Source organism: Klebsiella sp. C360, from assembly GCF_048822415.1.
Taxonomy (GTDB): Bacteria; Pseudomonadota; Gammaproteobacteria; order Enterobacterales; family Enterobacteriaceae; genus Klebsiella; species Klebsiella quasipneumoniae.
The window spans coordinates 728394-959079 of record NZ_JBMEZZ010000001.1 but is presented as its reverse complement, the minus strand read 5'-3'; the positions used below and the strand labels follow the sequence as shown (position 1 = coordinate 959079).

At 58.8% G+C, this 230686-nt stretch carries 197 protein-coding genes, 3 pseudogenes and 1 riboswitch (2 of these 201 only partly in view); of the genes and pseudogenes, 103 read left to right on the top strand and 97 right to left on the bottom strand.

Features of this window, described 5'->3' with window-relative positions:
- From galE to modE, 3 genes are all read right to left on the bottom strand, one after another.
- Window positions 1–774, bottom strand: the 5' portion of a protein-coding gene (gene galE / locus ACOI7D_RS04780; protein ID WP_023288886.1) for a UDP-glucose 4-epimerase GalE. Its footprint begins 243 nt before the window's first position; 774 of the gene's 1017 nt are visible here — the first part of the coding sequence; it begins with the start codon at window positions 772–774; its stop codon lies beyond the left edge, outside the window.
- A 209-nt stretch (window positions 775–983) separates the two neighbouring features.
- Entirely contained in the window at window positions 984–2456 is a 1473-nt protein-coding gene (gene modF, locus ACOI7D_RS04775) for a molybdate ABC transporter ATP-binding protein ModF (RefSeq protein ID WP_109546520.1), read from the bottom strand.
- Window positions 2457–2523: 67 nt separating this feature from the next.
- The gene (gene modE, locus ACOI7D_RS04770) at window positions 2524–3312 is read right to left on the bottom strand and encodes a molybdenum-dependent transcriptional regulator (RefSeq protein ID WP_004886029.1); all 789 of its coding nucleotides are present in this window, start codon (window positions 3310–3312) and stop codon (window positions 2524–2526) included.
- A 152-nt stretch (window positions 3313–3464) separates the two neighbouring features.
- Here modE and ACOI7D_RS04765 point away from each other — a divergent pair, with 152 nt between their 5' ends.
- The 4 genes from ACOI7D_RS04765 to modC all read left to right on the top strand — a co-directional run bounded on the left by ACOI7D_RS04765 (window position 3465) and on the right by modC (window position 6280).
- The gene (locus ACOI7D_RS04765) at window positions 3465–3614 is read left to right on the top strand and encodes an AcrZ family multidrug efflux pump-associated protein (protein WP_002895156.1); all 150 of its coding nucleotides are present in this window, start codon (window positions 3465–3467) and stop codon (window positions 3612–3614) included.
- 142 nt (window positions 3615–3756) lie between these two features.
- Window positions 3757–4530, top strand: coding sequence for a molybdate ABC transporter substrate-binding protein (modA, locus tag ACOI7D_RS04760; protein WP_065882476.1), 774 nt, complete (start codon window positions 3757–3759; stop codon window positions 4528–4530).
- Window positions 4530–5222 carry a molybdate ABC transporter permease subunit gene (modB, locus tag ACOI7D_RS04755; RefSeq protein WP_023288889.1) on the top strand — a complete coding sequence of 231 codons (693 nt, stop codon included), beginning with the start codon at window positions 4530–4532 and terminating at the stop codon, window positions 5220–5222. The genes modA and modB overlap by 1 nt, the downstream gene beginning before the upstream one ends.
- Entirely contained in the window at window positions 5222–6280 is a 1059-nt protein-coding gene (gene modC / locus ACOI7D_RS04750) for a molybdenum ABC transporter ATP-binding protein ModC (protein WP_109547560.1), read from the top strand. The genes modB and modC overlap by 1 nt, the downstream gene beginning before the upstream one ends.
- On the opposite strand, the gene ACOI7D_RS04745 is transcribed toward modC, so the two are convergent.
- Complete coding sequence (locus ACOI7D_RS04745; protein ID WP_044521692.1) at window positions 6281–7099, bottom strand: pyridoxal phosphatase; 819 nt, start codon at window positions 7097–7099, stop codon at window positions 6281–6283.
- A 228-nt stretch (window positions 7100–7327) separates the two neighbouring features.
- On the opposite strand from ACOI7D_RS04745, the gene pgl reads away from it, so the two are divergent.
- Window positions 7328–8323: a 6-phosphogluconolactonase gene (gene pgl / locus ACOI7D_RS04740; RefSeq protein ID WP_023288892.1), complete on the top strand. Its 996-nt coding sequence runs from the start codon at window positions 7328–7330 to the stop codon at window positions 8321–8323.
- Between the two features lie 108 nt (window positions 8324–8431).
- Here the strand turns inward: pgl and ACOI7D_RS04735 are convergent, their stop codons facing one another.
- The 3 genes from ACOI7D_RS04735 to ycgZ all read right to left on the bottom strand — a co-directional run bounded on the left by ACOI7D_RS04735 (window position 8432) and on the right by ycgZ (window position 9426).
- Complete coding sequence (locus ACOI7D_RS04735) at window positions 8432–8698, bottom strand: biofilm development regulator YmgB/AriR family protein (protein ID WP_004886050.1); 267 nt, start codon at window positions 8696–8698, stop codon at window positions 8432–8434.
- A 51-nt stretch (window positions 8699–8749) separates the two neighbouring features.
- Window positions 8750–9055 (bottom strand): hypothetical protein, encoded by a 306-nt coding sequence (locus ACOI7D_RS04730; RefSeq protein WP_023288893.1) that lies wholly within the window; start codon window positions 9053–9055, stop codon window positions 8750–8752.
- A gap of 125 nt (window positions 9056–9180) precedes the next feature.
- Entirely contained in the window at window positions 9181–9426 is a 246-nt protein-coding gene (gene ycgZ / locus ACOI7D_RS04725) for a regulatory protein YcgZ (protein WP_023288894.1), read from the bottom strand.
- Window positions 9427–9753: 327 nt separating this feature from the next.
- On the opposite strand from ycgZ, the gene ACOI7D_RS04720 reads away from it, so the two are divergent.
- Together ACOI7D_RS04720 and ACOI7D_RS04715 are read left to right on the top strand one after the other, a co-directional pair.
- On the top strand, window positions 9754–10965 hold the full coding sequence (locus ACOI7D_RS04720) for a diguanylate phosphodiesterase (RefSeq protein ID WP_049013650.1): 1212 nt from the start codon (window positions 9754–9756) through the stop codon (window positions 10963–10965).
- 154 nt (window positions 10966–11119) lie between these two features.
- Entirely contained in the window at window positions 11120–11854 is a 735-nt protein-coding gene (locus ACOI7D_RS04715; RefSeq protein WP_244341701.1) for a MerR family transcriptional regulator, read from the top strand.
- A gap of 41 nt (window positions 11855–11895) precedes the next feature.
- On the opposite strand, the gene ACOI7D_RS04710 is transcribed toward ACOI7D_RS04715, so the two are convergent.
- Both ACOI7D_RS04710 and ACOI7D_RS04705 read right to left on the bottom strand, forming a co-directional pair.
- Window positions 11896–12450: a helix-turn-helix transcriptional regulator gene (locus ACOI7D_RS04710; RefSeq protein WP_017899620.1), complete on the bottom strand. Its 555-nt coding sequence runs from the start codon at window positions 12448–12450 to the stop codon at window positions 11896–11898.
- A gap of 82 nt (window positions 12451–12532) precedes the next feature.
- Window positions 12533–12745, bottom strand: a complete 213-nt coding sequence (locus tag ACOI7D_RS04705) for a biofilm development regulator YmgB/AriR family protein (RefSeq protein WP_044521698.1) — start codon at window positions 12743–12745, stop codon at window positions 12533–12535.
- A gap of 732 nt (window positions 12746–13477) precedes the next feature.
- Here ACOI7D_RS04705 and ACOI7D_RS04700 point away from each other — a divergent pair.
- A complete protein-coding gene (locus ACOI7D_RS04700) occupies window positions 13478–13984 on the top strand; it encodes a hypothetical protein (RefSeq protein WP_032455181.1) in 507 nt (168 codons plus the stop codon).
- A gap of 16 nt (window positions 13985–14000) precedes the next feature.
- Here ACOI7D_RS04700 and ACOI7D_RS04695 read toward each other — a convergent pair whose 3' ends face one another.
- Genes ACOI7D_RS04695 through ACOI7D_RS04685 form a run of 3 tightly spaced genes read right to left on the bottom strand, consistent with a single transcriptional unit; the run spans window position 14001 to window position 19114 of the window.
- A complete protein-coding gene (locus tag ACOI7D_RS04695) occupies window positions 14001–14924 on the bottom strand; it encodes an acyltransferase (RefSeq protein WP_072199205.1) in 924 nt (307 codons plus the stop codon).
- A 38-nt stretch (window positions 14925–14962) separates the two neighbouring features.
- Window positions 14963–18028, bottom strand: coding sequence for an efflux RND transporter permease subunit (locus ACOI7D_RS04690; RefSeq protein ID WP_109546519.1), 3066 nt, complete (start codon window positions 18026–18028; stop codon window positions 14963–14965).
- Window positions 18029–19114, bottom strand: a complete 1086-nt coding sequence (locus tag ACOI7D_RS04685; RefSeq protein WP_023288901.1) for an efflux RND transporter periplasmic adaptor subunit — start codon at window positions 19112–19114, stop codon at window positions 18029–18031. It lies immediately after the preceding gene.
- A 534-nt stretch (window positions 19115–19648) separates the two neighbouring features.
- On the opposite strand from ACOI7D_RS04685, the gene ACOI7D_RS04680 reads away from it, so the two are divergent.
- Together ACOI7D_RS04680 and ACOI7D_RS04675 are read left to right on the top strand one after the other, a co-directional pair.
- Window positions 19649–20080: a universal stress protein gene (locus ACOI7D_RS04680; RefSeq protein WP_109546518.1), complete on the top strand. Its 432-nt coding sequence runs from the start codon at window positions 19649–19651 to the stop codon at window positions 20078–20080.
- Between the two features lie 51 nt (window positions 20081–20131).
- On the top strand, window positions 20132–22819 hold the full coding sequence (locus ACOI7D_RS04675) for a cation-transporting P-type ATPase (protein ID WP_072413653.1): 2688 nt from the start codon (window positions 20132–20134) through the stop codon (window positions 22817–22819).
- A 77-nt stretch (window positions 22820–22896) separates the two neighbouring features.
- On the opposite strand, the gene ACOI7D_RS04670 is transcribed toward ACOI7D_RS04675, so the two are convergent.
- Window positions 22897–24180, bottom strand: coding sequence for a putative acyl-CoA thioester hydrolase (locus tag ACOI7D_RS04670; protein WP_281166439.1), 1284 nt, complete (start codon window positions 24178–24180; stop codon window positions 22897–22899).
- A gap of 214 nt (window positions 24181–24394) precedes the next feature.
- Between ACOI7D_RS04670 and hutI the strand changes: the two genes are divergently transcribed.
- The 6 genes from hutI (at window position 24395) to ACOI7D_RS04640 (ending at window position 32234) form a co-directional block, all read left to right on the top strand.
- Window positions 24395–25654 (top strand): imidazolonepropionase, encoded by a 1260-nt coding sequence (gene hutI, locus ACOI7D_RS04665; protein WP_072199189.1) that lies wholly within the window; start codon window positions 24395–24397, stop codon window positions 25652–25654.
- Entirely contained in the window at window positions 25651–26607 is a 957-nt protein-coding gene (gene hutG, locus ACOI7D_RS04660; protein WP_023288906.1) for a formimidoylglutamase, read from the top strand. Before hutI ends, hutG begins: the two co-directional genes overlap by 4 nt.
- Before the next feature lie 57 nt (window positions 26608–26664).
- Window positions 26665–27390, top strand: a complete 726-nt coding sequence (locus ACOI7D_RS04655) for a histidine utilization repressor (RefSeq protein WP_023288907.1) — start codon at window positions 26665–26667, stop codon at window positions 27388–27390.
- A 142-nt stretch (window positions 27391–27532) separates the two neighbouring features.
- On the top strand, window positions 27533–29221 hold the full coding sequence (gene hutU / locus ACOI7D_RS04650; protein ID WP_109546517.1) for a urocanate hydratase: 1689 nt from the start codon (window positions 27533–27535) through the stop codon (window positions 29219–29221).
- On the top strand, window positions 29218–30753 hold the full coding sequence (gene hutH / locus ACOI7D_RS04645; RefSeq protein WP_023288909.1) for a histidine ammonia-lyase: 1536 nt from the start codon (window positions 29218–29220) through the stop codon (window positions 30751–30753). Before hutU ends, hutH begins: the two co-directional genes overlap by 4 nt.
- 98 nt (window positions 30754–30851) lie before the next feature.
- Window positions 30852–32234, top strand: a complete 1383-nt coding sequence (locus ACOI7D_RS04640) for an amino acid permease (RefSeq protein WP_023288910.1) — start codon at window positions 30852–30854, stop codon at window positions 32232–32234.
- A gap of 1062 nt (window positions 32235–33296) precedes the next feature.
- Here the strand turns inward: ACOI7D_RS04640 and ACOI7D_RS04635 are convergent.
- Together ACOI7D_RS04635 and bioA are read right to left on the bottom strand one after the other, a co-directional pair.
- On the bottom strand, window positions 33297–33773 hold the full coding sequence (locus tag ACOI7D_RS04635) for a kinase inhibitor (RefSeq protein WP_002895575.1): 477 nt from the start codon (window positions 33771–33773) through the stop codon (window positions 33297–33299).
- Between the two features lie 70 nt (window positions 33774–33843).
- The gene (bioA, locus tag ACOI7D_RS04630; RefSeq protein ID WP_109547559.1) at window positions 33844–35133 is read right to left on the bottom strand and encodes an adenosylmethionine--8-amino-7-oxononanoate transaminase; all 1290 of its coding nucleotides are present in this window, start codon (window positions 35131–35133) and stop codon (window positions 33844–33846) included.
- A gap of 212 nt (window positions 35134–35345) precedes the next feature.
- On the opposite strand from bioA, the gene bioB reads away from it, so the two are divergent.
- The 4 genes from bioB to bioD are packed head-to-tail and all read left to right on the top strand — an operon-like array spanning window position 35346 to window position 38994.
- The gene (gene bioB, locus ACOI7D_RS04625; RefSeq protein ID WP_065881927.1) at window positions 35346–36386 is read left to right on the top strand and encodes a biotin synthase BioB; all 1041 of its coding nucleotides are present in this window, start codon (window positions 35346–35348) and stop codon (window positions 36384–36386) included.
- Window positions 36383–37540, top strand: a complete 1158-nt coding sequence (bioF, locus tag ACOI7D_RS04620; RefSeq protein ID WP_049014540.1) for an 8-amino-7-oxononanoate synthase — start codon at window positions 36383–36385, stop codon at window positions 37538–37540. Before bioB ends, bioF begins: the two co-directional genes overlap by 4 nt.
- Entirely contained in the window at window positions 37524–38279 is a 756-nt protein-coding gene (gene bioC / locus ACOI7D_RS04615; RefSeq protein ID WP_060592282.1) for a malonyl-ACP O-methyltransferase BioC, read from the top strand. The genes bioF and bioC overlap by 17 nt, the downstream gene beginning before the upstream one ends.
- Window positions 38272–38994, top strand: a complete 723-nt coding sequence (gene bioD, locus ACOI7D_RS04610) for a dethiobiotin synthase (protein ID WP_023288916.1) — start codon at window positions 38272–38274, stop codon at window positions 38992–38994. Before bioC ends, bioD begins: the two co-directional genes overlap by 8 nt.
- On the opposite strand, the gene ACOI7D_RS04605 is transcribed toward bioD, so the two are convergent.
- Together ACOI7D_RS04605 and ACOI7D_RS04600 are read right to left on the bottom strand one after the other, a co-directional pair.
- Complete coding sequence (locus tag ACOI7D_RS04605) at window positions 38936–39658, bottom strand: ABC transporter ATP-binding protein (protein WP_017900923.1); 723 nt, start codon at window positions 39656–39658, stop codon at window positions 38936–38938. The genes bioD and ACOI7D_RS04605 overlap by 59 nt on opposite strands.
- Window positions 39659–39744: 86 nt before the next feature.
- The gene (locus ACOI7D_RS04600) at window positions 39745–39957 is read right to left on the bottom strand and encodes a hypothetical protein (RefSeq protein WP_032428688.1); all 213 of its coding nucleotides are present in this window, start codon (window positions 39955–39957) and stop codon (window positions 39745–39747) included.
- Between the two features lie 410 nt (window positions 39958–40367).
- On the opposite strand from ACOI7D_RS04600, the gene uvrB reads away from it, so the two are divergent.
- The gene (gene uvrB / locus ACOI7D_RS04595) at window positions 40368–42389 is read left to right on the top strand and encodes an excinuclease ABC subunit UvrB (protein ID WP_004886127.1); all 2022 of its coding nucleotides are present in this window, start codon (window positions 40368–40370) and stop codon (window positions 42387–42389) included.
- Window positions 42390–42641: 252 nt separating this feature from the next.
- On the opposite strand, the gene pmrB is transcribed toward uvrB, so the two are convergent.
- The 4 genes from pmrB to yvcK form a co-directional block, all read right to left on the bottom strand.
- Window positions 42642–43739, bottom strand: coding sequence for a two-component system sensor histidine kinase PmrB (gene pmrB / locus ACOI7D_RS04590; protein ID WP_060592285.1), 1098 nt, complete (start codon window positions 43737–43739; stop codon window positions 42642–42644).
- Between the two features lie 3 nt (window positions 43740–43742).
- The gene (gene pmrA, locus ACOI7D_RS04585) at window positions 43743–44414 is read right to left on the bottom strand and encodes a two-component system response regulator PmrA (RefSeq protein WP_023288918.1); all 672 of its coding nucleotides are present in this window, start codon (window positions 44412–44414) and stop codon (window positions 43743–43745) included.
- Window positions 44414–46054 (bottom strand): phosphoethanolamine transferase EptA, encoded by a 1641-nt coding sequence (gene eptA, locus ACOI7D_RS04580; RefSeq protein WP_050532957.1) that lies wholly within the window; start codon window positions 46052–46054, stop codon window positions 44414–44416. The genes pmrA and eptA overlap by 1 nt, the downstream gene beginning before the upstream one ends.
- A gap of 103 nt (window positions 46055–46157) precedes the next feature.
- A complete protein-coding gene (gene yvcK / locus ACOI7D_RS04575) occupies window positions 46158–47063 on the bottom strand; it encodes a uridine diphosphate-N-acetylglucosamine-binding protein YvcK (protein ID WP_023288920.1) in 906 nt (301 codons plus the stop codon).
- A 208-nt stretch (window positions 47064–47271) separates the two neighbouring features.
- Window positions 47272–47410: riboswitch (molybdenum cofactor riboswitch) on the top strand.
- Between yvcK and moaA the strand changes: the two genes are divergently transcribed.
- The 6 genes from moaA to ACOI7D_RS04545 all read left to right on the top strand — a co-directional run bounded on the left by moaA (window position 47398) and on the right by ACOI7D_RS04545 (window position 50860).
- The gene (gene moaA, locus ACOI7D_RS04570) at window positions 47398–48387 is read left to right on the top strand and encodes a GTP 3',8-cyclase MoaA (protein WP_017900173.1); all 990 of its coding nucleotides are present in this window, start codon (window positions 47398–47400) and stop codon (window positions 48385–48387) included. Its footprint overlaps the riboswitch before it by 13 nt.
- Window positions 48388–48410: 23 nt before the next feature.
- The gene (gene moaB / locus ACOI7D_RS04565) at window positions 48411–48923 is read left to right on the top strand and encodes a molybdenum cofactor biosynthesis protein B (protein WP_023288921.1); all 513 of its coding nucleotides are present in this window, start codon (window positions 48411–48413) and stop codon (window positions 48921–48923) included.
- A gap of 3 nt (window positions 48924–48926) precedes the next feature.
- Complete coding sequence (moaC, locus tag ACOI7D_RS04560) at window positions 48927–49415, top strand: cyclic pyranopterin monophosphate synthase MoaC (RefSeq protein WP_004886142.1); 489 nt, start codon at window positions 48927–48929, stop codon at window positions 49413–49415.
- Complete coding sequence (gene moaD / locus ACOI7D_RS04555) at window positions 49408–49656, top strand: molybdopterin synthase sulfur carrier subunit (RefSeq protein ID WP_023288922.1); 249 nt, start codon at window positions 49408–49410, stop codon at window positions 49654–49656. The genes moaC and moaD overlap by 8 nt, the downstream gene beginning before the upstream one ends.
- 1 nt (window position 49657) lies before the next feature.
- Window positions 49658–50110 (top strand): molybdopterin synthase catalytic subunit MoaE, encoded by a 453-nt coding sequence (moaE, locus tag ACOI7D_RS04550; protein ID WP_023288923.1) that lies wholly within the window; start codon window positions 49658–49660, stop codon window positions 50108–50110.
- A gap of 45 nt (window positions 50111–50155) precedes the next feature.
- Window positions 50156–50860 carry a Bax inhibitor-1 family protein gene (locus tag ACOI7D_RS04545; RefSeq protein WP_032455204.1) on the top strand — a complete coding sequence of 235 codons (705 nt, stop codon included), beginning with the start codon at window positions 50156–50158 and terminating at the stop codon, window positions 50858–50860.
- Between the two features lie 671 nt (window positions 50861–51531).
- Here ACOI7D_RS04545 and ACOI7D_RS04540 read toward each other — a convergent pair.
- The 3 genes from ACOI7D_RS04540 to ACOI7D_RS04530 are packed head-to-tail and all read right to left on the bottom strand — an operon-like array spanning window position 51532 to window position 54496.
- The gene (locus tag ACOI7D_RS04540; protein ID WP_023288925.1) at window positions 51532–52497 is read right to left on the bottom strand and encodes a lysylphosphatidylglycerol synthase domain-containing protein; all 966 of its coding nucleotides are present in this window, start codon (window positions 52495–52497) and stop codon (window positions 51532–51534) included.
- On the bottom strand, window positions 52494–53738 hold the full coding sequence (gene clsB, locus ACOI7D_RS04535) for a cardiolipin synthase ClsB (RefSeq protein WP_023288926.1): 1245 nt from the start codon (window positions 53736–53738) through the stop codon (window positions 52494–52496). The genes ACOI7D_RS04540 and clsB overlap by 4 nt, the downstream gene beginning before the upstream one ends.
- Window positions 53735–54496, bottom strand: a complete 762-nt coding sequence (locus tag ACOI7D_RS04530) for an endonuclease/exonuclease/phosphatase family protein (protein ID WP_023288927.1) — start codon at window positions 54494–54496, stop codon at window positions 53735–53737. Before ACOI7D_RS04530 ends, clsB begins: the two co-directional genes overlap by 4 nt.
- 131 nt (window positions 54497–54627) lie before the next feature.
- Between ACOI7D_RS04530 and ACOI7D_RS04525 the strand changes: the two genes are divergently transcribed.
- On the top strand, window positions 54628–55038 hold the full coding sequence (locus tag ACOI7D_RS04525; RefSeq protein WP_012542390.1) for a YbhQ family protein: 411 nt from the start codon (window positions 54628–54630) through the stop codon (window positions 55036–55038).
- On the opposite strand, the gene ACOI7D_RS04520 is transcribed toward ACOI7D_RS04525, so the two are convergent.
- The 6 genes and pseudogenes from ACOI7D_RS04520 to ACOI7D_RS04495 all read right to left on the bottom strand — a co-directional run.
- Window positions 55000–56106 (bottom strand): ABC transporter permease, encoded by a 1107-nt coding sequence (locus ACOI7D_RS04520; RefSeq protein ID WP_023288928.1) that lies wholly within the window; start codon window positions 56104–56106, stop codon window positions 55000–55002. The genes ACOI7D_RS04525 and ACOI7D_RS04520 overlap by 39 nt on opposite strands.
- Before the next feature lie 129 nt (window positions 56107–56235).
- Window positions 56236–57369: an ABC transporter permease gene (locus tag ACOI7D_RS04515; protein ID WP_060592287.1), complete on the bottom strand. Its 1134-nt coding sequence runs from the start codon at window positions 57367–57369 to the stop codon at window positions 56236–56238.
- Complete coding sequence (locus tag ACOI7D_RS04510) at window positions 57359–59098, bottom strand: ATP-binding cassette domain-containing protein (protein ID WP_060592290.1); 1740 nt, start codon at window positions 59096–59098, stop codon at window positions 57359–57361. Before ACOI7D_RS04510 ends, ACOI7D_RS04515 begins: the two co-directional genes overlap by 11 nt.
- Window positions 59091–60086 (bottom strand): secretion protein HlyD, encoded by a 996-nt coding sequence (hlyD, locus tag ACOI7D_RS04505; RefSeq protein ID WP_023288931.1) that lies wholly within the window; start codon window positions 60084–60086, stop codon window positions 59091–59093. The genes ACOI7D_RS04510 and hlyD overlap by 8 nt, the downstream gene beginning before the upstream one ends.
- A complete protein-coding gene (cecR, locus tag ACOI7D_RS04500) occupies window positions 60086–60745 on the bottom strand; it encodes a transcriptional regulator CecR (protein ID WP_023288932.1) in 660 nt (219 codons plus the stop codon). The genes hlyD and cecR overlap by 1 nt, the downstream gene beginning before the upstream one ends.
- A gap of 73 nt (window positions 60746–60818) precedes the next feature.
- Window positions 60819–61187 (bottom strand): annotated as a pseudogene (locus ACOI7D_RS04495) (LysR substrate-binding domain-containing protein); the annotation flags it as partial.
- A gap of 280 nt (window positions 61188–61467) precedes the next feature.
- Here ACOI7D_RS04495 and rhlE point away from each other — a divergent pair.
- From rhlE to ybiB, 3 genes are all read left to right on the top strand, one after another.
- On the top strand, window positions 61468–62823 hold the full coding sequence (gene rhlE, locus ACOI7D_RS04490) for an ATP-dependent RNA helicase RhlE (protein WP_060592292.1): 1356 nt from the start codon (window positions 61468–61470) through the stop codon (window positions 62821–62823).
- 192 nt (window positions 62824–63015) lie between these two features.
- Window positions 63016–65172, top strand: coding sequence for an ATP-dependent DNA helicase DinG (gene dinG / locus ACOI7D_RS04485; RefSeq protein ID WP_109546513.1), 2157 nt, complete (start codon window positions 63016–63018; stop codon window positions 65170–65172).
- 29 nt (window positions 65173–65201) lie between these two features.
- Entirely contained in the window at window positions 65202–66170 is a 969-nt protein-coding gene (gene ybiB, locus ACOI7D_RS04480) for a DNA-binding protein YbiB (RefSeq protein ID WP_060592297.1), read from the top strand.
- A gap of 109 nt (window positions 66171–66279) precedes the next feature.
- Here the strand turns inward: ybiB and ybiJ are convergent, their stop codons facing one another.
- The 4 genes from ybiJ to ACOI7D_RS04460 all read right to left on the bottom strand — a co-directional run bounded on the left by ybiJ (window position 66280) and on the right by ACOI7D_RS04460 (window position 68130).
- Entirely contained in the window at window positions 66280–66540 is a 261-nt protein-coding gene (gene ybiJ / locus ACOI7D_RS04475) for a DUF1471 family protein YbiJ (protein WP_004176772.1), read from the bottom strand.
- 285 nt (window positions 66541–66825) lie between these two features.
- Entirely contained in the window at window positions 66826–67092 is a 267-nt protein-coding gene (locus tag ACOI7D_RS04470; protein ID WP_023288941.1) for a DksA/TraR family C4-type zinc finger protein, read from the bottom strand.
- Between the two features lie 21 nt (window positions 67093–67113).
- Window positions 67114–67374 carry a DUF1471 domain-containing protein gene (locus ACOI7D_RS04465; protein ID WP_060592463.1) on the bottom strand — a complete coding sequence of 87 codons (261 nt, stop codon included), beginning with the start codon at window positions 67372–67374 and terminating at the stop codon, window positions 67114–67116.
- Window positions 67375–67515: 141 nt separating this feature from the next.
- Complete coding sequence (locus tag ACOI7D_RS04460; RefSeq protein WP_023288943.1) at window positions 67516–68130, bottom strand: flavin reductase family protein; 615 nt, start codon at window positions 68128–68130, stop codon at window positions 67516–67518.
- Window positions 68131–68226: 96 nt separating this feature from the next.
- On the opposite strand from ACOI7D_RS04460, the gene rlmF reads away from it, so the two are divergent.
- Window positions 68227–69141, top strand: coding sequence for a 23S rRNA (adenine(1618)-N(6))-methyltransferase RlmF (rlmF, locus tag ACOI7D_RS04455; RefSeq protein WP_060592300.1), 915 nt, complete (start codon window positions 68227–68229; stop codon window positions 69139–69141).
- On the opposite strand, the gene ybiO is transcribed toward rlmF, so the two are convergent.
- The 6 genes from ybiO to rhtA form a co-directional block, all read right to left on the bottom strand.
- Window positions 69142–71337, bottom strand: a complete 2196-nt coding sequence (ybiO, locus tag ACOI7D_RS04450; protein ID WP_060592301.1) for a mechanosensitive channel protein — start codon at window positions 71335–71337, stop codon at window positions 69142–69144.
- 110 nt (window positions 71338–71447) lie between these two features.
- Window positions 71448–72170 (bottom strand): glutamine ABC transporter ATP-binding protein GlnQ, encoded by a 723-nt coding sequence (gene glnQ / locus ACOI7D_RS04445; protein ID WP_004212183.1) that lies wholly within the window; start codon window positions 72168–72170, stop codon window positions 71448–71450.
- Window positions 72167–72826, bottom strand: coding sequence for a glutamine ABC transporter permease GlnP (glnP, locus tag ACOI7D_RS04440; RefSeq protein WP_002895837.1), 660 nt, complete (start codon window positions 72824–72826; stop codon window positions 72167–72169). The genes glnQ and glnP overlap by 4 nt, the downstream gene beginning before the upstream one ends.
- A gap of 125 nt (window positions 72827–72951) precedes the next feature.
- A complete protein-coding gene (gene glnH / locus ACOI7D_RS04435; RefSeq protein WP_004886198.1) occupies window positions 72952–73698 on the bottom strand; it encodes a glutamine ABC transporter substrate-binding protein GlnH in 747 nt (248 codons plus the stop codon).
- A gap of 416 nt (window positions 73699–74114) precedes the next feature.
- Window positions 74115–74618 (bottom strand): DNA starvation/stationary phase protection protein Dps, encoded by a 504-nt coding sequence (dps, locus tag ACOI7D_RS04430; protein ID WP_004886200.1) that lies wholly within the window; start codon window positions 74616–74618, stop codon window positions 74115–74117.
- A 237-nt stretch (window positions 74619–74855) separates the two neighbouring features.
- Window positions 74856–75743, bottom strand: coding sequence for a threonine/homoserine exporter RhtA (gene rhtA / locus ACOI7D_RS04425; protein ID WP_023288946.1), 888 nt, complete (start codon window positions 75741–75743; stop codon window positions 74856–74858).
- A gap of 351 nt (window positions 75744–76094) precedes the next feature.
- Here rhtA and ompX point away from each other — a divergent pair, with 351 nt between their 5' ends.
- A complete protein-coding gene (gene ompX / locus ACOI7D_RS04420; protein ID WP_004886207.1) occupies window positions 76095–76607 on the top strand; it encodes an outer membrane protein OmpX in 513 nt (170 codons plus the stop codon).
- A 96-nt stretch (window positions 76608–76703) separates the two neighbouring features.
- On the opposite strand, the gene ACOI7D_RS04415 is transcribed toward ompX, so the two are convergent.
- Both ACOI7D_RS04415 and mntS read right to left on the bottom strand, forming a co-directional pair.
- Window positions 76704–78284: a phosphoethanolamine transferase gene (locus tag ACOI7D_RS04415; protein WP_023288947.1), complete on the bottom strand. Its 1581-nt coding sequence runs from the start codon at window positions 78282–78284 to the stop codon at window positions 76704–76706.
- A 268-nt stretch (window positions 78285–78552) separates the two neighbouring features.
- On the bottom strand, window positions 78553–78678 hold the full coding sequence (gene mntS / locus ACOI7D_RS04410; RefSeq protein ID WP_023288948.1) for a manganase accumulation protein MntS: 126 nt from the start codon (window positions 78676–78678) through the stop codon (window positions 78553–78555).
- A 185-nt stretch (window positions 78679–78863) separates the two neighbouring features.
- Between mntS and mntR the strand changes: the two genes are divergently transcribed.
- The 4 genes from mntR (at window position 78864) to ACOI7D_RS04390 (ending at window position 82778) form a co-directional block, all read left to right on the top strand.
- Window positions 78864–79337, top strand: coding sequence for a manganese-binding transcriptional regulator MntR (gene mntR, locus ACOI7D_RS04405; RefSeq protein ID WP_004886216.1), 474 nt, complete (start codon window positions 78864–78866; stop codon window positions 79335–79337).
- The gene (locus tag ACOI7D_RS04400) at window positions 79334–80446 is read left to right on the top strand and encodes an anion transporter (protein ID WP_048297121.1); all 1113 of its coding nucleotides are present in this window, start codon (window positions 79334–79336) and stop codon (window positions 80444–80446) included. Before mntR ends, ACOI7D_RS04400 begins: the two co-directional genes overlap by 4 nt.
- 170 nt (window positions 80447–80616) lie before the next feature.
- A complete protein-coding gene (locus ACOI7D_RS04395; protein WP_109546512.1) occupies window positions 80617–81993 on the top strand; it encodes a glycoside hydrolase family 1 protein in 1377 nt (458 codons plus the stop codon).
- Between the two features lie 68 nt (window positions 81994–82061).
- Window positions 82062–82778, top strand: coding sequence for a GntR family transcriptional regulator (locus ACOI7D_RS04390; RefSeq protein WP_044521840.1), 717 nt, complete (start codon window positions 82062–82064; stop codon window positions 82776–82778).
- A gap of 147 nt (window positions 82779–82925) precedes the next feature.
- Here ACOI7D_RS04390 and ldtB read toward each other — a convergent pair whose 3' ends face one another.
- A complete protein-coding gene (ldtB, locus tag ACOI7D_RS04385) occupies window positions 82926–83840 on the bottom strand; it encodes a L,D-transpeptidase (RefSeq protein WP_032428696.1) in 915 nt (304 codons plus the stop codon).
- A gap of 177 nt (window positions 83841–84017) precedes the next feature.
- Window positions 84018–84932 (bottom strand): annotated as a pseudogene (locus tag ACOI7D_RS04380) (tyrosine-protein phosphatase).
- 48 nt (window positions 84933–84980) lie between these two features.
- Between ACOI7D_RS04380 and ACOI7D_RS04375 the strand changes: the two are divergent.
- Window positions 84981–86573 carry an ABC-F family ATPase gene (locus ACOI7D_RS04375; RefSeq protein ID WP_023288955.1) on the top strand — a complete coding sequence of 531 codons (1593 nt, stop codon included), beginning with the start codon at window positions 84981–84983 and terminating at the stop codon, window positions 86571–86573.
- A 375-nt stretch (window positions 86574–86948) separates the two neighbouring features.
- Here ACOI7D_RS04375 and ACOI7D_RS04370 read toward each other — a convergent pair whose 3' ends face one another.
- Both ACOI7D_RS04370 and ACOI7D_RS04365 read right to left on the bottom strand, forming a co-directional pair.
- Window positions 86949–89312, bottom strand: a complete 2364-nt coding sequence (locus ACOI7D_RS04370) for a glycoside hydrolase family 31 protein (protein ID WP_109546511.1) — start codon at window positions 89310–89312, stop codon at window positions 86949–86951.
- Between the two features lie 15 nt (window positions 89313–89327).
- Complete coding sequence (locus ACOI7D_RS04365; RefSeq protein WP_004886240.1) at window positions 89328–90629, bottom strand: MFS transporter; 1302 nt, start codon at window positions 90627–90629, stop codon at window positions 89328–89330.
- Window positions 90630–90929: 300 nt separating this feature from the next.
- Here ACOI7D_RS04365 and ACOI7D_RS04360 point away from each other — a divergent pair, with 300 nt between their 5' ends.
- Window positions 90930–92003 carry a LacI family DNA-binding transcriptional regulator gene (locus ACOI7D_RS04360; RefSeq protein ID WP_109547558.1) on the top strand — a complete coding sequence of 358 codons (1074 nt, stop codon included), beginning with the start codon at window positions 90930–90932 and terminating at the stop codon, window positions 92001–92003.
- Here the strand turns inward: ACOI7D_RS04360 and ACOI7D_RS04355 are convergent.
- The 6 genes from ACOI7D_RS04355 to moeA form a co-directional block, all read right to left on the bottom strand.
- Complete coding sequence (locus ACOI7D_RS04355; protein ID WP_017900150.1) at window positions 92000–93265, bottom strand: DUF1479 domain-containing protein; 1266 nt, start codon at window positions 93263–93265, stop codon at window positions 92000–92002. The two genes, ACOI7D_RS04360 and ACOI7D_RS04355, sit on opposite strands and share 4 nt — an antisense overlap.
- A gap of 140 nt (window positions 93266–93405) precedes the next feature.
- A complete protein-coding gene (locus ACOI7D_RS04350) occupies window positions 93406–94221 on the bottom strand; it encodes a Cof-type HAD-IIB family hydrolase (RefSeq protein WP_109546510.1) in 816 nt (271 codons plus the stop codon).
- A gap of 179 nt (window positions 94222–94400) precedes the next feature.
- Window positions 94401–96833 carry a formate C-acetyltransferase/glycerol dehydratase family glycyl radical enzyme gene (locus tag ACOI7D_RS04345; protein ID WP_109546509.1) on the bottom strand — a complete coding sequence of 811 codons (2433 nt, stop codon included), beginning with the start codon at window positions 96831–96833 and terminating at the stop codon, window positions 94401–94403.
- A gap of 5 nt (window positions 96834–96838) precedes the next feature.
- Window positions 96839–97738, bottom strand: a complete 900-nt coding sequence (locus tag ACOI7D_RS04340) for a glycyl-radical enzyme activating protein (RefSeq protein ID WP_109546508.1) — start codon at window positions 97736–97738, stop codon at window positions 96839–96841.
- Window positions 97739–97894: 156 nt separating this feature from the next.
- Window positions 97895–98650 (bottom strand): molybdopterin-synthase adenylyltransferase MoeB, encoded by a 756-nt coding sequence (gene moeB / locus ACOI7D_RS04335; protein WP_109546507.1) that lies wholly within the window; start codon window positions 98648–98650, stop codon window positions 97895–97897.
- Window positions 98650–99885: a molybdopterin molybdotransferase MoeA gene (gene moeA, locus ACOI7D_RS04330; RefSeq protein WP_281166440.1), complete on the bottom strand. Its 1236-nt coding sequence runs from the start codon at window positions 99883–99885 to the stop codon at window positions 98650–98652. Before moeA ends, moeB begins: the two co-directional genes overlap by 1 nt.
- Window positions 99886–100120: 235 nt before the next feature.
- Here moeA and iaaA point away from each other — a divergent pair, with 235 nt between their 5' ends.
- The 5 genes from iaaA (at window position 100121) to gsiD (ending at window position 106418) form a co-directional block, all read left to right on the top strand.
- Window positions 100121–101062, top strand: a complete 942-nt coding sequence (gene iaaA, locus ACOI7D_RS04325) for a beta-aspartyl-peptidase (protein WP_023288966.1) — start codon at window positions 100121–100123, stop codon at window positions 101060–101062.
- A gap of 16 nt (window positions 101063–101078) precedes the next feature.
- The gene (gene gsiA / locus ACOI7D_RS04320; protein ID WP_050532938.1) at window positions 101079–102938 is read left to right on the top strand and encodes a glutathione ABC transporter ATP-binding protein GsiA; all 1860 of its coding nucleotides are present in this window, start codon (window positions 101079–101081) and stop codon (window positions 102936–102938) included.
- 32 nt (window positions 102939–102970) lie between these two features.
- Window positions 102971–104512 (top strand): glutathione ABC transporter substrate-binding protein GsiB, encoded by a 1542-nt coding sequence (gene gsiB, locus ACOI7D_RS04315; RefSeq protein WP_044521865.1) that lies wholly within the window; start codon window positions 102971–102973, stop codon window positions 104510–104512.
- A gap of 72 nt (window positions 104513–104584) precedes the next feature.
- Complete coding sequence (gene gsiC / locus ACOI7D_RS04310) at window positions 104585–105505, top strand: glutathione ABC transporter permease GsiC (RefSeq protein ID WP_004886274.1); 921 nt, start codon at window positions 104585–104587, stop codon at window positions 105503–105505.
- A 1-nt stretch (window position 105506) separates the two neighbouring features.
- Window positions 105507–106418 (top strand): glutathione ABC transporter permease GsiD, encoded by a 912-nt coding sequence (gene gsiD / locus ACOI7D_RS04305; protein ID WP_023288969.1) that lies wholly within the window; start codon window positions 105507–105509, stop codon window positions 106416–106418.
- 1152 nt (window positions 106419–107570) lie between these two features.
- On the opposite strand, the gene rimO is transcribed toward gsiD, so the two are convergent.
- Both rimO and ACOI7D_RS04295 read right to left on the bottom strand, forming a co-directional pair.
- Window positions 107571–108896: a 30S ribosomal protein S12 methylthiotransferase RimO gene (rimO, locus tag ACOI7D_RS04300; protein ID WP_023288970.1), complete on the bottom strand. Its 1326-nt coding sequence runs from the start codon at window positions 108894–108896 to the stop codon at window positions 107571–107573.
- 235 nt (window positions 108897–109131) lie between these two features.
- Window positions 109132–110373 (bottom strand): oligosaccharide MFS transporter, encoded by a 1242-nt coding sequence (locus tag ACOI7D_RS04295; protein WP_032455236.1) that lies wholly within the window; start codon window positions 110371–110373, stop codon window positions 109132–109134.
- 371 nt (window positions 110374–110744) lie between these two features.
- On the opposite strand from ACOI7D_RS04295, the gene bssR reads away from it, so the two are divergent.
- Window positions 110745–111128 carry a biofilm formation regulator BssR gene (gene bssR / locus ACOI7D_RS04290; RefSeq protein WP_281166441.1) on the top strand — a complete coding sequence of 128 codons (384 nt, stop codon included), beginning with the start codon at window positions 110745–110747 and terminating at the stop codon, window positions 111126–111128.
- A 115-nt stretch (window positions 111129–111243) separates the two neighbouring features.
- Window positions 111244–112353, top strand: coding sequence for a PQQ-dependent sugar dehydrogenase (locus ACOI7D_RS04285; RefSeq protein ID WP_072421950.1), 1110 nt, complete (start codon window positions 111244–111246; stop codon window positions 112351–112353).
- A gap of 2 nt (window positions 112354–112355) precedes the next feature.
- Here the strand turns inward: ACOI7D_RS04285 and ACOI7D_RS04280 are convergent, their stop codons facing one another.
- Complete coding sequence (locus tag ACOI7D_RS04280; protein ID WP_044521882.1) at window positions 112356–112982, bottom strand: glutathione S-transferase family protein; 627 nt, start codon at window positions 112980–112982, stop codon at window positions 112356–112358.
- 255 nt (window positions 112983–113237) lie between these two features.
- On the opposite strand from ACOI7D_RS04280, the gene dacC reads away from it, so the two are divergent.
- Window positions 113238–114440 (top strand): serine-type D-Ala-D-Ala carboxypeptidase, encoded by a 1203-nt coding sequence (gene dacC, locus ACOI7D_RS04275; RefSeq protein ID WP_004201290.1) that lies wholly within the window; start codon window positions 113238–113240, stop codon window positions 114438–114440.
- Between the two features lie 53 nt (window positions 114441–114493).
- Here dacC and deoR read toward each other — a convergent pair whose 3' ends face one another.
- A complete protein-coding gene (gene deoR, locus ACOI7D_RS04270; RefSeq protein WP_023288975.1) occupies window positions 114494–115252 on the bottom strand; it encodes a DNA-binding transcriptional repressor DeoR in 759 nt (252 codons plus the stop codon).
- A gap of 102 nt (window positions 115253–115354) precedes the next feature.
- Window positions 115355–115948 (bottom strand): undecaprenyl-diphosphate phosphatase, encoded by a 594-nt coding sequence (ybjG, locus tag ACOI7D_RS04265; protein WP_023288976.1) that lies wholly within the window; start codon window positions 115946–115948, stop codon window positions 115355–115357.
- A gap of 326 nt (window positions 115949–116274) precedes the next feature.
- Here ybjG and kdeA point away from each other — a divergent pair, with 326 nt between their 5' ends.
- Window positions 116275–117507: a multidrug efflux MFS transporter KdeA gene (kdeA, locus tag ACOI7D_RS04260; protein ID WP_004201293.1), complete on the top strand. Its 1233-nt coding sequence runs from the start codon at window positions 116275–116277 to the stop codon at window positions 117505–117507.
- Between the two features lie 38 nt (window positions 117508–117545).
- Here kdeA and ACOI7D_RS04255 read toward each other — a convergent pair whose 3' ends face one another.
- Window positions 117546–118358: a Cof-type HAD-IIB family hydrolase gene (locus ACOI7D_RS04255; RefSeq protein WP_050532933.1), complete on the bottom strand. Its 813-nt coding sequence runs from the start codon at window positions 118356–118358 to the stop codon at window positions 117546–117548.
- Window positions 118358–119560, bottom strand: coding sequence for an MFS transporter (locus ACOI7D_RS04250; RefSeq protein ID WP_017900139.1), 1203 nt, complete (start codon window positions 119558–119560; stop codon window positions 118358–118360). The genes ACOI7D_RS04255 and ACOI7D_RS04250 overlap by 1 nt, the downstream gene beginning before the upstream one ends.
- A gap of 82 nt (window positions 119561–119642) precedes the next feature.
- Here ACOI7D_RS04250 and ACOI7D_RS04245 point away from each other — a divergent pair, with 82 nt between their 5' ends.
- Complete coding sequence (locus tag ACOI7D_RS04245; RefSeq protein WP_053810610.1) at window positions 119643–120206, top strand: TetR/AcrR family transcriptional regulator; 564 nt, start codon at window positions 119643–119645, stop codon at window positions 120204–120206.
- A gap of 178 nt (window positions 120207–120384) precedes the next feature.
- Here the strand turns inward: ACOI7D_RS04245 and ACOI7D_RS04240 are convergent, their stop codons facing one another.
- On the bottom strand, window positions 120385–122070 hold the full coding sequence (locus tag ACOI7D_RS04240; RefSeq protein WP_004179131.1) for an aspartate:alanine antiporter: 1686 nt from the start codon (window positions 122068–122070) through the stop codon (window positions 120385–120387).
- A 267-nt stretch (window positions 122071–122337) separates the two neighbouring features.
- On the opposite strand from ACOI7D_RS04240, the gene ybjM reads away from it, so the two are divergent.
- Window positions 122338–122721, top strand: a complete 384-nt coding sequence (gene ybjM / locus ACOI7D_RS04235) for an inner membrane protein YbjM (RefSeq protein ID WP_002896351.1) — start codon at window positions 122338–122340, stop codon at window positions 122719–122721.
- 6 nt (window positions 122722–122727) lie between these two features.
- Here the strand turns inward: ybjM and ACOI7D_RS04230 are convergent, their stop codons facing one another.
- Window positions 122728–122991: a GrxA family glutaredoxin gene (locus ACOI7D_RS04230; protein WP_002896352.1), complete on the bottom strand. Its 264-nt coding sequence runs from the start codon at window positions 122989–122991 to the stop codon at window positions 122728–122730.
- Between the two features lie 202 nt (window positions 122992–123193).
- Here ACOI7D_RS04230 and ACOI7D_RS04225 point away from each other — a divergent pair, with 202 nt between their 5' ends.
- The 12 genes from ACOI7D_RS04225 (at window position 123194) to ACOI7D_RS04170 (ending at window position 134313) form a co-directional block, all read left to right on the top strand.
- Complete coding sequence (locus ACOI7D_RS04225; RefSeq protein ID WP_004201326.1) at window positions 123194–123481, top strand: YbjC family protein; 288 nt, start codon at window positions 123194–123196, stop codon at window positions 123479–123481.
- Window positions 123465–124187: a nitroreductase NfsA gene (nfsA, locus tag ACOI7D_RS04220; protein ID WP_087824360.1), complete on the top strand. Its 723-nt coding sequence runs from the start codon at window positions 123465–123467 to the stop codon at window positions 124185–124187. Before ACOI7D_RS04225 ends, nfsA begins: the two co-directional genes overlap by 17 nt.
- A gap of 114 nt (window positions 124188–124301) precedes the next feature.
- Entirely contained in the window at window positions 124302–125204 is a 903-nt protein-coding gene (gene rimK, locus ACOI7D_RS04215) for a 30S ribosomal protein S6--L-glutamate ligase (protein WP_023288981.1), read from the top strand.
- Window positions 125205–125292: 88 nt separating this feature from the next.
- A complete protein-coding gene (locus tag ACOI7D_RS04210; protein ID WP_002896365.1) occupies window positions 125293–125772 on the top strand; it encodes a YbjN domain-containing protein in 480 nt (159 codons plus the stop codon).
- 348 nt (window positions 125773–126120) lie between these two features.
- A complete protein-coding gene (gene potF / locus ACOI7D_RS04205) occupies window positions 126121–127233 on the top strand; it encodes a spermidine/putrescine ABC transporter substrate-binding protein PotF (protein ID WP_023288982.1) in 1113 nt (370 codons plus the stop codon).
- A 161-nt stretch (window positions 127234–127394) separates the two neighbouring features.
- Entirely contained in the window at window positions 127395–128528 is a 1134-nt protein-coding gene (gene potG / locus ACOI7D_RS04200) for a putrescine ABC transporter ATP-binding subunit PotG (protein WP_044521950.1), read from the top strand.
- A gap of 10 nt (window positions 128529–128538) precedes the next feature.
- On the top strand, window positions 128539–129492 hold the full coding sequence (potH, locus tag ACOI7D_RS04195) for a putrescine ABC transporter permease PotH (RefSeq protein ID WP_004201331.1): 954 nt from the start codon (window positions 128539–128541) through the stop codon (window positions 129490–129492).
- Entirely contained in the window at window positions 129489–130334 is an 846-nt protein-coding gene (gene potI, locus ACOI7D_RS04190) for a putrescine ABC transporter permease PotI (RefSeq protein ID WP_023288984.1), read from the top strand. The genes potH and potI overlap by 4 nt, the downstream gene beginning before the upstream one ends.
- 57 nt (window positions 130335–130391) lie before the next feature.
- Window positions 130392–130880: a YbjO family protein gene (locus ACOI7D_RS04185; protein WP_023288985.1), complete on the top strand. Its 489-nt coding sequence runs from the start codon at window positions 130392–130394 to the stop codon at window positions 130878–130880.
- Between the two features lie 41 nt (window positions 130881–130921).
- Window positions 130922–132049: a 23S rRNA (uracil(747)-C(5))-methyltransferase RlmC gene (gene rlmC, locus ACOI7D_RS04180; RefSeq protein ID WP_023288986.1), complete on the top strand. Its 1128-nt coding sequence runs from the start codon at window positions 130922–130924 to the stop codon at window positions 132047–132049.
- A gap of 78 nt (window positions 132050–132127) precedes the next feature.
- On the top strand, window positions 132128–132844 hold the full coding sequence (locus tag ACOI7D_RS04175) for a response regulator transcription factor (RefSeq protein WP_023288987.1): 717 nt from the start codon (window positions 132128–132130) through the stop codon (window positions 132842–132844).
- Window positions 132841–134313 carry a sensor histidine kinase gene (locus tag ACOI7D_RS04170; RefSeq protein WP_044521891.1) on the top strand — a complete coding sequence of 491 codons (1473 nt, stop codon included), beginning with the start codon at window positions 132841–132843 and terminating at the stop codon, window positions 134311–134313. The genes ACOI7D_RS04175 and ACOI7D_RS04170 overlap by 4 nt, the downstream gene beginning before the upstream one ends.
- A gap of 77 nt (window positions 134314–134390) precedes the next feature.
- Here the strand turns inward: ACOI7D_RS04170 and artJ are convergent, their stop codons facing one another.
- From artJ to yahO, 7 genes are all read right to left on the bottom strand, one after another.
- Entirely contained in the window at window positions 134391–135122 is a 732-nt protein-coding gene (gene artJ, locus ACOI7D_RS04165) for an arginine ABC transporter substrate-binding protein ArtJ (RefSeq protein ID WP_004201336.1), read from the bottom strand.
- A 183-nt stretch (window positions 135123–135305) separates the two neighbouring features.
- A complete protein-coding gene (gene artM, locus ACOI7D_RS04160) occupies window positions 135306–135974 on the bottom strand; it encodes an arginine ABC transporter permease ArtM (protein WP_004201338.1) in 669 nt (222 codons plus the stop codon).
- Window positions 135974–136690, bottom strand: coding sequence for an arginine ABC transporter permease ArtQ (artQ, locus tag ACOI7D_RS04155; protein ID WP_023288989.1), 717 nt, complete (start codon window positions 136688–136690; stop codon window positions 135974–135976). The genes artM and artQ overlap by 1 nt, the downstream gene beginning before the upstream one ends.
- Before the next feature lie 6 nt (window positions 136691–136696).
- The gene (gene artI, locus ACOI7D_RS04150) at window positions 136697–137428 is read right to left on the bottom strand and encodes an arginine ABC transporter substrate-binding protein ArtI (protein ID WP_002896390.1); all 732 of its coding nucleotides are present in this window, start codon (window positions 137426–137428) and stop codon (window positions 136697–136699) included.
- Between the two features lie 20 nt (window positions 137429–137448).
- Window positions 137449–138177 carry an arginine ABC transporter ATP-binding protein ArtP gene (gene artP / locus ACOI7D_RS04145; RefSeq protein WP_109546503.1) on the bottom strand — a complete coding sequence of 243 codons (729 nt, stop codon included), beginning with the start codon at window positions 138175–138177 and terminating at the stop codon, window positions 137449–137451.
- Window positions 138178–138403: 226 nt separating this feature from the next.
- Window positions 138404–138919 (bottom strand): lipoprotein, encoded by a 516-nt coding sequence (locus tag ACOI7D_RS04140; protein ID WP_023288991.1) that lies wholly within the window; start codon window positions 138917–138919, stop codon window positions 138404–138406.
- Between the two features lie 254 nt (window positions 138920–139173).
- Window positions 139174–139446 carry a DUF1471 family periplasmic protein YahO gene (gene yahO / locus ACOI7D_RS04135; protein WP_023288992.1) on the bottom strand — a complete coding sequence of 91 codons (273 nt, stop codon included), beginning with the start codon at window positions 139444–139446 and terminating at the stop codon, window positions 139174–139176.
- Window positions 139447–139807: 361 nt separating this feature from the next.
- Here yahO and ACOI7D_RS04130 point away from each other — a divergent pair, with 361 nt between their 5' ends.
- Together ACOI7D_RS04130 and ACOI7D_RS04125 are read left to right on the top strand one after the other, a co-directional pair.
- Window positions 139808–140947 (top strand): GGDEF domain-containing protein, encoded by a 1140-nt coding sequence (locus ACOI7D_RS04130; protein ID WP_023288993.1) that lies wholly within the window; start codon window positions 139808–139810, stop codon window positions 140945–140947.
- Window positions 140948–140978: 31 nt separating this feature from the next.
- Window positions 140979–141809, top strand: a complete 831-nt coding sequence (locus tag ACOI7D_RS04125) for an N-acetylmuramoyl-L-alanine amidase (RefSeq protein WP_064158123.1) — start codon at window positions 140979–140981, stop codon at window positions 141807–141809.
- Here ACOI7D_RS04125 and ACOI7D_RS04120 read toward each other — a convergent pair.
- The 4 genes from ACOI7D_RS04120 to poxB form a co-directional block, all read right to left on the bottom strand.
- Complete coding sequence (locus ACOI7D_RS04120; protein ID WP_109546502.1) at window positions 141806–142819, bottom strand: NAD-dependent epimerase/dehydratase family protein; 1014 nt, start codon at window positions 142817–142819, stop codon at window positions 141806–141808. The two genes, ACOI7D_RS04125 and ACOI7D_RS04120, sit on opposite strands and share 4 nt — an antisense overlap.
- An 87-nt stretch (window positions 142820–142906) precedes the next feature.
- The gene (locus ACOI7D_RS04115) at window positions 142907–144349 is read right to left on the bottom strand and encodes an SDR family oxidoreductase (RefSeq protein ID WP_109546501.1); all 1443 of its coding nucleotides are present in this window, start codon (window positions 144347–144349) and stop codon (window positions 142907–142909) included.
- 10 nt (window positions 144350–144359) lie between these two features.
- Window positions 144360–145361, bottom strand: coding sequence for a low-specificity L-threonine aldolase (gene ltaE / locus ACOI7D_RS04110; protein ID WP_023288996.1), 1002 nt, complete (start codon window positions 145359–145361; stop codon window positions 144360–144362).
- A 38-nt stretch (window positions 145362–145399) separates the two neighbouring features.
- Window positions 145400–147118: a ubiquinone-dependent pyruvate dehydrogenase gene (gene poxB / locus ACOI7D_RS04105; RefSeq protein WP_023288997.1), complete on the bottom strand. Its 1719-nt coding sequence runs from the start codon at window positions 147116–147118 to the stop codon at window positions 145400–145402.
- Window positions 147119–147269: 151 nt separating this feature from the next.
- On the opposite strand from poxB, the gene ACOI7D_RS04100 reads away from it, so the two are divergent.
- Window positions 147270–147704, top strand: coding sequence for a DoxX family protein (locus ACOI7D_RS04100; protein ID WP_032455253.1), 435 nt, complete (start codon window positions 147270–147272; stop codon window positions 147702–147704).
- Between the two features lie 86 nt (window positions 147705–147790).
- On the opposite strand, the gene hcr is transcribed toward ACOI7D_RS04100, so the two are convergent.
- From hcr to aqpZ, 4 genes are all read right to left on the bottom strand, one after another.
- Window positions 147791–148759, bottom strand: a complete 969-nt coding sequence (gene hcr / locus ACOI7D_RS04095; protein WP_109546500.1) for an NADH oxidoreductase — start codon at window positions 148757–148759, stop codon at window positions 147791–147793.
- A gap of 10 nt (window positions 148760–148769) precedes the next feature.
- The gene (gene hcp / locus ACOI7D_RS04090; RefSeq protein WP_087827877.1) at window positions 148770–150422 is read right to left on the bottom strand and encodes a hydroxylamine reductase; all 1653 of its coding nucleotides are present in this window, start codon (window positions 150420–150422) and stop codon (window positions 148770–148772) included.
- Window positions 150423–150565: 143 nt separating this feature from the next.
- Window positions 150566–151465 carry a lysine exporter LysO family protein gene (locus tag ACOI7D_RS04085; RefSeq protein ID WP_109546499.1) on the bottom strand — a complete coding sequence of 300 codons (900 nt, stop codon included), beginning with the start codon at window positions 151463–151465 and terminating at the stop codon, window positions 150566–150568.
- A 115-nt stretch (window positions 151466–151580) separates the two neighbouring features.
- Window positions 151581–152276 carry an aquaporin Z gene (gene aqpZ, locus ACOI7D_RS04080; RefSeq protein WP_004201355.1) on the bottom strand — a complete coding sequence of 232 codons (696 nt, stop codon included), beginning with the start codon at window positions 152274–152276 and terminating at the stop codon, window positions 151581–151583.
- Window positions 152277–152694: 418 nt separating this feature from the next.
- Here aqpZ and ACOI7D_RS04075 point away from each other — a divergent pair, with 418 nt between their 5' ends.
- From ACOI7D_RS04075 to macB, 3 genes are all read left to right on the top strand, one after another.
- Window positions 152695–154353 (top strand): ATP-dependent endonuclease, encoded by a 1659-nt coding sequence (locus ACOI7D_RS04075; RefSeq protein WP_023289003.1) that lies wholly within the window; start codon window positions 152695–152697, stop codon window positions 154351–154353.
- A gap of 146 nt (window positions 154354–154499) precedes the next feature.
- Complete coding sequence (gene macA / locus ACOI7D_RS04070) at window positions 154500–155615, top strand: macrolide transporter subunit MacA (protein WP_023289004.1); 1116 nt, start codon at window positions 154500–154502, stop codon at window positions 155613–155615.
- Window positions 155612–157552 (top strand): macrolide ABC transporter ATP-binding protein/permease MacB, encoded by a 1941-nt coding sequence (gene macB, locus ACOI7D_RS04065; protein WP_044521907.1) that lies wholly within the window; start codon window positions 155612–155614, stop codon window positions 157550–157552. Before macA ends, macB begins: the two co-directional genes overlap by 4 nt.
- Window positions 157553–157628: 76 nt before the next feature.
- On the opposite strand, the gene cspD is transcribed toward macB, so the two are convergent.
- A complete protein-coding gene (gene cspD, locus ACOI7D_RS04060) occupies window positions 157629–157850 on the bottom strand; it encodes a cold shock-like protein CspD (RefSeq protein WP_002896516.1) in 222 nt (73 codons plus the stop codon).
- 325 nt (window positions 157851–158175) lie between these two features.
- Here cspD and clpS point away from each other — a divergent pair, with 325 nt between their 5' ends.
- Window positions 158176–158493 carry an ATP-dependent Clp protease adapter ClpS gene (clpS, locus tag ACOI7D_RS04055; protein ID WP_002896520.1) on the top strand — a complete coding sequence of 106 codons (318 nt, stop codon included), beginning with the start codon at window positions 158176–158178 and terminating at the stop codon, window positions 158491–158493.
- A gap of 30 nt (window positions 158494–158523) precedes the next feature.
- Window positions 158524–160803, top strand: a complete 2280-nt coding sequence (gene clpA, locus ACOI7D_RS04050) for an ATP-dependent Clp protease ATP-binding subunit ClpA (RefSeq protein ID WP_032455257.1) — start codon at window positions 158524–158526, stop codon at window positions 160801–160803.
- Between the two features lie 121 nt (window positions 160804–160924).
- Here the strand turns inward: clpA and infA are convergent, their stop codons facing one another.
- The 5 genes from infA to trxB all read right to left on the bottom strand — a co-directional run bounded on the left by infA (window position 160925) and on the right by trxB (window position 166809).
- Entirely contained in the window at window positions 160925–161143 is a 219-nt protein-coding gene (infA, locus tag ACOI7D_RS04045; protein WP_001040187.1) for a translation initiation factor IF-1, read from the bottom strand.
- A gap of 353 nt (window positions 161144–161496) precedes the next feature.
- The gene (aat, locus tag ACOI7D_RS04040; protein WP_049014702.1) at window positions 161497–162198 is read right to left on the bottom strand and encodes a leucyl/phenylalanyl-tRNA--protein transferase; all 702 of its coding nucleotides are present in this window, start codon (window positions 162196–162198) and stop codon (window positions 161497–161499) included.
- Between the two features lie 39 nt (window positions 162199–162237).
- On the bottom strand, window positions 162238–163959 hold the full coding sequence (gene cydC, locus ACOI7D_RS04035) for a heme ABC transporter ATP-binding protein/permease CydC (protein ID WP_109546498.1): 1722 nt from the start codon (window positions 163957–163959) through the stop codon (window positions 162238–162240).
- Window positions 163960–165726, bottom strand: coding sequence for a heme ABC transporter permease/ATP-binding protein CydD (cydD, locus tag ACOI7D_RS04030; protein WP_044521908.1), 1767 nt, complete (start codon window positions 165724–165726; stop codon window positions 163960–163962).
- A gap of 114 nt (window positions 165727–165840) precedes the next feature.
- Window positions 165841–166809, bottom strand: coding sequence for a thioredoxin-disulfide reductase (gene trxB / locus ACOI7D_RS04025; RefSeq protein ID WP_002898019.1), 969 nt, complete (start codon window positions 166807–166809; stop codon window positions 165841–165843).
- Between the two features lie 532 nt (window positions 166810–167341).
- Between trxB and lrp the strand changes: the two genes are divergently transcribed.
- The 9 genes and pseudogenes from lrp to ACOI7D_RS03980 all read left to right on the top strand — a co-directional run bounded on the left by lrp (window position 167342) and on the right by ACOI7D_RS03980 (window position 181346).
- A complete protein-coding gene (lrp, locus tag ACOI7D_RS04020) occupies window positions 167342–167836 on the top strand; it encodes a leucine-responsive transcriptional regulator Lrp (RefSeq protein ID WP_000228469.1) in 495 nt (164 codons plus the stop codon).
- Between the two features lie 135 nt (window positions 167837–167971).
- Window positions 167972–172324 carry a DNA translocase FtsK gene (gene ftsK / locus ACOI7D_RS04015; RefSeq protein ID WP_109546497.1) on the top strand — a complete coding sequence of 1451 codons (4353 nt, stop codon included), beginning with the start codon at window positions 167972–167974 and terminating at the stop codon, window positions 172322–172324.
- A 122-nt stretch (window positions 172325–172446) separates the two neighbouring features.
- Window positions 172447–173058 (top strand): outer membrane lipoprotein chaperone LolA, encoded by a 612-nt coding sequence (lolA, locus tag ACOI7D_RS04010; protein WP_244341703.1) that lies wholly within the window; start codon window positions 172447–172449, stop codon window positions 173056–173058.
- Window positions 173059–173066: 8 nt separating this feature from the next.
- Window positions 173067–174410, top strand: a complete 1344-nt coding sequence (rarA, locus tag ACOI7D_RS04005) for a replication-associated recombination protein RarA (RefSeq protein WP_109546496.1) — start codon at window positions 173067–173069, stop codon at window positions 174408–174410.
- Between the two features lie 91 nt (window positions 174411–174501).
- Window positions 174502–175794 carry a serine--tRNA ligase gene (gene serS, locus ACOI7D_RS04000; protein ID WP_004201371.1) on the top strand — a complete coding sequence of 431 codons (1293 nt, stop codon included), beginning with the start codon at window positions 174502–174504 and terminating at the stop codon, window positions 175792–175794.
- Window positions 175795–175992: 198 nt separating this feature from the next.
- Window positions 175993–178431, top strand: a complete 2439-nt coding sequence (gene dmsA, locus ACOI7D_RS03995; protein ID WP_109546495.1) for a dimethylsulfoxide reductase subunit A — start codon at window positions 175993–175995, stop codon at window positions 178429–178431.
- A 10-nt stretch (window positions 178432–178441) separates the two neighbouring features.
- Window positions 178442–179058: pseudogene (locus ACOI7D_RS03990) on the top strand (DMSO/selenate family reductase complex B subunit).
- Between the two features lies 1 nt (window position 179059).
- Window positions 179060–179923, top strand: coding sequence for a dimethyl sulfoxide reductase anchor subunit family protein (locus ACOI7D_RS03985; RefSeq protein ID WP_109546493.1), 864 nt, complete (start codon window positions 179060–179062; stop codon window positions 179921–179923).
- 274 nt (window positions 179924–180197) lie between these two features.
- On the top strand, window positions 180198–181346 hold the full coding sequence (locus ACOI7D_RS03980) for an MFS transporter (RefSeq protein ID WP_008805851.1): 1149 nt from the start codon (window positions 180198–180200) through the stop codon (window positions 181344–181346).
- A gap of 153 nt (window positions 181347–181499) precedes the next feature.
- Here the strand turns inward: ACOI7D_RS03980 and pflA are convergent, their stop codons facing one another.
- From pflA to ycaO, 4 genes are all read right to left on the bottom strand, one after another.
- The gene (gene pflA / locus ACOI7D_RS03975) at window positions 181500–182240 is read right to left on the bottom strand and encodes a pyruvate formate lyase 1-activating protein (protein WP_002898145.1); all 741 of its coding nucleotides are present in this window, start codon (window positions 182238–182240) and stop codon (window positions 181500–181502) included.
- 191 nt (window positions 182241–182431) lie between these two features.
- On the bottom strand, window positions 182432–184714 hold the full coding sequence (pflB, locus tag ACOI7D_RS03970) for a formate C-acetyltransferase (RefSeq protein WP_023289014.1): 2283 nt from the start codon (window positions 184712–184714) through the stop codon (window positions 182432–182434).
- 51 nt (window positions 184715–184765) lie between these two features.
- Window positions 184766–185623 (bottom strand): formate transporter FocA, encoded by an 858-nt coding sequence (gene focA, locus ACOI7D_RS03965; protein ID WP_023289015.1) that lies wholly within the window; start codon window positions 185621–185623, stop codon window positions 184766–184768.
- Window positions 185624–186008: 385 nt separating this feature from the next.
- Window positions 186009–187769 carry a 30S ribosomal protein S12 methylthiotransferase accessory factor YcaO gene (gene ycaO, locus ACOI7D_RS03960; protein ID WP_032455278.1) on the bottom strand — a complete coding sequence of 587 codons (1761 nt, stop codon included), beginning with the start codon at window positions 187767–187769 and terminating at the stop codon, window positions 186009–186011.
- 115 nt (window positions 187770–187884) lie between these two features.
- Between ycaO and ACOI7D_RS03955 the strand changes: the two genes are divergently transcribed.
- From ACOI7D_RS03955 to ACOI7D_RS03890, 14 genes are all read left to right on the top strand, one after another.
- A complete protein-coding gene (locus ACOI7D_RS03955; protein ID WP_023289017.1) occupies window positions 187885–188577 on the top strand; it encodes a DUF421 domain-containing protein in 693 nt (230 codons plus the stop codon).
- Window positions 188578–188765: 188 nt separating this feature from the next.
- Window positions 188766–189854 carry a 3-phosphoserine/phosphohydroxythreonine transaminase gene (gene serC, locus ACOI7D_RS03950; protein WP_023289018.1) on the top strand — a complete coding sequence of 363 codons (1089 nt, stop codon included), beginning with the start codon at window positions 188766–188768 and terminating at the stop codon, window positions 189852–189854.
- Window positions 189855–189927: 73 nt separating this feature from the next.
- Window positions 189928–191211, top strand: coding sequence for a 3-phosphoshikimate 1-carboxyvinyltransferase (gene aroA, locus ACOI7D_RS03945; protein WP_044521915.1), 1284 nt, complete (start codon window positions 189928–189930; stop codon window positions 191209–191211).
- Window positions 191212–191358: 147 nt separating this feature from the next.
- The gene (locus ACOI7D_RS03940; protein WP_049014842.1) at window positions 191359–192126 is read left to right on the top strand and encodes a M48 family metallopeptidase; all 768 of its coding nucleotides are present in this window, start codon (window positions 191359–191361) and stop codon (window positions 192124–192126) included.
- Window positions 192127–192297: 171 nt separating this feature from the next.
- Window positions 192298–192981: a (d)CMP kinase gene (cmk, locus tag ACOI7D_RS03935; RefSeq protein WP_023289021.1), complete on the top strand. Its 684-nt coding sequence runs from the start codon at window positions 192298–192300 to the stop codon at window positions 192979–192981.
- Between the two features lie 133 nt (window positions 192982–193114).
- Entirely contained in the window at window positions 193115–194788 is a 1674-nt protein-coding gene (gene rpsA / locus ACOI7D_RS03930; RefSeq protein WP_002898162.1) for a 30S ribosomal protein S1, read from the top strand.
- Between the two features lie 151 nt (window positions 194789–194939).
- Window positions 194940–195227: an integration host factor subunit beta gene (gene ihfB / locus ACOI7D_RS03925; RefSeq protein WP_002898165.1), complete on the top strand. Its 288-nt coding sequence runs from the start codon at window positions 194940–194942 to the stop codon at window positions 195225–195227.
- A gap of 202 nt (window positions 195228–195429) precedes the next feature.
- A complete protein-coding gene (locus ACOI7D_RS03920; RefSeq protein WP_109546492.1) occupies window positions 195430–197694 on the top strand; it encodes a ComEC family protein in 2265 nt (754 codons plus the stop codon).
- A 36-nt stretch (window positions 197695–197730) separates the two neighbouring features.
- Window positions 197731–199479, top strand: coding sequence for a lipid A ABC transporter ATP-binding protein/permease MsbA (msbA, locus tag ACOI7D_RS03915; RefSeq protein ID WP_109546491.1), 1749 nt, complete (start codon window positions 197731–197733; stop codon window positions 199477–199479).
- Window positions 199476–200456: a tetraacyldisaccharide 4'-kinase gene (gene lpxK, locus ACOI7D_RS03910; protein ID WP_101991837.1), complete on the top strand. Its 981-nt coding sequence runs from the start codon at window positions 199476–199478 to the stop codon at window positions 200454–200456. Before msbA ends, lpxK begins: the two co-directional genes overlap by 4 nt.
- Window positions 200457–200510: 54 nt before the next feature.
- On the top strand, window positions 200511–201740 hold the full coding sequence (locus ACOI7D_RS03905) for a winged helix-turn-helix domain-containing protein (RefSeq protein ID WP_109546490.1): 1230 nt from the start codon (window positions 200511–200513) through the stop codon (window positions 201738–201740).
- A gap of 63 nt (window positions 201741–201803) precedes the next feature.
- A complete protein-coding gene (gene ycaR, locus ACOI7D_RS03900) occupies window positions 201804–201986 on the top strand; it encodes a protein YcaR (protein WP_004201390.1) in 183 nt (60 codons plus the stop codon).
- Window positions 201983–202729 carry a 3-deoxy-manno-octulosonate cytidylyltransferase gene (gene kdsB / locus ACOI7D_RS03895; RefSeq protein ID WP_109546489.1) on the top strand — a complete coding sequence of 249 codons (747 nt, stop codon included), beginning with the start codon at window positions 201983–201985 and terminating at the stop codon, window positions 202727–202729. Before ycaR ends, kdsB begins: the two co-directional genes overlap by 4 nt.
- Window positions 202730–202866: 137 nt before the next feature.
- Window positions 202867–203760: a YcbJ family phosphotransferase gene (locus ACOI7D_RS03890; RefSeq protein ID WP_004201393.1), complete on the top strand. Its 894-nt coding sequence runs from the start codon at window positions 202867–202869 to the stop codon at window positions 203758–203760.
- Here the strand turns inward: ACOI7D_RS03890 and elyC are convergent.
- Window positions 203737–204516, bottom strand: coding sequence for an envelope biogenesis factor ElyC (gene elyC, locus ACOI7D_RS03885; protein ID WP_023289026.1), 780 nt, complete (start codon window positions 204514–204516; stop codon window positions 203737–203739). The two genes, ACOI7D_RS03890 and elyC, sit on opposite strands and share 24 nt — an antisense overlap.
- 121 nt (window positions 204517–204637) lie before the next feature.
- Between elyC and cmoM the strand changes: the two genes are divergently transcribed.
- From cmoM to ACOI7D_RS03850, 7 genes are all read left to right on the top strand, one after another.
- On the top strand, window positions 204638–205438 hold the full coding sequence (gene cmoM, locus ACOI7D_RS03880; RefSeq protein WP_017899447.1) for a tRNA uridine 5-oxyacetic acid(34) methyltransferase CmoM: 801 nt from the start codon (window positions 204638–204640) through the stop codon (window positions 205436–205438).
- On the top strand, window positions 205435–206757 hold the full coding sequence (mukF, locus tag ACOI7D_RS03875; RefSeq protein WP_002898189.1) for a chromosome partition protein MukF: 1323 nt from the start codon (window positions 205435–205437) through the stop codon (window positions 206755–206757). The genes cmoM and mukF overlap by 4 nt, the downstream gene beginning before the upstream one ends.
- A complete protein-coding gene (mukE, locus tag ACOI7D_RS03870; protein ID WP_004150840.1) occupies window positions 206738–207442 on the top strand; it encodes a chromosome partition protein MukE in 705 nt (234 codons plus the stop codon). The genes mukF and mukE overlap by 20 nt, the downstream gene beginning before the upstream one ends.
- The gene (gene mukB / locus ACOI7D_RS03865; protein ID WP_023289028.1) at window positions 207442–211890 is read left to right on the top strand and encodes a chromosome partition protein MukB; all 4449 of its coding nucleotides are present in this window, start codon (window positions 207442–207444) and stop codon (window positions 211888–211890) included. Before mukE ends, mukB begins: the two co-directional genes overlap by 1 nt.
- Window positions 211891–212091: 201 nt before the next feature.
- Window positions 212092–213882 carry a L,D-transpeptidase gene (gene ldtD, locus ACOI7D_RS03860; RefSeq protein ID WP_044521923.1) on the top strand — a complete coding sequence of 597 codons (1791 nt, stop codon included), beginning with the start codon at window positions 212092–212094 and terminating at the stop codon, window positions 213880–213882.
- A gap of 303 nt (window positions 213883–214185) precedes the next feature.
- Window positions 214186–214737 carry a YcbK family protein gene (locus ACOI7D_RS03855; RefSeq protein ID WP_004201403.1) on the top strand — a complete coding sequence of 184 codons (552 nt, stop codon included), beginning with the start codon at window positions 214186–214188 and terminating at the stop codon, window positions 214735–214737.
- Window positions 214738–214750: 13 nt separating this feature from the next.
- Window positions 214751–215398: an MBL fold metallo-hydrolase gene (locus ACOI7D_RS03850; RefSeq protein WP_023289031.1), complete on the top strand. Its 648-nt coding sequence runs from the start codon at window positions 214751–214753 to the stop codon at window positions 215396–215398.
- 66 nt (window positions 215399–215464) lie between these two features.
- Here ACOI7D_RS03850 and ACOI7D_RS03845 read toward each other — a convergent pair whose 3' ends face one another.
- The 4 genes from ACOI7D_RS03845 to pncB form a co-directional block, all read right to left on the bottom strand.
- Complete coding sequence (locus tag ACOI7D_RS03845) at window positions 215465–216655, bottom strand: amino acid aminotransferase (RefSeq protein WP_017899450.1); 1191 nt, start codon at window positions 216653–216655, stop codon at window positions 215465–215467.
- A gap of 187 nt (window positions 216656–216842) precedes the next feature.
- The gene (ompK35, locus tag ACOI7D_RS03840) at window positions 216843–217925 is read right to left on the bottom strand and encodes a porin OmpK35 (RefSeq protein ID WP_004201406.1); all 1083 of its coding nucleotides are present in this window, start codon (window positions 217923–217925) and stop codon (window positions 216843–216845) included.
- 591 nt (window positions 217926–218516) lie between these two features.
- Window positions 218517–219917: an asparagine--tRNA ligase gene (asnS, locus tag ACOI7D_RS03835; protein ID WP_420667933.1), complete on the bottom strand. Its 1401-nt coding sequence runs from the start codon at window positions 219915–219917 to the stop codon at window positions 218517–218519.
- Window positions 219918–220082: 165 nt separating this feature from the next.
- Window positions 220083–221285 (bottom strand): nicotinate phosphoribosyltransferase, encoded by a 1203-nt coding sequence (gene pncB, locus ACOI7D_RS03830; RefSeq protein ID WP_109546488.1) that lies wholly within the window; start codon window positions 221283–221285, stop codon window positions 220083–220085.
- Window positions 221286–221611: 326 nt separating this feature from the next.
- On the opposite strand from pncB, the gene pepN reads away from it, so the two are divergent.
- On the top strand, window positions 221612–224227 hold the full coding sequence (pepN, locus tag ACOI7D_RS03825; RefSeq protein WP_109546487.1) for an aminopeptidase N: 2616 nt from the start codon (window positions 221612–221614) through the stop codon (window positions 224225–224227).
- A gap of 97 nt (window positions 224228–224324) precedes the next feature.
- On the opposite strand, the gene ssuB is transcribed toward pepN, so the two are convergent.
- From ssuB to ssuE, 5 genes are read right to left on the bottom strand one after another with little or no spacing between them, the layout of a single operon-like run.
- Complete coding sequence (ssuB, locus tag ACOI7D_RS03820) at window positions 224325–225098, bottom strand: aliphatic sulfonates ABC transporter ATP-binding protein (protein ID WP_048297171.1); 774 nt, start codon at window positions 225096–225098, stop codon at window positions 224325–224327.
- Complete coding sequence (ssuC, locus tag ACOI7D_RS03815) at window positions 225095–225886, bottom strand: aliphatic sulfonate ABC transporter permease SsuC (protein ID WP_004201413.1); 792 nt, start codon at window positions 225884–225886, stop codon at window positions 225095–225097. Before ssuC ends, ssuB begins: the two co-directional genes overlap by 4 nt.
- Window positions 225887–225896: 10 nt before the next feature.
- A complete protein-coding gene (gene ssuD / locus ACOI7D_RS03810) occupies window positions 225897–227042 on the bottom strand; it encodes an FMNH2-dependent alkanesulfonate monooxygenase (protein ID WP_023289041.1) in 1146 nt (381 codons plus the stop codon).
- On the bottom strand, window positions 227039–228001 hold the full coding sequence (locus ACOI7D_RS03805) for a sulfonate ABC transporter substrate-binding protein (protein WP_420663513.1): 963 nt from the start codon (window positions 227999–228001) through the stop codon (window positions 227039–227041). The genes ssuD and ACOI7D_RS03805 overlap by 4 nt, the downstream gene beginning before the upstream one ends.
- The gene (gene ssuE, locus ACOI7D_RS03800) at window positions 227994–228569 is read right to left on the bottom strand and encodes an NADPH-dependent FMN reductase (protein WP_050532906.1); all 576 of its coding nucleotides are present in this window, start codon (window positions 228567–228569) and stop codon (window positions 227994–227996) included. Before ssuE ends, ACOI7D_RS03805 begins: the two co-directional genes overlap by 8 nt.
- 248 nt (window positions 228570–228817) lie before the next feature.
- Between ssuE and pyrD the strand changes: the two genes are divergently transcribed.
- Both pyrD and zapC read left to right on the top strand, forming a co-directional pair.
- Window positions 228818–229828, top strand: coding sequence for a quinone-dependent dihydroorotate dehydrogenase (pyrD, locus tag ACOI7D_RS03795; RefSeq protein ID WP_004201417.1), 1011 nt, complete (start codon window positions 228818–228820; stop codon window positions 229826–229828).
- Window positions 229829–229997: 169 nt separating this feature from the next.
- Window positions 229998–230540 carry a cell division protein ZapC gene (gene zapC / locus ACOI7D_RS03790; protein ID WP_023289043.1) on the top strand — a complete coding sequence of 181 codons (543 nt, stop codon included), beginning with the start codon at window positions 229998–230000 and terminating at the stop codon, window positions 230538–230540.
- Here the strand turns inward: zapC and ACOI7D_RS03785 are convergent.
- Window positions 230537–230686, bottom strand: partial view of a YcbX family protein gene (locus ACOI7D_RS03785; protein WP_109546485.1) — the 3' end only. The gene runs 960 nt beyond the window's last position; the window shows 150 of its 1110 coding nt (coding positions 961–1110); its start codon lies beyond the right edge, outside the window; it ends in the stop codon at window positions 230537–230539. The genes zapC and ACOI7D_RS03785 overlap by 4 nt on opposite strands.

The window sequence follows — 230686 nt, the reverse complement described above, 5'->3', positions numbered from 1 at the left end:
GATATGGACCCCGGCTTTGTCAGCCAGTTTTTCCATGGCCGCGACGTGGCCGTCGGCAAGGTCCATCACGTGGATATAATCGCGCACGCCGGTGCCATCTTCGGTCGGGTAGTCGTTACCAAACACGGCCAGCGATTCGCGACGGCCAACGGCGACCTGGGCGATATACGGCATCAGGTTATTCGGGATCCCCTGCGGGTCTTCGCCCATGTCACCCGACGGGTGGGCGCCGACCGGGTTGAAGTAGCGCAGCAGCGCAATGCTCCACTCCGGCTGCGCTTTTTGCAGGTCGGTCAGGATTTGCTCCACCATCAGTTTGCTTTTACCGTAGGGGCTTTGCGGGGTGCCGGTCGGGAAGCTTTCGACATACGGGATTTTCGGCTGGTCGCCGTAGACGGTGGCGGAGGAGCTAAAGATGAAGTTCTTCACGCCCGCGGCGCGCATGGCGGAGACTAATTTCAGTGTGCCGGTGACGTTATTATCGTAATATTCCAGCGGCTTGGCGACGGACTCCCCGACGGCTTTCAGCCCGGCGAAGTGGATCACCGCTTCAATGGCGTGATCGTGGAGGATCTCGGTCATCAGCGCTTCGTTACGAATATCGCCTTCAATAAAGGTGGCTTCTTTGCCGCCGAGACGCTCAATCACCGGCAGTACGCTGCGCTTGCTGTTGCAGAGATTGTCGAGGATCACCACCTCATGCCCCTGCAGCAGCAGTTGAACGCAGGTATGACTTCCAATGTAACCGCTACCACCTGTAACCAGAACTTTCATGATTCGCTCCATTCGGCTTATCGTGTATGAGGAAGATAGCATATCAAAGAAGTGAAAAGTGTGACACAGAACAAGTTAGTGGAATCGTTTACATTCGGGGGTGAAACAGCATCGTTTAATATATTTTTTTTAAAATACATATTGTTAGGTGAGTAAGGCGCTATTTTTCTGAAAAATACCAGGGATCTTGCGATCCCCGGCAGGGGGCGTCAGGCCACGGGGCCGAGCTGATAAGTGTAACCGTCTCCACTGGGAACGAACGCCAGGCGATGGGTAATACAGTCCGGGGCATCTTCCGCATGGTGCGAGACAAACATTAGCTGCGTGGCGCCTTCGCCAATCAGGACGTCGACGAAGCGGCGCACCAGCTGGCGATTGAGGGGATCCAGCCCCTGCAGCGGTTCATCAAGGATCAGCAGGGTTGGATGCTTCACCAGCGCGCGGACGATAAGCGCCAGCCGCTGCTGGCCCCACGACAGGCTGTGAAACGGCGCGTCGGCGGTGCGCTTATCGATGCCGAGAATATCCAGCCATTGCTGCACCAGCTTATGCTGTTTATCCGACACCGCCTGATAAATGCCGATCGAGTCAAAATAGCCCGACAGAATCACGTTGCGGACGTTGGTGCTGACCCGGTAGTCCAGATGCAGGCTGCTGCTGACGTAGCCGATATGCTTTTTAATATCCCAGATGGTCTCGCCGCTGCCGCGCCGACGGCCAAAGAGGGTGAGATCGTTGCTGTAGCCCTGGGGGTGATCGCCGGTGATAAGGCTTAAGAGGGTGGATTTACCCGCGCCGTTGGGGCCGACGATCTGCCAGTGTTCGCCGGGGTTCACGGTCCAGGAGAGGTGGTTGATGACCGGGCGATCGTTGTAGGAGACCACCCCGTCATTGAGGACGATACGCGGCGCCGTCTCCGTCAGCGTATGGCGGGCCGGTGGGGCATCCGGCTCCGGCAGGGTGATACCGTCCAGTTTTTCACTGTGCGCCAGCTGGGCGACCAGCGCCTGCTGCAGCAGAGCGTGCTTCTCGCCGGTCTCGCTGAGGAGGCAGTCAGCCAGCACGCCGGCGTATTGCACAAAGTCCGGGATCTCATCGAAACGGTTGAGCACCAGCACCAGGGTGATGCCGGCGCGATGCAGGTCGGCCAGCAGGGCGGCCAGCTGCTGGCGGGAGTTGACGTCGAGGCCGTCGAACGGCTCGTCGAGGATCAGCAGTTGCGGATCGCTCATCAGGGCCTGGCACAGCAGGGTCTTACGCGTTTCGCCAGTGGACAGATACTTAAAGCGGCGGTCCAACAGGGCGCTGATGGCAAACTGTTCGGCAAGCTGCGCGCAGCGGGCCGGATCTTTCACCTCATCCTGAATAATCTCCGCGGTAGTGCGTCCGGTATCTTCTTCTCCGGGGCTGAGCAGGTCGGTGTTATTGCGCTGCCACTCGTCGCTGACCAGCTTCTGCAGCTGTTCGAAGGAGAGGCGGGTTACGCGGGAGAAGAGGCTTTCGCGCTGGCCGCTGAGCAGGGTCAGGTCGCCGGCCAGGGCCCGTGCGAGGGCGGATTTGCCGCTGCCGTTGCTGCCGACGAACGCCCAGCTTTCACCCGCCGCCACGCTCAGGTGGTCTATTTTTAAGGTTTTTGTATCGCTCAGGCGAAACGTGCCTTGCGAAATTTGCAATGATGACATGATGTATCCCATTTTTTGCAGCGATGTGCATCAGGGATACGACGTCAGGCGCGCAATGTCAATGGGGTCAGCATAACGTAGCGAGAATGATGCGATCGGCGTTGAAGTAAGCGATCGCCTCCGTCCCTTCCGTCAGGCCAGAGGTCTGGGCCTGCGGCAGGGTGGCGCACAGGGTCTGGCCGTCCGCAAGGGTCATCAGCACTTCGCACTGCCCGGAGCCGCATTCGATATGGCTGATGCGACCCGACAGCTGGTTCTCGGCCTGGCGGGCCACCGCTGGGTCGAGGGTGATGCCAACCCAGGGCGCTTTCAACAGGACCAGCACCTCCTGGCCCTCATCGAGCCCCAGCTTTTCAGCGCTTTGGGCGGTAATGGCGACGTTCAGGCGGGTCTGCCCGTCGGCCAGCAGCACCTCGACGTGCTGCTGCACCTGCTGGCGATCGCGGCCGGTGATAGTGCCGAACCACTGGTTGCGGGCGCTGGTCTGCAGGGAAAAGCGCGAGATGGCCGCCAGCAGGCTGTCCAGCGGCAGGGCGTCGTCATCGCTGAGCACATCAAACGCTTTCTGCTGGATCTGCGCCAGCAGATCGTACAGTTGGATCAGACGCTGCCCGTAGCGGGTCAGCACCGCGCCGCCGCCGCCTTTGCCGCCGGTGGCGCGATCCACCAGCGGCTGTTCGCTGAGCTGGTTCATCTCGTTAATGGCATCCCACGCGCTTTTATAGCTGATACCCGCGTGCTTCGCCCCCTGGCTTATCGAACCGGTCTGGTCAATCTGTTTGAGCAGGGCGATCCGCCGGGGGTCGGCAAACAGGCGCTGCTGAAGCTTAAGGGTGAGAAGAATTTCGGCCTGCATAATCGTTTCCTGACAAAAAAGCGTATTGTGACCGATAGTCACCCCGTTGCAAAACCTCTCTGCGCGGTTTGTCATTAACCACCGCACAAATGGGGCGTGTTTTTTCGGCTGAAACCGTTACAATCAGGGAATCATACTATCTGGAGTGAACCATGTTAGAGCTTTTGAAAAGTCTGGTTTTTGCGGTCATCATGGTACCGGTGGTGATGGCGGTCATCCTGGGATTGATTTACGGTCTTGGCGAAGTGTTCAACCTCTTCTCCGGCGTCGGCCACAAAGATCGCAGCCAGCAAAATCATTGATTTCCCGGCGCCCGGTTTAACCGGGCGCTGTGCTATTTCCCTCCTGTATCATTTCCCTTCATTTTATTGTCCTGCGTCACTATAAAAACGCTTCGCATATCGTTATATTGTCGAGTACATAACGCATTGACAGGAGATTCAGATGACAGGTTCTTGGTTACGCGGGGTGGTCGGGGTATCGCTCACGCTGTGCATCGCGGGTCAGGCGCTGGCGGCAGAAGGGAAAGTGACCGTTTTCGCGGCCGCGTCGTTAACCAACGCGATGCAGGATATCGCCCAGGCGTATAAGAAAGCGAAAAACGTCGAGGTCGTCTCGTCGTTTGCCTCGTCGTCGACGCTGGCGCGGCAGATTGAGGCAGGCGCCCCGGCGGACCTGTTTATCTCCGCCGATCAAAAGTGGATGGATTACGCGGCAGACAAAAAGGCCATCGATCCGGCGACCCGCGCCACCCTGCTTGGCAACAGCCTGGTAGTGGTGGCGCCGAAAGCCAGCGCGCAGGGGGCGATAACCATTGATGAGAAAACCGACTGGACCAGCCTGCTGAAAGGGGGCCGTCTGGCGGTGGGCGATCCGCAGCATGTTCCGGCAGGTATCTACGCCAAAGAAGCGCTGCAAAAACTGGGCGCCTGGGAGACCCTGTCGCCGAAGCTCGCCCCGGCGGAAGACGTGCGCGGCGCGCTGGCGCTGGTGGAGCGTAGCGAAGCGCCGCTGGGCATCGTCTACGGATCGGATGCCGTGGCCAGCAAAGGGGTGAAAGTGGTTGGCACTTTCCCGGAGGCGTCGCATCAGAAAGTCGAGTACCCGCTGGCGATTGTCGATGGCCACCGCAATGCGGCCGTGAGCGCTTTCTATGACTACCTGAAAGGGCCGGAAGCGTCGGCGATTTTTCAACGTTACGGATTTACCACCCGCTGATGTTTCTGAGCGAACCCGAATGGCAGGCGGTGCTGCTGAGCCTGAAAGTCTCCTCCCTGGCGGTGGCCCTGAGCCTGCCCTTTGGCATCTTTTTTTCCTGGCTGCTGGTCCGCCGCACCTTCCCCGGCAAGGCGCTGCTCGACAGCCTTCTCCATCTGCCGCTGGTGCTGCCGCCGGTGGTGGTGGGGTATCTGCTGCTGGTGGCCATGGGGCGGCGCGGGTTTATTGGCAGCTGGCTGTATGACTGGTTCGGCATCAGCTTTGCCTTCAGCTGGCGCGGGGCGGTGCTGGCGGCGGCGGTGATGTCTTTCCCGCTGATGGTGCGCGCCATCCGCCTGGCGCTGGAGGGGGTGGACATCAAACTGGAGCAGGCGGCGAGAACCCTCGGGGCCAGCCGCTGGCGGGTATTTTTCACCATTACGCTGCCGCTGACTCTGCCGGGAATTATTGTCGGCACGGTGCTGGCCTTCGCCCGCTCGTTAGGGGAGTTTGGCGCGACCATCACGTTCGTCTCCAATATTCCCGGTGAAACGCGCACCCTGCCTTCGGCGATGTACACCTTGATCCAGACCCCGGGCGGGGAGGGGGCGGCGGCCCGCCTCTGCCTCATCGCTATCGGTCTGGCGCTGGTCTCGCTCTTGATTTCAGAATGGCTGGCCCGCGTGAGCCGCCAGCGAATGGGAGGATCATGATGCTCGAGCTGGACTTCACCCAGACCCTCGGCAGCCACTGTCTGCAGATCCGTGAAACGCTGCCCAGCAGCGGGATCACCGCCATCTTTGGCGTCTCAGGCGCCGGGAAAACGTCGTTGATCAACGCTATCAGCGGCCTGACCCGGCCGCAGGTGGGGCGGATCGTCCTCAACGGCAGGATGCTGAACGACACCGCGCAGCGTATCTGCCTGGCGCCGGAGCAGCGGCGGATCGGCTATGTATTTCAGGATGCGCGCCTGTTTCCCCACTATAAAGTGCGCGGCAATCTGCAGTACGGAATGGCGAAATCTATGGTCAGCCAGTTCGATAAGCTGGTGGAACTGCTGGGAATTGCGCCCTTGCTGGATCGGCTGCCGGGCCGGTTATCCGGCGGCGAAAAGCAGCGCGTGGCTATCGGCCGCGCCCTGCTGACTGCGCCGGAGCTGCTGCTGCTGGACGAGCCGCTGGCCTCACTGGATATTCCGCGCAAACGCGAACTGTTGCCCTATCTGCAGCGGCTGGCGCAGGAGATCCATATTCCGATGCTCTACGTCAGCCACTCGCTGGACGAGATCCAGCATCTGGCCGATCGCGTGCTGGTGCTGGAGGCCGGTAAGGTGAAGGCTTTCGGTCCGCTGGAGGAGGTCTGGAGCAGCAGCGTGATGCACCCCTGGCTGCCGGCGGAACAGCAGAGTACGATCCTCAGCGCCACCGTCGCCGCGCAGCATCCGCAGTACGCGATGACCGCGCTGACGCTGGGGGATCAAATGCTGTGGGTTAACCGGCTCGATCGTCCCGCCGGGGAGAGCGCGCGGATCCGCATCCAGGCGTCGGACGTCTCGCTGGTGCTGGCCCAGCCGTCCGCAACCAGCATCCGCAATATCTTACGCGCCGAGGTGGTTCAGTGTCTGGAGGTCAACGGGCAGATTGAGGTTCAGCTCAGGGTGAGCGGCCATCCGCTGTGGGCTCGAATCAGCCCGTGGGCGCGAGATGACCTGGCGATAGCGCCAGGCCAGCAGGTATTTGCCCAGATCAAAAGCGTGTCGATTGCCGCCTGATCACAGAAGCTGACGGTAGATAAACTCGGCGATGCTGGCGGACTCATTGTCGCCGATGACCACGTTGGCGCGGGCTTTGACGTCGTCCACCGCGTTACCCATCGCCACCCCGGTGCCTGCCGCTTCCAGCATACTCAGATCGTTGTAGTTATCGCCGAAGGCCACCACGTTCTGCATCGACAGCCCCTGGTCAGCGACCCACTGCGCCAGGCGTTTGCCTTTGCTGTTGCCGGCGCGAGCGATATCCACCTGGTCGTGCCACGACCATTCGCACTCGAGGCCCAGCGTCTCGCCGACCTCCTGCGCAAAGCGCTGCAGACGGGGAATGTCGTCGTCGGTGAGGGCGAATTTCCATACCGCCTTGACCTCGCGGACCGCCTGCGCCAGCGAGTCGACCTGGCTGAAGACCGGGCGCTGATCCTCCGGTAACGCCTGCGCCCAGTTGCGGGTGCGGATCACATGCCCGGTGGGCTGTTCGTAAAGCATCGCGTCATCCACATAGGCCAGGCCGTGGATCTGCTGTTCGGCGAGCATGGCGGTGAGGCTTACCGCGTGTTCCACCGACATAGGATCGGCCGCCAAAACCTTTTTTGCGTGATAATCATACAAATAAGTGCCATTACAACAAATTGCAGGTGTATCGAGAGCCAGTGCCTGATAAAAAGGATGAATAGCGACGTGATGACGTCCGGTAACGACGATCACCTGGTAGCCCGCCTCTCTGGCGCGGGCCAGCGCTTCCAGCGAAGCGGGCAGGATGGTTTTTTTGCTGGTGAGCAGGGTGCCGTCTAAATCCAGGGCAATCACGCGTGTTGTCATGTGTTATTTCCGGTTGATGTTGAAAAGTGACCTGGCCATGATGGTACACCGCCGTGGCGTCAGGACCAATTTTTCCACATCTGCCGTGAATGTCTGTATGCCCTTTGTGCCGCCGTCCGTCGGTAATTCGGCGGGCGATGCGAGTATCATGGGCGGATGTCTTATAATTTTCAGGGTGCAGTTATCCTGAAAATGAAAAATCCACGTGCAGTGAGGGAAGGAGTAGTCATGAAACAAACCGTTTATACCGCCAGCCCGGAAAGCCAACAAATCCACGTCTGGAGTCTTGAAGCGGACGGCAAACTGACGCTGGTGCAGGTGGTTGATGCCCCGGGGCAGGTCCAGCCGATGGTGGTCAGCCCCAATAAGGAGTATCTGTACGTTGGCGTTCGTCCGGAGTTTCGCGTGTTAGCTTATCGCATCACGCCGGATAACGGGGCGTTGACCTTCGCAGGGGAAGCGGCGCTGCCGGGCAGCCCGACCCACATCTCTACCGATCATCATGGTCGCTTTGTCTTCAGTGCCTCTTACAATCAGGGCTGCGTCAGCGTGACCCCGCTGCAGGATGGTCTGCCGGGCGAAACAATCACCGTGGTGGACGGGCTGGAAGGCTGCCACTCGGCCAATATCTCCCCGGACAATCGTACCCTGTGGGTGCCGGCGCTGAAGCAGGATCGCATCTGCCTGTTTACCCTCAGCGAGGATGGTTTCCTCTCCGCCCAGGAGCCAGCGGAAGTCACCACCGTCGAAGGGGCGGGTCCGCGCCACATGGTGTTCCATCCGAACCAGCAGTATGGTTACTGCGTCAATGAGCTGAACAGCTCAATTGACGTCTGGGAGCTGAAAGACCCGAATGGCAATATCGAATGTGTACAAACGCTGGATATGATGCCGTCTGATTTCACCGGCGTGCGCTGGGCGGCGGATATTCATATCACTCCGGACGGTCGTCACCTGTACGCCTGCGATCGTACCGCCAGCATCATCACGGTGTTCAGCGTGTCGGAAGATGGCAGCGTGCTGGCGGTGGAAGGCTATCAGCCGACCGAAACCCAGCCGCGCGGCTTTAATCTCGATCACAGCGGTAAGTATCTGATTGCCGCCGGGCAGAAGTCGCACCATATCGCGGTGTACGAAATTACCGGCGAGCAGGGACTGCTGCAGGAGAAGGGGCGCTATGCGGTCGGGCAGGGGCCGATGTGGGTGGTAGTCAACGCCCACTGATCCGTCAGGCGTAAATGAAAAAACCTCGCGTCAGCGAGGTTTTTTTTAACAGAGCGGACAGGCTCTGTCGGAAAGGGGTTGCCCTGGCGGGCCTGAAGCGTGACGGCCTTAGATATCGTCCATGGTGTAGCCGACGACAATCTCCAGCGTTTTACGGATCACGTCTGCGGTCACCACGTCATCGGTGCTTTCCAGCGCCTGAATCAGCCATAAAATAATGGCCTTATTGTTCAGGTGACCTTCTGACTGGAGAATACTGTTAATGGCCAGCGACATCACGGCGGACTCATCAACCAGCTTATCACCGGCGTTACGGAAATAGTCGGAGAGCGCGGTGTCCTGCAGTCCTGCGTAAATATCGGGTTGCTGATGCATAGTCTGTCTCATCACATTCTCACTCTGTGTTATTCACCACGGTTAGGATACTCAGTGGATCTTTTTACCTTCCGGCGCCATGGCGCTTTGCGCCGGCGATCCTCGGGTTTCCCAACGGCCATTGATTTTCTTTACCTGCAAAGGCGCTTGCTTCCGCTGACGGGCAAGCTTCGCGCAAATTTCTTCAATCACGGCAGCGATAACCTTTCTTCGCTGTCGGTCTGACTCTGTCGCCTGCATCAACCGAAGTCGAACCAGCAGGGTCGGGGTGGTAATAGGGCGATTCGTTTTCAGAAGCGCGAGTACCGCCTCGCCGATGATCTCATCGGTGATTTCCTCAGTTTCACTGCTATTCATAACCGTCTCACTGCATGCCACTCTCTCCCTGAATCTGCGAACGGGTATTCAGGTCAGCAGCAGGTTTATGGAAGCGATCGCCCCTCATCTGCTACTGCGGTTGCAACAGGCGACGATCGATGACGTTATTCCTGATCGGCAAACAGCAGACCAATTAAGGTCTGATAGTGACTCTCTTCCTCGGGGGCACGGGCCCGATCGAGGCGGCTCAACAGTTTAGTGCACAGCGCCTTGCGGTTGAGATGACGCCCTTCGTTGAGAATATCCATCACAATCTGACCCAGCGTTTCCTGCTGGGAAGGTAACGATGCTTTGTTGAAATACTGGGCAATTGCGTTCGCTGTATCTGGAATGTAACCATTCTGCTGCATATCTGCTCCTTACATTTCACTCATCTGTTAACTGCCATTAAACTTATACAATAATTGTTAACCTGTACACACAAAGTTGAACAATAATGATTCAGGCATGGTTAAGTCATTGATTTTTAATAATTTATTTTTATGTGTTTTGTGCGATTCTGGCTTGTAAAGGTAGGATTTAACGGTGCACGTTGTACAAGAAAAGAAATATGAAAAAGCCTTGCACAAAAAAGGGATTTTTAGTGTATCTTTTTTGTTAAGACAAAACGTAGTTTTACAAGACGATTAGCCTGATAACTGCTACTGTGAATGCTTACCCTCCCATCTGGAATCACTATGCTAACCACCATCATTTATCGCAGCCATATTTGCGACAATGTCTCATTCAAATCGATCGAGGCCATGGTTGCCAGGGCAAACGAAAGAAATGGGCAGGCGGACGTCACCGGTATTTTACTTTTTAACGGGACGCATTTTTTTCAACTCATTGAGGGGCCTGAAGAAAAGGTTCAGGATGTTTATCAGCATATTTGCCGCGATCCCCGCCATTATAACCTGGTAGAGCTTCTATGCGATTATGCGCCGTCCCGCCGTTTCGGTAAGGTCGGTATGGAACTGTTTGATTTACGGGAACATGATCGTGAGGAAGTGCTGCAGACGGTGATGGACCGCGGGACCACAAAATATCAGCTCACCTATGACGACCGGGCACTGCAATTTTTCCGCACCTTTGTCGAATCAACGGAAAAAGCGAACTATTTTGAGATTCCTTCCGCTGACAGCTGGGTATTTATCCCCGATCAGAATACTTTCTATCCTGATACGCCGATAATTGACAATAAGGAAAGCTGGTCCTTTGCCTTCCAGCCGATCGTCGACCCTTTCGCCTGCGAAATTATTTCGTGGGAAGCACTGTTACGCACACCGGACGGCCAGTCGCCTGGCGCCTATTTTGCCGGGCTTTCCGGGGACGATATTTATCTCGCCGATCTGCACAGTAAACGCGTCGCGCTGTCGCTGGCCGGGAAATTAGGCTTACGCAATAAGGCGTTAAGTATTAATTTACTGCCGATGACGCTGGTTAAAGCGCCGAACGCGGTGGGTTTCCTGCTCGATCAAATTCAGCGTAATGATCTTATTCCTGAACAAATTATTGTCGAGTTTACCGAACGGGAAGTGATTTCGCGGATGGATGATTTTACCGATGCGGTGCGAAAGCTAAAAGGGGCGGGCATCAATCTTGCCATCGATCACTTCGGCGCAGGGTTTGCCGGGCTGTCGCTGCTGGCGCAATACCAGCCCGACAGAATTAAAATCGACCATGAGCTGATCCGCAATATCCACCAGGATGGACCGCGTCAGTCAATTGTACAGGCGATTATCAAATGCTGTTTTTCGCTGGAGATTGCGGTCTCTGCCGTCGGCGTTGAGCGTGCTGAAGAGTGGATGTGGCTGGAATCAGCCGGTATTTCGCAGTTTCAGGGGAATTTGTTCGCCAGCGCGCGCCTGGGGGGCTTACCCGCCGTCGCCTGGCCGGAAAAAAAATAATCCACCGCGAAATCAGCCAACTATTTTTTCATCTTTTTCCCAAGCGCTGTGAGCCACAACCTGTTATCTTTATCTGTACAAGAAAATAGAGTTGTACAGGATGCCTGAATTCGTTAGTTTAGGTATTAAAGTATCAGGTTGATGTGAGGCTGCTATGGCGTTTTACAGTATCGGTGAAGTCGCCGAACGTTGCGGAATCAATCCGGTCACACTGCGCGCCTGGCAGCGTCGTTACGGTCTACTGAAACCGCAGCGTAGCGAAGGCGGGCATCGGCAGTTTGATGAAGAAGATATCCTGCGCATTGAAGAGATCAAGCGCTGGATCGAGCGCGGCGTATCCGTCGGGAAAGTCAAAGCGCTGCTGGAGGGTAACCTGCCGGCGGCGCGCGACGAATCCGCGCATCTTCAGGAAGAGATGATGTCCATTCTGGGTTATATGCAGCCCGCCAGAATCCGTGCCAAATTACTGGCGCTAAGCCATCAACACCCCGTCGACACGCTCATCGACAGCCTGTTAGTGCCGGTACGTCAGCGTCTGAAGCTCGATCAGAATACCTCTCTGGTGATTAGTAGTTTGCTGGATGGTCTGCTGATTGACTGCGTGGCGCTGTTTCTCGCCGAAGCGCGTAAAAAGAACGGCAGGGAGACGCTGCTGGTGGGCTGGAGCAATGAGGACAGGACGCGTCTGTGGCTGGAGGCATGGCGTCTTTCCCAGCGCGGCTGGCACGTCAACGTCCTCGCCGAACCGCTGGAGTCGCCGCGGCCCGAGCTGTTCCCCGGGCAGCATATCTTCGTCTGGACCGGACGCGCCGCCACCCCTCTCCAGGAAGAGCTGCTCAGCCACTGGCAGGAGCAGGGCTTCAGCATCCATTTTCACGGTAATAATTAATCGCCCCGATCCGCAAAGCAGACCGGGGCTAACGCGCAGGGTTACAGGTGGATCTGGCTCCAGGATTTAAAGGTTTCGCTGCGGCTGATATTAAAAAAATCGGTCCTACCGCTACAGCCGAGCTTTTTAATCAGATTCAGCCGGATCTGATAAATGGTTTTAATATGCAGATTCAGCGACCGGCCAATGCTGGCGACCGCTTCGCCATTGCTGATAAGTTGAATCACTTTCTTTTCCCGCTCGGTAAACTGCACCGAGGCGCCCGGCGCCGGGTGGGTTTTATAGTAGCGGGTTGGCTGGTGCAGAAATATCTTTAACTCTTCCGGCGTTGAATTGGCCGGTAAGCGCAGCATAGGCAGTTCACTAAGAAAATTAAGATCGTTGCCTTCGGTTAACAGAATAAATAACGTATCCCGACGATTATAGTTGTGCTGCAGTACCGCGAAATAATTGTCGCTGGTAAAGAAAACATGTTTTTTGCGAAAGTAAGATGCCGGCAGACTATTCAGGATCAGCGACATCCCATAGAGAAGAAAACGATTATCAAACCACAGATCGTAATGTTCAGTACGATAGCAGGTATTATGGTGTGACATTTTATTTGCCTCAGTTAGCCGATAGAGACCCAGGCGTGCCGGCACCGCAGGCTTAAGCCTGCTGCCAGCTCCGCGAGTTTAATTAATGATGAGGTTTGCTGTACAGCATATCCAGCGCCTGCAAATAGAGGTCGGAGAGTATTTCATTACTTTCCGTTTTCAGGCGATGCTGAATTTCCGTAATCATCCGCTCATTATTTATCGTTCTGTGCTGCTTAATGAGCGTATTTTCAATATTCTTCATCAGGGCCGAATTGAAGACAAACTCTGCTGGAATGGTATTTTTAATATGCATAGCTCGAACTCTCCCACGTATAACGCAAACTGACAATAAAAGTCGCTACGTACCATCGGTACGCGCCAAGTCACGAACAGGAAATGCAAAACCAGGAACCACCGCCTGACTTGCCGCGCCACCGTTAAACATCCCCGCTTCGTTGCGCAACAAGCAGTTAACACTCCAAACTATAGACGGTGATCCCATTATGTACAACTTTTTTCAGAACTATATGTACAACAGAACGGCTGATTTTTAGTTTGTATTTTTAGTTATTGATTTTAAATGGTTTAATTGCTTGCATAACTTGTACATAAAAGCCGGTTTGTGCAGGATCCACCTGTAAAACTAGCGGGAAGAGGCTGACGACAGGCGTGAGCTCAATGGGAAGGTATTGTGCTGGCTGGCGTGTTGGATGAAATCGCGCCGACGCAGGAAGGGGTACACAGCAACTCTGTCGTCGACAGGTGGCTTTCTTCCGCGTCGGACGCTGATCATAGCGGATATCAGGTGAGGTTTTGTCTGTTTTTTGCACAATCAGGTAAAGAGCAACACATCGGCCATTTCGTTAACGCTTCGGTCGGTTTGTTGGCGGATAAGGCGTGTGCTACGCTTTTTACTAGCGATGCGATGGTTCGGCATCGTTATCTTTCCCCCATTTCCCTGTCGGGTCTTTTACCCCTGTCACGACCGGTAAATACGGCAAAGGCAGTCTGTCTATGGACAGGCGTAGAGGTGTGAGGAGGGGAAATGCGCGGTAAAAGCGTGATGCTCCTGGCCGGGTTAGCGACTCTCGCGCAGGCGAAAGAGATTAACCTCTATTCGGTGAATACCGGTTCCTATGTTTACCATCTGACCAATAATCACGGTCAATATACTGAGAATTTCGAGAACCACTTTTTCTCGGTGGAGCGGAAATTCTCTGACGACTCGAAATACAGCCTGCTGATTGGTACCATGAATAACAGTTTCGACGATCGCTGTCTGGCGCTGGGGGTGAGAAGAGACTGGTACCACAACGGCAGCGGGTGGACCTTCAAAGGCGTTTACGGCTATACCGGCGAATTCTTCTTCGACGCCTTCGAGCATTGCGGCGATCATGGTTCCTATAAAGATTTTAAGGACGCCACCGGGATCGGCTTTTCACCCTATATCTACCATGCTATCCAGTACAACTTTACCGACTATTTCGCCCTTGAGAGCGGCATTATTATTCCCAGCGTGTTTGTGATCAGCATCCAGTGGAGCTTCCGCTAAGTTACCGCGTCGCTTGTTACAGGGTTATCACCTTCCTGAGCAGCGTACTGGAGAGCGCGGCGAGGGAAATGAGCACCGACAGGACAAACGTTAGGGCAATCACTCCCAGCTTGGTGGCTAACGAGTGAATAGGGATCAGCATCACCAGCAGGTGAAAAACGGAGTAGTGCAAAATATAGACCCCGGTCATCGCTTTGCTAACCGTCGCCAGCACGGCCTCCTTCAGTTCGCGGTTCTTTTTAAACTGTACGGCGTTAGCGGCGATCACCAGCAGGACGATCAGAATATAAATCTGCGACCCCGTAAGAATGAACGCATTGCGATCGGCTTTAAACAGCGCGAAGAAAAAGTGGCGTTCATAAAACCAGGTAAATAAATAGACAAAGGGCAGGGCGATAATGGCGGCTTTAATCACCCGCGGGTCGCGTATCCACTCCGTGACCCGCGGATCGTTAAACAACTGCCCGGTTAAATAAAAAAGTAGCCACGTCCACAGACGATACTGCGGCGCCAGGCTGAAAAGATGTCTTTCCGGGTAGAGCACCGAGAGCAGGTCGTAACCATAAGAGCAGCACAGTAGCGTCAGGACCACGGAGAAAAACAGACCGCGCCGCTGGCTGAGCCAGGCAATCAGGGGATGGAAGGTATAGATGACAATCAGGGCGAAAATAAACCAGGGCTGGATCAGATAGCCGCGCTGGTAAGGCTCCCAGACATAATAGACCGTCACCCAAAACAGAAAGACGATCACCACGCTTTTAATTTTGCCAATTTGCCAGTTGGCGTCGTGTCGCGTTTGCGCATCAAGATAGCCGGCAACCACAAAAAACAGCGGCGTGGCGATGGTCGAGACAAAGGTCAGCAGCCCGAGGATCCAGTGATAGTCATAATCAAAGCGATCCCAGGTGTTATAGATGGTGAAAAAAGTCACCGCTGTCATACAGCCGAGTGTCTTAATAATGCTCAGACCGGTACTGTTCATCGTTGAGGCGTCATATCCTTATGGTGAAAGCAGGCGTAAATCACCGGCAGAACCAGCAACGTCAGCACGGTGGCGAAGGCCAGACCGAACATAATCACCACTGCCATACTCTGGAAAAAAACATCGCGCAGCAGCGGGGCAAGGCCAAGCACGGTGGTGAAGGCGGTCAGCAGGATCGGCCGCAGACGAGATGTTGCCGCATCAATGATCGCTTGTCGTTGATCTTTCTCCTGTTTTTGTTGCTCTATCTCTTCCACCAGCACAATGCCGTTGCGGATCAGCATGCCGCTGAGGCTGAGAAGGCCGATTAAGGCCATAAAGCCGAAGGGGATGCCGGTCAGCAAAAAGCCGGGCGTGACGCCGATCAGCGCCAGCGGGACGGTCAGCCAGATGGCGACAGCGTTTTTCAGCGAACTGAACATCAGCACCGTAATGATAAACATCACCAGATAGCCAAGCGGCAGGGTCGTGAACAGCCCTTGCTGTGCTTCACTGGAATTCTCGGCATCGCCGCCCCATTCGATGCGATAGCCATGCGGCAGCGTCAATGCGTCAATGCGCGGTTTCACCCGGGCGAGAATATCACCCGAGGTTTGGCCGCTTTGCGGGCTGGGATCGGTCTGGACCGTCAGCACCCGGGTGCGATCCCGGCGGAGAATTAATGGATCTTCCCACTCCAGGGAGAAACCATGGATGACGTTACTCAACGGGATATACTGCTGGCGGCTCTGGCTCCAGACCAGCACGTTATGCAGATGGTTGGCATCCTGTCGCTCCGCTGCCGGCGGCCGGACGATCACTGGCAGCAGATCGGCGCCCTCGCGATATAACCCGGCGCGACTGCCGGAGAAATTCATCTCCAGCGCGTTATCAATGTCCTGTTTATCCACCCCCAGTTCGCGCCCCAGCGCTAGGGAGTACTGCGGGCGGATCACCTTGCTGCGGTTCTGCCAGTCGTTACGCACGCTGTCGGTCGCCGGATCCTCAGCGAGAATATCGCTCACCTGACTGGCCAGCGCGCGCAGCGTATCCGGGTCAGGGCCCTTAATGCGCACTTCAATCGCGCTATCCCCGGAGGGGCCGAACATAATGCGTTTGGTGCTGGCGTTCATCTGCGGGTAGTTTCTGGCGATCCAGGTTTCGACGTGGCGGGTGACGGGGGCGATGCCGCGCTGGTCGTCCATCCGCACCATAATCTGCGCGTAGTTGCTGTACTGCCGCTGGCCGCTGTAGGTAAGAATAAAACGCATACTGCCCTGGCCAATAGTGGCGACGGTGGTGACCACCCCCGGCTGGCCGGCGATCGACCGCTCAATATCGCGGGTCATCTGCTCGGTGGCGTTAATATCGGTACCGTAGGGCAGCCACAGGTCGACAAAGAAAATGGGCGTATTTGATGACGGAAAGAAATTCTGCCGCACGAAGGTGAAGCCCCAGATCGCCGCGGCCAGCAGGGCGCCCATCAGCACCAGGGTCAGGGTCTTTTGCTGCAGCAGTATTCGCAGCGTCTGCTGATAGCCACGGTAAAAGCGGCCGTGATAGGGATCGGCTTTCTCCTCCGGCGCGGCGGCCGGCGGGGTGTGTTTAAACAACCACCACTTAATGAGCACCGGAGTGATGGTCAGGGCGGAGAACCAGCTGAGCATCAGGGAGATCAGCAGCACCTGGAACAGGGATTTGCAATACTCTCCGGTGGAGTCCTGCGAGAGGCCAATCGGCGCGAAGGCGAGGATGGCGATGACCGTGGCGCCGAGTAGCGGCAGAGCGGAGCGGCGGATCACATAGTTAATGGCGCCCAGCAGCGGCGATCCTTGCTGGCGGGCGATCAGCACCCCTTCGACAATGACAATGGCATTATCCACCAGCATACTCAGGGCGATGATCAGCGCCCCGAGGGAGATCCGCTGTAACTCGATCCCCCAGACAAACATGATAAGCAGGGTGCCGAGGACGTTGAGCGCCAGCGACAGGGCGATAATGATCCCGCTGCGTACTCCCATGAACACCAGCAGCACGCCGACCACGATCGCCAGGGCCATCAGGAAGTTGGTAATAAAGCCATTGACCGAGTGGGCGACCTCAGCCGCCTGATCGTAAAAAATGGCGATGTCGATACCCGCCGGTTTGTCGGCGGCCATCTGCTGGAGGCGGGCTTCAAGGGCGTGCCCGACGTCAATGACGTTGACGCCAGGAATAAAAGAGACCCCCATGGTCACCGCCTGGCGGCCGTTGGCATGATAAATACTGGACGGCGAGTCAGTCAGCCCGCGCGACAGCGTGGCAATATCCCGCAGTCGAGTGGTGGCGCTGGCGCCGTGAGGGCTGACCAGCAGATCCCCCAGTTCATCGATGCTCTGAAACTCCCCGGTGGGGTGTAGGCGGATCGATTCGCTGCCAACGCGGATCTCTCCGGCGCTGGACACCACGTTGAGCCGGGTCAGGATAGCGGCGAGCTGGTTGAGCGTGATCCCGCGCGCCGCCATTTTCGCCAGCGAGATATCAACATTGATCTGTTGCGGAATGACGCCGCCGATAGCGACTTTACCGACCCCAGGAACCAGCACCAGCTCCCGACGCAGCTGTTCGGCATAGCGCACCAGCTCGGGGTTGGTAAAACTGTCGCCCGAGATAGCGAAGAAAAAGCCAAACACATCGCCAAAGTCATCGTTGACGAAGGGGGGCACTACGCCAGGGGGGAAAAGTCGGCTGGCGTCACCGACGCGGCGACGTAGCTCATCCCAGATTTGCGGCAGCTCGCTGGAATGGTACTGCGAAGCGATATTCACCGTAATTTGCGATAAGCCATTTGAGGAGATGGAGCTGACGTTATCCAGTGAGGGAAGCTGCTGAATCGCGTTTTCCAGCGGCAGGGTCACCTCCTCCTCCACCTGTTGAGCGGACGCGCCCGGGTAGTGGGTCACGATCACCGCCGTTTTGATGGTGAAGGCAGGATCTTCCAGACGGCCGATATTGAGCAGGGCGAACAGACCACCCACCCCCAGCAGCAGAATGGCTAACCAGACGCGGGTCGGGTTATTAATAAACTGACGGGAAATGTCCATTTATAATCCTCGTTCACGCGTCCAGATCCGCACCGGCTGCCCGGCATGCAGCTCGCTCACGCCCGCCGCGACCACCTCTTCACCCGCGCGGAGACCGTCGGTGATGGCCACTCCCTGCGAGGTCACCTCGCCGACCGTGACCTTGCGCTCCTCAAGAAACCGATGCGCGTTGTCGCCTTTCACCACCCAGACGACCGGTTCATTCTTCGGCCGGTTATCCGGGTTAAACACCGCCTCTACCGGCACCATGAGCGTTTCCCTTCCGGCGCTGGCCGGTAAATTGCCGAGATTGACCGTCACGGTGCCGCTGACCCCGCCGACGGTGGGAAAATCATCCGGCCGCGGCATGGTTAAAATGATCTGCCAGGTAAGGGTGCTGTTGTCGCTGCTGCCGGTATGCTCTTTGTATTCCGCCGTAAATTCGCGGCCCGGCAGGGTATTGATCCTGACGACGGGGCGGTAGGCGGTATTGCGGATATCCAGGGAGGTGAACAGATTTTCGGGAATGCTGAAGACCACATCCAGCAGGTCGGTACGCGTCAGGGTGATCACCGGCTGGCCGGCGGCGACCACCTGATGGTTGCGGATATGCACGCCGGCGGCAATCCCGCCGAAGGGCGCGGTGAGGCTCATTTGCGCCAGCTCTTCACGGGCGATTTTTAAGGCCGCGTTGGCGGCATCGCGATTGGCGCGCTGCACGTCCATCTCCGCCTGGGAAATCGCCTGACGTCCCGCCAGGGTCTGGAAGCGATCAAACTGACGCTGGGCGAGGGTGGCCGCCGTTTGTCGCTCATTGACCCGCTGTTGGGCCTCGCGGGCATTCAGGCGCGCCAGCGTTTGCCCCTGGGCGATGGTCGCCCCCTGGCGAATATCCAGCGATTCCACCTGGCCCCCCCGCTTAAACGACAGCTCGGTGGAGTCGCCAGACTCGATACGTGCCGGAAACGTTCGCTGCTGGGTATTGCCCACGGCGGTCACCTGCGCCACCTTGACCATGCGCGGGGCGGACTCGACGGACGGCGATTTCTGATCGCAAGCGGTTGTAAATAAAATAACAACCGGGATGAGAGAAAAATAACGGTTCACAGTATTCCCCTCAGATTCAGGATTTATTTTACATTTTTATTACGCGGCGCACGCTTATTCGGCGAGGGCGGCGACAACCAGATAGGTGAATAGTCCCACCAGCGTGCAGGCGACAATGGCCAGCGCGACAAATAATCCCAGACGTAACAGGCTATAACCAAACATGATTTTCTCCCTTTACTCCCACCCGAACCGCGAATGTCATTTAATTCGGCCCCCACGGTGACCACCGGACATTCGGAGCGGCACTCCTGCTTGTAATCAGCATAGTCGGAGAAAAGGTGAAGTGTTAAAAAAGAGCATACCGCGAGCGGCAGCGGCACTGTTGGGGAAAACGCAGGAGATCTGCAGGGAATATATGGTTTTTATAATATTTTTCAGTCTATTAATCCGTCATTTTCTAATGTTAATTTTCCTGTGCTACGTTTAATAACATCTATTCCGCTCGCCGCTTCTGTTGTTGAGATTTCGTTCCTCCCCAAGTATGGGGTTATTCATCACTACGCATTGTATTGGTAATAAAAGGATTATCTCATGTATAAAAATATCGTTGTTCCCGTTGACGTGTTTGATGCAGGCCTGGCCGACAAAGCCCTCTCTCATGCGAAATTCCTCGCCCAGCATTCTTCCGGGCAAATTCATCTTGTCCATGTCATTCCGGCATTCTCTCCGGTGTTAACGCGCGGATTTATCTCTGATGCGCAAAAGATGGAAGACCATTTGATTAATACCGCTAAGGAAAAACTGACTGAGCTGGTCAAAAAAAATGGCCTTGCGGAAGACGCCAGCCATCTTTATGTGCGCAGTGGCAATGTTCGCGATCAAGTGATTGCTCTGGCCGATGAGCTACAAGCGGACGTGGTGATTGTCGGTTCGCGCAATCCGGGGATTCAGACTCACCTGCTGGGCTCGGAAGCGGCCAATATCGTGCGCTATGCCCATGTACCGGTTTTCGTTGTGCGCTGATGACGGCGGGATGTTGTCCTGACTTCCGCTTCAGAAATCGAGGGAGAGAGTATGAATACAGATAAACCGGGGGCGCCCTATTATCAGCGCTCCGTCGAGGAGACGCTCGCCAGCGTACAGAGTTCGCCGGACGGGATTAGCGGAACAGAGGCGGCCACGCGCCTGCAGCAGTATGGCGAAAACGCCCTGCCGCAGAAGCCGGGTAAACCCGCCTGGCTGCGTTTTATTGTGCATTTTAACGATGTGCTGATCTACGTCCTGCTGGCGGCGGCGCTGCTGAAGGCGGTAATGGGCCACTGGATCGACATGTCAGTGATCCTCGCGGTGGCGGTGGTCAATGCGCTGATCGGCTTCATTCAGGAGAGTAATGCGGAAAAATCGCTGCAGAGTATCCGCAATATGCTGTCCAGTGAGGCGGTGGTGATCCGACAGGGCAACCATGAAACCATCCCCACCACCTCGCTGGTACCCGGCGATATCGTGGTGATCCGCGCCGGCGACCGTATCCCCGCCGATTTACGGGTGATTGAGGCGCACAACCTGCGGGTGGAAGAGGCGATCCTCACCGGCGAGTCGACGGTGGTGGAAAAAACCACCGAGCCGCTAAGCGGCGATTTACCGCTTGGCGATCGCAGCAACCTGTTGTTTTCCGGGACCACCGTCAGCTCAGGGGCGGGGAAAGGGATCGTGGTGGCCACCGGCGGCGATACCGAGCTGGGCCACATCAACCAAATGATGGCGGGCATTGAGAAGCACCGCACGCCGCTGCTGGTGCAGATGGACAAGCTGGGCAAAGCCATCTTCATCCTGATTCTGGTGATGATGGCGGCGCTGTTCGTCTTTAGCCTGCTGTTCCGCGATATGCCGGTCTCCGAACTGATGCTGTCGTTGATTAGCCTCGCGGTGGCGTCGGTCCCGGAAGGGTTGCCGGCGATTATCTCGATTATTCTGTCGCTCGGCGTGCAGGCGATGGCCCGCCAGAAAGCGATTATCCGCAAGCTGCCGACGGTAGAAACCCTCGGCGCGATGACCGTTATCTGTTCGGATAAAACCGGGACCCTGACCATGAACGAAATGACGGTGAAGGCGGTAATCACCGCGGACAGCGTCTATCGGGTGGAAGGGGACAGCTATGAGCCGGTCGGTAAAATCCATGCTATCGACGACCCGACGCCGGTTGCGGTGGCGCCTGGATCGCTTCTTGAGCGCTATCTGCGCACCATCGATCTGTGTAACGACAGCCAGCTTATCAAAGAGGAAAGCGGGCTGTGGAAAATCACCGGCGGCCCCACCGAGGGGGCATTGAAGGTGCTGGCGGCGAAGATAACCCTGCCGCCGCAGCCCAGCGAGTTGCGCAGTAAAATTCCTTTTGATTCGCAATATAAATACATGTCGACGCTTTACCGGCTGGGCGAAGAGGAGGTGGTGCTGGTCACCGGCGCGCCGGATGTTCTGTTCCGCCTGTGCCAGTATCAGCAGAGCGACAGCGGGTTGCAGCCGCTGGATCTCCCGTACTGGGAAAGCAAAATTGAAGAGTACGCCCGGGAGGGGCTGCGAATGGTGGCCGCGGCCTGGAAGCCGGCTGCCGCAGGCCAGACCGAGCTGACCCATCAGGATCTACAGCAGGGGGTCATTTTATTAGGGGTTGCCGGGATGATGGATCCGCCGCGTCCGGAAGCGATCACGGCGATTGCCGACTGCCTGCAGGCCGGGATCCGCGTGAAGATGATCACCGGCGACCACCCGCAAACGGCGATGAGCATCGGCAAAATGCTGGGGATTGGCAATGCGGGGAACGCCATTACCGGGCGCGAGCTGGAGGTGATGGACGACGCGCAGCTGAGCGTGGCCGCGCAGCAGTTCGATATCTTCGCCCGCACCAGCCCGGAAGATAAGTTCCGTCTGGTGCAGGCTCTACAGAGCAAGAAAGAGATTGTCGGCATGACCGGAGACGGGGTGAACGATGCCCCGGCGCTGAAGCAGGCTGACGTCGGCGTGGCGATGGGGATCAAGGGGACCGAGGTGACCAAGGAAGCCGCCGATATGGTGCTGACCGATGACAACTTCGCCACCATCGCCAGCGCGGTCCGCGAGGGGCGCCGGGTGTATGACAACCTGAAAAAAACCATTCTTTTTGTCATGCCGACCAACCTTGCGCAGGGGTTACTGATCGTGATCGCGCTGCTGGCGGGCAACGTACTGCCGCTGACGCCGGTGCTGATCCTGTGGATGAACATGGCCACCTCCGCCACGCTGTCGTTTGGTCTGGCGTTTGAAGCCGGTGAGAAAAATATTATGCGGCGGCCGCCGCGCGACCCGAAACTGCACGTGATGGACGGCTTTGCCATCTGGCGCGTGGCGTTTGTGGGGTCGATGATTGCGGTCAGCGCTTTTATTCTCGAAGCCTGGCTGCAGCCCCGCGGCTATTCGCCGGAGTTTATCCGTACCGTGCTGTTGCAGACTCTGGTCACCGCCCAGTGGTTCTATATGCTGAACTGCCGCGTGTCGGATGGTTTCTCGTTGACCAAAGGTCTGCTGGCTAACAAAGGGATCTGGATCGTTAGCGGCGTGCTGCTGGTGCTGCAGCTGCTGATTATCTATGCGCCGTTTATGCAGATGCTGTTCGGCACCACCGGGCTGCCGTTCCGCTACTGGGTGATCACCTTTATCATCGGCTTCGCCATGTTCCTGATTGTGGAGCTGGAAAAACCGCTGACCCGCAAATGGCGAACCGCCTGACGGCGTGAAGCGTTGAACGAAAAAGGAAAGAGGGGGCATCGCCCCCTCTTTTTATTGTGCTGTGCCGGTATCGCGATTTATTGTTTCGGCTCGGCGACCACGCTGCTTCCCACGCCGCGGTTGTTATATTCCCACATACGGTTGAAGCCGTTGTCGTTGAGGTTGCGCTGCAGATTGCCTTTGTCATCCGCGCTGCCGGTGTTGCCGCTGAACGGACGGCCGGAGCCTACCGCCGCCGCCCACGGCTGGGCGATGTTAAAGCCTTCATTGATGGCGCTGTCGCGGATCACGACCTGGCCGTTGCTGTTGCCGTCAACGTCCAGCGCGCGGCCGAGCTGCGCGACGTTATCCCCGGAGGCGGTGAAGCGGCTGTTGGTCGCCAGGAAGCCGTAGGTCACGCTCTTCAGGGTGGCCGGCGCGAAGACGTAGGCTTCTTTCTGAGTACGCGAGTTCACCACGCGGAAGTCGGTGTTATCAAACACCACGGCGCCGCGGCCAGAAACGATATCCACGTCGCCTTCAATATAGCTGTTCGTCACCAGGGTGCGGGTCTGACGGTTGTCCTGCAGACGGTTCTGCACGCCGCTGTTGGTCACGAAGAAGGTGTTCTGGCGGCCAAGAATGTTCACTTTATCAATCTGCACCTGGTCACCATCGCTGCGCAGGGCAACGGCCTGGTGGGTGCCGGCATCGACGCTGTCGCCCAGGTTGTTGGCGATGGTCAGGTTCTGCAGCTGCAGGCCGTTATTCTGCGACCAGAAGACCGCGGAGCACATCACGCCGACGGTGGCGGTGGATTTGCTCCGGCAGCTGTCGAACATATACCACGCTGGTTTGCCCGGCATGTATTTGCCACCCGGATTGACCAGACGACGCCAGGTGTTGCGATCCATTTCGGAATCAATGGCTTCGCTGATCTTCACGTCGATCGGTTTATCGCCGGTACCATACAGGGTCAGGGCGCCCGGCGCCGCCGGAACGTAGACGGTGCCCGGGTATTCGCCCGGCATGATGGCGATAAACAGACGACGGTTAGAGTGGCGGGCAATCGCCGCATCCACCGCCGCCTGGACGGTGGTATGCGTCACGCCCTGGGTTCCCGCCGGGCCGACGATAAAGTCAGGCTGCGCCGGCAGGCTGATGGCGGACGGCGTCCAGGCCGCGGCATTGGGGGTCAGCGACTGGAAATAGGCCGCCTGGGTAAAGTTTTTCGCTTCATCGGCGTTCAGAATGGGACGCGCGGTGGTGCCCGGTGCAGTCTGCGTTGAGGGCTGTTGATCGGCAGGCGTCGAGCTACAGGCGGACAGCGTCACGCCGAAGGCCAGCGCCAGCGCCAGACGGGAAACGGAATATGTGTTCATGTTGCTCCGGGCAAAATTAAGCGTAGTGAAATACCCCGGCTGAGACGCCAGGGTATAAGTCCTTTAAAACCTGCTGTTTTATACTAACTTGAACGAAACGGGAAGACGTGGGCTGAAAAACTTACCTTCTTTACGCAATACGCCGCGTCGCCGGACGGTCTCCAGTCACAAATAAATAACATTTACTCGCGCTTTTGTTGACATTCCCGGCGTTATGAAAATAAATGTCTATACAACCCATGACAAGTTAAACGCTATGACTGAAGCCACCTCCGAACGCGTTATCTGGCGAAACGCCCGTCTCGCCACCCTGAACCCTGATGCTTCACAACCGTACGGTCTGCTGGAGCGCCACGCGCTGCTGGTGCGCGACGGTCGCATTGCGGCGATCGTCCCCGAAGATGACCTCCCCAGCGGGCGCAGGATCGATCTCGAAGGCCGGCTGGTCACGCCGGGATTAATCGACTGCCATACCCACCTGATCTTCGGCGGCAGCCGGGCGCAGGAGTGGGAGCAGCGGCTGAACGGCGTCTCCTATCAGACCATCAGCGCCAGCGGCGGGGGGATTAATGCCACCGTGCGCGCCACCCGCGACAGCAGCGAAGGGGAATTACTGGCGCTGGCGCAGCCGCGTCTGGCCCGCCTGCTGCGTGAAGGGGTGACCACCCTTGAGATCAAATCCGGCTACGGTCTCGATCTGCAAAACGAACGCAAAATGCTGCGGGTCGCCCGCCAGCTGGCGCGTGATAACGCGGTGGAACTCTCGGCGACGCTGCTCTCCGCCCACGCCACGCCGCCGGAATATCAAGGCGATGCCGACGGCTATATTACGCTGGTCTGCGACACTATCCTGCCGACGCTGTGGCGGGAGGGACTGTTTGAAAGCGTTGACGTCTTCTGCGAAAACGTCGGCTTCAGCCCGCAGCAAACCGAGCGGGTGTTTCAGGCGGCGCAGGCGTTGGGCATTCCGGTTAAAGGTCACGTTGAACAGCTCTCCTCGCTGGGCGGCGCCCAGCTGGTGAGCCGTTATCACGGACTGTCCGCCGACCATATTGAATATCTGACGGAAGAGGGGGTGGCGGCGATGCGCGAAAGCGGCACCGTGGCGGCCCTGCTGCCCGGCGCGTTTTACTTCCTCAATGAAACCCGCAAACCGCCGGTGGAACTGCTGCGCAAGTACCAGGTGCCGATGGCGGTGGCGACCGATTTCAACCCCGGCACCAGCCCCTTCGCCAGCCTGCATCTGGCGATGAATATGGCCTGCGTCAAGTTTGGATTAACGCCGGAGGAGGCGTGGGCCGGCGTGACGCGCCATGCCGCGCGGGCGCTGGGGCGGCAGAACAGCCACGGTCAGCTGGCGGCGGGCTTTGTGGCGAACTTTGCCATCTGGGATGCCGAGCATCCGGTCGAGATGGTGTATGAGCCGGGGCGCAGTCCGCTCTGGGGACGCGTGGTACAAGGAGAATGGCAATGATGCTGTGGCAAGCTACGCCCGCCAACCTTTGGCAGGGGCGCGATGATAGTGCGGAAGCGCCGAATGCGCTGCGCCTGTTTCAGACCATCCCCCGCGCGGAACGCTTCGCGCCGCAGGCGCTGCCCGGCGATATCGCGCTGCTTGGCTTCGCCTGCGACGAAGGCGTCCGGCGCAACAAAGGGCGTACCGGAGCGGCTGACGGCCCGGCGACCCTACGCCGGGCGCTGGCCAATATGGCCAGCCATCAGGGCCACGACCGCTGCGTGGATATGGGCACGATTAGCGTCGATGGCGACCAGCTGGAAGCCGCGCATCAGGCGCTGCGCGAGGCGGTAACCGCCTGCCAGCGCGCCGGGAAACGCACGCTGGTTCTGGGCGGCGGCCACGAGACCGCCTTCGGTCATGGCGCGGGGGTACTGGATGCCTTCCCGGGCGAAAAAGTGGGCATTATTAATCTCGATGCGCATCTTGATCTGCGCGTTGCCGAGCGCGCCAGCTCAGGGACGCCGTTCCGCCAGCTGGCGCTGGAGTGTGACGCGCAGCAGCGCGCTTTTCACTATACCTGCATCGGCGTCAGTCGGGCGGCCAACACCCAGGCGCTCTGGGAGGAAGCGGCGCGACGCGAGGTGGCTATCGTGGAGGATCTCCAGGTGCTGGAGGCCTTCGAAACCCGGGTGCTGGCGGAGCTTGAGCGCAACATCGCGCAGTACGATCGTCTGTATCTGACCATCGATCTGGACGTGCTCCCGGCGCGGGAAATGCCGGCGGTGTCGGCCCCGGCGGCGCTGGGTGTGCCGCTGGCGACCCTGCTGCGCATCGTTGAGCCGCTGTGCCGCAGCGGTAAGCTGCAGGCGGTGGATCTGGTGGAGTTCAACCCGCAGTTTGACATTGACGGTCAGGGCGCCCGCGCGGCCGCCCGTCTGGCATGGCAAATCGTCCATTGGTGGCAGTAGCCATTCCGGTATATTCTGGGTGTTTCGCCGCCCATTTTGCAAAAGGAAAGCCAGGCTATGTTTTCACAGCAACCCCGTTCCGCGCCCGCGCCTTTTTATGAGAAGGTGAAGCAGGCTATCGGTGAAAAAATTCACAGCGGCGTCTGGCGACCGCATGACCGTATCCCTTCCGAAGCGGAGCTGGTGGCCCAGTTCGGCTTCAGCCGGATGACCATCAACCGCGCGCTGCGCGAGCTAACGGATGAAGGCCTGCTGGTCAGGTTGCAAGGGGTGGGGACCTTTGTCGCCGAGCCGAAAGGGCAGTCGGCGCTGTTTGAGGTGCGCAGCATTGCCGAAGAAATTATTGCCCGTCACCATCAGCACCGCTGCGAGGTACTGCTGCTGGAGGAGACCCGGGCGGATCATATTCAGGCGGCGGCGCTCAGCGTAGCGGAAGGCACCCGCATCTTTCACTCGCTGATGGTGCATTACGAAAACGAGGTGCCGGTGCAAATCGAAGATCGCTGCGTCAATGCCGCGGTGGTGCCGGACTATCTTCAGCAGGATTATACCGCCACCACGCCCCATGATTATCTGTCGCTGATCGCCCCGTTAACAGAAGGTGAACATATTGTTGAAGCGGTGCAGGCCACGGCGGAAGAGTGCGCGCTGCTGCATATTCACGCCCACGATCCCTGCCTGCTGATCCGCCGCCGCACCTGGTCGACAACCCACATCGTCTCCCACGCGCGCCTGCTGTTCCCCGGTAGCCGCTATCGTCTGCAGGGCCGCTTTGGCTCCTGATCCACGCTGGCGTCAGCAAAACGTGATTGCTGACGCAATATAACAAAATTGTATCATTTCTGTTAAATCCTGGCTTGCGCATGCTTGTATAGACAAGTATATGTATCTACGTAAACAACGTTCATTGTCAGGAGAAACCCCGATGTCGCAAAGCAAATATCGCCAGCTGGACGTCCGTGCGCCAAGAGGCACGACGCTGACCGCGAAGAGCTGGTTGACCGAAGCCCCGCTGCGTATGTTAATGAATAACCTCGATCCCGATGTCGCCGAAAACCCGCACGAACTGGTGGTCTATGGCGGTATTGGTCGCGCAGCGCGCAACTGGGAATGCTATGACGCTATCGTGAAGGCGCTGAAGAACCTGGAAAGCGACGAGACCCTGCTGGTCCAGTCCGGCAAGCCAGTGGGCGTTTTCAAAACCCATGAACACTCGCCGCGCGTGCTGATCGCTAACTCCAACCTGGTGCCGCACTGGGCGACCTGGGAACACTTTAACGAGCTGGATGCCAAAGGGCTGGCGATGTACGGCCAGATGACCGCCGGCAGCTGGATCTACATTGGCAGCCAGGGCATCGTCCAGGGCACCTACGAAACCTTCGTCGAAGCCGGTCGCCAGCACTATCAGGGCAGCCTGAAAGGCCGCTGGGTGCTAACCGCCGGGCTGGGCGGTATGGGCGGCGCGCAGCCGCTGGCCGCGACGCTGGCCGGCGCCTGCTCGCTGAATATTGAATGCCAGCAGAGCCGCATCGATTTCCGTCTGCGCACCCGCTACGTGGACGAACAGGCCACTTCTCTGGATGACGCCCTGGCGCGTATCAAGAAATACACCGCCGAAGGCCGGGCTATCTCCATCGCGCTGTGCGGCAACGCCGCGGAGATCGTGCCGGAGCTGGTGAAACGCGGCGTGCGCCCGGATATGGTCACCGACCAGACCAGCGCCCACGACCCGCTGCACGGCTATCTGCCGAAAGGCTGGAGCTGGGAAGCGTATCAGCAGAAAGCCGAATCCGATCCGCAGGGCACCATTCTGGCGGCGAAACGCTCGATGGCCGACCACGTGCAGGCGATGCTGGCCTTCCATGAGATGGGGGTGCCGACTTTCGACTACGGTAACAACATTCGCCAGATGGCTCAGGAAGTGGGCGTCAGCAACGCCTTCGATTTCCCGGGCTTCGTGCCGGCCTATATCCGCCCGCTGTTCTGCCGTGGTATCGGTCCGTTCCGCTGGGTGGCGCTCTCCGGCGATCCGCAGGATATCTACAAGACTGACGCGAAAGTGAAAGAGATCATCAAGGATGATAAGCATCTGCACCATTGGCTGGATATGGCGCGCGAGCGCATCAGCTTCCAGGGACTGCCGGCGCGTATCTGCTGGGTCGGTCTGGAATGGCGGCAGAAGCTGGGCCTGGCGTTTAACGAAATGGTGCGCAGCGGCGAAGTCTCCGCGCCGATCGTGATTGGCCGCGATCATCTTGACTCCGGCTCCGTCGCCAGCCCGAACCGCGAAACCGAAGCGATGCGCGACGGCTCTGACGCGGTCTCTGACTGGCCGCTGCTGAATGCGCTGCTCAACACAGCCAGCGGCGCGACCTGGGTGTCGCTGCACCACGGCGGCGGGGTAGGCATGGGCTTCTCGCAACACTCCGGGATGGTTATCGTCTGCGATGGCACCGATGAAGCGGCAGCGCGTATCGCCCGCGTCCTGCACAACGACCCGGCCACCGGCGTGATGCGTCATGCCGACGCGGGGTACGAGATTGCCATTGAATGCGCGGCAGAACAGGGTCTGAATCTTCCGATGGTGGCGACAACGCAGGGGAACGCGAAATGAAATCTTTAACTCTGATCCCGGGTCAACTCAGCCTGTCGCAGCTCCGCGACATCTACAGCCACCCGGTGAATATTACCCTCGACAGCGGCGCGTTTGCCGCCATTGACGAGAGCGTGGCCTGCGTCAACGCTATCCTTGCCGAAGGGCGGACCGCCTACGGCATCAACACCGGTTTTGGCCTGCTGGCGCAGACCCGTATCTCGACGGAAGATCTGGAGAACCTGCAGCGTTCGCTGGTGCTGTCCCATGCGGCGGGCGTTGGCGAGCCGCTGGACGATGACCTGGCGCGCCTGATTATGGTGCTGAAGATTAACAGTCTGTCCCGCGGATTCTCCGGGATCCGCCTGAGCGTGATCCAGGCGCTGATTGGCCTGGTGAATGCCGGCGTGACGCCGTGGATCCCGGCGAAAGGCTCCGTCGGCGCCTCCGGCGACCTCGCGCCGCTGGCCCATATGTCGCTGACCCTGCTTGGCGAAGGTAAAGCGCGGGTACGCGGCGGCGACTGGCTGCCGGCCACCGAAGCGCTGCGTCAGGCGGGGCTGGAGCCGATTACCCTGGCGGCGAAAGAGGGGCTGGCGCTGCTCAACGGCACCCAGGCGTCGACCGCTTTTGCCCTGCGCGGTCTGTTCGAAGCCGAAGATTTGTTCGCTTCCGCGGTCGTCTGCGGGGCGTTAACCACCGAAGCGGCGCTGGGCTCCCGTCGTCCGTTTGATGCGCGCATCCATGAAGTGCGCGGCCAGCGCGGGCAGATTGACGCGGCGGCGCTGTATCGCCATCTGCTGACCGACGACAGCGCGATCTCGCTGTCGCACCATAACTGCAGCAAGGTGCAGGACCCGTACTCCCTGCGCTGTCAGCCGCAGGTGATGGGCGCCTGCCTGACCCAGATCCGCCAGGCGGCTGAGGTGCTGCTGGCCGAAGCCAACGCGGTGTCCGATAACCCGCTGGTCTTCGCCGCCGAGAATGACGTGATCTCCGGCGGTAACTTCCACGCCGAGCCGGTGGCGATGGCGGCGGATAATATCGCGCTGGCGATTGCCGAAATCGGCTCGCTCTCCGAGCGTCGCATCGCGTTGATGATGGACAGCCATATGTCGCAGCTGCCGCCGTTCCTCGTCAAAAACGGCGGGGTGAACTCCGGGTTTATGATTGCCCAGGTCACGGCGGCGGCGCTGGCCAGTGAAAACAAAGCGCTGTCGCACCCGCACAGCGTCGACAGCCTGCCGACCTCCGCCAACCAGGAAGATCACGTCTCGATGGCGCCGGCGGCCGGTCGCCGCCTGTGGGCGATGGCCGAGAACACCCGCGGCGTACTGGCCGTCGAGTGGCTGGCGGCGGCGCAGGGGCTGGATATGCGCGAAGGGCTGACCACCAGTCCGCTGCTGGAAGAGGCGCGCCATCTGCTGCGCGAACGCGTCCCTCACTATACGCAGGATCGCTACTTCGCCCCGGATATCGATAATGCCATTGCGCTTCTGGCGGCCCGTCACCTGACGCGTCTGCTGCCTGCCGTACTGCCAGGCCTGCACTAATCACCGTTGTTCTCTGTACCCGCGTCGGGGGAAATCATTCCCCCGACCGCCCTACATCGCATATTTGTCGTCAAATAAAAAAACCAGGACACCTGTATATGCAACAACAACACAAGCCACATCTGCTGCGCGGGCTCAATGCCCGACACATTCGATTTATTGCGCTCGGCTCCGCGATCGGCACCGGGCTGTTCTATGGCTCGGCTTCCGCCATCAAGGCGGCGGGCCCGGCGGTGCTGCTGGCCTATTTGATTGGCGGCGCGGCGGTGTTTATCGTCATGCGCGCGCTGGGCGAGATGGCGGTGCGCAACCCGGTTTCCGGCTCCTTCGGCAGCTATGCCCGCCAGTATCTCGGCCCGCTGGCCGGGTTCATTACCGGCTGGACCTACACTTTTGAAATGGTGATCGTCGCCCTGGCCGACGTGACCGCCTTCGGCATCTATATGGGATTGTGGTATCCCGATGTCCCGCGCTGGATCTGGATCCTCAGCATCATCTTCTTTATCGGCGCCATGAACCTGTGCAACGTGCGGGTGTTCGGCGAGATGGAGTTCTGGCTGTCGCTGGTGAAGGTGGTGGCGATTATCGCCATGATGCTGGCGGGGGCGGGGATCATCTTCTTTGGCTTCGGCCATAGCTTCCCGGCCACCGGGCTGGAAAATCTCTGGAGCCACGGCGGCTTTGCCCCTAACGGCTGGCAGGGCGTTATCGCTTCGCTTGGCATCGTGATGTTCGCCTTCGGCGGGGTGGAGATTATCGGCGTCACCGCCGCGGAAGCGAAGGATCCGAAGAAGGTCATCCCGCAGGCCATCAATACCATTCCGCTGCGCATTATCCTGTTCTACGTCTGCACCCTGGCGGTGCTGATGGCGATTTTCCCGTGGAACAGCTTTGGCGAGCAGGGGAGTCCGTTTGTGCTGATTTTCGACGGTCTGGGGATCCCGGCGGCGGCGACAATCCTTAACATCATCGTGATCAGCGCCAGCATCTCGGCGATTAACAGCGATATCTTCGGCGCCGGACGCATGATGTACGGCATGTCGAAGGAGGGGCTGGCGCCGAAAAGCTTCCAGCGCATCGCCAGCAACGGCGTACCCTGGATGACGGTGGTGGTCATGGGCGGCGCACTGCTGGCGGCGGTGGTGCTGAACTATCTGATCCCCGAGCAGGTATTTGTGCTGATTGCTTCGCTGGCGGCATTCGCCACGGTGTGGGTATGGCTGATGATCCTGCTCTCCCATTTCGCCATGCGCCGTAGTTTGTCTGCCGAAGAGCGCAGCCAGATTGCCTTCCCCGTTCCGTTCTGGCCGGTGGCGCCGCTGTTAACGCTGCTGTTTATGGGGCTGGTCATCGCTGTGCTGGGGATGTTTGCCGAGACGCGGATGGCGCTGATCGCCGGCCTGGTCTGGCTCGGGCTGCTGACGGTGGTGTGGTACGCGCGGGTGCGTAAAACCGCGCTGCAGGTTGTCACTGAGCAGTAAATCAGATCTCCCCGGCGGCGCGGCGCTTGCCGGGGCGACGAGGTGTAGGCCTGGGAGAGGACCCTCCAGGCTGGGTAAGGCGCAGCCGCCACCCGGCAAAATCATCATGCAACAGGGTTGCCTGGAAGGTAATCAATACTTTCCCGGCGGCGCGGCGCTTGCCGGGTCTGCGAGGTGTTGGCCTGGGAGAGGACCCTGTAGGCCGGGTAAGGCGCAGCCGCCACCCGGCACAAAATCGGCTCTGTGCCTGCTGTCATCGCCCGGTGGCGCTGCGCTTACCGGGCCTACGAGGTATGAGCCTGTGAGAGGACCCCGTAGGCCGGGTAAGGCGCAGCCGCCACCCGGCAAAATAACGGTACAACCGGAAATGTCCTTGTTCGCACTGCGCCTGGCAGGGCTACAACTTCTATGTTAATTCCGGGCAGATTGCGCTCCCGGTTAATTTTCTGCGTTATGTCTCTTACGGCGCAGGGAGCGCACTGGGGGCGGCCAGTCGCCGCCGCCCCCTGTACCCCCGGGCTCCGGCCAGCAAAATCGCCGCTGCGCGGTTCCTTCGACTTATCCCTGCAGGCTTCGGGTCGGGCCGAGGCAGCGTCCGTGCAAAACACGGCCCTCAGCCCGCATCCATGCGGGCTGCCCCGGCCTTTCGGGAACGTCTCAGCGATTTTGAGGCCGCCAGCACCGGCAGTTTCAGCAAGGTTGGTGAATAAATGAACGACAGGTCGCACGAACCCCAGGCCGGGTCAGGCGCAGCCGCCACCCGGCACAAAATCGGCTCTGCGCCTGCTGTCATCGCCCGGTGGCGCTGCGCTTACCGGGCCTACGAGGTATGAGCCTGGGAGAGGACCCTGTAGGCCGGGTAAGGCGCAGCCGCCACCCGGCACAAAATCGGCTCCGTGCCCGCAGTCCTTGCCCGGCGGCGCGGCGCTTGCCAGGCCTACAGCTATGTGTATTTATTTGATATGTAAGTGTTATCTGGTAAAGATGAGTGAAGCGCCACCTGAAAAACACATGGCGCCGCAGGTAGCCCGGATAAGGCGCAAGCCGCTATCCGGGGGAAGATTAACTGAACAGGGCGGTGATGGAGGCGCTGGCGAGGGAATGGAAATGGACGTTAAAGCCGACCATTGCGCCGCTGGCCTCGGCATCCACCTCAATTTTCTCAACGTCCAGGGCGTGGACGGTAAAGATATAGCGGTGAGTCTCGCCCTTCGGCGGCGCCGCGCCGCCGTATCCCGCCTTGCCAAAATCGGTGCGGGTCTGAACGGCCTCTTCCGGCAGCTCCGCCTGGCCGGAACCGGCCCCCTGCGGCAGGACGCGCGTATCCGCAGGCAGGTTAGCCACCACCCAGTGCCACCAGCCGGAGCCGGTCGGCGCATCCGGATCGTAGCAGGTCACCACAAAGCTTTTGGTTCCTGCGGGCACATCATCCCACATCAGATGCGGCGAAATATTGTCGCCATCGTAGCCCATGCCGTTGAAGACGTGACGATTAGGCAGCTTACCGCCGTCCTGGAGATCGTGACTGATCAGTTTCATGCTTCATCCTCATTGATAATGCGCTGATTAACCAGGAAGTGTAGCCTGCACCACGACGCAATTCCGCTATTTATTCGCTAAAAAATGTTTCGTCCTGCACCGCCAGGTTAACGGCGCGGGTCAGGCGGGACAGCTGTTCAGGCGTGATGATATACGGCGGCATCAGGTAGATCAGGCGGCCAAACGGTCGGATCCACACCCCCTGCTCGACGAAAAAGCGCTGCAGGGCAGCCATATTGACCGGGCGACAGGTTTCAACCACGCCAATAGCGCCCAGCACGCGGACGTCGGCGACCAGGGCGGATCCCCGCGCCGGAGCCAGCTCGGTCTGCAGCTGGGCTTCAATCGCCGCCACCTGCCGCTGCCATTCACCGCTCTCCAGCAGGCGCAGGCTTTCGCTGGCCACCGCGCAGGCCAGCGGGTTGCCCATAAAGGTTGGGCCGTGCATAAAGCAGCCGGCTTCACCGTTGCTGATGGTTTCCGCCACCTCGCGGGTGGTCAGCGCGGCGGAGAGGGTCATGGTGCCGCCGGTCAGCGCCTTGCCCAGACACAGAATATCGGCGGCGATACCGGCGTGCTCGCAGGCGAACAGCTTGCCGGTGCGGCCAAAGCCGGTGGCAATCTCATCGGCGATCAGCAGTATCCCTTCCCGGTCGCACATTTTACGCACCCGCTTCAGCCACTCCGGATGATACATCCGCATCCCGCCCGCGCCCTGAACGATCGGTTCGAGGATCACCGCGGCGATGTCGTGACGGTGCGCGGCCATCAGGCGGGCAAAGGGCACCATATCCATTTCATCCCACTCGCCGTCAAAGCGGCTCTGCGGCGCGGGGGCGAACAGGTTATCCGGCAGATAGCCCTGCCACAGGCTGTGCATCGAGTTCTGCGGATCGCAGACCGACATCGCGCCGAAGGTATCGCCGTGATAGCCGTTGCGGAAGGTCATGAAACGACGACGCGGTTGGCCTTTCGCCTGCCAGTACTGCAGGGCCATTTTCATCGCCACCTCAACCGCTACCGAACCGGAGTCGGCGAGGAAAACGCACTCCAGCGATTGCGGAGTCATTGCCACCAGCTGACGACACAGCGCCACCGCCGAGGGGTGAGTGATCCCGCCGAACATCACGTGCGACATCTGGTCGATTTGCGCTTTCATCGCCGCATTAAGACGCGGGTGATTGTAGCCGTGGATCGCCGCCCACCAGGAGGACATACCGTCAATCAGCTGTTCTCCGCTGGCGAGGGACAGCTCGCAACCGTGGGCGGAAACCACCGGGTAGACCGGCAGGGGGGAAGTCATAGAGGTGTAGGGGTGCCAGATGTGGCGCCGATCGAAGGCGAGATCGTCCAGGGTCATAAGCGACTTGTAAACCATTTTGAAAACATTTAGGTTTACAAGTCTACACTGAACTTACTTACAATGAAACGTACACAAAATATTTCGCGCAGCATCGAGGCGGCAAGCGAGAACATCCCCAGCAGCATAGTTCACTATCTGACAGGGGTGTGCGAGTGCAGCCAACAAAGAGGCTGTGTGAAACAGGTAGTGTACGACCTTTGGAGAGGAAAATGGCTCACCACCCCCGCTGGACAATGTCGCAAGTTACGGAATTATTTAATAAACCGCTGATCGACCTGCTCTTCGAAGCGCAGCAAATCCACCGTCAACACTTTGATCCGCGCCAGGTGCAGGTCAGCACCCTGCTGTCGATCAAGACCGGCGCCTGCCCGGAAGATTGTAAATATTGTCCGCAGAGCGCGCGTTATAAAACGGGTCTCGAAACCGAGCGCCTGATGGAGGTCGAGCAGGTTCTGGAGTCCGCCCGTCAGGCAAAAAACGCCGGCTCCACGCGTTTTTGCATGGGAGCGGCGTGGAAAAACCCCCACGATCGCGATATGCCCTATCTGGAGCAGATGGTGAAAGGGGTGAAGGCTCTGGGGCTGGAGTCGTGCATGACGCTCGGCACTCTGACCGACAGCCAGGCGCAGCGCCTGGCCGAGGCGGGCCTCGATTACTACAACCACAACCTTGATACCTCGCCGGAATTTTACGGCAACATCATCACCACCCGCACCTACCAGGAGCGCCTGGATACCCTGGACAAAGTGCGTGACGCCGGGATCAAAGTCTGCTCCGGCGGTATCGTCGGGCTGGGGGAGACCGTGAAAGACCGCGCCGGCCTGCTGCTGCAGTTGGCCAACCTGCCCACGCCGCCGGAAAGCGTGCCCATCAACATGCTGGTAAAAGTCAAAGGTACGCCGCTGGCGGATAACGACGACGTCGACGCTTTCGATTTTATTCGCACTATCGCCATCGCGCGCATCATGATGCCCACCTCTTACGTGCGTCTCTCCGCCGGCCGCGAGCAGATGAACGAGCAGACCCAGGCGATGTGCTTTATGGCCGGGGCGAACTCCATTTTCTACGGCTGCAAGCTGCTGACCACGCCGAACCCGGAAGAGGACAACGATCTGCAGCTGTTCCGCAAGCTGGGGATCAACCCGCAACAGACGGCGGTGCTGGAAGGCGACAATGAGCAGCAGCAGCGTCTGGAGCAGGCCTTACTCACCCCGGACACTGAGGAATATTACAACGCGGCGGCGCTATGACCTGGCAGCAGCGAATCGATCGGGCGCTGGACGAGCGACGGGCGGCGGATGCCCTTCGCCGCCGCCTGCCGGTGACGCACGGCGCCGGGCGCTGGCTGGAGCGGGAAGGGGAGCGCTGGCTTAACTTCTCCAGTAATGACTATCTCGGCCTGAGCCAGCATCCGGCGATTATCGCCGCCTGGCAGCAGGGGGCGGAACGTTATGGCGTCGGTTCCGGCGGCTCGGGACACGTAAGCGGCTATAGCGAGGCCCACCGCGCGCTGGAAGAGGAACTTGCCGACTGGCTGGGCTACCCGCGCGCATTGCTGTTTATCTCCGGCTTTGCCGCCAATCAGGCGCTGATCGCCGCCCTGGCGGATAAAGAGGATCGGATTGTGGCCGACCGCCTGAGCCACGCCTCCCTGCTGGAGGCGGCCAGTCTGAGCCCGGCGCAGCTACGCCGTTTCGGCCACAACGATCCGCAACAGCTCGCTCAACTGCTGGCTAAGCCGCTGGCGGGCGAACAGTTGGCGGTCACCGAAGGCATTTTCAGCATGGACGGCGACAGCGCGCCGCTGGCGGCCATTCACGCCGCGGCGCAGGCCGCCGGGGCGCTATTGCTGGTGGATGATGCCCACGGCGTCGGCGTGGTCGGCGACGAAGGACGCGGGAGCTGCGCCGCGCAGGCGGTGCGCCCTGAGCTGCTGGTGGTTACCTTCGGCAAGGCGTTCGGCGTCAGCGGCGCGGCGGTGCTGTGCGATGACGCGCTGGCCGATTATCTGCTGCAGTTTGCCCGCCATCTGATCTACAGCACCGCGATGCCGCCCGCCCAGGCGGTGGCGCTGAGCGCCGCGCTGCAGGTGATTCGCAGCGATGAAGGCCAGCGCCGCCGCGACACCCTGGCCGCCCGTATCCGTCAGTTCCGCGCGGGGATGGGCGAGACGTCGCTGGGTTTGACCGACTCCGTTAGCGCGATCCAGCCGCTGATCGTCGGCGATAACGGCCGGGCGCTGAGCCTGGCCAGCCGTCTGCGCGACGCGGGCTGCTGGGCAACGGCGATCCGTCCACCGACGGTGCCGGTCGGCAGCGCTCGTCTGCGCCTGACCCTGACCGCCGCCCATCAGGCTGAGGACATTAACCGTTTACTGGAGGTGCTGCATGGCCACGGTGAATAAGCAGGCGGTCGCCGCGGCGTTTGGCCGGGCGGCCAGCGGCTATTCGCAACATGATGAACTGCAGCGGCGCAGCGCGGAACTGCTGCTGCGCCAGCTGGCGCGTCGCGATTTTCCCCGGGTGCTGGATGCCGGCTGCGGCCCAGGCAGCATGAGCCGCCGCTGGCGTGAGGCAGGCAGCGTGGTGACCGCGCTGGATCTCTCCCCCGGGATGCTGGCCCAGGCGCAGCGTAACGACGCCGCCCAGCATTACCTGCTGGGCGACATTGAGGCGCTGCCGCTGCCTGACGCCTGCGTCGATCTGGCGTGGAGCAATCTGGCGGTGCAGTGGTGCGACGATCTGCGCGCAGCCCTTGGCGAGCTGTACCGGGTGGTGCGTCCCGGCGGCAGCGTGGCGTTTAGCACGCTGCTGGCCGACTCGCTGCCGGAGCTCAATCAGGCGTGGCGGGCCATCGACGACCGGCCGCATGCCAACCGTTTTCTCAGCGAAGCGGCTGTGCGCGAGGCGCTGAGCGGCCTGCGGGCGTCCGGCGAGGTGCATCAGATTAGCCTGCCGTTCGTCGATGCGCTGAGCGCCATGCGATCGCTGAAGGGCATCGGCGCCACCCATTTGCACCAGGGGCGGGCATCGGCCCCGCTTAGCCGCGGCAAACTGCGCGAGCTACAGCTGGCCTGGCCGCAGCGGCAGGGCGTCTGCCCGCTGACGTATTCTCTTTTTACAGGAGTCATTGAGCGTGACTAAACGTTTTTTTGTCACCGGGACCGACACTGAAGTCGGGAAAACCATCGCCAGCAGCGCCCTGCTGCAGGCGGCGAATCAGCTGGGTTTTCACACCGCCGGCTATAAGCCGGTGGCTTCCGGCAGCGAGCTTACCGCCGCCGGGCTGCGTAATGAAGACGCGCTGGCGCTGCAGCGTCATAGCCGGGTCGCGCTGCGCTATGAGCAGGTTAACCCGTATACCTTCGCCGAGCCGACCTCACCGCATATCATCAGCGCCGACGAAGGACGGCCGATCGCCGCGGCGAGGCTCTCCAGCGGGCTGCGCGAGTTAGAACGCCTCGCCGACTGGGTGCTGGTGGAAGGGGCCGGCGGCTGGTTTACGCCGCTTTCGGAAACCCTGACCTTCGCCGACTGGGCGCAGGCGGAGCAGCTGCCGGTGATTCTGGTGGTGGGCGTCAAGCTCGGCTGCATCAACCACGCGATGCTTACCGCCCAGGCGGTACGTCAGGCGGGGCTGCCGCTCGCGGGGTGGATCGCCAATGACGTGCTGCCGCCGGGCAAGCGCCACGCCGAGTATCTGGCGACGCTGAAAAACCGGCTGGCCGCGCCGTTCCTCGGTGAAATACCGTGGCTTGCCGATATCGCGCAGCGCGACGATCTCGGCCAGTATCTGGACCTCAGGGCGCTGGATCCGGCGTCATCCACTGCGCCAGCAGCGGTTCATCCAGCGCCATAATATCGCCTTCGGCGACGTTACGGCCCCGGTGCAAAACACAGAAACGATCCGCCACCCGGCGGATAAAGGGCAGGTGCTGCTCGGCGAGCAGCACCGTCAGGCCGATATCGCGATTCAACCGCAGCAGCAGATCCGCCAGCTTTTGCAGACAGCGCGGCCCTCTGCCGCGCGAGGGTTCATCAAGGATCAGCAGCCGCGGCTGGACAATCAGCGCCCTGGCCAGCGCCAGCTGGTACTGATCGTCGTCGCTCAGCGAGGCGCCTTTGCGCTGCCGTAGGGCATAGAGTTCGGGAAAATGTTCATAGATTTCGCCGCCGCTGGCGTTAGCCCCGGGTTTTCCGGCCGCGAGGGCAATATGTAGATTCTCTTCCACGCTGAGCTGGGAGAAGATGCGTTTATCCTGCGGCACATAGCCGATACCGATGGCGCTGCGCGACTGGGCCGACAGGGGGGTGAGATCCTGCGGCGGGGCGCCAATGTCATGCCAGGTCATCCGGCCGCTGGCCACCGGCAGATGCCCGGCAATGCAGTTAACCAGGGTGGTTTTTCCCATGCCCTCGCGTCCCAGTACGCCAATGCACTCCCCCGGGCGTAGTTCAAGATCGACATTCCACAGCGAATGCTGGTTGCCGTAAAAGTGATTTACTGCCTGTAAATTCAACATGGACGTTTTCTCCTTATCCTGGCGTCAGGGCGACAGAAAGATGCTGCAAAACTCTTGCCAGGAAAAAGAACGCTCGGAAAAAAACGCTAAACGCCGATACCATCAGGCACAGCCAGCGCCGGGGCTGCACTTTTCCGGTGCCCGACGCTAAAGGGTGGTGCAAAAAGCAGCAAAAATCGAGCGGCTTTAAGCGGATAGTTATCAAAAATAGTTCGATAAAAATTTTTCGCCGCGCGGTTTAGGCCGCCAGACGATTTGCGCCGGGCGGCGGCGGTCTTGGGCTGCAGACAGTTATCCACTATTCCTGTGGATAACCTTGTGTATTAGAGTTAGAAAACCTGCGGTAAGCTAGAGCGTACGCGGCTTGCGGCTGAATTGGCGCGAAAGGCGTCTTTTCTTTAAAAGCATTAAATATCAGCTTGTTAGATAAAATCAATGGGTGTAAGAAAAGCGTCATCTTCTGCCATAAAACTTTCACCCGTCCGCTTGACAAATGTTAAAAGGTAAAAATTTCTGGGGATAACCCTGACGGCCGGAGGATTATTCCGCCCGGCGCGCGTTTTATATCCCGGTTGCCGGCAAAAAAGGCCAAATCGTGGCGCTATCATAATCACGTACTGTTTAAATATCCAGTATATTTTGTTGGCAAAAAACGGCCCGAGGGGTAGAATTAAACACCGGCCGCTAAATCTTTTTCAGGTTCTGATTGATGAGTAAATCGTTTGTTCTGCATTCCGCCTTTCGCCCCTCCGGAGACCAACCGGAAGCCATCCGCCGCCTGGAAGAGGGGCTGGAGGATGGGCTCGCGCATCAAACGCTGCTGGGGGTCACCGGCTCCGGTAAAACCTTTACCATCGCCAACGTGATTGCCGATCTGCAGCGGCCGACGATGGTGTTGGCGCCAAACAAAACCCTGGCGGCCCAGCTCTACGGCGAGATGAAAGAATTTTTCCCCGAGAATGCCGTCGAGTATTTCGTCTCCTACTACGATTACTACCAACCGGAAGCCTACGTCCCCAGCTCAGATACCTTCATTGAGAAGGACGCCTCGGTAAACGAACATATCGAGCAGATGCGCCTGTCGGCCACTAAAGCGCTGCTCGAGCGGCGCGATGTGGTGGTGGTGGCCTCGGTCTCGGCTATCTACGGCCTCGGCGACCCGGACCTGTATCTGAAAATGATGTTGCATCTGACGGTGGGGATGCTGATTGACCAGCGGGCGATCCTGCGCCGCCTGGCCGAGCTGCAGTATACCCGCAACGATCAGGCCTTCCAGCGCGGCACCTTCCGCGTGCGCGGCGAGGTGATCGACGTCTTCCCGGCGGAATCCGACGATATCGCCCTGCGCATTGAGCTGTTTGACGAAGAAGTTGAGCGCCTGTCGCTGTTCGACCCGCTTACCGGCCATGTGGAATCGACGGTGCCGCGCTACACCATTTATCCCAAGACGCACTACGTGACGCCGCGGGAACGCATCGTCCAGGCGATGGAAGAGATTAAGCTGGAGCTGGCGGAGCGGCGCAAGGTGCTGCTGGCCAACAACAAGCTGCTGGAAGAGCAGCGCTTAACCCAGCGCACCCAGTTCGATCTCGAAATGATGAACGAGCTGGGCTACTGCTCGGGCATTGAAAACTACTCGCGCTTCCTCTCCGGGCGCGGGCCCGGCGAGCCGCCGCCCACCCTGTTCGACTACCTGCCGGCAGACGGCCTGCTGGTGATCGACGAATCCCACGTCACGGTGCCGCAGATCGGCGGCATGTACCGCGGCGACCGGGCGCGCAAAGAGACGCTGGTGGAGTACGGCTTCCGCCTGCCGTCGGCGCTGGATAACCGGCCGATGAAGTTTGAAGAATTCGAAGCGCTGGCGCCGCAAACCATCTACGTGTCGGCGACCCCCGGCGCCTACGAGCTGGATAAATCCGGCGGCGAGGTGGTGGATCAGGTGGTGCGTCCGACCGGTCTGCTGGACCCGATCATCGAAGTGCGGCCGGTGGCCACCCAGGTCGACGACCTGCTGTCGGAGATCCGCCTGCGCACGGCCATCAACGAGCGCGTGCTGGTCACCACCCTCACCAAGCGGATGGCGGAAGACTTAACCGAGTACCTTGAGGAGCACGGCGAGCGGGTGCGCTATCTGCACTCGGATATCGACACCGTCGAACGTATGGAGATTATCCGCGACCTGCGTCTTGGCGAGTTTGACGTGCTGGTGGGGATCAACCTGCTGCGTGAGGGGCTGGATATGCCGGAGGTGTCGCTGGTGGCGATCCTCGATGCGGACAAAGAGGGCTTCCTGCGCTCCGAACGCTCGCTGATCCAGACCATCGGCCGCGCGGCGCGCAACGTCAACGGCAAGGCTATTCTGTACGGCGATAAGATCACTCCCTCGATGGCGAAAGCCATCGGTGAGACGGAGCGGCGACGGGAGAAGCAGCAGCGCTACAACGAAGAGCATGGCATTGTGCCGCAGGGGCTGAACAAGAAAGTGGTGGATATCCTGCAGCTGGGCCAGAGCCTGGCGAAAACCAAAGCCAAAGGGCGCGGTAAAGCGAAGGCCGTCGAGCCTGCCGGGCTCAGCGGCGTGGATATGACGCCAAAAGCGCTGCAGCAGAAAATCCACGAGCTGGAAGGGCAGATGATGCAGCACGCGCAGAACCTCGAGTTCGAAGAGGCGGCGCAAATTCGCGACCAGCTGCATCAGCTGCGCGAACTGTTTATCGCCGCCTCCTGAGTGTTGGCGCATACCGCGGGACGGGGATAGGCGAGGGCGCAGTGAAGGTACGGCGCTGCGCTGACCGTTCCGCAGCCAGATAACCCACGGCGGAGAAGAAAAAAGGCCGCAAAGCGGCCTTCTTAATGTTTGCTTAATCTCGCCAGGCGACACTATCCTCAACCTGATGAGGATAGCGCCCATGCAAAAAATCAACTTCCGTGAATATCTGGCGGTCGCCACCGCCCTGGTCATTATTGTTGCCTTCTTCCATCAGTGGGTGCTGACGTTCTGACCCGCACGCCGCGGGAATAACACCCACGCGCGGACCCCTGGCCCCGGCTGGCGGTTATGCAAAAAGAACTGGGCGTCATGCAGCTGAGCGATGCGCGTGACGATGCTCAGTCCGAGCCCTATGCCGCCGTAGCGACTGTCCATGCGTACAAAGGCCTTACTGAGTTCGCCGCTTTTCGCCTCATCAATTCCCGGTCCTTCATCTTCCACTGCCATCACCGGCATCAGACCCGCTTTCACCGACACGCGGATCGTCGACCCTTGCGGGCTGTAGCGATGGGCATTCTCCACCAGATTGCGCAGAATGACGCGGATGAGCGTCGCGTCGCCAGAGACGACGGCCTCGCTTTCGACATCCGTCAGCAGCAGCCGTTGCTGGCGCTCGGCCAGCATGGTCTCCAGCTCATCCTGCAGCGGTTTGACCACGTCATCCAGCAGCAGCACCTGCTGATAGCTGCCGGCGGAAAAGGACTGACCGACGCGCGCCAGCTGCAGCAGCTGCGAAATGCTGGTGGTCATCTGGTCGAGGCGCTGGATCAGCGGGTCGACGCCCATGCCATGCACTTTCGCCAGCAGCTCAAGGTGCAGCCGCAGCCCGGCCAGCGGGGTGCGCAGCTCATGCGCCACGTCGGCGGTAAACAGCCGTTCGCGGTCAAGGGTCAGATTGAGGCGGGAAACCAGCTGATTCAGGGCGGTGGTCACCGCCGTCACCTCAGGTACCGATTCGCTGAGCACGATGGGGGTGAGGTTGTCCGGCGTGCGACTCTCCAGCTCGCTTTGCAGACGTGAAAGCGGGCGGGTGATTTTGCGTACCGCCAGCATGCTGATATACAGCGCCAGACCCACGATCAACAGGCTCGGCACCAGCAGGCTGGCGACCGCTTCCCTTACCTCATGCTCCACATGCTTCTGATTGTTGTGCCCTTCGATGGCGCTGGCCACCAGCAACTGGATCTGCTCTTTGCTCTCATGCCATAGCCAGAAGACGCTGATCAGCTGACAGACCACCAGAATGGCGCCGATGGTCAACAGCAGCCGGTGGCGTATGGTCCAGTTTTCGGTTGCAAACAGAGCCATGGTCTATTCCGTCTCGTTGTGGTTAGCCAGCATATAGCCGAAGCCCCTGACGGTGCGGATCCGCGATTTGCCAATCTTATCGCGCAGGTTGTGGATGTGCACTTCCAGGGTATTGGTCGCTGGCTCATTGTCCCAGCTGTAGATATCGTTGTAGAGGATCTCGCGATGTACCGGGCTGCCGGCTTTCATCATCAGTCGCGATAGCAGGGCATACTCCTTCGGCGTCAGATCCAGCGCCGTCTCACCGAGCCACACCTGGCGACGGGTGACGTTGAGGCGCAGGTCGCCGACGCTGATTTCGTTATCGCCCTGATTATTATGCCGACGGAGCAGGGCGCGAATGCGCGCGTTCAGCTCTTCCAGGGCAAAGGGTTTCACCAGATAGTCATCCGCGCCGGTGTCGAGACCGCTAATGCGATCCTCAAGGGTATCGCGGGCGGTGAGGATCAGCACCGGCTGAGTCATTTTCTCCCGTCGCATGCGGGCGAGAAAATGCAGGCCGTCTTCGTCCGGCAGGCCAAGATCGAGCACGATCAGGCTATAGTGATTGCTGGCCAGCGACAGCGCCGCTTCGTGCGCTGTGGAGACGCCGTCGCACACGTATCCTTCACTTTGCATCGCCAGGATTAACCCCTGCAACAGCAGCGCATCGTCTTCAATGACTAAGATTTTCATCAACCAGCCTCTCTACATGGCGTTAAAATATCATCTGCCGCCTGGTACTCGTGGGTGCTGACGCCGAGCAGGCCGAGCAGGGTGGAGAACAGATTATCCTGCGAGTAATTCTCTTTTTTCGCTCGCTGCTGCAGACACTGCGCGGAAATGCCGTAGCGTTGCTGGTAGTCGGCAGAGAGCCACATCACCATCGGCACGTGTTTCTGCGTATCGGGCGCGATAGAGTACGGCAGACCATGCAAATAGACCCCATCTTCCCCTAACGACTCGCCGTGGTCGGAAAGATAGACCAGGCTGGTAGTGAATTTGTCCTGTTTCGCCTGCAGGAGTTTTATCGCTTTATCCACCACGTGGTCGACGTACAGGATGGTGTTGTCATACGTGTTGGTCAACTGCTCCCGGGTACAGCCCTGGATCTCATTGGTGTCGCAGGTTGGGGTGAATTTTTTGAATTCAGCCGGATAGCGATTGTAGTACGTCGGCCCATGGCTGCCGATGGTATGCAGCACAATAATGCCATCCTGTTGCAGGTTATCGATATAGCTGTCGAGATGATGGAACAGCACGTCATCGTAGCACTCGCCGTCGATGCACTGCCCGGTTAGCTTCAGATCGGTCACGTTCTGATGCGGTACCCGATCGCAGGCCCCCTTGCAGCCGCCATCGTTGTCGTTCCACAACACCTGAATGCCGGCGCGCTGCAGAATATCCAGCACCCCTTCCTGATGATGGGCCAGCTCTTCGTCATAGTGCGCGCGCGGCATGTTGGAGAACATGCACGGCACCGAGACCGCCGTGGCGGTTCCGCAGGAGGTGGTGTGCGGGAAGTAGATCACCCCGTCCTGTTGCATCAGCGGGTTGGTGTCGCGCGGATATCCGCCCAGCGAGAAGTTGTCCGCCCGGGAAGTTTCGCCCAGCACCACAATCGTCAGGTTCTTACGGGGACCGTTATGCATCACCGGTTTCTGTTTGGCATCTTCGCCAATCTTCACCAGCGGCAGGTTGTCCATGCGATGGTGCGCATACCAGGAGTTCACCGCCACAATGCTGTTGGAGGGACTCAGGGATTTCACCAGCTCCTTGTTGTTGCGAAACAGCGAGGCATAGTCTTTATAAAAGAGGACGGCAATCAGGACGATCAGCAGCGCGGAGGCCACCATATTCACCAGGCGCCAGGCCACGCCGCGCCATAGCGTGGCCGGTTTACGAATTTTAACCCACCAGGCGACCAGCACCGCCAGCACCCCGGAGAGTCCAAGGACAACGATCATTTCGCCGGAGAGCAGGGCAAAGCTCTCCGCTGGGGTGGTGTCGAGGATGTTGGTGATCATGCTGCGGTCGATCACCACGCCGAAGCTCCAGATGAAGTACTGCGCCGATGCGCTGAGCAGAATAAAAAGGCTAATCACCAGCCGGTCAAGCTTGAGGAACGAGGCGAGGGTGGTGAGGATATTCATCACGCTGAATGCCACCAGCGGCATACTCAGAAACACCAGCGCGGTGTGCAGGTTGTTCACCGGCAGCAGCGTATACGCCTGGCGGTAGAAGGCGAGGTTAAGAAAAAGCCCGATATAGACCGCGAAAATAATCAGATAAGTCGTGCGGCTGACGACCGGCCGACGCAGAGGCAATAACGACATAGTACATACCCACAGGAAGAGATAAGGGTATAGTGCCAGCTCTGTTTTAAGACAACCTTAAGATTTTAAGGTGCGCCGAAAGCCGAGCCTTCGGCGCGCAGGTTCAGCCCGGCAGCTGGAGCGCTTTCTCCAGCGCCCCGCGAAGCAGCGCCCGGTCATGGCGGTAGGGCACGTCGCTGGCTTCCAGCGGCGTCTGGATCACCAGCCGGTCGTCGATGCCGCTAATATCGGCTTTTGGGCCGGCGATGACTGCATCCACCACCCGCTTGCCCACGTAGCGCTCCATAATCGCGATGCGCTCCGCCAGCGACAGCCTCGCGGCCGGGCTGTGCTCTTTGCCGAGGTTATCAATAAACACCATCGGCGCCGGAGTGCGACGCAGCGCCTGGGCCATCTCGTCAAGCAGCAGGATCGGCAGCAGGCTGGTATAGAAACTGCCCGGGCCGATGAGGATCAGATCGGCTTCGGCGATGGCCTCTACCGCCTCGCGGGTGGCCGGTACCGGCGGGGTGAGCATCAGCTCCTGCGGCACGCTATCCAGCTGATCGATATTCACTTCACCGTATACTTCATGGCCTTCATGATCGAGCGCCATCAAATCCACCGGTTGTTCCGACATCGGAATAAGAAAAGCGTCCACTTTGAGCAGGTTTCTGATCAAATTGATCGCTTCTAACGGCCGCACGCTGAGGTGATCCAGCGCCTTTAACATCAGATTTCCCAGGTTATGGCCGGAAAGCTCGCCATTGCCGCTAAAACGGTACTCAAACATCGCCGACGCCACGCTCGGCTCGGCGATTAACTGATTGATGCAGTTGCGCATATCGCCCCAGGCAATGCCGCCTTCCGAGCGGCGGATCCGCCCGGTGGATCCCCCGTTGTCGGTGGTGGTCACAATGCCGGTCAGCCGTGAGCCCAGCGAGGAGAGGGAGGACATCACCCGACCCAGACCATGCCCGCCGCCGAGCGCCACCACCCGATCCAGGTCAGCGAATGTACGATTGCGCATAGAAATTCCTTATTTCACATAAACGGCCACACACTACCCGATCTACCCCTAAAAGACGATGGGAGGAGCCCGACAAACTGACCGATATCAAGGCAAAAAGATGATTTATGGCTATTCTGTAACGAAAATGCACGAAGGTAGCGATATATACAAGAATATATAGCGAAATCGCAAATGGCGAAACCGCCTGGAACGCGCTACTATCGGCATAACCTGTTAACACTCTAGCCTCTTCGCCTGTGTCAAAAGATATGGCGGTTTGGCCGCGACGCCGCCGGTTGTCGCCAGGGCGTGGGAAGAAATGACCGCGTCTCCCGTATTTGGAAAGGTGTATATGGCCTCACAGCTTACCGATGCATTCGCGCGTAAGTTTTATTACCTGCGTCTGTCGATTACCGATGTGTGCAATTTTCGTTGCACCTACTGCCTGCCGGATGGCTACAAGCCCGGCGCCGTCAATAACAACGGCTTTCTCAGCGTAGACGAAGTGCGCCGGGTTACGCGCGCTTTCTCCGCGCTGGGCACTGAAAAAGTTCGCCTCACCGGTGGGGAACCCTCCCTGCGCCGTGACTTCACCGAGATCATCGCCGCCGTGCGTGAAAACCCGGCGATCCGTCAGATTGCCGTCACCACCAACGGTTACCGCCTGGCGCGCGATGTCGAACGCTGGCGCGATGCCGGGCTGACGGCGATCAACGTCAGCGTCGATAGCCTCGACGCCCGCCAGTTCCATGCCATCACGGGCCAGGACAAATTCCACCAGGTGATGGACGGGATTGACGCCGCTTTCGCCGCGGGCTTTGACAAGGTGAAGGTGAATACCGTGCTGATGCGCGATGTTAACCATCACCAGCTTGATACCTTCCTCGCGTGGATCCAGCCGCGTCGAATTCAGCTGCGGTTTATTGAGCTGATGGAAACCGGCGAGGGCAGCGACCTGTTCCGCCGTCACCATCTCTCCGGCATGGTGCTGCGCGACGAGCTGCTGCGCCGCGGCTGGATCCACCAGATCCGCCAGCGCAGCGATGGTCCGGCGCAGGTCTTTTGTCATCCGGACTACGCCGGCGAGATCGGCCTCATCATGCCGTACGAAAAAGACTTCTGCGCCACCTGCAACCGTCTGCGCGTCTCCTCCGTCGGCAAACTGCACCTGTGCCTGTTTGGCGAAGGCGGCGTCGACCTGCGCGACCTGATGGCCGATGATCGGCAGCAGGCTGCGCTGGAAGCGCGGATCGCCGAAGCCTTAACCCACAAAAAGCAGACCCATTTCCTGCATCAGGGCAACACCGGCATTACGCAGAACCTGTCCTATATTGGCGGATAATCGTATTCGAAAGGAGCATTCAGATGAGCCAGGCTAGCGCTGAGTTTATTCCGACCCGTATTGCTATTCTTACCGTTTCCAGTCGTCGCGGCGAAGAGGACGACACTTCCGGCCACTGGCTGCGTGAGGCGGCGCAGGAGGCGGGGCACCATGTCGTCGATAAGGCGATAGTCAAAGAGAACCGCTACGCCATCCGCGCCCAGGTATCGGCGTGGATCGCCAGCGATGAGGTGCAGGTGGTGCTGATCACCGGCGGGACCGGATTCACCGAAGGGGACCAGGCGCCGGAAGCGCTGCTGCCGCTGTTTGACCGTGAGGTGGAAGGTTTTGGCGAAGTGTTCCGCATGCTGTCGTTCGAAGAGATCGGCACCTCGACGCTGCAGTCCCGGGCGGTGGCCGGCGTCGCCAACCACACGCTGATCTTCGCCATGCCGGGCTCGACGAAAGCCTGCCGCACCGCGTGGGACAACATTATTGCCCCGCAGCTGGATGCCCGCACCCGTCCTTGTAATTTTATTCCTCACCTGAAGAAATAATTTATGTCACAACTGACCCATATTAACGCCGCGGGCGAAGCCCATATGGTGGATGTCTCCGGCAAAGCGGAAACGGTGCGCGAAGCGCGCGCTGAGGCTTATGTCGAGATGCAGGCGACGACCCTGGCGATGATTATCGACGGCAGCCACCATAAAGGCGACGTTTTCGCCACCGCGCGTATCGCCGGGATCCAGGCGGCCAAGCGCACCTGGGAGCTGATCCCGCTGTGCCATCCGCTGATGCTCAGCAAAGTGGAAGTCAATCTGCAGGCGCAGCCGGAACATAACCGGGTGCGCATCGAATCGCTCTGCCGCCTGACCGGCAAAACCGGCGTCGAGATGGAAGCCCTTACCGCCGCCTCGGTTGCCGCGCTGACCATTTACGATATGTGCAAAGCGGTGCAGAAGGATATGGTGATTGGCCCGGTGCGTCTGCTGGCGAAAAGCGGCGGCAAATCCGGCGATTTTAAGGTGGACGAACGCCATGATTAAGGTTCTGTTTTTTGCCCAGGTGCGCGAGCTGGTGGGTACTGATTCGCTGACTCTCGACGCCAGCGACCTGGCCACCGTTGAGGCTGTGCGTCAGCAGCTTGCCGCTCGCGGCGATCGCTGGGCGCTGGCCCTGGAGGAGGGCAAACTGCTGGCGGCGGTTAACCAGACGCTGACCGCCTTTGACCATCCTGTCGCCAGCGGGGATGAAGTGGCGTTCTTCCCGCCGGTCACCGGAGGCTGACATGACGCAAACTCGTATCGTCGTTAGCCCGGCGCGCTTTAGCGTCGGCGAGGAGTATCCCTGGCTGGCCGAACGCGATGAAGACGGCGCGGTGGTCACCTTCACCGGCAAAGTGCGCAATCACAACCTCGGCGATAGCGTGAAAGCGCTGACCCTCGAGCACTATCCGGGGATGACCGAGAAATCGCTGGCGGAGATCGTCGACCAGGCGCGCGAGCGCTGGCCGCTGGGCCGGGTGACCATTATCCATCGCATCGGCGAAATGTGGCCGGGGGAAGAGATTGTGTTTGTCGGCGTCACCAGCGCCCACCGCGGCAGCGCCTTCGCCGCCGGCGAGTTTATGATGGACTACCTGAAAACCCGCGCGCCGTTCTGGAAACGCGAGGCGACGCCGGAGGGCGAGCGCTGGGTCGACGCCCGCGACAGCGATCGCCAGGCGGCAGAGCGCTGGTAGTGTGATACGCTTACAGAGTGAAACTTTGTTAATCAGGAGAGAGTCATGGACAGATATCCGCGTTCCGATTCAATAGTGCAGGGCCGCAGCGGCCTGCAGACTTATATGGCGCAGGTGTACGGCTGGATGACGGTTGGCCTGCTGCTGACGGCGTTTATCGCGTGGTTTGCAGCTAACACCCCGGCGGTGATGATGTTCGTCTTTTCGAGCAAAATCACCTTCTTCGGGCTGATCATCGCCCAGCTGGCGCTGGTGTTTGTGCTGTCGGGGATGGTACAGCGGCTGAGCGCCGGGATGGCGACCACCCTGTTTATGCTCTATTCGGCGCTCACCGGGCTGACGCTGTCGAGCATTTTTATCGCCTATACCTACTCCTCCATCGCCAGCACCTTTGTGGTCACTGGCGGGATGTTCGGGGCGATGAGCCTTTACGGCTACACCACTAAACGCGATCTGAGCGGCTTCGGCAGCATGCTGTTTATGGGGCTGATTGGCATCGTACTGGCGTCGCTGGTCAACCTGTGGCTGAAGAGCGAGGCGCTGATGTGGGCCGTGACCTACATTGGGGTGGTGCTGTTTGTCGGCTTGACCGCCTACGACACCCAAAAGCTGAAAAATATCGGCGAGCAGATTGATACCCGCGACAGCGCCACGCTGCGTAAATACTCGATCCTCGGCGCCTTAACGCTGTATCTGGATTTCATCAACCTGTTCCTGATGCTGCTGCGTATTATGGGCAATCGCCGCTAACCTCTTTATATCAAGGGGTTGCATCTCAGAACGCCCGGCAAGCGTAAGGCGGCCGGGCAAGCATTGATTACCTTCCAGGCAACCCTGTAGCGCCGTTTTTTTGCCGGGTGGCGGCTGCGCCTGACCCGGCCTACGTTCTTACGACCTGTCGTTAATTTATTCACCATTGTTGCTGAAACTGCCGGTGCTGACGGCCTCAAAATCGCTGAGACGTTCCCGGAAGGCCGGGGCAGCCCGCATGGATGCGGGCTGAGGGCCGTGTTTTGCACGGACGCTGCCTCGGCCCGACCCGAAGCCTGCAGGGATAAGTCGAAGGTACCGCGTAGCGGCGATTTTGCTGGCCGGAGCCCGGGGGTACAGGGGGCGGCGGCGACTGGCCGCCCCCTGTGCGCTCCCTGCGCCGTAAGAGACATAGCGCAGAAGACTAGCCGGGAGCGCAAACTACGCTGAAGCCACCGATAACATAAACAACCCCACGGCAGTGCTTCCCCTCTCCCGGAAACAGTCCGGCTGGCGTTCAGGCCCATGCAAGCGCAGCGCCGCCGGGCGAGACGCCAGGCGCGGTACCCGTGATGTTTCCGGGTGGCGGCTGCGCCTTACCCGGCCTGGAGGACCCCCCTCACAGGCTCACACCCCGTAGGCCCATGCAAGCGCAGCGCCGCCGGGCGATTTCACTCGCGGGCCAGCTTGCGCTGGTTCTTTTGCCGCAGCTTTTTCGCCCGACTCTCCAGCAGCAGATAGGCCACCGTCGCCAGCAGCAGCGGCAGGAAATAATAGAGCGCGCGCCAGGCGAGGAGGGCGGCGATGATCGCCCCCTTCGAAATCTCTTCCCCGGAGAGCATGGCGATAAACACCGCCTCCAGCACGCCAATCCCGGCCGGGATGTGGATAATCACCCCGGCGATACTGCTCACCAGCAGCACTCCCAATACCAGGAAATAGTTAATCTCGCTGCCCAACAGCAGCCAGATGATCGCCCCCATCGCCATCCAGTTCGCCGCCGAGACCCCCATCTGCAGCAGCGCGAATCGCCAGGAGGGCAGCACCAGCCGCTGGCCTTTGATCGTCAGGTGACGGCGTTTGGCGAACGCGCAGCCGAAGAGATAGCACAGCGTGAGAAATAGCATCGCTCCGCCGATAATCCGCAGGGTGGTCTGGCTGATGTACCAGTGCGACGGCAGCTTCACCAGATCCGCCGTAAAGATCACCCCACCGAGCAGGATATAGCCCAGCCAGTTGGTGGTGATGCTTAAGGAAAAAATACGGGTGATGGTGCTATTGTTCAGCCCCAGCCGGGAGTACAGCCGGTAGCGCATGCCGATGCCGCCGACCCAGGTGCTGAGGGTCAGGTTGAAGGCATAGCAGATAAACGACACCAGCATTACCTGGCGTTTCGCTAGCTTGTGTCCGCACCAGGCGCGGCCAAGCAGATCGTAGCAGCCGTAGATCAGATAGCTGACGATGACCAGCGCAATGGCGCTGAACAAGGCCAGCCGATCGTAGCCGCGGATCACCTTCCACACTTCCTGCCAGTCGACCTTCTGCGCGTAAATCACCAGCAGGACGATCACGGCGATAAAAAAGAGCACGGTCAGCACTCTTTTTGCCATCCGCCAGCGCGGGTGCGATTTGCTCATAGTGGATTATCCCTGGTAGGTGACTCGACGCGATCCTGCGTTTCAATCTCCGGCTGCACCGGCGGGCTGACCCTGGCCAGCCGCGGAGTATGGGCCGGCAGCCAGCCGACCCACGCCGGAAAGTGGCGCAGAAAGTGGAAGGCCATCACGCTCACCCCCAGCCGCCACCAGTTGCGTTTCGGCAGCATTGCTTTATCGATCCGCTGGCAATCCCGGGCGATAAGCCCGTTAAGGTTATCGCGCAGCGTCTGGTTAAACACCCGGTCGTGGATGATCAGATTGGCTTCCAGATTCAGCGACAGGCTGAGCGGGTCCAGGTTGCTCGACCCAACGGTGGCCCAGTGGTCGTCCGCCAGGGCGACTTTGCCATGCAGCGGACGGCGGCGATATTCGTAGATCTGCACGCCGCCTTTGACGAGGTAGTGATAGAGCAGGTGGGCGCCAAATTTCACAATTGGAATATCCGGTTCGCCCTGGACGATCAGCTTCACCCGCACCCCGCGCCGCGCGGCATTGCGCATCGCATGCAGCAGACGGTAGCCGGGGAAAAAATAGGCGTTCGCGATTATCACCTCCCGGCGGGCGCTGGTCAGCATCTTCAGGTAGTGGCGTTCGATATCGTCGCGGTGATCCTGATTATCGCGCCAGACGAACAGCGCCTGCGCCTCGCCGGGGGTCTGGTTGATCTCCGGCTGATGGCGACGACGGCGCCACCAGCGGCGGGCGGTTTCGCTGTTGGGCAGATTCTCCAGTTCGAACTGCAGAATATCGAGCACCACCGGCCCCTCGACCTGCACCGTGTAATCCTGCTTCGCCTCCGGGCCATAGTCGCTCATATGTTCGGCGGAGTAGTTAATGCCGCCGACAAAGGCGGTGGTGTCGTCGATCACCACGATTTTACGGTGCATGCGACGGAACAGGTTAGTGCGCATTCCCATCAGCTTAGGGCGCGGATCGTAATAGCGGAAAATCACCCCGGCGGCGGTCAGTTCGCCGACAAACTCATCGCTAAGATCCGGCGAGCCGTAGCCGTCAAGCAGCACTTCCACCTGGATGCCGCGGCGGGCGGCCTTCAGCAGAACCGCGTGCAGCTGTCGGCCGACCTCATCTTCAAACCAGATAAAGGATTCGAGGATCACCCGCCGGCTGGCGCGACCGATGGCCGCAAACAGCGCCGGATAGTACTGGTCGCCGTTCTCCAGTAGCGTAATGCGGTTGCCTTCCTGCCAACGACATTTCACAAATGAATCTCCACGCTAAGGGGTGCATGATCGGACAGATGCCGCCACTGTTTGAGGGCCAGCGCCTTCGGGCGGCTGGCGTGGGCGTTCTTGACGTAAATGCGATCGAGGCGCAGCAGCGGAAAACTGACCGGAAAGGTGCGCGCCGGGCGTCCGCGGGCGCGGGTAAAAATCTCTTCCAGCCCCGCCTGGGCTTTTAACGGCTGGTTAGCCTGCTGACGCCAGTCGTTAAAATCACCGGCCACTACCACCGGCTCGCCGGCGGGCAGGGTGTTGACCCATTCCGTCAACATCCCCAGCTGCGCCTGCCGCTGGTCGGCACGCAGTCCGAGATGGACGCAAATGACGTGAATCGTGACGCCGCTCTGAGGCGGCACGATGCGGCAGTACAGCAAGCCGCGTTTCTCCCCGTTGCCGACCGAGATATCGCGATTCTCATAGTATTCAATCGGGAAGCGCGACAGCACGGCATTGCCGTGGTGACCTTCCGGATAGACCGCGTTGCGCCCATAGGCGTAGTCGCTCCACATGGTGTCGGCGAGAAATTCGTAATGGGTCGTATCTGGCCAGTTTTCGATATGCAGCGGGTGAACTTCGTGAGCGCCCATCACTTCCTGCAGGCAAACTATGTCAGCGCTGACGCTGCGAACGGCTTCGCGCAGCTCGGGCAAAATAAAACGCCGATTAAACGCCGTAAAGCCTTTATGGGTGTTAATTGTCAGCACGTTCAACGAAAATCCCGACGTTGGCTCAGCCATAATTCTCCAGTAAATGTCACTTTCCTGAATAAAATAGTGTAGTAGACGTCACAAAAAGATGCGGTGTTACGGAATTTTCCGTAAAGTGCGGTACTCTGAGTAGCAGAGAAAAATCCTTCAGGAGAGAAGCCATGAAGTGGCAACAACGTGTACGCGTCGCAACAGGTCTTAGTTGCTGGCAGATTATGTTGCATCTACTGGTCGTGGCAGTGCTGGTGATGGGATGGATGAGCGGCGCGCTGGTGCGCGTCGGATTAGGGCTGTGCGTCCTCTACAGCGTCACGCTGCTGGCGATGCTGTTTCTGCAGCGTCATCACGAGGCGCGCTGGCGCGATGTGGGAGACTTCCTTGAGGAGCTCACCACCACCTGGTACTTCGGCGCCGCCATGATAGCGCTGTGGCTGCTGTCGCGCGTGCTGCACAACAACCTGCTGCTGGCCCTCGCCGGGCTGGTGATACTGGCAGGCCCGGCGGTGGTCTCGCTGCTGGCGAAAGATAAAAAATTACGCAATCTTTCTTCGGAACATCGCATACGCCGCTGAGCCGGTGGTGGCCGCTATGACCAGTAGCGGCCACAAACTTCCCCACACAATCTCCAGACTCGCATCCTTCAGATAAATTTGCTTGGTGATATCGGTAAAGTGGCGGATCGGGTTTATCCAGGTCAGATCCTGCAGCCACTGCGGCATGTTTTCCACCGGTGAAACGTAGCCGGAGAGAAGAATCGCCGGCATCATAAAGACGAACACGCCGATAAACGCCTGCTGCTGCGTGGCGCACAGCGATGAGATCAATAAGCCAAAGCCCACCAGCGATAAACCGTAAATCACCATGGTGAAATAGAACAGCAGCAGCGAGCCGGCAAACGGGATCTGATAGGCCCAGATACCAATCGCCAGCACAATAGTCGCCTGCAGGGTGGCGACGATCAGCGCCGGCACCGCTTTACCGACAAAGATTTGCCAGGTGGCGAGAGGCGAGACCAGCAGCTGATCGAGGGTGCCCTGCTCGCGCTCGCGGGCCACCGACAGCGAGGTGACGATCATCACCCCGATGGTGGTGATCATGGCGATGAGCGACGGCACCACGAACCACTTGTAGTCGAGATTCGGGTTATACCAGTTGCGCACCACCAGTTCGCTATTGTTCGGCTTCGCTTTGTCCTCCAGCAGTTCCTGCTGGTAATTTTTCACCACCTGCTGCAGATAGTTGGCGGCGATTTGCGCGCTGTTGGAGTTGCGCCCGTCGAGCAGGAGCTGCAGCGGGGCGGTTTGATAGTTGTCGAGGTTGCGTGAGAAATCCGCCGGGAAGCGCACCACCAGCAGGGCTTTTTGTTCATCGATGGTCGGCTGGATCGCCTGCGGGCTTTTCAGCAGCAGGACGTGGGTAAAGGCTTTGGCGCGGGCAAAGCGCTGAGTGAGTTCCACCGCGTGGCGACCGCTGTCCTCGTTATAGATGGCGATGGTGGCGTTGGTCACCTCCAGCGTCGCGGCAAAGGGAAACAGCAGCACCTGAATCAGCACCGGCATGATTAAAATCGCCCGCGTCTGCGGTTCGCGCAGCAGCGACTGCAGCTCTTTGCGGATCAATGTCCATAAACGGTGAAACATAATAGCTCCTTTGGCCCATTCAACAACGCCGGGCGGCACTGCGTACGCCCGGCCCACGGGATCGGCGAACCGTATAATCGATGTTGGTTAAACCGTAGGCCCGGTCAGCGCAGCGCCACCGGGCAAAACCTAATCCAGACGCCGTTTGGTTTTCAGCCACGTCAGGCCGATAAACATCACCGCCGAAGCAATCAAAAACAGCACATTCACCAGCAGCACCACCGGAATATTGCCCGCCAGAAACAGGCTTTGCAGGGTATTGACGAAATAGCGCGCCGGGATCACATAGGTCACCGCGCGGATCACCGCCGGCATGCTGTCTATCTGGAAAATAAACCCGGACAGCATTATCGACGGTAAAAAGGCGGCGTTCAGCGCCACCTGCGCGGCGTTAAACTGGTTGCGGGTGATCGTCGAGATCAGCAGTCCCATGCCCAGGGTGCTGAGCAAAAACAGACTGGCGATGACAAACAGGATCGGCAGCGAACCGCGATAGGGGACGCCGAGAATAAACACCGACACCAGCATACACAGCAGCATCGCCAGCATGCCGAGGAAGTAGTAGGGGATGAGCTTGCACAGCAGCAGTTCAGCGCGGGTGATCTCCGTCGACAGCAGCGCCTCCATGGTGCCGCGCTCCCATTCGCGGGCCACCACCAGCGAGGTCAATATGGCGCCGACCACGGTCATGATAATGGTGATCGCCCCGGGGATAATAAAGTGCTGGCTGATGGCCGCCGGGTTAAACCAGTAGCGCATCTGCATGTCGATCAGCGGTTCAAAGGTCTCGCCGCGGTCTTCCGCCCGCTGCTGCTGCCAGATCTGCCAGATACCCTCCACGTAGCCCTGGGCGAAGTTAGCGGTATTGGGCTCGCTGCCGTCGGTGATGAGCTGGAGCGGCGCAGTGGCGCCGGGGCGGGCCATCTGGCGGTCGAAGTCCACCGGAATAACCACCATCGCGCGGATGCGACCGGCCTGCATCAGCTCAATTAGCCGCTGGCGATTGTCACTGACGGTGGCGTCGATATAGGGCGAGCCGGTCATGGTATGGACGAAGTCCAGCGCCTCTTCGCTCTGCTGCTCCAGCAGAACCCCCACCCGCAGCTTGCTGGAGTCGAGATTAATGCCGTAGCCGAAGATAAACAGCAGCAGCAGAGGGATCACCACCGCAATCAGCCAGCTGCTGGGATCGCGGACGATCTGCCGGGTCTCTTTGACGCACAGGGCGCGGACCCGCCGCCAGGAGAGGAGATTACTGCTCATGGCCATTCTCCTTATCCCAACGGTTAATCAGAGTAATAAACGCCTGCTCCATGGTCGGGTCCGTCTGGTTGTCATCCGCCGCCTGGGCCTTCAGCGCGTCCGGGGTGCCGCTGGCGATAAGCTTGCCGTGATAGACCAGCCCAATGCGGTCGCAATACTCCGCCTCATCCATAAAGTGAGTGGTGACCATCACCGTCACCCCTTTATCCACCATGCTGTTGATATGCAGCCAGAACTCGCGACGGGTGAGGGGATCGACCCCGGAGGTGGGTTCGTCGAGAAAAAGAATGTCGGGTTCATGCATCAAGGAACAGGCCAGCGCCAGCCGCTGCTTATAGCCGAGCGGCAGCTCGTCGGCGGCGTGGCGGGCGATGCCGTTCAGACCGAAGGCATCGCTCATGCGGGCAATTTTGTCATTTTGCGCCCGGCCGCGCAGGCCGTAGACCCCGGAGAAAAAGCGCAGGTTCTGCTCGACGCTGAGGTTGCCGTACAGCGAAAATTTTTGCGCCATATAGCCCAGATGCTGACGCGCTTTGCCGGAGCTGACCTTGAGATCCATCCCCAGCACCAGCGCTTTGCCGGAGGTGGGCACCAGCAGGCCGCACATCATTTTGAAGGTGGTGGATTTCCCTGCGCCGTTGGGGCCGAGCAGGCCGAAGATCTCGCCGCGCTTGACCTGGAAATCGACGTGGTCGGTGGCGGCGAAATCGCCAAATTTTTTAGTCAGCGACTGCGCCTCAATCACCGTTTCGTCTTTGCTGCCGTCAACGCGATGGATAATCGCCCCCAGCGGCGATTCGGCGGTCCCGGCGCCGCCGAGCAGGTCGATAAAGGCGTCTTCAAAGCGCGGCGCGGTGTCGGTCACCTGCAGCGACGGCATATCGTCATGTTGCTGAACCTCATCGATGCGCGCCTCCTTTTTCAGGATCAGACGCACCGATTTGCCCTGAATCACGCCGTCGCTAACCTGCGGCAGCTTCAGCGCCCGCTGCAGCAGGCGGCGGTTGTTCTCCTGCGGGCTGGAGACCAGAAAGCTGCGCCCGGCCATGGTTTGCGTCAGGGCCGTCGGCTCTCCTTGATAGAGCAGTTTGCCTTCGTTCATCAGCAGCACATCGCGACACTGCTCGGCTTCATCGAGATAAGAGGTGCTCCACAGGATCAGCATGCCGTCGCCGGCCAGCTCGTGCACCATCTGCCATAGCTCGCGGCGGGAGATCGGATCGACGCCGACGCCGGGCTCATCCAGCAGCAGCACCTTCGGGTCACCCACCAGGGTACAGGCGAGCCCCAGCTTTTGCTTCATGCCGCCGGAGAGCTTGCCCGCCAGCCGCCCGGTGAACGGGCCAAGGGCGGTGAATTCCAGCAGGCGGTCGAAAATTTTCTTCCGCGCCTCGCCGGTGACGCTGCGCAGATCGGCGTACAGGGTGAGGTTTTCCATCACCGTCAGATCTTCATACAGGCCGAACTTCTGCGGCATATAGCCGAGCACCGCGTGCAGAGCGCTGTCGTCTTTTAGCGGATCAAAGCCAATCACCCTGGCGCTGCCCTCATCAGGCTTAAGCAACCCGGCGAGCATCCGCATGAGGGTGGTTTTCCCTGCGCCGTCGGGGCCTACCAGTCCCGTGACGTAGCCGGCGCGGATCGTACAGGTCAGCGGGGCCACCGCTGGCCTGTCCATCCCGGGGAAACGGCGGCTCAGGCCGTTTAAGGCGATGACGGCCTCACTCATGTCCGTTCCCGTTGTCAAAGGAGACGGTCACCGGCATCCCCTGGCGCAGCGCGCCGTCGGCGTCGGTTACCACGATGCGCAGACGGTAGACCAGATCGGTGCGCAGGTCCGGCGTCTCGACAGTCTTCGGCGTGAACTCAGCGCTCGGCGAGACAAAGCCGATTTTGCCGTGATAGGGCTTATCCGGCCGGCTGTCGGTATAGAGCAGCACTGCTTGTCCCGGCTGCGCCTGGCCGAGGTTTTTCTCGTCAACGTAGGCGCGGACCCATACTGGATGGGTCAGGGAGAGGGTTAGCACGGTGCCGCCGGCGTTGAGCATGGTGCCGGGCTCGACGGCGCGGGTCATCAGCGTGCCGTCGGAAGGGGCGGTCAGCACGGTATCGTGCAGGTCCAGTTTAGCCTGGGCCAGCGCCGCCTGCGCCTGTTCGAGGCTGGCTTTGGCCTGGGCTATCTCCTGCGGACGATTGCCGGCGCGGTATTGACGCAGTTTATCCTGCGCTGACTTCAGCGTTGCCTGCGCCTGGTCGCGCGAGGAGCGGGCGTTCTCCAGATCGTTGGCGGAAATGGCGCTGCTGGCGCGTAAACCCAGCTGGCGCTGATAAAAGTTTTGCGCGTAGTCGTAAGCGGCCTGCGCCTGATTCACTGCCGCCGCGGCCTGGGCAATCTCTTCCGAGCGGTAGCCGGCCATCATTAGGTCATACTGCGCCTGGGCGGTGGAGACGTTGGCCTGCGCCTGCAGCAGGGCGTTTTCATAGGGGGCACGGTCAAGCTCGCCGAGGGTTTGCCCGGCGCGGATGCTGTCGCCTTCGTCGACGGTCAGCGAGGCCAGTCTGCCGCCGACGCGGAAGCTCATATTGACGGTGCGGATATCGACATTGCCATACAGAGTCAGCGGCTGCTGCCGGCTGCTCTGGTACCACCACCAGCCGCCGCCCAGCGCGGCGAGAAGAATCACGATCAGCAGAATGACGACGACGGGTTTTTTCATCAGCCCAAACTCCTTTGCGATAACCCATGCAGAATGAAATCGATATGACAGGTAATGACCTCAAAAATCTGTTCGGTTTTTTGCGCGTCAAACTGCGTCCAGCCGGTGCGCAGCAGGATGGTTTCACGCCCGAGACGGAAAGCGAGCACCTCGCCCAGCAGGGCGTGGGTATGGAGGATCATTTGCGTATCACCGGCATCGCGACCCGTCCAGGCGGCGATCAGCCGGGTGAGATAGTGGTGCAGGGGGGCGATCACCTGCTGGTGGATCAGATGGTACGCGGCGGTGGGCGCCAGCTGTTCCCGGGAAATAAATTTGCTCAAGTTGACCGTATCATCCTGGGTCAGCAGCAGAATCATGTTATGGCAGGCGCTGAGGATGAGGGCGCGGATCGCCTGGCGATCCGGCGACTCTCCGGCGAGCAGGGCCTCCGCCGCTTCGGCGTGCGGGCGAAAATTGTCACCGATAAAATCGGCGATCCACTGGCCGCAGGCGAGATACAGGTCGTCTTTCGAGCCAAAATAGTAGGTGATAGCCGCGATATTCTGCCCGGCCTGGGCGGCGATATCGCGGGTGGTGGCATGCTGGCCGTACTCGCCAAACTGGGCGATAGCGGCCGCGATAAGCTGGCTTTTTGCCTGTTCGCCTTTGCTGGTCATCGCGCTCTGAAAAAATTAATCAATCGATTGATTAACTTTAGGCGCCGACTGGCGGTTTGTCCACCAGCCTGGACTAAATATGAAAACCGTCTTCCTGTAGCTCCCCGGCGACCCAGGCGAAGAAGCGCTGGACCTTTTCCTTCTGTTCATTGGCGTGGGGAAGGACGAAGTGGTGCGCGCCGACCGGCATACTCCGCTCGTCGGCAAACACCGACGTCAGCTGCCCCTGACGCACGTGGCCGCCGGCCAGCAGATTGCTTTCCAGGATCACCCCCATCCCCATCCGGGCCGCCTCGATGCTCATGTACGACCGGTCGAAATTAAAGATAAAGTTTTTGTGCCAGCCGCGGACCTTGTGCCACGACAGCCAGTTGCTCCAGTTAATTAAGGTGCTGTCGGAATGGATCAGATCGCAGGCCAGCAGATCTTCCGGGGCGCGAATTCCACGATCGCTACGGCCTCTCCACCGCGAAGATCGTTGAAAAAATTAAGTATCGTCTGCGTTAACCGCGCTGCGGCGATCCGCCTGGCCGCTGAGCGCCCTCAGCGGCCTTCTTCCCCCCGCCAGCCAGGGGCGGCATTCTTTTGCAGATTTTATGCGGCCTGTCACAAAATCTGCTAGACTGCGCCCCTTCATGGCATTGTGGTTTTTGCCATCTCTTATCGCAATAATCTCCCTGAAAACTACGCCCTTCACCGGGCCGGGGCGGTTCGGAGTTGTTATGTCTTTTGATTCCCTTGGCCTGAATCCCGATATCCTGCGCGCTGTCGCTGAGCAGGGCTACGTTGAGCCGACCCCTATCCAGCAGCAGGCGATCCCGGCGGTACTGCAGGGCCGCGACCTGATGGCCAGCGCCCAAACCGGCACCGGTAAAACGGCGGGCTTTACTCTGCCGCTGCTGCAGCGCCTGATCCAGAACGAGCCGCACGCGAAGGGTCGTCGCCCGGTGCGCGCGCTGATCCTGACCCCGACCCGCGAGCTGGCGGCGCAGGTGGGCGAGAACGTGCGGGATTACAGCAAATATCTGAATGTTCGCTCGCTGGTGGTGTTCGGCGGCGTGAGCATCAACCCGCAGATGATGAAGCTGCGCGGCGGCGTCGATATCCTCGTCGCCACCCCGGGCCGTCTGCTGGACCTGGAACACCAGAACGCCGTCAGCCTCGATAAAGTGGAAATCCTCGTACTGGATGAAGCGGACCGCATGCTGGATATGGGCTTTATCCATGACATCCGCCGCGTACTGGCTAAACTGCCGCCGCGTCGGCAGAACCTGCTGTTCTCGGCGACCTTCTCCGACGAGATCAAAGGCCTGGCTGAGAAACTGCTGCACAACCCGCTGGAAGTGGAAGTGGCGCGTCGCAACACGGCCTCCGAGCAGATCACCCAGCACGTCCATTTTGTTGACAAAAACCGTAAGCGCGAGCTGCTGTCGCAGCTTATCGGCGAAGGCAACTGGCAGCAGGTGCTGGTCTTTACCCGCACCAAGCATGGCGCCAACCATCTCGCGGAGCAGCTCAACAAAGACGGCATCCGCAGCGCGGCGATCCATGGCAACAAGAGCCAGGGGGCGCGTACCCGCGCGCTGGCCGACTTTAAATCCGGCGGCATTCGCGTGCTGGTGGCGACCGATATCGCCGCCCGCGGTCTGGATATCGAAGAGCTGCCGCACGTGGTGAACTACGAGCTGCCGAACGTGCCGGAAGATTATGTCCACCGTATCGGCCGTACCGGTCGCGCCACGGCCACCGGCGAAGCCTTGTCGCTGGTGTGCGTGGATGAGCACAAGCTGCTGCGCGATATCGAGCGCCTGCTGAAGAAAGAGATCCCGCGCATCGCGATTGCCGGCTATGAGCCGGATCCGTCTATTAAAGCCGAACCTATCCAGAACGGTCGCCAGCAGCGCGGCGGCGGTCGTGGTCAGGGTCAGGGACGCGGCGGCCAGGGCCAGGGGCGCAGCGGACAGCCGCGCAGCCAGAGCAGCGCCCCGCGTCGTCAGGACGGCGAGGCGCCGAAAGCGCGCACTCAGGACGGTAAACCGCCGCGCCGCCGTCGCCCGCGTAAACCGGCTGGCGAATAACAGGCTGATGCCCGGACCGCGAGCATGCGGTTAAGCACGGCTCAGGCCCGTCTGTCCGCTACGCGGCGGCGGGCCTTTTTCTTTCCATTACACTATTTGTCGAGCACGCTTCCACACTGAGCAGAAAGCAATACCTCCGGGCGGGCAAAAATGGCACAATAGTGGCTGTTTATACAGTATTCAGGTTTTCTCATGGCTTTGACCGCTGCGCTGAAAGCGCAAATCGCCGCCTGGTATAAGGCGCTTCAGGAACAGATCCCGGACTTTATTCCCCGCCCCCCGCAGCGGCAGATGATCGCTGATGTGGCGAAAACCCTCGCCGGGGATGAGGGCCGGCATCTGGCTATCGAAGCGCCGACCGGCGTTGGTAAAACGCTGTCATATCTGATCCCCGGCATTGCCATCGCCCGTGAGGAACAAAAAACGCTGGTGGTCAGCACCGCCAACGTCGCCCTGCAGGATCAAATCTACAGTAAAGACCTGCCGCTGCTGCGCAAGATTATCCCCGACCTGCGCTTCACCGCCGCCTTCGGTCGCGGACGCTACGTCTGCCCGCGCAATCTGACGGCGCTGGCCAGCACCGAGCCGACGCAGCAGGATCTGCTGGCCTTCCTCGACGACGATCTCACCCCGAACAACCAGGCCGAGCAGAAGCTGTGCGCGACGCTGAAGCAGGATCTCGACAGCTACCGCTGGGACGGCCTGCGCGACCATACCGACAAAGCCATCGACGATGGGCTGTGGAGCCGGTTGAGCACCGATAAGGCCAGCTGCCTGAACCGCAACTGCCACTACTATCGGGAGTGTCCGTTCTTTGTGGCGCGGCGGGAAATTCAGGAGGCGGAAGTGGTGGTGGCCAACCATGCGCTGGTGATGGCGGCGATGGAGAGCGAGGCGGTGCTGCCGGAGCCGAAAAACCTGCTGCTGGTCCTCGACGAAGGCCATCATCTGCCGGACGTCGCCCGCGATGCGCTGGAGATGAGCGCCGAGATCACCGCCCCCTGGTTTCGCCTGCAGCTGGATCTGTTCTGCAAGCTGGTGGCTACCTGCATGGAGCAGTTCCGCCCGAAAACCACGCCGCCGCTGGCCAATGCGGAGCGGCTCGCCGGCCATTGCGAAGAGCTGTTCGAGCTGATTGCGTCGTTGAATAATATTCTCAATCTCTATATGCCCGCCGGTCAGGACGCGGAGCATCGCTTCCCGATGGGCGAACTGCCGCAGGAGGTGATGGAGATCTGCCAGCGGCTGGCGAAGCTCACCGAGACGCTGCGCGGGCTGGCGGAGCTGTTCCTTAACGATCTCAGCGAAAAGACCGGCAGCCATGACGTGGTGCGCCTGCATCGGGTGCTGCTGCAGATGAACCGCGCCCTCGGCATGTTTGAAAGCCAAAGCAAGCTGTGGCGTCTGGCGTCGATGGCGCAGTCCTCTGGCGCGCCGGTGACCAAATGGGCGACGCGGGTGGTGCGCGACGGCCAGATCCACATCTGGTTCCACTGCGTCGGCATCCGCGTCAGCGATCAGCTTGAACGACTGCTGTGGCGCAGCGTGCCGCATATCGTGGTGACGTCAGCGACGCTGCGCTCTCTAAACAGCTTCTCGCGCCTGCAGGAGATGAGCGGCCTGAAGGAGAAAGCGGGCGACCGCTTCGTGGCGCTGGATTCGCCGTTCAACCACGTAGAGCAGGGGAAAATTATTATTCCTCAAATGCGCTATGAACCGCTGATGGATAACGAAGAGCAGCACATCGCCGAGATGGCGGCCTATTTTCGCCAGCAGGTGGAGAGCAAGAAACATCTCGGGATGCTGGTGCTGTTCGCCAGCGGGCGAGCGATGAATCGCTTCCTGGAGCATGTGACCGATCTGCGCCTGATGCTGCTGGTGCAGGGCGACCAGCCGCGCTACCGGCTGGTGGAGCTGCATCGCAAACGGGTGGAAAGCGGCGAGCGCAGCGTGCTGGTGGGCCTGCAGTCCTTCGCCGAAGGTCTCGATTTAAAAGGCGATCTGTTAAGCCAGGTGCATATCCATAAAATCGCCTTTCCGCCCATCGACAGCCCGGTAGTGATCACCGAAGGCGAATGGCTGAAAAGCCTCAATCGTTATCCCTTCGAGGTACAGAGTTTGCCCAGCGCCTCCTTTAATCTTATTCAGCAGGTGGGGCGTCTGATCCGTAGCCATCACTGCTGGGGAGAGGTGGTGATTTACGATAAGCGTCTGTTGACCAAAAACTACGGCGCGCGTCTACTGAACGCGTTGCCTGTTTTTCCCATAGAGCAGCCGGGCGTCCCGGAGGTTATAGTAAAACGTAAAGCAAAACAGACAGCAAAACAGACAGGCCGTAAACGTCGTTGACGCCGGCGCGTGACGCAACAGGGGGAGCCATGGAGTACAGCAAAATTATAAAAGAGGTGGGCCGCGGTAAGAATCATGCCCGCGACCTGGATGAAGAGACCGCCCGTGCGCTCTACGCGCGGATGCTGAACGGCGAGGTGCCGGAGCTGGAGCTGGGGGGAATATTAATCGCCCTGCGCATCAAAGGCGAAGGCGAAGCGGAGATGAAAGGCTTTTACGCCGCGATGCAGCAGCATACTCTGCGCCTGACCCCGCCGGCAGGCAAGCCGATGCCGATCGTTATCCCCAGCTACAACGGCGCGCGCAAGCAGGCGAACCTGACGCCGCTGCTGGCGATGCTCCTGCACAAGCTGGGGTTTCCGGTCGTGGTTCACGGCGTCAGTCACGATCCGACCCGGGTGCTGACCGAGACCATTTTTACCCTGCTGGACATTCCGGCTACCCGGCATGCCGGCCAGGCTCAGGCGCAGCTGGAGGGGCATGAACCGGTATATATCCCGGTGGGCGCCTTCTGCCCGCCGCTGGAGAAACAGCTGGCGATGCGCTGGCGGATGGGCGTGCGCAACAGCGCCCATACGTTGGCCAAACTGGCCACGCCGTTTGGCGAAGGGGAGGCGTTACGTCTCTCCAGCGTATCGCATCCGGAATATGTTCCCAGGGTGGCGGGCTTCTTTCGCGAGACCGGTGGCCGCGCGCTGCTGATGCATGGTACCGAAGGCGAAGTGTACGCCAACCCGCAACGCTGCCCGCAGATCAGCCTGATCGATGACCAGGGCGTGCGGGCGCTGTGCGACCGTCAGACCGAGGCCGCGGCGGAGGAAGTCATTCTGCCGGCCTCGAAAGATCCCGACGTGACCGCGCGCTGGATCGAACGCTGCGTCGCCGGCGTCGAACCGGTACCCCACTCGCTGAAGATCCAGCTTGCCTGCTGTCTGCTGGCCTCCGGGGAGGTCTCAACCCTGGAGCAGGGGCTCAGCCGCGTCAACGACTGCTGGTGATCGGATCGGCAGGATAAAAAAAAGCCCGTCCGGTGGCTCGGACGGGCAAGGCAAGGGTATTAAAGGTCTTTTCAGGGTTAATTCAGTGGCTTACAGGGTTGAGCTGCGATTATTTATAGATAACCGCGGTACCGCTCAGTTTGTTGTTGGTGTTAGCGGAAGTGATGCTATAGCCGGTTGCGCCAGCGGCTTCGGCTTTAGCAGCCAGTTTCGCTTCCAGACCATCTAACGTGGTTGCGCCTTGCGCAGACACCACGCCGATCTTATTCATGCTTTCAGCCTGAGCGGGGGTAACCGGCTCGGCGGCAAAGGCGCCGAAGGAAAGGGCGGTCAGAGCGATGGCAGCGGCAGCATATTTGATGTTTTTCATAGTTAATCTCTCGCAGGTTGTTCTGTTCAGGGGACGATGTTCCGTCGATGTGATAAGTATCACGCTTTTTTGCGGGAGATAAAATCGAAGGAAATTCACAGTCTTCATCTAATTTTTTGAATGATTAATAATTTACTGATTATTAATAAATTATTTCTGATTCTTTTCGTCTGATGGCGGAGCGAGGGGGACCGGCACGCTTAAGGGCACATATTGCGACATTTATCGCCAAAAAGTGTGCGCGAAAAGATAATGCGAAAGGCTGTCATGAACGGTAAAGGAAAGTCAGCGTAGCTGGCTATCCTTGGAACCACGGCGATTATATCCTGAAAATGTATTGTTATGTAAATCTTTCTCCTGCTGGCACTTCACGCAGTATCTCACCCCGGGTATCGCCTGTCGGCGCGCCTCCGGAATCGGCTCTCCGCATTCATCACAAAATTTGTTGCTTTCGCCGTGCGGAAGCTCGCGGCGGGCGCGAGCCACCGCATCGTCAATGGTGCTGTCGATCTGATCCTGTACGGCGCCGTCGCCTGCCCAACCTGATGCCATTGTCTGCCTCCTTTAAAAGGGTTATTGATAAATTATAGCTGAACCGTACAGCCGGTTACCGCTGCTGGCGGCATTGACCCGCCAGGCTATCGCCCCACGACGGTGGGCCTTATCCGCGAGGGCGGCCACCAGGTCGTCAAGGGTGCGGACGCCGGAGGCGGAGACGGTGCCGACAGGACGCAGCGGCCCGCCATAGGGCAGTACGGGGGGCGGCGGCAGGGAAGAGGCCGCGTCGGCCTGAGCGGCAAGCGCAGCGGCAAACAGCAGCGAGGTGATTTTCATCAGCATATCCTCATAAACAGCATGGGACATAGCTTAAGTGTAGGCCTTTCCAGACCGCGCGGAAGGGAATTTTTTATGCAAAAACAAGGCGTTTAGCCCGAAACCGGCGCAGGGTAGCGGTCCCCGCGCCAGGGATATTATTTAGCGGGCATCCGGACGGATCATGTCAAAACGCAGGCTGTCATCAATACTGTAATAGGCGCTCGGCCCCCCGGCACGCAGGATCGGCTGAGCGCGGGCGGTTTGATAGATGCCGTTCTCCAGCAGTGATTCATCGATATGCACGGCGACCACTTCGCCGAGCACCAGCCATGTATCGACAAGGTTGCCGTCGGCGGTGGTGAGCTGAATACATTGCGACAGGCGGCACTCAAAGTTCACCGGGCTCTCCGCCACCCGGGGGGCCTTGACCAGGCGGCTGGCGGCGGCGGTGAGTCCGGCGCGCACGAATTCATCCTCATGGTGCGGGATCGAGGCGGAGGTTTCGTTCATCGCGGCGGCCAGCGGGCGCGTCGCCAGGTTCCAGACGAACTCCTTCGTTTCGACGATATTTCGCACGCTGTCTTTCCAGCCGCTGCTGGCGAAACCAATGATCGGCGGGCGATAGTTAAAACAGTTAAAAAAGCTGTATGGCGCCAGATTACGCTGGCCCTCGGCGTCCTGCGAGGCGATCCAGCCTATCGGGCGAGGCCCGATTATTGCGTTGAGCGGGTCATGCGGCAGGCCGTGGCCCTGCGAAGGTTGATAAAAGTACATGCTGCACCTGTCACGGATAAAGGAGATATCCAGACTCCCTTATTTACCGAGCGGCCGTCAACGGGTATCTTACGCGGCTGTTCAAAGGAGATTGTCATGAAAGCCCAGAAACCGGGGTTACACCCGCGTAACCGCCACCATCAACGCTACGACCTGCCCGCGCTCTGCCAGGCGCATCCTGACCTGCAGGGATACATTACGCTCAATCCGCTGGGTGAGCAGACCATTGATTTTGCCAATCCGCAGGCGGTAAAGGCGTTGAATAAAGCGCTGCTGGCGCATTTCTACGCGGTCAAACACTGGGACATTCCTGATGGTTTTCTCTGTCCGCCGGTGCCCGGGCGGGCCGATTATATTCATCATCTGGCGGATCTGCTGGCCGGGGACAGCGGCGAAGTGCCGAAGCAAGCCACGATCCTCGATATTGGCACCGGCGCCAACCTCATTTATCCCCTGATCGGCGTTCACGAGTACGGCTGGCGCTTTACCGGCAGCGAAATCAGCCCGGAAGCCTTCGCCAGCGCGCAGGCGATTGTCAATGGCAACCCGGGATTGACCCGGCAGATCCGTCTGCGTCGGCAAAAAGAGAGCCAGGCTATCTTCCACGGCGTGATCCACAAAAACGAGACCTATGACGCCACGCTGTGTAATCCGCCGTTCCATGACTCCGCAGAGAGCGCCCGGGCGGGCGGTGAGCGCAAGCGCCGCAATCTCGGACTCGGCGCCGACAGCGGGCTTAACTTTGGCGGTCAGCAGCAGGAGCTGTGGTGCGAAGGGGGCGAAGTGGCCTTTATCTCGAAGATGATCCGCGAAAGTCAGGCCTTCGCCCGCCAGGTGAAATGGTTTACCTCGCTGGTGTCGCGCGGCGACAATCTGCCGCCGCTCTACCGCCTGCTGACCGAGGTCGGGGCAGTGAAAGTGGTGAAAAAAGAGATGGCCCAGGGGCAAAAGCAGAGCCGCTTTATCGCCTGGAGCTTTATGGACGACGCCAAACGCCGCCGTCCGTTCTAACTACTCCGCGGCCGGGCCGTCGGCGCCCGGCATCGGCAGCTGCTGCCAGGTTTGTACCGGGGCGCGAACCCCGGCGCGGTCGAAGTGCTTTTTCACCTGGGTGTCGAGGGCAAAACGCACCGTCCACTGCTTCAGCGGCAGGGTGGTGAAGCTGACGCGCAGCGTAAAGGCGGTATTGCTCAGCCCCACCAGCCCGGCGAACGACGGTTCGCCAATGATCAGGCCGCGGATCTCCTCCTGGTCCAGCAGATCGTCCACCGCCGCCTTCAGCGCCTGACTGGCTTTATCCAGATCCTCATGGCGGTCGACGTCATAGTTGGCCACCACCGAGCCAATGCCGCGCACGAAGTTGGCAAAGGTGGTGATCGAGGACCAGGGGATAATGTGATAAGCGCCGGTATCCTGGCGCACCCCCACTGAGCGAATCGACATCCGTTCCACCGTGCCGGTCAAAGGACCGATGGTGACCAGGTCGCCGGTATTCATCCCGTTCTCAAACTGGATAAAAATGCCGGTGATAATGTCTTTGACCAGGGTTTGCGCGCCAAACGAGATGGCCAGCCCCAACGCCCCGGCGCCGGCCAGCAGCGGCGCGATATTGACCCCAATCTCCGAGAGCAAAATCATCACCGTGATGGTGCTGATCACCACCGCCAGCGCGTTGCGAAACAGCGTCAGCAGCGTCCTGGCCCGTGCGCTGGGCAGCGGGCGGCCATGGATATCCGAGGCCAGCCGGTTTTCGATCAGGCTGGCCAGCACCGTCCAGCCGATAGCGGAGAAGAAGAGGATAAGGGCGATACGGATCAGCACATCCACCGTTTTTTGCCCGGCATCGTTGTGCAGCCATTCGCGGAAATCAAACAGCCCCCAGGCGCTCACGAGCAGCATGATGGCGACGCAGACGGTGAGAATACGCGCTGCCTTCAGCGACGCGGAGATCCAGCCGTTCAGCCGCTTTTGCAGCTCAGGATAGTTGCGCTGAGTGGCAGGGGAGAGGGTGATGGTTTTGGCTATCCAGCGCGACAGAATGCCGGACACCAGCGCCGCGCCGCCGATGATCGCCAGGCTGCGCAGGGTGGCGCCCATCATAAATTTCAGGCTGTTGCCTGGGTCGAACAGGGAAAAGAAAAAGAGCACCACAAAGTAGGCGCAGGCCAGCCAGTGCCAGATCAGAGCGAAGGCGCGGATAAACAGGCTAAAGAAGGAGAGCGAGCGGTCAGCCAGATGGATCAGTCCCTGCGTAATCACCGCTTTGTTATGGAAAATCAGATACAGCGCCCACAGCGTAATGCACAGCATGATGACGACGTTAGCCAGCGCGCCGACCTGAACATTCACCTGGTTGGAGATAATCGGCACCGCGACGATCAGGCCGTAGCCGATCAGGCTGCTGAGGGCGCTCAGGCGCAGGCTCCAGTAGGAGGCGGCCTCGTCGCTGAGGTTAAAGGGCCTGAGCGCCGGGATGCGCGGGCAGAAAATGAGCCGCAGGATGGCTTTAAAGAATTCGATCAGCGCGAAGGCGTTGAGGAAAAGGCTCTGCTGGAAGGCGATAGTAGGGTTGTCGCCATTCAGGCGATCGCTCAACAGCTGACCGATAAACAGGGTCAGCGCCAGCAGCAGCAGATCGATGATAAACGCCCCGGCGATGGTCAACGGCAGCTGGAGCCAGTTTCCGCGATCGCGGTTTTTATGCCGTCCCCATTCGCCCATTTTACGATACAGCGGCAGCGCCGCGAGGCGTACCAGCCACCAGAAGGCAAACACCAGCCCGGCCAGCAGTAAAAAATGCCAGGCGGCGCTGGTAAAGGTTTGCGGATTAAAGGGCTTATGCGGCGAGCCGGTAATATTGCGCCACAGCTGGGAGAAGCGCGATGAGAACTCATCGCCATATTCCCGGCTGATCTGCGTGACGTTCTCCAGCACCGTGGTCTCTTCTTTCACCGCCGGCGGCGTCAGCGTCGGGGTGCTGTCGGGCGGCGGCGTGGCGGCCGCTTTACGCAGCTGGTCAATGAGCTCCTGGCGGGCGGAGTCGTTGGCCAGCACGTCGGCCAGTGCGGCATAGGCCGCTCTTTTCTGTTCTACATCGGGTTCGCTGGCGCTGGTTTTATCGGCATTAGCGGTCGGCACGCCGGGCAGGGCGGCGGCGGAAAGCGGGGGAGTAAACAGCGCAGCGAGCAAAAGCAGGATCCACGGCATGGGCACCTCCGTTGCAACGTAAACGGGTAAGTATAGAAGCCGATGGCGGAAGGGGAGGGAAGAGGAATCTGGAAAGCGGCTCTCTCCGCGACGGAGAGAGCCGTTGTGGGTCAGGCGACGTGCTGCAGGAATTCCCGCAGACGCGGGCTTGGCGGGTTGTTCACCAGCTCCTGTGGGTTGCCGTCTTCGGCAATTCGTCCCTTGTCGATAAAGATCAGTCGCGAGGCCACTTTTTCGGCAAAGCCGATTTCGTGGGTCACAATCACCATCGTCATGCCCTCTTCCGCCAGATCCTGCATCACCTTGAGCACTTCATGACGCAGTTCCGGGTCGAGCGCGGAGGTGGGCTCATCAAACAGCATCATCTTCGGCTTCACCGCCAGCGCGCGGGCGATGGCCACACGCTGCTGCTGGCCGCCGGAGAGTTCAGACGGATAGTGATGCGCGCGCTCTGCCAGACCGACTTTCGCCAGCAGATCTTTCGCCAGCTTCTCCGCCGCCTGCTTGCTGGCGCCGCGTACCCGCAGCGGGCCAAACATCACGTTTTCCAGCGCCGTCAGGTGCGGGAACAGGTAAAACTGCTGGAACACCATCCCGGCTTCCTGACGAATCAGACGTTCGTCCACCTTCGGATCGTTGACCTTCAGGCCATCGACAATCAGATCGCCGCTGGTGATCTCTTCCAGTTTATTGATGCAGCGCAGCATCGTCGATTTACCGGAGCCGGACGGGCCGATAATGACCACCACTTCACCCTGATTGATTTTCAGAGAGATATCGTGCAGCACCTGGGTCGGGCCAAAGTGCTTGGAGACGTTTTTAAATTCAATCACAGGATTTTCATCCTTCTTTCAAGACGACGCAGAATAAAGCTCAGGACCAGGGTGATGATCAGGTAGATCACGGCAACGGCGCTCCAGATTTCCAGCGCGCGGAAGTTGCCGGCGATGATCTCCTGTCCCTGACGGGTCAGTTCGGCGACGCCGATGACGATGAACAGCGAGGTGTCCTTGATGCTGATGATCCACTGGTTGCCCAGCGGCGGCAGCATGCGGCGCAGCGCCAGCGGCAGGATCACGTGGCGAATGGTTTCGCGACGCGACAGGCCCAGCGCCAGGCCCGCTTCGCGGAAGCCTTTATGAATGGAGAGCACCGCGCCGCGGGTAATTTCCGCGATATAGGCGCCCGAGTTAATCATGATGGTCACTACCGCCGCGGAGAAGGGGTCAATGCGCAGATCGCTAAAGGCCATCGGCAGCGCAAAGTAGATGAACATAACCTGCACCACAATCGGGGTGCCGCGAATGATTTCAATAAACACCAGCGCGATGTGGTTGGCGATCCAGCCGCCGAAGCAGCGGGCGAAACCGGCCACCAGACCGATGATCAGGCCGCCGGCCAGGCCGAGGACGGAAATCCACAGCGTCATTTTGGCGCCTTCCAACAAAATCGGAATGGCAGGCCAGATGGCACTCCAGTCAAACTGCATAATACGTTCCTGTTACCGTGTCGAGAGCAGAGGAAAGCCTCCGCCAAAATACTGTCTCCCGCAACGTCTGTGCCGGAAGACCGTTGTGAAGTCGCCGGGACTGCGCCCGGCGATGTACGTTTTTATTATTTTGGTTCAGTGCCGAACCATTTTTTATAAATTTCGTTGTAGGTGCCGTTCTCGCGCAGCGTTTTCAGCGCACCGTTCACTTTCTCACGCAGCTCGTCGCTGCCTTTCGGGAAGGCGATACCGTAGTTTTGCGCTTCCAGTGATTCACCTACCGCTTTGAATTTGCCGTTGCCCGCGGTTTTGATGAAGTAGAGGATGTTCGGCGTATCGTGCAGGACGGCATCCGCGCGGCCGGTACCCAGCTCCATGTAGGCGTTATCGATATTCGGGAACTGACGCAGATCTTTGGTTTTGATATTGGCTTTCGCGTAGTCAACGGAGCCGGTGCCGCTCTTCACCGCGACCACTTTGCCGTTCAGATCTTTCACATCTTTGATGTCGTTATTATTGGCGTTGACCATCACCAGCAGGCCGCTCTTGTAGTAGCCGTCAGAGAAGTCGATGGCTTTTTTACGCTCGTCGGTAATGGTGATCCCCGCCAGCGCCAGATCGATATTTTTGGTTTGCAGCGCCGGGATAATGCCGCTGAAGTCCATTGGCTTCAGGGTGTAGTCGAGCTTCAGCTCTTTGGCGATGGCCGCCCACAGGTCAACGTCAAAACCCACATACTTATCGCCTTGCTTAAATTCGAACGGGACGAACGCCGTATCGGTGGCGACAACCAGGGTCTTATTGGCGGCATGGGAAGAAACCGCAAAAGCCAGGGTCAGTGCAGCCAGTGAAACTTTAAATACAGACTTCATAGCATTTCCTTTTATATCCACGGGACGATCCCCTGCGAGAACGACTAGCCTAATGAAAAAATCGTGCCACTTTTACAAGCTGTTGTTTTTCAACAAACGAAGCGGTAGCCGTTGCACAATATCGATCGTTTCAGGCAAAGAGTGCACCATAACGGGGTGTTATTTTGGTGCATCCTGAGGTCGCTGAATAACGAGCCCATTTTTAGCGCAAACCCTGATGGGAAAACAATCTCGCCGTAACGATTGTGTGAGGTGATTATTACAATTGTTTTACTTTTGTGCGCATTTTCATCAATTTGACGCCCTGAAATGGTGCAGGGCCAGCGGGTGAGGGAAAACGGAGGAGGGAAAAACAACAAGGGCTGGGTGGAAAAAGCAAAGGCGCCGTCGACCGCGCTGCGGCCGACGGCAAAGCCTTACTCGATATTCGCTTCAATAAACCACAGGAATTTATCCAGGTCGCGGGAAGCGGCGGTGAAGATATCTGCGGTATCTTCGTCTTTAGCTTCGCCGATCGCTTTGCGCACATCGTTAGCCACTACCGCGTAGCGGTCAGCAAGCGCTTTCAGGTGATCCTGAACATGATGGATATCCAGTGGGTAGCTCTGCAGCGGGGTTTTGCTGTTGATCACCTGAGTGGTGCCCAGGGCGACGCCGCCCAGCTGCACGGCGCGCTCCGCCATGGTATCCAGATGCTCAGTGAGCGCAGTACGGAAACCGTCCAGCATTTCGTGCACGGCGATAAAGTTCGCACCGCGCATATTCCAGTGTGCCTGCTTGGTGATAAGGGACAGGTCAATGAACTGGATCACCTGGCGATTCAACAGCTCAATGGTCGCTTTCTTTTCGCTGTCAGCGACATCGTTGCGGGTATAGACCAGATTAGATGCTTTTGATTTAACCAGTTTAGCGGTACTCATCGTTTCATATCCTCTTGATATTGATGCTCGTCACACTTCAAAACTGAATGATGTGGAGCGTTGTCCCAGGTAACTTCGGGACTAAGTATAGCAAGGGTTTTAAAGTATGAGGCATCGGCAGGCCATATCACTCCGATAGCGCAAAGTGGTTGGCTATTTGAAAAAACCATTCCAATCAGAAGGTTAGTGAAGGCTGGCAGGCCCGCAACTGGCGCGGGCCGCCGCCGTAACAGAATGTTAATTGATATCGACTTGCTTGATTTTGCTCTGCCGCTGCATGGTCAGCGTGGCGCCCATTGAGGCGATGATAATGGCGCCCAGCGCCAGGGTCTGGGAGAGGTTCAGGGTTTCGCCAAGGAAGATCATACCGGACAGGGCGGCTAGCGCCGGCTCGAGGCTCATCAGCGTACCGAAGGTGCGCGTCGGCAGGCGCGTCAGGGCCATCATCTCCAGAGAGTAGGGGAGTGCGGTGGAGAGAATGGCAATCCCCAGCCCCAGGGGCAGCAGCGACCATTGCCACAGCGTATCGGTGGCTTGCGCCATACCTAACGGGACAAAGACCAGCGAGGCGATAAGCGACCCCATCGCCACCGTGGCTGGACCATGCTCCTCACCCGCGCGCTGGCCGGTCAGAATATAGACCGCCCAACAGGCCCCGGCGCCGAGAGCGAACAGCGCGCCGGTTAAATCCACCTGCGCCACGTTCTGCCCCAGCGGCAGGAGATACCACAGCCCGAGGATCGCCAGCGCCACCCAGACAAAATCCAGCGGGCGGCGCGAGCCGAAAAGCGCCACCGCCAGCGGGCCGGTAAACTCGAGGGCCACCGCCACGCCGAGCGGAATACGCTGCAGGGATAAATAAAACAGATAGTTCATCGCCCCGAGCGCCAGGCCGTACAGCAGCAGCGGCACGCGCTGCGCCGGAGAGAAACGTAGCCGCCAGGGCTTGAACACCACCACCAGGATCAGCGTCCCGAGCGCCAGGCGCAGGGCGGTAACTCCCGGGGCGCCGACCACCGGGAACAGCGATTTGGCGAGCGATGCGCCGCTCTGAATCGAGGTCATAGCGATTAAAATCACCACTATCGGCAACCATGCCGCCGCTTTTCGGGATGGACCGGGCATCCTTTCTCCTGTCAATTTTTGTCAAAAGGGGTAAAAGTTCCAGTGTACTGGAATTAGCTGCTGGCGGTTGAGCTAATGTTGAAAAAAACAGGGGCAAAAACAGTACAATGGCGAAAGTTGCTGAGAAATTCACCAGGTGATTAGGATTAATCTGGATGCTTGCGAATTTCTTAATGAGCGTTAAACTGTAAGTTAACGCCAAAAACTCTTGTTTTCCATATTGTTATAGAAATATGGAAACTTTTGGTTACATGAAAAAGTATGTTAGACAATGTAAACTCCAAAGAGTTTCCCAAAAGTTTTTGATATATTTAAGGCTTAGGACTTATTAGAAACACATTTGAGGTGGTTATGAATAAAATTGCACGTCTTTCAGCACTGGCCGTTGTTCTGGCTGCATCCGTAGGTACCACTGCATTTGCTGCAACTTCTACCGTAACCGGCGGTTACGCGCAGAGCGACATGCAGGGTAAAGCGAACAAAGCTGGCGGTTTCAACCTGAAATACCGTTACGAGCAAGATAACAACCCGCTGGGCGTTATCGGTTCCTTCACCTACACCGAAAAGGATAATAACAGCAACGGTACTTACAACAAAGGTCAGTACTACGGCATCACCGCTGGTCCGGCTTACCGTCTGAACGACTGGGCAAGCATCTACGGCGTAGTGGGTGTTGGTTACGGTAAATTCCAGAACAACAACTTCCCTAATAAATCCGATATGAGCGACTACGGTTTCTCCTACGGTGCTGGTCTGCAGTTCAACCCGATCGAAAACGTTGCCCTGGACTTCTCCTACGAGCAGTCTCGTATTCGTAACGTTGACGTCGGCACCTGGATCGCTGGCGTGGGTTACCGCTTCTAATCACTCCGGTGATATAAAAAATCCGCCTCCTGGGGCGGATTTTTTTTGCCTGCTGACCGCCAGCCCGGCCGGTTGGCCGGCGCTGACCGCGTCGTTTTAGTTGATGGTGAACTCATCGCTGCCGAGGTGTGAATAGTCCACTTTCTGCAGCTGGAAGTTGGTGATATACACCGGGCCGGCCTTCTGCTCAGAGATAAACCGATAGCGCGGGGCGATTTCCGCCGCCTTGATGCCGGTCCATTGCGAGAAGAAGCTGAGGAAATCATTCGCCGAGCGCTGCGCCTTAATGACTTTATGCGCTTTGTCATCGCTGGAGAGCACCATAAACGGCACCTGGAAGTTCTGCTGGAACTTATCGTCGTGCGCCAGATACTGCACCTCTTTGCCTCGCTCCTTGAACGCCAGACCATGATCGGAAAAGTAGGTCAGGGAAAAGGTGTCGCCGGAATTTTGCAACTGGCTGTAGAGCTTAGCCAGCAGGGTATCGGTTTGCGTCATGCTGTAGAGATAGCAGGAGGTCTCTTTCGACTGGACGAAAACCGTATATTTGCCTTTGGTCCGGTCGCAGGCCTGCGGGTGCGAGCCCATCAGATGCAGAACAATCAGCTGCGGCTGGGTACGCTGGGTGGAGAGCACCTGCTCGGTCAGCTTCAGTAACTGCTCGTCCTGGGTGTTTTTATTGGCTTCGAAATCGCCGTTTTTCAGGAACTGCACTTCATCCGCCCGTTTGGCGATACTGGCGATAGCGGTGTCGTACTCGCCGATCTGCCCCTGGTTGGAGAACCACCAGGTCTGGAAACCGGCGCGGTTGGCGAGGGTGACAAAGTTATCCTGAAACTGCGGTTTGCCATCGACCACCCGGTTAAGGGTCAGGCCGAGGGATTTTTGCGTCGAGCCGCTGGCGGCGACGTAGTTGTTAAACAGATACCCGTTCACCGAGCTGGCAAACGGCGTGTTGTCCCAGTGGCCGCCGAAGGCGCCGAGGGCGTCGCGGCGGGCGCTTTCACCGATCACCACCACATAGAGATGGTACTTCGGCTTCACCGCCAGCACGTGCCAGCTATCTTTCATGCCGGCCAGCTGCGCCATCCGCGCCTGCTCGTCCAGCACCTCGTTATTATTCACCACCACGTCTTTGACAAAACGGAAGGCCGGGTAACCAGTATCGATCACCTTGAATACACCGCCCCAGGCGAGATTTTGCACCGGCTGGAGAAAAAAGATCCCGATGCTGAACAGCAGGCCCAGGGTCTCCATTTTTCCCCAGCGGGTCTGCTCGACGATCCTGCGGCGGACCGCGATGATCCCCAGCGCGAAGATAAATACCGCCAGCAGATAGTTGTACCACGGGAAAATGGTGAGGATTTCCGTGGACTCTTCCACGTTGGTGGCGTGCAGCGCCAGCAAGGTATTGAAGTTGGGCGCGCCGTAAGCCTGGCCAAACGGGTAGTAGAGGGCCGCCAGCAGAGAATAAGCGCCGACCACTCCTTTCTGCACGCGCGGAAAGGCACGCCACAGAAGATGTAACACGCAGGTAAATGCCACGGTATAGAGCAGGCTAAATTCATAGCCCAGCGCCAGGTTAATCAACAGCGATTGTAAAAAGTAGAATCCTGTCCATGGGTTCAGTGCCAGTCGGCGGGCGACCAGCGTATCTTTCAGGGTGGTGACATTCATAGTAAACAATCAAAAAGAGGCCATGCGCATCCCCTGGCTTCAAGGGGTAAAACCTGCTGGACAGTGCGTGAAGAGGGTCTCTGCGAGCCGCGAATGTGGCAGGGCTGTGCAAAGATAGGGCTTGTAAATGGTAAGGTCAACCAGACATAACAGATTGTTTTGCGAGGACGCTTACAAAACTTGAAAAAAGGTGGGGGAAACGGGATAAACCGGTCAGTTTAGCGGCAGATGATGACGGACAAATGAAGCGGCGTACCGCGACGCCGCCTTAGCGATGGGGTTTGTCCTGCTGCGGTTTACCGTTGATCATCTCGCACAGCATACCGAGCAGCATTAAGCGTACTTTAAAGGGTGAATGGCTGAACACGTTTAAGCACCTCTTGAATTCGTTCATCTGCTCTCCTCCTGCCAGTTCGCTCCATCATTCCCTGATGGATGTTTGCATTATATACAGATATAGCACAGGCTATATTTTATAGCTATGGCTAAAACGTTAAATTTTTGTGCTCTTGGCGCAATCCATTACAATGTGGATCTTTTTATATGATGCTTGACGCGTCACACGAATGAGGAAGCACAATGAACCGTCGCGCAGGTAAGCCAATAACAAAAAAAGTGACGCAGTTAGTAAATGTTGAAGAGCACGTTGAAGGGTTCCGCCAGGTGCGGGAAGCGCATCGGCGCGAGCTGATTGACGACTATGTTGAACTGATTTCCGACCTCATCCGCGAGGTGGGCGAGGCGCGTCAGGTGGATATGGCCGCCCGGCTGGGGGTCTCGCAGCCCACCGTCGCCAAGATGCTCAAACGGCTGGCCAGCGTCGGCCTTATCGAACAGATCCCGTGGCGCGGCATATTCTTAACTGCGGAGGGTGAGAAGCTGGCCCAGGAGAGCCGTGAGCGCCATCAAATCGTGGAGAACTTCCTGCTGGCGATCGGCGTCAGTCCGGAGATCGCCCGTCGTGATGCCGAAGGGATGGAGCATCACGTGAGCGAAGAGACGCTGGCGATGTTCCTGAAATTTACCCAAACACAGGGATCTCAGGAAGCATGACTCTTCCCTTCGTCCAGTCGCTGCTGCGCGATCGTTTTCTCCATCTGCTGCTGATTATCGCCTGCGTGCTCAGCGTGATGGTGCCGTTTGTCCCGGCAAGCTGGCCGGCGGCCATTGACTGGCATACCATCATCACCCTCAGCGGCCTGATGCTGTTGACCAAGGGGATTGAACTGAGCGGCTATTTTGACGTGCTGGGGCGTAAAATGGCCCGCCGCTTTGTCACCGAGCGTCAGCTGGCTATGTTTATGGTGCTGGCGGCGGCGCTGCTGTCCACCTTCCTCACCAACGACGTCGCGCTGTTTATTGTGGTGCCCCTGACCCTGACCCTGAAGAAGTGGTGCGCCATCCCGGTAAACCGGCTGATTATTTTCGAAGCGCTGGCGGTGAACGCCGGGTCGCTGCTGACGCCGATCGGCAACCCGCAGAACATCTTGCTGTGGGGACGCTCCGGTCTCTCTTTCCCTGGGTTTATCGGCCAGATGCTGCCCCTGGCGGCGGCAATGATGCTGACCCTGCTGGCGCTGTGCTGGCTCTGTTTCCCGGCAAAGCGGCTTACCTACCAGAGCAGCGATATGGCGCCATCGTGGCAGCCTAAGCTCGTCTGGAGCTGTCTGGGGCTCTATCTGGTGTTCCTGACGGCGCTGGAGATGGATCAGGCGCTGTGGGGACTGGCGCTGGTGCTGCTGGGCTTTCTGGCGCTGGCCCGGGCGGTGATCGTCCATGTTGACTGGTCGCTGCTGCTGGTGTTTATGGTGATGTTTATCGACGTCCATCTGCTGACCCAGCTTCCGGCGCTGCACCAGGTGCTGAGCGGGGTCGGGACGCTCTCCGGCGGTGGACTGTGGCTGACCGCCATCGGCCTGTCGCAGGTGATCAGCAATGTGCCCTCGACCATTCTGCTGCTCAACTATGTCCCACCGTCGATCCTGCTCGCCTGGGCGGTTAACGTGGGGGGCTTTGGTCTGCTGCCGGGCTCGCTGGCCAATATCATCGCCCTGCGCATGGCTGGCGATCGGCGGATCTGGTGGCGTTTCCATCTCTACTCCATTCCCATGCTGCTGTGGGCGGCCCTCACCGGCTATTGGCTCTTCAAACTCTGCGCCTGATTTCCGCAGCAGTCTGCCGCCCTCCACGTCGTTCGACAGGATCGCCCCCCGGGGCGATCTTTTTTTTGCCCGGCTCACAGAAAACGATCCCTGGCTTTGCGCATCCGTTCGCTTTTCGATATATGACTAGTCATGAAATTTAAATGACTAGTCATATATCGAGGCGCAGGATGAACAACAGACTACCGGCAGATTTCTTATGGGGTAATTCCGTCTCCAGCATGCAGACGGAGGGGGCGTGGAACGAGGGCGGCAAGGGGATGTCGGTGTACGATATCCGGCAACCGGCAGAATTCGCTTCCGACTGGAAGGTGGCGACCGATTCCTATCATCGCTTTAGGGAAGATTTCGATCTGATGCAGGATCTGGGCATGAACTGCTACCGTTTTCAGATCGCCTGGAGCCGGGTGTGCCCTGAGGGAGACGGCGAGTTCAATGAAGAGGGCATCGCCTTCTACCATCAGTTTATTGATGAACTGATCGCCCGCGGCATCGAGCCGATGATCTGTCTGTACCACTTCGATATGCCGCTCTCGCTGGCGGAGCGCTACAACGGATTTACCGACCGCCGGGTGATGGACGCCTTTATTCGCTATGGCCAGAAGATGATCGCCTGCTATGGCGACAAGGTGAAATACTGGCTCACCTTTAATGAACAGAATCTGTACCATTCGCCGGAAGCGTTTCTGATTTCCGGCTACCTGCAGGGGGAGAAGACCCTGCGCGAGCTGTACCTGATCCAGCATCATGTGATGATGGCGCACGTCCATCTGACCGATCACCTGCATCAGACGAAGCCGCAGTGTCTGATGGGCGGGATGCTGGCCCACGCCCTGGTTTATCCGGCGACCTGCAAACCACGCGATATCCTGTGCGCCCAGCAGCTGGACGAGTTTTTAAACCAGAACCTGCTGCGGGCTTACGCCGGGGAGGGCTACAGCCCGGAGGTGATGCATTTTGTCGCCACAGAAGGGTTCGATGATATCTATCGTCCGGAGGATCTCGCGCTGATGGCGACGGTGAAGGTCGATTATCTGGCGTTCAGCTATTACGCCAGCCGGACGCTGAACAGCGACGCGATCCCGCCGGAAACGGCGGTCAACAACTATATGCTGTTTGGCAATCAGGATAACCCGTTCCTGAACGCGACAGAATGGAACTGGCAGATCGATCCGCTGGGCTTCCGGACCATTATCACCCGCTATTATAACGACTGGCGCCTGCCGGTTTTCCCGATTGAAAACGGCATCGGGGTGATTGAGTCGTGGGACGGTGAACATCCGGTTGCCGACGATTACCGCATCGCCTACCATCGCGACCATATCAACGCCATGAAGGCGGCCATGTTTGAGGATGGGGCGCAGGTGATCGGCTATCTCGGCTGGGGATTAATCGACATCCTCAGCTCGCAGGGCGATATGCGTAAGCGCTACGGCGTGGTCTACGTCAATCGCGAGAACCATGACCTCAAGGATCTGCGGCGGGTGCCGAAGAAGAGCTATGCGTGGCTGAAGCAGGTGATCCACAGCAATGGCGACGTGATGTAATGGTGTTCTGGCGGTCAGGCCGTGGATCCTGCCCGCCAGCCACTCACTGAATGTATAAGGACCGGGGAATGACGGCGAAGTATCTGCAAATCGCGCGGGAAATAAAAAAACGGATCATCAGCCAGCAGTATCCTGCCAGCGCGCCGTTACCTGACCAGTTTGCGCTGGCGGCAGAGTTCAGCACCAGCCGGATGACCATCCAGCAGGCGATGCGCCAGTTAATCGTCGAAGGGCTGATCTATACCCGCAAAGGGCAGGGCACCTTTGTGCGGAAAAATTTCCTTCAGCTGTCGCAGTGGGAGCTGCCCGGCAGCGACTATTTCGGCGCCACCAAAACCTGGGAGCATCTTGGCGAGGTACAAAGCGAAGTGGTGCGCTTTGAGGTGCGTTTTCCCACTGACAAGGAGCAGAGTTCGCTGCTGATCGACGCCGATGCCCCGGTGTATGACTTTGTTCGCCTGCGGTTGCTCAACGGGGAACCGGTGTCGCTGGATCTGACCGTCATGCCGGTGGGGCTGGTGCCGGGGCTCAATAAAAGCCATCTGGAAAGCTCGGTGTTTCGCTATATCCAGGAGACGCTGGGGCTGAAGCTGATGGGATCTTACCGCGTGGTGCGGGCGATGAAGCCGGATGAACTGGATAAACAGCATCTTCACTGCGAGCCCACCGATCCGGTGCTGGAAGTGGAGCAGGTTATCTATCTGGAAGACGGCACGCCGCTGGAGTACGCCCACTGCCACTATCGCTACGACCACGGCGGGATTATTCTGGTGAATAACGGCTAGACCGGGGGCCCCGGTTGGCGCAGCGCTTAGCAGAGCCAGGGTGTTGTCAGGTTCAGTCGCCAGGCAAGGCGTCAGCCGCAGCCCGGCACAACACCGATAAAAAAAACGGCGGGCATCAGGCCCGCCGTTTTTATTGTCATGCAGAACTTAGTTCAGACGCACCGGCATACCGGAGCGGTTCTGGATAGCCTGCTCGACCACGTTCTGATCGACATCAGACTGGCTGGTGATCGCCTGTACCGGCTGAGTCAGGGTGATCGGCACGATCTCGCCGCCCTGGAACTGCGCTTCGGTGGTCGACAACGGGTTGTGAACCTCGATGTAACGGCTGCCGTCCGGCTCGGTGGTGGCTTTTACCGGCTCATCGATAAACTGCACGCGGGTGCCGACCGGCACGTTCTCAAACAGGAATTTGATGTCATCGTTGCGCAGACGTACGCAGCCATGGCTCACGCGCAGGCCGATACCGAAGTTAGCGTTGGTACCGTGGATGGCGTACAGACGGCCGATATACAGCGCGTACAGGCCCATCGGGTTATCCGGACCGGCCGGTACGACGGCTGGCAGCGGGTTGCCGGCGGCAGCGTATTCCGCATGCATCTTGGCGGTCGGCGTCCAGGTCGGGCCAGCCTTCTTACGTTCGACTTTGGTGGTCCAGTTGATTGGCGTGTCTTTGCCTAACTGGCCGATACCGATCGGCAGAACAATCACGGTGTTGGTGCCTTTCGGGTAGTAGTACAGACGCATTTCGGCGCTGTTGATGATGATCCCTTCATGGACGGTATCCGGCAGGATCAGCTGCTGAGGGATGTTCAGGACGCTACCGCCCTTCGGCAGATAGGTATCCACCCCCGGGTTGGCTTCCAGCATGTTGGAAAGCCCCATCTGATATTTCGCCGCGAAGTATTCCAGCGGCTGCTTGTTATCATCCGGAATGGTGATGACCTGGTTCTGACCAACCAAACGGCTGCCATCGGTTGGCAAAGGATAGGTGACAGCAGACGCTGTATTGCAAAAGCCTACGATGGCGAAGGCTGCCGCTAAGAGTGTAGATAATTTCATAGTTTTTAATGTCGTGTGCGAAATCAACGCCACACAGGCCTTTGTTAATGATTGAGACAGTAGATGGGAGCGCATTATATGTGCATTCCGCTGAACAGGTAAATCAGATGTGTACGAAATCACATTTTTTTCCCTGTCGCCTCGGCTGCCGCGCCCTGGCGTTCGGGGCGACGAGGGTTAGTCTTCCAGCAGCCGGGCCTGCAGCGCCGCGCGGACCGGGGCGGTAAGCTGGTACTCTTCCGCCAGCCAGGCGTCGACATTGCCATAGCGCTGCTGAATAGCCGACAGCGCGGCGGCGAGATAGGACTCTTTCACCGTCAGGATGTCCGCCAGGCTCTGGCGCCCCTGGGCCGTCAGGTCGTTGCCGAGCATCTCCAGCATCCAGGCCTCCACCTGCGTCAGCATGCCATGGGTAAGGAGATACTCCTCCATCACCGTCTCGCTGTCGCATCCGACGGCGAACAGGGTTAACGCGCAGCCGACGCCGGTGCGATCTTTACCGACCGCGCAGTGTTGCAGCAAGGCGCCGTCGAAAGGGGTCGTCAGCCATGCGGCGAGCTGGCGATAGGCCGGATTGTTAAACGGCAGCTGGCGATAGAGTTGCAGCATAAACTGCTCGCCGTTGAGCGCATTAAGGGTGGCGGCATTCAGCTCGGTGACCTTCGCGTTGACCTCGCCGATCGGCGGATTGGCCGGCGCGTTGAGATAGTGGGTGAGCGGGCTCAGTTTGTCCGGCGTGCGCTGTACTTCACCGGGGTCGCGGTAGTCGAGCACCCGGCTGAGCGGCAGGGTATCCAGGTGGTCGAGATCCTCTGCCGTTAGCCGGTTTAGCGCACCGGAGCGTAGCAGCTTGCCGCTGCGTACCCGGCGTCCGTCGGCGGCGCGCTGGCCGCCCAGGTCGCGAAAATTAATGCCGCCCTGCAGGGATAAAAAGGCCGGATGTCGCGGTTGGCTGGTGGTCATGGGGTTCCTCATCATCACGTACAGAATAACGGTTTGCGCGCAGTCTCTGGCGCATCTGACAAAGACCTTAGCACAAGCGCCGCGGCGGAATTTACCGCAGACCGTGAAAAGTGCGTCATTTACTGGCATAATGTCTGCTGTATCACACCCCTCATACTCTTTTTTCAGGATATCCCCGTGCTAGTATCCAGCAACGTTACCATGCAGTTTGGCAGTAAGCCGCTGTTCGAAAATATCTCCGTTAAATTTGGCGGCGGCAACCGTTATGGTCTGATCGGCGCCAACGGCAGCGGTAAATCGACCTTTATGAAGATCCTCGGCGGCGATCTCGAACCGACGCTGGGCAACGTTTCTCTCGACCCGAACGAGCGCATCGGTAAGCTGCGTCAGGATCAGTTCGCCTTTGAAGCGTTCACCGTGCTGGATACGGTCATCATGGGCCACGGCGAGCTGTGGGAAGTGAAGCAGGAGCGCGATCGCATCTACTCCCTCGCCGAGATGAGCGAAGAAGATGGCTATAAAGTGGCCGACCTGGAAGTGAAATATGGCGAAATGGATGGCTACTCTGCTGAAGCGCGCGCGGGCGAACTGCTGCTGGGCGTGGGCATTCCGGTTGAACAGCATTACGGCCCGATGAGCGAAGTCGCCCCAGGCTGGAAGCTGCGTGTCCTGCTGGCGCAGGCGCTGTTCTCTAACCCGGACATTCTGCTGCTCGATGAACCGACCAACAACCTGGACATCGACACCATTCGCTGGCTGGAGCAGACGCTGAACGACCGCGACAGCACCATGATTATCATCTCGCACGACCGTCACTTCCTGAACATGGTTTGCACCCACATGGCGGATCTGGACTACGGCGAGCTGCGCGTCTATCCGGGCAACTACGATGAATACATGACGGCGGCCACCCAGGCGCGTGAACGTCTGCTGGCGGACAACGCCAAGAAAAAAGCGCAGATTGCCGACCTGCAGTCCTTCGTTAGCCGCTTCAGCGCCAACGCCTCTAAATCGCGTCAGGCCACCTCGCGCGCGCGTCAGATTGACAAAATCAAGCTGGAAGAGGTTAAAGCCTCCAGCCGTCAGAACCCGTTTATCCGCTTCGAGCAGGATAAGAAACTGTTCCGTAACGCGCTGGAAGTGGAAGCCCTCACCAAAGGCTTTGAAGACGGTCCGCTGTTCAAAAACGTCAATCTGCTGCTGGAAGTGGGCGAGAAGATTGCCATTCTGGGCGCCAACGGCGTGGGTAAATCCACGATGCTGAAAACCCTGGTGGGTGAACTGCAGCCGGACAACGGCACCGTGAAATGGTCTGAAAATGCGCAACTCGGCTACTACGCGCAGGATCATGAGTACGAGTTCGAAAACGACCTGACGGTCTTTGAGTGGATGAGCCAGTGGAAACAGGAAGGCGACGACGAGCAGGCGGTGCGCAGTATCCTTGGCCGACTGCTGTTTAGCCAGGATGACATCAAGAAGCCGGCGAAAGTATTGTCCGGTGGTGAGAAGGGCCGCATGCTGTTTGGTAAGCTGATGATGCAGAAGCCAAACATCCTGATAATGGATGAACCGACCAACCACCTGGATATGGAATCCATCGAATCGCTGAACATGGCGCTGGAGATGTATCAGGGCACCCTGATCTTCGTTTCCCACGACCGTGAGTTCGTCAGCTCGCTGGCCACCCGCGTGCTGGAGATTACCCCGGAACGGGTGATCGACTTCAGCGGCAACTACGAAGACTACCTGCGCAGCAAAGGTATCGAGTAATCCCGCTTCGTTACCCGGGTTGCGGCTACGCCTTACCCGGGCTACGCCTGGCATGTGATCTGTAGGCCCGCGCAAGCGTAGCGCCGCCGGGCAATAACCGCGGGTAAAGAGCCACTTTCGCGCCGGATGGCGGCTGCGCCTTATCCGGCCTACGGTCCGTGCCATTGTGAGCTTAAGAGCTCTATCTTGTACCCATGGTTACTGAAACTGTCCGTTACCCGGGCTACCAAACCGCACAGTGCTGTAGCCCCGGTAAGCGGTAGCGCCACCGGGGATTTTGAGGCCACCAGTTTGTAGCCCGGATTAGCGTAGCGCCATCCGGGAACATTATTAAATCCAGGCCGGGCGAGGCGTAAGCCGCCGCCCGGCATATGCTCAGAGCCTCCACTCCGTTCCTTCGACGCCATTCACCAGCAGTTTGCGTTTTTCTCCCGCCGGTAATGACAGCTTCAGCGCTTTCCACGCCGGGCGATAATTGCCGCGGGCGTTGACCTTCAGGTTGATAGTGCTGCTGTCGCACGCCATTTCCCACTCCAGCCACAGCGCATCGCCCTGTTTATAGCCCCAGCTTTCGCCGTCATCCTCAAACAGTAGACCCGAAGTGGTTCCGACGCCTTTCAGCGGGAACAGCTGCAGTTCGCGGCGATCGTCCTGTTGCGCAGCAACATGGCGGATGCGCTCGCTGAGCGGCAGTCCGGCCCCGGCGCGCACCAGCAGCGGCAGCGTTTCCAGCGGCGCGTCGAGGGTGACCCACTGGCCGCCGGCGAACCACTGGTGGCTGTAGAAATCGTACCATCCGGCCTGATTATCCGGCAGCCACACCTCACGCTGGCGGGCGCCAGGCTCGACCACGCTGGCCACCAGCAGATCGCGCCCCAGCAGGAAGTCATCGCATTCGGCGAAGGTCTGCGCGTCGTGCTGATGATCGAGGAAGGTCGGGCGCAGCATCGGCTCGTCGTCAGCATGCGCCTGCCACAGCAGGGTGTACAGATAGGGCAGCAGGCGGTAGCGCAGCTCAATAGCGGAACGAATGGCCGGGGTGACGGCCGGATACATCCAGGCTTCGTTGACCGTCTGGTCGTCATTCCACGAATGAATAGTAAAGCGCGGGTGCATCACGCCGTTTTGTACCCAGCGCACCAACAGCTCCGGCTCAGGTTGATCGCCGGAGAAACCGCCGACGTCGTGGCCGACGTTAAACAGCCCGGAAAGGCTCATGCCCAGCCCCATGCGGATGTTATAGCGCAGCGTATCCCAGTTGGTGCGGTTATCGCCGCTCCAGGTCTGGACGTAGCGCTGCATCCCGGCGCAGCCGGAGCGGGAGATGAGATACGGGCGCTTTTGCGGCGCAAAGCGCTGCTGGGCCTCCATCGAGGCGCGCATCATCAGCAGCGGCATCACCGGGCGAATATGCTTGATGGCGATTTCGCGGCCAAAGCCGTAGCAGCGCGCTTCGCCGTCCCACACCTCATACTCGTTATTATCGTTCCAGGTCGAATCAATGCCCATCTCCAGCAGCTGGCTGGTGACCCCTTCCTGCCACCAGGCCACGGTTTGCGGATTGGTAAAGTCGAGATGCGATCCTTCATCGTCCCAGAAGCTGGAGCGCTCCGGAGCGTCGGTTTGCGAATCGCGCACGAAGAGACCGCGCTCCGCCACCTCGCCATAGCGCGGATGGTCCTGCAGCAGGCAGGGTTTGATATTGGCGGCCAGCTTCAGCCCGGCGTCGTGGAACGACTGACTCATCACTTTCGGCTGCGGCACCTTGTCGTGGTTCCAGTTAAAGACGTAGCGCTTGCCGTTAATCGAGGTATAGCCGGAAGAGAGCTGGAACGAATCGCACGGAATAGCGTGCTCATCGCACAGGCGGATGAAGTTCATCAGCTGATTTTGCGCATCCGGCGCGTCGGTATAGTGCATGGTCGAGCCGCTGTAGCCGAGGCTCCATTTGGGTCCGAACAGGGTTTTACCGGTCAGACGGACGAAGGCTTTGGTCACATCCAGCACCTGTTTACCGGTGAACAGGTAGTAATCGATATCGCCAGCTTCCGCCTGCCAGCGGCGATAGGCGGTATGATAGTTGTCGATTTCGTTACCCAAATCCAGCCAGCAACTGCTCAGGTTGTCGTAAAACAGGCCATAGCTAACGTCGCTGCGTTGCGTGATGGTGAACGGAATATGTTTATACAGCGGGTCGGTGCTGGCGGCGTTGTAGCCCATGGCATCAAGGTTGCGCATCTCATACCGCTTACCGGTGCGCTGCAGGTCGCCGGCCTTTTCGCCCAGGCCATAGAAACGCTCGTCTTTGCGGCGGCTCAGATAGTGGGCGACGCCATCTCCGTGGGCATTGGCCAGATAGGCGCTGGTGGGGCGGTCGTTGGCAAGCTGCTGCCATTCCCCGGCGTCGTCGCGATAGCTCCACTCCAGCCACAGCGGCTGATGGACGGTGACGCGCAGCTGGCGGGTGGCGATGGTCAGCGTATCGTCCTCCTGGGTCAGCTGCCAGGCCGGGAGACTAAAACCGCTGAGGTCATCCCGGGCGCGGCCTTCCCACGGCACATCCTGCTGCGGAGCGATGCTCCAGGTGCGATCCAGCGCCAGCTGGCCCTGGCGTTTCAGCAGCACGCGGAATAGATTCTCTTCCAGTACGTACAGGCACAGGGTGTGCTGGCCATCGACCGTCAATTCAACGTGATGCTCCAGCTGTTGATGCAAACTCCAGTGTTTCAACGTCTTCATATCTTACATCCACTCTCAGGCGCGCTTGGCGCGACGTTCAGCAATAAATGCCACCAGGAAAACGGCGCCAATCAGGTCAAAGAAACCCATGGCGATGAACAGCGGGTTGAAGCCAATTTTGTCGGCGGTCACCCCGATTAATAACGAGAACAGGAAGCTGGCGATCCACGCTGCGGATCCGCGCATACCGTTCACCGTCGCCATTTGTCCCTTGTCGAACGACTCCACCACCAGCGCGCTGAGCATGCAGGAGATGATCTGATGTCCGAAGCCGCCAATGGAGATCAGGACGATGGTGATATAGGGATCGCGGGTGATAGCGACGAGGGCCAGGGAGATCATCAGAAACGCGCCGGTCACCGAGCTGGCGATCACCGAGTTGACTCGCGTACAGCCGAACCAGCGAACGTACAGGCGGGTGAGGTAGCCGCTGACCACGCTGCCGAGGTCGGCGGCGAGGAAAGGCAGCCAGGCGAACATGGCGATCTGCTTGAGATCCATGCCGTGCTCTTTGGCCAGGTACAGCGGTACCCAGAAGCTCAGCACCGCCCAGGCGGGCTCGGCCATAAACGCGGGAATGGCGATCCCGTAGAAACGTTTATTCTTCGAGACGGTTTTGAGTGCGGTAAAGAAGGGCTGTTTCACCGGTGGCGCTTCGTTATCCTGCTTGATGTACTCCAGCTCGCTTTTGCTGAGGTTGGGGTGCTTTTCCGGGTTCTGATAGAAGGCCCACCACAGCACCACCCACAGCAGGGCCAGCGCGCCGGTAAACATAAACGCCCCCTGCCAGCCGAAGGAGGCATGGGCGAAGTAGATGATCGGCGGAGCGAGCATGGCGCCGATGGAGAACCCGACGCCAGCCCAGCCGGCGGCGATTGGCCGTTCAGACTTCGGGAACCACTCGCCGATGGTCTTGGCGTTGGCCGGGGTGGCGGCCGCCTCGGCCCCGCCCATAAAGAAGCGCAATATCGCCAGGTGCAGCCAGCTGCCGGCCCCGGCGTGGGCGATACAGGCCAGCGCCCACAAGGTGGCGCAGATCATAAACCCGAGCTTCAGGCCGATGACGTCGATAAGCCAGCCACAGAGCGGCTGGAAAATCGTGTAAGCCAGCTGAAACGCGCCGACGATCCAGGAATATTGTTCGGTGGTAATGCCGAGCGTCGCTTTCAGTTCCGGGGCGATAATCCCCAGCGAGTTGCGTGTGATGTAGTTGACGGTGACGCCAAGTAAAAACAGGACCAGCACCCACCAGCGCAGGTTTTTTACCACCCGGCGCGTTTTGCTGACCGCGATATCATTGTTGAGGCCTTGACTCATAGCACACTCCACATGACGTTAGTAGGGGGAAAGTGACGACCTCAATCCTTGAGTGGCCACGTAGTGTTATTAACTATTTGAATAGTCTATTTTTTTATCTCAACATCATTGGTATAACTAGTATGGGAGATGTTGGACCAATTCAGGCTAAGGGAGAAAAAACGGCGGGCAAAGTGCTATTTATGCAAGTTTTTTCATGAAATGACCGGGATCTCAAATTTTGCGCTGTCATTTGCTTACAGGGAGCGCTTTGGCGATTATGAAAATTCTTTCATTTTCCAATCGGAGCTGGATCACAAAATGGATAAAAAGCTGCGCGTCGCCGAAATCGCTGCCCGCACTGGGCTGTCGGCCAGTACCGTTTCGCGCGTCCTGGCCGGAAAGGCGAATACCAGCGACAAGGCGCGCCGGGCGGTGCTGGAGTGCGCCCGCGAGCTGGGGGTCATGCAGGGGCTGGCCGCCGGGCGTCTGCTGCTCAATAATCTGCTGGTGTTTGCCCCGCAGCGCGCCTTCGATGAGCGGTCGGATATCTTCTACTACCGGGTGATCCAGAGCATCAATAACGCGCTGGCGGCGCATGAAGTGCGCCTGCGCTACTGCGCGCTGGACGAAAACGACAGCGACGCCAATCTGTTTCTTGCCCGCATGAACGAAGCGGAGACCCAGGCCGCGGTGCTGCTGGGGATCGACGATCCGCATATTCATGGCCTGGCGGCGGATCTGGGTAAACCCTGCGTCTTGATAAACTGTCGGGATGAAGGGATGCGGTTGCCGTCCATTGCCCCCGATCATCGTTTGATTGGCCAGTGCGCCGCCCGCTATCTGTTTGATATGGGGCATCGGGTGGTGATGAACGTCATGTGTTTGCGCCGCTATACCATGGAGCTGCGGCTGGGGGGGATCGAGGAGGCGTGGCGCGCGCGCAATTTGCGCTTTACCGCCAGCCGGGATCTCATCAGCGTCGCCAACTTTAGCGCCAGAGAGACCGAAGAGCAGGTGGGGGCCTGGCTTGATGGCTTACAGGGCAGGCCGTTGCCCACCGCCTTCCTGGTGGGCGGCGATTTCATGGCCGCCGGCACGGTCAGCGCATTGCAAAAGCGCGGCCTGCGGGTGCCGCAGGATGTCTCGGTGATGAGCATCGACGGGTTTAATCTGGCGGCGATCCAGGAGGCGCCGCTGACCGCGGTGCATGTGCCGCGGGATGAGCTGGGCAGCGAGGCGGTGCACCTCCTGCAGCAGCGCCTGCTGCGCCCGGAGGCGCCGCACGGTTCGCTGCTGCTGCACGGCACGCTGGTGGTGCGCGATTCGGTACGGCGGATCCGGCCGGGCAAAGGCCATACCGCCGTGGAGCCGCAGGGGCTGTATGACGATTAAACCGGGATACCCAGCGCCCGTTTGCCGTGGATGTTCAGATCCTCCAGGGTGAAGCGCCCCTGCCAGCTGGCCTCATAGTCCTCGCGCGGGAAATCACCCGGCGAGGCCCCTTTTTCCAGAGCGATTTTCACTTTCTGCGCGTAGGCGAGGTTCTTCTCGCACATCGGCGCCGCCGGAATGTACATCACATTGCCCCAGCCCTGCTGATTTTCCACCGGCGCCACCGAGTGAATGACGTCGCAGTGCCACCAGACGGAATCGCCAGCGTTCAGCGCCGGGATCGAACTGAGGGCTTTGATCAGCAGCGGGTGCCACTGCTCAGAGATCGGCAGCACTCTGCCCGGCGCGACGCCGCACAGCTCATCCTCCGGCACATCGTCAAGCAGTGGGCGCAGTAGAACATAAGCCATCGCCTCGGGGATCGGCACCACGTGCAGTAGCCCCTGACCCGGGATCATGTCCGACAGCGCGGTCCAGCCCTGGAAAGTGCGGAACACTGAGCATTTGGTGGTGTTGTCGACGGTGTACTCTTCCACTTCCGTACGGTGCGCGGCGTCCCACGGATCGTAAGCGTCGACATGACCGTTAAACACGTTGGCGAAGACCTGCTGGTAGGCGGGGAGCAGCCAGCGCTCCAGCGCACCGGAATCGGTATGCGCGCCCAGCCCCTTCGAGGTGGTTCCCGGCGGACGGCGGCGAATGCGGTCAGGGTAAATGACGCTGACGTCCGGATCGAACCAGCGCTTGCCGTCCTGCTCAAAGCGCCACAGGCGGTTGAGGAAGGACTGCGCCGCCGCCATTTCATCGCTCTGGCGGGCCTGCATTTGCGAGGGCGACCAGTAGATGGGATAGATTTCCGGCCGCGAAGCCTCCAGCGTACCGAAGAAGCTGTCGCCTGGCCCTTTGTAGACCTCGTCGAAATGGTTCAGATCCAGATATTCCAGCATCGCGGTATCCCAGGCCAGCGCCTGTTCGCGCGGAAAGTGGCCTTTGATCACCGCGCAGCCCCGACGCTTAATGGCCGCGCGCTGGGCATCGCTCACGGTTCCCTCGGCGATATCGCGGAACGGAATGGTTGGCCAGACCTCCTGGCCTGCGGCTTTCAGCGTCTCAATTTCCTGCAGGCGCTCGCTGATGCGCGCTGAGAGCTTATCGAACACCGCCTGGACGTCGCCGATTTGCGCCCGCAGCGCCTGCTTCATCTGGCGAATCGCCGCTTTGTGGTCGGCGGGGAGTGTTTCGTGGGTCGGGAGAGCAGCCATAATAACCTCGCTGTATCTTTCATTCGAAAGTATTAAATCTTACAAGCGTTAATTTAAGTTAAAATGGAGTTAATGCAAGTTTAAAATCTTGCTGCGGCGCACAAAATGGACAAGCCGGGGCGTGCAGCCCCGGAGAGCGGTCAATCGTTGAAGGGAGCGCGGTTATCGAGGACGGCCTGAATGACGTTCAGCGCGCCGTCATGGTTATTATCGTCGGTCGCGTATCCGGCGATAGCCTTAATGCTGTCGGCGGCGTTACCCATGGCGAAAGCGTATTTCACCAGCTTCAGCATTTCGGCGTCGTTGCCGCTGTCGCCGATGGCCACGCACTGCTGCGGCGACAGGTTCCAGCGCTTGAGCAGGCGGCTGATGCCGTTGGCTTTATGCAGACCGGGAATAATCAAATCGACAAAGCCAAAGCCGCTGGTGACCGGCTTCATAATGCCGTCGAGCGAGACGTGCAGTTTATCGATCAGCTGCGGGATCTCGCTGTCCGGCAGGTTCAGAGAAAATTTGAACAGCGTATCGTCGATGGCGTGATAGTCGCTTACCCGCTGCAGACGGTGGTAGTGCTTTGACATCAGGTCGACGAAGGCGTCCGGGGCGTTATCGCTCACGTAGGCGCTGTGCAGGCCGCAGGCGACGAAGTTCAGCTGCGGATCTTTGAGTAATTCGCCAATCACCACCTGCGATTCGTGGCGGGTCAGTTCGCCGTGGAACAGCTGCTTACCATGCTCAAAGACCAGCGCGCCGTTTTCGGCGACGAACGAGATCTGCTCGCGGATCTCCGGGAAGAAGGAGATCAGCTGATAGTACTGGTTGCCGCTGGCGACAACGAATTCAATGCCGCGCTGCTGCAGCTGGGCGAATTGCGCCAGAAACCGTGAGCGGTCGTAGGTTTTGGCGTCATTGAGAAAAGTTCCGTCCATATCGGTGACGATAACTTTAACGGTCATAAGGGGATGCTCCTGGCTTAACTTCGACCAGTAACATTCTAATTACAATGTGATGGGGAGCACAAATTTATTTCGAATGAAAGTTCACGCATTCAGAAAATGCCGGGAGTCGGCCTTGCCTTTCCCGGCCAGCAGGACAGGGGAGGCCCGCTAAGCGTCGCGCCAGCGGGCCTGAAGGGCTACAGCGTATGCTCGGTACGGGCGATAATATCGTCCTGGGTATCCGGCGACAGAGCGGTAAAGAACGCCGAGTACCCGGCGACGCGCACCACCAAATCGCGGTACTGATCAGGATGTTTCTTCGCCTCCAGCAGCGTGTCGCGCGAGACAATGTTGTACTGGATATGCCAGCCTTTATGCACCTCGAAGAAGGTGCGCAGCAGCACCATCAGCTTCTGCTTGTCGGACGCGTTTTCCAGAGTGGACGGATTCAGCTTCTGGTTTAGCAGCACGCCGCCGAGGATCGCCCCGGTGGGCAGTTTACCCACCGAACTGATGACCGCCGTCGGTCCCAGATGGTCGGTTCCGGAGGCCGGGCTGGCCCCTTCCGCCAGCGGAGTGTGCGCTTTACGGCCATCCGGCGTCGCCATGGTCTGCGCGCCGAACGGAACGTTGGCGGAGATAGAGGACGTGCCGGCGTAATAGTTGCCGCCGATCGGGCCGCGGCCATAGCGCGGGTTGTGATACTGCTTCAGCTCGTCGATATAGGTCTGGTAGGCCCGCGCCAGCAACGCGTCCACGCTGTCATCATCGTTACCGTACTTCGGCGCGCCGTTGATCAACCGCTGGCGCAGCTGCTCGTGGGTCAGGCCGTCAAAATCTTCCGCCAGCGCCTTCGCCAGTTCCTGCTGGCCGATAACGCCCTGATCGAAGACCAGCTTTTTCACCGCCGCCAGGCTGTTGCCGAGGTTGGCGATGCCCACCTGCAGGCCGGACACCCAGTCATACTTAGCGCCGCCCTGCTTAATGCTCTTCGCCCGTTCGATGCAGTCGTCCACCAGCGCCGAACAGAGAATATCGTGGACGTTCTCTTCCAGCATAGTATCGACCACATACTCAATCTCAATCGACTTACGGGTGTAGTAGCGGATCTGGCGGTCCCAGTCGGCCAGCACCTCGTCGAAGTTAGCGAAGTTGCCTTTCGACAGGGCGTGCTCCTGCGGCAGGAACACCTGGCCGCTGGTGGCATCGCGGCCGCCTTCCAGCGTCGCCAGCATCACCCGCGCGAAGTTGATAAAGCTCATGCCGGTGCAGCGATAACCCCATTTGCCGCCGACCGCGGTTTCGATGCAGCCGATGGCCGCATAATCGTAGGCATCCTGCGGCTCGATTCCCAGCTTGATAAATTCCGGGATCACGATCTCGTCGTTATTAAACGCCGGCATGCCGAAGCCGCAGCGGATCACCTGGACGCAGGCGTCGAGGAAGTCGTTGCTCATTCCGGCGTGGTAGCGCACGCTGAGGTTCGGCTGGGTCGAGCGCAGACGACCGCAGGATTCCAGAATGGCGTACGACAGCGGGTTGACCGCGTCCTGCGGCTGGCCGTCCACCAGGTTCTGGCCGCCGATGGTGACGTTCTGGTACAGCGGGCTGCCGGCCGAGGCCTTGGAGTGCGAGCCAGAGCGGATCTTGTTGACCTCCAGCAGCTTCAGCCAGCAGCTGTGCAGCAGCTCAATGGCCTGTTCGCGATCCAACGATTGCTGCAGCTCAACGTCGCGGCGGTAGTACGGATAGAGGTACTGGTCCATGCGGCCAAAGGAGACCGAGTGGCCATTGGATTCAATCTGCAGGATCAGCTGAATGAAGTAGCACAGCTGCAGCGCCTGCCAGAAGGTCTTCGGCGGCTCATGGGCGATGATGTCGCAGTTTTCGGCAATCGCCAGCAGCTCATCGCGGCGTGCGTCACGGGATTCTGCCGTCGCCATCTCGCGCGCCAGCGCGGCAAAGCGTTTGCTGTGGTCGCTGACCGCCGCCAGCACAATATCAATCGCTTTCAGGAACTGTTCGCCGTGCAGGTCTTCCAGCACCGTCAGGTTGATGCGCGACCGGCGTTCGGCGACTTTCGCGCGCATGCCGTCCAGTCCTTTCTCCAGCAGCAGCGGGTAGTTGACCGCCAGGTGAGCGTCGCCGGAGGTCATGTTGCCCTCGGCCTTAATAATGCCGGTGGCGAGGAGCGCTTTCTGCTCATCGGTAAACATGCCGTAGCAGCGGTCCTGCACGGTCTGGCCGCGCCACCACGGGCACACTTCGTGCAGTATGCGCTTGTTCTCTTCGCTGACCGCGAAGCCGGCGCCGGGGCGGTCGGCGAGATCGTCGATCTCTTTCTCGATCCAGCTGACGGTGTATTCCGGGAAGATCGGCGCGGCGCGCACTTCGCTGGCCTGGTTGCCGACGATCAGCTCATCGTGCTTGATCCAGATGGTGCGCTCGGCCAGGTGGTGAGCGAGGGCCAGGGCGCGGCGCACCGGGATCGGCTTATCAAGATGCTGCTGATACATCTCGGTATAGTGTCGGGCGCGTTCGGTACAGACCGGCGGCTTGACGATATGCACCAGCGCCATTTTATGGGCCTGGATACGGGCGCTGAGGGTGTTGAGTTTCAGGGTAGTCATAGGGGTTATCCTCGTAAGATCGCCGTTAGCCCCTTGCTCCGCGCATAATCCTGCGCAAAGGCGAGCAGCTCGGGAGCATCCAGCGGTTTATCCGGTGCGGTGTAGGGCTGACTGAGTAACTGGTATTTATTCATTCCCAGCGTGTGGTAGGGCAGGAAATGGATTTCGCTGACCCGCAGGCGGTCGGCGGCAAAATCAGTGATGGCGGTAATGTCGGCTTCGCTGGCGTTGAATCCCTGGATTAACGGCACGCGAATAATGATGTTTTTCCCCGCCAGCGCCAGGCGCTGCAGGTTGTCCAGCACCCGGCGGGCGCTGCCGTCGGTCCACTGCCGGAAAACGGCCTCGTCGACGTGCTTCAGGTCGGCGAGAAACAGGTCGATGAAGGGTAAAGCCGGCTCAATGTATTTCCACGGTACGTGCAGGCAGGTTTCCACCGCGGTATGGATACCCGCCTGATGGCTGGCCTCCAACAGCGCCTGCGCCAGGGCCGGGTTCATAAAGGGTTCGCCGCCGGAAAGGGTGATGCCGCCGCCGCTGCGATCGTAAAAGGGTTTATCGCGCAGCACCGTCGCCATGATCTCCTCGACGCTCTTCTCCTCGCCGCACACCGTGAGCGCGGTGGTGGGGCAGCAGTCGCGCAGCGCGGCGATATGGCTGTCGTTAACGTGTTGCCGGTGAATGATCAGACCCTCGAGGGTGCGGGTGATAACCGCCGGCGCCGCCTGCTGGCACAGCTCGCAGCCGGCCAGGCACAGGCGCGGGTCATACAGCAGGTCTTCGCTGCGGGCGCGGCTCTCCGGGTTCTGGCACCAGCGGCAGCCCAGCGAGCAGCCTTTCAGGAAGACGACGGTGCGGATCCCTGGGCCGTCATGGGTGGAATAGCGCTGGATATTGAAGATCATGGCTTACCCTCTTGTTTGCGTATGAATATAAAAACACTTTCAAATGAAAGTTATATTGACGCAAATCAACAAGCGGGATGGCGATAATCGCCAGGGGATAGAATAACGGCAGAGGTCACAACTTCACCGGCGACGACCCTCGCCGGCGGCTGAACGTTAGCGCGTACCGCATACCTCGCACTGCGGGTGGCGCATCAGCTTCATTTCACGAAACTGGCAGGTCATGGCGTCGTACATCACGATTTTCCCGCTGGCGGGCGTGCCGTAGCCGGTCAACAGCTTAATGGCCTCCATCGCCTGCAGGGAACCGATAGTGCCCACCAGCGGGGCCATCACGCCGGCTTCGACGCAGGTGAGGGCGTTTTCGCCAAACAGGCGGCTCAGGCAGCGGTAGCAGGGTTCGCCCTCCTGATACGTGAAGACGCTGATCTGCCCCTCCATACGGATCGCCGCCCCGGAAACCAGCGGGGTTTGGTGGCGGAAGCAGCCGGCGTTGAGCTGGTTACGAATGGCGACGTTGTCGGTGCAGTCGAGCACCAGATCGTGCCCGGCAATCTGCCCCGCCAGCGCCGGTTCGTCCAGTAAGGCATTGAGCGGCACCAGATGAACGTGCGGATTAATGCGCGCCAGCGCCTCACGGGCGGAGTCCACCTTCGGCTGGCCGATGGCGGCGTCGCTGTGCAGCGTCTGGCGCTGCAGATTAGAGAGCGAGACGGTGTCGAAATCGAGCAGGGTGAGCTGCCCCACCCCGGCGGCGGCCAGATACTGCGCGGCGGCGCAGCCAAGTCCGCCGAGGCCGACCACCAGCACCCGAGCGGCCTTTAGCCGCTCCTGGCCGTCAAAATCAAAACCGCGCAAAACAATCTGCCGGTTATAGCGCAGCATCTCTTCATCGCTCAGCTCCACGGCCATTACAGCCCCCCAAACAGATGGCTGAACGGTTCGACGTCGACCCATTCGCCCGCTTCAACGTGGCCGCGCTCGCGCTCCAGCACGATAAAGCAGTTGCCGAGGCTGAAAGAGCTGAAAATGTGCGAGCCCTGATGACCGGTGGTGGTCACCACCAGCTCGCCGTCCGGGTTGCGCTGCAGAATACCGCGCTGAAAATCGAGGCGGCCCGGGGACTTTTTCAGCCGCGCGGCGGCCCGCACCCGCAGGCGGGTCGCCTGAAGCGGACCGTGCTTACCGGAGAGCTTCGCCAGCAGCGGCTGTACCAGCTGACAGAAGGTGACGGTGGCGGAAACCGGGTTGCCCGGCAGGCCGCAGAACCAGCTGCTGCTGAGCTTGCCGAAGGCGAAGGGTTTGCCCGGATTGATCGCCAGCTTCCAGAAGCCGATCTCCCCCAGCTCTTCAAGAATGGTTTTGGTGTAGTCGGCTTCGCCCACCGAGACGCCACCGGAGCTGATGACCACGTCGGCCTGCTGGTCGGCGGCGATAAAGGCCTCACGCAGTTGCGTCGGATCGTCAGGAATAATGCCGAGGTTAATGACCTCGCAGCCCAGCTGTTCGAGCATCAGATGCACCGCCAGGCGGTTGGTATCGTAAATCTGGCCGTCGCCAAGCGGTTGACCCGGCAGCTGCAGCTCATCGCCGGTCGAGAAGACCGCGACGCGAACCTTGCGCACCACCTCGACGTCGGCAATGCCCAGCGAGGCCAGCACCGGCAGCTCGGCTACCGTCAGCGGCGTACCCGCCGGGAAGACCACCGCGCCGTGGGCGATATCTTCCCCGCGGCGGCGAATATGCTGCCCGGCTTTCACCGGCGCGGCAAAGCGCACGCCGACGTCGGTCTGTTCGGTCTCTTCCTGCATGACCACCGCGTCGCAGCCCGCAGGCACCGGCGCGCCGGTCATGATGCGGATACAGGTGCCGGTGGGCCAGGCGTCGTGAAACGGTTGGCCCGCAAAGGCCTTCCCGGCGACCGGCAGGGCCGCGCCGTCGTTGAGGTCGCTCAACCGGACGGCATAGCCATCCATCGCCGCGTTATCAAAGCCGGGGACATCCAGCGGGGAGATAATGTCATGGGCGGTGACGCGCGCGAAGGCCTGCAACAGCGGTACAGTTTCCGTCGCGCTCAGCGGCGTAATACGATCGAGCATCTGGGTGAGGGCTGTGTCGAGCGGCATCAGTCCGGCGGTAAAATCCATGGGTCACTCCTGCGGGCAAAACGGCGAAAACGCCTATTATGGCAGAAAAGCGGCGCGGGCTGTATGCCACCTGGGTACGAGGCTTTACATCGACCGCCGCTCTTTCTATATTCAAAAATTGTATAAGGCATTCAGCAATATAATGATATCAATACCCTTATTCCTGACGTGACCGGCGCCGCGACGCGGTACGACAGGGCGGGGGCTATCCACTTCATCGTTAAGGACTGGCGAAATGGGCAAGGCGGTTATAGCAATTCACGGCGGCGCAGGGGCGATTTCTCGCGCGCAGATGACGCCGGAGCGGGAGCGGGAGTACGTGGCGGCGCTGTCGGCTATCGTCGAAAGCGGGCAGAAAATGTTGGCTGCGGGCGCCAGTGCGCTGGATGCCGTGACCGAGGCCGTCCGTCTGCTGGAGGAGTGTCCGCTGTTTAACGCCGGGATGGGCTCGGTATTTACCCACGATCAAACCCACGAGCTGGACGCCTGCGTGATGGACGGCTACAGCCTGCAGGCGGGGGCGGTGGCCGGGGTCAAACATCTACGTAATCCGGTGCTGGCGGCGCGTCTGGTGCTGGAGGAGAGCCCGCACGTGCTGCTGATCGGCGAGGGGGCGGAAAATTTCGCCTTCTCCCACGGAATGGCGCGCGTCGATAACGATCTCTTTTCCACCCCCGAGCGTCTGCTGCAGCTGCAGGAGGCGAAAGCGGGCGGGGAGATCATCCTTGACCATCACGCCGCTCCGCTCGACGAACGGCAGAAAATGGGCACCGTCGGGGCGGTGGCGCTCGATCTGGCCGGCAATCTGGCGGCGGCGACCTCCACCGGCGGCATGACCAACAAACTGCCCGGACGCGTCGGCGACAGCCCGCTGCCGGGCGCGGGGTGCTACGCCAACAACGCCAGCGTGGCGGTCTCCTGCACCGGCACCGGCGAAGTCTTTATGCGTACCCTGGCGGCCTACGATATCGCCGCCCTGATGGAGTACGGTCAGCTCAGTCTCTATTCCGCCTGCGAGCGGGTGGTGATGGAGAAGCTGCCGGCCCTCGGCGGCAGCGGCGGGCTGATTGCCGTCGATCGCGAAGGCAACGTCGTTTTACCGTTTAACAGCGAAGGCATGTACCGCGCCTGGTGCTATGCCGGCGATACGCCGACCATTGGCATTTATCGCGAATAGAACAAGGGAGAGGAGAGTGCCGCAAACTCACGAAACGGATACCTGCGAAGTACTGGTGGTGCGCAACCTGAACGTGGCGTTCCGCCAGCAGGATGCGCCAGAGGTGCAGGCCGTGCGTCAGCTTTCCTTCAGCCTGCGTCGCGGCGAGACGCTGGCGATTGTCGGGGAGTCCGGTTCGGGAAAATCGGTCACCGCGCTGGCGCTGATGCGTCTGCTTGACGCCGCCAGCAGCGAGGTGAGCAGCGAGGGGCTGTGGCTGCGACGGCGCAACCGGCAGGTGATCGCGCTCAATGAGCAATCGGAGGCCGAAATGCGCCGGGTACGCGGCGCGGATCTGGCGATGATTTTTCAGGAGCCGATGACCTCGCTGAACCCGGTATTCACCATCGGCGAGCAGATCGCCGAATCCCTGCGCCTGCACCAGGGGCTGGGGCGCGAAGAGGCGCTGCGCGCGGCGAAAAAGATGCTCGACCAGGTGCGTATTCCCCAGGCGGAAGAGATGCTCTCACGCTATCCGCACCAGCTCTCCGGCGGTATGCGCCAGCGGGTGATGATCGCCATGGCGCTCTCCTGTCGGCCGGCGGTGCTGATTGCCGACGAGCCGACCACGGCGCTGGATGTCACCATTCAGGCGCAAATTTTGCAACTTATCGCCGTCCTGCAAAAGGAGATGGCGATGGGGGTAATCTTTATCACCCACGACATGGGGGTGGTGGCCGATATCGCCGATCGGGTGCTGGTCATGTATCGCGGCGAGGCGGTGGAGACCGGCAGCGTCGAGGAGATTTTCCGTTCCCCGCAGCACCCTTATACGCAGTCGCTGTTGGCGGCGGTCCCCCGGCTGGGGGAGATGCGCGGTCAGGATCTGCCTCGCCGCTTTCCGCTACCGGGGCAGCCGCTGGCGGAGACAGACACGCCAGACACGGTGGTGGTGGGGGAGCCTATTCTGCAGGTGCGCGATCTGGTGGCCCGTTTCCCGGTGCGCGGCGGACTTCTCAATCGCGTGACGCGCGAAGTGCATGCGGTGGAGAAGGTGAGTTTTGATCTCTGGCCGGGAGAGACCCTGTCGCTGGTGGGGGAGTCCGGCTGCGGCAAGTCGACCACCGGGCGGGCGCTGCTGAGGCTGGTTGAGACCCAGGGGGGGACCATTACCTTCGATGGTCAGCGGATCGATACCCTCTCCGGCAGCAAGCTGCAGTCCCTGCGGCGCAATATTCAGTTTATTTTTCAGGACCCTTACGCCTCGCTCGATCCGCGCCAGACAGTCGGCGATTCGATTATGGAGCCGCTGCGGGTGCATGGCCTGCTGGACAGGGAGGCGGCGCGCGAGCGGGTCGCCTGGCTGCTTAAGCGCGTGGGGCTGCAGCCGGAGCATGCCTGGCGCTACCCCCATGCCTTTTCCGGCGGCCAGCGGCAGCGGATCTGCATTGCCCGCGCGCTGGCGCTTAATCCGAAGGTGGTGATTGCCGATGAGTCGGTGTCGGCCCTGGATGTCTCCATTCGGGCGCAGATTATCAATCTGATGCTCGACCTGCAGCGCGAAATGGGCATCGCGTTTCTGTTTATTTCCCATGATATGGCGGTGGTGGAGCGCATCAGCCACCGCGTGGCGGTGATGTATCGCGGCCGGATTGTCGAAATCGGCCCGCGCCGCGCGGTGTTTGAAAACCCGCAGCACCCCTATACCCGTAAGCTCATGGCCGCCGTACCGGTGGCCGACCCGGCCTACCGTCATCCGCAACGGGTCCTGCTGTCAGATGACGTTCCGGGCAATATTTATAAGCGGGGCGAGGAGATCGCCAGCCCGCCATTGCAGCAGGTTGGGCCGGGCCACTTCGTCGCCCGCGACGCCGCCGATGTGCTGGGCAGAGCATAACAACACATAACGCACCTTTTCAGGAGAACACGATGACACAACCTGTTTCACGCAAATGGTGGCTGGCGCTGAGTATCGCGGCGGCCCTGGCGAGCGCCCCCGCTTTTGCCGCCAAAGATGTGGTGGTGGCGGTCGGGTCTAACTTCACGACGCTCGACCCCTATGATGCCAACGATACCCTGTCGCAGGCGGTGGCGAAGTCCTTTTATCAAGGCCTGTTCGGCCTTGATAAAGAGATGAAGCTGCAAAATGTCCTTGCCGAGAGCTACACCGTATCGCCGGATGGCCTGGTGTACACCATCAAGCTGCACAGCGGGGTGAAATTCCAGGATGGCACCGACTTTAACGCCGAGGCGGTCAAGGCTAACCTCGACCGCGCCAGCAACCCGGAAAACCATCTTAAGCGCTATAACCTGTATAAAAATATCGCCAGCACCGAGGCGGTCGATCCAACCACGGTGAAAATTACCCTCAAGCAGCCGTTCTCGGCGTTTATTAATATTCTCGCCCATCCGGCGACGGCGATGATTTCGCCGGCGGCGCTGAAAAAATATGGCAAAGATATCGGCTTCCACCCGGTGGGCACCGGGCCGTATAAGCTCGATACCTGGAACCAGACCGACTTCGTGAAGGTCAGCAAGTTCGATGGCTACTGGCAGCCGGGGCTGCCGAAGCTGGATTCCATTACCTGGCGACCAGTGGTCGATAACAATACCCGGGCGGCGATGCTGCAGACCGGCGAGGCGCAGTTCGCCTTCCCGATCCCCTATGAGCAGGCGCCGCTGCTGGCGAAAAACAGCAAACTGGAGCTGGTGGCCAGTCCGTCGATCATGCAGCGTTACATCAGCATGAACGTGACGCAGAAGCCGTTCGATAATCCGAAGGTGCGCGAAGCGATCAATTACGCCATCAACCGCCAGGCGCTGGTCAAGGTGGCGTTTGCCGGCTACGCCACCCCGGCGACCGGCGTGGTGCCGCCGTCGATTGCCTACGCCCAGAGCTACCCCGCGTGGCCTTACGATCCGGCGAAAGCGCGCCAGCTGCTGAAAGAGGCCGGCTACCCCAACGGGTTTAACACGACGCTGTGGTCGTCACATAACCACAGCACCGCACAGAAAGTGCTGCAGTTTACCCAGCAGCAGCTGGCGCAGGTGGGCATTAAGGCGCAGGTGACGGCGATGGACGCCGGTCAGCGGGCGGCGGAAGTGGAAGGTAAAGGGCAGAAAGAGAGCGGGGTACGGATGTTCTATACCGGCTGGTCCGCCTCCACTGGCGAAGCCGACTGGGCGCTGTCGCCGCTGTTTGCTTCCCAAAACTGGCCGCCGACCCTGTTCAACACCGCCTTTTACAGCAACCCGCAGGTGGATAGCGCACTGAGCGAGGCGCTGAAAACCACCGATCCGCAAGAGAAAACCAAACTCTATAAAGCGGCGCAGGATATTATCTGGAAAGAGTCGCCGTGGGTGCCGCTGGTGGTGGAGAAACTGGTCTCTGCCCACAGCAAGAATCTCACTGGCTTCTATATCCAGCCGGACACCGGCTTCAGCTTCGAACAGGCAGATTTAACACCGTGAAGGTCGAGATGATGCCCTCCGGCACGGGTGGGAGGAGGGCGGTTTTTCCGCGGGGCGGGTGGTGGAGGTACGATGCTCAACTATGTGATTAAGCGCCTGCTGGGGCTGATCCCCACCCTGCTAATCGTCGCGGTGCTGGTGTTTCTCTTCGTCCATATGCTGCCCGGCGATCCGGCGCGGCTGATTGCCGGACCGGAAGCCGACGCCCAGGTGGTGGCGATGGTGCGCCAGCAGCTGGGGCTTGATCAGCCGCTGCATGTCCAGTTTTGGCACTACATCACCAACGTGCTGCGCGGCGATTTTGGCATGTCCATGGCCTCGCGGCGTCCCGTTGCCAGTGAGATAGCCAGCCGCTTTATGCCCACCCTGTGGCTGACGCTGGCCAGCATGAGCTGGGCGGTGCTGTTTGGCATGGCGGCGGGGATCGCGGCGGCGGTGTGGCGCAATCGCTGGCCCGACCGTCTGGGAATGGCGCTGGCGGTGAGCGGCATTTCGTTTCCGGCCTTTGCCCTCGGCATGCTGCTGATGCAGGTGTTTTCGGTTGAGCTGGGTTGGCTGCCGACGGTGGGCGCCGACAGCTGGCGGCACTATATTTTGCCTTCGCTGACCCTTGGCGCGGCGGTGGCGGCGGTGATGGCGCGCTTTACCCGCGCGTCGTTCGTCGATGTGCTGCATGAAGACTATATGCGTACCGCCCGGGCGAAAGGGGTGAGCGAAACGCGGGTGGTGCTCAAGCATGGTCTGCGCAATGCGATGATCCCGGTCGTCACCATGATGGGGCTGCAGTTCGGTTTTCTGCTCGGCGGCTCGATCGTCGTGGAGAAGGTCTTCAACTGGCCGGGGCTGGGGCGACTGCTGGTCGATTCGGTAGAAATGCGCGATTACCCGGTGATTCAGGCGGAAGTGCTGCTCTTTTCGCTGGAGTTTATTCTTATCAATTTAGTGGTGGATGTGCTGTACGCGGCCATAAACCCGGCTATCAGGTATAAGTAAGGTGCGATTGCTTAACTGGAGAAGGCAGGCGGCGCTGAACGCCATGCCGGGCATCAGGCCCGGCGAGATCCATACCCCCTGGCATGAGTTCTGGCGGCGCTTTCGGCGTCAGCCGGTGGCCATGGGCGCCGGTATTTTTGTGCTGTTGCTGATTGCGGTGGCCATCGTCGCCCCATGGATAGCGCCGTACGATGCGGAAAATTATTTTGACTATGACCGGCTTAACGAGGGGCCTTCGCTGGTGCACTGGTTCGGCGTCGACTCGCTGGGGCGCGATATTTTCAGCCGGGTGCTGGTGGGCGCGCAGATCTCGCTGGCCGCCGGGGTGCTGGCGGTGCTGATTGGCGCGGCCATCGGTACGGTGCTTGGGCTGCTGGCCGGCTACTATGAGGGCTGGTGGGACCGGCTGATTATGCGTCTGTGCGATGTGCTGTTCGCCTTTCCGGGGATCCTGCTGGCGATCGCGGTGGTCGCCGTCATGGGCAGCGGGATGGCCAACGTGATTATCGCCGTGGCGATCTTCTCGATCCCGGCGTTCGCCCGGCTGGTGCGCGGCAATACTCTGGTATTAAAGCAGCAGACTTTTATTGAATCGGCGCGCAGTATTGGCGCCAGCGATGCCACCATCCTCTTCCACCACATCCTGCCGGGGACGGTGTCGTCAATCGTGGTTTATTTCACCATGCGCATTGGGGTATCGATTATTTCGGCGGCCAGTCTGTCGTTTCTCGGCCTCGGCGCGCAGCCGCCCACGCCGGAGTGGGGTGCCATGCTCAACGAGGCGCGGGCGGATATGGTGATGTCTCCGCACGTGGCGCTGTTTCCGGCGGTGGCGATTTTCTTGACCGTGCTGGCGTTTAATCTGCTGGGAGATGGCCTGCGCGATGCGCTGGATCCGAAGTTAAAGGGGTAGGGGACGTCGGGGGACGGTCTGGCGCACGACGGGGGGATAAGCTGCATCGGTTGCCCCTTTCTCATCCGGGAAAATCGTTTATCACGTGTGGCGTCAGCGCACATTGCGCTCCCGGTTAATTTTCTGCGTTATGTCTCTTACGGCGCAGGGAGCGCACAGGGGGCGGCCAGTCGCCGCCGCCCCCTGTACCCCCGGGCTCCGGCCAGCAAAATCGCCACTGCGTGGTGCCTTCGACTTTTCCCTGCAGGCTTCGGGTCGGGCCGAGGCAGCGTCCGTGCAAAACACGGCCCTCAGCCCGCATCCATGCGGGCTGCCCCGGCCTTCCGGGAACGTCTCAGCGATTTTGAGGCCGTCAGCACCGGCAGTTTCAGCAACCATGGTGAATAAATTAACGACAGGTCGTAAGAACCCCAGGCCGGGTAAGGCGCAGCCGCCACCCGGCATAAAAGTGGCTCCGTGCCCGCTGTCATCGCCCGGTGGCGCTGCGCTTACCGGGCCTACGATGTGTCAGCCTGTGAGGGGACCCCGTAGGCCGGGTAAGGCGGAGCCGCCACCCGGCATAAAAGTGGCTCCGTGCCCGCTGTCATCGCCCGGTGGCGCTGCGCTTACCGGGCCTACGATGTGTCAGCCTGTGAGAGGACCCTCCAGGCCGGGTAAGGCGTAGCCGCCACCCGGCAAAATAACGGCGCAACAGGGTTGCCTGGAAGGTTATCGGCGCTGCGCTTGCCGGGCCTGCGAGGTATGAGCCTGTGAGAGGACCCTGTAGGCCGGGTAAGGCGGAGCCGCCACCCGGCATAAAAGTGGCTCCGTACCTGCTGTCATCGCCCGGTGGCGCTGCGCTTACCGGGCCTACGATGTGTCAGCCTGCGAGAGGACCCTCCAGGCCGGATAAGGCGCAGCCGCCACCCGGCAAAATAACGGCGCAACAGGGTTGCCTGGAAGGTAATCAATGCTGCGCTTGCCGGGCCTGCGAGGTATATGCCTGTGAGAGGACCCTCCAGGCCGGGTAAGGCGGAGCCGCCACCCGGCATAAAAGTGGCTCCGTGCCTGCTGTCATCGCCCGGTGGCGCTGCGCTTGCCGGGCCTGGGGGGGAGCCTACGGGAGGACCTCCAGGCAGGGGAATGCGATAAGCCGCTATCCGGGAAGCTGGACTAGATCCGGGTTCCCCACAGATCGTATTCGTCGGCGTGCTCGACTTTCACCCGCACCACGTCGCCCGGCTTAACGCGGGTTTCGCCGTTCAGGTAGACCGCGCCGTCGATTTCCGGGGCGTCGGCCATGCTGCGGCCAATGGCGCCTTCTTCATCCACTTCATCCACCAGCACCAGGATTTCGCGGCCCACTTTTTCCTGCAGACGCTCGGCAGAGATCTGCTGCTGCAGCTGCATAAAGCGGTTCCAGCGCTCCTCTTTCACCTCTTCCGGCACCTGGTCCGCCAGCTCATTGGCGGTGGCGCCTTCAACCGGGCTGTACTTGAAGCAGCCGACGCGGTCGAGACGCGCCTCTTTCAGGAAGTCGAGCAGCATCTGGAAATCTTCTTCCGTTTCGCCCGGGAAGCCCACGATAAAGGTGGAGCGCAGGGTCAGATCCGGGCAGATTTCACGCCACTGCTTGATACGCGCCAGCTGACGGTCCGCGGATCCTGGACGCTTCATCAGCTTCAGGATACGCGGGCTGGCGTGCTGCAGCGGAATATCGAGGTACGGCAGAATTTTGCCTTCCGCCATCAGCGGGATCACATCGTCGACGTGCGGGTACGGGTAGACATAGTGCAGGCGCACCCAGATGCCGAGCTTCGCCAGCTCTTCGCACAGGCTGACCATGCTGGTCTTCACCGGCATACCGTTGTGGAAACCGGTGCGGTGCTTGACGTCGACGCCGTAGGCGGAGGTGTCCTGCGAAATCACCAGCAGCTCTTTCACGCCAGCGTCAGCGAGGCGTTTGGCTTCCGCCAGCACTTCGCCAATCGGACGGCTCACCAGATCGCCGCGCATGGACGGAATAATGCAGAAGGTGCAGCGATGGTTGCAGCCTTCGGAAATTTTTAAGTAGGCGTAGTGGCGCGGCGTCAGCTTAACGCCCTGTTCCGGCACCAGGCTCAGGAACGGGTTGTGCTTCGGCTTTGGCGTATAGTGGTGGACGTGCTCCAGCACCTGCTCATAGCTGTGCGGACCGGTGATCTCCAGCACCTTCGGGTGCACTTCGCGGATCTGATCCTCTTTTGCGCCGAGACAGCCGGTGACGATCACCTTGCCGTTCTCTTTCAACGCTTCGCCGATCGCTTCCAGCGATTCCTGCACAGCGCTGTCGATAAAGCCGCAGGTGTTAACGATCACCATATCGGCGTTGTCGTAGGTAGGTACGACGTCATAACCTTCGGTGCGCAGTTCGGTCAGGATACGCTCTGAGTCCACGAGGTTTTTCGGGCAGCCCAGGGAGACGAAGCCGATTTTCGGCTGGTGCGTGACATTGCTCATAGCTTAAAAAGTGTTCAATTATTGGAATGGTCAGGGCAGGAATTCTACAGATCTTTGCGAAAAAGAGTATAGCTCCGTCACGGTTAATGGTGAAAAAGCGCACCCAACCCTGCCTTTCACGACCCTGCCGCTACAGCGGATCCCGCACGCCCCGGGGCAGAGGGGCGGGAAACGCTTCCGGCACGCCGTGCGCGCGGGCGGCGACTTATGCCCGGCGTTGCTGCCGGGTGGAGACTTATTGCGCCGGGGTGACGGCCCCGGAGGGGGCGACGCCGGGCTTTTTCGGCTCGCGCTTATCCTGCAGCGTGAAGACAGAGATCAGAGTAAAGAGCCCGGCGATGCCGCCGAGGATCAGATAGGTGTCGGCGAAGCCAATGGTATCGTACAGATAGCCCGCCAGCGGCGAGTAGATGGCGGTGGCGATCGAGGCGACAAACAGCACCAGTAAATAGACTGTTGAAGAGAGCTTGTGGTCGAAGTTGGCGGCGATGAATTTAAAGACCGACACCAGAATTAACGGTTTCTCCAGGGCATGCATCATTTTTACTGCGCCAATCCACACCGGGCCGAGAGGCACCGCCGAGCCAGCAATACGTACCGACATGATCAGCCCGGCAATGATCAGCGCCCATTTGGCGCCGGTCCGGTTAACAAACCACGGCATCAGGCATAAGAACAGCGTTTCGCCGCACACCTGAATGGAGGCGAGGATCCCATACCAGCGGTTGCCTTCCTCCGGCGTCGGGAACTGCAGCGAGAAGTACTGGGCAAATTGCTGATCGTAGGTGTCATAAATCTGCGTGACGAACAGGGTAAAGATCAGCAGCATCCAGAACTGGCTGTTCTTCGCCAGCTCAAGGGCATGGGAGACCTTCAGCGATTCGCTCCGCGCCACATCGGCGTCAGTTAATTCGATTTTGGTCAGCATAAAGCAGACGGCGGCGATGACGATGGCGAGGCTGGCGAGCCAGAAGGCCAGATTGGGATTGCTGTCGATATATTTACCGACGATCCAGGCCGCGGCCGCCCAGCCTAACGAGCCCCACATCCGCACCCGACCGTATTCGAACTGGTAGCGGCGGGAAATTTTATCGATATAAGAGTCGATCACCCCGCAGCCGGAGTTAAAGATGATCCCCAGATAGATGCCCCCCAGCAGCGCGCCAATCCAGAAGCTGTGCATCAGCAGCGGCGCGTAAACGTAGATAAAGAAGGGGCCTACCGGCAGGAGCAGCGCCACCAGCAGCCAGATAAGGCGTTTTTTCAGGCCGAACTTGTCGGAGATAAAGCCGAAGAAAGGCTGCATCAGCAGGGCGATAAAGGCGTTGACCGAATAGAGCAGGCCGGTTTTCGTGGCGCTGATGCCAAGATGCTGGGTGGTCCAGATGACAAAGAAAGCCATGGTCGACGACCAGGCGAACAGGTAGAGGAAATCGAAAAGACTCAACAGAAGGTAGTTTCTTTTACCGGGCGTCATGGTTCAGTTCCTTGCAAATGGGCAGAGAGATTATCAGCGAACCGCGGTCGCTGTTTTTATTAAATGTTATACGTATTACATTAATGATTTGTTATGGCATCCTGACTGGCGATCGCGCAATAGCGCCAGCAATATAATGTGATCATTGCAGCACTATTTTGGCCTTTTTATGGCGGCGAATGCGAATTAATTTCTTTGTGAAATCAAATGTGATCGTATAACATAATCTTTGTTATATACCTGACAATGCGGCAAGGTTGTTACATTGTAAAGGGTGTTAAAGGCTTGGGAATAATTGACCTGGCGCATCATTTTGTACAAAAAATAACCGTATTATGGATGAGGTAAAGGACGACAGAGGAGGAACCGTGATGACCGTTGACAGACTATACCGCCACCTTTTGCAGAAGCTCATTAACGCCAATATCGATATTGACGCCTGTCTGCAGCTGCGAAAGGCCAAAGGCTACATGTCAGTCAGCGAAAATGACCATCTGCGTGAAAACTTGTTTGAGCTTTGCCGTGAAATGCGTGCCCAGGCGCCGCGCCTGCAGAATGTCATTTCACCGGAGGAGAGGGATGCCCTTCGTTTGGCCGGCGAGTCCGTCGCCGCCGCTGCAGTATGCCTGATGAGCGGACATCATGATTGTCCGCTGTACATCGCTGTTAACGTAGAGAAGCTAGAACGCTGTCTGACAGGATTGACTTCAAATATTCATAAATTGAATAAATTGTCGCCAATCCCTCATGCCTGATCGGCTGAAACTCAGGGGAAGTGGACGCTTCCCCTGTTAAAGGTTATGTAAAAATCCCCGCGCAAATTTCCCCGCTGGCTACCCTTTAGCGCAGAGCTGACGAAAGGAGAATGCCATGCGTCCGATCCCGCTGCTGTTGCTATTGAGCGCCCTGTCGCTGCCGGCCCTGAGCCAGGCCGCGGTGCGGGTGGAAGTATTGCAGAACCGGCTGGCCCATCCGTGGAGCCTGGCGTTTCTCCCCGGCGACCAGGGCATGTTGATTACTCTGCGCGGCGGCGAGCTCAAGCGCTGGCAGCCGGGTAAAGGCCTGTCGGCGCCGATAGCCGGCGTGCCGCAGGTGTGGGCCAACGGCCAGGGAGGCTTACTGGACGTGGCGCTGGCCCCGGATTTCGCGCAGTCGCGGCGGGTGTGGCTAAGCTATGCGGAGAGCGACGCCAGCGGCAAAGCGGGCACCGCGGTGGGCTACGGGCAGTTGAGCCAGGATGCCACGCAGCTGACGAACTTCACCGTGGTGTTTCGCCAGCAGCCGAAACTCTCCGTCGGCAATCATTTTGGCGGCCGGCTGGTGTTCGACGGCAAAGGGCATCTGTTTATTGGCCTCGGGGAGAACAATCAGCGTCCCACCGCTCAGGATCTCGGCAAGCTACAGGGAAAAGTGGTCCGTCTGACGGAGACCGGGGGCGTTCCGACGGATAATCCCTTTGTTGGCCGGGCCGACGTGAGGCCGGAGATCTGGGCCTACGGCATCCGCAATCCGCAGGGTATGGCGATGAATCCGTGGAGCGGGGCGCTGTGGCTGAACGAGCATGGTCCGCGCGGCGGGGATGAAATTAATATCCCGCAGGCGGGAAAAAACTACGGCTGGCCGCTGGCGACGCACGGCATTAACTACAGCGGCCTGCCCATTCCGGAGGCCAGGGGCAAGACGGTGCCGGGGACCGAGCCTCCCCTGTATGTCTGGCCGGTCTCACCGGGAGTGAGCGGGATGGCCTTTTACGCGGCGCAGACCTTTCCCCAGTGGCAACATAAGCTGTTTATCGGCGCGCTGAAGGAGACGTCGCTGATTGTTCTGGCGGTGGACGGCAATCAGGTCCGCGAGGAGGAGCGCCTGCTGGAGGCGCGCGGGAAACGGATCCGCGACGTCCGCGTGGGACCCGACGGCTATCTGTATGTGTTAACCGACGAGTCTAACGGCGAGCTATTGCGGCTGAGTCCGGAGAGTTAATTTCAGGTGACCGGGATCTGCACCACTTCGCGCCAGGCCGGACGCTGGCTAATCTGCTGGTACCAGCGCTGCAGATGGGGACGCGGTTGCCAGCTGTCGAGGATCGACAGCAGGTTGTAGACGAAGGGGGCGACGGCAATATCGCCAAGGCCGAACTGCTCGCCGGAGAGCCACGGCGTTTTCGCCAGCTCGTCATCCAGCATGGCGAACAGCGCTTCGCAGGCGCTGATCCCCGCGGCGATGGCCGCCGGGTCGCGTTGCTCCGGCGGCGTCCTCACCAGGCCCATTAACACCGGGCGATGGGCGGGAGAGAGCGTGCCGTTGGACCAGTCCATCCACTTATCGCCTTGCGCGCGCTGCGCCGGCGCGGCCAGCCACAGACGGTCAGCGCCATACTGGGCGGCAAGGTAGCGAATAATCGTATTTGATTCCCACAACACCACCCCGGTGGCGTCGTCCTTTAACAGCGGCACCAGCCCGTTGGGGTTCATCGCCAGATATTCCGGGTCACGATTGAGACCAAACTCCAGCCCGGCGAGGATCTGCTCATACGGCAGATCCAGCTCCTCCAGCACCCAGCGCACTTTCTTCACGTTGGTCGAGTTATTACGTCCCCACAGTGTAATCATTTTCGCTCCTGAGTTTGTTTCACTGCCGTTGCAGCGCGATCGGCGATCATGTTGGGATAAAGTTAATATTTAGGCAATCACGATCAAAAAAATTGTTCTGATTAAAGCACAGCGGCATGTTATTGCGTAAACTTTAAAAACTTTACCAACTCGCTGTTTCTTTAAGGTCATTTGTACGCTTTACTCACCGGTTGCTGCGGCGCGGTCAGAGTGGCGCGGCATATTTTGTTTGGAAAGGATACTTGGGTGGCTCTTATGATGCATGACGCTTTTTCCCTTCGCGGCCTCGCGGCAGGTTGCGCGCTGTTATTTCTTGTCGCACCTGCGGTGCAGGCTGCAGAACAACTCCCCGACGCCCCTTCGATTGACGCTCGCGCCTGGATCCTGATGGACTACGCCAGCGGGAAGGTGCTGAGCGAAGGCAATGCCGATGAAAAACTCGACCCGGCCAGTCTGACGAAGATCATGACCAGCTACGTGGTGGGGCAGGCGATAAAAGCGGGAAAAATTAAACTGACCGATATGGTGACCGTCGGGCGCGATGCCTGGGCGACCGGCAACCCGGCGCTGCGCGGCTCATCGGTGATGTTCCTCAAGCCCGGCATGCAGGTTTCAGTAGAAGATCTGAACAAAGGGGTCATCATTCAGTCCGGTAACGACGCCAGCATTGCCATTGCGGACTACGTGGCGGGCAGCCAGGACGCTTTCGTCAGCCTGATGAACGGCTACGCCAAAAAAATGGGGCTGACCAACACCACCTTTATGACCGTCCACGGCCTCGATGCGCCGGGGCAGTTCAGTACCGCCCGCGATATGGCGTTACTGACCAAAGCGATGATCCACGACGTACCGGAAGAGTACGCGGTACATAAAGAGAAAGAGTTTACCTTTAATAAAATTCGCCAGCCAAACCGTAACCGCCTGCTGTGGAGCACCAACCTCAACGCCGATGGCGTGAAAACCGGGACCACCGCCGGGGCCGGCTATAACCTGGTTTCTTCGGCCACTCAGGGCGATATGCGTCTGATTGCCGTGGTGCTGGGGACCAAAACCGACCGCATTCGCTTTAACGAGTCGGAAAAACTGCTAACCTGGGGCTTCCGCTTCTATGAAACCGTGACGCCGATTAAACCGGATGCCACCTTCGTCACCCAGCGCGTGTGGTTTGGCGACAGCAGCGAAGCGAAACTGGGGGCCGGCGAAGCGGGCTCTATCACCCTGCCGAAGGGCCAGCTGAAAAACCTGAAAGCCAGCTACACCTTAAACCAGCCGCAGCTTACCGCGCCGCTGGAGAAGGGGCAGGTGGTCGGGACTATCGACTTTAAGCTGAATGATAAAACCATCGAGCAGCGCCCGCTGATCGTCATGGAGCCGGTGAAAGAGGGCGGCTTCTTCAGCCGGATGATCGACTTCGTACTGATGAAACTGCACGGCTGGTTCGGCAGCTGGTTCTCCTGATGCCATGACCGCGCCCCGCGGGGCGCGGTCAGTTACGCTTCAATAGTGACGCTTCAATACAGCAGGGAGATCTGCTGTGCCTTCGCCAGCGCCACCAGCTCATCATCCGGGCAGATATCGCTGGCGATCACGTCAAACTTCGCTAACGCCCCCATGCGCGCCGGACGCACTTTGCCAAACTTGCTGTGGTCGACCACCAGTACATGGTAGCGCGCGTGTCGCATCGCCCAGTGTTTGACCGGCAGCTCCTCCAGGTTATAGCAGGTCGCCCCCTGTTCGCAGTCAATGCCCGCCGCCGAGTAAAAGGCGATGTCAGGGCTCAGATGGCTGAGGGTATCCTCAAGGCTCAGCGGCATAAAAATCGCGTTGCTGGCATGAAATTCTCCACCACACAGGACCGCGCGGCACTGGGGCTTTTCCTGCAGGGCCAGAAAGGTGTTCAGGGAGTAGCAGACGCCGGTGAAGGGCAAGGCATCGTCAATGGCGTCGATGATCCACGGGGTGGTGGTCCCGCAGTCGAAGAAGGCCATCTGATGGGGCTCCAGCAGCGCAGCCGCATGGCGGGCGGCGCGGCGTTTCTCCTCGACCAGCCGGGTCTTTTGGTCGCTGAGCAGGTAATGGGTGGCGCTGCGCGGCTCCAGCACAATGTATCCGCCGAGCAGCACGACCGGACCGCTGTGGCCGTTGAGGTCGCGACGAATGGTCATTTCCGACACCCCAAGCAGGGAGGCCGCTTCTTTCAGATGCAGCTTATCGCTGCGCTTGAGTGCCTGAATGAGTTGACTGATGCGTTCGTCACGGCGAGTTTCCATATTCCCTCTGCGCTAAAATCGCCCTGCGGAGGCAGGGCGTTAGCGGGATTTTACCTGTCGCTTGCGGGTTAGTCACGCGGTGGCCGCCGCGACGGTCGGCGTTTAGCCGCGCACCCAGCCTTTGCGGATCGGCAGGGAGAAGCAGAGGCGATAGAGGCGCTGCAGCTGACGGTACAGCGCCGGGCCGACAGTATGCCAGATTAGCGCCGCGCCAAGGCAGCCGCACATCCCGGCCAGCAGGCCGCCAACCATGTCCAGCGGCCAGTGGACGCCGAGATAGACGCGGGACCAGGCGATGGCGGCGGCAAGGGCCATCAGCAGGGCGCCGGACCACAGGCGATGCCAGAACAGAAAGGCCAGGGCAAAGGTAAAGCTGACGGTGCCATGGTCGCTGGGGAAGGAGTCGTCCGCCGCATGGTGCAGGAAGTTATAGCCCACGCCGGCGACAAACGGCCGATCGTGCGGATAGAGGTGGCCGATCGCCCATGAGACGGTCAGGCTGATCGTCAGCGCCAGCATCAGCTTAAAAACCATCTGCCGCTGGGCAGGCCCCCACAGCCACAAGGTCACCACCAGCAGGGGCACGATCAGAATCAAATCTTTAGCGATGAAAATCGCCACCTCAATGGCCCACTGCGGCGAGGCCGGGGTCGCGTTGAGCAGGGCGAACAGCGCGTAGTTAATATTTTCCAGCATAGACTTCCAGGCTCGTTGGTCCGATAGCAAATAAGCCGCCTACCCTAAATAAAAGCGGTGCGGAGATAAAGCAGCATTGTCTTAAAGATCAGGTTGTTATGAAATGTCGCCTCCTGAGGCGCGGCGCTAACCCCCTGAAAAGCGTCAGTATATCCTTTGTCACATTGCTGAAACATAAACGGAATATATACGCCGAGTGAATTGCAAAGAAGAAGCCTGACGATGGCGCGCAACTCGCAATATTGTGCGGTGTCACCCACAATTCACTATCTCCGCGCCGGGAGTTTCATTACACTTTGCGCGATTTTTGATAGATAAGAGATTTCATGCAAAATTATTCGCTTTCAGGCCGCCGCCTCGGAAGGCAGGCGCTGCTGTTCCCGCTATGTCTGGTGCTGTACGAGTTTTCCACCTATATCGGCAACGATATGATCCAGCCGGGTATGCTGGCCGTGGTTCAGGAATTCCAGGTGGGCAACGAGTGGGTACCCACCTCGATGACCGCCTATCTGGCCGGCGGCATGTTTTTACAGTGGCTGCTGGGGCCGCTGTCGGACCGCATTGGCCGCCGTCCGGTGATGTTGACCGGGGTGGTGTGGTTTATCGTCACCTGCCTGGCGACGCTGCTGGCGCAGACCATTGAGCAGTTCACCCTGCTGCGCTTCCTGCAGGGGATCAGCCTGTGCTTTATCGGCGCGGTCGGCTACGCGGCGATCCAGGAGTCCTTTGAGGAGGCGGTGTGTATTAAAATCACTGCCCTGATGGCCAACGTGGCGCTGATTGCTCCGCTGCTGGGGCCGCTGGTGGGCGCCGCCTGGGTGCATATCCTGCCGTGGGAGATGATGTTCGTGCTGTTCGCCGTGCTGGCGGCCATCTCGTTTGTCGGCCTGCAGCGGGCGATGCCGGAGACCGCGACGCGGCTGGGTGAAAAGCTGTCGGTCAAAGAGCTGGGCCGCGATTATCGCCTGGTGCTGAAAAACCTGCGCTTCGTCGCCGGCGCGCTGGCCACCGGCTTTGTCAGCCTGCCGCTGCTGGCGTGGATTGCCCAGTCGCCGGTCATTATTATCAGCGGCGAACAAGCCACCAGCTATGAGTATGGCATGCTGCAGGTGCCGATTTTCGGCGCGCTGATTGCCGGCAACCTGGTGCTGGCGCGCCTGACTTCGCGCCGTACCGTGCGCTCGCTGATTATCATGGGCGGCTGGCCGATCGTGTTTGGCCTGCTCCTCTCCGCGGCGGCGACGGTGGTCTCTTCCCACGCCTATCTGTGGATGACCGCCGGCCTGAGCTTCTACGCCTTCGGGATTGGCCTGGCGAACGCCGGCCTGGTGCGCTTAACCCTGTTCGCCAGCGAGATGAGCAAAGGCACGGTTTCGGCGGCGATGGGAATGCTGCAGATGCTGATCTTCACCGTCGGCATAGAGCTCAGCAAACATGCTTACGAGCTGGGCGGCAATGGGCTGTTCAGCCTGTTTAACCTGCTGGGCGGGGTGCTGTGGCTGGGGCTGATGATCTACTTCCTGAAAGATAAAAGCGTCGGCAATTCGCAGCAGGGGTAACCGGTTTTCAACCCGGATGCGCTTGCATCCGGGTCTTATCAGGCGAACGGCGCTTCGCGATCCAACACCTTATCGATAATCTGCAGAACCCCCTCTTCGTTGTTGTGCGGCGCATGATAGCGGGCGACGGCTTTGACGTCTTCCCGGGCGTTGGCCATGGCGAAGCCAAACCCGGCGTGCTGCAGCATTTCGATATCGTTGCCGCTGTCGCCGAACGCCACCACCTCATGATCCTCGATGCCCCAGCGCTGCTGCAAAATACGCAGGCCGTTGGCTTTGTGCACCCCCGGGATAATTAAGTCGATGCTGCCGTAGCCGGTGGCCACTGCGGTCACCATGTCCCCCAGCGCCGCGTGCAGCCTCGGCTGAATTTCCGGGATCAGGCGGTCCGGCACGTTGAGACCAAATTTGAGGATGGTGTCATCGAGATGGTTAAAATCATCCACCAGTTCAAGGCGGTGATAATACTTCGCCGCCACCGTCTTCAGCGCGTCGTTGTAGCGGTTGAGGGTGTAGGCGCTGCGCTTCCCGCAGGCGATGATTTCGATATTCGGCAGCGTCTGCAGATGGTCGACCACGGCGTTGAAATGGTGAACCGGCAGCTGGCAGTTGAAGACGTCTTCATTGTCGCTCACCACCCAGCCGCCGTTTTCCGCCACGAAGGCGATCTGGTGGGCGATCTCCGGGAAGAAGGAGATCAGCTGGTAGTACTGGTTGCCGCTGGCGACCACGAAGCGAATGTTTTGCTCGCGCATTCGCTGATACTGGGCGAGGAAGCGCGGCCGGTTGTAAGTTTTGGCATCGCTTAAAAAGGTGCCGTCCATATCCACCGCAATCAGTTTGATGCTCATTAGCTGTTCTCCATAACGGGTTCAGACTGTGGCTTAGCCACCGCGCGGGCGACCAGCGCCGCCACCATCACCAGGCCCAGCACCACCATCATGGCGCTGCGCAGGCCGAAATGCTCGCCGAGGAAGCCCAGCAGCGGCGGCCCGACGAGGAAAGCAAGATACCCGGTAATCGCCACCACGCTGACGCGCTTAGGGGCATCCGGACCGGTATCGCTGGCGGCGGAGATGGTCAACGGGAAGCCGAGCGAGGCGCCAATGCCCCACAGCAGCACCGAAATGCCCGCCACCCAGGGGTTGTCGACGAAGATAATCAGGCCAATGCCCAGAGCGCCCATCACCGCGCTGCCACGAACCACCGTCACCCGGCTGTAGCGATCGATAAACCAGCCGCCGGTAAAGCGGCCCAGCGTCATGCCGAGGGTGAAGCCGGCATAGATCAGCGAGCCGGAGGTGGGGCTAAAGCCGTGGCCGTCCACCATCAGCAGCGGCAGCCAGTCATTGGCCGAGCCTTCGGCAAAGGCCATCGCCAGGACGATGACCCCGATAAGCAGCAACTGCGCGTCGCGCCATACCGGCAGACCTTTCGCCTCGCCGTGGGCGGCTTCGGCGGCATTTTTACCGGTACCCTCCGGAATGGCGCGGATGGCAATGGCGATGGGCAGAATGGCCACCAGCGCGGCCGCCAGGATATGCGGGGCGGCGGGCAGGCCGAACCCGGTCACCGCCATGCCCACCCCGGCGCCGAACAGGGTGCCAAAGCTGTAGAAGCCGTGCATCATCGGCAGCACCGTTTTATTCATCTCCCGCTCAACCGCCGCGCCCTCGACGTTAATGGCGACCTCTGCCGAGCCAAAGCTGGCGCCAAAGATGGCCAGACCGAAGGCGAACAGCGGGGCGGAGGCAAGCCACAGCGCCAGGCTGAGCACCAGCATGCCGAGTACGGCGAAGGACATGGTGGTGCGGATGACCTTGCGGGTGCCAAAGCGCTTCACCAGCCACGCCGAGCAGAGAATACCGCTCATCGATCCCACCGACAGGCCAAACAGCACGACGCCCATCTCTGCGGTAGAAAGCGCCAGCAGATCGCGGATCGCCGGCGTGCGGGTGGCCCAGGAAGCCATTAATAAGCCGGGGATGAAAAAGAACATAAACAGCGCCCACAGTCGAAGCTGGAGCGCTCTGCGCGAAGATTGCGTCGTCATCCGTAAACGCCTTAAAGGAGAAGAGTGAAGACAACAGTAGCAAGCATGTGTACATTTGTACATAAACCGGAAGAGGAAAATCATGGCCCGTAGACCGAACGATCCGCAGCGCCGCGAGCGCATCCTGCAGGCGACGCTGGACACCATCGCGGCGCACGGCGTCCATGCGGTGACGCACCGTAAAATCGCCACCTGCGCGAATGTGCCGCTGGGGTCGCTGACCTACTATTTCAGTGGCATCGAGGCGCTGATCGAGGAGGCGTTCAGCCTGTTTACCGCCGAGATGTCGGCGCAGTATCAGCAAAGCTTCGCCGGGGTAGCGAACCGGCAACAAGCCTGCGATGCCATCGCGGAGCTGATCTTCAGCGCCCAGGTGACCACGGCGCGCAATATGGAGCTGATGTACCAGCTGTACGCGTTCTGTAGCAGCCAGCCAGCGCTGAAGGCGGTGATGCAGAACTGGATGCGGCGCAGCCAGCAGACGCTGGAGCAGTGGTTTGCCCCTGACACCGCCCGCGGCCTCGACGCCTTTATTGAAGGGATGACCCTGCACTTTGTCACCGATCGCGCGCCGCTGTCAAAGGCGGCGATCCGCATGATGGTCGGGCAGCTGGCAGGGGAGAGGGCGCAGGAAGAGGGGCGCTGAGGCGGCGTTTCAGCCGGAATGGCTAAACGCAGGCAACAAAAAACCCATCAACCTTGAACCGAAGTGGCGGGGTTGATGGGCTCCACAAAATGGGGACATCAAAGAAAAGCAGTGGCATTACTTATGACTGATGCCCTGAGAAAAAGTTCTGCCTGTGGCGGCTTTTTTCGCAAAAAATTTATTGTAGCCCTGGCCAGATGATCACGATGAGCGTCCCGGCGAGGGTGAGCAGCACGTTGGCGATGGCGTAGGTGCCCGCATAGCCGAGCGCCGGAATATTGCTGCGCGCAGTATCGCTGATGATCTCCATCGCCGGCGCGCAGGTGCGGGCCCCCATCATGGCGCCGAACAGCATCGCCCGGTTCATGCGCAGCACGTAGGCGCCGAACAGGAAGCAGATCACCACCGGCACCAGGCTGACGATAAGCCCGGCCGCCAGCATCTGGCCGCCGACGGCGCCCAGCCCGTTATTGATCCCGGCCCCGGCGCTGAGCCCGACCCCGGCCATAAACACCATCAGGCCAAACTCTTTCACCATGTTCAGCGCCCCCTGCGGGATATAGCCGAAGGTTGGGTGGTTGGCGCGCAGGAAGCCAAGCATGATGCCGGCGAACAGCAGGCCGGCAGCGTTGCCGATGCCGAAGCTGAAGGAGCTGAACTGGAAGGTGATCATGCCGATCATCAGGCCGACGATAAAGAAGGCGCAGAAGGCGAGGAGGTCGGTCACCTGGCTGTGAATGGAGATAAAGCCGATGCGGTCGGCTACGGTCTTCACGCGGCGGGCGTCGCCGCTGACCTGCAGCACGTCGCCTTTGTTCAGCACCACGTTGTCGTCGATAGGCATCTCGATCTGGCTGCGAATGACCCGGTTCAGGAAGCAGCCGTGATCGGTAAGCTTGAGCTGCGCCAGGCGGCGGCCGACGGCGTTGTGGTTTTTGACCACAATCTCTTCGGTGACGATGCGCATGTCGAGCAGGTCGCGGTCGAACACCTCTTTACCGTTGCGGAAGCTCGGGTCGAGGCGGGCGTGCGCGTCCGGGTAGCCCACCAGCGCAATATCGTCGCCCATCTGCAGCACCGCGTCGCCGTCCGGGTTGGCCAGAATGCCGTTGCGGCGGATGCGTTCGATATAGCAGCCGGTCTGGCGATAAATGCCCAGCTCGCGCAGATTTTTGCCATCCGCCCATGCCACCAGCTCCGGGCCGACGCGATAGGCGCGGATCACCGGCAGGTAGACTTTACGTTTGGAATCGGTATCGAGGCCGCGCTCGCGGGCGATTTGCTGGGCGCTGGTCTGCAGATCCTGATGCTGCAGCTTGGGCATATAGCGGGCGCCGACGATCAGGCTCACCAGACCAACCAGGTAGGTCAGGGCATAGCCGAGGCTCAGGTGGTCAAGCGACTGCGCCAGCTGATCGCTGGGCAGGCCGAAATGGCGCAGGGTGTCCCCCGCGCCCACCAGCACCGGGGTGGAGGTCATCGCCCCCGCCAGCATACCGGCGGTGAGCCCGATATCCCAGCCGAACACTTTACCCAGCACCATGGCGATCAGCATCGCGCTGCCGACCATCACCAGGGCCAGCATCAGATAGTTTTTCCCGTCGCGGAAAAAAATCGAAAAAAAGTTAGGACCGGCTTCCACGCCGACGCAAAAAATAAACAACATAAAGCCGAGATTAAGGGCATCGGTGTTAATCGCGAAATGCTGCTGACCTAATAATAGAGAAACGACTAAAACGCCAATGGAATTACCAAGTTGTACTGAGCCGAGACGCAGTTTTCCCAGGCATAGTCCTAATGCAAGTACAACGAATAATAACAGGATGTAATTCCCGTTTAACAAATCTGCGACGTTTATATTCACGAAAGCCAACTTCTCGTTTACTAGTAAGTTGTTGAAGGAAATGGTTATTTGGTCTAAGGTTGCTCAGGCGTTCGCGTTGTCGCGAACCTATTCTGGCACCCTGTTATAACCAGCAAAAATATACCCGCTAGTTTAATCCTTCCTGGATGCGGCGGCTAGTGACAATCGTTTTTAGGCTGGTAGGGGAGTTATTGGCATGGATTGCCGAAATGCTTTATCTGACTGGGCGACGTGGACGTGAGTTAGAGGCAACATCAGGAGGATACGGTGAAATCTGAGCGTAGTTGGGCCGGCATTATCTGTGGCTTCGTTCTGTTCATTGTGGTGTGCTTATCGTTGTTGTTACATATGAAAGGGGCCTTTCGCGCCAGCGGCAACCCGGAGCTGGGCCTGCTCTTCTTTTTGCTGCCAGGGGCGGCGGCGAGCTGTCTCTCTCCCGGACGGCGGGTGCTGCGTCCTTTGCTCGGCGCGATACTGGCGGCGCCGGTCTGTATGGTGACGATGCGGCTGTTTTTCGTCACGCACCGGACGTTCTGGCAGGAGATGGCGTGGGTACTGAGCGCGGTGTTCTGGTGTGCGCTCGGGGCGTTGTGCTTTTTGTTTATCTGCGCCTGGCTTGATACCTGGCGCAGTCATTCATCGAGTAAATAAATTTACTCAGGCAAACAGGCCAAGGTTCTCTTTCGCCCAGGCTTCGAAATCGGTGCAACCGCCGATGTGTTTCTGGTCGACGAAAATCTGCGGTACGGTTTCAACCGGTTTGCCGACGGTTTTTTCCAGATCAGCTTTGCTGATGCCTTCGGCGTGAATATCCACGTAACGGTAGTTAAAGTCATCACGCTCGTTGGTCAGTTTTTCTGCCAGCTCTTTGGCGCGAACGCAGTAAGGGCAGCCTGGACGACCAAAAATAACGGTAAACATTGCTTCTCTCCTTAAACCTCAGCCGGATGGCGAATGGCGCTTATGATGCCTGCATTGGCCGGTGAGGGAAAGAAGGTTCTGCCTTTTGCTTCGATGGTTTACGGCTATGTTTGATAAATGTCGTACTATCAAAACCCGTATACTGACCCGGCGGCGCGGTGGCATTGGCTGGCGCGCCGCGTTTATCAACCGGAGAGGCGTGATGCGAAAATTTGCCCCGTTGCCAAAAAGCATACTGCTGGTTGAGATCCTCGGGATGGGGCTGTTAACCCTCGCCTGGCTCTCGCTTAACCAGTATGTCCAGCTGCCTGCGCCCATTGCCAGCCCGACCGCGGCGCTGGTGATGCTCTTTGCCGGGATCGTGCTGATGATCCCCGCCGCCATCGTCGTGATGTGGCGGATGGCGCAGATCGTGGCCCCGCAGTTAACCCACTCTCCTGAGCCTGAATCCTTGTCTGACAGAGAAAAACGAAATGACGCCGACCATTGAGCTGCTGCGCAGCCACCGTTCTATCCGCCACTTCACCGATGCGCCCGTGAGCGACGAACAGCGCGCGGCGATTATCGCCAGCGCGCAAGCGGCATCTACCTCGAGTTTTTTACAGTGCACCTCCATCATCCGTATTACCGACCCGGCCCTGCGTGAACGTCTGGTCCCGCTGACCGGCGGCCAGCAGCACGTCGCCCAGGCGGCGGAGTTTTGGGTCTTCTGCGCCGACTTTAACCGCCACCTGCAGATCTGCCCGCAGGCGGAGCTGGGGCTGGCGGAACAGCTGCTGATCGGCGTTGTCGATACGGCGCTGCTGGCGCAAAACGCGCTGACCGCCGCCGAGTCCCTCGGGCTGGGTGGCGTCTATATCGGCGGCTTGCGCAACAGCATCGAGGCGGTGACCGAGCTGCTGGAGCTGCCGCAGCACGTCCTGCCGCTGTTCGGTCTTTGCCTTGGCTGGCCGGCGGATAACCCGGACATCAAGCCGCGGATGCCGGCCGCCATGCTGGTGCATGAGAACCGCTATCAGCCGCTGGATCACGCGCTGCTGGCGGAGTATGACGAACAGCTGGCGCACTATTATCTGTCGCGCGGCAGCAACGCCCGCCGCGATACCTGGAGCGATCATATCCGTCGCACTATCGTGAAAGAGAGTCGTCCGTTTATTCTCGACTATCTGCATAAGCAGGGGTGGGCAACGCGCTGATTACGTGTACACTGCTGCTCCGGCCAGGCGGTATCCGCCGCTGGCGGCAGGAAAGGTGGATGTGTGTTCGATAGCTGAGGCCCGCCAGTGCGGGTCTTTTTGCAGAGGTGCAGGATGAAAATTGCCATATTATCCCGGGATGGAACGCTTTATTCATGTCGACGCCTGCGCGAAGCGGCGCAACAGCGCGGGCATCAGGTCGAGATCCTCGATCCGCTTTCCTGTTATATGAACGTCAGCCCGGTGGCCTCTTCGATCCACTATAAAGGGCGCCAGCTGCCGCACTTTGATGCGGTGATCCCGCGCATTGGCTCGGCGATTACCTACTATGGCACCGCGGCCCTGCGTCAGTTTGAGCTCCTGGGAAGCTATCCGCTGAACGAATCGGTCGCCATCACCCGCGCTCGCGATAAGCTGCGCTCGCTGCAGCTGCTGGCGCGCCAGGGCATCGATCTGCCGCTGACCGGCATCGCTCACTCCCCCGATGACACCAGCGATCTGATCGCCATGGTCGGCGGCGCGCCGCTGGTGGTGAAGCTGGTGGAGGGCACCCAGGGGATCGGCGTGGTGCTGGCGGAGACCCGCCAGGCGGCGGAGAGCGTGATCGACGCCTTTCGCGGGCTGAACGCCCACATCCTGGTGCAGGAGTACATTGCCGAGGCGAAAGGCTGCGATATTCGCTGCCTGGTGGTCGGCAATGAGGTGGTGGCGGCGATCGAACGGCGGGCGAAAGAGGGCGATTTTCGCTCTAACCTGCACCGTGGCGGCATGGCTACGGTGGCGCAGATTAGCGATGAGGAGCGCGCCATTGCCATCAAGGCGACGCAAACCCTGGGCCTGGACGTCGCCGGTGTCGATATTTTACGCGCCACCCGCGGGCCGCTGGTGATGGAGGTGAATGCCTCGCCCGGACTGGAAGGCGTGGAAACCACCTCCGGCGTGGACATCGCCAGCAGGATGATCGCCTGGATCGAGCGCCAGGCGACACCGGAATTCTGTTTGAAAATAGGCGGCTAACCGCCGGATGCAAGACTGTCATGGTATGCGGCGCTTTTTTTGCGTAAGCTATGGCGTCGTTTTTCCACTGTAAGAGGTCACAGGCACTATGGATTCACTGGTCGTTCCAGGTCTGGATACGCTACGTCGCTGGCTGGATGAGATCGGCATCAGCTTTTTTGAGTGCGATTCCTGTCAGGCATTGCACCTGCCGCATATGCAGAATTTCGACGGTATTTTTGATGCCAAAATTGACCTGGTGGATAACGTGGTGCTCTTTTCCGCCCTGGCGGAGGTGAAGCCGTCTGCTTTACTGGCGCTGTCGGCGGATCTCTCGGCCATCAACGCCAGTTCGTTAACCGTGAAGGCGTTTATCGACATTCAGGACGATAATTTGCCCAAGCTGGTGGTCTGCCAGTCGCTGTCTATCGGCCCCGGGGTGACGATGGAGCAGTTCGCCTGGTTCTTCCGCCAAAGCGAGGAGCAGATCTCGATGGTGATCCTCGAAGCCGGCGCCAATCAGCTGCTGTACAAAGGCGAAGAAGAAGAGCCGGCCGCAGAAAACGTGCAATACCATTTTCTTCACTAAACCTGCCTAAAATTAGCGCAGCCACTACCGCAGCGGCTGCGTATTACCCGCTTTTATTCTGCATTTAACCTTTCTTTAAAGCATTATTCACCGCCATTCAGGCCGTTTTGGCTTATCACGTAGACCGTTATTGCATAAAAATTTGATAAAAGGCGTTTTTTTACCTGGGCTATAGCCTCTTATTCTGGCTACAGTTATTCTGGCGATGCTTCCAGTTGCGAGCAACCACTCCGGGAGAGATCCGCTCTCCTTTTCTCAGGCAATGAAAAAATATGCATGATTTTTGCATGCGTAGAAATGCGTATATTTGAGCCCGTAAGTTAACGGGCGTTGAGAAGGAAAAGAGATATGACCGCCTTTGGTAAAAAATGGTTAACAGGTCTGGTTACGGGTGCGCTGATGGCCGTCTCTGCCGGTTCGCTCGCCGCCGAACAAAAAACCCTGCATGTCTATAACTGGTCTGATTATATTGCGCCGGACACCGTGGCCAATTTCGAAAAAGAGACCGGGATTAAAGTCGTGTATGACGTTTTTGATTCCAATGAAGTGCTGGAAGGTAAATTAATGGCCGGCAGCACCGGTTTCGATCTGGTGGTGCCATCGGCCAGCTTCCTTGAGCGCCAGCTGGCGGCGGGCGTGTTCCAGCCGCTGGATAAGAGCAAGCTGCCGAACTGGAAGAATCTCGACCCCGAAGTGCTGAAGCTGGTCGCCAAGCATGACCCGGAGAATAAATACGCCATGCCTTACCTGTGGGCGACGACGGGCATTGGCTACAACGTTGATAAAGTGAAAGCCGTCCTCGGCAAAGATGCGCCGGTGGACAGCTGGGATCTGGTGCTGAAGCCGGAGAACCTTGAAAAACTGAAAAGCTGCGGCGTCTCCTTCCTCGACGCGCCGGAAGAGATTTTCGCCACCGTGCTGAACTACCTTGGCAAGGATCCGAACAGCAGCAAAGCGAATGATTACACCGGTCCGGCCACCGATCTGCTGCTGAAGCTGCGGCCGAACATTCGCTACTTCCACTCTTCGCAATATATTAACGACCTCGCCAATGGCGACATCTGCGTGGCGATCGGCTGGGCAGGGGACGTCTGGCAGGCGGCGAACCGCGCGAAAGAGGCGAAGAACGGCGTCAACGTCTCCTACTTTATTCCTAAGGAAGGCGCCCTGGCGTTCTTTGACGTCTTTGCGATGCCGGCCGACGCTAAGAATAAAGATGAGGCCTATCAGTTCCTTAACTATCTGATGCGCCCGGATGTGATCGCCAAAATCAGCGACCAGGTGTTCTACGCCAACGGCAACAAGGCCTCCACGCCGCTGGTCAGCGAGACTATCCGTAACAACCCGGCGATTTATCCGCCTGCGGATGTGTTCGCCAAACTGTTCACGCTGAAGGTGCAGGATCCGAAGATCGACCGCGTGCGCACCCGCGCGTGGACCAAAGTGAAGAGCGGTAAATAAACTCTGACGGCCCGGTAAGCGGGCCGTATCAGAACGGCACTCGCCGGGAAATGGCAGCGCGCCCGGCGAGCAGAAGCACCAGGATGGTGCACCTGCACTGTTAAGCACGAAGTATGGCACCGGACCATATGGTGATCGTTTTTTTGCCGGAGAGCACCCGATTGAACGACGTAATGCCCCGCCCACAGGCGAAAGCCCCCAAAGCGCTGACCCCGCTGCTGGAAATCCGTAACTTAACCAAGTCGTTTGATGGCCAGCACGCTGTCGACGATGTCAGTCTCACTATTTATAAAGGCGAAATTTTTGCTCTGCTGGGCGCATCAGGCTGCGGGAAATCGACCCTGCTGCGCATGCTGGCGGGCTTTGAGCAACCGACCGCCGGACAGATTATGCTCGACGGCGTGGATCTGGCGCGCGTACCGCCCTATCAGCGGCCTATCAATATGATGTTCCAGTCCTACGCCCTGTTTCCCCATATGACCGTTGAGCAGAATATCGCTTTCGGTCTGAAGCAGGATCGTCTGCCTAAGGCGGAAATCACCGCCCGGGTGCAGGAGATGCTGGCTCTGGTGCACATGCAGGAGTTCGCTAAACGTAAGCCGCACCAGCTCTCTGGCGGTCAGCGCCAGCGCGTCGCGTTGGCGCGCAGCCTGGCGAAACGACCAAAGCTGCTGCTGCTCGACGAGCCGATGGGGGCGCTGGATAAAAAGCTGCGCGATCGCATGCAGCTGGAGGTGGTGGATATTCTTGAGCGCGTTGGCGTGACCTGCGTGATGGTGACTCACGATCAGGAAGAGGCCATGACCATGGCGGGCCGTATCGCCATCATGAACCGCGGCAAGTTTGTGCAGATTGGCGAACCGGAAGAGATTTACGAGCACCCGACCACCCGCTACAGCGCCGAGTTCATCGGCTCGGTGAACGTCTTTGAAGGGCTGGTGAAAGAGCGTCTGGAAGATGGCCTGGTGCTGCGCTCGCCGGGACTGGTGCATCCGCTGAAGGTCGACCCCGACGCCTCGGTGGTGGACAACGTGCCGGTGTGGGTGGCGCTGCGTCCGGAGAAGATCATGCTGTGCGATGAGCCGCCGGCGGATGGCTACAATTTTGCCGTCGGCGAGGTGATTCATATCGCCTATCTGGGGGATCTCTCCATCTACCATGTGCGCCTGCAAAGCGGGCAGATGATCAGCGCCCAGCTGCAGAATGAGCACCGCCATCGGAAAGGAACGCCCACCTGGGGTGACGAGGTGCGTTTATGCTGGGATGCGGACAGCTGCGTTGTACTGACGGTGTAAGGAGAGGGCGATGAGTACCGTTGAATCCCCGTCAGGGGCGAAAAAACCGGGCGGCTTCGCGCTGTGGGCGGCGCGCCTGCAGATGGCGCATGGCCGCAAGCTGGTGATCGCGCTGCCCTATCTGTGGCTGATCCTGTTGTTTATGCTGCCGTTCCTGATCGTGTTCAAGATAAGTCTTGCCGAGATGGCGCGGGCGATCCCTCCCTACACCGATCTGATGGAGTGGGCGGATGGTCAGCTGACGCTGACCCTTAACTTTGCCAACTTCCTGCAGCTGACCGACGATCCGCTCTATTTTGAGGCTTATCTGCAGTCGCTGCAGGTGGCGGGCATCTCGACGCTCTGCTGCCTGCTGCTGGGCTATCCGCTGGCCTGGGCGGTGGCGCACAGCAAGCCGTCGACGCGCAATATTCTGCTGTTGCTGGTGATCCTCCCGTCGTGGACGTCGTTTTTGATCCGCGTCTATGCCTGGATGGGACTGCTGAAAAGCAACGGGGTGTTGAATAACTTCCTGCTGTGGCTAGGGGTTATCGATCAGCCGCTGGAGATCCTGCACACCAACCTGGCGGTATATATCGGTATCGTCTATGCCTATCTGCCGTTTATGGTGCTGCCTATCTACACCGCGCTGACCCGCATCGACTATTCGCTGGTGGAGGCCTCGCTGGATCTCGGCGCCCGGCCGCTGAAGACCTTCTTTCAGGTGATCGTTCCGCTCACCAAAGGGGGGATTATCGCTGGCTCCATGCTGGTGTTTATCCCGGCGGTGGGGGAGTTCGTGATCCCGGAGCTGCTGGGCGGGCCGGACAGCATTATGATTGGCCGCGTGCTGTGGCAGGAGTTCTTTAACAACCGTGACTGGCCGGTGGCTTCGGCGGTGGCGATTGTCATGCTGCTGCTGCTGATCGTGCCGATCATGTGGTTCCATAAGCACCAGCAAAAACAGATGGGAGAGCAGGGATGAACGACTTGCCGGTAGTACGCTCGCCGTGGCGCATTCTGATCCTCGTGCTCGGGTTCACCTTCCTCTATGCCCCGATGCTGATGCTGGTGATCTACTCCTTCAATAGCTCAAAGCTGGTGACGGTCTGGGCCGGGTGGTCAACGCGCTGGTATAGCGAGCTGTTCCACGATGACGCGATGATGAGCGCGGTGGGGCTCAGCCTGACTATCGCCGCCTGCGCGGCGACGGCGGCGGCGATCCTTGGCACCATTGCCGCGGTGGTGATGGTGCGCTTTGGACGTTTTCGCGGCTCCAACGGCTTCGCGTTTATGATCACCGCGCCGCTGGTCATGCCGGACGTGATCACCGGGCTCTCGCTGCTGCTGCTGTTCGTGGCGCTGGGACATGCCATCGGCTGGCCGTCGGATCGCGGGATGCTGACCATCTGGCTGGCGCACGTCACCTTCTGTACCGCCTACGTGGCGGTGGTGATCTCCTCGCGCCTGCGTGAGCTGGACCACTCGATCGAAGAGGCGGCGATGGATCTGGGCGCCGCGCCGCTGAAGGTCTTCTTCGTCATCACGCTGCCGATGATTATGCCAGCGGTGATCTCCGGCTGGCTGCTGGCCTTCACGCTGTCGCTGGATGACCTGGTGATCGCCAGCTTTGTCTCCGGTCCCGGGGCCACGACCTTGCCGATGCTGGTCTTCTCCAGCGTGCGCATGGGGGTCAACCCGGAGATTAACGCCCTGGCGACGCTCATCCTCGGCGTGGTCGGCGTTGTTGGTTTTATCGCCTGGTATTTGATGGCCCGCGCAGAAAAGCAGCGAGTGCGCGATATCCAGCGTGCAAGACAAGGCTGAACCACCTAAAATCGGTACAGCAGCCTCCGGTCGGCGCCACTCTGTGGCGCCGTTTTCATGGAAGACATTACGTTGGGATTGTTTACGAAAACTCGCTCATCGCATGCCCGCCTTAACGTCCCTGCGCTGGTGCAGGTGGCGGCCTTTGCGATTATTTTGATTCGCGGTCTGGATCTGCTGATGATCCTCAATTTGTTGGGCCTGCAGGGGCTGAACGAATTCATACACCGTAGCGTCCAGACCTGGAACCTGACGCTGGTCTTCCTCGGCAGCCTGGCGCTGGTGTTTATCGAAATCTGGTGCGCCTTCTCGCTGGTGAAAGGGCGCAACTGGGCGCGCTGGGTCTATCTGCTGACGCAGATGATAGCCGCCGGCTACCTGTGGGCGGCGTCGCTGGGCTACGGGTATCCGGAGCTGTTCAGTATTCCCGGCGAATCCAAACGGGAGATCTTCCACTCGCTGGTGATGCAAAAACTGCCGGATCTGCTGGTCCTGACGCTGCTGTTTGTGCCAGCGACCTGCCGTCGGTTTTTCCGCCTGCAATAACGGTGATACAATCCCCGCCCCTGGAATTTTGAAGGTCAATTATGCATTGCGCACTCTACGACGCCGGCCGCTGCCGTTCCTGTCAATGGCTGGAACGGTCGGTTCCGCAACAGCTCGCCGATAAAATGGCCGACCTGCGCACGCTGCTGGCGGCAATCCCCGTCGCCGACTGGGGCGAGCCGGTCAGCGGGCCGGAGGCGGCTTTCCGTAACAAGGCCAAAATGGTGGTCAGCGGCAGCGTTGAGCGTCCGCTGCTGGGGATGCTGCACCGCGATGGCACCCCGGTGGACCTCACCGACTGCCCGCTCTATCCCGCCGAGTTTGCGCCGGTGTTTGCCGGCCTGAAGCCCTTTATCGCCCGCGCCGGGTTAACTCCCTACAACGTCGCGCGCAAGCGCGGGGAGCTGAAATATCTGCTGCTGACCGCCAGCCAGCAGGGGGAGATGATGCTGCGCTTCGTGCTGCGCTCAGAGGCCAAGGTGGCCCAGCTGCGCGCCGCGCTGCCCTGGCTTCAGGCACAGTTCCCGCAGCTCAAGGTGATCACGGCGAATATCCAGCCGGTGCATATGGCAATCATGGAAGGCGAGCAGGAGATCTTCTTCACCGAACAGCAGGCGCTGGGCGAGGTCTTTAATGAGGTGCCGCTGTGGATCCGTCCGCAAAGCTTCTTTCAGACTAACCCGACGGTAGCCAGCCGGCTGTACGCCACCGCCCGCGACTGGGTGCGCGCGCTGCCGGTCCAGCATATGTGGGATCTGTTTTGCGGCGTCGGCGGTTTTGGCCTGCACTGCGCGACGCCGGCGATGCGCCTGACCGGGATAGAGATAGCCCCGGAAGCGATCGCCTGCGCCAGGCAGTCTGCCGCGCAGCTGGGGCTCGGCAATCTGCATTTTCAGGCGCTGGACTCCACGCGGTTCGCCACGCATGAAGCGGATATCCCGCAGCTGGTGCTGGTCAACCCGCCGCGACGCGGCATTGGCGCTGAACTGTGCGACTATTTAAGCCGCATGGCGCCGCCCTACATTATCTATTCCAGCTGTAACGCCCGCACCATGGCGACCGACATTGCCCGTCTTAGCGGCTATCGCGTCGAGCGGGTCCAGCTGTTTGATATGTTCCCTCATACCGCCCACTACGAAGTGCTGACCCTGCTGGTCCGCGAAGTTTAAACAAAATGTGAAGGCTTTGCGCCGCCGAAATCGGGTAAGCTTGACGCAGCATGTTTTGTTATTGGTGGGGGGAATCTAATGGCCAAAACCATTCTGCTGGTGGAAGATGATGAGGATATAGCCACGCTGCTGCGGCTCAATCTGCAGGATGAGGGCTATCAGATTGTGCATGAGGCCGATGGCGGCCAGGCCCTCGCCCGACTGGAAACGCGGGTCTGGGATGCGGTGATCCTCGATTTGATGCTGCCCGGTGTCGACGGCCTGGAGATCTGCCGGCGCATCCGCCAGATGACCCGCTATCTGCCGGTGATCATCATCAGCGCTCGCACCAGCGAAATGCACCGTGTGCTGGGCCTGGAGATGGGCGCCGACGACTATCTGGCGAAACCCTTTTCGTTACTGGAGCTTATCGCCCGCGTTAAAGCGCTGTTTCGTCGCCAGGAGGCGATGGGGCAGAACCTGCTGATGGACGCCGGGCGCCTGTCCTGCCATGGTCTGAGCATCGATCCGCTGTCCCGCGAAGTGAGGCTGCGCGGCGAGATGGTGGACCTCACGCCGCGCGAATTCGAGCTTCTGTATTACTTTGCCCGCCATCCCGGGGAGGTGTTTTCCCGGCTGGCGCTGCTGGAGCAGGTCTGGGGATATCAGCATGAGGGCTATGAGCACACGGTCAATACCCATATCAACCGCCTGCGCAGTAAAATCGAACGTGACCCGGCCGAGCCGGACATCATTCTGACCGTCTGGGGAAAAGGCTATAAGTTCGCCCCGGTGACCCAGGAGGCCGCCCCGTGATCCGCCGCCTGAGCCTCAGCCAGCGGCTGGCGCTGGTGGTGGTCTCCCTGCTGATGCTGTGCGCGGCGGCGGTGTGCGCCGTTCAGTTACACAGCAGCGCGCAGTATGGCAACGCCATGGTGCAGCGCCTCTCCGCCGGGCTGGCTCAGCAAATTGTGGCCCGCGAACCGCTGCTGGACGCCCACGGCGAGGTCAACCGGCAAACCCTGAAGTCGCTGTTTGACCGCCTGATGACCTTTAATCCCAGCGTGGAGCTCTATCTGCTGTCGCCGGATGGCGACCTGCTGGCCGATGCGGCGCCGCCGGGCCATATCCAGCGCCAGCGGATCGACATGGCGCCGGTACAGGTTTTTCTCACCGGCAGTTCGTCGCCGGTGTATGGCGACGATCCCCGCAGCCTTGACGGGCGAAAAGTCTTCAGCGCCGCCCCGCTGCGCGTCGACGGCCAGCTGCGCGGCTACCTGTATATCATTTTGCAGGGGGAGACCTTTAATCAGCTGGCGGCCGACGCCTGGCAAAAAACGCTGTGGAGCATTGTTCTGTGGACCCTGCTGCTGGTGGCCCTGTTTGGTCTGCTGGCGGGAGGCCTGGCATGGTTCTGGGTTACCCGGCCTGTCCGCCAGCTCACCGCCCAGGTGGCGGCGAACGATCGGGACAGCATCAGCGCCATCAAAACCCTGGCGGCCCGCACGCCGGAGCCACAGCCCGGTAATGAGGTAGCGGTTCTTGAGAACCGCTTTATTGACCTTGCCCGGCAGATAGCCGGTCAGTGGGATCGACTGGCAGACAGCGACCGCCAGCGCCGCGAATTTGTGGCCAATATTTCCCACGATTTGCGCACGCCGCTGACTTCGCTGCTGGGGTATCTGGAAACGCTGACCCTGAAGGACGAAAGGCTGACCGCCGAGGAGCGCAGGCAGTATCTCACCATCGCCCTGCGCCAGGGCAACAAGGTGCGCCATCTTTCACAGCAGCTGTTTGAGCTGGCGCGACTGGAGCACGGGAGCATTAAGCCGCAGCGCGAGCGTTTCGCGATGGCGGAGCTGATTTCCGACGTGGCGCAGAAGTTTGAACTCACCGCCCGCACGCGCGAGGTGAACCTGCAAATTGATGTGCCGGGGCCGTTGCCGCTGATCAACGCCGATGTGTCGATGATTGAGAGGGTGGTGACCAACCTGCTCGATAACGCGATGCGGCATACTCCCGTCGGCGGGGAGATCCGTCTGGCGGTCTGGCAGGAGAATCAACAGCTCCAGGTTGAAGTGGCAGACAACGGAACGGGCGTCGATGCCGCGCTGCGTGATGATCTGTTCCAGCGGCCGTCGGCGTTGTCTACCCAGGCGTCGCGGGAGGATCGCGGTGGGTTAGGGCTGCTGATTGTGAAACGGATGCTGGAGCTGCACGGGGGCGGGATCCGGCTGGTGGAGTCGGTAAGCGGGGCGCGGTTCAGGTTCTTCGTGCCACTTTGAGAAATTGCCGGGTGGCGGCTACGCCTTACCCGGCTACGGGGACGGCCGGGTAAGCGCAGCGCCACCCGGCAAAAAAGTTACTCCGGGAACCACTGGTTGCTGATTTTCTGGTAGGTACCGTCGGCTTTAATCGCCTTCAGCGCGGCGTTCAGTTTCTCCAGCAGCGCCTTGTTATCCGGGCGCACGGCAATCCCAAGGCCGGTGCCGAAGTATTGCGGATCGGTTACTTTCGGCGTGGCTGCCCCCAGCTGTGGGTTGGTTTTCAGCCACTCGTTGACCACCGCCGTGTCGCCGAACACGCCGTCGATACGGCCATTTTTCAGGTCGATAATCGCGTTCTGGTAGCTGTCATAGGCGACGGTCTTCACCTCAGGATGTTTATCCTGCAGATATTTCTGGTGGGTGGTGCCGTTTTCCATGCCGATCCGTTTGCCTTTCAAATCATCGAACGAGTGGAACGCGTCTTTTTTGGCGATCACCAGCGCGGAGTTGGCGTAGTACGGGTCGGTGAAGGCCACCTGCTTGCTGCGTTCCGGCGTAATATCCATTCCGGAAATCACCGCGTCATACTTCTTAAACTTCAGCGCCGGGATCAGGCTGTCAAACGCGTGGTTGGTAAAGGTGCATTCTGCCTGCATTTGTTTGCACAGCGCATGGGCCAGATCGATATCAAAGCCGACAATCTGGTTATTCGCGTCCATCGATTCAAACGGCGGATAGGTCGCGGACACGCCGAAGCTGATTTTCTCCGCGGCGGCGGCGCCGAAGGTGAACGTGGTGAGCAGTGCAGCCAGAACTAACTTTTTCATCGTGGAACTCCCGTCTGTCAATCTTATGATTATTCGCCGTGTCTGCGGCATAGGGTGACAATGCCATTAAATGAATTTGTATTCAATAAAAATGATTAAATATTTTATTTTATATAAAAAAAGACGGACAGGTATTAGACTTGTCCGTCTTGTTGTTCGCTTATTATGCAAATACGCCAGGCGCTAGTTACGCCGTTCGAAAGCTAGCGCTTTGCGCTCCACCAGGCGCATCAACAGGGTCAGCAACCCGTTGACGATGAGATAAATAATCCCGGCGGCGCCGAACACCATCACGTCGTAGGTCCGTCCGTACAGCAGCTGGCCGTGACCCATCACTTCCATCAGGGTGATGGTGTAGGCCAGAGAGGTACTTTTGAACACCAGCACCACTTCGTTGGAGTAGGACGACAGCGCGCGTTTAAAGGCGTACGGCAGCAGGATCGCCAGGGTATCCTTTTTACTCATCCCCAGCGCGCTGCACGACTGCCATTGCCCGTCGGGGATCGCCCGGATGGCGCCGTAAAACAGCTGGGTGGTATAGGCGGCGCTGTTGAGCGACAGGGCGATCAGGGCGCACAGCCACGGCTCGGAGATAAGATGCCACAGCCATGGATATTCCTGCAGCGAAGGAAACTGCCCTGGGCCATAGTAGATCAGGAAGATCTGCACCAGCAGCGGCGTACCGGTAAACAGGGTGATGTAGCCGCGCACTATCCACACCAGCCCCGGCGTCTTCAGCGTCAGGATAATGGTAAAGATCAGCGACAGGATCAGCGCCACGATAATCGACGCCACGGTCAGCGTCAGGCTGGTATGCAGGCCTTTCAGCAGTTCGGGTAAGTAGTCGAGCATCAGCCTGGTCTCCGTTCGAAGCGCGTCGCACGCTGGTCAATCCGCTTAAGGATGTATTGACTCAACAGGGTGATGACGAGATAGATTGCCGCGGCAATGATATACCAGTTAAAGGGCTCCTGAGTGCGGGTGGCGATGCTTTTGGTCTGCAGCATCAGATCGTTGACGCTGATCAGGCTCACCAGCGCGGTGTCCTTCAGCAGCACCAGCCACTGGTTGCCGAGACCGGGCAGGGCATGGCGCCACATCTGCGGCATCACCAGGCGGAAGAAAATGGCCGCTTTCGACAGCCCCAGCGCCTGGCCGGACTCCCACTGACCCTGCGGAACGGCTTTCAGCGCGCCGCGCAGCGTTTGCGAGGCGTAGGCGGCATACAGTAGCGACAGGGCGATCGCCCCGCAGAGGAACGGACTGACGTCAAAGTTCTCAATCTGCATCTGCACCGGGATCTGCGTGAACCCGAGCGGGATGGTGAAACCGTCAGAGAGCGTCAGCAGCAGCTGGGACGAGCCGAAATAGATAAACAGCACCACCAGAATTTCCGGTAGGCCGCGCAGAATGGTCACAATGCCGGTTGCAAGCCAGGCTACCGGGCGCCATTTCACTGACTCCAGTACCGCGAAGAGCATCGCCAGGACGAGGCCGATGGCGAGCGCGCAAACGGCAAGGCCGACGGTCATCCCGGCGGCGCTTGCTAATGGAAAAATTTCGTTCATTCAGTCTTACTTCTGGAACCATTTGTTATAGATGGTCTGGTAAGTGCCGTCTTTCTTCACTTTTTCCAGCGCAGCGTTAAATTTCTGCTGCAGGTCGGTGTTGCCCTGACGCACGGCAATGCCCAGCCCGGTGCCGAAATAGGCTTTGTCGGTCACTTTATCGCCCACGGCCGCCAGCTTCGGATTGCTCTTCAGCCATTCGGTGACCACGGCGGTATCACCGAAGACCGCGTCAATACGACCGTTCTGCAGATCCAGCTTCGCATTCTGGTAGCTGTCGTAAGGCACGGTGGTGATTTCCGGATGTTTATCCGTGATAAATTTCTGGTGGGTGGTGCCGTTCTGTACGCCCACTTTTTTGCCCTTCAGCTGGTCAATGCTGGTGAACTTGCCCTGCTGACCGACGAACAGCGCCGAGTTGTCATAATACGGGGTGGAGAACAGGACCTGCTTTTCACGCTCAGGCGTGATGTCCATCCCGGCCATGACCGCGTCGAAACGGCGGAATTTCAGGCCCGGGATCAGGCTGTCAAAGGCCTGGTTGGTAAAGGTACAGGTGGCGTCGATCTCTTTACACAGCGCGTTAGCCAGATCCACATCGAAACCGACGATCTGGTTGTTGGCATCCACCAGCTCAAACGGAGGGTAGGAGGCCTCGGTGGCGAAACGAATGGTTTGCGCGGCGGAAGCGGAGAGGCTCATGCCTGCGAGCAGGGCGGCAATCAGTACTTTTTTCATCGTCATTTCCCCGAAAAACATCAGTGTGAAAGATAGTTTTTAAACGCGTCAGTTTGCGGATGCGTGAAGCAGGAGGCATCCCCTTGCTCGACGATATGGCCATTTTCCATATACACCACCCGGCTGGCCGTCTTGCGCGCCACTTCAACTTCATGGGTGACGATAACCTGGGTGATGCCGGTTTCAGCCAGCTCGCGGATGATGCTAACGATCTGGGCGGTGATTTCCGGGTCGAGCGCCGCGGTAGGCTCATCGAACAACAGAACCTGCGGCTCCATCATCAGCGCGCGGGCGATCGCCACACGCTGCTGCTGACCGCCGGATAAATGCAGCGGGTAACGATCGCTGTAGGGCTTCAGACGCAGGCGCTCCAGCAGCTTCTCAGCGCGAGCCAGCGCCTGATCCTTGCTTAACCCCAGTACGCGACAGGGGGCCTCGATCAGGTTCTGCTGTACCGTCAGGTGCGGCCACAGGTTGTACTGCTGAAAGACCATGCCGACGTTCTGCCGCAGTTCGCGAATCGCTTTATCGGACGGCGCTCTGGTGAAGTCGAAATTGTTACCGGCGATGGTTAATGAACCGGAACGCGGCATCTCCAGCAGGTTGAGTACGCGCAGCAGCGAGCTCTTCCCGGCACCGCTGGGGCCGAGCAGCACCAGCGTTTCCCCCTGCGGGCAATCCAGCGTGATGTCGAACAGCGCCTGGTGCGCGCCGTAGAAGCAATTAATGCCGTTTAGTTTAATACTCATCTGGGCAGTCTGATACGAATAGCTATTGAGGCCGCAAATACTACCTTTGGCAGAATAGTTATGCAATATTTATGCGTTAAAAGTTAAATCTAAACCACGTTTAGCTTTAAAGTTAGCACAAAATATTGCCTGGTGGGTGAGGGGGGAGTAAATGTCGGCATTCTCGGGGCGAATACCGACATTTTACCGGGGTTATCGTTTCAGCGACGTTGCTTCAACTCCGGAACTAACGTTTCTCCAGACTCTGTCGCAACGTCCCGGCCGGCGCGTGGCTGTTGTTGCCGAGATAGCGAACGTCATCGACGGCCCAGCACTGGCCTTCCTGGATCATCAGCACTTCGTCTTTCCAGCTCTGGGTTCCCTGCTTCAGCTCCACGCGCAGCGGAATGTTGCGCGCATCGCGATTAGGGATGGTTGAGGCGCTGGCGACGACGGCGCTGTCCGCCGGGGTGCTGCTGCTGGAGAACAGGTTAGCCTGCAGCAGTTTGCTGTTGGCCGGATCCTGACGGGCGTCATTGAGTAACTTCGCCAGGCCGTCGCTGAGATAGGGGCGCAGCGCCGCCGGATCCTGCGTACGGTTCTGGAGCTGGGTGTCGTAGAATTTTTGCGCTACGTCGTCAGGGCCGCCTTCGACACAGGGGCCGCTGCGGGTGCCATTATCTTTATAGGCCGGGGTGACGGTCGTACAGGCGCTGAGCGCCAGCGCGCAAGGGAGAAGTGCTGCAAGAAGTTTGTAGCGCATGATGATTTCCTTATAAGCGAACTACGTTTTCAGTTTCCGTTAAAGCATAGCGTATAGCGTACGGATTGTACTTGACGCAAAGAGCTAAGACCTTGATGTGACTACGGCCTTAGGGCAGGACATCGACAGGGGAGATCGCTGTATGATATTAAGGCAGGAAAATCTGGGGGCCGTTTAAAAATAAACAGACTTTTTGGGCAAACAAGAAACATTACCCGGGCAATATGATAATGTTTCTTGAAATATAAGATTAATTACTTCTTCTTATAGATGTTAGCGGAGATGTGCAGTTTTTTATCGGTATTACCGGAAGAGAGCACGATAACGTCTGCGCCTTTCTCATCGGCCTTTTTAATCAGTTCTTCACGGGCATCGCTGGGTGCAGTCTGACCGGTAGAAGAAATGGTACCGATTTTAGTATATTGCGTATGGACCTTATCGAAGGCTTCTTTCGTTAAAATTTCTGCAGAGAAGGCGTTCGCCGTTAAAAACAATGCTGCACCTGCCACTAAAGCTGCATATTTCATATTTTTAGACTCCATTGTTTATCTTGCTATCATCATGCTCTTGTTTTATCTCACCAATGAGCGGTTTCAGATTGTACTAACACCGTTTTTTTTTCAAGTGGAATACTGCAATTTTATGACGGTTAGTTAACTCTTTTTTAAAGAAAAGATGACGTATTTCGCATTGATAATGCTTGCTTTTTTTTGCCGGATACACATAGGGAGAGGACCAGACCCTTTTCATCTGACGTTAGCAGAAAATCAGCTTAAGGCGCCGGGGCAGAAAGGGGGGCAGCGTTGACAGACATTCCCGGAAACATGGTTTATCATAAAGCAAAGCAGGGTCTGCGCCCATGGTCATGCAGGTCACCAGGGAGATAAGATGTTAACAAATAAGCAAGAGGGCGTCCGCCAGCTGCGAACCGAGCTGTGGGCCACCAGAGATAATGTCCAGCGCCATGCGCTATCCATGAGTATGCCCTGGCTGGCCTTTGTCAATATCGCTTTTGCGTTAATGGTTTTCTTCCGCAATTTTATCTTTACTCATTTTGATAAGAAGCTGTTAACGCACCAGGCGGTTATTCCTTATGTCGAAGTCGCGCTGATCGCGGTTATTATTATTTCGGTAATTTTAGCCATTATTGCCGTCACGCCGCGCCTGGCGCAGGGGCGCTATACGTTGAGCATTATCACCGGCCTGCAGCTGGCACTCAGCCTGTGCTGGTCCCTGAGTAATTACTGTTTCATCTTTTTCTGGACACTGCCCTTCGCCTGGCCGCTGCTGGTGATATTAATGACCACCGGCCTCGCCGCGCTGTATCACCATTGGCCCGGCATTATCGCTTTTTTGCTTCCGCTATGGGGAACCGCCTTGCTGGCGGGACTACAGATCCACCCTCACACTGAGGTCCGCTTTTTGATCCTGTGGGGCATTTTTACGGCGATTTTACTCTATGGCAGGCGTATTCTTAAGCGCTGGTATGATGAGGCCTGGAATACGCATCAGGAAAATATGCGGCTTATTCAGCGGCTGGAAAGTATTGCCAACCAGGATGCATTAACCGGGACCGCGAATCGCCGGGCGCTGAATGCCTATCTGGCGGAGATTTGGCAGCAAAAAACGCCGTTGGCGCTGATGATGATCGACGTCGATTACTTTAAGCGTTACAACGACCACTATGGCCATCAGGCTGGCGACGATTGCTTATCGACTGTCGCCCAGGTGCTTAAAATGGCGGTACGGGCCGAGGGCGATCTGGTCGCCCGCTACGGCGGCGAAGAGTTTGTCATCGCCCTGCCGGGGGTTTCCTTAGCGCGAGCCACCTCCATTGCCGAGCGCATTCAGCAGAAAATTAGCGAGGCGGCGATCCCCCATGAGGCTTCGGCGGTGGCCTCGGTGGTGACCGTCAGTATGGGGGTCGTCGCCTCCGACGGCACGGTTCCGATGGAGACGCTGATCGCCCGGGCGGACAGCGCGCTGTACCAGGCGAAAAATAAAGGACGAAATCGATGGTCTTATTAACCCGGAGACGCTGCCGGGCAAGGATGAAAGAATGACACGGATTGCGCTGATCGCGCTGCTGGCGTTACTGCTAAGCGGCTGTGCCGGCGAAAAAGGGATTATCGATCGCGATGGATACCAGCTGGACACCCGCCATCCGGCGCAGGCGGCCTATCCGCGAATAAAAGTGCTGGTGATCCACTATACGGCAGACAACTTTGATACTTCTCTGGCGACCCTGACCGATAAAGAGGTCAGCTCCCACTATTTAATTCCTGAACAGCCGCCGCGCCACCATAATAAACCGCGGATCTGGCAGCTGGTGCCGGAAGAGGATCTGGCCTGGCACGCCGGTGTAAGCTACTGGCGCGGCAGCACGCGCATCAACGATACTTCCATCGGTATTGAACTGGAAAACCGCGGCTGGCAGAAGACCGCGGGAGGTAAAAGCTTTACCCCCTTTCACCCGGAACAGATCGCGGCCCTGATCCCGCTGGCGCGCGATATTATCACCCGCTACCACATCGCGCCGCAGAACGTGGTGGCCCATGCCGATATCGCCCCGCAGCGCAAAGACGATCCGGGGCCGTTGTTCCCCTGGCAACAGCTGGCGCAGCAGGGGATTGGCGCCTGGCCGGACGAGCAGCGGGTGGCTTTTTATCTGAACGGGCGGCCGCCCAGTGAGCCAGTGGACCCTGAGGAGGTGCTGGATTTGCTGGCGCGCTACGGCTATCAGGTCACGCCGGAGATGACTCCCGCGCAGAAGAAACGGGTAATTATCGCCTTCCAGATGCACTTCCGCCCCCAGCGCTGGGATGGCGTAGCGGATGCGCAAACCGAAGCGATAGCCGAGGCGCTGTTAGAGAAATATGGCCAGGGTTAGCGGTGAAGTTTACCGTGGTCGCGTAACCAGGCGGCGGTACGCACAATCCCGTCGTCCAGCGTCACCACCGGCTGATAGCCCAGCTCATCCTGCGCGCGCGTGATATCGAGCGTAAAATCAAAATTAAGTTTAGAGACGCCGTAGTGGGTAAAGGCCGGCTCTTTGGCCGTTTTATCGCCAAAACGCTCCATGCTGCGGGCGATAATATCCAGCATCGGGTAGGGAACTGAACGGATCCGGCATTTGATGCCCAGCTCATCGATCAGTTTCTGCACGATGCTGCGCAGAGTGCGCGGTTCGCCATTGCTGATATTCCACGCGCGGGCGGAGGGAAGATGATCGCAGGCAGGCTGGCTCGCCAGCCACATCGCGTGGACGGCATTTTCATAATAGGTCATATCGACCAGCGCGCTGCCGCCCCGCGGCAACAGGACGCTGCCGTAGTGCTGCATCATTTGCGCCAGCCGGGGAATAAAGACTTTATCGTGCGGCCCGAACAGGCTCTGCGGGCGCAAAATGGTAAAACGGGTGTGCGGGTTGGCCTGCGCCAGCAGGTTGATCACCTCTTCGCTGGCCGCCTTGCTGCGGGCAAACTCATTGGCGAAGCGGTGCGGGCGGAAATTTTCCTGAATATCGCGATGGTGGTGATAATCAAAATAGAGCGAGGGCGAAGAGATATGGACGAAATTGCGTACGCCCCATGCTACCGACCATTCGCCGAGGCGGCGGGTGGCGCGGACGTTAGCGAGATCGAAAGCCTGTTGCGTGCCCCAGGGCGAGGTGAAACTTGAGCAGTGCCACAGGGTATCGATACCGGCGAGCATCACTTTAGCCTGCGAAGAGACCAGCTCGGTTAAATCTGCCGGGATGAATTCCGCCCCCATTTTGCTCAGAAGCTTACCCATCGCTTCGTTGCGCCCGGTCGCTCGCACGCTGATGCCCTTGTTGCGCAGATATTCCACTGCGTTGCGGCCTAATCCGCTGGTCGCACCGGTAACCAGTACCTTCATATTACTCTACTGTCCCAGAAAAGAATTTCGTGCGCATTTTTCCGTGATTCTCCCGACTATGCAATGAGAATCATGAAAGAATAATGCTTATCCTTCGACTCTGCCTGAGATTTGTTCGGCCAACCGGGCGATGCGTTGCGCCATACCGCGGAAAATAAACAGGTGCGCCGGGATCATCAGCAGCCAGTAGACCAGGCCCGGCATACCGTGCGGGTGCCACCAGGCGCGGACGTCCAGTTCACGACGATCGCCTTTATCGTTAATGCTAAAGCTTAACCGGCCCAGTCCCGGCGCTTTCATGCCGAACAGCAGAGTGAGCTGTTTTTCTTCCTCCACGATAATCACCTTCCAGCTGTCGACCGTATCGCCGGTCTGCAGATAGTCGCGCTGCGGTCGCCCTTTGGCCAGCCGGTGGCCGACCAGCAGATCCATCGCGCCGCGGATTTTCCACAGCAGATTGCCGAAAAAATATCCCTCTTTACCGCCGATTTGGTTAACGACCTGCCACAGGGCTTTGCGGCTCGCCTGAGTGGTGATGGTGCAGCCTGCCTGTTTCGGATAATAGCCATACTCCGGTCGCCAGCGGGCGAAAGCCTGGGCGTCGTAGCCCCAGTCGCTGGAGTTTACCAGCTGCTCTTCTTCTTTCAGGGTGCGGCGAACCGCCTGATCGAAGGGGATCAGCGTTTGCGGGATCAGCGCCCGCAGCGTCCGGTCATCGGCGATCAGATCGTGCTTCAACCCCTGAATTAGCGCTTTGGCGATGGTCGGCGGCACCGAGGTGATGACATTGAGGAACCACACCGAGATCCAGCGCGTTGGCAGGGGAATCGGAATGAGCGGGCGGTGTTTGCCGCTGACGGCCATAAAGCGAATGAACTGCTGCTGATAGCTTAACACCTCCGGACCGGCGGCTTCGAAGACGCGGTGCGCGTCGGAAGGGTGATTCAGTAGCTCAACGAGGTCAACGAGCAGGTTTTCCAGCGCGACAGGGGTGGTACGCGAACGCACCCAGCGCGGGGGGGTCAGCACCGGCAGGTTATAGACCATGTCGCGCATCACCTCGAAGGCGGCGGAGCCGGCGCCGACGATAATTCCGGCCCGCAGCTCGGTTACCGGCACGCCCGACTCGCGCAGGAGATCGCCGGTGACCTGACGAGCGCGCAGATGGTCGGACTGCTCCTGCGCTGGAGCCTGCAGCGAGCTGAGAAAGATAATCTGACGCACCGGCGTCTGGCGCAGGGCATCGCGAACATGCGTCGCCACCCGACGCTCATGGGCGATAAAATCGCCGCCTTCGCCCATGCCGTGTACCAGATAGTAAAGGGTATCGATACCTGTGAGCAGCGCAGGCAGAGCCTGCGGCTGATTGAGATCGACTGAGCGGCAGGTGACGCCGGGCAAAGCGAGTTTTTGCAGTCGGTCGGTATGGCGCGCCGCCGCCAGCACCGGATAACCCCGGGCGCTTAATTCGCGGACTAAATGCTGACCAATATAGCCGCTGGCGCCGAGCACCAAAACCGATTGCGACACGCCTGACTCCTTAGCGTTGTAAAAAAGCCTGCCAGTGGGCGACCACTTCGCTCAACTGCTGACGATTGACATCCAGGTGAGTGACCAGACGGACGATGGGCGAGGCGTTGATCAGCACGCCGCGCGCCTGCATAAACTCGCCGAGCGCCCGGGCCTGTTCATCACCGACGCGAACGAACAGCATGTTGGTATCGTGACGGGTGACGTCGGCGCCGATGGCGCGCAGCTGATCCGCCATCCACGCGGCGTTATCATGATCCTCCTGCAGGCGCTGCACGTTATTTTTCAGCGCGTACAGCCCGGCGGCGGCCAGAATGCCCGCCTGGCGCATCCCGCCGCCGACCATTTTCCGCCAGCGAACGGCGCGGCGAATATACGCCTCACTGCCGACCAGCAACGAGCCAACCGGGGCGCCAAGCCCCTTTGACAGGCAGATGGTGAAGGAGTCGCAGTACTGGGCGATATCGCGCAGCTCACAGCCGTAGGCGACCACGGCGTTAAAGATGCGCGCGCCGTCGACGTGCAGCGCCAGATCGCGCTGGCGGGTAAACGCCCAGGCTTCCTGGAGATAGTCGCGCGGCAGCACCTTACCGTTATGGGTGTTTTCCAGGCTCAGCAGGCGGGTCGGGGCAAAATGGATATCGTCAGGTTTGATTTTCGCTGCGACTTTATCCAGCGGCAGCGAGCCGTCCGCCGCGGCGTCAATCGGCTGCGGCTGAATACTGCCGAGAACCGCCGCCCCGCCGGCTTCGTACAGATAGTTATGCGCCCCCTGGCCGACGATATACTCTTCGCCGCGCTGGCAGTGGCTGAGCAGGCCGACGAGGTTGGCCTGGGTGCCGGTGGGCAGAAACAGCGCCGCCTCTTTGCCGGCCAGGTCGGCGGCGTAGCGCTGAAGTTCATTGACGGTAGGGTCGTCGCCATACACATCGTCCCCGACCGGGGCGGCCATCATGGCTTCCAACATGGCGCGCCCGGGACGGGTAACGGTATCACTGCGCAGATCGATCACGGCTTTTCCTTGTTCTGGTTCAGAGTATTGCTTCTGTTTTACCTGAGCCAGTTGGTTTTCGCCAGTTCGATGACTTCATCGCCGCGCCCGCTGATGATCGCCCGCAGCATATACAGGCTAAAGCCTTTCGCCTGCTCCAGCTTGATCTGCGGCGGGATCGCCAGCTCCTCTTTGGCGACCACGACGTCGACCAGCACCGGACCGTCGGTGCGGAAGGCGGTCTGCAGCGCTTCATCCACCTCGGCGGCTTTCTCAACGCGAATACCTTTAATACCGCAGGCTTCGGCGATGCGGGCGAAGTTGGTGTCGTGCAGCTCTGTGCCGTCGGTGAGATAGCCCCCGGCCTTCATCTCCATCGCCACGAAACCCAGCACGCTGTTGTTAAAGATGATAATTTTCACCGGCAGCTTCATCTGCGCCAGCGACAGAAAATCCCCCATCAGCATGCTAAACCCGCCGTCGCCGCACATGGCCACCACCTGACGCTCCGGCGCGGTGGCCTTGGCGCCAATGGCCTGCGGCATGGCGTTGGCCATGGAGCCGTGGTTGAATGAACCCAGCAGGCGGCGTTTGCCGTTCATCTTGAGATAGCGTGCCGCCCAGACGGTCGGGGTGCCGACATCGCAGGTAAAAATGGCGTCTTCATCGGCAAAATGGCTGATCTGCTGCGCCAGATATTGCGGGTGGATCGCCTTCTCGCTGGGCTTCGCCAGATCGTCGAGTCCTTTTCGCGCGTCGCGATAGTGCTCCAGCGCCTTATCGAGGAAGCGGCGATCGGTTTTCTCTTCCAGCAGCGGCAGCAGCGCCTTTAACGTTGATTTGATGTCGCCCACCAGCGCCATATCAACCTTACTGTGCGCGCCGATGCTGCCGGGGTTAATGTCGATCTGAATAATTTTGGCGTCGGTCGGATAGAAGGCGCGATAGGGGAACTGGGTGCCGAGCAGGATCAGGGTGTCGGCATTCATCATGGTGTGGAAGCCAGAAGAGAAGCCAATCAGCCCGGTCATGCCCACATCATACGGGTTGTCATACTCCACATGCTCTTTACCGCGCAGCGCATGGACGATGGGGGCTTTAATTTTCGCTGCGAACTCCACCAGCTCCTGGTGGGCGCCGGCGCAGCCGCTACCGCACATGAGCGCGATATTGCTGGAGTAGCGGATAAGCTGCGCCAGCTTGCGCAGCTCCTCGTCGGCCGGGGAGACCGTCGGCAACGGCGCATGATACCAGTGGCTGCTGGCGCTCTCCGGGGCGGCTTTCAGCGCCACGTCGCCGGGCAGAACCACCACCGATACGCCGCGGTTAATCACCGCCTTACGCATCGCCACCGCCAGCACCTGGGGGATCTGCTCCGGGGTGGAGACCAGCTCGCAGTAGTGGCTGCATTCGCGGAACAGCTCCTGGGGATGGGTCTCCTGGAAATAGCCGCTGCCAATCTCGCTGGAAGGGATGTGGGCGGCAATGGCCAGCACCGGGACATGGTTGCGGTGACAGTCAAACAGACCGTTGATCAGGTGCAGGTTACCCGGTCCGCAGGAACCGGCGCAGACCGCCAGTTCGCCGGTCAGTTGCGCCTCCGCGCCGGCGGCGAAAGCAGCGACCTCTTCGTGCCGGGTGGCCATCCAGTCGATGGTGCCCATGCGGTTCAGGCTATCGCTCAATCCATTGAGGGAATCGCCGGTGACGCCCCAGATACGTTTCACGCCGGCCTGTTCCAGCGTTTTGGCAATGTATGCGGCCACGGTTTGTTTCATGATCTCCATCTCCTTTTTTTGATAACGCCTTCAAGCTTAGATGAAACTGCAGCGTACGTTGCCGATTTCCCTCAATTTTTCGCTGGTTTTATTGCTGAAGTATTGGGCATACTCTGGGGTCTCACAGGGTGTAAAACAGGAAGCACATCAAATGGTTAAGGGATTGTTAAACACAGTAAACAGAACGTTGTCGCATGAAGATGCCGGTAAACTCTTGTTACGACTCGCCGTCGGCGGGTTAATGCTGTTTCACGGTTTGCACAAGCTGCTGGATGGCGTGGACGGCATTAGCGGGATGCTGGTGGCGAAGGGGTTGCCGGGGTTTATCGCCTACGGTGTGCTGGTGGGGGAAGTGGTTGCCCCCTGTTTGTTGATTGTCGGCATCCTGACGCGCCCAGCGGCGCTGGTGTTGGCTTTCACCATGGTAGTGGCGTGGCTGATGGTCGGTCTCGGCAAGACGTTTGCGCTTGATGCGGTGGGCGCGTGGGCGATTGAGAATCTGGTCTATTTCTTTGTTGGCGCGCTGGCGATAGCGCTTTTGGGCGCCGGGCGTTACTCGCTGGCCGGTCAGTCGGTCTGGCGATAGCCATGCGCCGAAAGGCGGAACAACTGCGTACGACGTAAAGCAGATACAGAGGCCGGATAAGCATAGCGTCATCCGGCCTTTTAAGGTCAGGCCAGAACCAGATCGCCCAGCGGGTGACAGGAGCAGGCCAGCACATAGCCGTCGGCGATTTCGCCGTCGGTCAGCGTCATGGTGCTGGTGACGCTATACTCCCCGGAAACGACTCTGGTTTTGCAGCAGCCGCAGACGCCGGCGCGGCAGGCGACGGTCACCGGCACCTGATTGCTCTCCAGCGCATCGAGCAGGGTGGTGCCCACCGGCGCGTAAAATTCTCGCGCCGGCTGCAGTTTGGTGAATTTCAGCCCGCTGGTGGCGGCCTCCGCCACCGGGGTGAAGAACTTCTCCTTAAAGAAGCGGGTAACACCCAGGGCGGCAACGTCCTGTTCAACTTTCTCCATATACGGCGCTGGCCCGCAGGTCATCACGGTGCGGCTGGCGATATCCGGTACGCTCTGCAGTAGTTCCGGGGTCAGACGGCCGGCGACAAAACCGTGCGTCGCGTGGTGCTCCGCCACCAGGGTAACCGGATAGTTGCGCAACTCTTCGGCAAAGATCACATCCTCCGGCGAACGAACGCTATAGATCACCTGCACGTCGGCCTGCGGACGGTACTTCGCCAGCCAGCGGCGCATCGACATGATCGGCGTGACGCCGCAGCCAGCGGCCAGCAGCAGGAACTTATCATCCGCTTTATCCTCGCAGGTGAAATCCCCCATCGCGTCGGACAGCCAGATATAGTCGCCGCGCTTTACGTCGCGGGTGAGCCACTGTGAGCCCGCGCCATCGTCAATACGGCGAATGGTCAACGTAATATATTCGCTGACGCCCGGCGTGGACGAAATAGTGTAAGCGCGCAGGGTCTCTGCCGAATGACGCACGCTGACCAGGGCGTACTGCCCGGCACGGTACGGATAATAGTCATGGCAGAGCAATGAAACGGTCCACACATCCGGCGTTTCCTGATGGATGTGATGCACCTGCATTCGCCACGGGCATTGTGAGGTTGGCATGGTCATCAGGGACTCCTTACGCGCTCAGCAGCTGCTGCATATCTTGTTCCACGGTGGTCACGGAACGCAGGCCAAACTTCTCATTGAGGATAGCCAGCAGATCCGGAGTGAAGAAGCCAGGCGCCGTCGGGCCGGTGACAATGTTTTTCACGCCGAGAGACAGCAGCGTCAGCAGGATGACGATCGCTTTCTGCTCGAACCAGGAAAGCACCAGCGACAGCGGCAGATCGTTGACGCCGCAGCCCAGTTTTTCCGCCAGGGTCACCGCCAGAATAATCGCCGAGTAGGCATCGTTGCACTGACCGGCATCCACCAGACGCGGCAGGCCTTCAATATCGCCGAAATCGAGTTTATTGAAGCGGTATTTACCGCAGGCCAGGGTCAGGATCAGGCAGTCGTCCGGTACGCTGGTGGCAAAATCGGTGAAATAGTTACGTTCCCCGCGGGCGCCATCGCAGCCGCCGACGAGGAAAATGTGACGCAGTTTTTCCCGGCTGACCAGATCGATCAGTGTGTCCGCCGCGCCGAGCAGGGTCTGACGGCCAAAGCCGACGGTGATCAGATGCGGGATTTCGCTGTACGGGAAGCCAGCCATCTGCTGCGCCTGGGCGATAACCGGCGCGAAGTCTTCACCTTCCAGGTGGTTCACGCCCGGCCAGCCGACGATGCTGCGGGTCCAGATACGATCGTCGTAGGCGCCGACGGTGGGATCGATGATGCAGTTAGAGGTCATGACGATGGGGCCCGGGAAGCGGGCGAACTCCACCTGCTGGTTCTGCCAGCCGCTGCCGTAGTTCCCAATCAGGTGTTTGAATTTACGCAGCTCCGGATAGCCGTGCGCCGGCAGCATTTCCCCGTGGGTATAGACGTTAACGCCGGTGCCTTCGGTCTGCTCCAGCAGGTTATAGAGATCTTTCAGGTCATGGCCGGAGATCAGGATGCACTTGCCCTCGGTCGCTTTAACGTTGACCTGGGTTGGAGTCGGATGACCGTATTTGCTGGTCTCACCGGCGTCCAGAATGCTCATGACTTTGAAGTTCATCTGGCCGATCTCCATTGAGCACTCCAGCAGCGCGTTCATATCGGCAGGCCAGGTACCCAGCCATGCCATGATTTTATGGTACTGGGCGTAGATGTCGTTGTCGTACTGGCCGAGAACGTGCGCATGCTCCATATAAGCCGCAGCGCCTTTCAGGCCGTACAGGCACAGCAGGCGCAGGCCGAGAATGTTGTCGCCGATGGCCGCTTTGTCTTTGTTTGGGGTAAATTCCGCCGCCTGACGCTGCAGGTCGCCCAGATCGTCGCTAGCCAGTTGCAGAGCGGCCATCGGATTGTTAACCGTCGCGTGGGTATCAATGTTCAGGCACTGCGCTTTAAGCGCTTCACGCATGGCGATAGCCTGGCGCGCATAGCCAACGATACGCGGGGAGTCGAAGTTAACGTTAGTCAGCGTAGAGAAAAAAGCGCGCGGCGCAAAGCTATCGACGTCGTGGTCGATAATGCCATATTCGCGGGCCTTGAGCGCCCAGGCGGAGAGGCCTTGCAGTGACGCAATCAGCAGATCCTGTAGATCGGAGGTTTCCGCTGTTTTACCGCACATCCCCTGCGCGTATGAGCAGCCGTTGCCGGCCGGGGTACGAATGGTTTGTTCACATTGCACACAAAACATGGTCACACCTTTAAAGTTATATTTGATATACATGTTTAAGGTTATGCCCGTGCGCGTGAGGAGAAAAGGTATTTCTGATACAACTTTAAGGGAGATTGATTTAGCGCAAAATTGGCGGCAGGAAGTCTGCCGCCAGCGCCTGCTCAGGCGGCAAAAAAGGCGATCAGGATCGGGACCAGCAGGCTCAGCAGAAAACCGTGCACGATGGCGGCAGGGACGATCTCCACGCCGCCGGAACGCTGCAGCACCGGTAAGGTGAAGTCCATGGAGGTGGCGCCGCACAGCCCCAGCGCCGTGGAGCGGCTACGGCGAATCAGGCCCGGAATTAACATGATGGCCAGCAGCTCGCGGCACAGGTCGTTAAAGAACGCCGCGCTGCCGATCACCGGGCCAAAGGATTCGGTCAGTAAAATACCGGAGAGTGAATACCAGCCGAAGCCGCTGGCCATCGCCAGACCGGTCTTTAGCGGCAAATCCAGAATAAAGGCGTTGAGGATGCCGCCGAGTAATGAACTGGCCGTGACCACCACGGCGACGATCATTCCCCGCCGGTTGAGGACTATTTGTCGCAGACTCATTCCATTATTGCGTAATTGAATACCGACGAGGAACAGGAGAAAGATCAGCGTATATTCGCTGGCTTCGGTGGCGTGTTGTAAAAAAGACAGGCCGGTCAGGCCAAGCAAGAAACCGAGCACCACCACACCGCACAGCTGGAGTGATTCCAGGGCCATGGCCAGGCGCGAGGGTAATTTCTCCTGACGATGCAGACTGCGCCAGGGCATTTTTCTTTCCAGCCACAGCAGAGCGGTAATATTACACAGTAAAATGATGACCACGCTCACCGCGGCGAAATGCAATATCGCCAGCAGATTGCTGGCCAGATTGTCGAGAAACGCCAGGCTGATACCCATAAAAAAGAGGATCACATAGACAATCCAGCTCAGCATCCGGTTAATCAGTTTTAACGCGGAGGAGTGACGAAGAGGCAGTAAATAGCCGACGACCAGCGGCAACAGAATGATGAACAGTCCCGAGAACATGAACGATGCAACCCTTGCATGATGAGAATAGCGCTCATGACACTATCCAAATAGCCGGGCCGAGTAAAGCTGTCGCCAGAAAGAAAAAGCCCGGGGACCCGGGCTTTAGAAAAGATTAATCGCGTTTTTCCAGCAGAGTGCGGTACAGCACGCCGCCGAGGATCCCGCCGACGATCGGCATGACCCAGAACAGCCACAGCTGCTGCAGCGCCCAACCGCCCTGGAAAATCGCCACCGCGGTGCTGCGCGCCGGGTTGACTGAGGTGTTGGTGACCGGAATGCTGATCAAATGGATGAGGGTCAGCGCCAGGCCGATAGCGATCGGCGCGAAGCCCGCAGGCGCGTGTTTGTCGGTAGCGCCATGGATAACCAGCAGGAAGCCGCAGGTCAGTACGATTTCAATAACGATAGCCGACAGCATAGAGAAGCCGCCCGGGGAGTGTTCGCCATAGCCGTTGGAGGCAAAACCGCTGGCGGCGGCATCAAAGCCGGCTTTACCGCTGGCCACTACGTACAGCACCGCGGCGGCAATAATTCCGCCGACCACCTGGGCGATAATATAGCCAATGACCTCTTTCGCCGGGAAACGACCGCCGGCCCACAGGCCTAAGGTCACCGCCGGGTTGAAATGACCGCCGGAAATATGGCCAACCGCATACGCCATGGTTAATACGGTTAAACCAAATGCCAGCGCCACGCCGGCAAAACCGATACCCAGCTCGGGAAATGCTGCGGCAAGGACGGCGCTACCGCAGCCGCCAAATACAAGCCAGAAGGTGCCGAAGCATTCGGCTGCTAATTTTCTGAACATAACCACCTCAATTTAAATGTTTACGCGCACGAGCGGACCGTGCCGTTCTTTATTTATCGTGATAAGGGACGACGATAAAAATAAAGCGGCGTTATTCTAGAGATAATCGCCATCCCAGAGCCAGTTAAATATATTGATATTATTTGATTTAGGGCAAGGTGAAGGGATTGCTTTTGCCAGTTTAACTATTCCTATATCCATCCAAGATTATCAATAGTGTAGAACATAACGTCTGAAATAAAACTATTTTGTTTGATGAATAATCAACAGCGGTTAATAGGCGGTAAGTGTGTAATTTTATGAATATATTTAACCTGCTGAATAGGATGCGCGAGGTGACTAAGCGGAGTGTCATCTTGCCGCCGCCCTCGCTATACTGTTGATTACTGAAGGAGAGTGGTGGTTTAGCGGAGGGGATATGCTTCTTGAGCGCGTAGAAATCGTCGGTTTTCGCGGTATCAATCGTCTGTCGTTGATGCTCGAGCAAAATAACGTCCTGATCGGGGAAAACGCGTGGGGGAAGTCCAGTCTGCTTGATGCGCTGACCCTGCTTTTGTCGCCAGAGTTCGATCTTTATCACTTTGTTCGCGATGACTTTTGGTTCCCCGCGGGCGACATCCAGGGGCGCGAGCACCATTTGCATATTATTCTGACCTTCCGCGAAACGGAGCCGGGACGCCATCGGGTGCGGCGTTTCCGTCCGCTTCAGCGCTGTTGGGTGCCCTGTGATGACGGGTATCACCGGGTGTTCTACCGCCTGGAAGGCGAACTTGCCGATGACGACAGCGTGATGACCCTGCGCAGTTTTATCGATGGCGAAGGCGAAGCGCTGGCGCTGGAGGATATCGATGAGCTGGCCAGACACCTGGTGCGTTTGATGCCGGTGCTGCGCCTGCGCGACGCGCGCTTTATGCGGCGTATTCATAACGGAACGGTACCGCACTCGCCGCAGATAGAGATCACCGCCCGCCAGCTGGATTTTCTGTCCCGCGAACTGGTCAGCCACCCGCAAAATTTATCCGACGGTCAGATCCGCGAGGGGTTGTCGGCCATGGTGCAGCTGCTGGAGCATTATTTTGCCGAGCAAAGCAGCGCCCAGACGCGACATCGCCTGATGCGGCGGCGTTCCCATGATGAACAGCGTAGCTGGCGTTATCTGGATATTATCAACCGGATGATCGACAAGCCCGGCGGGCGCAGCCATCGGGTGATCCTGCTGGGGCTGTTCGCCACCCTGCTGCAGGCGAAAGGGACGGTGCGCCTCGATCGCGACGCGCGGCCGCTGCTGTTGATTGAAGATCCCGAGACCCGCCTGCATCCGATCATGCTCTCCGTCGCCTGGCATCTGCTGAATTTGCTGCCGTTGCAGCGGGTGACCACCACCAACTCCGGAGAGCTGCTGTCCCTGACGCCGGTGGAGCAGGTGTGTCGGCTGGTGCGTGAATCGGCGCGGGTGTCGGCATGGCGGCTGGGGCCCGGCGGAATGAATGCCGAAGAGAGTCGGCGCATTGCCTTTCATATCCGCTTCAATCGCGCCTCATCGCTCTTCGCCCGCTGTTGGCTGCTGGTGGAGGGGGAGACGGAAACCTGGGTTATCAACGAACTGGCCCGCCAGTGCGGCCATCATTTTGATGCTGAAGGGGTGAAAGTCATTGAATTCGCCCAGTCGGGCCTGAAGCCGTTGATCAAATTCGCCCGCCGGATGGGGATCCAGTGGCACGTGCTGGTGGACGGCGATGAGGCAGGGAAAAAATATGCCGCGACCGTACGCGGCCTGCTGAATAACGATCGCGAGCTGGAGCGCGACCATCTTACCACTCTGCCGGCGCTGGATATGGAACACTTTATGTATCGTCAGGGATTTGATGACGTTTACCACCGGGTGGCGCAGATCCCGGATAATGTGCCCATGAATATGCGGCGGGTGATCACCAAGGCCATTCATCGTTCATCCAAGCCGGACCTGGCGATTGAGGTGGCAATGGAAGCCGGCCGCCGTGGGGTGGACGCAGTGCCGACGCTGCTGAAAAAAATGTTCTCGCGGGTACTGTGGCTGGCCCGCGGTCGCGCCGATTAATCTCTTCGCCGTCGGGGGGCTCGGCGGCGCAAAGCTCTCCGGCAGCTAAACAAAACGTCATTGGCGCGAAAAATGGATGTTCTGTTGCCAACGGGTTTCGATAGAATCACCGCCTGGATCGGCAGGGAAACAGCAGGAATCGGAATATGAAATTGAAGGGAAAACGCAGGACCGTCTGGTGGCTGTTGGCGATCGTGGTGCTGGGTCTGGCTGTCTGGGGATGGCGGATCCTCAACGCGCCGCTGCCGCACTACCAGACACTGGTGGTGCGCAAAGGCGACCTCCAGCAGAGCGTGCTGGCTACCGGCAAGCTGGATGCCCTGCGAAAAGTTGACGTCGGCGCCCAGGTCAGCGGGCAGCTGAAGACGCTGCACGTGAATATCGGCGATAAGGTCAAAAAGGACCAACTGCTGGGGGTTATCGATCCTGAGCAGGCGCAAAACCAGATCAAAGAGGTGGAAGCGACGTTGATGGAACTGCGCGCCCAGCTCAATCAGGCGCGCGCGGAGAGTAAGCTGGCGCAGGTGACCCTGGCCCGTCAGCAGCAGCTGGCGCAGCGCCAGCTGGTCTCGCGACAGGACCTCGATACCGCGGCCACCGACCTGGCGGTGAAACAGGCGCAAATCGGCACCATTGAAGCGCAAATTAAGCGCAACCAGGCTACGCTCGACACCGCGAAGACCAACCTCGACTACACGCGGATCCTGGCGCCGATGGCTGGCGAAGTGACGCAAATTACCACCCTGCAGGGACAGACGGTGATCGCTGCCCAGCAGGCGCCGAACATTCTGACCCTGGCGGACCTCAGCACCATGCTGGTTAAAGCGCAGGTCTCCGAAGCGGATGTCATCCATCTCAGACCGGGGCAAAAGGCGTGGTTTACCGTGCTGGGCGACCCGTTAACCCGCTATGAAGGCAAGCTGAAGGACATTCTGCCGACGCCGGAAAAAGTCAACGACGCCATCTTCTATTATGCCCGCTTCGAGGTCCCGAACCCGCAGGGGATCCTGCGCCTCGACATGACCGCGCAGGTGCATATTCAACTGGCCGAGGTGAAGAACGTGATCACCATCCCGCTGAGCGCCCTGGGCGATGCGGTCGGTGATAACCGCTACCACGTCCGGCTGTTGCGTACCGGCGAGGTCAAAGAGCGTGAGATTGTCATTGGCGCGCGCAATGATACCGACGTCGCGGTGGTGCAGGGACTTGAAGAGGGGGATGAGGTGATCGTCGGCGAGAGCGCGAGCGGGGCGGCAAAATGACGGCCTTGCTCGAGCTGCGTGATATTCGTCGCAGCTATCCTTCCGGCGACGGCAGCGTTGAGGTCCTCAAGGGGATCACCCTCAGTATCCATGCCGGGGAGATGGTGGCGATCGTGGGCGCCTCCGGCTCGGGTAAATCAACGCTGATGAACATCCTTGGCTGCCTTGATAAACCCACCAGCGGCACCTATCGAGTGGCGGGAACCGATATTGCGCAGCTGGATGGCGATGCGCTGGCCCGTCTGCGGCGGGAACACTTTGGTTTTATCTTTCAACGCTATCACCTGCTGTCGCATTTGACCGCCGCGCAGAACGTCGAAGTGCCGGCGGTGTATGCCGGTAGTGAAAGGCGGGCGCGCCTGGCGCGCGCTCATGAGCTGCTGGCGCGCCTGGGGCTTGGCGATCGCGCCGACTATCAGCCGTCGCAGCTGTCCGGCGGACAACAGCAGCGGGTCAGTATCGCCCGCGCCCTGATGAACGGTGGGGAAGTGATCCTCGCCGATGAGCCGACCGGCGCGCTGGATAGCCATTCCGGCGAAGAGGTGATGGCGATCCTGCACCAGCTGAAAGCGCAGGGGCACACGGTCATCATTGTCACTCACGATCCGCAGGTCGCCGCTCAGGCGGAGCGGATCGTCGAGATCCGCGATGGCGAAATCGTCCGCAACCCCTCCGCCAGCCGCCAGGGCGGTGGGCTGCGCGCCCGTCAGCAGGAGGAGCCCTCGGCGTGGCGTCAGTTCACCAGCGGCTTTCGCGAGGCGCTGGTCATGGCCTGGCGGGCGATGGCGGCGAATAAAATGCGTACCCTGCTGACCATGCTCGGCATTATTATTGGGATTGCCTCGGTGGTATCGATCGTCGTGGTGGGCGATGCCGCCAAACAAATGGTGCTGGCAGATATTCGCGCGATAGGCACCAATACCATTGACGTCTACCCTGGCAAGGATTTTGGCGATGACGACCCGCGCTATCAACAGGCGCTGAAGTATGACGACTTGCTGGCGATCCAGAAACAGCCGTGGGTGCGTTCCGCTACGCCGGCGGTGTCAAAAAGCCTGCGTCTGCGCGCCAACAATATTGACGTAGCCGCCAGCGCGGAAGGGGTGGGGCCGCAATACTTTAATGTTTACGGCATGACCTTTAGCGAGGGCAATACCTTTAATGAGCTGCAGCTCAACAGCCGGGCGCAGGTGGTGGTGCTCGACAGCAATACCCGTCGCCAGCTGTTTCCCAATAAAGCGAAAGTGGTGGGCGAGGTGATTCTGGTGGGCAATATGCCGGCCACGGTGATTGGCGTTGCGGATGAAAAGCAGTCGATGTTCGGCAGCAGTAAAATTCTCCGCGTCTGGTTGCCCTACACCACCATGGCGGGAAGGGTGATGGGCCAGTCGTGGCTGAACTCGATCACCGTCCGCGTTCATGAAGGCTATGACAGCGACACCGCTGAAAAGCAGCTGCTGCGTTTGCTGGAGCTGCGGCATGGTAAAAAAGATGTATTCACCTGGAATATGGACAGCATCTTGAAAACCGCCGAAAGGACCACACATACCTTACAGCTGTTCCTCACATTGGTGGCGGTGATCGCCCTGGTGGTCGGCGGGATTGGCGTGATGAATATTATGCTGGTGTCGGTGACCGAACGAACGCGTGAGATAGGCATCCGCATGGCGGTTGGCGCCCGGGCCAGCGATGTGCTGCAGCAGTTTCTCATCGAAGCGGTGCTGGTTTGCCTGGTCGGCGGCGCGCTGGGGGTGACATTGTCGCTGATGATTGCGTTTATTCTGCAGCTGTTTCTCCCCGGCTGGGAGATCGGTTTTTCGCCGCTGGCGCTGGTGACAGCGTTTCTCTGTTCGACGTTAACCGGGGTGCTGTTTGGGTGGCTGCCGGCGCGCAATGCGGCGCGGCTCGATCCGGTGGATGCCCTGGCGCGGGAGTAGTCGGGATGAGAAATAAAAATGCCAGTCAGAAGGACTGGCATTTTATTAGCAGGATGTACACAATGAAGCAAAAGAGTTATGCAGCCGTTTCCGCTTCCACAGGGACGATCACGCTGGCGTGGTTGCCTTTTGGCCCCTGGTGAACATCAAACCGAACGGCTTGTCCGGCTTTTAGCGTTCTGTAACCATCCATCTGGATGGTGGAGTAATGGGCGAAAATGTCTTCGCCGCCGCCCTCAGGGCAGATAAAACCGAACCCTTTGGCATTGTTGAACCACTTAACAGTACCCATTTCCATACTTCGACATCCTTCGTAAATCTTTATTAGTAAGATGGAATGAACCGGTGGTGGAGTGACGAGTTGTTCAATTGCTCGCCAACTCTCGCCACTACAATTTAGAGAAATACGAAAACGCGTCAAGCGATTGAGGAGGGGGAGCGGCGAAAAATGCGTCAAAATTTGAAGCAGTTAACGCTATTGCCGGGGAATGTGACAGCCGTCGCGGATAGAAGCGATAGATGATAGTTATCTATGATCTGTTGTAGATTTGTGATGAGCATAACCTCTGGTCATCGACAGGCCTCCGCCTGTTGGCAACAGCAACCGATGATGAACACTGACGATGAGTAAGAGAGATTGGCTGGACTTCGAGCACCTGGTTGACGACGAAGTTCGTGATGCGATTAAACCGCCATCTATGTATAAAGTGATATTGGTCAATGATGACTACACTCCAATGGAGTTTGTTATTGACGTGTTACAAAAATTCTTTTCTTATGATGTTGAACGTGCAACGCAACTGATGCTCACGGTTCACTATGAAGGTAAGGCGATTTGTGGCGTGTTTACCGCGGAAGTGGCGGAGACCAAAGTCGCTATGGTGAATCAGTACGCGAGGGAGAACGAGCATCCATTGCTGTGTACGCTGGAAAAAGCCTGAATACAGGCATGAAAATTGGGGGAGGTGCCTATGCTCAATCAAGAACTGGAACTCAGTTTAAATATGGCTTTCGCCAGAGCGCGCGAGCACCGTCATGAGTTTATGACCGTCGAGCACTTGCTGCTGGCTCTGCTAAGCAACCCCTCGGCCCGTGAGGCCCTGGAAGCGTGTTCAGTGGACCTGGTGGCATTGCGTCAGGAACTTGAAGCCTTCATCGAACAAACCACACCCGTCCTGCCAGCCACGGAAGAAGAGCGCGACACCCAGCCGACGCTGAGCTTCCAGCGTGTGCTGCAGCGCGCCGTCTTCCACGTGCAATCTTCTGGCCGCAGCGAAGTGACCGGCGCCAACGTGCTGGTGGCGATTTTCAGCGAGCAGGAGTCGCAGGCCGCCTACCTGCTGCGTAAACATGAAGTGAGCCGACTCGATGTGGTGAACTTCATTTCTCATGGTACACGCAAAGACGAGCCGAGCCAGTCTTCCGATAACAGCGGAAGCCAGCCTGGCAATGAAGAGCAAGCCGGCGGGGAGGAACGTATGGAAAACTTCACCACCAACCTCAATCAGCTTGCTCGCGTCGGCGGCATTGATCCCCTGATCGGCCGTGAAAAAGAGCTGGAACGCGCCATTCAGGTTCTGTGCCGTCGGCGTAAAAATAACCCGCTGCTGGTGGGGGAATCCGGCGTCGGTAAAACCGCCATCGCCGAAGGCCTTGCCTGGCGTATTGTGCAGGGCGATGTGCCGGAAGTCATGGCTGACTGCACCATCTACTCGCTCGATATTGGTTCTCTGCTGGCCGGGACGAAATACCGTGGCGATTTTGAAAAACGCTTTAAAGCGTTGCTCAAACAGCTGGAGCAGGATACCAACAGCATCCTGTTCATTGATGAGATCCACACCATCATAGGTGCGGGGGCGGCGTCTGGCGGTCAGGTCGATGCGGCTAACCTGATCAAACCGTTGCTTTCCAGCGGCAAGATCCGGGTGATTGGCTCCACCACTTATCAGGAGTTCAGCAACATCTTTGAGAAAGATCGTGCGCTGGCCCGCCGTTTCCAGAAAATTGATATTACCGAACCGTCGGTGGAAGAGACCGTCCAGATTATCAACGGCCTGAAGCCGAAGTACGAAGCGCACCACGATGTGCGTTATACCGCCAAGGCGGTGCGTGCCGCGGTTGAGCTGGCGGTGAAATACATTAACGATCGTCATCTGCCGGATAAGGCGATTGACGTGATTGACGAGGCAGGGGCGCGGGCGCGCTTAATGCCGGTCAGCAAGCGTAAGAAAACGGTCAATGTGGCGGATATCGAGTCAGTGGTGGCGCGCATTGCGCGGATCCCTGAGAAGAGCGTCTCCCGCAGCGATCGCGATACGCTGAAAAACCTTGGCGATCGACTGAAAATGCTGGTCTTTGGTCAGGATAAGGCCATCGAGGCGCTGACGGAAGCCATCAAAATGGCGCGCGCCGGGCTGGGCCATGAGCACAAGCCGGTGGGTTCATTCCTGTTCGCCGGGCCGACCGGGGTGGGGAAAACCGAAGTGACCGTGCAGCTGGCGAAGGCGCTGGGTATCGAGCTGCTGCGTTTTGATATGTCCGAATATATGGAACGTCATACCGTCAGCCGTTTAATCGGGGCGCCTCCGGGCTACGTCGGCTTCGACCAGGGCGGGCTGCTGACCGATGCGGTGATTAAACATCCGCACGCGGTGCTGCTGCTCGATGAGATCGAAAAAGCGCATCCGGACGTGTTCAACCTGCTGCTGCAGGTGATGGATAACGGAACGCTGACCGATAACAACGGACGTAAAGCGGACTTCCGCAACGTGGTGCTGGTGATGACCACCAACGCCGGGGTGCGGGAAACCGAGCGTAAATCGATTGGCCTTATTCAGCAGGACAACAGTCCGGATGCAATGGATGAGATCAAGAAGATCTTTACGCCGGAGTTCCGTAACCGTCTCGACAACATTATCTGGTTCGATCACCTCTCCACCACGGTGATCCATCAGGTTGTCGACAAGTTTATCGTCGAGCTGCAGGTTCAGCTGGATCAGAAAGGCGTCTCCCTGGAAGTCAGCCAGGAAGCGCGCGACTGGCTGGCGGAAAAAGGTTACGACCGGGCGATGGGGGCACGTCCGATGGGACGCGTCATTCAGGACAACCTGAAAAAACCGCTGGCGAACGAGCTGCTGTTTGGCTCGCTGGTCGACGGGGGGCAGGTGACGGTCTCTCTGGACAGCGTGAAAAATACGCTGACTTACGACTTCCAGAGCGCGCCGAAGCACAAACCGGAAGCCGCCCACTAAGGCGATATCTTGCATGTAAAAACCGGCCACTGGCCGGTTTTTTTTGCTGGCTGGCGGTAGAAATGAAAAGACCGGGAATTATCCCGGCCTTCAGCATCTGACGCCTTAGTGGCGAAAACAATCAGCGACTACGGAAGACAATGCGGCCTTTGCTCAGGTCGTACGGGGTCAGCTCAACAGTCACTTTGTCGCCCGTCAGAATGCGGATGTAGTTTTTACGCATTTTACCGGAGATATGCGCGGTTACCACGTGACCGTTTTCCAGTTCTACGCGGAACATAGTGTTAGGCAACGTTTCAAGTACGGTGCCCTGCATTTCAATATTGTCTTCTTTGGCCATCTAGTCCTCTGGGGTATCACTACCGTAGTTTTGAACCGGCAAGATAATGCCGAAGTTCATCATGTAAGTAAAGTTTTACGTGTCTACCCTGAATCATTCACCTTACCGCAAGGCGCGCAGTCAGCACGCCGGCAATGGAAATATGACGGGTATGAATCGCCGAAGTAGTTTTGGCGCATTGCCCGGGACACACACGGCCATGCCGCGTGACAGGCGCAAACGTAAAGGGGAGTGACAGAACGATGGGCGTTATCTGACTCTTATTATTCCCAAACGGCGGCGGGGCAACAGGCAGAAGCTACTCTACCGCGCAATTATACCATCCTGACGCAAAATGTGCTGAAAACATTTTATTATCCGCCCGGAAATAGCACCCGTGGTACCCAAAATCGCTCGGGTAGACGGTAGCCGCGTAATACCGACAGATAGTCCAGATAATCGCGGCGGGGAATATCCACTGCGCCTAATGACGCGGTGTGGTTGTTCAGCACCTGACAGTCAATTAATTTACCGCCGCTCTGCGCAAAGTCCTGGCAAAATACCAGCAGCGCGGTTTTAGAGGCATTTTCCGCCCGGCTGAACATCGACTCGCCGCAAAACAATGCCCCCTGCGCCACGCCGTACATTCCCCCCACCAGGGTATTCTCCTGCCAGACTTCAATGGAGTGGGCATGGCCCAGCTCATGCAGCTGGTGATAGGCGCGAACGATGCTGCTGGTTATCCATGTGCCTTCGTCACGATCGCTGGCGCAGCCCTCAATCACCGCGCCAAAGGCGTGATTGAGCGTGACGCGGTAGGGGGAGCGCTGATGAAAGCGCTTCATGCTGCGGCTGAGATGGAACTGTTCCGGCCAAAGCACTGCCCGGGGATCGGGCGACCACCAGAGGATCGGGTCGCCGGGGGAAAACCAGGGAAAAATACCACGCTGATAGGCCATCAGCAGACGCGCGGGGCTTAGATCGCCGCCGAGCGCCAGCAGGCCGTTAGGTTCACGCAGGGCGCCTTCCGGAGAAGGGAAGGCGATAGAATGCCGGGAGAGCTGAACCAGACGCATTTTAACCTCAATACGCATCAGCAAAAATTAGATAATAGCCTACAGACGCTGTTTAAACTGGAAGTACCGGCCCTGTTTAGCGAGCAGCTCCGCGTGACTACCTTGCTCAATTATCTGGCCGTTGTCCATGACTATTATCTGATTAAAACGCGCCAGGCCTCGCAGGCGGTGGGTGACCATCAGCACGGTCTTCTCGCGCATGACTTCCGCCAGCAGATGAAGGATCTGGCTTTCGGTGGCGGCATCCAGACCTTCTGTCGGTTCATCCAGCAGCATCAGCGGCGCATCGTGGAGCAGCGCGCGGGCAATGGCCAGCCGGCGCAGTTCGCCGCCGGAAAGCTGGCGTCCGCCTTCGCCCAGCCAGCCGTTGAGTCCGCCATCTTCCAGCAGTTTTTCCAGGCCTACCTTTTCAAGGGTGGCGCAGAGCAGTGTATCATCAGCCTCAGGCGCCGCCAGCCGCAGGTTGTCGCGCAGGGTGGCGCTGAACAGATGCACGCGCTGCGGCACCACGCTCATTGACTGCCGCAGGGTGGCTTCGCTCAGCCCGGACAGCGGCTGGTCGTTGAGCAATATCTCTCCCTGCGCCGGATCCCATGCGCGGGTGAGCAACTGCAAAAGCGTCGACTTTCCGCAGCCGGTTCGGCCAAGAATAGCGATATGTTCCCCGGCGGCAATCTGCAGGGAGATGTTCTCCAGGGCGAGGGAGGGCTGCTGCGGGTAGCGGAAGGTGACCTGCCTGAAGGTTAAGGCCACCTGCGCAGGCCTGCTGGCCTCGCCCTCAACGAAGGAGACTTCCGGCTGCTGGTCAGTGATCTGCGAGATCCGCAGCGCGGAGGCGATCACCTGACCTAAATGCTGGAAAGCGCCGGTGACGGGCGCCAGGGCTTCGAAAGCCGCCAGGGCGCAGAAGACGAACAGGGCGATCAGCGCCCCGGGCTGACTGTTGCCGCCGACGCCGTCTGAGGCCAGCCAGAGCATGGCCACCACGGCGATTCCGCCGATTAACAGCATTAGCGCCTGTGAAAGCGCGGTCAGCTCGGCCTGGCGACGCTGCGCGTCCTGCCAGCTGAGCTCGGTTTTTTCCATTTGCGCGCGATAGCGGTCGCTGGCGTTAAACACCATCAGCTCCGCCTGGCCCTGCAGCCAGGCGGTAAGCTGTTGCCGATACTGACCGCGCAGCTGGGTCATACTCTCTCCGGCCGGTTTACCGGCGCGATAGAACAGCGGCGGCATAACCAGCAGGGTCACCAGCATGATGCCGCCGAGCGTCAGCGCGAGGGCAACGTCGAGCAGGCTTAATCCGCAGGTCACCACCACAATCACCACCAGCGCGCCGACCAGCGGCGAAATGACCCGCAGGTAGAGATGATCCAGGGTGTCGACGTCGGCGACTACGCGGTTGAGCAGTTCACCCTGGCGAAAGCGCGCCAGCCCCGCCGGAGAGAGGGGGAGCAGTTTGCTGAAGGTGAAGACGCGCAGGTGCTGCAGCACGCGGAAGGTGGCATCGTGGCTGACCAGACGCTCGAAATAGCGTCCGGCGGTACGGATAATCGCTGCGCCGCGTACGCCCGCTGCGGGCAGCATATAGTTAAAACTGTAGATCCCGGCGACGCCCACCACTGCAGAGGCGGAGAGAAACCAGCCGGAGAGCGTCAGCAGGCCGATACTGGCCAGCAGGGTCACAATAGCCAGTACGATGCCGAGCAGCAGCATCCATTTGTGGCGTTTATACAGTGCCAGATAGGGTAAGAGCGCGCGCATTTAAATCTCCTCCTGACGATGGGCCAACAGCGCCGAGAAGACCCCGCCGGCGCGGGCCAGCGTGGCGTAGTCGCCTTGTTCGATAATCTGTCCGTCCTGCATCACCCAGACGGCATCCCAGTCCGCCAGTCCCTCAAGCTGATGGGTAACCAGCAGCGTGGTTTGCTGGGTGGAGGCGTGGGTCAACGCCTGCATGACCCGTTGTTCGCTATGGGCGTCGAGGCTGGCGGCGGGTTCATCCAGCAGCAGCAGGCGGCACGGCACCAACAGCGCGCGCGCGACCGCGATACGCTGCGCCTGGCCGACCGACAGACGGCCCGCCTGATCGCCCACGGCGGTATGGATCCCATCCGGCAGCAGAGCGATAAACTCGCTCACCCAGGCCTTGTCCAGCGCCAGCCGAAGCTGGGCATCGCTGGCTTCCGGCCACGCCAGCAGCACATTTTCCCGCAGCGTGGCGGCAGGAAGCTGGGGATTCTGCCCCACCCAGCTTAACAGGCGACGCCAGCGATCGGCGTCCAGCTCGCGCAGCTCGACGCCGTTGACCTTCAGCGAACCTTCATAGGGCAAAAAGCCGAGCAGGGTGTTCAGCAGGGAACTTTTCCCTGAGCCGCTCTGCCCCACCAGCACCACCCGCGCGCCTGCAGGCAGTGAAAAATTCAGCGGCCCGGCGAGGACTTTCCCGTCGGGAGATTTAATCAGCAGATCGCGCGCTTCCACGCCAATCAGATCGTTATCATTTAAGGTTTTTTCGCCACGCTCCACCTGGGTCAGCGGGGTTTCCATAAACGTTTTCAGACTGTCCGCAGCGCCGACGGCCTGGGCTTTGGCATGGTAGAAGGTGCCCAGGTCGCGTAATGGCTGGAAAAACTCCGGGGCGAGGATCAGCGTCAGGAAGCCCGCCATCAGCGTGACGCCCGCGCCATAGTGGCCGAAGTTAAGCTCGCCCAGGTATGAGAAGCCGAAATAAACCGCTACCAGCGCAATGGAGAGCGAGGTGAAAAACTCCAGTACTCCGGAGGAGAGGAACGCCAGGCGCAGGACTTCCATGGTGCGTTGGCGAAAATCCTGCGAGGCGTCGCGAATATTATCCGTTTCGGCCTGACCGCGGTGAAAAATACGCAAGGTTTCCATGCCGCGCAGACGGTCGAGGAAGTGACCGCTGAGGCGGGCCAGCGCCTGGAAGTTACGCCGGTTGGCATCGGCGGCGCCCATCCCAACCAGGGCCATAAACAGGGGGATCAGCGGCGCGGTGCCGAGGAGGATCAGCGCGGCGGCCCAGTTGATCGGGAAAATAGTGATAACGATCAGCAGCGGCACGCAGGCCGCCAGCGTCATCTGCGGCAGGTAGCGGGCATAATAGTCATGCATATCGTCGATCTGCTCGAGGATAAGCGTCGCCCAGCTGCCGGCAGGTTTACCCTGGATCCACGCCGGGCCCGCCTGCTGGAGACGGTCGAGCACCTGGCGGCGAATTTCATAGCGAATATGCTGCCCGGCCTGAAAGCCGACCCGTTCACGCAGCCAGACCACCCAGGCGCGCAGCACAAAGGTCAGCACCAGCAGGGTCAGCGGCAGCAGCAGGGCGGTTGCAGGAATATTCTCCATCACCATCCGGTGCAGGATCCGCGCCAGGAACCACGCCTGCGCCACGATCAGCAGACCGCTCGCCACGCCGAGGAGGCGGGAAATCATCAACCAGCGACGGGAGATAATGCTTTGCTGTTTTAACCAGCGGGTTAACTCTTGTTGACGGGTTTTATTCATTGCGCGCTTAGCAGGTGTCGTTATGGGAATATTGGGCACGGCAATGTTACATCGCGGCAAAAATAAAGGCGACTTTTCGTCGCCTTCTTTACCTTTGTTACTGACTTGTAAAGATTATTTGCACGCGTCAGCCAGACCGTCGAGGTAACGTTCAGCGTCCAGCGCCGCCATGCAGCCGGTGCCGGCGGAGGTGATAGCCTGACGATAAATATGGTCCATGACATCGCCGGCGGCAAACACGCCCGGGATGCTGGTCTGGGTCGCATTGCCGTGGATACCGGACTGCACTTTGATGTAGCCGTTCTCCAGCTCCAGCTGACCTTCAAAGATGGCGGTGTTCGGGCTGTGGCCGATGGCGACAAACAGACCGGCTACTTCCAGGGACTCGACGTTGTCGCTGTTTTTGGTATCGCGCAGACGCAGGCCGCTGACGCCCATCTGGTCGCCGGTCACCTCTTCGAGGGTGCGATCGGTATGCAGCACGATGTTGCCGCTTGCCACTTTGTCCATCAGGCGTTTGATGAGGATTTTTTCCGCACGGAAGGAATCGCGACGGTGGATCAGATGTACCTCTGAGGCGATGTTCGACAGATACAGGGCCTCTTCAACCGCGGTGTTGCCGCCGCCGATCACCGCCACTTTCTGGTTGCGATAGAAGAATCCATCACAGGTGGCGCACGCAGAAACGCCGCGGCCCTTGAAGGCTTCTTCGGAAGGCAGACCCAGGTAACGGGCTGAAGCGCCGGTGGCGATAATCAGCGCGTCACAGGTGTATTCGCCGCTGTCGCCGGTCAGACGGAACGGCCGGTTTTGCAGGTCGACGCGGCTGATATGGTCGAAAATAATCTCGGTTTCAAATTTCGCGGCATGCTCGTGCATGCGCTCCATCAGCAGCGGACCGGTCAAATCGTTCGGATCGCCTGGCCAGTTTTCCACTTCCGTCGTGGTGGTCAGCTGACCGCCTTTTTCCATCCCGGTGATCAGCACCGGCTGCAGGTTGGCGCGCGCGGCATAGACCGCCGCGGTGTATCCCGCAGGTCCAGAACCAAGAATAAGCAGTTTACTGTGTTTGGCTGTGCCCATGAGATCCCCATAATAATTGGCATACATTGGGCTGGGATTGTAGGGAATTTGTTGGCGTAAAAAAAGAGCGCAGCGATTTTGTTAACGATATGTGCAATAGAAGCGGCCGATGAATTGGCGATTTTCCCGGCAAGGAATATAACTATTTCTACTGTTGGCGGGACAATTATAAGACGAAAAAATGAGAATCAACCAGGGTGGATGATGAATATCTGGCATCTTGTACTAAAAATCGATGTTTTGCTTTGACAATCCCCTGTGCTTTTGCGAAAACATTCAAGGAAGAAGAAAAGCAGTATTTGGCGTGCGGCGAATTTTCATGCACGCAAATGCCATTTTTATCCGGGTTAACGAAATCTACGCATGGTGTGGACAGACGCCATGCGTGATATCGGTGACTGCCGTCAGGCAACGGGCTTCTCACGTACCCCTGGGTTACCTAATGTCGTACGGGTAATAACAGGATGGGCTCTGGCAGTGAAGGCACAGAGCCGGAACAGGAGTAGGGAAGGAATACAGAGAGACAATAATAATGGTAGATAGCAAGAAGCGCCCTGGCAAAGATCTCGACCGCATTGATCGTAACATCCTGAATGAATTGCAAAAAGATGGGCGAATTTCTAACGTCGAGCTTTCTAAACGGGTGGGACTTTCTCCGACGCCTTGCCTTGAGCGTGTGCGTCGTCTTGAAAGACAGGGTTTTATTCAGGGCTATACGGCGCTGCTCAACCCGCATTATCTGGATGCATCACTTCTGGTATTTGTTGAGATTACTCTGAATCGTGGCGCACCGGATGTGTTTGAGCAATTTAACGCCGCAGTGCAAAAACTTGAAGAAATTCAAGAGTGTCATCTGGTTTCCGGTGATTTCGACTATCTGTTGAAAACCCGCGTACCGGATATGTCAGCGTATCGTAAATTACTGGGCGAGACCTTGCTGCGCCTGCCGGGCGTTAACGACACCCGTACCTATGTGGTAATGGAAGAAGTCAAGCAAAGTAATCGTCTGGTTATTAAGACGCGCTAACACGGAACAGGTGCAAACTCGACGTAGTTTGATTACACTCCTGTTAATCCATACAGCAACAGTGCCGGGGAGACCCGGCGCTGTTGTCCGTTTTAGCAGCAGGCAGGAAACAGCCTGATACCTGGAGAGCCTTTCTTGAGCCAGGAATACACCGAAGACAAAGAAGTCAAACTTACCAAACTCAGCAGCGGGCGCCGACTCCTTGAGGCGATGCTCATCCTTTGCTCCCTCTTCGCCATCTGGCTGATGGCGGCATTACTGAGCTTTAACCCCTCGGACCCAAGCTGGTCGCAAACGGCATGGCATGAGCCTATTCATAATTTAGGCGGCGCCCCCGGCGCGTGGCTTGCCGATACCCTGTTTTTCATTTTTGGCGTCATGGCCTATACCATCCCGGTGATCATCATCGGCGGATGCTGGTTTGCCTGGCGGCATCAGGAAAACGACGAATACATTGATTATTTCGCCGTTTCTCTGCGTCTCATCGGTGCGTTAGCCCTGATCCTGACCTCCTGCGGTCTGGCGGCGATTAACGCCGATGATATCTGGTACTTCGCCTCTGGCGGGGTGATTGGCAGCCTGCTGAGCACCACCCTGCAACCGCTGCTGCACAGCAGCGGCGGCACCATCGCTCTATTGTGCATCTGGGCGGCCGGCCTGACGCTGTTTACCGGCTGGTCGTGGGTCAGCATTGCGGAAAAACTGGGCGGCGGCATCCTGTCCGTACTCACCTTTGCCAGCAACCGCACCCGTCGGGATGATACCTGGGTCGATGAAGGCGAATACGAAGACGACGATGAAGAGTACGACGACGAAGAGGCGGCAACCCCCCAGGAGTCGCGTCGGGCCCGTATCTTGCGCAGCGCGCTGGCGCGGCGTAAACGTCTGGCCGAGAAGTTTACCAATCCTATGGGGCGTAAAACCGACGCGGCGCTTTTCTCCGGCAAACGGATGGACGACGGGGAAGAGGCCGTGCAGTACAGCGCCAGCGGTGCGCCTGTCGCCGCCGACGATGTACTGTTTTCCGGTGCCAGCGCCGCGCGTCCCGCAGAGAATGATGTGCTATTTTCCGGCGCCAGCGCTGCGCGCCCGGGCGATTTCGACCCTTACGATCCGTTGCTGAACGGCCACAGTATCGCTGAGCCGGTGGGCGCAGCGGCGGCGGCCACTGCCGCGCCGCAGGCGTGGGGCGAGTCGACGGCGGGCCATCAGGGCGCTGCGCCGGCTTATCAGCCAGAAGCCAGCTATCCGCCGCAGCAGGCCTATCAGCCTGAACCCGCCCCGTTCCAGCAGGCTGCTTATCAGCCGCCAGCGGGGCAACCCGCGCCGCAGGCGTATCAGCCAGAGCCGGCGCAGTATCAACAGCCGGTTTACGATCCGCATGCCGGACAACAGCCTGCGCCGCAGGGGTATCAACCCGAGCATGCGCCGCACCAGCAGCCGGTTTACGATCCATATGCCGGACAACAGCCTGCGCCGCAGGGGTATCAACCAGAGCCTGCACAGTATCAGCAGCCGGTTTACGATCCATATGCCGGGCAACAGCCTGCGCCGCAGGGGTATCAACCCGAGCCTGCACAGTATCAGCAGCCGGTTTACGATCCGTATGCCGGACAACAGCCTGCGCCGCAGGGGCATCAATCCGAGCCTGCACAGTATCAGCAGCCGGTTTACGATCCGCATGCCGGTCAGCCCGCGCCGCAGGGGTATCAACCCGAGCCTGCACAGTATCAGCAGCCGGTTTACGATCCGTATGCCGGCCAGCCCGCGCCGCAGGGGTATCAACCCGAGACTGCACAGTATCAGCAGCCGGTTTACGATCCGTATGCCGGCCAGCCCGCGCCGCAGGGGTATCAACCCGAGACTGCGCCTTATCAGCAGCCGAGTTACGATCCGCATGCCGGCCAGCCCGCGCCGCAGGCGTATCAGCCTGAGCCCGCGCCGGTACCTGCCGCGCAGCCAGAGCCTGAGGTCGTGCAGGAAGAAGTGAAACGTCCGCCGCTCTATTACTTCGAGGAAGTGGAAGAGAAGCGGGCGCGCGAACGCGAGCTGCTGGCTTCCTGGTATCAGCCTATTCCGGAGCCGGAAAGCCCGATCGCCACCAAACCGCTGACGCCGCCAGCCGCCCCGTCCAAACCGCCCGTGGAGTCAACCGTGGTTTCTGCGGTGGCGGCCGGGGTGCATCAGGCAACGGCTGCCAGCGGCGGCTCAGCGGCCGCGACGACGGCGACCGCCGCGTCCGCAGCGACGGCGCCATTGTTCAGCCCGGCCTCCAGCGGACCGCGGGTACAGGTGAAAGAGGGCATTGGTCCAAAACTACCGCGGCCTAATCGCGTTCGCGTCCCGACGCGTCGGGAACTGGCCTCCTACGGCATCAAGCTACCGTCGCAGCGGGAAGCAGAACAGCGCGCGCGGCAGGCAGAGCGCGACCCCCATTATGATGATGGGCTACTCTCGGATGAGGAAGCGGATGCTATGGAGCAGGATGAACTGGCTCGCCAGTTCGCCGCCACTCAACAGCAGCGCTATGGCCATCGCTGGGAAGACGATAACGCGACTGATGACGATGATGCCGACGCTGCGGCGGAAGCGGAGCTGGCGCGCCAGTTTGCCGCCACCCAGCAGCAGCGCTACGCCTCCGAGCAGCCGCCGGGCGCCAATCCGTTCTCGCCGGCGGATTACGAATTCTCGCCGATGAAAACTCTGGTCAATGAGGGGCCGAGCGAGCCGCTGTTTACGCCGACACCGGAAGTACAGCCGCAGCAGCCAGCCCAGCACTATCAACAACCGGCCGCCGCTCCGCAGCAGGGTTATCAACCTGCGCAGCACCAACCGGTACACCATCAGCCAGTGCCGCCGCAGCCTTACCAGACTGCGCCGCAGTCCGTGCCGCAGCACCAGCCGGTTACCCCGCAGGGGCATCAGCCTGCCGCGCCTGCGCCGCAGGAGAGCCTGATCCACCCGCTGCTGATGCGCAATGGCGATAGTCGACCGCTGCAAAAGCCGACGACGCCGCTGCCGTCGCTGGATCTGCTTACGCCGCCGCCCAGTGAAGTCGAGCCGGTGGATACCTTTGCTCTCGAGCAGATGGCACGACTGGTGGAAGCGCGACTCGCCGATTTCCGCATTAAAGCGGATGTGGTGAACTACTCGCCGGGGCCGGTGATCACCCGCTTCGAACTGAATCTGGCGCCTGGCGTCAAAGCGGCGCGAATCTCTAACCTGTCACGGGATCTGGCGCGTTCACTGTCCACGGTCGCCGTGCGCGTGGTGGAGGTGATCCCGGGTAAACCGTATGTCGGGCTTGAGCTGCCGAATAAAAAGCGCCAGACCGTCTACCTGCGTGAAGTGCTCGACAACAGCAAGTTCCGTGATAACCCGTCGCCGCTGACCGTGGTGCTGGGTAAAGACATCGCCGGCGATCCGGTGGTGGCCGATCTGGCGAAAATGCCGCACCTGCTGGTGGCCGGTACCACCGGTTCCGGTAAGTCGGTCGGCGTCAACGCCATGATCCTCAGCATGCTCTACAAGGCGCAGCCGGAAGATGTGCGTTTCATCATGATCGACCCGAAAATGCTGGAGCTGTCGGTCTACGAAGGAATTCCGCACCTGCTGACGGAAGTGGTTACCGACATGAAAGACGCCGCCAATGCGCTGCGCTGGAGCGTCAACGAGATGGAGCGTCGCTACAAGCTGATGTCGGCGCTGGGCGTGCGTAACCTGGCGGGCTATAACGAGAAGATTGCAGAAGCGGCGCGCATGGGTCGTCCGATCCCGGATCCGTACTGGAAGCCAGGCGACAGTATGGACGCCGTGCACCCGGTACTGGAAAAGCTGCCGTATATTGTGGTGCTGGTGGACGAATTCGCCGACCTGATGATGACCGTCGGTAAGAAGGTGGAAGAGCTGATCGCTCGCCTGGCGCAGAAAGCGCGTGCGGCGGGGATCCACCTGGTGCTGGCGACGCAGCGTCCGTCGGTGGATGTCATTACCGGTCTGATTAAGGCCAACATTCCGACGCGCATCGCTTTTACCGTGTCGAGCAAAATTGACTCGCGTACCATTCTGGATCAGGGCGGTGCGGAATCGCTGCTCGGGATGGGGGACATGCTCTACTCCGGGCCGAACTCCACCACGCCGGTGCGCGTCCATGGGGCGTTTGTTCGCGACCAGGAAGTCCACGCCGTGGTTCAGGACTGGAAAGCCCGCGGTCGTCCGCAGTATGTAGACGGCATTACCTCCGACAGCGAAAGCGAAGGCGGCGGCGGTGGCTTCGACGGTGGTGAAGAGCTGGATCCGCTGTTCGATCAGGCGGTCAGCTTTGTGACCGAGAAGCGTAAAGCGTCGATTTCCGGGGTGCAGCGCCAGTTCCGCATCGGCTATAACCGTGCCGCGCGTATTATCGAACAGATGGAAGCGCAGGGCATTGTCAGCGAGCAGGGCCATAACGGTAACCGCGAAGTACTGGCGCCGCCGCCCTTTGAATGAGTGCAAAGTTGGGTAAATAAGCGCAAAATCAGCCAATTCTTCTGTCCCGCCGCCGTCGGCGGTCCTACATTAGGGGCAGAAGAGGCTCCCGCGTCGGGAGTGACGCACATTAAGGAAGAACAATGAAAAAACTCGCAATCACCTGTGCATTACTGTCTGGTATGGTCGTCAGCCAGGTCTGGGCAGATGCGGCCAGTGACTTAAAAAGCCGTCTTGATAAAGTGAGCAGCTTCCATGCCAGCTTCACGCAAAAAGTCACCGACGGCAGCGGCAACGCCGTGCAGGACGGACAGGGCGACCTGTGGGTAAAACGCCCGAATCTGTTTAACTGGCATATGACCCAGCCGGATGAGAGCGTCCTCGTTTCGGATGGTAAAACCCTGTGGTTCTATAACCCGTTCGTCGAGCAGGCCACGGCGACCTGGCTGAAAGACGCCACCAGCAACACGCCGTTTATGCTGATTGCCCGCAACCAGTCCAGCGACTGGCAGCAGTACAATATCAAACAAAACGGCGATGATTTTGTGCTGACGCCGAAAAGCGGCAGCGGCAACCTGAAGCAGTTCACGATCAACGTCGGTCGGGACGGCACCATCCATCAGTTCAGCGCCGTCGAGCAGGATGATCAGCGCAGCAGCTATCAGCTGAAATCGCAGCAGAACTGCGCCGTCGACGCATCTAAGTTCACCTTTACGCCGCCGAAAGGGGTGACGGTGGACGATCAACGTAAGTAGAGGCGAAAGTGAGCAATCTGTCGCTCGATTTTTCCGACAACGCGTTTCAACCTCTGGCCGCTCGCATGCGGCCAGAAAATTTAGCGCAGTATATTGGCCAGCAGCACCTGCTGGCGCCGGGCAAACCCCTGCCGCGGGCGATCGAAGCCGGGCACCTGCATTCGATGATCCTCTGGGGGCCGCCGGGCACCGGCAAGACTACCCTGGCGGAAGTGATCGCCCGCTATGCCAGCGCCGATGTCGAACGGATCTCGGCGGTGACCTCCGGGGTGAAAGAGATCCGCGAGGCCATTGAGCGCGCGCGGCAGAATCGCAACGCCGGCCGACGAACGATTCTGTTTGTTGACGAAGTGCATCGCTTCAATAAAAGCCAGCAGGATGCCTTTCTGCCGCATATTGAAGATGGCACCATCACCTTTATTGGCGCGACCACCGAAAATCCCTCCTTTGAGCTTAACTCGGCGCTGCTCTCCCGCGCCCGCGTCTACTTACTGAAATCGCTCACCACCGACGATATCGAGCAGGTGCTTGACCAGGCGATGCACGATAAAACCCGCGGCTACGGCGGCCAGGATATCGTTTTGCCGGATGAGACCCGCAGGGCCATCGCCGAACTGGTGAACGGCGATGCGCGGCGGGCGCTGAATACCCTGGAAATGATGGCCGATATGGCCGAAAGCGATGATGCGGGCAAGCGGGTGCTGAAGGCGGAACTGCTGACCGAGATCGCCGGCGAGCGCAGCGCGCGCTTTGATAATAAAGGCGACCGTTTCTACGATTTGATTTCCGCCCTGCATAAGTCAGTGCGCGGGAGCGCGCCGGACGCGGCGCTCTACTGGTACGCGCGGATCATCACCGCCGGGGGCGATCCGCTGTACGTTGCACGCCGTTGTCTGGCGATTGCCTCGGAAGACGTCGGCAACGCCGACCCGCGGGCGATGCAGGTGGCCATTTCGGCGTGGGACTGCTTTACCCGCGTCGGGCCGGCGGAAGGCGAACGGGCGATTGCCCAGGCCATTGTCTATCTGGCCTGCGCGCCGAAGAGCAATGCGGTCTACACCGCCTTTAAAGCGGCGCTGGCCGACGCGCGAGACCGTCCGGACTATGACGTTCCGGTGCATCTGCGCAATGCCCCGACGAAGCTGATGAAAGAGATGGGCTACGGGCAGGAGTATCGTTACGCTCATGACGAACCTAACGCCTACGCCGCCGGTGAGCAGTACTTCCCGCAGGAAATGACGCAAACGCGCTATTATCGCCCGACAAACCGGGGGCTTGAGGGCAAAATTGGCGAAAAGCTCGCCTGGCTCGCTGAACAGGATCAAAATAGCCCGATAAAACGCTACCGCTAATTGAGGCGTTGCGGTAAGGTTATTACACTATTTCCGTGGTCGTAGTCTGCGGCCACTATTCTTTTTTTAATTCGATAAGCACAGGATAAGCATGCTCGATCCCAATCTGCTGCGTACCGAGCCAGACGCAGTCGCAGAAAAACTGGCACGCCGGGGCTTTAAGCTGGATGTAGATAAACTTCGCGCGCTTGAAGAGCGTCGTAAAGTTCTGCAGGTGCAAACGGAAAACCTGCAGGCGGAGCGCAACTCCCGATCGAAATCCATTGGCCAGGCGAAAGCGCGCGGGGAAGACATCGAGCCATTACGCCTGGAAGTGAACAAACTCGGCGAACAGCTGGATGCCGCAAAATCCGAGCTGGAAGCGCTGCTGGCGGAAATCCGCGATATCGCGCTGGCTATCCCGAATATTCCTCACGATGACGTGCCGGTTGGCCGTGACGAAAACGACAACGTTGAAGTCAGCCGCTGGGGCACGCCGCGCCAGTTCGATTTCGACGTGCGCGATCACGTGACGCTGGGTGAAATGCACGGGGGGCTGGATTTTGCCGCCGCCGTTAAGCTCACCGGTTCGCGCTTCGTGGTGATGAAAGGCCAGCTGGCCCGTCTGCACCGCGCCCTGGCGCAGTTCATGCTGGATCTGCACACTGAACAGCATGGCTATAGCGAAAACTATGTCCCGTACCTGGTTAACCAGGACACCCTGTATGGCACCGGTCAGCTGCCGAAATTTGCCGGCGACCTGTTCCATACTCGTCCGCTGGAAGAAGAGGCTGACAGCAGCAACTACGCGCTGATCCCGACGGCGGAAGTGCCGCTGACCAACCTGGTGCGTGATGAAATTATCGATGAAGACGATCTGCCGATAAAAATGACCGCCCATACGCCGTGCTTCCGTTCCGAAGCAGGTTCTTATGGTCGCGACACCCGCGGTCTGATCCGTATGCACCAGTTCGATAAAGTTGAAATGGTGCAGATTGTCCGTCCGGAAGACTCGATGGCGGCGCTGGAAGAGATGACCGGCCACGCCGAGAAAGTGCTGCAGCTGCTGGGCCTGCCTTACCGTAAGGTCGCGCTGTGCACCGGCGATATGGGCTTCAGCGCCTGCAAAACCTATGACCTCGAAGTGTGGGTCCCGGCGCAGAACACCTACCGTGAGATCTCTTCCTGCTCCAACGTCTGGGATTTCCAGGCGCGTCGTATGCAGGCTCGCTGCCGCAGCAAGTCCGACAAGAAGACCCGTCTCGTTCATACCCTGAATGGTTCTGGCCTGGCGGTCGGTCGTACCCTGGTGGCGCTGATGGAAAACTATCAGCAGGCTGATGGCCGTATCGAGATCCCGGAAATCCTGCGCCCGTATATGCGCGGCCTCGAATATATCGGTTAATTTTTACCTTCTCCCTTAAAAGCGCCTGCGGGCGCTTTTTTTACATCCTTATTGATACCGGGCAATAATCCCATCCGCGAATGCAGTGATACTCCCTTTGGATTAAACCAGCATAAAAAACCAATAATATTTCAAAGCCTTATATATATCACTATATAGCGCTTGTCAGTTTATTGTGAGCAACCAAAGCGAGTATCCATGAAAATTAAAGCCCCCGATGCTTTACTGGCTGCTGAGGTAAGCCGCCGTGGTCTGATGAAAACCACGGCAATAGGCGGCCTGGCGCTGGCCAGCAACGCACTAACGTTACCCTTTTCCCGTATGGCCCACGCCGCCGACACGCCAGCCCCGGCCAGTGAGAAGGTGGTCTGGAGCGCCTGCACCGTCAACTGCGGTAGCCGCTGCCCGCTGCGCATGCACGTGGTGGATGGCGCGATTAAATACGTCGAAACCGATAATACCGGTGACGATAACTATGACGGCCTGCATCAGGTGCGCGCCTGCCTGCGCGGGCGGTCTATGCGCCGCCGGGTTTATAACCCCGATCGGCTGAAATATCCGATGAAGCGCGTAGGCAAACGCGGTGAGGGTAAATTCGAGCAAATCAGCTGGGAAGAGGCGTTCGATATCATCGCCAGCACGACGCAGCGCCTGATTAAAGACTACGGCAACGAGTCCATCTATCTGAACTACGGCACCGGCACGCTGGGAGGCACGCTGACCCGCTCCTGGCCGCCGGGGAAAACCCTGATTGCCCGTCTGATGAACTGCTGCGGTGGGTATCTCAATCATTACGGCGACTATTCATCTGCGCAGATTGCCGCAGGGTTGAATTACACCTACGGCGGCTGGGCGGATGGCAACAGCCCGTCGGATATTGAAAACAGCCAGTTAGTAGTGCGGTTCGGCAACAACCCAGGCGAAACGCGGATGAGCGGCGGCGGGGTGACCTACTATCTTGAGCAGGCGCGCCAGAAATCCAATGCCCGGATGATCATTATCGATCCGCGCTATACCGACACCGGCGCCGGACGCGAAGATGAATGGATCCCGATTCGCCCCGGTACCGATGCGGCGCTGGTATCGGGTCTGGCGTGGGTGATGATCACCGAGAATCTGGTCGATCAGCCGTTCCTCGATAAATACTGTGTGGGATACGACGAGAAAACTCTGCCTGCCGATGCCCCGGCCAATGGCCACTATAAAGCCTGGATACTTGGCCAGGGCGCCGACGGTATCGCCAAAACGCCGGAGTGGGCCTCGACCATAACCGGTATTCCGCGCGAACGCATTGTTAAACTGGCGCGCGAAATTGCCAGCGCCAAACCGGCCTGTATCAGCCAGGGCTGGGGGCCGCAGCGTCACGCCAACGGCGAAATCGCCACCCGGGCTATCGCGATGCTCGCCATTCTGACCGGTAACGTCGGGATCAACGGCGGTAACAGCGGCGCGCGCGAGGGCTCCTACAGCCTGCCGTTTGAGCGCATGCCGACGCTGGAGAATCCGGTTCAGACCAGCATCTCGATGTTTATGTGGACCGATGCGATTGAGCGCGGCCCGGAAATGACCGCCCTGCGCGATGGGGTGCGTGGCAAAGATAAGCTCGATGTGCCGATCAAAATGATCTGGAACTATGCGGGCAACTGCCTGATCAACCAGCACTCAGAGATTAACCGCACCCACGAGATCCTGCAGGACGACAAGAAGTGCGAGATGATTGTGGTCATCGACTGCCATATGACCTCGTCAGCGAAATACGCCGATATTCTGCTGCCGGACTGCACCGCCTCTGAGCAGATGGATTTCGCGCTGGATGCCTCCTGCGGCAACATGTCCTACGTCATCTTTGCCGACCAGGCCATCAAGCCGCGTTTCGAATGCAAAACTATCTATGAGATGACCAGCGAGCTGGCGAAGCGCCTCGGCGTCGAGGAAAAATTTACCGAAGGCCGTACCCAGGAAGGCTGGATGCGCTATCTGTATGAGCAGTCGCGAACAGCGATTCCCGACCTGCCGGATTTCGACACCTTCCGTCAGCAGGGCATCTATAAGCAGCGCGATCCGCAAGGGCACCATGTGGCTTATAAAGCCTTCCGCGAGGATCCGCAGGCTAATCCGCTGACCACGCCTTCGGGCAAGATTGAAATCTATTCGCAGGCGCTGGCGAAAATCGCCGCCACCTGGGAGCTGCCGGAAGGCGATGTCATCGATCCGCTACCGATCTACACCCCGGGCTTCGAAAACTACAACGATCCGCTGACGGCGAAATACCCGCTACAGCTGACCGGCTTCCACTATAAATCGCGCGTCCATTCAACCTACGGCAACGTCGATGTACTGAAGGCTGCCTGTCGGCAGGAGATGTGGATTAACCCGATCGATGCCCGCCAGCGCGGCATTGCCAACGGCGATCGCATTCGCATCTTCAACGACCGTGGGGAAGTGCATATCGAAGCGAAGGTGACCCCGCGCATGATGCCGGGCGTGGTCGCGCTGGGGGAAGGGGCCTGGTATAACCCGGACGCCTCGCGCGTGGATCAGGCGGGCAGCATTAACGTGCTGACCACCCAGCGCCCCTCGCCGCTGGCGAAGGGGAACCCGTCGCATACCAACCTCGTCCAGGTTGAGAAGCTGTAAGGAGTAACCGATGACAACTCAGTATGGATTTTTTATTGATTCCGCCCGTTGCACCGGTTGCAAGACCTGCGAACTGGCCTGTAAGGACTACAAAAATCTGACCCCGGATGTCAGCTTCCGCCGCATTTATGAATATGCCGGCGGCGACTGGCAGGAGGATAACGGCGTCTGGAATCAGAACGTGTTCGCCTATTACCTCTCCATCGCCTGTAACCACTGCGAAGATCCGGCCTGCACCAAGGTCTGTCCGAGCGGAGCGATGCACAAGCGCGAAGACGGTTTTGTGGTGGTCAACGAAGAGGTGTGCATTGGCTGCCGTTACTGCCATATGGCTTGTCCTTACGGCGCGCCGCAATATAACGCCGACAAAGGCCATATGACCAAGTGTGACGGCTGCCACGAGCGCGTCGCCGACGGAAAAAGCCGATCTGCGTCGAGTCCTGCCCGCTGCGGGCGCTGGATTTCGGGCCGATTGCCGAACTGCGCGCTAAGCACGGCCAGCTGGCGGCGGTGGCGCCGTTGCCTTCGGCGCACTTTACCCGGCCGAGCATCGTGATCAAACCTAACGCCAATGCCCGGCCGTGTGGCGATACCACCGGTTACCTGGCAAACCCGAAGGAGGTGTAAGATGGGAAACGGATGGCATGAATGGCCGCTGATGATCTTTACGGTCTTCGGCCAGTGCGTCGCGGGCGGCTTCATCGTCCTGGCGCTGGCGCTCATGACGGGCAAGCTTTCCCGTGAGCAGGAGCAGCGCGTGGTGGGTAGCATGTTCGGCCTGTGGGTATTGATGGGGATCGGGTTTATCGCCTCGACAATGCACCTCGGTTCGCCGCTGCGGGCCTTTAACTCGCTCAATCGCGTAGGGGCCTCATCGCTGAGTAATGAGATAGCCAGCGGGGCGATCTTCTTCGCCGTCGGCGGGATTGGCTGGCTGCTGGCCGTGTGTAAAAAGCTGCCTGCCGGACTGCGTAGCCTGTGGCTGGTAGCGACCATGGCGCTTGGGGTGATCTTCGTCTGGATGATGGTGCGGGTCTATAACACCATCGACACAGTGCCGACCTGGTATACCGTCTGGACGCCGCTGAGCTTCTTCCTGACGCTGTTTATCGGCGGCCCGCTGCTGGGCTACCTGCTGCTGCGCGTCGCAGGCGTCGACGGTTGGGCGCTGCGCCTGCTGCCGGTGGTCACTTTACTGGCGCTGCTGGTGAGTATCGTGGTGGTCCTGATGCAGGGGAGTGAACTCGCCACTATCCGCAGCTCAATTCAGCAGGCCTCCGCCCTGGTGCCGGATTATGGGCTGCTTATGGCCTGGCGCGTGGTGCTGCTGGCGCTGGCCCTGACCTGCTGGTGCGTGCCGCAGATCAGCGGTCGCAAGCCGGCGGTCTCGCTGCTCGGCCTGGCGTTTGTTCTGGTGCTGGCGGGAGAGATGATTGGCCGCGGCGTATTCTATGGTCTGCATATGACCGTCGGGATGGCTATCGCCAGTTAATCAGCGTCATCATGCCGGCGCAGGCGTGCCGGCATGATGAAAACGTGCTGTCGATAGATGAAATTTTTCGACTGAAATTAACAGCAAGATTTATTAATAAATTAAGAAAAACAACAGCGTATTATCTGTTGCCTCATCTTTATCCGTTCTGTGGATAAAAAACTTCTATCGTGCCCGGCAAAACCGCGTCAGGCCTGATTTCAGGTGGATTGACAATGTTTTTAGCGGTGGCATGATGCGCTCGCGATCTGAACATTCCTCACGGTTTTTACCCATGACCATCTACACCCGGCCAGTGCAAATGCTGCTCTGTGGCCTGCTTTTACTGACCCTGGCGATAGCGGTGCTGAATACGCTCGTCCCGCTCTGGCTCGCCCATGAAAATATGCCAACCTGGCAGGTCGGCATGGTGGGGTCATCCTATTTTACCGGCAACCTGGCCGGTACGTTGCTTGCCGGCTGGGTGATCAAGCGCCTGGGGTTTAACCGCAGCTATTATCTCGCGTCGTTAATATTCGCCGTCGGCTGCGTAGGGCTGGGGATCACCGTGGGCTTCTGGACGTGGCTGAGCTGGCGTTTTATCGCCGGCGTAGGCTGCGCGATGATTTGGGTGGTGGTGGAAAGCGCGCTGGTCTGCAGCGGCACTTCACGCAGCCGCGGTCGTCTGCTGGCGGCGTACATGATGGTCTATTACGTCGGTACCGTACTGGGCCAGCTGATGGTCAGTAAACTCCCCACCGATTTAATGAGCGTCTTGCCGTGGGTGACGGGTCTGGCGCTGGCGGCGATCCTGCCGCTGCTGTTTACCCGCATCATGGGGCAGGCCGAAGAGCCACATGAAACGGTACGTATCTGGCCGATGCTGAAGCTGCGCCAGGCGCGCCACGGGGTCAATGGCTGCATTATCTCAGGGATTGTCCTCGGCTCGCTGTATGGTCTGATGCCGCTGTGGCTGAACCATCAGGGCGTCAGCGACGCCGGCATTGGCTTCTGGATGGCGGTGATGGTTAGCGCCGGGATCCTCGGCCAGTGGCCGGTAGGGCGCCTGGCAGACCGCTACGGTCGCCTGCTGGTGCTGCGGGTGCAGGTTTTTGTGGTGATTCTGGGATGTATGGCGATGCTCAGCCAGGCGGCGATGGCGCCGGCGCTGTTTGTGTTGGGCGCTTCGGGCTTTACCCTCTATCCGGTGGCGATGGCCTGGGCCTGTGAAAAAGTGGAGCACCATCAGCTGGTGGCAATGAACCAGGCGCTGTTGATGAGCTATACCATCGGCAGCCTGCTGGGCCCGACGCTGACGGCGATGCTGATGCAGAACTTCTCGGATAACCTGCTGTTTATTATGATCGCCAGCGTGTCGTTTATCTATCTGCTGACCCTGCTGCGCAAAGCCGGGCATCATCCAACGCCGGTGGCGCACGCCTGACCCTGTAGCGCGCAGCGCATGCTGCGCGTCATCCGTTTTAATAGCCTGTGCTTACTGCAGTAGAGCCGTCTTGCATAAGAATGCAACGGCTGGACGGTAACAGCTTCCCACGCCGTTGCAGGCCGGCATAAGCGCATCACCGGCCCGGTGGGATTAGTACATCACTTTGTGCCCATATTGCTCAAGGATGCCTTTGACTCGCTCCATGGTCTCTTTCTTCGGCGGATGGACGCCGTCCAGCTTGTACTCTTCGCCCATCGCTACCCATTTGTGTTTGCCCAGCTCATGGTAGGGCAGCAGCTCGATTTTTTCGACATTGCCCATATCGCGGGTAAATTCGCCCAAGCGGTGCGCGGAATCATCATCGTCTGACCAGCCCGGAACCACCACGTAGCGGATCCAGACATTGATATTCTTCTTCGCCAGATACTGGGCGAATTCCAGCGTACGATGGTTAGAGACACCGACCAGGTTCTGGTGAATCTCATCGTTCATCTGCTTGAGATCCAGCATCACCAGGTCTGTTACCTCCAGCAGTTCGTCGATAACGGGATCGTAGCGACGAACAAAGCCATTGGTATCGAGACAGGTATGAATACCTTCCTTCTTACAGGCGCGGAACCAGTCGCGAACAAACTCCGCCTGCAGGATCGCTTCGCCGCCCGATGCGGTGACGCCGCCGCCGGAAGCATTCATAAAGTGACGATAGGTCACCACCTCTTTCATTAACTCTTCAACGGTGATTTCTTTGCCGCCGTGGGTATCCCAGGTATCACGGTTGTGGCAGTACAGGCAGCGCATCAGGCAGCCCTGGAAAAAGGTAATAAAGCGGATGCCCGGGCCATCAACGGTGCCACAGGATTCAAAGGAGTGAATGCGACCAATAACTGACATTGCGGTGTTTTCTCCAGATGTGGCCCATCCGGGGCCGTGTTGGTGCACAGCTCAGCGGCTGTGTCGAGTCTGTTTTGACAGATACCCAAAGTATAGATAACTGGCAAAGCAGGCTAGGGCGGGGATTGCTTGTTAAAAAGGCCCCACTGATGTGGGGCCTTTATTGTACGCTTTTTCAGTCAGACAGGGAATTACATGGTCTGAGTGAAGGTACGGGTAATAACGTCCTGCTGCTGTTCTTTGGTCAGGGAGTTAAAACGTACAGCGTAGCCAGATACGCGGATGGTCAGCTGCGGATATTTTTCCGGGTTTTCCATCGCGTCGAGCAGCATTTCGCGGTTCATCACGTTCACGTTCAGGTGCTGACCACCTTCGATGGACGCTTCGTGGTGGAAGTAACCATCCATCAGACCCGCCAGGTTGGTCTTACGAACTTCGTCATCTTTACCCAGCGCGTTCGGTACGATAGAGAAGGTGTAAGAGATACCATCTTTCGCGTAAGCAAACGGCAGTTTCGCTACGGAGGTCAGAGAGGCAACAGCACCTTTCTGGTCACGGCCGTGCATCGGGTTAGCACCTGGTCCGAACGGCGCGCCAGCGCGACGACCGTCTGGGGTGTTACCGGTTTTCTTACCATATACCACGTTAGAGGTGATGGTCAGAACAGACTGAGTCGGGATCGCGTTGCGGTAGGTGTGCAGTTTCTGAATTTTCTTCATGAAACGTTCAACCAGGTCAACGGCCATGTCATCGACGCGAGCATCGTTGTTACCAAACTGCGGGTATTCGCCTTCGATTTCGAAGTCGACAGCCAGACCGTCTTCGTCACGAATCGGTTTAACTTTCGCATATTTGATTGCAGACAGGGAGTCAGCAGCAACGGACAGACCCGCGATACCACACGCCATGGTGCGGATAACGTCACGGTCGTGCAGCGCCATCAGAGAGGCTTCGTAGCTGTACTTGTCGTGCATGTAGTGGATGATGTTCAGCGCAGTGACGTACTGTTTAGCCAGCCAGTCCATGAAGTGATCCATGCGTTCCATCACTTCGTCGAAGTTCAGAACGTCGCCTTTGATCGGTTCAGATTTCGGACCCACCTGCATTTTCAGTTTTTCATCCACGCCGCCGTTGATAGCGTACAGCATGGTTTTTGCGAGGTTGGCGCGAGCACCGAAGAACTGCATTTGCTTACCAACAACCATCGGGCTTACGCAGCATGCGATAGCGTAGTCGTCGTTGTTGAAGTCCGGACGCATCAGGTCATCGTTCTCATACTGCAGAGAAGAGGTATCGATGGACACTTTAGCAGCGAATTTCTTGAAGCTCAGCGGCAGTTTTTCAGACCACAGGATAGTGATGTTCGGCTCCGGAGACGGCCCCATGGTGTACAGGGTGTTCAGGAAGCGGAAGCTGTTTTTGGTCACCAGAGTACGGCCGTCAACGCCCATACCGCCGATGGATTCTGTTGCCCAAATCGGGTCACCGGAGAACAGTTCATCGTATTCCGGGGTACGCAGGAAGCGAACCATACGCAGTTTCATGACCAGGTGGTCAACCATTTCCTGCGCGTCTTGCTCGGTGATTTTACCCGCCTGCAGGTCACGTTCGATGTAGATATCCAGGAAGCTGGAGGTACGACCGAAGGACATTGCCGCGCCGTTCTGAGATTTAACGGCAGCCAGGTAACCGAAGTAGGTCCACTGGATAGCTTCCTGAGCGGTGGTCGCCGGACCGGAGATGTCGTAGCCATATTTAGCCGCCATCTCTTTGATCTGGCCCAGCGCGCGGTGCTGTTCAGCGATTTCTTCACGCAGACGGATGGTCGCTTCCAGATCTTCGCCGCTTTCCAGTTTCGCTTGCAGAGAGTTGAACTGGGCGAATTTGTCTTTCATCAGGAAGTCGATACCGTACAGCGCAACGCGACGGTAGTCACCGATGATACGACCACGTCCGTAAGCATCCGGCAGACCGGTCAGCACGCCGGATTTACGGCAGCGCAGGATGTCCGGAGTATAGACGTCGAAAACGCCCTGGTTGTGAGTTTTACGGTACTCAGTGAAGATTTTTTTCAGCATCGGGTCCAGCTCGCGATTGTACGCTTTGCAGGAACCTTCAACCATTTTAATACCACCGAACGGGATGATCGCACGTTTCAGCGGCGCTTCGGTCTGCAGACCAACGATTTTTTCCAGACCTTTCTCGATATAGCCTGCGTCGTGAGAGGTGATGGTGGAAGCCAGGGCAGTGTCAAAATCAACAGGCGCGTGAGTGCGGTTTTCCTGTTTTACACCTTCCATTACGCTGTCCCACAGCTTGGTGGTCGCTTCAGTCGCGCCAGCCAGGAAGGATTCGTCGCCTTCATATGGGGTGTAGTTTTTCTGAATAAAGTCACGGACGTTGACTTCATTCTGCCAGTCACCTTTCGCAAAACCTTCCCAGGCTGTGGCTAACTTTTCATTAAGCTCGGACATGTAACACCTACCTTCTTAAGTGGATTTTTTATTTACTGCCTGAAACAACCCTTAGTGATGGTCGTTGCCACGCAGGTAAATGACCCAGTATGTCAACCCGACCAGCAGACCCCCGCCGATAATGTTCCCGATAGTTACCGGAATCAGGTTATCAGTGATGAAGTTCATAACGGTCAAGTGAGAGAAACTTTCCGGAGTCGAACCGATTGCGGTCCAGAATTCCGGGCTTGCAAAGTTGCGGATTACGATACCCATCGGGATCATAAACATGTTGGCGATGCTGTGCTCAAAGCCGCTGGCAACGAACATCGCTACCGGCAGGACCATGATCATCGCTTTATCCATCAGGCTACGACCGGAATAGCTCATCCATACGGCGAGACAAACCATCAGGTTAGCGAGGATACCCAGGCTCACGGCCTCCACAAAAGTATGGTGCATTTTGTGGTCAGCGGTCTGCAGGACATTGAGCCCCCAACCGCCGTTGGCAGTCATATATTCGCCTGATAACCACATCAGCAGCACAAACAGCAGTGCGCCCACCAGGTTACCAAAATAGACGTTGAGCCAGTTTTTTGCCAGTTGCCCCCATGTAATTCGACCGCTGGCTTTCGCCACCACGATCAATACCGTAGAGGTAAAGAGGTCAGCGCCGCAGATAATGCACAGAATCAGACCCAGGGAAAAACAGACCCCACCGATAAGCTTGGCAATCCCATAAGGCATCGCGGCAGTGCCGGTGGTCGCGGTGATATAGAATACGAAAGCGATGGAGATGAAAACGCCAGCGGTGATCGCCAGATAAAAGGTCTTCATCGGATGCTTCGTTGCTTTATAGACACCTGCTTCTTCGGCGACTTTCGCCATCGCGGCAGGGAGCAAAAGATCAAAAGGGTTGTCAGCTTTCACACTAACTCTCTCTTTATATAAGTTGGCGGTGAGATACTAACAAAGCATTATAGAAGGGAAATTGATATAGATCATATCTCACCGGAACTATATGCCTTTTTAGTGTGTGGTTTTTGTGTTTTTAGTGGTTAAATGATTGAATATTATGAAGAAAATAAATTTTAAAATTTATAAGTTATGTTGAATTTTTTCGTTTTCACGCCATTTTTTGAGTTAATTAATATGGAGTATTTTATTTAAAATTAACGAATGGTAAATCTTATAAGCGCATTATTTACTATTAATTAACTTTGCAACTACAAACTATAGTGGCCGCCTCGTCAGGTGAAATCAACGGAGCCGCATTGGGCTCCGTTGCTGGTCACCACGATGGCGCGCTTAGGGCTTATTTTGCCCAGAACGCCGCCTTCGCTCGCTGCAGTTTTTCATAAGCCTTCAGCAGCGACTGATGGGCCGGGAAGGCCTGCAGGTCGCTGTCGACAGCCTGAAGGCCATAGAACGGCGCTTCCCCGCTCAGCGCCGCGCTGGCGGCTTCGACCGCTTCGGCGCCGTACATACGGATAAAGGCGTTCAGGTATTGCAGCGGCTGACGCTCCTCTTCCTGGCTCAGCAGCAGCAGGGTCTGCAGGCAGCGATAGTAGTTAGCGCGTTCCGCGCTGAAGACCGAAGCGTTGAACTCCATGGTCCACTCGGTCCAGATCAGCGCCTGCTCCAGATCGCCGCCGGCCAGGGCCAGCATGGCTTTCAGCTCGCCGACGCGCAGGGTATACCAGCCGTTGTCTTTGCCAGTGGCGAGGCCCAGCAGTTCGCGAACGCGGGTGAAATCATCCAGGCCTTCATCGTCCATCTGCTCGATCAGCGCCAGGTAATCTTCTTTTTCCCACTCGCTGCCCGGCAGGGACAGAATGGTGTCGCGCAGATGAGCGCCCATGCTGTTGTTCGCCAGCCACAGATCTTCCGCCGGGTAAATATCCGACATCCCCGGGACGATGATACGGCAGGCGTAAACGCCCAGGTGCTCGTAGTCGGCGATATACACTTCTTTATCTTCGGCCTTGAAGATGGCCATCAGGGTGGCGAACTCTTCTTCTGTGGTGCCGGAGAAGCTCCAGTCAACGAACGGATAGTCGGCATCCTGCTTGAACATATCCCAGGAAATCAGGCCGCTGGAGTCGATAAAGTGGGTTTCGAGGTTAGCATGCTCGGCGACTTCTTCGTCGTCGAAGGTCGGCGGCGTGAAGACGTCGAGATCTTTCAGGCTGCGGCCCTGCAGCAGTTCGGTGACCGTACGCTCCAGCGCCACGCCGAAGTCCGGATGGGCGCCGAAAGAGGCGAAGCAGGTGCCGTTTGCCGGGTTAAACAGCACGACGCAGATAACCGGATACTTGCCGCCCAGCGAGCCATCATAGGCAAAGATCGGGAAACCTTCGGCTTCCAGTTTGGCGATCGACTCCACAACGCCCGGATAGCGCGCCATGACCTCCGCCGGGATCTCCGGCAGGCTGATGCTTTCGGCGATGATGCGGTTTTTGATATGGCGCTCAAAGACTTCGGACAGGCCCTGCACGCGAGCTTCATTACGGGTGTTGCCGGCGGACATGCCGTTGGAGACATACAGGTTGCCGACGATATTCATAGGAATATAGACCGTTTCGCCGTCGGACTGGCGGGTAAAGGGCAGGCCGCACACGCCGCGCTCATCGTTACCGGATTGCAGATCCACCAGCATGCTGGCCGTCAGCTGATCGTCCGGATCGTAGAACGTGAGCAGGCGGGCATCCAGCAGACCTTCCGGGACGTCGTCGTTTTCGGTCAGCGGGAACCACTTTTCGTTCGGGTAGTGAACGAACGGGCCGTTAGCGATAGTGTCGCCTAACCAGAAGTCAGCGAAAAAATAGTTGGTGGACAGGCGCTCGAAATATTCGCCCAGCGCGGAGGCGAGGGCTGCCTTTTTGGTGGCGCCTTTACCATTGGTAAAGCACAGCGCGCATTCCTTATCGCGAATGTGAACGGACCACACGTGCGGCACCGGGTTCAGCCACGAGGCCTCTTCGATATCAAATCCGAGGTCGAGCAATTTTTGCTGGAAGCGAGCGATGGAATCTTCCAGGGCGGCATCTTTGCCGGGAATAAACGTTTGGGTCATGGCGATCACTTTTGTCGTACGGAAAGCGCGCAATGATACGGCTTTTATCTGACAGGTGCTATCTCCATCATCTGGCTATGCTTAGAGACATCTTTTAATGCTCAGGGAGATGATAATGAAAGCCTTTGACTGGCAGAGGATGGCGCTCGATAAAGTACCGGTGGAATTTCTCGGCGAGGTGGCGTTGCGCAGCCTCTACACCTTCGTTCTGGTCTTTATTTTCCTCAAAATTACCGGACGGCGCGGCGTGCGGCAGATGTCGCTGTTTGAGGTGCTGATTATTCTGACCCTCGGCTCGGCGGCGGGGGACGTGGCGTTTTATGACGATGTCCCGCTGTTGCCGGTGCTGGTGGTCTTCGTCACGCTGGCGCTGCTTTATCGCGGCATCATGTGGCTGATGGGGCATAGTGAAAAGCTGGAGGATCTGCTGGAGGGCAAGCCTATCGTGGTGGTGGAGGAGGGGCAACTGGCATGGGAGAAACTGCATGCGGAAAATATGACCGAATTCGAATTTTTTATGGAGCTACGGGTCAACAGCGTCGAGCAGCTCGGCCAGGTGCGGCTGGCGATCCTTGAAACCAATGGCCAGATCAGCGTGTTTTATTATCCCGATGACGAGGTGAGGGCCGGGTTGTCGATTCTCCCGACGCACTGCACCACGCGCTATACCACTATTCCTCAGGAGGGGATCTACGCCTGCGTACGCTGCAGCATCGTGATGGCGATGCAGGCGGGAGAAAAGCGAATATGTTCCCGCTGCGCAAATGCAGAATGGTCGAAGGCCAGCCGGGCGAAACGGCTCACCTGACAGCAAATATGTCGGTTTTATTACGTCAAGCCGATAGATTCTGTTGTGTGACGGCTGCCGCGTTTTGCCGTCGGCGAGTTTTAGCCATTGCGGACCGTGTCACTGAATGATAAAACCGATAGCCACAGGAATAACTTATGCCCGCGGCGGTTCGCGGGCAAAACAACATAGCAACGTGGTGAGGGGAAATGGCTCAGGTCTATAACTTCAGTTCGGGCCCGGCAATGCTGCCGGCGGAAGTACTCAAACTGGCTCAGCAGGAACTGTGCGACTGGCACGGTCTGGGTACGTCGGTCATGGAAATCAGTCACCGTGGTAAGGAGTTCATCCAGGTGGCAGAAGAGGCAGAACAGGACTTCCGTTCTCTGCTGAATATCCCTTCCAACTATAAAGTGTTGTTCTGTCATGGCGGCGGTCGCGGCCAGTTCGCCGGGATCCCGCTGAACATCCTCGGCGATAAAAACGTCGCTGACTATGTGGACGCTGGCTACTGGGCCGCCAGCGCGGTCAAAGAGGCGAAGAAATACTGCACGCCTAACGTCATCGACGCGAAAATCACCGTCGACGGCAAGCGCGCGGTCAAGCCAATGAGCGAGTGGCAGCTGACGCCGGGCGCGGCGTATCTGCACTACTGCCCGAACGAAACCATTGACGGTATCGCGATTGACGATACGCCGAACTTCGGCGACGACGTCATCGTGACCGCCGATTTCTCCTCCACCATTCTGTCCCGCGAAATTGACGTCAACCGCTTCGGCGTGATCTATGCCGGCGCGCAGAAGAATATCGGCCCGGCAGGGTTGACGCTGGTCATCGTGCGTGAAGATCTGCTGGGTAAAGCCAGCGTGGCCTGCCCGTCAATCCTCGACTACACCGTGTTAAGCGAGAATGACTCGATGTTTAACACGCCGCCGACGTTCGCCTGGTATCTGGCCGGTCTGGTGTTTAAGTGGCTGAAACAGCAGGGCGGCGTTGCCGCGATGGACAAGATCAACCAGCAGAAAGCCGAACTGCTGTATGGCGTGATCGATAACAGCGGCTTCTATCGTAACGATGTGGCGCAAGCCAACCGCTCCCGTATGAACGTGCCGTTCCAGCTGGCGGACAGCGCGCTGGATAAACTGTTCCTTGAAGAGTCGTTTGCCGCCGGGCTGCACGCGCTTAAGGGCCACCGGGTGGTGGGCGGCATGCGTGCCTCCATCTACAACGCGATGCCGTTGGACGGCGTGAAGGCGTTAACCGACTTTATGCTGGACTTCGAACGCCGCCACGGTTAATCGCCCGTTCCTTTCTTCCTCCCCGCGGCCTGTCTGCGGGGTTTTTATTCTGTTTGTTTGAGAGTGAAGTTTGATGGATTCCCTGACGTTACAACCCATCGCACGCGTAGAGGGCACCGTGAACCTGCCAGGTTCGAAAAGCGTCTCCAACCGCGCGCTGCTGCTGGCCGCCCTGGCTCGCGGCACGACGGTGCTGACCAACCTGCTGGACAGCGACGATGTGCGCCATATGCTGAATGCCCTGAGTGCGCTGGGGGTTCAATACACCCTGTCTGCTGACCGTACCCGCTGTGAAGTGACCGGCAACGGCGGCCCGCTGCATGCCGCAGCGGCGCTGGAGCTGTTCCTCGGCAACGCCGGTACCGCGATGCGCCCGCTGGCGGCAGCCCTGTGCCTTGGCAGCAACGATATCGTGCTGACCGGCGAGCCGCGAATGAAAGAGCGCCCGATCGGCCATCTGGTGGATGCCCTGCGTCAGGGCGGCGCTCAGATCGACTATCTGGAGCAGGAAAATTATCCGCCGCTGCGCCTGCGCGGGGGATTCCAGGGGGGCAACGTTGAAGTTGACGGCAGCGTCTCCAGCCAGTTCCTGACCGCGCTGCTGATGACTGCGCCGCTGGCGCCGCAGGATACCGTGATCGCCATTAAGGGCGATCTGGTGTCAAAACCCTATATCGACATTACGCTGCACCTGATGAAAACCTTCGGGGTTGAGGTGGACAACCAGTCTTATCAGCGCTTTGTGGTGCGCGGCAAGCAACAGTATCAGTCGCCGGGGGATTACCTGGTGGAAGGGGATGCTTCATCGGCCTCGTATTTCCTTGCCGCTGGCGCCATTAAGGGCGGCACGGTGAAAGTCACCGGTATTGGCCGCGGCAGCGTACAGGGCGATATTCGTTTCGCCGACGTACTGGAAAAAATGGGCGCCACCGTCACCTGGGGCGACGATTTCATCGCCTGTACCCGGGGCGAGCTCAAGGCTATCGATATGGATATGAACCATATCCCGGACGCCGCGATGACCATCGCCACCGCCGCGCTGTTCGCGCAAGGGACCACCACGCTGCGCAATATCTACAACTGGCGGGTCAAGGAGACGGATCGTCTGTTCGCCATGGCGACCGAGTTGCGTAAAGTGGGCGCCGAGGTGGAAGAGGGTGAAGATTATATTCGCATCACCCCGCCGGCGACGCTGAAGTATGCTGAAATCGGCACCTATAACGACCACCGGATGGCGATGTGCTTCTCGCTGGTGGCGCTGTCTGATACGCCGGTGACCATCCTTGATCCGAAGTGTACGGCGAAAACCTTCCCCGACTATTTTGAGCAACTGGCGCGGATCAGTACGCCAGCCTGAATGACGCGAATTTAAGGTAACAACGCCGACCCTCAGGTCGGCGTTTTTTTATCTCTGCTTGTCGGACAGGAAACTAAATGCTAGCCTTGCTTGCTTGTAAATATAGGATTTATAAGCATTTATTATGCTAATCAATGGATGATTGATATGAGAAATACAAAAGTAATGCTGGCTTTGGCCGTTTCCGCCACGTTGTTGGCAGGTTGTAAAAATATGCAGGGGATGGACACCAACGCCCTCGTCAATTCAGGAATGACGGCTTACAAAGCGGCGACGCTTTCTGACTCTGAAGTCAAAACGCTTTCCGACGATGCCTGTAAGCAAATGGATAGTGAAAATAAACTGGCTAGTGCGTCAAGTAAGTACACCAAACGTCTGAACAAAATTGCCAAAGCGTTAGGAAATAATATCAACGGCACGCCGGTAACCTATAAGGTTTACATGACATCCGACGTCAACGCCTGGGCAATGGCCAACGGCTGCGTCCGCGTCTATAGCGGCCTGATGGACATGATGACCGATAATGAAGTTGAAGCGGTTCTGGGCCATGAGCTGGGTCACGTTGCGCTCGGACACTCGCGCAAAGCGATGCAAACCGCGTATGCGACTATTGCCGCACGCGATGCAATTTCAGCGACCAGCGAAGCGGCTGCAAACTTGTCTAAATCTCAGTTGGGCGATATCGCTGAGGGAATGATCAACTCTGCGTTCTCCCGCTCGCAGGAGTCGGATGCTGATGATTTCTCTTACGATCTGCTGAAAAAACGCAACATCAGCACTCAGGGGCTGGTGGGCAGCTTCGAAAAACTGGCCAGCCTTGACGCCGGCCACAGTAAATCTCTGTTCGATTCACACCCGCCTTCAGCTGAACGCGCGCAGCATATCCGCGACCGTATCGCTGCAGATAAAAAGTAAAACTGCCTCATCTTCCGGGCTGATGCTCTATCAGCCCGCTATAATTGCACAATTCTTCCGCATGAGATTTCCAGTTATCTGTAATTTAAAAGCAAGACTCACTTTCCGCCGAAGAGATGCGTATAATGCGCGGCGTTTAGATATTTATGCGCCTTGCTGAAGGAGAAAAAGATGACGGCAACAGTTCCGGTAATCACCATTGATGGGCCTGGCGGTGCGGGTAAAGGTACGTTGTGCAAGGCAATGGCGGAAGCGCTGGGCTGGCATCTGTTAGATTCAGGCGCGATCTACCGCGTTCTGGCGCTGGCGGCGCTGCATCATCATGTTGACGTGGAGTCCGAAGAGGCGCTGGTGCCCCTGGCTGCCCATCTTGACGTGCGCTTTATTTCTACTGACGGCAACCTCGAAGTGGTGCTGGAAGGGGAAGATGTCAGCGGCGAAATTCGCACCCAGGAGGTCGCGAACGCCGCCTCGAAAGTGGCGGCTTTCCCTCGCGTTCGCGAAGCGCTGCTGCGTCGCCAGCGCGCCTTTCGTGAACTGCCGGGGCTGATTGCCGACGGGCGCGATATGGGCACGGTGGTTTTCCCGGACGCGCCGGTGAAAATTTTCCTCGATGCCTCGGCCGATGAGCGGGCGCATCGCCGCATGCGGCAGTTGCAGGAAAAGGGCTTTGATGTTAACTTTGAACGTCTTTTGTCCGAGATAAAAGAGCGTGACGATCGCGATAGAAATCGCGCCGTGGCGCCGCTTGTCCCGGCTGCCGATGCATTAGTTCTCGATTCAACCGAACTAAACATTGAGCAAGTGATTGAAAAAGCGTTACAATATGCGCGCGAAAAATTGGCCGTTGCGTAAGCCTTAACCGGTCACGCGCCGAAGCCTCCGAATTATAGCAGTACCCCGCGGCAATGGATGGTCAGCGGGTATGTGAAACAACCCCATCCGGCACGGAGCCAGGTGGACGTTAATATTAACCTGAAGATTAAACATGACTGAATCTTTTGCTCAACTGTTTGAAGAATCCTTAAAAGAAATCGAAACCCGCCCGGGTTCCATCGTTCGTGGTGTTGTTGTTGCTATCGACAAAGACGTAGTACTGGTTGACGCCGGTCTGAAATCTGAGTCCGCCATCCCGGCTGAGCAGTTCAAAAACGCCCAGGGCGAGCTGGAAATCCAGGTTGGTGACGAAGTTGACGTTGCTCTGGATGCAGTAGAAGACGGCTTCGGTGAAACTCTGCTGTCCCGTGAGAAAGCTAAACGTCACGAAGCTTGGATCACGCTGGAAAAAGCTTACGAAGACGCTGAAACTGTTACCGGTGTTATCAACGGCAAAGTTAAAGGTGGCTTCACTGTTGAGCTGAACGGTATTCGTGCGTTCCTGCCGGGTTCCCTGGTAGACGTTCGTCCGGTGCGCGACACGCTGCACCTGGAAGGCAAAGAGCTTGAGTTCAAAGTCATCAAGCTGGACCAGAAGCGTAACAACGTTGTTGTTTCTCGTCGTGCCGTTATCGAATCCGAAAACAGCGCAGAGCGCGATCAGCTGCTGGAAAACCTGCAGGAAGGCATGGAAGTCAAAGGTATCGTTAAGAACCTCACTGACTACGGTGCATTCGTTGATCTGGGCGGCGTTGACGGCCTGCTGCACATCACCGATATGGCCTGGAAACGCGTTAAGCATCCGAGCGAAATCGTAAACGTTGGCGACGAAATCACTGTTAAAGTGCTGAAGTTCGACCGCGAGCGTACCCGTGTATCCCTGGGCCTGAAACAGCTGGGCGAAGATCCGTGGGTAGCTATCGCTAAACGTTATCCGGAAGGTACCAAACTGACCGGTCGCGTGACCAACCTGACCGACTACGGCTGCTTCGTTGAAATCGAAGAAGGCGTTGAAGGCCTGGTTCACGTTTCCGAAATGGATTGGACCAACAAAAACATCCACCCGTCCAAAGTTGTTAACGTTGGCGACGTAGTGGAAGTAATGGTTCTGGATATCGACGAAGAGCGTCGTCGTATCTCCCTGGGTCTGAAGCAGTGCAAATCTAACCCATGGCAGCAGTTCGCGGAAACCCACAACAAGGGCGACCGTGTTGAAGGTAAAATCAAGTCTATCACTGACTTCGGTATCTTCATCGGCCTGGACGGCGGCATCGACGGCCTGGTTCACCTGTCTGACATCTCCTGGAACGTTGCAGGCGAAGAAGCAGTTCGTGAATACAAAAAAGGCGACGAAATCGCAGCAGTTGTTCTGCAGGTTGACGCAGAGCGTGAGCGTATCTCCCTGGGCGTTAAACAGCTGGCGGAAGATCCGTTCAACAACTACGTTGCTCTGAACAAGAAAGGCGCTATCGTTGTTGGTAAAGTGACTGCAGTTGATGCTAAAGGCGCAACCGTAGAACTGGCTGACGGCGTAGAAGGTTACCTGCGTGCTTCTGAAGCATCCCGTGACCGCGTTGAAGACGCAACTCTGGTTCTGAGCGTTGGCGACGAAGTTGAAGCGAAATTCACTGGCGTGGATCGTAAGAACCGCGTAGTGAGCCTGTCTGTACGTGCGAAAGACGAAGCGGAAGAAAAAGACGCTATCGCTACCGTGAACAAGCAGGAAGACGCGAACTTCTCCAACAACGCCATGGCTGAAGCGTTCAAAGCAGCGAAAGGCGAGTAATCTTTGTCATTCAGGTAATAACAACCTGAATAGTGACGAGTTTACTTGACAGATTGCAGGATTCGTCCTGTAATCAAGCACAAAGGGCGGCTACGGCCGCCCTTGTTTAAGCTGTTAGCTAATTTTTGCCTTGAAGGAAACCGGAGGAATAATGACCAAGTCAGAATTGATTGAAAGACTTGCCAGCCAGCAATCTCACATTCCGGCGAAAGCGGTGGAAGATGCTGTTAAAGAAATGCTGGAACATATGGCCTCAACGCTTGCTCAAGGTGAGCGCATTGAAATCCGCGGTTTCGGCAGCTTCTCTCTGCACTATCGAGCACCTCGCACCGGACGTAACCCGAAAACTGGTGATAAAGTCGAACTGGAAGGTAAGTACGTTCCGCACTTTAAGCCCGGGAAAGAATTACGTGACCGCGCCAATATTTATGAAGGGTGAGTTGCACGACGTGCAACCTGCCTGACGATAAAAGCACCTTTGGGTGCTTTTTTTGTACCCGCCATTTGCGTCCCGCCTCGCAAAACAAAAGTGCCTGACTGCAAGCGTGACGATTGTCTGGAACGCTGCGCGCGCGCCTGAATACTGCCCCAGGACGCCAGCCTCGCTTTGCGTAACACTGCCCGCTCACAGGGAGGTGTTTATGCGTCTACCATGGCTTGCCGGATGCGCCATCATCGCAATACTGCCGCTACTCTGGCTACCCGCGTTGCCGGGGCCGGGCACTCTGGCGGTCGCCGGCGTACTGGCGATGTTTCTGACCCGTCTGCGCGGGACGGTCGTCGCCGTTGTGGCGATGACGCTTCTGCTGATGGTCTGGGGAGTTTTAAGCGCGTATCAGGCGCTGTGGCCAACGCAGCACCTCACCGGCGCCGTCCGTCAGGCGGAAGTGATCCTTCACGAGACGGATGGTCAGACCCTGCACCGCGGGCAGATTGTGCGCCTGGCGGGTCGCTTCCTGTTCCCTCCGGTTGGCGTGACTTTATACGGGGAACTTGCACCTGCGCCCGTCTGCGAGGGGCAGCGCTGGATGATGACGCTGCGCCTGCGGCCGGTGCATGGGCAGCTCAATGACGGGGGCTTCGACAGCCAGCGCTATGCGCTGGCTCAGCATCGGCCGCTGAGCGGGGGGATCGTCGCCGCTTCCGCGTTGGATACCCGCTGCAGTCTGCGCGCCCGCTACCTGGCGTCGCTGACCCGGCGATTGCAGACTTATCCCTGGCATCCGGTGATGCTGGGGCTGGGAATGGGGGAGCGGCTGGCGCTGCCGGCGGAGATAAAGGTCCTGATGCAGAACACAGGCACCTCCCATCTGATGGCTATCTCCGGTTTGCATATTGCCCTCGCGGCTTCCCTGATCGTGCTCCTGCTGCGCGGATTACAGTCACTTTTACCGGGGCGCTGGATCGGCTGGCGGCTACCGCTGCTGGCCGGACTGGCGGGCGCCGTCGGCTATGCCTGGCTGACCGGTATGCAGCCGCCGGCCCTGCGCACTTGCGTAGGGCTTGTGGTCTGCTGTGCTTTACGTTTGTCGGGTCAACGCTGGACGGCGTGGCAGGTGTGGCTCTGCTGTCTGGGGGCGATACTGGTTGCCGATCCGTTAGCGGTGTTGTCGCAAAGCCTGTGGCTATCCGCCTTCGCCGTGGCGGGGCTGATCTTCTGGTACCAGTGGTTACCGCTGCCTGACAGCCGTTGGCGCTGGCCGTGGAAAGCCCTGTTCGCCCTCGCGCATTTGCAGGCTGGCGTGACGCTGCTGCTGATGCCGCTGCAACTGCTGCTCTTCCACGGTATAAGCCTGACATCGATGGCCGCCAATTTGCTGGCGGTACCGTTAGTGACCCTGCTGGCGGTGCCGCTCATTCTCGCCGGAATGCTGCTGCATCTCACTGGACCGGAGATGGTGGCGTCGCTGATCTGGCTGGCAGCCGATCGCGTGCTGGCGGTGTTGTTCTGGGGGTTACGACGTTTACCGGACGGCTGGCTGACGTTGGATGCCCGCTGGCTCTGGATCAGTAGCCTGCCGTGGCTGCTGGTGATGGGCTGGCGTTTTCAGAGCTGGCGACATTCGCCGGCGCTGTGTCTGAGCGTGCTGTTTTTGCTGACGCGGCCATTCAGCCGGCAACCGCCCGCGGACCAATGGCAGGTGACGATGCTGGATGTCGGGCAGGGGCTGGCGATGGTGATCGAGCGTTACGGCAAGGCGTTATTGTACGATACCGGGCCGGCATGGCCGCAGGGCGACAGCGGTCGACAGGTGATTATCCCGTGGCTGCGCTGGCACCATCTGCAGCTGCAGGGGATTATGCTGAGCCACGAGCATCTTGACCATCGCGGCGGCCTCGAATCGGTGCTGCAGGCATGGCCGCAGGCGTGGGTGCGCAGCCCGCCAGGCTGGTCGGGTCATCTGCCGTGCCATCGCGGCGAGCGCTGGCAGTGGCAGGGACTCACTTTCCAGGCGCTGTGGCCGCTGCCGGGCAGCACGGCAAAGGGAAACAATCACTCCTGCGTGGTGCGGATCGATGACGGTCGCTCCAGCATCCTGCTGACCGGCGATATAGAACGTCAGGCGGAGCAGGCGATGATCAGCCGCTACTGGCAGCATCTGGCGTCTACACTTATTCAGGTTCCCCATCACGGCAGCAACACCTCCTCCAGCGAACTGCTGATCCGGCGGGTGGATGGCGCGGCCGCGCTGGTTTCCGCTTCGCGCTACAATGCGTGGCGGATGCCCTCGCACAAGGTCGTTCAGCGTTATCGCCAGCGGGGGTATCGCTGGTTCGCCACGCCGCAGCATGGGCAGATAACGGTGGTTTTTTCTGCAGAAGGGTGGCAAATCCATAGCTTACGGGATCAAGTTTTACCACGTTGGTATCATCAGTGGTTTGGCGCGCCCGCCGATAACGGGTAGAATATGCGGCTATTTCAACACAAGCTGGTTTATTGAATGCAGAACGATAAAGATCTCTCCACGTGGCAGACCTTCCGCCGACTTTGGCCGATTATTGCACCGTTTAAAGCCGGGCTAATCGTAGCGGCGGTGGCGTTAGTGCTTAACGCGGGCAGTGACACCTTCATGTTATCGCTTCTTAAACCGTTATTGGATGATGGTTTTGGTAAAACGGATCGCTCAGTGCTGCTATGGATGCCGCTGGTGGTTATCGGGCTGATGGTGCTGCGTGGGATCACCAGCTACATCTCGAGCTATTGTATCTCCTGGGTTTCCGGCAAAGTGGTGATGACCATGCGTCGTCGCCTGTTCGGCCACATGATGGGTATGCCGGTGGCATTCTTTGACAAGCAGTCTACCGGGACGCTGCTGTCACGTATCACCTATGATTCCGAGCAGGTCGCTTCCTCTTCTTCCAGCGCGCTGATCACCGTGGTCCGCGAAGGGGCATCGATTATCGGCCTGTTCGTGATGATGTTCTATTACAGCTGGCAGCTGTCGCTGATCCTGATCGTACTGGCGCCTATCGTGTCGGTAGCAATCCGCGTGGTCTCCAAGCGTTTTCGCAATATCAGTAAGAATATGCAGAACACGATGGGGCAGGTCACCACCAGCGCCGAGCAGATGCTGAAAGGACACAAAGAGGTGCTGATGTTTGGCGGCCAGCAAGTGGAAACCAAACGTTTTGATAAGGTCAGCAATAAAATGCGCCTGCAGGGGATGAAGATGGTTTCCGCCTCGTCAATCTCCGACCCGATCATTCAGCTTATCGCCTCCCTGGCGCTGGCCTTTGTCCTCTACGCCGCCAGCTTCCCGAGCGTGATGGACACTCTGACCGCCGGGACCATTACCGTGGTCTTCTCCTCCATGATTGCGCTGATGCGTCCGCTGAAGTCGCTGACCAACGTCAATGCCCAGTTCCAGCGCGGGATGGCGGCATGCCAGACGCTGTTTGCGATCCTCGATTCCGAGCAGGAAAAAGACGAAGGTACGCGCGTCATTGAGCGGGCGAAAGGCAATCTCAAGTTCGAGAACGTCACCTTTACCTATCCGGGTCGCGAAGTGGCCGCGCTGCGCAATATCAATCTCGATATCCCGGAAGGGAAAACCGTGGCGCTGGTGGGACGCTCCGGGTCGGGTAAATCGACCATCGCCAGCCTGATCACACGCTTCTACGATGTCGACGACGGGCAGATCCTGCTGGATGGCCACGACCTGCGCGAGTACAAGCTGAGCTCGCTGCGCGACCAGGTCGCGCTGGTTTCACAGAACGTGCACCTGTTCAATGATACCGTCGCTAATAACATCGCCTATGCCCGTACCGAAGAGTACAGCCGCGAGCAAATTGAAGAGGCTGCGCGGATGGCCTACGCCATGGACTTCATCAACAAGATGGACAATGGCCTGGATACCATCATCGGCGAAAATGGCGTGATGCTGTCCGGCGGCCAGCGCCAGCGTATTGCTATCGCCCGTGCGCTACTGCGTAACAGCCCGATCCTGATCCTCGATGAAGCCACCTCGGCGCTGGATACCGAGTCCGAGCGTGCGATTCAGGCGGCGCTGGATGAGCTGCAGAAAAACCGCACCTCGCTGGTTATCGCCCACCGTCTGTCAACCATTGAGCAGGCTGATGAGATCGTGGTGGTTGAAGACGGGCGGATTGTGGAGCGCGGTACACACCACGACCTGCTGGAGCATAAAGGCGTATACGCCCAGCTGCATAAGATGCAATTCGGCGAATGATCGCACGCATCTGGTCCGGTGAATCGCCGCTGTGGCGCCTGCTGCTGCCGCTCTCCTGGCTGTATGGCCTGGTGAGCGCGGTGATTCGCCTCAGTTATCAGCTGGGGTGGAAAAAAGCCTGGCGCGCGCCGGTGCCGGTGGTGGTGGTCGGTAACCTGACCGCCGGCGGCAATGGTAAAACGCCGGTGGTGATCTGGCTGGTGGAGCAGCTGCAACAGCGCGGCATTCGCGTTGGGGTGGTCTCCCGCGGCTACGGCGGTAAAGCCGAACGCTACCCGCTGGTGTTAACTGACCGGACCAGTACGGCGCAGGCAGGCGATGAACCGGTGCTTATCCATCAGCGCACCGGCGCGCCGGTGGCTGTCTCTCCACTGCGCAGCGACGCGGTGAAATCGCTGCTCAGCGCGCACGATCTGCAGATTATCGTGACCGACGATGGTTTGCAGCACTATAAGCTGGCGCGGGACCGGGAAATTGTCGTCATCGACGGCGTGCGCCGCTTTGGCAACGGCTGGTGGCTGCCTGCCGGGCCGATGCGCGAGCGGGCGTCGCGCTTGCAAAGCGTTGATGCGGTTATCGTCAACGGCGGCGTGGCGCGTCCGGGAGAGATCCCGATGCAGCTGCGTCCCGGGATGGCGGTCAACCTGCTCACCGGCGAACGTCGCGATGTCTCTACCTTCACTAACGTGGTGGCAATGGCCGGCATCGGCCATCCGCCGCGCTTTTTCGCCACCCTCGAAAGCTGTGGCGTCCAACCGGTCAAAACCGTGGCTCTGGCGGACCATCAGGCGCTGAGCCAGGCCGATGTCGCCGCCCTGGTAACCGCCGGGCAGACGCTGCTGATGACCGAAAAAGACGCCGTGAAATGTCGCGATTTTGCCGCTGCGAACTGGTGGTATTTACCGGTCGACGCCATAATGGCCGATGAACGCGCACAGCGGTTGCTTGCGGACATAGCGACGTTGGCGCAACGTTAACCGACGCGCCGGCTTTGCTCGCCGCTGTGCTGGAAATCCTGACGGAGAACCTGCATGTCGGTATTGCAACTATCGCTTAATGAGGCGCGCCACCTCCATCTCGCGGCGCAGGGGTTATTAAAAAAGCCCCGGCGTCGCGCTCGCCCAAATGACATCCTTTCCACCATCCAGCAGATGTCGCTGCTGCAAATCGATACCATCAACGTGGTGGCCCGCAGCCCCTACCTGGTGCTGTTCAGCCGCCTCGGCAGCTATCCGCAGCACTGGCTGGATGAGTCGCTGCGCAACGGCGAGCTGATGGAATACTGGGCGCATGAAGCCTGTTTTCTGCCGCGCAGCGATTTCGCCCTTGTGCGCCACCGGATGTTGAACCCCGACAAGATGGGCTGGAAATATCATCGCGCGTGGATGGAGGAGCATGCCGGCAGTATTGCAGAGCTGGTGGCGCATATCGGCCAAAACGGGCCGGTTCGCTCGGCGGATTTTGCCCACCCTCGCAAAGGCGCCAGCGGCTGGTGGGAGTGGAAACCGCATAAGCGCCACCTGGAAGGGCTGTTTACCGCCGGGGAAGTGATGGTGGTGGAGCGGCGCAACTTTCACCGCGTGTATGATTTAACCCGGCGGGTGATGCCGCACTGGGACGACGAGCGCGATGCGCTTTCACGCGATGCCGCAGAGGCCATTATGCTGCGCAACAGCGCCCGCAGCCTCGGCATCTTCCGTCCCCAGTGGCTGGCGGATTACTATCGTTTACGTCAGCCGGCGCTGCCGGGTCTGCTGGCGGCCTGGCAGGAAGAGGGGCTGGTGATCCCGGCCAACGTGGAAGCGCTTGGCGAGATGTGGCTACATCGCGATGCGCTGGCGCAGCTGGAGTCCGCGCCCGGCGGTAAACTTACCGCCAGCCATAGCGCCGTGCTCTCGCCCTTCGACCCGGTGGTCTGGGATCGGAAACGCGCTGAGCAGCTGTTCAACTTCAGCTATCGCCTGGAGTGCTATACCCCTGCGCCGAAGCGTCAGTATGGCTACTTCGTACTGCCTCTGCTGCACCGGGGAAAACTGGTCGGGCGGATGGACAGTAAAATACATCGCAAAAGCCGGGAACTGGAGATCTTCGCCCTGTGGCTGGAGGATGGGGTGAAGATCACCCGTGGTCTGGAGCAGGGGCTGCGCCAGGCGATCAACGATTTCGCACGCTGGCAATCGGCAGAGCGGATCCTGTGCCGACGCCTGCCGGAAGGGCTGTTTGTCGGCCAGACGCAGGGGTGGGAAATCGATGCCGATTGATCCCGGCGCCGACCTTCCTGTGTTATGCTGCTGAGAAATCTATCCGGTCCATCAGGAGGAAACATGGATCACCGTTTACTTGAAATCATCGCCTGCCCGGTCTGTAACGGTAAGCTGTATTACAGTCAGGATAAGCAAGAACTTATTTGCAAACTTGATAGTCTGGCGTTTCCGCTCCGCGACGGCATCCCTGTGCTGCTGGAGACAGAAGCGCGTCCGCTGGCGGTAGAAGAGAGTCACTCATGAGTTTCGTGGTCATTATTCCTGCGCGTTTCGCCTCCACGCGCCTGCCGGGAAAACCACTGCAGGACATTAACGGCAAGCCGATGATTGTCCATGTGCTGGAGCGCGCCCGCGAATCCGGCGCGGAACGCATTATTGTCGCCACCGATCACGAAGATGTCGCCCGGGCGGTTGAAGCCGCCGGCGGCGAGGTCTGCATGACCCGCGCCGACCATCAGTCCGGCACCGAACGGCTGGCGGAGGTGGTGGAGAAGTGCGCGTTCAGCGATGACACCATCATCGTCAATATCCAGGGCGATGAGCCGATGATCCCCCCGGCTATCGTCCGCCAGGTGGCGGAGAATCTGGCTGCCAGCACCAGCGGAATGGCGACGCTGGCGGTACCGATCCACGATGCGGAAGAGGCGTTTAATCCAAATGCGGTCAAAGTAGTGATGGATGCGCAGGGCTATGCGCTCTATTTCTCCCGCGCCACCATTCCCTGGGATCGCGATCGCTTTGCCCACTCCCGCGACGCCATTGGTGATTCTCTGCTGCGCCACATCGGCATCTATGGCTATCGCGCCGGCTTTATTCGCCGCTACATCAGCTGGGCGCCAAGCCCGCTGGAGCAGATTGAAATGCTCGAGCAGCTGCGGGTGCTGTGGTATGGCGAGAAGATCCACGTCGCCGTGGCGGCCGAAGTGCCCGGTACCGGCGTCGATACCCCTGAAGATCTGGCGCGCGTCCGCGCTGAACTGCGCTAGTCCTCTGTCCCCTCCTTGCAGGAGGGGATATCCCCACCAGTTTTATGCTTTTTTTGCCCATTTTTGATCTTATCCGATGACAACCCAGGTGCGGGCGCTCATTATGAAATCAGTAGTGTTCATAGGGGTAATCGACAATGGAACAGTTGCGAACCGAACTCAGTCACCTGCTTGGCGAAAAGCTGAGCCGGGTGGAGTGTGTCAGTGAAAAAGCCGCTACGGCGCTGTGGTCCCTGTATGACGCGCAGGGAAATCCGATGCCGCTGCTGGCGCGAAGTTTCACCACGCCCGGGGTGGCGCGGCAGCTGGCCTGGAAGATCTCCACTCTGGCGCGCAGCGGTACGGTGCGCATGCCGGTGGTCTACGGCGTGATGACGCACGAAGAGCATCCCGGGCCGGACGTGCTGCTGCTTGAGCGCCTGCGCGGCGTCCCGGTGGAGGCGCCCACCCGCACCCCGGCGCGCTGGGAGCAGCTGCAGGAGCAGATCGTCGAGGCGCTGCTGGCCTGGCATCGTCAGGACAGCGGCGGCTGCGTGGGGATGGTCGATAATACCCAGGACAATCTGTGGCCGAACTGGTACCGGCAGCGGGTGGCGATGTTGTGGAGCACCCTGAACCTGTATCAGGATACCGGCCTGACGATGCAGGATAAGCGGGTTTTGTTCCGCTCTCGCGAGTGTCTGCCGGAGCTGTTCCGCGATTTCAATGATAATGCCGTGCTGGTGCACGGCAATTTCACCCTGCGCAGCATGCTGAAAGATCCGCGCAGCGACCAGCTGCTGGCGATGGTCGGCCCGGGGATGATGCTGTGGGCGCCGCGGGAGTACGAACTGTTCCGTCTCGCGGAGGGGGGCCAGGCCGAGCAGCTGCTATGGCGCTACCTGCAGCAGGCGCCGGTTTCCGAGGCCTTTGTCTGGCGGCGCTGGCTTTATCTGCTGTGGGATGAAGTGGATAGTCTGGTCAATACCGGGCGCTTTGACCGCGCCCGTTTCGACCTCGCCGCAAAATCACTCCTGCCCTGGCTTGCCTGAGCTGCCTTTCAGCCATTGCCAAACGCGACCGAGCGTTTCATAGCCGACCCGGTCGCTGTGCATCAGCCACACCGGAGAAGGAATGACCCGCTCCCACGGATTGAGCGGTGACGTGATCGCCATCTGATTAGCCGGTGCGGGCAGCGGGTCCAGACCGGCATGGCGAAAGAAGATCATCGCCCGCGGAAGGTGTGACGCCGAGGTGACCAGCAGGAAGGGGGCGTCGCCGATGGCGCCCTTCACCGCCAGCGCTTCCTCTTCCGTATCTTTCGGTTTATCGAGCACGATGATATCGCTGCGCGGTACGCCGAGGCTCTCCGCCACTCTCGCCCCGGCCTCCGCCGTGCTGACGGGGTTGGTTTTTGCCGCCGCGCCGGTAAAGATCATTTTCGATCCCGGATTCTCCTGCCACAGGCGAATGCCCTCCGTCAGGCGCGGCAGGCTGTTGCTGATAAGGTTAGAGCTTGGCGCCCACTCCGGGTTCCAGGTATAGCCGCCGCCCAGCACCACCACGTAGCTCACCGGCTGCTCGCCGCGCCAGGTGGGATAGCGATCTTCTATCGGTTTAAGCAGGCTGTCTGCCACGGGCTGCAGGCTCAGCAGCGCCAGCAGCAGCCAGCCGAGGCTCACGCACAGCTTCCCGGTACGTTGAAAGCGGCTGAACCATAACAGGGCGATCCCGATACCGATCAGCAACAGCAGGGCAGGAAGCGGCAGCAGCAGACCGCCGACGATCTTTTTTAGCGTGAAAAGCATGCCAGATGGTTCCTTTTTTAACCATATAACCAAAGTTATGTTCGGATCTTATAACAGATCGCTTCATTCTCGGCGCGGGTATGACAAAATAGCGGTTTTGTGTTGGCTTGTGGAGTCGCCCGTGCAGGATCGCAATTTCGATGACATTGCTGAAAAGTTTTCGCGCAATATTTACGGCACCACAAAAGGCCAGCTGCGCCAGGCGATCCTCTGGCAGGATCTGGAGCCGCTGCTGGCGCAGCTGGGGCCGGGACCGCTGAGGGTACTGGATGCCGGCGGCGGCGAAGGGCAAACGGCCATTAAAGTGGCGCAACTGGGCCATCACGTGACGCTGTGCGATCTCTCTGCTGAAATGGTGGCCCGCGCCCGCCAGGCTGCTGTCGATAAAGGTGTGATCGACAACATGCATTTTGTACAATGCGCGGCTCAGGATATTGCGCAGCACTTGGAAAGCCCGGTCGATCTGGTACTGTTTCATGCGGTGCTGGAGTGGGTGGCGGAGCCCCAGGCGGTGCTGCGTACCCTGTGGTCGACGCTGCGTCCTGGCGGCGGCTTGTCGTTGATGTTCTACAATGCTAACGGCCTGCTGATGCACAATATGGTTGCCGGTAATTTCGATTACGTACAACTGGGCATGCCAAAAAAGAAAAAACGCACGCTGTCGCCGGATTATCCGCGTGAGCCGCAGCAGGTTTATCACTGGCTGGAAGAGATTGGCTGGCAAATTGTCAGCAAAACCGGCGTGCGGGTGTTTCATGATTATCTGCGTGAAAAACGCCAACAGCATGACAGCTATGCGGCGCTGCTGGAGCTGGAGACGCGCTACTGTCGTCAGGAGCCGTACCTCAGCCTGGGCCGTTATATTCATGTCACCGCGCTTAAGAGCCAGGCTCATAGCCGCAGATGCAAGGATAAAGTATGAGTGAATTTTCCCAGACAGTCCCCGAACTGGTTGCCTGGGCCAGGAAAAATGATTTTTCTATCTCGCTGCCGGTCGACAGGCTCTCTTTCCTGCTGGCGATCGCCACCCTGAATGGCGAACGGCTGGAAGGAGAAATGAGCGAGGGAGAACTGGTGGATGCGTTCCGCCACGTGAGTGATGCGTTTGAGCAGACCAGCGAAACCATCAGCCAGCGCGCCAATAACGCCATCAACGATTTGGTGCGCCAGCGTCTGCTGAACCGCTTTACCAGCGAAATTACCGAAGGCAATGCAATCTATCGTCTGACGCCGTTGGGGATCGGGATCACCGATTATTATATCCGGCAGCGCGAATTTTCGACGCTGCGTCTCTCGATGCAGTTGTCGATCGTCGCCGGCGAGCTGAAGCGCGCGGCGGACGCGGCAGAAGAGGGCGGCGATGAGTTTCACTGGCATCGCAACGTTTTTGCCCCGCTGAAGTATTCGGTGGCGGAAATTTTCGACAGCATCGACCTGACGCAGCGCATCATGGATGAGCAGCAGCAGCTGGTGAAAGACGATATCGCGCAGCTGTTGAACAAAGACTGGCGCGCGGCGATTTCCAGCTGTGAACTGTTGCTGTCGGAAACTTCCGGCACCCTGCGTGAGCTGCAGGATACGCTGGATGCGGCGGGGGATAAGCTGCAGGCGAATCTGCTGCGCATTCAGGATTCGACCATGGCGCGCGACGATCTCCATTTTGTCGACCGGCTGGTGTTCGATCTGCAAAGCAAGCTCGACCGCATCGTCAGCTGGGGCCAGCAGGCGATTGACCTGTGGATCGGCTATGACCGCCACGTGCACAAGTTTATCCGTACCGCTATCGATATGGATAAGAACCGCGTCTTCGCTCAGCGTCTGCGCCAGTCGGTACAGACCTATTTTGATGAGCCGTGGGCGCTGACTTACGCCAACGCCGACCGTCTGCTGGATATGCGCGACGAGGAGATGGCCCTGCGCGATGAAGAGGTCACCGGCGAGCTGCCTGCGGACCTTGAATTTGAAGAGTTTAACGAAATTCGCGAGCAGCTGGCGGCGCTGATCGAAGCGCAGCTGGCGGTCTATAAAGAGAAAGGAATACCGCTGGATCTCGGCCTGGTGGCGCGGGAGTTCCTGGCGCAATATCCGCGCGGGCGTCACTTTGACGTGGCGCGGATCGTCGTGGATCAGGCGGTACAGCTGGGCGTCGCCCAGGCAGATTTCACCGGACTGCCAGCCAAATGGCAGCCGATTAATGATTACGGAGCCAAGGTACAGGCGCATGTCATTGACAAATATTGAACAAGTGATGCCGGTTAAGCTGGCGCAGGCGTTGGCCAATCCGTTATTTCCGGCGCTGGACAGCGCCCTGCGCGCGGGCCGACATATCGGCCTCGACGAGCTGGATAATCACGCATTTTTGATGGATTTCCAGGATTATCTGGAAGAGTTTTATGCTCGCTATAACGTCGAGCTGATCCGCGCGCCGGAGGGCTTCTTCTACCTGCGCCCGCGTTCCACAACCCTGATTTCACGCTCGGTGCTGTCCGAACTGGATATGATGGTGGGCAAAATTCTTTGCTATCTCTATCTCAGCCCGGAGCGCCTGGCAAATGAAGGGATTTTCACCCAGCAGGAGCTGTATGACGAGCTGCTGACCCTGGCGGATGAATCCAGGCTGCTGAAGCTGGTCAACAATCGTTCCACCGGTTCGGATCTGGACCGCCAGAAGCTGCAGGAAAAAATGCGCGCGTCGCTTAACCGCCTGCGCCGTCTGGGGATGGTGTGGTTTATGGGCCATGACAGCAGCAAGTTCCGTATTACCGAATCGGTATTCCGCTTTGGCGCCGATGTGCGTGCCGGCGACGACCCGCGAGAGGCGCAGCGCCGCCTGATCCGCGACGGGGAAGCGATGGCCCTGGAAAATCACCTGCAGCTCAATGATGAGAATGAAGAGAACCAGCCGGATAGCGGGGAGGAAGAGTAATGATTGAACGCGGTAAGTTTCGCTCGCTGACGCTGGTTAACTGGAACGGTTTCTTTGCCCGGACCTTTGATCTTGATGAACTGGTCACCACCCTCTCCGGGGGGAACGGCGCCGGTAAGTCGACGACCATGGCGGCCTTCGTCACGGCGCTGATCCCCGATTTAACCCTGCTGCACTTCCGTAACACCACCGAAGCGGGGGCCACCAGCGGCTCACGCGATAAAGGCCTGCACGGGAAGCTGCGCGCCGGGGTCTGTTACTCCGTGCTCGACGTTATCAACTCGCGCCATCAGCGCGTGGTGGTCGGCGTGCGTCTGCAGCAGGTTGCCGGGCGCGATCGCAAAGTCGATATCAAGCCTTTCGCCATTCAGGGGCTGCCCACCGCTATCCTGCCGACCCAACTGTTAACCGAAACGCTGAACGATCGCCAGGCGCGCGTGGTCAGTCTCAATGAGCTGAAAGACAAGCTCGAGGCGATGGAAGGGGTCCAGTTTAAGCAGTTCAACTCGATTACCGAGTATCACTCGCTGATGTTCGACCTGGGCGTGGTGGCGCGTCGTCTGCGTTCCGCCTCCGATCGAAGTAAATACTATCGCCTGATCGAGGCCTCGCTGTACGGCGGGATCTCCAGCACCATTACCCGCTCGCTGCGCGACTACCTGTTGCCGGAAAACAGCGGCGTGCGTAAGGCATTCCAGGATATGGAAGCGGCGCTGCGGGAAAACCGCATGACCCTCGAGGCGATCCGCGTCACCCAGTCCGATCGCGATCTGTTCAAACACCTGATCAGCGAAGCCACCAACTACGTGGCGGCGGACTATATGCGTCACGCCAACGAGCGGCGCATTCATCTTGATAAGGCGCTGGAGTATCGTCGCGATCTCTTTACCTCCCGTTCACAGCTGGCGGCAGAGCAGTATAAGCACGTCGACATGGCCCGCGAGCTGCAGGAGCATAACGGCGCAGAAGGCGATCTGGAAGCGGATTACCAGGCCGCCAGCGACCACCTGAACCTGGTGCAGACCGCACTGCGTCAGCAGGAAAAAATCGAGCGCTACGAAGCGGATCTCGACGAGCTGCAGATCCGTCTGGAAGAGCAGAACGAAGTGGTGGCGGAAGCCATCGATCGCCAGGAAGAGAACGAAGCCCGCGCCGAGGCCGCCGAGCTGGAAGTGGATGAGCTGAAAAACCAGCTCGCCGACTATCAGCAGGCGCTCGACGTGCAGCAGACCCGCGCCATTCAGTATAACCAGGCGCTGCAGGCGCTGGAGCGCGCGAAGGCGCTGTGTCATCTGCCGGATCTGACGCCGGAGAGCGCCGACGAGTGGCTGGAAACCTTCCAGGCGAAAGAGCAGGAAGCGACGGAGAAAATGCTGTCGCTGGAACAGAAAATGAGCGTGGCGCAAACCGCGCACAGCCAGTTTGAACAGGCCTACCAGCTGGTGGCGGCGATTAACGGCCCGCTGGCGCGCAATGAAGCCTGGGACGTGGCGCGCGAATTGCTGCGCGACGGCGTGAACCAGCGTCACCAGGCCGAGCAGGCGCAGGGGCTGCGTAGCCGCCTCAACGAGCTGGAGCAGCGCCTGCGCGAGCAGCAGGACGCCGAGCGCCAGCTGGCTGAGTTCTGCAAACGCCAGGGCAAACGCTACGATATCGACGATCTGGAAACGCTGCATCAGGAGCTGGAAGCGCGCATCGCTTCGCTGGCCGACAGCGTTTCTAACGCGCAGGAACAGCGCATGACCCTGCGCCAGGAACTGGAGCAGCTGCAGTCACGCACTCAGACGCTGATGCGCCGGGCGCCGGTCTGGCTGGCGGCGCAGAACAGCCTTAACCAGCTGTGCGAGCAGAGCGGCGAGCAGTTTGAGTCCGGCCAGGAGGTTACCGAATACCTGCAGCAGCTGCTGGAGCGCGAGCGCGAAGCTATCGTTGAACGTGACGAGGTCGGCGCCCGCAAGCGCGCCATCGACGAAGAAATTGAGCGTCTCAGCCAGCCGGGCGGTTCGGAAGATCCGCGCCTCAACGCGCTGGCGGAACGGTTCGGCGGCGTTCTGCTGTCCGAGATCTACGATGATGTCAGCCTTGACGATGCGCCGTACTTCTCCGCGCTGTACGGTCCGTCGCGCCATGCCATCGTGGTGCCGGATCTGTCGCAGGTTGCCGAGCAGCTTGAAGGACTGGAAGATTGTCCGGAAGATCTCTATCTGATCGAAGGCGATCCGCAGTCCTTTGACGATAGCGTATTCAGCGTGGATGAGCTGGAAAAAGCGGTGGTGGTGAAGATCGCCGACCGCCAGTGGCGTTATTCACGCTTCCCGTCGCTGCCGCTGTTTGGCCGCGCCGCGCGTGAAAACCGCATTGAAACCCTGCATGCCGAGCGTGAATCGCTGTCCGAGCGTTTTGCGACCCTGTCGTTTGACGTGCAGAAAACTCAGCGTCTGCATCAGGCCTTTAGCCGCTTCATTGGCAGCCATCTGGCAGTGGCCTTTGAGGACGATCCGGAAGAAGAGATCCGCAAACTCAACAGCCGCCGCGGCGAGCTGGAGCGCGCGCTGAGCGCCCATGAAAGCGATAACCAACAGAACCGCGTGCAGTATGAGCAGGCGAAAGAGGGCGTGTCGGCGCTCAACCGCCTGCTGCCGCGCCTGAATCTGCTGGCGGATGATACGCTGGCCGACCGCGTGGACGAGATCCAGGAACGTCTGGACGAAGCGCAGGAGGCCGCGCGCTTTATTCAGCAGCACGGCAACCAGCTGGCGAAGCTGGAGCCGATTGTTTCGGTGCTGCAGAGCGATCCGGAGCAGTTTGAGCAGCTGAAAGAAGATTACGCCTATGCGCAGCAGACCCAGCGCGATGCGCGCCAGCAGGCTTTTGCCCTGGCGGAAGTCGTCCAGCGCCGGGCCCACTTCAGCTACTCCGATTCGGCGGAAATGCTCAGCGGCAACAGCGATCTCAACGAGAAACTGCGCCAGCGCCTGGAGCAGGCGGAAACCGAACGCAGCCGCGCGCGCGACGCGATGCGTGCCCATGCGGCGCAGCTTAGCCAGTACAATCAGGTGCTGGCCTCGCTGAAGAGCTCGTATGACACCAAGAAAGAGCTGCTCAACGATCTGTATAAAGAGCTGCAGGACATTGGCGTGCGCGCCGATGCCGGCGCGGAAGAGCGTGCCCGTGCGCGTCGCGATGAGCTGCACATGCAGCTGAGCAATAACCGCTCCCGTCGCAATCAGCTGGAGAAAGCGCTGACCTTCTGCGAAGCGGAAATGGACAACCTGACCCGCAAACTGCGCAAGCTGGAGCGCGATTACTGCGAAATGCGCGAGCAGGTGGTGACCGCCAAGGCGGGCTGGTGCGCGGTAATGCGCCTGGTGAAAGACAACGGCGTCGAGCGTCGTCTGCACCGCCGCGAGCTGGCCTATCTCTCTGCCGACGAGCTGCGCTCCATGTCGGATAAGGCGCTCGGTGCGCTGCGTCTGGCGGTCGCCGATAACGAACATCTGCGCGACGTGCTGCGTATCTCGGAAGATCCGAAGCGCCCGGAGCGCAAAATTCAGTTCTTCGTTGCCGTCTACCAGCATCTGCGCGAGCGTATCCGCCAGGATATTATCCGCACCGATGATCCGGTGGAAGCGATCGAGCAGATGGAGATTGAGCTCAGCCGCCTGACCGAAGAGCTGACAAACCGCGAACAGAAGCTGGCCATCAGCTCCCGCAGCGTGGCCAACATTATTCGCAAAACCATTCAGCGCGAGCAGAACCGTATCCGAATGCTCAACCAGGGATTGCAGAGCGTCTCCTTCGGCCAGGTCAACAGCGTGCGTCTGAACGTCAACGTGCGCGAGACCCACTCGACGCTGCTTGATGTGCTCTCCGAGCAGCATGAACAGCATCAGGATCTGTTCAATAGCAACCGCCTGACCTTCTCGGAAGCGCTGGCCAAGCTCTATCAGCGCCTGAATCCGCAGATCGACATGGGGCAGCGCACGCCGCAAACCATCGGCGAAGAGCTGCTCGACTACCGCAACTATCTGGAGATGGAAGTGGAAGTTAACCGCGGCTCCGACGGCTGGCTGCGCGCGGAGTCCGGCGCGCTGTCCACCGGGGAAGCGATCGGTACCGGGATGTCGATTCTGGTGATGGTCGTCCAGAGCTGGGAAGATGAATCCCGCCGCCTGCGCGGCAAGGATATCTCGCCTTGCCGTCTGCTGTTCCTCGATGAAGCGGCGCGTCTCGACGCCCGCTCCATCGCCACGCTGTTCGAGCTGTGCGAACGTCTGGAGATGCAGCTGATTATCGCGGCGCCGGAGAACATCAGTCCGGAGAAAGGCACCACCTATAAACTGGTGCGTAAGGTGTTCAATAATCATGAACACGTCCACGTGGTGGGGCTGCGCGGGTTTGCCGCGCCGCTGCCGGAAGCGCTGCCGGGCACAGCCGACGCCTCCTGAGGCTGCGGCTACATTCTGGCGGCTAAGCGGTGAAGAGGGCAACGTTACGTTGCCCTTTTTTTCTATCCAGCCCGGTATGCGAGGGTGGTATAATCTTTAAACTTCTTTACATTAGGTAAGGCAAAAGCCTTTTCGTCTTTATATACTGAAAAAAGAGCCCCAATTTTGTGGGCAGCAATGTGTGACAACAGGGGGCAAGGGATGTTGCTAAAGAAACGGTATGGTCGTCCATTGTCAGCGCTCAGCCTGAGCCTGGCACTGGCATTTGCTCCGCTGTTCAATGTCCAGGCCGAAGAGCCTGAAGTCGTACCCGGCGACAGTTCTGCGGCGCCCGCCGAGGTTTCCGCCGCGCTGGCGCAAAGCGATGGGCAATCGCCGGCGGTCGCGAAGCTGGCCGGTGAGCAGCCGCTGTCGATGGAGGCGGCGGCAAACAGCCGCGCCCAGATCGAGGCGCTGTTGCCGGCAGGGTACAAACCCGTCTTTATGAATCCGCTGGTGTCGCTATACGCCGCCAGGGATATGAAACCGATGTGGGAAAACCGCGAGGCAGTGCAGGCGTTCCAGCAGCAGCTGGCGGAGATCGCCATCGCCGGTTTTCAGCCGCAGTTTACCACCTGGGTCAGTCTGCTGACCGATCCCGCCGTCAGCGGCATGGCGCGCGATGTGGTGCTGTCGGACGCCATGATGGGCTATCTGCACTTTATCAGCGGCATCCCCACCCAGGGGACCCGCTGGTTGTACAGTTCAACGCCGTACAAGATGGCGACCCCGCCGCTGTCGGTGATTAACCAGTGGCAGCTGGCGCTGGACAATGGCTCCCTGCCGGCGTTTATCGCCGGCCTGGCGCCGCATCATCCACAGTATGAAGCCATGCATCAGTCGCTGCTGGCGCTGGTGGCTGATTCTCGCCCATGGCCGCAGATGACCGGCAGCGGCTCGCTGCGCCCCGGCGAATGGAGCAATGATATCGGCGCCCTGCGCGAGATCCTCCAGCGTACCGGAATGCTGGACGATACCGCCAATATCGTTCTGCCCGGCGATGTGGTGAGCCCATCGGCGAAGAAAAAGAGCAAACCTGCGGCGCGCGGCGTGTACGATCGCCAGCTGGTGGAGGGGGTTAAGCGCTTCCAGGCGATGCAGGGGCTGGGGGCGGATGGTGTCATCGGCCAGTCGACTCGCGACTGGCTCAACGTCTCTTCCGCGCAGCGCGCAGGGGTGCTGGCCCTGAACATTCAACGTTTACGCTTACTGCCGGGCAAACTGTCCACCGGCATTATGGTCAATATTCCGGCGTTCTCGCTGGTCTATTATCAGGACGGCAGCCAGGTGCTGGCCTCGCGGGTAATTGTGGGGCGTCCGGATCGCAAAACGCCAATGATGAGCAGCGCGCTGAATAACGTGGTGGTCAATCCGCCATGGAACGTGCCGCCAACCCTGGCGCGCAAAGATATCCTGCCGAAGGTGCGTAACAATCCAGGCTATCTTGAGCAGCATGGCTACACCGTCATGCGCGGCTGGAACAGTAAAGAGACCATCGATCCTTATCGGGTCGACTGGTCTACCATCACCGAGAACAACTTACCGTTCCGTTTTCAGCAGGCGCCCGGAGCGCGTAACTCGCTCGGACGCTACAAGTTCAATATGCCGAGCTCCGATGCCATCTACCTGCACGATACGCCGAACCATAACCTGTTCCAGAAGGATGTTCGTGCGCTCAGTTCCGGCTGTGTGAGGGTGAATAAGGCTTCGGAACTGGCCAATATGCTGCTGCAGGATGCGGGCTGGAATGACACGCGTATTTCCGATGCCCTGAAGCAAGGGGACACGCGCTATGTCAATATTCGGCAAAATATACCGGTGAATTTATATTACTTAACGGCGTTTGTGGACGCTGATGGACGTACACAATATCGAACAGATATTTACAATTACGATATCACCGCGCGATCCAGCGCACAAATTCTGACGAAAGCTGAGCAATTAATCAGGTAAATGAAGTAGTTCAATGGATTTTGTTGTCCTAGCACTGGGTAAAAAAGGGCGCTGCTCCGCTGCAGCGCCCGATTTTTCTGGGGTGAGGCTGCCTTGACGTTGGCAATAATGCCCGGTAAGGTGCCTTTCGTGCGCCAGAAGTGCATATACATATCATTCCGCTCAATGCGTGACGCAGTCAGCGCGAACGCTCTCTTTTGCCGGGCAGCATCACGGCTGTGGCGAGCGATGGCGTGCTGAGGTTCAGCATTGCGCAAAGCGGAAAAAGTATATAACGATTCATTGACTGTAGACCTGATTATCATGGACAAATTTGACGCTAATCGCCGCAGATTGCTGGCGTTGGGTGGTGCTGCGCTGGGTGCTGCCGCCATTCTCCCTGCGCCGGCATTTGCCACCCTCTCGACCCCCCGTCCGCGTATTTTGACGCTGAATAACCTGCATACTGGTGAATCACTCAAGGCGGAGTTTTTCGATGGCAGAGGCTATATTCAGGATGAATTAGCAAGACTTAACCATTTTTTCCGTGATTACCGCGCGAATAAAATTAAGTCCATCGATCCAAATCTGTTCGATCATCTTTATCGGTTGCAGGGACTACTTGGCACCAACAAACCTGTCCAGCTTATCTCTGGCTATCGTTCCCTCGATACCAATGATGAGCTTCGCGCACGAAGCCGTGGTGTAGCAAAACACAGCTATCACACCAAGGGGCAGGCAATGGATTTCCATATTGAAGGTATTTCGTTAAGCAATATTCGCAAAGCGGCGTTATCTATGCGCGCAGGTGGTGTAGGATACTACCCACGTAGTAACTTTGTGCATATTGATACCGGTCCCGTAAGGCACTGGTAACGAAAGGAGCGTCATGAACTATCGTATTATTCCGGTTACCGCGTTCGCGCAGAACTGTTCTCTTATCTGGTGCGAACAAACCCGGCTGGCGGCGCTGGTCGACCCTGGCGGCGATGCTGAACGTATCAAAGCGGTGGTGGCGGAGGCTGGCGTCACGCTGATGCAGATCCTGCTGACGCATGGCCATCTCGATCACGTCGGCGCCGCTGCGGAACTGGCGCAGCATTATGGCGTACCGGTTATTGGTCCGGAAAAAGAAGATGAGTTCTGGCTGGAAGGATTACCGGCGCAAAGCCGGATGTTCGGCCTGGAGGATTGCCAGCCGCTGCGTCCGGATCGCTGGCTCAATGAAGGCGATGTGGTTAATGTGGGGAATGTGGCGCTGCGGGTACTGCACTGCCCGGGCCATACGCCGGGTCACGTGGTCTTCTTTGATGACGCTTCCCGACTGCTCATTTCCGGAGATGTGATTTTCAAAGGCGGGGTGGGGCGCAGTGATTTTCCACGCGGAGACCATGGACAGCTGATCGCGGCCATTAAGGATAAGCTGTTGCCGCTGGGCGATGACGTGACCTTTATTCCCGGCCATGGTCCGCTGTCGACGCTGGGTGAGGAACGCCGCAACAACCCGTTCCTGCAGGATGAGATGCCGGTCTGGTAACCGACCTGACGCGAACGTAAAAAAGGCCGCATTCGCGGCCTTTTTCTTTATAGCGAATAATATCGCTTACAGCACGGCGACGATGGCTTCACACAGCGGCGCCATGTTGTCAGGCGTCATGCCGGCCACGTTGATACGGCCGGACGCGACCGCATAGATGGCGAACTCTTCACGCAGACGCAGCACTTGCTCTTTAGTCAGGCCGCTGAACGAGAACATACCGTTCTGCTTGCTGATAAAGCTGAAGTCGCGGCTCGCGCCTTTCTCCTGCAGGGTGTTGACGAACAGCAGGCGCATACGCTGGATGCGCTGGCGCATATCGGTCAGCTCCTGCTCCCAGATTGCCCGCAGCGCATCGTTGCTCAGGATGGTCGCGACCACGGACGCGCCGTGCGCTGGCGGGTTGGAGTAGTTAGCGCGGATCACCGACTTCATCTGGCTGAACGCGCGGTCTACGGTCTCCTGATCGGCGGCGACCAGGGTGCAGGCGCCGACGCGCTCGTTGTACAGGCCAAAGTTTTTCGAGTAGGAGCTGGCGACCAGCAGCTCTTTATGCAGAGCAGCAAAGGCGCGCAACCCTTCAGCATCTTCTTCCAGACCGCGGGCGAAGCCCTGGTAGGCGAAATCGAACAGCGGCAGCCAGCCTTTCTCGACCGACAGCTGCGCCAGCGTCTGCCACTGGTCGAGCGTCGGATCGATGCCGGTCGGGTTGTGGCAGCAGCCGTGGAACAGTACCACGTCGCCCGCCTGGGCTTCGTTCAGGCTGGCCAGCAGACCATCAAAGTCCAGCGCGTGGTTAGCCGCATCGTAGTAGGCATATTCACGTACTTCCAGCCCGGCGGAGGTAAACACACTCTTATGGTTTGGCCAGCTTGGATTGCTTACCCACACGCGTTTCACGTCGGTGTTTTTGGCGAGGAAGTCTGCGGCGACGCGCAGCGCACCGGTACCGCCCGGGGTCTGCGCGGTGCGGGCGCGTTTATCGGCGATAATCGCATTGCCTTTACCGAACAGCAGCTCCTGGGTGCAGCGACCAAATTCAGGAATACCATCGATGCCCAGATAGTTTTTAGTCGTTTCATTTTCCAGCAGGTACTGCTCTGCTTTTTTGACGCTGGTCAGAACGGGTGTTTTACCGGTTTCATCCTTGTAAACACCAATTCCGAGGTTAATCTTTTCAGGGCGGTCATCGGCACGAAACAGATCGGCCAGACCTAAAATCGGGTCGGCTGGGGCGGCGGTAATGTTCTCAAACATGACGAGGTTCCATTGTGATTACTGAAGGGAAATCCGCTATCAGGTTAACGGGAGAACAACGAATTGCCAACCGTTTGCGATAAAAAGCGCGAAGGTTTTCGAAAGATACGATCTTTGCCTCAGGAATAGAGAAAAGCAGGACCGAAGTCCTGCTCTGAAGGCATATCACGAAGGGGTGTACTGCAGATTAGAACTGGTAAACGATACCCACGGCCGCCTGGTCGTCGGTCGCTACGCCAGCTTCACGCGTATAAGCGTTGTCGTCCAGTTGGTTGAACTTGTACGCCGCATAAACGTTCATGTTCTTGTTGAAGTAGTACCAGGTACCCACTTCGACGTATTTAACCAGATCCGCATCGCCGCCGGAGAAGCCGCCGCGCGCCTGCAGGTCTTTGCCTTTGGTCTGTACGTAGCCGATGGACGGACGCAGGCCGAAGTCGAACTGATACTGTACAACGGCTTCGAAGTTCTGGGTTTTGCCAGCGAAGTAGTTACCCTGGTTTTCCGGGGTCATGTTGTAAGTCTGGGAGTACATGACGGCCGCGTAGACATTGTTGGCGTCATATTTTGCAGAGGTTGCCCAGGCTTCGGCTTTGTCGCCATTGCCGTCAGCTTTCTGGTCTACGCTGCGGTTGGAGCCGGAGTAGCCAGCAGACAGCGCGATACCGTTGTCGAACGCGTAGGTCGCCGCGGTGCTGAAGCCGTCGCCATTCTGCTTGTGAATCGAACGGTCGTGGTCGTTTTTACCCTGGTACTGCAGCGCGAAGCTCAGGCCGTCAACCAGACCGAAGAAGTCAGAGTTACGGTAGGTTGCCACGCCGTTGGTACGGCCGGTCATGTAGTTATCGGTGTAGTTCCAACCGTCGCCACCCCATTCAACCAGCATATCGGTTGCTGCTTCGACGTCGTAGATCGCGCCGTAGTTACGGCCGTAGTCGAATGAACCATACTCGCCCGCTTTCAGACCTGCGAACGCCAGACGGGTTTTCGTCGGCTGGGAACCTTCAACATTGGAGGCGTCCATGTTGTATTCCCACTGACCGTAGCCGGTCAGCTGATCGTTGATCTGGGTTTCGCCTTTCAGGCCGATACGGGCGTAGGTGGTATCGTCGCTGCTGGTGTCGCCATTGGTGGTCCAGACGTGCTCGCCGACCATTTTTCCGTAGAAGTCCAGTTTGTTGCCGTTTTTGTTATAGATTTCTGCAGCGTTAGCTGCACCGGCTACCAGCAGGGCAGGGATCACCACTGCCAGAATATTGCGCTTCATCATTATTTATTACCCTCATTAATATTTTTTATATGAACACGTGCCACTGCCGTCAATAAGTTCTGTCAATAAAAACTTACAGAACCATTGATGAGAGTTTGGTGTCTGAAGGCATCTTTCCATCCGCGACAACGTTTCGCTAGCCGGAAAATGCTACTAATATCTCATATGAGTAACAAAACGAAAAAACATGTAACTAAATATGTATTTATGGGAACTTTGTGAACTTAATCAAAATTCCATTCCACATGGTGAGGTAAATCGCCTTTCCATATCTATCTATATGAATTATTTATGATTAATTTGGATAAGCGTAAATTTGCTCATTTTGTGTGTTGAATTCGCCTTCTTTTTATTCAGCCTTTGTCTTGGCAAGACGTGCGGCGCGTGGTTAAAAAATGAGCAAATTTATCAGAGGTTTTGCTCTGTTATGAACATAAAGTGCGATCTGCATCACCCGGATGCACCGAAACAGTGCGTAACATAAATGTGAATCCGAGGCCTTGATGTTTAAGTTTGTTGAATTTTGATAACAGTAATTGACATAAAAAAAGGCCAGCTTGCGCTGGCCTTTCAGGTTTATGTCAGAAAAATTTAGAATGTCGCGTTGCGCGGGGTCCGCGGGAACGGGATGACATCGCGGACGTTCTGCACGCCGGTCACGTAGGCGATCAGACGCTCGAAGCCCAGGCCAAAGCCGGAGTGTGGAACGGTGCCGTAGCGGCGCAGGTCGCGATACCACCAGTAGTCTTCTTTATTCAGACCCATCTCGGCCATACGCGCGTCGAGCACGTCGAGGCGCTCTTCACGTTGGGAACCGCCGATGATCTCGCCAATACCCGGCGCCAGGACGTCCATTGCCGCGACGGTTTTACCGTCTTCGTTAAGGCGCATGTAAAAGGCTTTAATATCTTTCGGATAGTTTTTCACTACCACCGGCGCTTTGAAGTGTTCTTCAGCCAGGTAACGTTCGTGCTCGGAGGAAAGATCCACGCCCCAGTAGACCGGGTTCTCGAACTGCTTGCCGCAGTTTTCCAGAATAGTGACGGCGTCGGTATAATCCACCTGCGCAAAATCAGCGGTGATAAAGCGCTGCAGACGGTCGATAGCGTCTTTATCAACGCGCTCGGCGAAGAACTGCATGTCGTCCGCGCGCTCTTCCAGTACCGCTTTAAAGACGTACTTGAGCATCGCTTCCGCCAGGCCGGCAACATCGTTCAGGTTAGCGAAGGCCACTTCCGGCTCCAGCATCCAGAACTCCGCCAGGTGGCGGCTGGTGTTGGAGTTTTCCGCACGGAAGGTCGGGCCGAAGGTGTAAATCTTCGACAGCGCGCAGGCATAGGTCTCGCCGTTCAGCTGGCCGGAAACGGTCAGGAACGACTCTTTACCGAAGAAGTCTTTGTCGAAATCGACTTTGCCCTGATCGTTACGCGGCAGGTTTTCCAGATCCAGCGTCGACACGCGGAACATTTCGCCGGCGCCTTCGGTATCGGAGGCGGTGATCAGCGGGGTGGAGACCCAGAAGAAGCCCTGCTCATCAAAGAAGCGATGCAGCGCCTGCGCCAGGGTGTGACGCACGCGGGCAACCGCGCCGATCAGGTTGGTGCGCGGACGCAGGTGGGCCACCTCACGCAGATACTCGATGCTGTGACGCTTGGCCGCCATCGGGTAGGTGTCCGGGTCTTCCACCCAGCCGGTCACTTCCACGTTGGTCGCCTGGATCTCAAAGCTTTGACCCTGGCCCTGGGAAGCCACGACTTTACCGGTGACAATCACCGAGCAACCGGTGGTCAGACCCAGCACTTCCTGATTGTAATTGGGCAGAGAATTATTAATAACGGCCTGTACAGGATCAAAGCAGGAACCGTCATAGACGGCGAGGAATGAAAAGCCAGCTTTTGAATCTCGGCGGGTACGCACCCATCCGCGGACCGTGACTTCGCTGTCAACGGCAACGCGGCCCTGGAGTACGTCGGCTACAGGCACAACGCTCATAATAATCTCTCTATATAGTCCAATAAAAAAGTCTCTTCCCCCTACAGCGGGGGGATATCTATGTTACCTGTCATCTTCCATCAGACAAGTAGATTTCGCATCATAAGCGGATAATTCGGCAATAAATAATAAAGAAAAAGGAGCCTGAAAGGCTCCTTAGGGAAATTAGCTCGCCTTTTTAATCGGCGGCAGGTCGAACGCCTCGCGCAGGGCACGGACGAAGGCCTTATCGTGGCAGATGGTTTTCCCCGGGCTGTCGGAGAGCTTCGCCACCGGCTTGCCGTTACATTCCACCAGCTTAATCACGATATTGAGCGGTTTAACCTGCGGCAGATCGCAGGTTAAACGGGTACCAATACCAAAGCTCAGCTTCACCCGCGAGGCGAAGTGGCGATACAGGTCGACGGCTTTCGCCAGGTCGAGATTATCGGAGAAGACCAGCACTTTGCTCAGCGGATCGATGCCCAGCTTCAGGTAATGGGCGATGGCTTTTTCACCCCATTCCACCGGGTCGCCGGAGTCGTGGCGCAAACCCTGATAGCGGGTGGCGAACTCCGGACCGAAATCGCGCAGGAACGCATCCATGGTGATGCAGTCGGTCAGCGCGATGCCCAGCTGGTCAGGATACTCTTCCAGCCAGGCGGCGAGGGCCGCCCGCTGGCTGCTGGCCAGGTTCGGGCTGATCTGCTGGTGGGCCTGGAACCACTCATGGGCCTGGGTGCCCATCGGGGTTAAGTTCAGACGGCGCGCCAGATCGTAGTTGCTGGTGCCGACAAACCAGGGCTCCTGCTGCAGGCGTTGCACAATGGCTTCCTGTACATCGCGTGAAAAACGACGGCGAGTGCCGAAATCCATCAGGCGGAAGGCGCTCATATCGAGGTCAGCGGTCATGGTGGCGAAGTCGCCTAGCTTATGCTCCAGCGCGTTTAGCGCTTGTTCAACGCCCATCTCGGGTGAACGGTAGCGATGGACCAGCTCGCTTATCACCGCCAGCAGCGGGACTTCCCACATGATGGCTTCCCGCCACGGGCCGGTGAGGCGAATGTTCAGCTTGCCGTTGTCATTGGCGACCGTGACCTGGCGCGGGTCATAGCGAAAATCGCGCAGCCAGTCGAGGTAATCCTGGCGAAAAAAGGGAAGGGTGGACAGCCAGCGATATTCATCATCCCGCAGCCTCAGATCGCGCATGGACTCCACCTGCTCGCGGATCGCGTCGGCATAAATGCCGAGCAGGTCGTCTCCACGGCAGCGAAACTCCGCCGCCACATGTACATCGCCGTAGCGGTGGAAGACAGCCTGCTGCATGTGCAGCTTGTAGGCATCCGTATCAAGCAGCGAATGCAGTACAGGAGAAGTGAATTGTGTCATGGTGCGCAGTAGCATCCTCTCACTGGAGCGTTCCATCGAAACCAACGCGGAAAAAGGAGGCGGAGTATACCTTTATTACCCGGCTCTGTCCCGCGATGGCGAGCGATGGCGACGCTGACGGTCATTTGCGAGGCCTAGTTTAATATATTGAACATGGATCACACCATAAGCTTTGCGTCGGGTCGAGGGCAATTCGTGCCACGAGTGTTAACAAAATGTAGCGATTTTCGTGTTTCACGTTGAAAAGATGAAGATTCTGCATAGCGCGATTGACACAACAGGAATAGACTGGGACGACACTTTACCGAAGATGCTAAAGGTTTTTTATGACACAACAGCCCCAAGCCAAATACCGCCACGACTATCGTGCGCCGGAGTATCTGATTAGCGATATCGATTTGACCTTTGACCTGGATGCCGCAAAAACCGTTGTTACGGCCGAGAGCAAGGTCTCCCGCCATGCGGCTGCGTCTGATGTGCCATTGCGCCTGGACGGCGAAGATCTGACCCTGATTGCTCTGCAAGTGAACGGCCAGCAGTGGAGCGACTATAAAGAAGAAAACAATCAGCTGGTGATCGGCGGCTTGCCGGAGCATTTCACCCTGACCATCGTCAATGAGATCAGCCCGGCGGCGAACACCGCGCTGGAAGGCCTGTATCAGTCAGGCGAAGCGCTGTGCACCCAGTGTGAAGCGGAAGGTTTCCGCCATATCACCTGGTACCTGGACCGTCCGGATGTGCTGGCGCGCTTTACCACCAAAATTATCGCCGATAAAGCCAAATATCCGTTCCTGCTCTCCAACGGCAACCGGATGGCGGAAGGGGAACTGGAGAACGGTCGTCACTGGGTACAGTGGCTGGATCCCTTCCCGAAGCCGTGCTACCTGTTTGCGCTGGTGGCCGGTGATTTCGACGTCCTGCGCGACACTTTTACCACCCGCTCCGGGCGTGAAGTGGCGCTGGAATTGTACGTCGACCGCGGTAACCTCGACCGCGCGCCGTGGGCGATGACCTCGCTGAAAAACTCCATGAAATGGGATGAGGAGCGCTTTGGCCTCGAGTACGACCTCGACATCTATATGATTGTCGCCGTCGACTTCTTCAATATGGGAGCGATGGAAAACAAAGGGCTGAACGTCTTTAACTCCAAATATGTCCTGGCCCGCACCGACACCGCCACCGATAAAGACTACCTCGATATCGAGCGGGTGATTGGCCATGAGTATTTCCATAACTGGACCGGCAACCGCGTCACCTGTCGCGACTGGTTCCAGCTCAGCCTGAAAGAGGGGCTGACCGTGTTCCGCGATCAGGAGTTCAGTTCCGACCTCGGCTCGCGGGCGGTGAACCGCATTAACAACGTGCGCACCATGCGCGGGCTGCAGTTTGCCGAAGACGCCAGCCCGATGGCGCACCCGATCCGCCCGGATAGGGTTATCGAGATGAATAACTTCTATACCCTGACGGTCTATGAAAAGGGTGCCGAAGTGATCCGCATGCTGCACACGCTGCTGGGTGAAGAAAACTTCCAGAAAGGGATGCAGCTATATTTCGAACGTCATGACGGCAGCGCCGCCACCTGCGACGATTTCGTCCAGGCGATGGAAGATGCTTCCAACGTCGACCTGTCGCACTTCCGCCGCTGGTACAGCCAGTCGGGCACGCCGATTGTCACCGTCCACGATGACTATAACCCGGAAACCGAGCAGTATACGCTGACCATCAGCCAGCGCACGCCGCCGACCGCCGAGCAGGCTGAGAAACAGCCGCTGCATATTCCGTTTGCCATCGAGCTGTACGATAACGAAGGTAAGGTGATCCCCCTACAGAAGGGCGGTCATCCGCTGCACCCGGTGCTAAATGTGACCCAGGCTGAGCAGACCTTCGTCTTTGATAATGTCTATTTCCAGCCGGTCCCGGCCCTGCTGTGCGAGTTTTCAGCACCGGTGAAACTGGAATACAAGTGGAGCGATCAGCAGCTGACCTTCCTGATGCGCCATGCGCGGAATGATTTCTCGCGCTGGGATGCGGCGCAGAGTCTGCTGGCGACCTACATCAAGCTGAACGTCAACCGTCATCAGCAGGGACAGCCGCTGTCGCTGCCGGTGCACGTGGCGGACGCCTTCCGCGCGATTCTGCTCGACGAGAAGATTGACCCGGCGCTGGCCGCCGAGATCTTAACCCTGCCGTCGGCCAACGAAATCGCCGAGATGTTCGCCATTATCGATCCTATCGCCATCGCCACCGTGCGCGAGGCGCTCACCCGCACCCTGGCGAACGAGCTGGCGGACGAATTCCTCGCGGTATATAACGCCAATAAGCTCGACAGCTACCGGGTGGAGCACGCCGATATCGGTAAGCGAACCCTGCGCAATACCTGCCTGCGCTATCTGGCGTTCGCAGAGCCGACGCTGGGCGATAAGCTGGTGGCGGCGCAGTATCACCAGGCGGATAACATGACCGACGCGCTGGCCGCGCTGTCGGCGGCGGTTGCCGCTGAGCTGCCGTGCCGCGATGCGCTGATGCAGGAGTATGACGACAAATGGCATCAGGACGGCCTGGTGATGGACAAGTGGTTTATCCTGCAGTCCACCAGTCCGGCGGCCAATGTGGTCGAAACGGTACGCGGTCTGCTGAACCATCGTTCGTTCAGCATGAGCAACCCGAACCGCGTGCGGTCGCTCATCGGCGCTTTCGCCAGCAGCAACCCGGCGGCGTTCCATGCTGAAGATGGCAGCGGCTACCAGTTCCTGGTGGAGATGCTGACCGAGCTTAACCAGCGCAACCCGCAGGTCGCATCGCGACTGATTGAGCCGTTGATTCGTCTGAAGCGTTATGATGAGAAACGCCAGGCGCTGATGCGCGCCGCGCTGGAGCAGCTGAAGGGGCTGAAGGATCTCTCAGGCGATCTGTACGAGAAAATCAGTAAGGCGCTGGCGTAACGGTGGCAAAATCCCCGGTTGCGCTCTCGCTTACCGGGGCTACAGCGCTGTGCGATTTGGTAGCCCGGCCGAGCGAAGCGCGGGCCGGGGACGTTAGTTAGCCATGACTAAATAAACGCGGCACGCTCTCGCTCTTGCCGCGCTTCATCACCCGATCCAGCACCTCCGCCTCCAGCTCGGCCAGCTTCGCCGAACCGGTGCGCCGCGGTCGCGGAATATCCACGTTCAAATCGAGACCGATCTTCTTCTCTTCAATCAACAGCACCCGGTCGGCCATCGCCACGGCTTCGCTGACGTCGTGGGTCACCAGCAGGACCGTAAAGCCATGCTCCTGCCACAGGGAGACGATCAGCTCCTGCATCTCCAGACGGGTGAGGGCGTCCAGCGCCCCCAGCGGCTCGTCCAGCAGCAGCAGGCGCGGGCGATGGATCAGTGCGCGGGCCAGCGCAACGCGCTGCTTCTGCCCGCCCGACAGCGCCGCCGGCCACTCCTGCGCGCGGCTCTCGAGTCCGACGCTGGCCAACGCCTGCAGGGCGGCGTCGCGCCAGGCGCCTTTTAACCCCAGACCCACGTTATCAATCACCGTTTTCCACGGCAGCAGGCGCGCATCCTGAAACATCATCCGGGTGTCGTCCTGGATCGCCGCCAGCGGCGTCGCGCCTGCCAGCAGCTCGCCGGCATTCGGCTTTTCCAGGCCCGCCAGCAGGCGCAGCAGGGTGCTTTTTCCGCCGCCGCTGCGGCCCACCACCGCCACAAACTGGCCGCTGGGGATATGCAGATCCAGCTCGTTAAGAATGGTGTTGTCGCCATAGCGTTTCGTCACCCCGTTCAGCAGCAGCGGGATACCTGGGTTCAGACGGGCAGTGTTCATGCGTTAGCCTCCTGAAGATGATACGCCGGGTTCCAGCGCAGCCAGAGCCGCTCCAGCAGCTGGGCGCTGACGTCGGCCAGTTTGCCAAGAATGGCGTAAAGAATGATGGCGACCACCACCACGTCGGTTTGCAGAAATTCACGCGCATTCATCGCCAGGTAGCCGATACCGGCGTTCGCCGAGATGGTTTCGGCGACAATAAGCGTCAGCCACATCAGACCGAGGGCAAAACGCACGCCGACCATAATCGAGGGCAGGGCGCCGGGTAAAATCACGTGACGGAAAAGAGCAAAGCCGGATAAACCATAGCTGCGCGCCATCTCCACCAGCCCACGGTCGATATTGCGGATCCCGTGCCAGGTATTGATATAGATCGGGAACAGGGTGCCCAGCGATACGAGGAAGATCTTGGCGGTCTCATCGATACCGAACCACAAGATCACCAGTGGGATCAGCGCCAGGTGCGGCACATTGCGCAGCATCTGGATCGACGTGTCCAGCAGGCGCTCGCCCCAGCGTGACAGACCGCTGATCAGGCCGAGCACCAGTCCAATGGAGCCGCCGATGGCGAAGCCGACCAGCGCCCGCCACGAGCTAATGGCCAGATGCTGCCACAGCTCACCGCTGGCTGAGAGCGTCCAGAACGCTTTCAAAACGCCCTCCGGCGAGGGCAGCACCCGGGTCGACAGCCAGCCGACGGACGACGCCAGCTGCCAGACAATGACCGTTCCCACCGGCAGCAGCCAGGGGGCGAGGCGTAACAACAGGGGATGGGTTGATTTTGCCATCAGTGCCTCCTCAGCTCTGCGCCACTTTACGCGGGATAAACTCGTTGGCGACGGCTTCCCCCTGCAGACGCAGGTTGTGCGGCTGCGGAACAGACGGCACCGCGACGTCGAGCAGCGGGAACAGCAGCTCGCCGACCCGATACGCCTCTTCCAGATGCGGATAGCCGGAGAAGATAAAGCTATCGATACCCAGCGCGGCGTATTCATTGATCCGTTCGGCAACGGTAGCGGCATCGCCCACCAGCGCGGTCCCGGCGCCGCCGCGCGCTAAACCGACGCCAGCCCATAGGTTGGGGCTGATTTCCAGCTTATCGCGTCGACCGTTGTGCAGCGCCGCCATCCGCTGCTGGCCGACGGAGTCGGTTCTGGCGAAGGCCGCCTGGGCGCGGGCGATAGTCTCATCATCCAGATGGGAGATAAGGCTGTCCGCCGCCTGCCAGGCTTCCTCATTGGTTTCCCGCACGATCACGTGCAGGCGGATGCCAAACCGCACCCGGCGACCGTGCCGGGCGGCTTTCTCCCGCACCTGAGCTATCTTCTCTGCCACCTGGGCCGGCGGTTCGCCCCAGGTAAGATAGAGATCGACCTGCTCAGCGGCCAGATCCTGCGCCACCTCAGACGATCCGCCGAAATAGAGCGGCGGACGCGGCTGCTGGAGCGGCGGGAACAGCAGTTTGGCGTCGCGAACGCGCTGATGCTTACCGTTAAAGGTGACAGTCTCCCCCTCCATCAGCTTGCGCCAGATATGGGTGAATTCAGCCGAGGCCTCATAGCGCTCGGTGTGGTCGAGGAAGACACCGTCGCCTGCCAGCTCGGCGGGATCGCTGCCGGTGACCAGATTAAACAGCGCCCGGCCGTTCGACAGTCGGTCCAGGGTCGCCGCCTGGCGCGCGGCCACCGTCGGCGACACCACGCTTGGCCTCAGGGCGACAAGAAATTTCAGCCGCTGCGTTACCGGGATCATCGAGGCCGCAACCAGCCAGGCATCTTCACATGAGCGCCCGGTCGGGATCAGTACGCCGGTGAATCCCAGCCGATCCGCCGTCTGCGCGATTTGCTGCAGATAGCCGTAATCGACCGGACGGGCTCCCTCTTCGGTACCCAGATAACGACCATCACCATGGGTCGGTAAAAACCAGAACATATTCAGACTCATGATTTCGCTCCTTGTGCGGCGGCGGGCTGCCAGATGCGGGCCCGGATATCAACTTTTTTCGGCACCAGCTTGTTCTCATAGAACAGGTCGGCCGTCTGCTGCTGGCGAGCGGCGGTTTCAGCGCTCACCGGGGTCACCGAGGTGGGGGGACGATGGTCCAGGTAGCTGGCGATCACCGCTTCCGGTAATCCCATCGTTTTTGCCAGCAGCGTAATACTTTGCGCACGCTGGCTATGGGTCAGGGCATCGGCCTGGGTAAAGGTATCGAGTACGCCCTCAATAAAGGCGCCATTGCGTTCAGCGTAATGGCGGGAAGCGAGATAGAAGGATCCCGTCTGTTTCAGGTCGGTTCCGTCGGTCAGCACCCGGGCGCCGCCCTGCAGCAGCGCGGCGGAGTAATACGGATCCCAGATCGCCCAGGCGTCGACATTGCCCTGCTGGAAGGCGGCGCGCGCATCGGCGGGGGCGAGATAGACCGGCTGAATGTCGCTAAACTTCAAACCTGCGAGCTGCAGGGCGCGCAGCAGCAGATTGTGGGAGCTGGAGCCTTTCTGAAAAGCGACCTTTTTCCCTTTTAGCTCAGCCACGTTATGAATCGGGCTGCCCTGCGCCACCAGAATCACTTCCGCTTTGGGTTTTGGCGGTTCCGAACCGATATACACCAGATCGGCGCCGGCCGCCTGCGCAAAGATAGGCGGAATGTCGCCAGTGCCGCCAATATCGATGCTGCCGACGTTCAGCGCCTCCAGCATCTGCGGACCGGCCGGGAATTCAATCCACGAAATATGGGTTTGCGGGTAGCGCTGCTCCAGCAGCTGATGGCTTTTCGCCAGCACCATGCTGACGCTGCCTTTCTGATAGCCGATGCTCAGGGCGTCAGGCGCCGCCGGGGCGGCGTGGCCCAGGGCGGAGAACAGCAGCAGCCCGCCGAGGGTCAGAGCGCGGAGAGGATTAAGCATGTTCCACCCCACGCAGAGAGGTTAACGACGGGGCGCGGCTGCTGGGGCGATGCAGCGCCTGCCAGAAGGTCTCCAGGGCTTCATCGAGGCGCCGCTGCAGGTTCGGGGTGAACTGCGGCTTGTGCTGGTAATCGGTCACCTGGCTATCGTCGGCGAAGACGCCATGGAGGATCTCCTGAGCCTTGAGGGCATTCAGCACCGGCTTCAGGGCGTAGTCCACCGCCAGCATGTGGGCGATGGTGCCGCCGGTGGCCAGCGGCAGCACGATTTTGCCCTCCAGCGCCCGCTCAGGAAGCAGGTCGAGCAGCGTTTTCAGGGCGCCGGAAAACGAGGCTTTGTACACCGGCGTGGCGATGATCAGTCCGTCAGCCCCGGCCAGCTGCTCATTGAGCGTCTGCAGCGCCGGGTTGTCAAAGCGAGCATACAGGAGGTCTTCCGGGGCAAAGTTCTGCAGATGCCAGTGGCAGACTTCGATATCGGCGGCGGCGAGCGTCTCTCTGGCGTATTCCAGCAGGGCGCTGGAACGGGAAGGGTAACGCGGGCTGCCCGCAAGCGTAATGACGCGCATCTCTCTCTCCTTATAACTAAATGTTTGCATTTATCTATAATTGATAACATTTGTAGTGAGTGTGACAGAGGGCCATTCTTTCCCTAAATGATTTATCCACCGTTAGATAGCCGAAAAGCGCATAACGGCGCGCGGGGAGGTAATCGTTTGCGCTGATGGGGGATTTTTTGTCGCAGGTCAATTCCCTTTCCGCAACAGATCGCACATAATACGCCCCCGGTTTGCACACCGGGAATCCAGGAGAGTTCATGTACTACCCCTTCGTTCGTAAAGCCCTTTTTCAGCTCGATCCTGAGCGCGCTCATGAAGTTACCTTTCAACAATTACGCCGTGTCACCGGGACGCCGCTGGAAATACTGGTTCGCCAGAAGGTGCCGGCCAGGCCTGTCACCTGCATGGGGCTGACCTTTAAAAACCCGCTGGGTCTGGCGGCCGGGCTGGATAAAAACGGGGAATGCATTGACGCGCTGGGCGCGATGGGTTTTGGATCCATTGAGATCGGCACCGTGACGCCGCGTCCGCAGCCGGGCAACGATAAGCCAAGGATCTTCCGTCTGGTGGATGCCGAGGGGTTGATCAACCGCATGGGCTTTAATAACCATGGCGTCGATAACCTGGTTGAGAACGTGAAAAAGGCGCATTTTGACGGCGTGCTGGGCATCAATATCGGCAAAAATAAAGACACGCCGGTTGAGCACGGGAAAGATGATTACCTGATTTGTATGGAAAAAGTCTATCCCTACGCCGGCTATATCGCCATTAATATCTCCTCGCCGAATACCCCGGGGCTGCGCACACTGCAATACGGCGAAGCGCTCGATGATTTACTCTCCGGTATTAAAAATAAGCAGCTTGAGCTGCAGCAGAAGCATCAAAAATATGTTCCGGTCGCCGTGAAGATCGCGCCGGATCTTTTGCCTGAGGAATTGATCCAGGTTGCCGATAGCCTCGTGCGTCATAATATTGATGGCGTGATTGCCACCAATACCACCCTCGATCGTTCTCTGGTTCAGGGAATGAAACATTGCGATGAGACCGGCGGACTTAGCGGTCGTCCATTACAATTAAAAAGTACCGAAATTATCCGTATGCTCTCCGCTGAGCTCAATGGCCGCTTGCCTATCATTGGCGTGGGCGGTATTGATTCCGTGATTGCCGCGCGGGAAAAAATGGCCGCCGGAGCATCGCTGGTGCAGATCTATTCCGGATTTATTTTTAAAGGTCCGCCGCTGATTAAAGAAATTGTTACCCACATCTAATCTTTTCCTCCTCTGAATCCCACCCAGGGCTTTATTTCCGGCCCTGGTTGTTTTATATTCCCTCACTGTTGCTTATTTAAACATTTTAGACTTTTCTTAATTTTAGAAAATATTCTGCGGCAAGTCGCAACAACTTTGCAGAGGCGTATGAAAGGGGACAGGGGGAAAAATGCGGATTAAACCTGACGATAACTGGCGTTGGTATTACGATGAAGAGCACGACCGCATGATGCTCGATCTGGCCAATGGCATGTTATTTCGCTCGCGCTTCGCCCGGCGCATGCTGACCCCGGACGCTTTTGCCCCATCGGGATTCTGCGTCGATGACGCCGCGCTCTATTTCTCCTTTGAAGAAAAATGCCGCGATTTCGAGTTGTCGAAAGAGCAGCGGGCGGAATTAGTCCTCAACGCATTAACCGCGATCCGTTTTCTCAAACCGCAGATGCCGAAAAGCTGGCACTTCGTCGCCCATCCCCATCACTGGCAGCCGAGCGGCGGCGACGCGGCCTGCGTCTGGCTGAGCGATACCGGCGAGCAGGTCAATTTGCTGGTGGTGGAGCCGGGCGATAACGCCGCGCTTTGTCTGCTGGCCCAGCCGGGTCTCACGCTTGCCGGCCGCGTTATGCAGCTGGGCGATGTGATTAAAATCATGAACGACAGGCTGCAGCCGGCGCAAAGCGCGGTCAGCTACAGCCTCGGGCAGGCGGTTTAAGGCGCCAGGCGCAGGGCCGTTTTCGGCACGCAGCTGCAGGCGAGAATGGTGCCATCTCCGGCGACCGCATTTTTCTTTAACGGATTCACTTCCCCCTCTTCAAGACGGATGCGGCAGCTGCCGCAGATCCCCGCCCGACACGAGTA

Bases quoted from the DNA above. Each gene is read 5' to 3' on its own strand.
- modF (WP_109546520.1), bottom strand. From the start codon at position 2,456: ATGTCATCATTGCAAATTTCGCAAGGCACGTTTCGCCTGAGCGATACA.
- modE (WP_004886029.1), bottom strand. From the start codon at position 3,312: ATGCAGGCCGAAATTCTTCTCACCCTTAAGCTTCAGCAGCGCCTGTTT.
- ACOI7D_RS04765 (WP_002895156.1), top strand. From the start codon at position 3,465: ATGTTAGAGCTTTTGAAAAGTCTGGTTTTTGCGGTCATCATGGTACCG.
- modA (WP_065882476.1), top strand. From the start codon at position 3,757: ATGACAGGTTCTTGGTTACGCGGGGTGGTCGGGGTATCGCTCACGCTG.
- modB (WP_023288889.1), top strand. From the start codon at position 4,530: ATGTTTCTGAGCGAACCCGAATGGCAGGCGGTGCTGCTGAGCCTGAAA.
- modC (WP_109547560.1), top strand. From the start codon at position 5,222: ATGCTCGAGCTGGACTTCACCCAGACCCTCGGCAGCCACTGTCTGCAG.
- ACOI7D_RS04745 (WP_044521692.1), bottom strand. From the start codon at position 7,099: ATGACAACACGCGTGATTGCCCTGGATTTAGACGGCACCCTGCTCACC.
- pgl (WP_023288892.1), top strand. From the start codon at position 7,328: ATGAAACAAACCGTTTATACCGCCAGCCCGGAAAGCCAACAAATCCAC.
- ACOI7D_RS04735 (WP_004886050.1), bottom strand. From the start codon at position 8,698: ATGCATCAGCAACCCGATATTTACGCAGGACTGCAGGACACCGCGCTC.
- ACOI7D_RS04730 (WP_023288893.1), bottom strand. From the start codon at position 9,055: ATGAATAGCAGTGAAACTGAGGAAATCACCGATGAGATCATCGGCGAG.
- ycgZ (WP_023288894.1), bottom strand. From the start codon at position 9,426: ATGCAGCAGAATGGTTACATTCCAGATACAGCGAACGCAATTGCCCAG.
- ACOI7D_RS04720 (WP_049013650.1), top strand. From the start codon at position 9,754: ATGCTAACCACCATCATTTATCGCAGCCATATTTGCGACAATGTCTCA.
- ACOI7D_RS04715 (WP_244341701.1), top strand. From the start codon at position 11,120: ATGGCGTTTTACAGTATCGGTGAAGTCGCCGAACGTTGCGGAATCAAT.
- ACOI7D_RS04710 (WP_017899620.1), bottom strand. From the start codon at position 12,450: ATGTCACACCATAATACCTGCTATCGTACTGAACATTACGATCTGTGG.
- ACOI7D_RS04705 (WP_044521698.1), bottom strand. From the start codon at position 12,745: ATGCATATTAAAAATACCATTCCAGCAGAGTTTGTCTTCAATTCGGCC.
- ACOI7D_RS04700 (WP_032455181.1), top strand. From the start codon at position 13,478: ATGCGCGGTAAAAGCGTGATGCTCCTGGCCGGGTTAGCGACTCTCGCG.
- ACOI7D_RS04695 (WP_072199205.1), bottom strand. From the start codon at position 14,924: ATGACAGCGGTGACTTTTTTCACCATCTATAACACCTGGGATCGCTTT.
- ACOI7D_RS04690 (WP_109546519.1), bottom strand. From the start codon at position 18,028: ATGGACATTTCCCGTCAGTTTATTAATAACCCGACCCGCGTCTGGTTA.
- ACOI7D_RS04680 (WP_109546518.1), top strand. From the start codon at position 19,649: ATGTATAAAAATATCGTTGTTCCCGTTGACGTGTTTGATGCAGGCCTG.
- ACOI7D_RS04675 (WP_072413653.1), top strand. From the start codon at position 20,132: ATGAATACAGATAAACCGGGGGCGCCCTATTATCAGCGCTCCGTCGAG.
- ACOI7D_RS04670 (WP_281166439.1), bottom strand. From the start codon at position 24,180: ATGAACACATATTCCGTTTCCCGTCTGGCGCTGGCGCTGGCCTTCGGC.
- hutI (WP_072199189.1), top strand. From the start codon at position 24,395: ATGAAAATAAATGTCTATACAACCCATGACAAGTTAAACGCTATGACT.
- hutG (WP_023288906.1), top strand. From the start codon at position 25,651: ATGATGCTGTGGCAAGCTACGCCCGCCAACCTTTGGCAGGGGCGCGAT.
- ACOI7D_RS04655 (WP_023288907.1), top strand. From the start codon at position 26,665: ATGTTTTCACAGCAACCCCGTTCCGCGCCCGCGCCTTTTTATGAGAAG.
- hutU (WP_109546517.1), top strand. From the start codon at position 27,533: ATGTCGCAAAGCAAATATCGCCAGCTGGACGTCCGTGCGCCAAGAGGC.
- hutH (WP_023288909.1), top strand. From the start codon at position 29,218: ATGAAATCTTTAACTCTGATCCCGGGTCAACTCAGCCTGTCGCAGCTC.
- ACOI7D_RS04640 (WP_023288910.1), top strand. From the start codon at position 30,852: ATGCAACAACAACACAAGCCACATCTGCTGCGCGGGCTCAATGCCCGA.
- ACOI7D_RS04635 (WP_002895575.1), bottom strand. From the start codon at position 33,773: ATGAAACTGATCAGTCACGATCTCCAGGACGGCGGTAAGCTGCCTAAT.
- bioA (WP_109547559.1), bottom strand. From the start codon at position 35,133: ATGACCCTGGACGATCTCGCCTTCGATCGGCGCCACATCTGGCACCCC.
- bioB (WP_065881927.1), top strand. From the start codon at position 35,346: ATGGCTCACCACCCCCGCTGGACAATGTCGCAAGTTACGGAATTATTT.
- bioF (WP_049014540.1), top strand. From the start codon at position 36,383: ATGACCTGGCAGCAGCGAATCGATCGGGCGCTGGACGAGCGACGGGCG.
- bioC (WP_060592282.1), top strand. From the start codon at position 37,524: ATGGCCACGGTGAATAAGCAGGCGGTCGCCGCGGCGTTTGGCCGGGCG.
- ACOI7D_RS04605 (WP_017900923.1), bottom strand. From the start codon at position 39,658: ATGTTGAATTTACAGGCAGTAAATCACTTTTACGGCAACCAGCATTCG.
- uvrB (WP_004886127.1), top strand. From the start codon at position 40,368: ATGAGTAAATCGTTTGTTCTGCATTCCGCCTTTCGCCCCTCCGGAGAC.
- pmrB (WP_060592285.1), bottom strand. From the start codon at position 43,739: ATGGCTCTGTTTGCAACCGAAAACTGGACCATACGCCACCGGCTGCTG.
- pmrA (WP_023288918.1), bottom strand. From the start codon at position 44,414: ATGAAAATCTTAGTCATTGAAGACGATGCGCTGCTGTTGCAGGGGTTA.
- eptA (WP_050532957.1), bottom strand. From the start codon at position 46,054: ATGTCGTTATTGCCTCTGCGTCGGCCGGTCGTCAGCCGCACGACTTAT.
- yvcK (WP_023288920.1), bottom strand. From the start codon at position 47,063: ATGCGCAATCGTACATTCGCTGACCTGGATCGGGTGGTGGCGCTCGGC.
- moaA (WP_017900173.1), top strand. From the start codon at position 47,398: ATGGCCTCACAGCTTACCGATGCATTCGCGCGTAAGTTTTATTACCTG.
- moaB (WP_023288921.1), top strand. From the start codon at position 48,411: ATGAGCCAGGCTAGCGCTGAGTTTATTCCGACCCGTATTGCTATTCTT.
- moaC (WP_004886142.1), top strand. From the start codon at position 48,927: ATGTCACAACTGACCCATATTAACGCCGCGGGCGAAGCCCATATGGTG.
- moaD (WP_023288922.1), top strand. From the start codon at position 49,408: ATGATTAAGGTTCTGTTTTTTGCCCAGGTGCGCGAGCTGGTGGGTACT.
- moaE (WP_023288923.1), top strand. From the start codon at position 49,658: ATGACGCAAACTCGTATCGTCGTTAGCCCGGCGCGCTTTAGCGTCGGC.
- ACOI7D_RS04545 (WP_032455204.1), top strand. From the start codon at position 50,156: ATGGACAGATATCCGCGTTCCGATTCAATAGTGCAGGGCCGCAGCGGC.
- ACOI7D_RS04540 (WP_023288925.1), bottom strand. From the start codon at position 52,497: ATGAGCAAATCGCACCCGCGCTGGCGGATGGCAAAAAGAGTGCTGACC.
- ACOI7D_RS04530 (WP_023288927.1), bottom strand. From the start codon at position 54,496: ATGGCTGAGCCAACGTCGGGATTTTCGTTGAACGTGCTGACAATTAAC.
- ACOI7D_RS04525 (WP_012542390.1), top strand. From the start codon at position 54,628: ATGAAGTGGCAACAACGTGTACGCGTCGCAACAGGTCTTAGTTGCTGG.
- ACOI7D_RS04520 (WP_023288928.1), bottom strand. From the start codon at position 56,106: ATGTTTCACCGTTTATGGACATTGATCCGCAAAGAGCTGCAGTCGCTG.
- ACOI7D_RS04515 (WP_060592287.1), bottom strand. From the start codon at position 57,369: ATGAGCAGTAATCTCCTCTCCTGGCGGCGGGTCCGCGCCCTGTGCGTC.
- ACOI7D_RS04510 (WP_060592290.1), bottom strand. From the start codon at position 59,098: ATGAGTGAGGCCGTCATCGCCTTAAACGGCCTGAGCCGCCGTTTCCCC.
- hlyD (WP_023288931.1), bottom strand. From the start codon at position 60,086: ATGAAAAAACCCGTCGTCGTCATTCTGCTGATCGTGATTCTTCTCGCC.
- cecR (WP_023288932.1), bottom strand. From the start codon at position 60,745: ATGACCAGCAAAGGCGAACAGGCAAAAAGCCAGCTTATCGCGGCCGCT.
- rhlE (WP_060592292.1), top strand. From the start codon at position 61,468: ATGTCTTTTGATTCCCTTGGCCTGAATCCCGATATCCTGCGCGCTGTC.
- dinG (WP_109546513.1), top strand. From the start codon at position 63,016: ATGGCTTTGACCGCTGCGCTGAAAGCGCAAATCGCCGCCTGGTATAAG.
- ybiB (WP_060592297.1), top strand. From the start codon at position 65,202: ATGGAGTACAGCAAAATTATAAAAGAGGTGGGCCGCGGTAAGAATCAT.
- ybiJ (WP_004176772.1), bottom strand. From the start codon at position 66,540: ATGAAAAACATCAAATATGCTGCCGCTGCCATCGCTCTGACCGCCCTT.
- ACOI7D_RS04470 (WP_023288941.1), bottom strand. From the start codon at position 67,092: ATGGCATCAGGTTGGGCAGGCGACGGCGCCGTACAGGATCAGATCGAC.
- ACOI7D_RS04465 (WP_060592463.1), bottom strand. From the start codon at position 67,374: ATGAAAATCACCTCGCTGCTGTTTGCCGCTGCGCTTGCCGCTCAGGCC.
- ACOI7D_RS04460 (WP_023288943.1), bottom strand. From the start codon at position 68,130: ATGTACTTTTATCAACCTTCGCAGGGCCACGGCCTGCCGCATGACCCG.
- rlmF (WP_060592300.1), top strand. From the start codon at position 68,227: ATGAAAGCCCAGAAACCGGGGTTACACCCGCGTAACCGCCACCATCAA.
- ybiO (WP_060592301.1), bottom strand. From the start codon at position 71,337: ATGCCGTGGATCCTGCTTTTGCTCGCTGCGCTGTTTACTCCCCCGCTT.
- glnP (WP_002895837.1), bottom strand. From the start codon at position 72,826: ATGCAGTTTGACTGGAGTGCCATCTGGCCTGCCATTCCGATTTTGTTG.
- glnH (WP_004886198.1), bottom strand. From the start codon at position 73,698: ATGAAGTCTGTATTTAAAGTTTCACTGGCTGCACTGACCCTGGCTTTT.
- dps (WP_004886200.1), bottom strand. From the start codon at position 74,618: ATGAGTACCGCTAAACTGGTTAAATCAAAAGCATCTAATCTGGTCTAT.
- rhtA (WP_023288946.1), bottom strand. From the start codon at position 75,743: ATGCCCGGTCCATCCCGAAAAGCGGCGGCATGGTTGCCGATAGTGGTG.
- ompX (WP_004886207.1), top strand. From the start codon at position 76,095: ATGAATAAAATTGCACGTCTTTCAGCACTGGCCGTTGTTCTGGCTGCA.
- ACOI7D_RS04415 (WP_023288947.1), bottom strand. From the start codon at position 78,284: ATGAATGTCACCACCCTGAAAGATACGCTGGTCGCCCGCCGACTGGCA.
- mntS (WP_023288948.1), bottom strand. From the start codon at position 78,678: ATGAACGAATTCAAGAGGTGCTTAAACGTGTTCAGCCATTCACCCTTT.
- mntR (WP_004886216.1), top strand. From the start codon at position 78,864: ATGAACCGTCGCGCAGGTAAGCCAATAACAAAAAAAGTGACGCAGTTA.
- ACOI7D_RS04400 (WP_048297121.1), top strand. From the start codon at position 79,334: ATGACTCTTCCCTTCGTCCAGTCGCTGCTGCGCGATCGTTTTCTCCAT.
- ACOI7D_RS04395 (WP_109546512.1), top strand. From the start codon at position 80,617: ATGAACAACAGACTACCGGCAGATTTCTTATGGGGTAATTCCGTCTCC.
- ACOI7D_RS04390 (WP_044521840.1), top strand. From the start codon at position 82,062: ATGACGGCGAAGTATCTGCAAATCGCGCGGGAAATAAAAAAACGGATC.
- ldtB (WP_032428696.1), bottom strand. From the start codon at position 83,840: ATGAAATTATCTACACTCTTAGCGGCAGCCTTCGCCATCGTAGGCTTT.
- ACOI7D_RS04370 (WP_109546511.1), bottom strand. From the start codon at position 89,312: ATGAAGACGTTGAAACACTGGAGTTTGCATCAACAGCTGGAGCATCAC.
- ACOI7D_RS04365 (WP_004886240.1), bottom strand. From the start codon at position 90,629: ATGAGTCAAGGCCTCAACAATGATATCGCGGTCAGCAAAACGCGCCGG.
- ACOI7D_RS04360 (WP_109547558.1), top strand. From the start codon at position 90,930: ATGGATAAAAAGCTGCGCGTCGCCGAAATCGCTGCCCGCACTGGGCTG.
- ACOI7D_RS04355 (WP_017900150.1), bottom strand. From the start codon at position 93,265: ATGGCTGCTCTCCCGACCCACGAAACACTCCCCGCCGACCACAAAGCG.
- ACOI7D_RS04350 (WP_109546510.1), bottom strand. From the start codon at position 94,221: ATGACCGTTAAAGTTATCGTCACCGATATGGACGGAACTTTTCTCAAT.
- ACOI7D_RS04345 (WP_109546509.1), bottom strand. From the start codon at position 96,833: ATGACTACCCTGAAACTCAACACCCTCAGCGCCCGTATCCAGGCCCAT.
- ACOI7D_RS04340 (WP_109546508.1), bottom strand. From the start codon at position 97,738: ATGATCTTCAATATCCAGCGCTATTCCACCCATGACGGCCCAGGGATC.
- moeB (WP_109546507.1), bottom strand. From the start codon at position 98,650: ATGGCCGTGGAGCTGAGCGATGAAGAGATGCTGCGCTATAACCGGCAG.
- moeA (WP_281166440.1), bottom strand. From the start codon at position 99,885: ATGGATTTTACCGCCGGACTGATGCCGCTCGACACAGCCCTCACCCAG.
- iaaA (WP_023288966.1), top strand. From the start codon at position 100,121: ATGGGCAAGGCGGTTATAGCAATTCACGGCGGCGCAGGGGCGATTTCT.
- gsiB (WP_044521865.1), top strand. From the start codon at position 102,971: ATGACACAACCTGTTTCACGCAAATGGTGGCTGGCGCTGAGTATCGCG.
- gsiC (WP_004886274.1), top strand. From the start codon at position 104,585: ATGCTCAACTATGTGATTAAGCGCCTGCTGGGGCTGATCCCCACCCTG.
- rimO (WP_023288970.1), bottom strand. From the start codon at position 108,896: ATGAGCAATGTCACGCACCAGCCGAAAATCGGCTTCGTCTCCCTGGGC.
- ACOI7D_RS04295 (WP_032455236.1), bottom strand. From the start codon at position 110,373: ATGACGCCCGGTAAAAGAAACTACCTTCTGTTGAGTCTTTTCGATTTC.
- bssR (WP_281166441.1), top strand. From the start codon at position 110,745: ATGACCGTTGACAGACTATACCGCCACCTTTTGCAGAAGCTCATTAAC.
- ACOI7D_RS04285 (WP_072421950.1), top strand. From the start codon at position 111,244: ATGCGTCCGATCCCGCTGCTGTTGCTATTGAGCGCCCTGTCGCTGCCG.
- ACOI7D_RS04280 (WP_044521882.1), bottom strand. From the start codon at position 112,982: ATGATTACACTGTGGGGACGTAATAACTCGACCAACGTGAAGAAAGTG.
- dacC (WP_004201290.1), top strand. From the start codon at position 113,238: ATGATGCATGACGCTTTTTCCCTTCGCGGCCTCGCGGCAGGTTGCGCG.
- deoR (WP_023288975.1), bottom strand. From the start codon at position 115,252: ATGGAAACTCGCCGTGACGAACGCATCAGTCAACTCATTCAGGCACTC.
- ybjG (WP_023288976.1), bottom strand. From the start codon at position 115,948: ATGCTGGAAAATATTAACTACGCGCTGTTCGCCCTGCTCAACGCGACC.
- kdeA (WP_004201293.1), top strand. From the start codon at position 116,275: ATGCAAAATTATTCGCTTTCAGGCCGCCGCCTCGGAAGGCAGGCGCTG.
- ACOI7D_RS04255 (WP_050532933.1), bottom strand. From the start codon at position 118,358: ATGAGCATCAAACTGATTGCGGTGGATATGGACGGCACCTTTTTAAGC.
- ACOI7D_RS04250 (WP_017900139.1), bottom strand. From the start codon at position 119,560: ATGACGACGCAATCTTCGCGCAGAGCGCTCCAGCTTCGACTGTGGGCG.
- ACOI7D_RS04245 (WP_053810610.1), top strand. From the start codon at position 119,643: ATGGCCCGTAGACCGAACGATCCGCAGCGCCGCGAGCGCATCCTGCAG.
- ACOI7D_RS04230 (WP_002896352.1), bottom strand. From the start codon at position 122,991: ATGTTTACCGTTATTTTTGGTCGTCCAGGCTGCCCTTACTGCGTTCGC.
- ACOI7D_RS04225 (WP_004201326.1), top strand. From the start codon at position 123,194: ATGCGAAAATTTGCCCCGTTGCCAAAAAGCATACTGCTGGTTGAGATC.
- nfsA (WP_087824360.1), top strand. From the start codon at position 123,465: ATGACGCCGACCATTGAGCTGCTGCGCAGCCACCGTTCTATCCGCCAC.
- rimK (WP_023288981.1), top strand. From the start codon at position 124,302: ATGAAAATTGCCATATTATCCCGGGATGGAACGCTTTATTCATGTCGA.
- ACOI7D_RS04210 (WP_002896365.1), top strand. From the start codon at position 125,293: ATGGATTCACTGGTCGTTCCAGGTCTGGATACGCTACGTCGCTGGCTG.
- potF (WP_023288982.1), top strand. From the start codon at position 126,121: ATGACCGCCTTTGGTAAAAAATGGTTAACAGGTCTGGTTACGGGTGCG.
- potH (WP_004201331.1), top strand. From the start codon at position 128,539: ATGAGTACCGTTGAATCCCCGTCAGGGGCGAAAAAACCGGGCGGCTTC.
- potI (WP_023288984.1), top strand. From the start codon at position 129,489: ATGAACGACTTGCCGGTAGTACGCTCGCCGTGGCGCATTCTGATCCTC.
- ACOI7D_RS04185 (WP_023288985.1), top strand. From the start codon at position 130,392: ATGGAAGACATTACGTTGGGATTGTTTACGAAAACTCGCTCATCGCAT.
- rlmC (WP_023288986.1), top strand. From the start codon at position 130,922: ATGCATTGCGCACTCTACGACGCCGGCCGCTGCCGTTCCTGTCAATGG.
- ACOI7D_RS04175 (WP_023288987.1), top strand. From the start codon at position 132,128: ATGGCCAAAACCATTCTGCTGGTGGAAGATGATGAGGATATAGCCACG.
- artJ (WP_004201336.1), bottom strand. From the start codon at position 135,122: ATGAAAAAGTTAGTTCTGGCTGCACTGCTCACCACGTTCACCTTCGGC.
- artM (WP_004201338.1), bottom strand. From the start codon at position 135,974: ATGCTCGACTACTTACCCGAACTGCTGAAAGGCCTGCATACCAGCCTG.
- artQ (WP_023288989.1), bottom strand. From the start codon at position 136,690: ATGAACGAAATTTTTCCATTAGCAAGCGCCGCCGGGATGACCGTCGGC.
- artI (WP_002896390.1), bottom strand. From the start codon at position 137,428: ATGAAAAAAGTACTGATTGCCGCCCTGCTCGCAGGCATGAGCCTCTCC.
- artP (WP_109546503.1), bottom strand. From the start codon at position 138,177: ATGAGTATTAAACTAAACGGCATTAATTGCTTCTACGGCGCGCACCAG.
- ACOI7D_RS04140 (WP_023288991.1), bottom strand. From the start codon at position 138,919: ATGCGCTACAAACTTCTTGCAGCACTTCTCCCTTGCGCGCTGGCGCTC.
- yahO (WP_023288992.1), bottom strand. From the start codon at position 139,446: ATGAAATATGCAGCTTTAGTGGCAGGTGCAGCATTGTTTTTAACGGCG.
- ACOI7D_RS04130 (WP_023288993.1), top strand. From the start codon at position 139,808: ATGTTAACAAATAAGCAAGAGGGCGTCCGCCAGCTGCGAACCGAGCTG.
- ACOI7D_RS04125 (WP_064158123.1), top strand. From the start codon at position 140,979: ATGACACGGATTGCGCTGATCGCGCTGCTGGCGTTACTGCTAAGCGGC.
- ACOI7D_RS04120 (WP_109546502.1), bottom strand. From the start codon at position 142,819: ATGAAGGTACTGGTTACCGGTGCGACCAGCGGATTAGGCCGCAACGCA.
- poxB (WP_023288997.1), bottom strand. From the start codon at position 147,118: ATGAAACAAACCGTGGCCGCATACATTGCCAAAACGCTGGAACAGGCC.
- ACOI7D_RS04100 (WP_032455253.1), top strand. From the start codon at position 147,270: ATGGTTAAGGGATTGTTAAACACAGTAAACAGAACGTTGTCGCATGAA.
- hcr (WP_109546500.1), bottom strand. From the start codon at position 148,759: ATGACCATGCCAACCTCACAATGCCCGTGGCGAATGCAGGTGCATCAC.
- hcp (WP_087827877.1), bottom strand. From the start codon at position 150,422: ATGTTTTGTGTGCAATGTGAACAAACCATTCGTACCCCGGCCGGCAAC.
- ACOI7D_RS04085 (WP_109546499.1), bottom strand. From the start codon at position 151,465: ATGTTCTCGGGACTGTTCATCATTCTGTTGCCGCTGGTCGTCGGCTAT.
- aqpZ (WP_004201355.1), bottom strand. From the start codon at position 152,276: ATGTTCAGAAAATTAGCAGCCGAATGCTTCGGCACCTTCTGGCTTGTA.
- ACOI7D_RS04075 (WP_023289003.1), top strand. From the start codon at position 152,695: ATGCTTCTTGAGCGCGTAGAAATCGTCGGTTTTCGCGGTATCAATCGT.
- macA (WP_023289004.1), top strand. From the start codon at position 154,500: ATGAAATTGAAGGGAAAACGCAGGACCGTCTGGTGGCTGTTGGCGATC.
- macB (WP_044521907.1), top strand. From the start codon at position 155,612: ATGACGGCCTTGCTCGAGCTGCGTGATATTCGTCGCAGCTATCCTTCC.
- cspD (WP_002896516.1), bottom strand. From the start codon at position 157,850: ATGGAAATGGGTACTGTTAAGTGGTTCAACAATGCCAAAGGGTTCGGT.
- clpS (WP_002896520.1), top strand. From the start codon at position 158,176: ATGAGTAAGAGAGATTGGCTGGACTTCGAGCACCTGGTTGACGACGAA.
- clpA (WP_032455257.1), top strand. From the start codon at position 158,524: ATGCTCAATCAAGAACTGGAACTCAGTTTAAATATGGCTTTCGCCAGA.
- infA (WP_001040187.1), bottom strand. From the start codon at position 161,143: ATGGCCAAAGAAGACAATATTGAAATGCAGGGCACCGTACTTGAAACG.
- aat (WP_049014702.1), bottom strand. From the start codon at position 162,198: ATGCGTCTGGTTCAGCTCTCCCGGCATTCTATCGCCTTCCCTTCTCCG.
- cydC (WP_109546498.1), bottom strand. From the start codon at position 163,959: ATGCGCGCGCTCTTACCCTATCTGGCACTGTATAAACGCCACAAATGG.
- cydD (WP_044521908.1), bottom strand. From the start codon at position 165,726: ATGAATAAAACCCGTCAACAAGAGTTAACCCGCTGGTTAAAACAGCAA.
- trxB (WP_002898019.1), bottom strand. From the start codon at position 166,809: ATGGGCACAGCCAAACACAGTAAACTGCTTATTCTTGGTTCTGGACCT.
- lrp (WP_000228469.1), top strand. From the start codon at position 167,342: ATGGTAGATAGCAAGAAGCGCCCTGGCAAAGATCTCGACCGCATTGAT.
- lolA (WP_244341703.1), top strand. From the start codon at position 172,447: ATGAAAAAACTCGCAATCACCTGTGCATTACTGTCTGGTATGGTCGTC.
- serS (WP_004201371.1), top strand. From the start codon at position 174,502: ATGCTCGATCCCAATCTGCTGCGTACCGAGCCAGACGCAGTCGCAGAA.
- dmsA (WP_109546495.1), top strand. From the start codon at position 175,993: ATGAAAATTAAAGCCCCCGATGCTTTACTGGCTGCTGAGGTAAGCCGC.
- ACOI7D_RS03985 (WP_109546493.1), top strand. From the start codon at position 179,060: ATGGGAAACGGATGGCATGAATGGCCGCTGATGATCTTTACGGTCTTC.
- ACOI7D_RS03980 (WP_008805851.1), top strand. From the start codon at position 180,198: ATGACCATCTACACCCGGCCAGTGCAAATGCTGCTCTGTGGCCTGCTT.
- pflA (WP_002898145.1), bottom strand. From the start codon at position 182,240: ATGTCAGTTATTGGTCGCATTCACTCCTTTGAATCCTGTGGCACCGTT.
- pflB (WP_023289014.1), bottom strand. From the start codon at position 184,714: ATGTCCGAGCTTAATGAAAAGTTAGCCACAGCCTGGGAAGGTTTTGCG.
- ycaO (WP_032455278.1), bottom strand. From the start codon at position 187,769: ATGACCCAAACGTTTATTCCCGGCAAAGATGCCGCCCTGGAAGATTCC.
- ACOI7D_RS03955 (WP_023289017.1), top strand. From the start codon at position 187,885: ATGAAAGCCTTTGACTGGCAGAGGATGGCGCTCGATAAAGTACCGGTG.
- serC (WP_023289018.1), top strand. From the start codon at position 188,766: ATGGCTCAGGTCTATAACTTCAGTTCGGGCCCGGCAATGCTGCCGGCG.
- aroA (WP_044521915.1), top strand. From the start codon at position 189,928: ATGGATTCCCTGACGTTACAACCCATCGCACGCGTAGAGGGCACCGTG.
- ACOI7D_RS03940 (WP_049014842.1), top strand. From the start codon at position 191,359: ATGAGAAATACAAAAGTAATGCTGGCTTTGGCCGTTTCCGCCACGTTG.
- cmk (WP_023289021.1), top strand. From the start codon at position 192,298: ATGACGGCAACAGTTCCGGTAATCACCATTGATGGGCCTGGCGGTGCG.
- rpsA (WP_002898162.1), top strand. From the start codon at position 193,115: ATGACTGAATCTTTTGCTCAACTGTTTGAAGAATCCTTAAAAGAAATC.
- ihfB (WP_002898165.1), top strand. From the start codon at position 194,940: ATGACCAAGTCAGAATTGATTGAAAGACTTGCCAGCCAGCAATCTCAC.
- ACOI7D_RS03920 (WP_109546492.1), top strand. From the start codon at position 195,430: ATGCGTCTACCATGGCTTGCCGGATGCGCCATCATCGCAATACTGCCG.
- msbA (WP_109546491.1), top strand. From the start codon at position 197,731: ATGCAGAACGATAAAGATCTCTCCACGTGGCAGACCTTCCGCCGACTT.
- lpxK (WP_101991837.1), top strand. From the start codon at position 199,476: ATGATCGCACGCATCTGGTCCGGTGAATCGCCGCTGTGGCGCCTGCTG.
- ACOI7D_RS03905 (WP_109546490.1), top strand. From the start codon at position 200,511: ATGTCGGTATTGCAACTATCGCTTAATGAGGCGCGCCACCTCCATCTC.
- ycaR (WP_004201390.1), top strand. From the start codon at position 201,804: ATGGATCACCGTTTACTTGAAATCATCGCCTGCCCGGTCTGTAACGGT.
- kdsB (WP_109546489.1), top strand. From the start codon at position 201,983: ATGAGTTTCGTGGTCATTATTCCTGCGCGTTTCGCCTCCACGCGCCTG.
- ACOI7D_RS03890 (WP_004201393.1), top strand. From the start codon at position 202,867: ATGGAACAGTTGCGAACCGAACTCAGTCACCTGCTTGGCGAAAAGCTG.
- elyC (WP_023289026.1), bottom strand. From the start codon at position 204,516: ATGCTTTTCACGCTAAAAAAGATCGTCGGCGGTCTGCTGCTGCCGCTT.
- mukF (WP_002898189.1), top strand. From the start codon at position 205,435: ATGAGTGAATTTTCCCAGACAGTCCCCGAACTGGTTGCCTGGGCCAGG.
- mukE (WP_004150840.1), top strand. From the start codon at position 206,738: ATGTCATTGACAAATATTGAACAAGTGATGCCGGTTAAGCTGGCGCAG.
- mukB (WP_023289028.1), top strand. From the start codon at position 207,442: ATGATTGAACGCGGTAAGTTTCGCTCGCTGACGCTGGTTAACTGGAAC.
- ldtD (WP_044521923.1), top strand. From the start codon at position 212,092: ATGTTGCTAAAGAAACGGTATGGTCGTCCATTGTCAGCGCTCAGCCTG.
- ACOI7D_RS03855 (WP_004201403.1), top strand. From the start codon at position 214,186: ATGGACAAATTTGACGCTAATCGCCGCAGATTGCTGGCGTTGGGTGGT.
- ACOI7D_RS03850 (WP_023289031.1), top strand. From the start codon at position 214,751: ATGAACTATCGTATTATTCCGGTTACCGCGTTCGCGCAGAACTGTTCT.
- ACOI7D_RS03845 (WP_017899450.1), bottom strand. From the start codon at position 216,655: ATGTTTGAGAACATTACCGCCGCCCCAGCCGACCCGATTTTAGGTCTG.
- ompK35 (WP_004201406.1), bottom strand. From the start codon at position 217,925: ATGATGAAGCGCAATATTCTGGCAGTGGTGATCCCTGCCCTGCTGGTA.
- asnS (WP_420667933.1), bottom strand. From the start codon at position 219,917: ATGAGCGTTGTGCCTGTAGCCGACGTACTCCAGGGCCGCGTTGCCGTT.
- pncB (WP_109546488.1), bottom strand. From the start codon at position 221,285: ATGACACAATTCACTTCTCCTGTACTGCATTCGCTGCTTGATACGGAT.
- pepN (WP_109546487.1), top strand. From the start codon at position 221,612: ATGACACAACAGCCCCAAGCCAAATACCGCCACGACTATCGTGCGCCG.
- ssuB (WP_048297171.1), bottom strand. From the start codon at position 225,098: ATGAACACTGCCCGTCTGAACCCAGGTATCCCGCTGCTGCTGAACGGG.
- ssuC (WP_004201413.1), bottom strand. From the start codon at position 225,886: ATGGCAAAATCAACCCATCCCCTGTTGTTACGCCTCGCCCCCTGGCTG.
- ssuD (WP_023289041.1), bottom strand. From the start codon at position 227,042: ATGAGTCTGAATATGTTCTGGTTTTTACCGACCCATGGTGATGGTCGT.
- ACOI7D_RS03805 (WP_420663513.1), bottom strand. From the start codon at position 228,001: ATGCTTAATCCTCTCCGCGCTCTGACCCTCGGCGGGCTGCTGCTGTTC.
- ssuE (WP_050532906.1), bottom strand. From the start codon at position 228,569: ATGCGCGTCATTACGCTTGCGGGCAGCCCGCGTTACCCTTCCCGTTCC.
- pyrD (WP_004201417.1), top strand. From the start codon at position 228,818: ATGTACTACCCCTTCGTTCGTAAAGCCCTTTTTCAGCTCGATCCTGAG.
- zapC (WP_023289043.1), top strand. From the start codon at position 229,998: ATGCGGATTAAACCTGACGATAACTGGCGTTGGTATTACGATGAAGAG.